This window comes from Bacillus sp. MYb209 (genome assembly GCF_002975175.1).
Lineage (GTDB): Bacteria > Bacillota > Bacilli > Bacillales > Bacillaceae_G > Bacillus_A.
Genome location: NZ_PCNZ01000004.1, coordinates 57672 through 288357, shown reverse-complemented (window position 1 = coordinate 288357; position 230686 = coordinate 57672). Strand labels below are relative to the sequence as shown.

The 230686-nt window shown below is 34.8% G+C and carries 221 protein-coding genes, 11 pseudogenes and 1 riboswitch (2 of these 233 only partly in view); of the genes and pseudogenes, 182 read left to right on the top strand and 50 right to left on the bottom strand.

Annotated elements, in window-relative coordinates:
• The 9 genes from CQZ94_RS10630 to entD form a co-directional block, all read left to right on the top strand.
• Positions 1 to 326: the 3' end of a metallophosphoesterase gene (locus tag CQZ94_RS10630; protein ID WP_105585368.1), read on the top strand. It extends 568 nt beyond the left edge of the window; the window shows 326 of its 894 coding nt (coding positions 569–894); its start codon lies beyond the left edge, outside the window; its stop codon occupies positions 324 to 326.
• A 122-nt stretch (positions 327 to 448) separates the two neighbouring features.
• Positions 449 to 1663, top strand: coding sequence for an amidohydrolase (locus CQZ94_RS10625; protein ID WP_105585367.1), 1215 nt, complete (start codon positions 449 to 451; stop codon positions 1661 to 1663).
• Between the two features lie 194 nt (positions 1664 to 1857).
• Positions 1858 to 2196, top strand: coding sequence for a hypothetical protein (locus tag CQZ94_RS10620; protein ID WP_142395805.1), 339 nt, complete (start codon positions 1858 to 1860; stop codon positions 2194 to 2196).
• A 316-nt stretch (positions 2197 to 2512) separates the two neighbouring features.
• A complete protein-coding gene (locus CQZ94_RS10610; protein ID WP_000228315.1) occupies positions 2513 to 3055 on the top strand; it encodes a DUF420 domain-containing protein in 543 nt (180 codons plus the stop codon).
• Positions 3056 to 3171: 116 nt separating this feature from the next.
• A complete protein-coding gene (locus CQZ94_RS10605) occupies positions 3172 to 4335 on the top strand; it encodes an iron-containing alcohol dehydrogenase (RefSeq protein WP_105585365.1) in 1164 nt (387 codons plus the stop codon).
• A gap of 158 nt (positions 4336 to 4493) precedes the next feature.
• Complete coding sequence (locus CQZ94_RS10600; protein ID WP_105585364.1) at positions 4494 to 5246, top strand: DeoR/GlpR family DNA-binding transcription regulator; 753 nt, start codon at positions 4494 to 4496, stop codon at positions 5244 to 5246.
• Complete coding sequence (pfkB, locus tag CQZ94_RS10595) at positions 5243 to 6154, top strand: 1-phosphofructokinase (RefSeq protein ID WP_105585363.1); 912 nt, start codon at positions 5243 to 5245, stop codon at positions 6152 to 6154. The genes CQZ94_RS10600 and pfkB overlap by 4 nt, the downstream gene beginning before the upstream one ends.
• A 13-nt stretch (positions 6155 to 6167) precedes the next feature.
• Positions 6168 to 8027, top strand: a complete 1860-nt coding sequence (locus tag CQZ94_RS10590) for a PTS fructose transporter subunit IIABC (protein WP_105585362.1) — start codon at positions 6168 to 6170, stop codon at positions 8025 to 8027.
• Positions 8028 to 8376: 349 nt separating this feature from the next.
• On the top strand, positions 8377 to 9345 hold the full coding sequence (entD, locus tag CQZ94_RS10580; RefSeq protein ID WP_105585361.1) for a cell wall-binding protein EntD: 969 nt from the start codon (positions 8377 to 8379) through the stop codon (positions 9343 to 9345).
• A 62-nt stretch (positions 9346 to 9407) separates the two neighbouring features.
• On the opposite strand, the gene CQZ94_RS10575 is transcribed toward entD, so the two are convergent.
• On the bottom strand, positions 9408 to 9653 hold the full coding sequence (locus CQZ94_RS10575) for a hypothetical protein (protein WP_002199601.1): 246 nt from the start codon (positions 9651 to 9653) through the stop codon (positions 9408 to 9410).
• A gap of 182 nt (positions 9654 to 9835) precedes the next feature.
• Here CQZ94_RS10575 and miaA point away from each other — a divergent pair, with 182 nt between their 5' ends.
• Positions 9836 to 10789: a tRNA (adenosine(37)-N6)-dimethylallyltransferase MiaA gene (gene miaA, locus CQZ94_RS10570; protein ID WP_105585360.1), complete on the top strand. Its 954-nt coding sequence runs from the start codon at positions 9836 to 9838 to the stop codon at positions 10787 to 10789.
• Positions 10790 to 10810: 21 nt separating this feature from the next.
• A complete protein-coding gene (gene hfq / locus CQZ94_RS10565) occupies positions 10811 to 11035 on the top strand; it encodes an RNA chaperone Hfq (RefSeq protein WP_000813896.1) in 225 nt (74 codons plus the stop codon).
• 78 nt (positions 11036 to 11113) lie between these two features.
• Here the strand turns inward: hfq and CQZ94_RS10560 are convergent, their stop codons facing one another.
• A complete protein-coding gene (locus CQZ94_RS10560) occupies positions 11114 to 12784 on the bottom strand; it encodes a Gly-Xaa-Xaa repeat protein (RefSeq protein WP_105585359.1) in 1671 nt (556 codons plus the stop codon).
• Between the two features lie 113 nt (positions 12785 to 12897).
• Positions 12898 to 13863 carry a tyrosine-type recombinase/integrase gene (locus CQZ94_RS10555; RefSeq protein WP_105585358.1) on the bottom strand — a complete coding sequence of 322 codons (966 nt, stop codon included), beginning with the start codon at positions 13861 to 13863 and terminating at the stop codon, positions 12898 to 12900.
• Positions 13864 to 13976: 113 nt separating this feature from the next.
• Here CQZ94_RS10555 and spoVK point away from each other — a divergent pair, with 113 nt between their 5' ends.
• Positions 13977 to 14933, top strand: a complete 957-nt coding sequence (gene spoVK / locus CQZ94_RS10550; protein WP_002111259.1) for a stage V sporulation protein K — start codon at positions 13977 to 13979, stop codon at positions 14931 to 14933.
• A 32-nt stretch (positions 14934 to 14965) separates the two neighbouring features.
• On the opposite strand, the gene CQZ94_RS31170 is transcribed toward spoVK, so the two are convergent.
• Entirely contained in the window at positions 14966 to 15103 is a 138-nt protein-coding gene (locus tag CQZ94_RS31170; RefSeq protein ID WP_002111258.1) for a hypothetical protein, read from the bottom strand.
• A gap of 99 nt (positions 15104 to 15202) precedes the next feature.
• On the bottom strand, positions 15203 to 15826 hold the full coding sequence (locus CQZ94_RS10545) for a trimeric intracellular cation channel family protein (RefSeq protein WP_105585357.1): 624 nt from the start codon (positions 15824 to 15826) through the stop codon (positions 15203 to 15205).
• Between the two features lie 92 nt (positions 15827 to 15918).
• On the opposite strand from CQZ94_RS10545, the gene hflX reads away from it, so the two are divergent.
• From hflX to CQZ94_RS10390, 31 genes and pseudogenes are all read left to right on the top strand, one after another.
• Positions 15919 to 17193: a GTPase HflX gene (gene hflX, locus CQZ94_RS10540; RefSeq protein ID WP_142395804.1), complete on the top strand. Its 1275-nt coding sequence runs from the start codon at positions 15919 to 15921 to the stop codon at positions 17191 to 17193.
• Positions 17186 to 18457, top strand: coding sequence for a methionine gamma-lyase family protein (locus CQZ94_RS10535; RefSeq protein WP_105585355.1), 1272 nt, complete (start codon positions 17186 to 17188; stop codon positions 18455 to 18457). The genes hflX and CQZ94_RS10535 overlap by 8 nt, the downstream gene beginning before the upstream one ends.
• A 176-nt stretch (positions 18458 to 18633) precedes the next feature.
• On the top strand, positions 18634 to 19023 hold the full coding sequence (gene glnR / locus CQZ94_RS10530; protein WP_002014475.1) for a transcriptional repressor GlnR: 390 nt from the start codon (positions 18634 to 18636) through the stop codon (positions 19021 to 19023).
• A gap of 48 nt (positions 19024 to 19071) precedes the next feature.
• On the top strand, positions 19072 to 20406 hold the full coding sequence (gene glnA, locus CQZ94_RS10525) for a type I glutamate--ammonia ligase (RefSeq protein ID WP_002146212.1): 1335 nt from the start codon (positions 19072 to 19074) through the stop codon (positions 20404 to 20406).
• A gap of 268 nt (positions 20407 to 20674) precedes the next feature.
• Positions 20675 to 21415 (top strand): YveK family protein, encoded by a 741-nt coding sequence (locus tag CQZ94_RS10520; protein WP_105585354.1) that lies wholly within the window; start codon positions 20675 to 20677, stop codon positions 21413 to 21415.
• Positions 21364 to 22026 carry a CpsD/CapB family tyrosine-protein kinase gene (locus tag CQZ94_RS10515; protein WP_105585353.1) on the top strand — a complete coding sequence of 221 codons (663 nt, stop codon included), beginning with the start codon at positions 21364 to 21366 and terminating at the stop codon, positions 22024 to 22026. The genes CQZ94_RS10520 and CQZ94_RS10515 overlap by 52 nt, the downstream gene beginning before the upstream one ends.
• A 305-nt stretch (positions 22027 to 22331) precedes the next feature.
• Positions 22332 to 24158: a polysaccharide biosynthesis protein gene (locus tag CQZ94_RS10510; protein WP_105585352.1), complete on the top strand. Its 1827-nt coding sequence runs from the start codon at positions 22332 to 22334 to the stop codon at positions 24156 to 24158.
• Between the two features lie 33 nt (positions 24159 to 24191).
• Positions 24192 to 25349 (top strand): glycosyltransferase family 4 protein, encoded by a 1158-nt coding sequence (locus tag CQZ94_RS10505; RefSeq protein WP_105585351.1) that lies wholly within the window; start codon positions 24192 to 24194, stop codon positions 25347 to 25349.
• A pseudogene (locus CQZ94_RS10500) lies at positions 25334 to 26444 on the top strand (glycosyltransferase family 1 protein). Before CQZ94_RS10505 ends, CQZ94_RS10500 begins: the two are co-directional and overlap by 16 nt.
• A gap of 5 nt (positions 26445 to 26449) precedes the next feature.
• Positions 26450 to 27343 carry a glycosyltransferase family 2 protein gene (locus CQZ94_RS10495; RefSeq protein ID WP_105585350.1) on the top strand — a complete coding sequence of 298 codons (894 nt, stop codon included), beginning with the start codon at positions 26450 to 26452 and terminating at the stop codon, positions 27341 to 27343.
• A gap of 35 nt (positions 27344 to 27378) precedes the next feature.
• Positions 27379 to 28440 (top strand): EpsG family protein, encoded by a 1062-nt coding sequence (locus tag CQZ94_RS10490; protein ID WP_105585349.1) that lies wholly within the window; start codon positions 27379 to 27381, stop codon positions 28438 to 28440.
• A 35-nt stretch (positions 28441 to 28475) separates the two neighbouring features.
• Positions 28476 to 29648: a glycosyltransferase family 1 protein gene (locus CQZ94_RS10485; RefSeq protein WP_105585348.1), complete on the top strand. Its 1173-nt coding sequence runs from the start codon at positions 28476 to 28478 to the stop codon at positions 29646 to 29648.
• A gap of 119 nt (positions 29649 to 29767) precedes the next feature.
• Positions 29768 to 30976, top strand: a pseudogene (locus CQZ94_RS10480) (glycosyltransferase).
• A 62-nt stretch (positions 30977 to 31038) separates the two neighbouring features.
• On the top strand, positions 31039 to 32007 hold the full coding sequence (locus CQZ94_RS10475; RefSeq protein ID WP_105585347.1) for a polysaccharide pyruvyl transferase family protein: 969 nt from the start codon (positions 31039 to 31041) through the stop codon (positions 32005 to 32007).
• A gap of 43 nt (positions 32008 to 32050) precedes the next feature.
• Entirely contained in the window at positions 32051 to 33319 is a 1269-nt protein-coding gene (locus CQZ94_RS10470) for a peptidase (protein ID WP_105585346.1), read from the top strand.
• A gap of 18 nt (positions 33320 to 33337) precedes the next feature.
• Positions 33338 to 34896: pseudogene (locus CQZ94_RS10465) on the top strand (lipopolysaccharide biosynthesis protein).
• Between the two features lie 367 nt (positions 34897 to 35263).
• The gene (locus CQZ94_RS10460) at positions 35264 to 37498 is read left to right on the top strand and encodes a right-handed parallel beta-helix repeat-containing protein (protein WP_105585345.1); all 2235 of its coding nucleotides are present in this window, start codon (positions 35264 to 35266) and stop codon (positions 37496 to 37498) included.
• A gap of 664 nt (positions 37499 to 38162) precedes the next feature.
• Entirely contained in the window at positions 38163 to 38768 is a 606-nt protein-coding gene (locus CQZ94_RS10455) for a sugar transferase (RefSeq protein WP_105585344.1), read from the top strand.
• Complete coding sequence (locus tag CQZ94_RS10450; RefSeq protein WP_105585343.1) at positions 38755 to 39732, top strand: ATP-grasp domain-containing protein; 978 nt, start codon at positions 38755 to 38757, stop codon at positions 39730 to 39732. The genes CQZ94_RS10455 and CQZ94_RS10450 overlap by 14 nt, the downstream gene beginning before the upstream one ends.
• A gap of 1 nt (position 39733) precedes the next feature.
• Positions 39734 to 40429: an HAD family hydrolase gene (locus CQZ94_RS10445; protein WP_105585342.1), complete on the top strand. Its 696-nt coding sequence runs from the start codon at positions 39734 to 39736 to the stop codon at positions 40427 to 40429.
• 30 nt (positions 40430 to 40459) lie between these two features.
• Entirely contained in the window at positions 40460 to 41623 is a 1164-nt protein-coding gene (locus CQZ94_RS10440) for an aminotransferase class I/II-fold pyridoxal phosphate-dependent enzyme (RefSeq protein ID WP_105585341.1), read from the top strand.
• Between the two features lie 292 nt (positions 41624 to 41915).
• Positions 41916 to 43853 carry a lasso peptide isopeptide bond-forming cyclase gene (locus tag CQZ94_RS10435; RefSeq protein WP_105585340.1) on the top strand — a complete coding sequence of 646 codons (1938 nt, stop codon included), beginning with the start codon at positions 41916 to 41918 and terminating at the stop codon, positions 43851 to 43853.
• A gap of 15 nt (positions 43854 to 43868) precedes the next feature.
• On the top strand, positions 43869 to 43994 hold the full coding sequence (locus CQZ94_RS10430) for a paeninodin family lasso peptide (RefSeq protein ID WP_105585339.1): 126 nt from the start codon (positions 43869 to 43871) through the stop codon (positions 43992 to 43994).
• Positions 43995 to 44072: 78 nt separating this feature from the next.
• Positions 44073 to 45044, top strand: coding sequence for an aldolase (locus tag CQZ94_RS10425; protein WP_105585338.1), 972 nt, complete (start codon positions 44073 to 44075; stop codon positions 45042 to 45044).
• Positions 45007 to 45315: a lasso peptide biosynthesis PqqD family chaperone gene (locus CQZ94_RS10420; RefSeq protein WP_105585337.1), complete on the top strand. Its 309-nt coding sequence runs from the start codon at positions 45007 to 45009 to the stop codon at positions 45313 to 45315. Before CQZ94_RS10425 ends, CQZ94_RS10420 begins: the two co-directional genes overlap by 38 nt.
• 36 nt (positions 45316 to 45351) lie before the next feature.
• Positions 45352 to 45825, top strand: a complete 474-nt coding sequence (locus tag CQZ94_RS10415) for a lasso peptide biosynthesis B2 protein (protein WP_105585336.1) — start codon at positions 45352 to 45354, stop codon at positions 45823 to 45825.
• A gap of 1 nt (position 45826) precedes the next feature.
• Positions 45827 to 47014: a nucleotidyltransferase domain-containing protein gene (locus CQZ94_RS10410; RefSeq protein WP_105585335.1), complete on the top strand. Its 1188-nt coding sequence runs from the start codon at positions 45827 to 45829 to the stop codon at positions 47012 to 47014.
• 11 nt (positions 47015 to 47025) lie between these two features.
• On the top strand, positions 47026 to 48825 hold the full coding sequence (locus tag CQZ94_RS10405; RefSeq protein ID WP_105585334.1) for an ABC transporter ATP-binding protein: 1800 nt from the start codon (positions 47026 to 47028) through the stop codon (positions 48823 to 48825).
• A gap of 227 nt (positions 48826 to 49052) precedes the next feature.
• Positions 49053 to 49376, top strand: a complete 324-nt coding sequence (locus tag CQZ94_RS10400; RefSeq protein ID WP_070144434.1) for a PadR family transcriptional regulator — start codon at positions 49053 to 49055, stop codon at positions 49374 to 49376.
• The gene (locus CQZ94_RS10395; protein ID WP_105585333.1) at positions 49369 to 49911 is read left to right on the top strand and encodes a DUF1700 domain-containing protein; all 543 of its coding nucleotides are present in this window, start codon (positions 49369 to 49371) and stop codon (positions 49909 to 49911) included. The genes CQZ94_RS10400 and CQZ94_RS10395 overlap by 8 nt, the downstream gene beginning before the upstream one ends.
• On the top strand, positions 49912 to 50715 hold the full coding sequence (locus CQZ94_RS10390) for a DUF4097 family beta strand repeat-containing protein (protein ID WP_105585332.1): 804 nt from the start codon (positions 49912 to 49914) through the stop codon (positions 50713 to 50715).
• Positions 50716 to 50818: 103 nt separating this feature from the next.
• Here the strand turns inward: CQZ94_RS10390 and lexA are convergent, their stop codons facing one another.
• Positions 50819 to 51439: a transcriptional repressor LexA gene (gene lexA / locus CQZ94_RS10385; RefSeq protein WP_142395802.1), complete on the bottom strand. Its 621-nt coding sequence runs from the start codon at positions 51437 to 51439 to the stop codon at positions 50819 to 50821.
• A 141-nt stretch (positions 51440 to 51580) separates the two neighbouring features.
• Between lexA and CQZ94_RS10380 the strand changes: the two genes are divergently transcribed.
• Positions 51581 to 52237 (top strand): YneB family resolvase-like protein, encoded by a 657-nt coding sequence (locus tag CQZ94_RS10380; RefSeq protein ID WP_002111214.1) that lies wholly within the window; start codon positions 51581 to 51583, stop codon positions 52235 to 52237.
• A gap of 45 nt (positions 52238 to 52282) precedes the next feature.
• On the top strand, positions 52283 to 52522 hold the full coding sequence (locus CQZ94_RS10375) for a DUF896 domain-containing protein (RefSeq protein WP_002121521.1): 240 nt from the start codon (positions 52283 to 52285) through the stop codon (positions 52520 to 52522).
• A gap of 46 nt (positions 52523 to 52568) precedes the next feature.
• On the opposite strand, the gene CQZ94_RS10370 is transcribed toward CQZ94_RS10375, so the two are convergent.
• A complete protein-coding gene (locus CQZ94_RS10370; protein WP_105585331.1) occupies positions 52569 to 54152 on the bottom strand; it encodes a bifunctional metallophosphatase/5'-nucleotidase in 1584 nt (527 codons plus the stop codon).
• A gap of 184 nt (positions 54153 to 54336) precedes the next feature.
• Between CQZ94_RS10370 and CQZ94_RS10365 the strand changes: the two genes are divergently transcribed.
• The 15 genes and pseudogenes from CQZ94_RS10365 to CQZ94_RS10290 all read left to right on the top strand — a co-directional run bounded on the left by CQZ94_RS10365 (position 54337) and on the right by CQZ94_RS10290 (position 70208).
• Positions 54337 to 55275 carry a phosphate/phosphite/phosphonate ABC transporter substrate-binding protein gene (locus CQZ94_RS10365; RefSeq protein ID WP_105585330.1) on the top strand — a complete coding sequence of 313 codons (939 nt, stop codon included), beginning with the start codon at positions 54337 to 54339 and terminating at the stop codon, positions 55273 to 55275.
• Positions 55276 to 55391: 116 nt separating this feature from the next.
• Positions 55392 to 56165 (top strand): phosphonate ABC transporter ATP-binding protein, encoded by a 774-nt coding sequence (phnC, locus tag CQZ94_RS10360; RefSeq protein WP_105585329.1) that lies wholly within the window; start codon positions 55392 to 55394, stop codon positions 56163 to 56165.
• A complete protein-coding gene (gene phnE, locus CQZ94_RS10355; protein WP_105585328.1) occupies positions 56162 to 56956 on the top strand; it encodes a phosphonate ABC transporter, permease protein PhnE in 795 nt (264 codons plus the stop codon). Before phnC ends, phnE (CQZ94_RS10355) begins: the two co-directional genes overlap by 4 nt.
• Positions 56956 to 57759: a phosphonate ABC transporter, permease protein PhnE gene (gene phnE, locus CQZ94_RS10350; RefSeq protein ID WP_105585327.1), complete on the top strand. Its 804-nt coding sequence runs from the start codon at positions 56956 to 56958 to the stop codon at positions 57757 to 57759. The genes phnE (CQZ94_RS10355) and phnE (CQZ94_RS10350) overlap by 1 nt, the downstream gene beginning before the upstream one ends.
• A gap of 252 nt (positions 57760 to 58011) precedes the next feature.
• Complete coding sequence (gene tkt, locus CQZ94_RS10340) at positions 58012 to 60012, top strand: transketolase (protein ID WP_105585325.1); 2001 nt, start codon at positions 58012 to 58014, stop codon at positions 60010 to 60012.
• Between the two features lie 156 nt (positions 60013 to 60168).
• On the top strand, positions 60169 to 60609 hold the full coding sequence (gene sirA / locus CQZ94_RS10335; protein WP_002146251.1) for a sporulation inhibitor of replication protein SirA: 441 nt from the start codon (positions 60169 to 60171) through the stop codon (positions 60607 to 60609).
• A 78-nt stretch (positions 60610 to 60687) separates the two neighbouring features.
• Positions 60688 to 60909 carry a YneF family protein gene (locus CQZ94_RS10330; protein WP_001132292.1) on the top strand — a complete coding sequence of 74 codons (222 nt, stop codon included), beginning with the start codon at positions 60688 to 60690 and terminating at the stop codon, positions 60907 to 60909.
• Positions 60910 to 61033: 124 nt separating this feature from the next.
• Complete coding sequence (locus CQZ94_RS10325; RefSeq protein ID WP_105585324.1) at positions 61034 to 62785, top strand: ABC transporter transmembrane domain-containing protein; 1752 nt, start codon at positions 61034 to 61036, stop codon at positions 62783 to 62785.
• On the top strand, positions 62785 to 64548 hold the full coding sequence (locus tag CQZ94_RS10320; protein ID WP_105585323.1) for an ABC transporter ATP-binding protein: 1764 nt from the start codon (positions 62785 to 62787) through the stop codon (positions 64546 to 64548). The genes CQZ94_RS10325 and CQZ94_RS10320 overlap by 1 nt, the downstream gene beginning before the upstream one ends.
• A gap of 166 nt (positions 64549 to 64714) precedes the next feature.
• Positions 64715 to 65234 (top strand): annotated as a pseudogene (locus tag CQZ94_RS10315) (SH3 domain-containing protein); the annotation flags it as partial.
• A 219-nt stretch (positions 65235 to 65453) separates the two neighbouring features.
• The gene (locus CQZ94_RS10310) at positions 65454 to 66488 is read left to right on the top strand and encodes an NERD domain-containing protein (protein WP_105585322.1); all 1035 of its coding nucleotides are present in this window, start codon (positions 65454 to 65456) and stop codon (positions 66486 to 66488) included.
• 23 nt (positions 66489 to 66511) lie between these two features.
• Complete coding sequence (locus CQZ94_RS10305) at positions 66512 to 67081, top strand: hypothetical protein (protein ID WP_105585321.1); 570 nt, start codon at positions 66512 to 66514, stop codon at positions 67079 to 67081.
• A gap of 221 nt (positions 67082 to 67302) precedes the next feature.
• Positions 67303 to 69027 carry an S-layer homology domain-containing protein gene (locus CQZ94_RS10300; protein WP_105585320.1) on the top strand — a complete coding sequence of 575 codons (1725 nt, stop codon included), beginning with the start codon at positions 67303 to 67305 and terminating at the stop codon, positions 69025 to 69027.
• 170 nt (positions 69028 to 69197) lie between these two features.
• On the top strand, positions 69198 to 69344 hold the full coding sequence (locus CQZ94_RS10295) for a BC1881 family protein (RefSeq protein ID WP_002146257.1): 147 nt from the start codon (positions 69198 to 69200) through the stop codon (positions 69342 to 69344).
• Positions 69345 to 69452: 108 nt separating this feature from the next.
• A complete protein-coding gene (locus CQZ94_RS10290; protein WP_002160876.1) occupies positions 69453 to 70208 on the top strand; it encodes a sulfite exporter TauE/SafE family protein in 756 nt (251 codons plus the stop codon).
• Positions 70209 to 70528: 320 nt separating this feature from the next.
• Here the strand turns inward: CQZ94_RS10290 and CQZ94_RS10285 are convergent, their stop codons facing one another.
• Positions 70529 to 70729: a DUF3903 domain-containing protein gene (locus CQZ94_RS10285; protein WP_070144415.1), complete on the bottom strand. Its 201-nt coding sequence runs from the start codon at positions 70727 to 70729 to the stop codon at positions 70529 to 70531.
• A gap of 141 nt (positions 70730 to 70870) precedes the next feature.
• Here CQZ94_RS10285 and CQZ94_RS10280 point away from each other — a divergent pair, with 141 nt between their 5' ends.
• A complete protein-coding gene (locus CQZ94_RS10280; RefSeq protein WP_105585319.1) occupies positions 70871 to 71284 on the top strand; it encodes an NUDIX hydrolase in 414 nt (137 codons plus the stop codon).
• Between the two features lie 12 nt (positions 71285 to 71296).
• On the opposite strand, the gene CQZ94_RS10275 is transcribed toward CQZ94_RS10280, so the two are convergent.
• Together CQZ94_RS10275 and CQZ94_RS10270 are read right to left on the bottom strand one after the other, a co-directional pair.
• Positions 71297 to 71974, bottom strand: a complete 678-nt coding sequence (locus CQZ94_RS10275; protein WP_105585318.1) for an LrgB family protein — start codon at positions 71972 to 71974, stop codon at positions 71297 to 71299.
• Positions 71971 to 72336, bottom strand: coding sequence for a CidA/LrgA family holin-like protein (locus CQZ94_RS10270; protein WP_000872360.1), 366 nt, complete (start codon positions 72334 to 72336; stop codon positions 71971 to 71973). The genes CQZ94_RS10275 and CQZ94_RS10270 overlap by 4 nt, the downstream gene beginning before the upstream one ends.
• Positions 72337 to 72487: 151 nt before the next feature.
• Here CQZ94_RS10270 and alsR point away from each other — a divergent pair, with 151 nt between their 5' ends.
• From alsR to CQZ94_RS10250, 4 genes are all read left to right on the top strand, one after another.
• The gene (alsR, locus tag CQZ94_RS10265) at positions 72488 to 73396 is read left to right on the top strand and encodes an acetoin biosynthesis transcriptional regulator AlsR (RefSeq protein WP_105585317.1); all 909 of its coding nucleotides are present in this window, start codon (positions 72488 to 72490) and stop codon (positions 73394 to 73396) included.
• A gap of 257 nt (positions 73397 to 73653) precedes the next feature.
• The gene (locus CQZ94_RS10260) at positions 73654 to 74229 is read left to right on the top strand and encodes an FtsX-like permease family protein (RefSeq protein ID WP_105585316.1); all 576 of its coding nucleotides are present in this window, start codon (positions 73654 to 73656) and stop codon (positions 74227 to 74229) included.
• A 95-nt stretch (positions 74230 to 74324) separates the two neighbouring features.
• Entirely contained in the window at positions 74325 to 75236 is a 912-nt protein-coding gene (locus tag CQZ94_RS10255) for an ABC transporter ATP-binding protein (RefSeq protein ID WP_142395801.1), read from the top strand.
• Positions 75229 to 76176 carry an ABC transporter permease gene (locus CQZ94_RS10250; RefSeq protein ID WP_105585314.1) on the top strand — a complete coding sequence of 316 codons (948 nt, stop codon included), beginning with the start codon at positions 75229 to 75231 and terminating at the stop codon, positions 76174 to 76176. Before CQZ94_RS10255 ends, CQZ94_RS10250 begins: the two co-directional genes overlap by 8 nt.
• Before the next feature lie 21 nt (positions 76177 to 76197).
• Here CQZ94_RS10250 and CQZ94_RS10245 read toward each other — a convergent pair whose 3' ends face one another.
• On the bottom strand, positions 76198 to 77358 hold the full coding sequence (locus CQZ94_RS10245) for a M20 peptidase aminoacylase family protein (RefSeq protein WP_105585313.1): 1161 nt from the start codon (positions 77356 to 77358) through the stop codon (positions 76198 to 76200).
• Positions 77359 to 77450: 92 nt separating this feature from the next.
• Positions 77451 to 78359, bottom strand: coding sequence for an EamA family transporter (locus CQZ94_RS10240; protein ID WP_105585312.1), 909 nt, complete (start codon positions 78357 to 78359; stop codon positions 77451 to 77453).
• Positions 78360 to 78895: 536 nt separating this feature from the next.
• Between CQZ94_RS10240 and CQZ94_RS32230 the strand changes: the two are divergent.
• From CQZ94_RS32230 to CQZ94_RS10225, 3 genes and pseudogenes are all read left to right on the top strand, one after another.
• A pseudogene (locus tag CQZ94_RS32230) lies at positions 78896 to 78979 on the top strand (peptidase T); the annotation flags it as partial.
• 16 nt (positions 78980 to 78995) lie between these two features.
• Positions 78996 to 79703, top strand: coding sequence for a cytochrome c-type biogenesis protein CcdA (gene ccdA / locus CQZ94_RS10230; RefSeq protein ID WP_105585311.1), 708 nt, complete (start codon positions 78996 to 78998; stop codon positions 79701 to 79703).
• Between the two features lie 91 nt (positions 79704 to 79794).
• On the top strand, positions 79795 to 80301 hold the full coding sequence (locus CQZ94_RS10225) for a CcdC family protein (RefSeq protein ID WP_002160885.1): 507 nt from the start codon (positions 79795 to 79797) through the stop codon (positions 80299 to 80301).
• A gap of 143 nt (positions 80302 to 80444) precedes the next feature.
• Here the strand turns inward: CQZ94_RS10225 and CQZ94_RS10220 are convergent, their stop codons facing one another.
• Entirely contained in the window at positions 80445 to 80876 is a 432-nt protein-coding gene (locus CQZ94_RS10220; RefSeq protein WP_105585310.1) for a DUF2621 domain-containing protein, read from the bottom strand.
• Positions 80877 to 80979: 103 nt separating this feature from the next.
• Positions 80980 to 81276, bottom strand: coding sequence for a hypothetical protein (locus tag CQZ94_RS10215; RefSeq protein WP_002160887.1), 297 nt, complete (start codon positions 81274 to 81276; stop codon positions 80980 to 80982).
• A gap of 254 nt (positions 81277 to 81530) precedes the next feature.
• Here CQZ94_RS10215 and CQZ94_RS10205 point away from each other — a divergent pair, with 254 nt between their 5' ends.
• Together CQZ94_RS10205 and CQZ94_RS10200 are read left to right on the top strand one after the other, a co-directional pair.
• Positions 81531 to 82109, top strand: coding sequence for an AAA family ATPase (locus CQZ94_RS10205; RefSeq protein WP_105585308.1), 579 nt, complete (start codon positions 81531 to 81533; stop codon positions 82107 to 82109).
• Entirely contained in the window at positions 82106 to 82678 is a 573-nt protein-coding gene (locus CQZ94_RS10200) for a DJ-1/PfpI family protein (protein ID WP_105585307.1), read from the top strand. The genes CQZ94_RS10205 and CQZ94_RS10200 overlap by 4 nt, the downstream gene beginning before the upstream one ends.
• 13 nt (positions 82679 to 82691) lie before the next feature.
• Here CQZ94_RS10200 and CQZ94_RS10195 read toward each other — a convergent pair whose 3' ends face one another.
• Positions 82692 to 83639 (bottom strand): class I SAM-dependent methyltransferase, encoded by a 948-nt coding sequence (locus CQZ94_RS10195; protein ID WP_105585306.1) that lies wholly within the window; start codon positions 83637 to 83639, stop codon positions 82692 to 82694.
• Positions 83640 to 83836: 197 nt separating this feature from the next.
• Here CQZ94_RS10195 and hutP point away from each other — a divergent pair, with 197 nt between their 5' ends.
• The 11 genes and pseudogenes from hutP (at position 83837) to CQZ94_RS10140 (ending at position 96192) form a co-directional block, all read left to right on the top strand.
• Complete coding sequence (gene hutP, locus CQZ94_RS10190) at positions 83837 to 84277, top strand: histidine utilization transcription antiterminator HutP (RefSeq protein WP_000926519.1); 441 nt, start codon at positions 83837 to 83839, stop codon at positions 84275 to 84277.
• Between the two features lie 102 nt (positions 84278 to 84379).
• Positions 84380 to 85897, top strand: coding sequence for a histidine ammonia-lyase (hutH, locus tag CQZ94_RS10185; protein ID WP_105585305.1), 1518 nt, complete (start codon positions 84380 to 84382; stop codon positions 85895 to 85897).
• A 23-nt stretch (positions 85898 to 85920) separates the two neighbouring features.
• Positions 85921 to 87579: a urocanate hydratase gene (gene hutU / locus CQZ94_RS10180; protein WP_105585304.1), complete on the top strand. Its 1659-nt coding sequence runs from the start codon at positions 85921 to 85923 to the stop codon at positions 87577 to 87579.
• 12 nt (positions 87580 to 87591) lie between these two features.
• Positions 87592 to 88863, top strand: a complete 1272-nt coding sequence (hutI, locus tag CQZ94_RS10175) for an imidazolonepropionase (RefSeq protein ID WP_105585303.1) — start codon at positions 87592 to 87594, stop codon at positions 88861 to 88863.
• Positions 88842 to 89813 carry a formimidoylglutamase gene (gene hutG / locus CQZ94_RS10170; protein WP_105585302.1) on the top strand — a complete coding sequence of 324 codons (972 nt, stop codon included), beginning with the start codon at positions 88842 to 88844 and terminating at the stop codon, positions 89811 to 89813. The genes hutI and hutG overlap by 22 nt, the downstream gene beginning before the upstream one ends.
• A 306-nt stretch (positions 89814 to 90119) precedes the next feature.
• On the top strand, positions 90120 to 90581 hold the full coding sequence (locus CQZ94_RS10165; RefSeq protein WP_181149476.1) for a CarD family transcriptional regulator: 462 nt from the start codon (positions 90120 to 90122) through the stop codon (positions 90579 to 90581).
• A 604-nt stretch (positions 90582 to 91185) separates the two neighbouring features.
• Positions 91186 to 92313, top strand: a complete 1128-nt coding sequence (locus CQZ94_RS10160) for an alkene reductase (protein WP_105585300.1) — start codon at positions 91186 to 91188, stop codon at positions 92311 to 92313.
• Positions 92314 to 92384: 71 nt separating this feature from the next.
• On the top strand, positions 92385 to 93959 hold the full coding sequence (locus tag CQZ94_RS10155; protein WP_105585299.1) for an FMN-binding glutamate synthase family protein: 1575 nt from the start codon (positions 92385 to 92387) through the stop codon (positions 93957 to 93959).
• Between the two features lie 483 nt (positions 93960 to 94442).
• Positions 94443 to 94544 (top strand): annotated as a pseudogene (locus CQZ94_RS10150) (ring-cleaving dioxygenase); the annotation flags it as partial.
• 32 nt (positions 94545 to 94576) lie between these two features.
• Complete coding sequence (locus CQZ94_RS10145; protein WP_105585440.1) at positions 94577 to 95191, top strand: alpha/beta hydrolase; 615 nt, start codon at positions 94577 to 94579, stop codon at positions 95189 to 95191.
• A 209-nt stretch (positions 95192 to 95400) separates the two neighbouring features.
• A complete protein-coding gene (locus CQZ94_RS10140) occupies positions 95401 to 96192 on the top strand; it encodes a phosphotransferase (RefSeq protein WP_105585298.1) in 792 nt (263 codons plus the stop codon).
• 126 nt (positions 96193 to 96318) lie between these two features.
• Here the strand turns inward: CQZ94_RS10140 and CQZ94_RS10135 are convergent, their stop codons facing one another.
• Complete coding sequence (locus CQZ94_RS10135; protein ID WP_105585297.1) at positions 96319 to 97851, bottom strand: BA3702 family sensor histidine kinase; 1533 nt, start codon at positions 97849 to 97851, stop codon at positions 96319 to 96321.
• A 234-nt stretch (positions 97852 to 98085) separates the two neighbouring features.
• Here CQZ94_RS10135 and CQZ94_RS10125 point away from each other — a divergent pair, with 234 nt between their 5' ends.
• The gene (locus CQZ94_RS10125) at positions 98086 to 98457 is read left to right on the top strand and encodes a VOC family protein (RefSeq protein ID WP_002111168.1); all 372 of its coding nucleotides are present in this window, start codon (positions 98086 to 98088) and stop codon (positions 98455 to 98457) included.
• A 20-nt stretch (positions 98458 to 98477) separates the two neighbouring features.
• Here the strand turns inward: CQZ94_RS10125 and CQZ94_RS10120 are convergent, their stop codons facing one another.
• The gene (locus CQZ94_RS10120; RefSeq protein WP_105585296.1) at positions 98478 to 99287 is read right to left on the bottom strand and encodes a YitT family protein; all 810 of its coding nucleotides are present in this window, start codon (positions 99285 to 99287) and stop codon (positions 98478 to 98480) included.
• A 142-nt stretch (positions 99288 to 99429) separates the two neighbouring features.
• Between CQZ94_RS10120 and CQZ94_RS10115 the strand changes: the two genes are divergently transcribed.
• From CQZ94_RS10115 to CQZ94_RS10105, 3 genes are read left to right on the top strand one after another with little or no spacing between them, the layout of a single operon-like run.
• Positions 99430 to 100233, top strand: a complete 804-nt coding sequence (locus CQZ94_RS10115; protein WP_105585295.1) for a protein phosphatase 2C domain-containing protein — start codon at positions 99430 to 99432, stop codon at positions 100231 to 100233.
• Between the two features lie 15 nt (positions 100234 to 100248).
• Entirely contained in the window at positions 100249 to 100701 is a 453-nt protein-coding gene (locus tag CQZ94_RS10110) for a peptidoglycan recognition protein family protein (protein WP_105585294.1), read from the top strand.
• A 20-nt stretch (positions 100702 to 100721) separates the two neighbouring features.
• Positions 100722 to 100970, top strand: a complete 249-nt coding sequence (locus tag CQZ94_RS10105) for a DUF2164 domain-containing protein (protein WP_105585293.1) — start codon at positions 100722 to 100724, stop codon at positions 100968 to 100970.
• 22 nt (positions 100971 to 100992) lie between these two features.
• Here the strand turns inward: CQZ94_RS10105 and CQZ94_RS31515 are convergent.
• Positions 100993 to 101085 (bottom strand): annotated as a pseudogene (locus tag CQZ94_RS31515) (CsbD family protein); the annotation flags it as partial.
• A gap of 396 nt (positions 101086 to 101481) precedes the next feature.
• Between CQZ94_RS31515 and CQZ94_RS10090 the strand changes: the two are divergent.
• A pseudogene (locus tag CQZ94_RS10090) lies at positions 101482 to 101896 on the top strand (Holliday junction resolvase RecU).
• 35 nt (positions 101897 to 101931) lie between these two features.
• Here the strand turns inward: CQZ94_RS10090 and CQZ94_RS10085 are convergent.
• The 3 genes and pseudogenes from CQZ94_RS10085 to CQZ94_RS10075 form a co-directional block, all read right to left on the bottom strand.
• A complete protein-coding gene (locus CQZ94_RS10085; protein ID WP_142395800.1) occupies positions 101932 to 103224 on the bottom strand; it encodes a glycosyltransferase family 39 protein in 1293 nt (430 codons plus the stop codon).
• Positions 103225 to 103297: 73 nt separating this feature from the next.
• Positions 103298 to 103633 (bottom strand): annotated as a pseudogene (locus tag CQZ94_RS10080) (IS66 family transposase); the annotation flags it as partial.
• Between the two features lie 289 nt (positions 103634 to 103922).
• On the bottom strand, positions 103923 to 104735 hold the full coding sequence (locus CQZ94_RS10075; RefSeq protein WP_105585292.1) for a GNAT family N-acetyltransferase: 813 nt from the start codon (positions 104733 to 104735) through the stop codon (positions 103923 to 103925).
• 151 nt (positions 104736 to 104886) lie between these two features.
• On the opposite strand from CQZ94_RS10075, the gene CQZ94_RS10070 reads away from it, so the two are divergent.
• The 7 genes from CQZ94_RS10070 (at position 104887) to CQZ94_RS10040 (ending at position 111801) form a co-directional block, all read left to right on the top strand.
• Positions 104887 to 105090: a hypothetical protein gene (locus CQZ94_RS10070; protein WP_105585291.1), complete on the top strand. Its 204-nt coding sequence runs from the start codon at positions 104887 to 104889 to the stop codon at positions 105088 to 105090.
• Positions 105087 to 105647 (top strand): GNAT family N-acetyltransferase, encoded by a 561-nt coding sequence (locus CQZ94_RS10065; RefSeq protein WP_105585290.1) that lies wholly within the window; start codon positions 105087 to 105089, stop codon positions 105645 to 105647. The genes CQZ94_RS10070 and CQZ94_RS10065 overlap by 4 nt, the downstream gene beginning before the upstream one ends.
• Before the next feature lie 265 nt (positions 105648 to 105912).
• Positions 105913 to 106701 (top strand): helix-turn-helix domain-containing protein, encoded by a 789-nt coding sequence (locus CQZ94_RS10060; RefSeq protein ID WP_105585289.1) that lies wholly within the window; start codon positions 105913 to 105915, stop codon positions 106699 to 106701.
• A gap of 169 nt (positions 106702 to 106870) precedes the next feature.
• Positions 106871 to 108484 carry a long-chain fatty acid--CoA ligase gene (locus CQZ94_RS10055; RefSeq protein WP_105585288.1) on the top strand — a complete coding sequence of 538 codons (1614 nt, stop codon included), beginning with the start codon at positions 106871 to 106873 and terminating at the stop codon, positions 108482 to 108484.
• 122 nt (positions 108485 to 108606) lie between these two features.
• Positions 108607 to 109182: a biotin transporter BioY gene (locus CQZ94_RS10050; RefSeq protein WP_002066624.1), complete on the top strand. Its 576-nt coding sequence runs from the start codon at positions 108607 to 108609 to the stop codon at positions 109180 to 109182.
• A 65-nt stretch (positions 109183 to 109247) separates the two neighbouring features.
• A complete protein-coding gene (locus CQZ94_RS10045; protein WP_105585287.1) occupies positions 109248 to 110711 on the top strand; it encodes an acyl-CoA synthetase in 1464 nt (487 codons plus the stop codon).
• Positions 110704 to 111801, top strand: a complete 1098-nt coding sequence (locus CQZ94_RS10040) for an acetyl-CoA C-acyltransferase (protein WP_105585286.1) — start codon at positions 110704 to 110706, stop codon at positions 111799 to 111801. The genes CQZ94_RS10045 and CQZ94_RS10040 overlap by 8 nt, the downstream gene beginning before the upstream one ends.
• A 7-nt stretch (positions 111802 to 111808) precedes the next feature.
• Here the strand turns inward: CQZ94_RS10040 and CQZ94_RS10035 are convergent, their stop codons facing one another.
• Positions 111809 to 112390: a DUF6434 domain-containing protein gene (locus tag CQZ94_RS10035; RefSeq protein WP_105585285.1), complete on the bottom strand. Its 582-nt coding sequence runs from the start codon at positions 112388 to 112390 to the stop codon at positions 111809 to 111811.
• Between the two features lie 104 nt (positions 112391 to 112494).
• On the opposite strand from CQZ94_RS10035, the gene CQZ94_RS10030 reads away from it, so the two are divergent.
• Positions 112495 to 112938, top strand: coding sequence for an NUDIX hydrolase (locus CQZ94_RS10030; protein WP_105585284.1), 444 nt, complete (start codon positions 112495 to 112497; stop codon positions 112936 to 112938).
• Positions 112939 to 113131: 193 nt separating this feature from the next.
• Here CQZ94_RS10030 and CQZ94_RS10025 read toward each other — a convergent pair whose 3' ends face one another.
• Entirely contained in the window at positions 113132 to 114334 is a 1203-nt protein-coding gene (locus CQZ94_RS10025) for an alanyl-tRNA editing protein (RefSeq protein ID WP_181149474.1), read from the bottom strand.
• 137 nt (positions 114335 to 114471) lie between these two features.
• On the opposite strand from CQZ94_RS10025, the gene CQZ94_RS10020 reads away from it, so the two are divergent.
• Positions 114472 to 114864: a hypothetical protein gene (locus tag CQZ94_RS10020; protein ID WP_142395799.1), complete on the top strand. Its 393-nt coding sequence runs from the start codon at positions 114472 to 114474 to the stop codon at positions 114862 to 114864.
• An 84-nt stretch (positions 114865 to 114948) separates the two neighbouring features.
• A complete protein-coding gene (locus CQZ94_RS10015) occupies positions 114949 to 116187 on the top strand; it encodes an MDR family MFS transporter (protein WP_105585281.1) in 1239 nt (412 codons plus the stop codon).
• A 51-nt stretch (positions 116188 to 116238) separates the two neighbouring features.
• On the opposite strand, the gene CQZ94_RS10010 is transcribed toward CQZ94_RS10015, so the two are convergent.
• Both CQZ94_RS10010 and CQZ94_RS10005 read right to left on the bottom strand, forming a co-directional pair.
• Positions 116239 to 116625: an Hsp20/alpha crystallin family protein gene (locus CQZ94_RS10010; RefSeq protein ID WP_142395798.1), complete on the bottom strand. Its 387-nt coding sequence runs from the start codon at positions 116623 to 116625 to the stop codon at positions 116239 to 116241.
• Between the two features lie 125 nt (positions 116626 to 116750).
• Positions 116751 to 116894 (bottom strand): small acid-soluble spore protein P, encoded by a 144-nt coding sequence (locus CQZ94_RS10005; protein WP_002014281.1) that lies wholly within the window; start codon positions 116892 to 116894, stop codon positions 116751 to 116753.
• A gap of 126 nt (positions 116895 to 117020) precedes the next feature.
• On the opposite strand from CQZ94_RS10005, the gene CQZ94_RS10000 reads away from it, so the two are divergent.
• Both CQZ94_RS10000 and pdaB read left to right on the top strand, forming a co-directional pair.
• Positions 117021 to 117284 (top strand): hypothetical protein, encoded by a 264-nt coding sequence (locus tag CQZ94_RS10000; RefSeq protein ID WP_105585279.1) that lies wholly within the window; start codon positions 117021 to 117023, stop codon positions 117282 to 117284.
• A 45-nt stretch (positions 117285 to 117329) separates the two neighbouring features.
• Positions 117330 to 118055: a polysaccharide deacetylase family sporulation protein PdaB gene (pdaB, locus tag CQZ94_RS09995; RefSeq protein WP_105585278.1), complete on the top strand. Its 726-nt coding sequence runs from the start codon at positions 117330 to 117332 to the stop codon at positions 118053 to 118055.
• 37 nt (positions 118056 to 118092) lie between these two features.
• On the opposite strand, the gene sspO is transcribed toward pdaB, so the two are convergent.
• The gene (sspO, locus tag CQZ94_RS09990; protein ID WP_105585277.1) at positions 118093 to 118242 is read right to left on the bottom strand and encodes a small acid-soluble spore protein O; all 150 of its coding nucleotides are present in this window, start codon (positions 118240 to 118242) and stop codon (positions 118093 to 118095) included.
• 279 nt (positions 118243 to 118521) lie between these two features.
• Here sspO and acnA point away from each other — a divergent pair, with 279 nt between their 5' ends.
• From acnA to CQZ94_RS09975, 3 genes are all read left to right on the top strand, one after another.
• Positions 118522 to 121245: an aconitate hydratase AcnA gene (gene acnA, locus CQZ94_RS09985; RefSeq protein WP_105585276.1), complete on the top strand. Its 2724-nt coding sequence runs from the start codon at positions 118522 to 118524 to the stop codon at positions 121243 to 121245.
• Positions 121246 to 121553: 308 nt separating this feature from the next.
• Positions 121554 to 122195 carry a CPBP family intramembrane glutamic endopeptidase gene (locus CQZ94_RS09980; RefSeq protein ID WP_105585275.1) on the top strand — a complete coding sequence of 214 codons (642 nt, stop codon included), beginning with the start codon at positions 121554 to 121556 and terminating at the stop codon, positions 122193 to 122195.
• Between the two features lie 123 nt (positions 122196 to 122318).
• Positions 122319 to 124034: an ATP-binding cassette domain-containing protein gene (locus CQZ94_RS09975; RefSeq protein ID WP_105585274.1), complete on the top strand. Its 1716-nt coding sequence runs from the start codon at positions 122319 to 122321 to the stop codon at positions 124032 to 124034.
• 22 nt (positions 124035 to 124056) lie between these two features.
• Here CQZ94_RS09975 and CQZ94_RS09970 read toward each other — a convergent pair whose 3' ends face one another.
• Complete coding sequence (locus CQZ94_RS09970; RefSeq protein ID WP_105585273.1) at positions 124057 to 124389, bottom strand: YmzC family protein; 333 nt, start codon at positions 124387 to 124389, stop codon at positions 124057 to 124059.
• Between the two features lie 11 nt (positions 124390 to 124400).
• Positions 124401 to 124619 (bottom strand): hypothetical protein, encoded by a 219-nt coding sequence (locus CQZ94_RS09965; protein ID WP_105585272.1) that lies wholly within the window; start codon positions 124617 to 124619, stop codon positions 124401 to 124403.
• A 484-nt stretch (positions 124620 to 125103) separates the two neighbouring features.
• On the opposite strand from CQZ94_RS09965, the gene CQZ94_RS09955 reads away from it, so the two are divergent.
• From CQZ94_RS09955 to tlp, 5 genes are all read left to right on the top strand, one after another.
• Entirely contained in the window at positions 125104 to 125679 is a 576-nt protein-coding gene (locus CQZ94_RS09955) for a TlpA family protein disulfide reductase (RefSeq protein ID WP_105585270.1), read from the top strand.
• Between the two features lie 185 nt (positions 125680 to 125864).
• Entirely contained in the window at positions 125865 to 126812 is a 948-nt protein-coding gene (locus CQZ94_RS09950) for a 3'-5' exonuclease (protein WP_105585269.1), read from the top strand.
• A gap of 131 nt (positions 126813 to 126943) precedes the next feature.
• Positions 126944 to 127087 (top strand): FbpB family small basic protein, encoded by a 144-nt coding sequence (locus CQZ94_RS09945; RefSeq protein ID WP_105585268.1) that lies wholly within the window; start codon positions 126944 to 126946, stop codon positions 127085 to 127087.
• Between the two features lie 43 nt (positions 127088 to 127130).
• Complete coding sequence (sspN, locus tag CQZ94_RS09940; protein ID WP_000527988.1) at positions 127131 to 127265, top strand: acid-soluble spore protein SspN; 135 nt, start codon at positions 127131 to 127133, stop codon at positions 127263 to 127265.
• A 97-nt stretch (positions 127266 to 127362) separates the two neighbouring features.
• Complete coding sequence (tlp, locus tag CQZ94_RS09935; protein WP_105585267.1) at positions 127363 to 127560, top strand: small acid-soluble spore protein Tlp; 198 nt, start codon at positions 127363 to 127365, stop codon at positions 127558 to 127560.
• A gap of 28 nt (positions 127561 to 127588) precedes the next feature.
• On the opposite strand, the gene CQZ94_RS09930 is transcribed toward tlp, so the two are convergent.
• Positions 127589 to 128881, bottom strand: coding sequence for a glycoside hydrolase family 18 protein (locus CQZ94_RS09930; protein WP_105585266.1), 1293 nt, complete (start codon positions 128879 to 128881; stop codon positions 127589 to 127591).
• A gap of 109 nt (positions 128882 to 128990) precedes the next feature.
• On the opposite strand from CQZ94_RS09930, the gene CQZ94_RS09925 reads away from it, so the two are divergent.
• Positions 128991 to 129410 (top strand): acyl-CoA thioesterase, encoded by a 420-nt coding sequence (locus CQZ94_RS09925; protein WP_000495819.1) that lies wholly within the window; start codon positions 128991 to 128993, stop codon positions 129408 to 129410.
• A 27-nt stretch (positions 129411 to 129437) separates the two neighbouring features.
• Here the strand turns inward: CQZ94_RS09925 and CQZ94_RS09920 are convergent, their stop codons facing one another.
• Both CQZ94_RS09920 and plsY read right to left on the bottom strand, forming a co-directional pair.
• A complete protein-coding gene (locus tag CQZ94_RS09920) occupies positions 129438 to 129728 on the bottom strand; it encodes a HesB/YadR/YfhF family protein (protein WP_105585265.1) in 291 nt (96 codons plus the stop codon).
• 108 nt (positions 129729 to 129836) lie between these two features.
• Positions 129837 to 130433 carry a glycerol-3-phosphate 1-O-acyltransferase PlsY gene (gene plsY, locus CQZ94_RS09915; protein ID WP_105585264.1) on the bottom strand — a complete coding sequence of 199 codons (597 nt, stop codon included), beginning with the start codon at positions 130431 to 130433 and terminating at the stop codon, positions 129837 to 129839.
• A gap of 225 nt (positions 130434 to 130658) precedes the next feature.
• On the opposite strand from plsY, the gene CQZ94_RS09910 reads away from it, so the two are divergent.
• The 8 genes from CQZ94_RS09910 to CQZ94_RS09870 all read left to right on the top strand — a co-directional run bounded on the left by CQZ94_RS09910 (position 130659) and on the right by CQZ94_RS09870 (position 141592).
• Positions 130659 to 132515, top strand: coding sequence for an anaerobic ribonucleoside triphosphate reductase (locus CQZ94_RS09910; RefSeq protein WP_105585263.1), 1857 nt, complete (start codon positions 130659 to 130661; stop codon positions 132513 to 132515).
• Positions 132512 to 132964: an anaerobic ribonucleoside-triphosphate reductase activating protein gene (gene nrdG, locus CQZ94_RS09905; protein WP_105585262.1), complete on the top strand. Its 453-nt coding sequence runs from the start codon at positions 132512 to 132514 to the stop codon at positions 132962 to 132964. The genes CQZ94_RS09910 and nrdG overlap by 4 nt, the downstream gene beginning before the upstream one ends.
• An 18-nt stretch (positions 132965 to 132982) precedes the next feature.
• Positions 132983 to 133660, top strand: coding sequence for a response regulator transcription factor (locus tag CQZ94_RS09900; RefSeq protein WP_002087776.1), 678 nt, complete (start codon positions 132983 to 132985; stop codon positions 133658 to 133660).
• A 203-nt stretch (positions 133661 to 133863) separates the two neighbouring features.
• A complete protein-coding gene (locus CQZ94_RS09895; protein WP_105585261.1) occupies positions 133864 to 135105 on the top strand; it encodes a S1C family serine protease in 1242 nt (413 codons plus the stop codon).
• 134 nt (positions 135106 to 135239) lie between these two features.
• Positions 135240 to 135653, top strand: coding sequence for a CoA-binding protein (locus tag CQZ94_RS09890; protein WP_002137699.1), 414 nt, complete (start codon positions 135240 to 135242; stop codon positions 135651 to 135653).
• 378 nt (positions 135654 to 136031) lie between these two features.
• On the top strand, positions 136032 to 137996 hold the full coding sequence (gene parE, locus CQZ94_RS09880; protein ID WP_085312101.1) for a DNA topoisomerase IV subunit B: 1965 nt from the start codon (positions 136032 to 136034) through the stop codon (positions 137994 to 137996).
• A 1-nt stretch (position 137997) separates the two neighbouring features.
• On the top strand, positions 137998 to 140421 hold the full coding sequence (gene parC, locus CQZ94_RS09875; RefSeq protein ID WP_105585260.1) for a DNA topoisomerase IV subunit A: 2424 nt from the start codon (positions 137998 to 138000) through the stop codon (positions 140419 to 140421).
• A 139-nt stretch (positions 140422 to 140560) separates the two neighbouring features.
• Positions 140561 to 141592, top strand: coding sequence for an oxidoreductase (locus tag CQZ94_RS09870; RefSeq protein WP_105585259.1), 1032 nt, complete (start codon positions 140561 to 140563; stop codon positions 141590 to 141592).
• 25 nt (positions 141593 to 141617) lie between these two features.
• On the opposite strand, the gene CQZ94_RS09865 is transcribed toward CQZ94_RS09870, so the two are convergent.
• Positions 141618 to 142211, bottom strand: coding sequence for a TetR/AcrR family transcriptional regulator (locus tag CQZ94_RS09865; RefSeq protein ID WP_142395797.1), 594 nt, complete (start codon positions 142209 to 142211; stop codon positions 141618 to 141620).
• Positions 142212 to 142375: 164 nt separating this feature from the next.
• On the opposite strand from CQZ94_RS09865, the gene CQZ94_RS09860 reads away from it, so the two are divergent.
• From CQZ94_RS09860 to CQZ94_RS09820, 9 genes are all read left to right on the top strand, one after another.
• Positions 142376 to 143269 carry an ABC transporter ATP-binding protein gene (locus CQZ94_RS09860; protein ID WP_105585257.1) on the top strand — a complete coding sequence of 298 codons (894 nt, stop codon included), beginning with the start codon at positions 142376 to 142378 and terminating at the stop codon, positions 143267 to 143269.
• Positions 143262 to 144068, top strand: coding sequence for an ABC transporter permease subunit (locus CQZ94_RS09855; protein WP_105585256.1), 807 nt, complete (start codon positions 143262 to 143264; stop codon positions 144066 to 144068). Before CQZ94_RS09860 ends, CQZ94_RS09855 begins: the two co-directional genes overlap by 8 nt.
• 195 nt (positions 144069 to 144263) lie before the next feature.
• Positions 144264 to 144797 (top strand): RNA polymerase sigma factor, encoded by a 534-nt coding sequence (locus tag CQZ94_RS09850; RefSeq protein WP_000864747.1) that lies wholly within the window; start codon positions 144264 to 144266, stop codon positions 144795 to 144797.
• A 12-nt stretch (positions 144798 to 144809) separates the two neighbouring features.
• Positions 144810 to 145808, top strand: coding sequence for an anti-sigma factor (locus tag CQZ94_RS09845; protein WP_105585255.1), 999 nt, complete (start codon positions 144810 to 144812; stop codon positions 145806 to 145808).
• Between the two features lie 17 nt (positions 145809 to 145825).
• Positions 145826 to 146863 (top strand): LCP family protein, encoded by a 1038-nt coding sequence (locus CQZ94_RS09840; RefSeq protein WP_105585254.1) that lies wholly within the window; start codon positions 145826 to 145828, stop codon positions 146861 to 146863.
• A 348-nt stretch (positions 146864 to 147211) separates the two neighbouring features.
• Positions 147212 to 148909, top strand: coding sequence for a peptide ABC transporter substrate-binding protein (locus CQZ94_RS09835; protein WP_002066447.1), 1698 nt, complete (start codon positions 147212 to 147214; stop codon positions 148907 to 148909).
• A gap of 280 nt (positions 148910 to 149189) precedes the next feature.
• Positions 149190 to 150905 (top strand): peptide ABC transporter substrate-binding protein, encoded by a 1716-nt coding sequence (locus CQZ94_RS09830; RefSeq protein WP_002185196.1) that lies wholly within the window; start codon positions 149190 to 149192, stop codon positions 150903 to 150905.
• Between the two features lie 441 nt (positions 150906 to 151346).
• Entirely contained in the window at positions 151347 to 153050 is a 1704-nt protein-coding gene (locus tag CQZ94_RS09825) for a peptide ABC transporter substrate-binding protein (RefSeq protein WP_105585253.1), read from the top strand.
• A 118-nt stretch (positions 153051 to 153168) separates the two neighbouring features.
• Positions 153169 to 153888 (top strand): class I SAM-dependent methyltransferase, encoded by a 720-nt coding sequence (locus tag CQZ94_RS09820; protein WP_105585252.1) that lies wholly within the window; start codon positions 153169 to 153171, stop codon positions 153886 to 153888.
• Between the two features lie 39 nt (positions 153889 to 153927).
• On the opposite strand, the gene CQZ94_RS09815 is transcribed toward CQZ94_RS09820, so the two are convergent.
• Positions 153928 to 154329, bottom strand: coding sequence for a hypothetical protein (locus tag CQZ94_RS09815; RefSeq protein WP_105585251.1), 402 nt, complete (start codon positions 154327 to 154329; stop codon positions 153928 to 153930).
• A gap of 356 nt (positions 154330 to 154685) precedes the next feature.
• Here CQZ94_RS09815 and CQZ94_RS32555 point away from each other — a divergent pair, with 356 nt between their 5' ends.
• Positions 154686 to 154958, top strand: a complete 273-nt coding sequence (locus tag CQZ94_RS32555; protein WP_105585250.1) for a hypothetical protein — start codon at positions 154686 to 154688, stop codon at positions 154956 to 154958.
• 92 nt (positions 154959 to 155050) lie between these two features.
• Here CQZ94_RS32555 and anmK read toward each other — a convergent pair whose 3' ends face one another.
• Together anmK and CQZ94_RS32365 are read right to left on the bottom strand one after the other, a co-directional pair.
• Positions 155051 to 156229, bottom strand: a complete 1179-nt coding sequence (gene anmK / locus CQZ94_RS09805) for an anhydro-N-acetylmuramic acid kinase AnmK (RefSeq protein ID WP_105585249.1) — start codon at positions 156227 to 156229, stop codon at positions 155051 to 155053.
• Between the two features lie 60 nt (positions 156230 to 156289).
• Positions 156290 to 156577, bottom strand: a pseudogene (locus CQZ94_RS32365) (family 10 glycosylhydrolase); the annotation flags it as partial.
• Between the two features lie 297 nt (positions 156578 to 156874).
• Between CQZ94_RS32365 and murQ the strand changes: the two are divergent.
• The 18 genes from murQ to CQZ94_RS09710 all read left to right on the top strand — a co-directional run bounded on the left by murQ (position 156875) and on the right by CQZ94_RS09710 (position 176953).
• A complete protein-coding gene (gene murQ, locus CQZ94_RS09795; protein ID WP_105585247.1) occupies positions 156875 to 157759 on the top strand; it encodes an N-acetylmuramic acid 6-phosphate etherase in 885 nt (294 codons plus the stop codon).
• A 39-nt stretch (positions 157760 to 157798) separates the two neighbouring features.
• Complete coding sequence (locus CQZ94_RS09790; protein WP_105585246.1) at positions 157799 to 158104, top strand: PTS sugar transporter subunit IIB; 306 nt, start codon at positions 157799 to 157801, stop codon at positions 158102 to 158104.
• A 50-nt stretch (positions 158105 to 158154) separates the two neighbouring features.
• Positions 158155 to 159444 (top strand): PTS sugar transporter subunit IIC, encoded by a 1290-nt coding sequence (locus CQZ94_RS09785; protein ID WP_002146353.1) that lies wholly within the window; start codon positions 158155 to 158157, stop codon positions 159442 to 159444.
• A 71-nt stretch (positions 159445 to 159515) separates the two neighbouring features.
• Positions 159516 to 159800, top strand: a complete 285-nt coding sequence (locus tag CQZ94_RS09780; protein WP_002111103.1) for a hypothetical protein — start codon at positions 159516 to 159518, stop codon at positions 159798 to 159800.
• Between the two features lie 43 nt (positions 159801 to 159843).
• Positions 159844 to 161166, top strand: coding sequence for a 6-phospho-beta-glucosidase (locus CQZ94_RS09775; protein WP_105585245.1), 1323 nt, complete (start codon positions 159844 to 159846; stop codon positions 161164 to 161166).
• Between the two features lie 116 nt (positions 161167 to 161282).
• Entirely contained in the window at positions 161283 to 161612 is a 330-nt protein-coding gene (locus CQZ94_RS09770) for a PTS lactose/cellobiose transporter subunit IIA (protein WP_078181164.1), read from the top strand.
• A 33-nt stretch (positions 161613 to 161645) separates the two neighbouring features.
• Positions 161646 to 162731 (top strand): DUF871 domain-containing protein, encoded by a 1086-nt coding sequence (locus CQZ94_RS09765; RefSeq protein WP_105585244.1) that lies wholly within the window; start codon positions 161646 to 161648, stop codon positions 162729 to 162731.
• A gap of 240 nt (positions 162732 to 162971) precedes the next feature.
• Entirely contained in the window at positions 162972 to 163868 is an 897-nt protein-coding gene (locus tag CQZ94_RS09760) for a BadF/BadG/BcrA/BcrD ATPase family protein (RefSeq protein WP_105585243.1), read from the top strand.
• A gap of 25 nt (positions 163869 to 163893) precedes the next feature.
• Positions 163894 to 164760 (top strand): MurR/RpiR family transcriptional regulator, encoded by an 867-nt coding sequence (locus tag CQZ94_RS09755; protein WP_002146363.1) that lies wholly within the window; start codon positions 163894 to 163896, stop codon positions 164758 to 164760.
• A gap of 75 nt (positions 164761 to 164835) precedes the next feature.
• Positions 164836 to 165171, top strand: a complete 336-nt coding sequence (locus CQZ94_RS09750; protein WP_078174159.1) for a hypothetical protein — start codon at positions 164836 to 164838, stop codon at positions 165169 to 165171.
• A gap of 274 nt (positions 165172 to 165445) precedes the next feature.
• Positions 165446 to 167542, top strand: a complete 2097-nt coding sequence (locus CQZ94_RS09745; protein ID WP_105585242.1) for a vWA domain-containing protein — start codon at positions 165446 to 165448, stop codon at positions 167540 to 167542.
• Between the two features lie 83 nt (positions 167543 to 167625).
• Entirely contained in the window at positions 167626 to 170988 is a 3363-nt protein-coding gene (locus CQZ94_RS09740; protein ID WP_105585241.1) for a tubulin-like doman-containing protein, read from the top strand.
• Positions 170989 to 171045: 57 nt separating this feature from the next.
• A complete protein-coding gene (locus tag CQZ94_RS09735; RefSeq protein ID WP_002128471.1) occupies positions 171046 to 171186 on the top strand; it encodes a hypothetical protein in 141 nt (46 codons plus the stop codon).
• A gap of 514 nt (positions 171187 to 171700) precedes the next feature.
• A complete protein-coding gene (bcaP, locus tag CQZ94_RS09730; protein ID WP_105585240.1) occupies positions 171701 to 173077 on the top strand; it encodes a branched-chain amino acid transporter BcaP in 1377 nt (458 codons plus the stop codon).
• A gap of 118 nt (positions 173078 to 173195) precedes the next feature.
• On the top strand, positions 173196 to 173444 hold the full coding sequence (locus CQZ94_RS09725) for a DUF1294 domain-containing protein (RefSeq protein WP_105585239.1): 249 nt from the start codon (positions 173196 to 173198) through the stop codon (positions 173442 to 173444).
• A gap of 105 nt (positions 173445 to 173549) precedes the next feature.
• Entirely contained in the window at positions 173550 to 174491 is a 942-nt protein-coding gene (rarD, locus tag CQZ94_RS09720) for an EamA family transporter RarD (RefSeq protein ID WP_105585238.1), read from the top strand.
• A gap of 80 nt (positions 174492 to 174571) precedes the next feature.
• Entirely contained in the window at positions 174572 to 174997 is a 426-nt protein-coding gene (locus CQZ94_RS09715; RefSeq protein WP_002111092.1) for a divergent PAP2 family protein, read from the top strand.
• Between the two features lie 102 nt (positions 174998 to 175099).
• Positions 175100 to 176953: a terpene cyclase/mutase family protein gene (locus CQZ94_RS09710; RefSeq protein ID WP_105585237.1), complete on the top strand. Its 1854-nt coding sequence runs from the start codon at positions 175100 to 175102 to the stop codon at positions 176951 to 176953.
• A gap of 74 nt (positions 176954 to 177027) precedes the next feature.
• On the opposite strand, the gene CQZ94_RS09705 is transcribed toward CQZ94_RS09710, so the two are convergent.
• On the bottom strand, positions 177028 to 177177 hold the full coding sequence (locus CQZ94_RS09705; protein WP_002066466.1) for a YfhD family protein: 150 nt from the start codon (positions 177175 to 177177) through the stop codon (positions 177028 to 177030).
• Between the two features lie 133 nt (positions 177178 to 177310).
• Here CQZ94_RS09705 and fabG point away from each other — a divergent pair, with 133 nt between their 5' ends.
• Positions 177311 to 178051 (top strand): 3-oxoacyl-ACP reductase FabG, encoded by a 741-nt coding sequence (gene fabG / locus CQZ94_RS09700; RefSeq protein ID WP_002111090.1) that lies wholly within the window; start codon positions 177311 to 177313, stop codon positions 178049 to 178051.
• 50 nt (positions 178052 to 178101) lie between these two features.
• Here the strand turns inward: fabG and dhaS are convergent, their stop codons facing one another.
• Positions 178102 to 179586: an aldehyde dehydrogenase DhaS gene (gene dhaS / locus CQZ94_RS09695; RefSeq protein ID WP_105585236.1), complete on the bottom strand. Its 1485-nt coding sequence runs from the start codon at positions 179584 to 179586 to the stop codon at positions 178102 to 178104.
• A 272-nt stretch (positions 179587 to 179858) separates the two neighbouring features.
• Here dhaS and CQZ94_RS09690 point away from each other — a divergent pair, with 272 nt between their 5' ends.
• From CQZ94_RS09690 to CQZ94_RS09660, 7 genes are all read left to right on the top strand, one after another.
• Positions 179859 to 180137 carry a YhdT family protein gene (locus CQZ94_RS09690; protein WP_002014357.1) on the top strand — a complete coding sequence of 93 codons (279 nt, stop codon included), beginning with the start codon at positions 179859 to 179861 and terminating at the stop codon, positions 180135 to 180137.
• 3 nt (positions 180138 to 180140) lie between these two features.
• Positions 180141 to 181574, top strand: a complete 1434-nt coding sequence (gene panF / locus CQZ94_RS09685) for a sodium/pantothenate symporter (RefSeq protein ID WP_105585235.1) — start codon at positions 180141 to 180143, stop codon at positions 181572 to 181574.
• 134 nt (positions 181575 to 181708) lie between these two features.
• Positions 181709 to 182641, top strand: a complete 933-nt coding sequence (locus tag CQZ94_RS09680) for a nucleoside hydrolase (RefSeq protein ID WP_142395796.1) — start codon at positions 181709 to 181711, stop codon at positions 182639 to 182641.
• Between the two features lie 114 nt (positions 182642 to 182755).
• Positions 182756 to 183865, top strand: coding sequence for a serine hydrolase (locus CQZ94_RS09675; protein ID WP_105585234.1), 1110 nt, complete (start codon positions 182756 to 182758; stop codon positions 183863 to 183865).
• 101 nt (positions 183866 to 183966) lie between these two features.
• Positions 183967 to 185475, top strand: coding sequence for an argininosuccinate lyase (argH, locus tag CQZ94_RS09670; protein WP_105585233.1), 1509 nt, complete (start codon positions 183967 to 183969; stop codon positions 185473 to 185475).
• A 60-nt stretch (positions 185476 to 185535) separates the two neighbouring features.
• Positions 185536 to 186372 (top strand): GNAT family N-acetyltransferase, encoded by an 837-nt coding sequence (locus tag CQZ94_RS09665; RefSeq protein ID WP_142395795.1) that lies wholly within the window; start codon positions 185536 to 185538, stop codon positions 186370 to 186372.
• Positions 186373 to 186615: 243 nt separating this feature from the next.
• Positions 186616 to 187254, top strand: coding sequence for a creatininase family protein (locus tag CQZ94_RS09660; RefSeq protein ID WP_258166015.1), 639 nt, complete (start codon positions 186616 to 186618; stop codon positions 187252 to 187254).
• A gap of 349 nt (positions 187255 to 187603) precedes the next feature.
• On the opposite strand, the gene CQZ94_RS09655 is transcribed toward CQZ94_RS09660, so the two are convergent.
• Entirely contained in the window at positions 187604 to 188353 is a 750-nt protein-coding gene (locus CQZ94_RS09655; protein ID WP_105585231.1) for a (S)-benzoin forming benzil reductase, read from the bottom strand.
• Positions 188354 to 188559: 206 nt separating this feature from the next.
• Here CQZ94_RS09655 and CQZ94_RS09650 point away from each other — a divergent pair, with 206 nt between their 5' ends.
• From CQZ94_RS09650 to CQZ94_RS09620, 7 genes are all read left to right on the top strand, one after another.
• Entirely contained in the window at positions 188560 to 188901 is a 342-nt protein-coding gene (locus CQZ94_RS09650) for an ASCH domain-containing protein (RefSeq protein ID WP_105585230.1), read from the top strand.
• Positions 188898 to 189293 carry an NUDIX hydrolase gene (locus CQZ94_RS09645; RefSeq protein ID WP_105585229.1) on the top strand — a complete coding sequence of 132 codons (396 nt, stop codon included), beginning with the start codon at positions 188898 to 188900 and terminating at the stop codon, positions 189291 to 189293. Before CQZ94_RS09650 ends, CQZ94_RS09645 begins: the two co-directional genes overlap by 4 nt.
• An 86-nt stretch (positions 189294 to 189379) precedes the next feature.
• A complete protein-coding gene (locus tag CQZ94_RS09640; protein WP_002199725.1) occupies positions 189380 to 190000 on the top strand; it encodes an acetate uptake transporter in 621 nt (206 codons plus the stop codon).
• 142 nt (positions 190001 to 190142) lie between these two features.
• Positions 190143 to 190586 carry a flavodoxin gene (locus tag CQZ94_RS09635; RefSeq protein ID WP_001062757.1) on the top strand — a complete coding sequence of 148 codons (444 nt, stop codon included), beginning with the start codon at positions 190143 to 190145 and terminating at the stop codon, positions 190584 to 190586.
• 16 nt (positions 190587 to 190602) lie between these two features.
• The gene (locus tag CQZ94_RS09630) at positions 190603 to 191502 is read left to right on the top strand and encodes a WD40/YVTN/BNR-like repeat-containing protein (protein ID WP_105585228.1); all 900 of its coding nucleotides are present in this window, start codon (positions 190603 to 190605) and stop codon (positions 191500 to 191502) included.
• Between the two features lie 220 nt (positions 191503 to 191722).
• Complete coding sequence (gene cspB, locus CQZ94_RS09625; RefSeq protein WP_001179147.1) at positions 191723 to 191923, top strand: cold shock-like protein CspB; 201 nt, start codon at positions 191723 to 191725, stop codon at positions 191921 to 191923.
• A 214-nt stretch (positions 191924 to 192137) separates the two neighbouring features.
• The gene (locus CQZ94_RS09620) at positions 192138 to 192992 is read left to right on the top strand and encodes an exonuclease (RefSeq protein WP_105585227.1); all 855 of its coding nucleotides are present in this window, start codon (positions 192138 to 192140) and stop codon (positions 192990 to 192992) included.
• Between the two features lie 512 nt (positions 192993 to 193504).
• Here CQZ94_RS09620 and CQZ94_RS09610 read toward each other — a convergent pair.
• The gene (locus tag CQZ94_RS09610) at positions 193505 to 194596 is read right to left on the bottom strand and encodes a DUF3900 domain-containing protein (RefSeq protein ID WP_105585226.1); all 1092 of its coding nucleotides are present in this window, start codon (positions 194594 to 194596) and stop codon (positions 193505 to 193507) included.
• Positions 194597 to 194711: 115 nt separating this feature from the next.
• Positions 194712 to 195038: a hypothetical protein gene (locus CQZ94_RS09605; protein WP_142395794.1), complete on the bottom strand. Its 327-nt coding sequence runs from the start codon at positions 195036 to 195038 to the stop codon at positions 194712 to 194714.
• A gap of 466 nt (positions 195039 to 195504) precedes the next feature.
• Between CQZ94_RS09605 and CQZ94_RS09600 the strand changes: the two genes are divergently transcribed.
• From CQZ94_RS09600 to CQZ94_RS09580, 5 genes are all read left to right on the top strand, one after another.
• On the top strand, positions 195505 to 196416 hold the full coding sequence (locus tag CQZ94_RS09600) for a VanW family protein (protein ID WP_105585224.1): 912 nt from the start codon (positions 195505 to 195507) through the stop codon (positions 196414 to 196416).
• A 223-nt stretch (positions 196417 to 196639) separates the two neighbouring features.
• Positions 196640 to 196746: riboswitch (SAM riboswitch) on the top strand.
• A gap of 69 nt (positions 196747 to 196815) precedes the next feature.
• Entirely contained in the window at positions 196816 to 197484 is a 669-nt protein-coding gene (locus tag CQZ94_RS09595) for an amino acid ABC transporter permease (RefSeq protein WP_105585223.1), read from the top strand.
• 19 nt (positions 197485 to 197503) lie between these two features.
• The gene (locus CQZ94_RS09590) at positions 197504 to 198265 is read left to right on the top strand and encodes an amino acid ABC transporter ATP-binding protein (RefSeq protein ID WP_105585222.1); all 762 of its coding nucleotides are present in this window, start codon (positions 197504 to 197506) and stop codon (positions 198263 to 198265) included.
• 11 nt (positions 198266 to 198276) lie between these two features.
• Positions 198277 to 199068 carry an amino acid ABC transporter substrate-binding protein gene (locus CQZ94_RS09585; protein ID WP_105585221.1) on the top strand — a complete coding sequence of 264 codons (792 nt, stop codon included), beginning with the start codon at positions 198277 to 198279 and terminating at the stop codon, positions 199066 to 199068.
• A gap of 75 nt (positions 199069 to 199143) precedes the next feature.
• Positions 199144 to 200052, top strand: coding sequence for a VOC family protein (locus CQZ94_RS09580; RefSeq protein WP_105585220.1), 909 nt, complete (start codon positions 199144 to 199146; stop codon positions 200050 to 200052).
• 47 nt (positions 200053 to 200099) lie between these two features.
• Here the strand turns inward: CQZ94_RS09580 and CQZ94_RS09575 are convergent, their stop codons facing one another.
• Positions 200100 to 200618 carry a GNAT family N-acetyltransferase gene (locus tag CQZ94_RS09575; protein ID WP_105585436.1) on the bottom strand — a complete coding sequence of 173 codons (519 nt, stop codon included), beginning with the start codon at positions 200616 to 200618 and terminating at the stop codon, positions 200100 to 200102.
• A 291-nt stretch (positions 200619 to 200909) separates the two neighbouring features.
• Between CQZ94_RS09575 and CQZ94_RS09570 the strand changes: the two genes are divergently transcribed.
• On the top strand, positions 200910 to 201587 hold the full coding sequence (locus CQZ94_RS09570) for an MgtC/SapB family protein (RefSeq protein ID WP_105585219.1): 678 nt from the start codon (positions 200910 to 200912) through the stop codon (positions 201585 to 201587).
• Positions 201588 to 201792: 205 nt separating this feature from the next.
• The gene (gene colA / locus CQZ94_RS09565) at positions 201793 to 204708 is read left to right on the top strand and encodes a collagenase ColA (protein ID WP_105585218.1); all 2916 of its coding nucleotides are present in this window, start codon (positions 201793 to 201795) and stop codon (positions 204706 to 204708) included.
• A 33-nt stretch (positions 204709 to 204741) separates the two neighbouring features.
• Here the strand turns inward: colA and CQZ94_RS09560 are convergent, their stop codons facing one another.
• Entirely contained in the window at positions 204742 to 205245 is a 504-nt protein-coding gene (locus CQZ94_RS09560) for a GNAT family N-acetyltransferase (RefSeq protein WP_105585217.1), read from the bottom strand.
• Between the two features lie 255 nt (positions 205246 to 205500).
• On the opposite strand from CQZ94_RS09560, the gene CQZ94_RS09555 reads away from it, so the two are divergent.
• The 7 genes from CQZ94_RS09555 to CQZ94_RS09525 all read left to right on the top strand — a co-directional run bounded on the left by CQZ94_RS09555 (position 205501) and on the right by CQZ94_RS09525 (position 210686).
• Positions 205501 to 205899 (top strand): DUF2871 family protein, encoded by a 399-nt coding sequence (locus tag CQZ94_RS09555; protein WP_002033617.1) that lies wholly within the window; start codon positions 205501 to 205503, stop codon positions 205897 to 205899.
• Positions 205900 to 206036: 137 nt separating this feature from the next.
• Positions 206037 to 207428, top strand: a complete 1392-nt coding sequence (locus CQZ94_RS09550) for an FAD-binding oxidoreductase (protein WP_105585216.1) — start codon at positions 206037 to 206039, stop codon at positions 207426 to 207428.
• Between the two features lie 6 nt (positions 207429 to 207434).
• Positions 207435 to 207782 carry a DUF4260 domain-containing protein gene (locus CQZ94_RS09545; protein ID WP_105585215.1) on the top strand — a complete coding sequence of 116 codons (348 nt, stop codon included), beginning with the start codon at positions 207435 to 207437 and terminating at the stop codon, positions 207780 to 207782.
• Between the two features lie 25 nt (positions 207783 to 207807).
• Positions 207808 to 208344, top strand: a complete 537-nt coding sequence (locus tag CQZ94_RS09540) for a GrpB family protein (protein ID WP_105585214.1) — start codon at positions 207808 to 207810, stop codon at positions 208342 to 208344.
• Positions 208345 to 208531: 187 nt separating this feature from the next.
• The gene (locus tag CQZ94_RS09535) at positions 208532 to 209137 is read left to right on the top strand and encodes an FMN-binding negative transcriptional regulator (protein ID WP_105585213.1); all 606 of its coding nucleotides are present in this window, start codon (positions 208532 to 208534) and stop codon (positions 209135 to 209137) included.
• A gap of 245 nt (positions 209138 to 209382) precedes the next feature.
• The gene (locus CQZ94_RS09530) at positions 209383 to 210495 is read left to right on the top strand and encodes a response regulator aspartate phosphatase (RefSeq protein WP_105585212.1); all 1113 of its coding nucleotides are present in this window, start codon (positions 209383 to 209385) and stop codon (positions 210493 to 210495) included.
• Positions 210495 to 210686: a Phr family secreted Rap phosphatase inhibitor gene (locus tag CQZ94_RS09525; RefSeq protein ID WP_002165311.1), complete on the top strand. Its 192-nt coding sequence runs from the start codon at positions 210495 to 210497 to the stop codon at positions 210684 to 210686. Before CQZ94_RS09530 ends, CQZ94_RS09525 begins: the two co-directional genes overlap by 1 nt.
• A gap of 729 nt (positions 210687 to 211415) precedes the next feature.
• Here CQZ94_RS09525 and CQZ94_RS09520 read toward each other — a convergent pair.
• From CQZ94_RS09520 to CQZ94_RS09510, 3 genes are all read right to left on the bottom strand, one after another.
• Complete coding sequence (locus CQZ94_RS09520) at positions 211416 to 212882, bottom strand: protein adenylyltransferase SelO (protein WP_105585211.1); 1467 nt, start codon at positions 212880 to 212882, stop codon at positions 211416 to 211418.
• A 228-nt stretch (positions 212883 to 213110) separates the two neighbouring features.
• The gene (locus CQZ94_RS09515; RefSeq protein ID WP_105585210.1) at positions 213111 to 214109 is read right to left on the bottom strand and encodes an NADP-dependent oxidoreductase; all 999 of its coding nucleotides are present in this window, start codon (positions 214107 to 214109) and stop codon (positions 213111 to 213113) included.
• 31 nt (positions 214110 to 214140) lie between these two features.
• Positions 214141 to 214485: an ArsR/SmtB family transcription factor gene (locus CQZ94_RS09510; RefSeq protein WP_105585209.1), complete on the bottom strand. Its 345-nt coding sequence runs from the start codon at positions 214483 to 214485 to the stop codon at positions 214141 to 214143.
• A gap of 557 nt (positions 214486 to 215042) precedes the next feature.
• Between CQZ94_RS09510 and CQZ94_RS09505 the strand changes: the two genes are divergently transcribed.
• Both CQZ94_RS09505 and CQZ94_RS09500 read left to right on the top strand, forming a co-directional pair.
• Complete coding sequence (locus CQZ94_RS09505; RefSeq protein ID WP_105585208.1) at positions 215043 to 216662, top strand: FAD-dependent oxidoreductase; 1620 nt, start codon at positions 215043 to 215045, stop codon at positions 216660 to 216662.
• Between the two features lie 76 nt (positions 216663 to 216738).
• Positions 216739 to 216912 carry a hypothetical protein gene (locus CQZ94_RS09500; protein ID WP_242235446.1) on the top strand — a complete coding sequence of 58 codons (174 nt, stop codon included), beginning with the start codon at positions 216739 to 216741 and terminating at the stop codon, positions 216910 to 216912.
• On the opposite strand, the gene CQZ94_RS09495 is transcribed toward CQZ94_RS09500, so the two are convergent.
• A complete protein-coding gene (locus tag CQZ94_RS09495; RefSeq protein ID WP_105585207.1) occupies positions 216904 to 217416 on the bottom strand; it encodes a DUF3916 domain-containing protein in 513 nt (170 codons plus the stop codon). The genes CQZ94_RS09500 and CQZ94_RS09495 overlap by 9 nt on opposite strands.
• Entirely contained in the window at positions 217409 to 218260 is an 852-nt protein-coding gene (locus tag CQZ94_RS09490) for a LysR family transcriptional regulator (protein WP_105585206.1), read from the bottom strand. The genes CQZ94_RS09495 and CQZ94_RS09490 overlap by 8 nt, the downstream gene beginning before the upstream one ends.
• 112 nt (positions 218261 to 218372) lie before the next feature.
• On the opposite strand from CQZ94_RS09490, the gene CQZ94_RS09485 reads away from it, so the two are divergent.
• Positions 218373 to 219599 (top strand): MFS transporter, encoded by a 1227-nt coding sequence (locus CQZ94_RS09485; protein ID WP_105585205.1) that lies wholly within the window; start codon positions 218373 to 218375, stop codon positions 219597 to 219599.
• 94 nt (positions 219600 to 219693) lie between these two features.
• On the opposite strand, the gene CQZ94_RS09480 is transcribed toward CQZ94_RS09485, so the two are convergent.
• The gene (locus CQZ94_RS09480) at positions 219694 to 219921 is read right to left on the bottom strand and encodes a hypothetical protein (protein WP_105585204.1); all 228 of its coding nucleotides are present in this window, start codon (positions 219919 to 219921) and stop codon (positions 219694 to 219696) included.
• Between the two features lie 270 nt (positions 219922 to 220191).
• Between CQZ94_RS09480 and CQZ94_RS09475 the strand changes: the two genes are divergently transcribed.
• The 6 genes and pseudogenes from CQZ94_RS09475 to CQZ94_RS09450 all read left to right on the top strand — a co-directional run bounded on the left by CQZ94_RS09475 (position 220192) and on the right by CQZ94_RS09450 (position 226577).
• Complete coding sequence (locus CQZ94_RS09475; protein ID WP_105585203.1) at positions 220192 to 221319, top strand: serine hydrolase domain-containing protein; 1128 nt, start codon at positions 220192 to 220194, stop codon at positions 221317 to 221319.
• 300 nt (positions 221320 to 221619) lie between these two features.
• The gene (locus tag CQZ94_RS09470) at positions 221620 to 222777 is read left to right on the top strand and encodes an agmatine deiminase family protein (RefSeq protein WP_105585202.1); all 1158 of its coding nucleotides are present in this window, start codon (positions 221620 to 221622) and stop codon (positions 222775 to 222777) included.
• Positions 222778 to 222952: 175 nt separating this feature from the next.
• Positions 222953 to 223372, top strand: a pseudogene (psiE, locus tag CQZ94_RS09465) (phosphate-starvation-inducible protein PsiE).
• Between the two features lie 189 nt (positions 223373 to 223561).
• Entirely contained in the window at positions 223562 to 224494 is a 933-nt protein-coding gene (locus CQZ94_RS09460; protein ID WP_105585201.1) for a bestrophin family protein, read from the top strand.
• Between the two features lie 229 nt (positions 224495 to 224723).
• A complete protein-coding gene (locus CQZ94_RS09455; protein WP_105585435.1) occupies positions 224724 to 225713 on the top strand; it encodes an agmatine deiminase family protein in 990 nt (329 codons plus the stop codon).
• Positions 225714 to 225755: 42 nt separating this feature from the next.
• On the top strand, positions 225756 to 226577 hold the full coding sequence (locus CQZ94_RS09450; protein WP_105585200.1) for a MerR family transcriptional regulator: 822 nt from the start codon (positions 225756 to 225758) through the stop codon (positions 226575 to 226577).
• Positions 226578 to 226779: 202 nt separating this feature from the next.
• On the opposite strand, the gene pepF is transcribed toward CQZ94_RS09450, so the two are convergent.
• Together pepF and CQZ94_RS09440 are read right to left on the bottom strand one after the other, a co-directional pair.
• A complete protein-coding gene (pepF, locus tag CQZ94_RS09445) occupies positions 226780 to 228567 on the bottom strand; it encodes an oligoendopeptidase F (RefSeq protein ID WP_105585199.1) in 1788 nt (595 codons plus the stop codon).
• A gap of 118 nt (positions 228568 to 228685) precedes the next feature.
• The gene (locus tag CQZ94_RS09440) at positions 228686 to 229477 is read right to left on the bottom strand and encodes an arylamine N-acetyltransferase family protein (RefSeq protein ID WP_105585198.1); all 792 of its coding nucleotides are present in this window, start codon (positions 229475 to 229477) and stop codon (positions 228686 to 228688) included.
• A 216-nt stretch (positions 229478 to 229693) separates the two neighbouring features.
• On the opposite strand from CQZ94_RS09440, the gene amyS reads away from it, so the two are divergent.
• On the top strand, positions 229694 to 230686 hold the 5' portion of the coding sequence (gene amyS / locus CQZ94_RS09435; protein ID WP_105585197.1) for an alpha-amylase. It continues 549 nt past the right edge of the window; only the first 993 of its 1542 coding nucleotides appear in the window; it begins with the start codon at positions 229694 to 229696; its stop codon lies off the right edge, out of view.

The following is a 230686-nucleotide window of genomic DNA, read 5'->3' as shown; positions in this document are numbered from 1 at the left end:
ACTCGACTTTAAAAAACTTAAGACAACAAGATTTCAATATGCTATTAGTGCATGAGCCTGATGTTGTAGACAAAGTAGCTCATTATCCAGTTGATTTTCAAATGTCAGGACATAGTCATGGAGGACAAGTTCAAATTCCCTTTGTGGGCCCTTTAATTACCACAAAATTAGCAGAGAAGTATGTTGAAGGAATGTATGAATTAGAAGGAACGAGTAAGCCGTTACATTTATATGTAAATCGAGGTATTGGGACGACTCGAATGCCTGTAAGATTTTGGAGTGTACCGGAACTTTCAGTTTTTGTATTGAAGCAAAATAGTAATTAGAATAGGGCGTTTAACATGTTTGAAAAGAAGAGAACTTTTAATAGAAAGTTCTTTTTCTATTGATTAAAACCAGAATATTGTGTACTTTTTATTTAAAGTGTTAAAAAGAAAGGGGAATTTCTATGATAGAAACATGGCATAAAGAATTGGAAAGTTTATATAACCAAATGGTTTCGTGGCGAAGAGATTTTCATCAATACCCAGAGCTATCGTTTCAAGAAATAGAAACACCAAAAAAAATAGCTGGAATCTTAAAAAGTTTTCATATTGATGTGAAAACAGATGTAGGTGGAAGAGGGGTAATCGGCGTAATTGAAGGTGGAAGACCTGGGAAGACGATAGCGTTACGTGCTGATTTTGATGCGCTACCTATTCAAGATGAAAAACAAGTTTCATATAAATCAAAAATTCCTGGCGTCATGCATGCTTGTGGGCATGATGGGCATACGGCAACACTTTTAGGAGTTGCGAAAGTATTAAGTGATAACCGAGACCAGCTTTCTGGAAAAATAGTACTTATACATCAACATGCAGAAGAGAAAGAACCTGGCGGGGCAATTGCTATGATTGAGGACGGTTGTTTAGAAGGGGTAGATATTGTCTTTGGTACACATTTATCTTCTCAAATGCCCTTAGGAATTGTTGGTGCGAAGGCTGGAGCGATGATGGCAGCAGCGGATACTTTTGAAGTGAAGATTCAAGGGCGAGGCGGTCACGGAGGTATGCCGCATCATACTGTAGATGCAATTATTGTAGCGACACAAGTTATTAATCAATTGCAACTTTTAGTGAGTCGAAAAATAGATCCACTTCAATCTGCCGTGTTAACAGTCGGTACATTCCACGCTGGTCAGGCGGATAATATTATTGCGGATACAGCAACACTAACAGGAACAATTCGAACGTTAGATCCTGAAATAAGAGATTTTATAGAAGAAGAATTCAAACGAATTGTAGAGGGAATCTGTCATTCACTCCATGCGGAAGTGGATATTCAATACAAACGTGGATATCCAATATTAATTAATCATTTGGATGAAACGAATCGTTTTATGAAAATTGCAGAGCGTGATTTTGGAAGAGAGCGTGTATTAGAGGTTCCACCAATTATGGGTGGAGAAGATTTTGCATACTACTTAGAACATGTTCCAGGAGCATTTTTCTTCACAGGTGCGGGTAATGAAGAAATAGGAGCAACATATCCACATCATCATCCTCAATTTGATTTTGATGAACGTGCAATGTTAGTTGGTGGTAAATTGCTTTTAAGTCTCGTAAATAGCTATTTAAGAAATGGAGAAGAATCTCTTCATAATTTAGATATGGATGTGAAATAGAAATAAAAATAGCACAGTTTTGAAACCTAAAAGTAGAAATGAAGAATCCGTTCGATTCTAATTTATTGTTTTGGAAGAGAGTTACACCCAATCATTGCTATAAAAGAATCATATATAAACATAGAAACAAGTAATTACTATTGTCATAGTGAATATAAACTTTTTTCTTGACTTTTTATACGAAGGCGAGCAAAATGGTAAAAAAGGAAGGGGGGATGATGATGGAAGAGTACGTATTGGAGCTTTATAATTTGCTATATACGACGGATTGGCAAGATATTGTTTCGTTTCTTGGGATAGTATTCTGTATGAAAATTGTAATCGTATATATGGAAGAGCAAGGTATGTTCTATTCCTTCTCATCCCCGTTCGATTTGCAACGAGAGCCGTTGCTAAACTATGCCAATATAAATGATAAACAAATTCCTTTTGTTATATCCTTTATGATTCGTTTTATAACGGCGATTGTGAAGAAGAAGGAAAGTGATGAAGAAGAATGCCATCCAACTTGTTATGTAGCCAACGCTTTTTAAGCTAAATACAAGGAGGAGATTTATATGTGGTTTCGATTTCTTATGATTGGTTTCTTTTCATTAACAGCAATTTCATTAATGGGATATCAAGTGTCTGAAATATATCAAGCGTATAGCAATACGTTTTTTAATAAAAACTAATCGCATTGCTATTTGAATAATAAAGCGATAAAATCCTTCTTAAGAAGTATTGTTAAGAAGGATTTTTTCTTTGCACCGTCTTACTGTGTCAAACTATTGTCACATTTACAACGTGAATAATATGTTAAAATAGTGAGGTTAATTATACATATTTGAATGAAGAGGAGTGACCAATTTGGTGGATCAATCAACAAATCAGAAAAGCTATGCTCCTATTGTGATAACGCTTTCTGTAATTGTAAATGCGATTATTTTATTTTTGTTCTTTGGACCTGTTGGCTATGAAGGAGAAGTACATTTTGATGTAACTATCTTACCAATGTTAAATGCAATTTTTAATAGTTTTACGTTTGTATTTTTATTAGCAGCTTTATTTTCTATTATTAAAAAGAATGTAAAGATGCATCGCGGTTTTATTCTTGCGGCATTTACAACGACTTTATTATTTTGTGTGTCATATTTATCGTATCATTACTTGGCACCGGCAACGCATTTCGGTGGAGAAGGTTTCATTAAATACGTGTATTTCATCATTTTAATTACACATATTATCCTTGCGGCAATTATTGTACCACTTGCATTGTTCGCACTTGTATTTGGTTTTACGAATCAATTAACACGTCACCGTAAAATTGTACGTTGGACGATGCCGATTTGGTTATATGTGAGTTTATCTGGTGTTATTGTTTACTTAATGATCTCACCTTATTATCAATAAAAAATCTCAGCCTAAAGGCTGGGATTTTTTTGTTAAGCAAATTTGTTTGTGAAATTAAAAAAGTGTGGTATACAAAAGTATAGTTGCTTTTCATATGGAAGGGATGGTAAAGGTATATGCAAAATTTTGTATTTCGTAATCCAGCAAAACTTATTTTTGGTAAAGGACAATTGGAGCAGTTAAAAACTGAAATTCTACAGTTCGGTAAAAAAGTTCTTCTCGTATATGGAGGAGGCAGTATTAAAAGAAACGGTATTTATGATAATGTAATTTCTATTTTAAAGGATATAAATGCGGAAGTGTTTGAGTTGACAGGTGTTGAACCGAATCCTCGTGTATCAACTGTAAAGAAAGGGGTTCAAATTTGTAAAGATAATGGAATCGACTTTATTTTAGCAGTTGGTGGAGGAAGTGTAATTGACTGTACGAAAGCGATTGCTGCTGGTAGTAAATATGATGGAGATGTATGGGATATTGTAACGAAAAAATCATTTGCTAGTGAGGCGCTACCGTTTGGTACTGTACTCACTCTTGCGGCAACTGGCTCTGAAATGAATGCAGGATCTGTAATTACAAACTGGGAAACGAATGAAAAATACGGCTGGGGTAGCCCGGTTACCTTCCCGCAGTTTTCGATCTTAGATCCAGTTCATACTGCGTCTGTACCGAAAGATCAAACAATTTACGGTATGGTCGATATTATGTCGCACGTATTAGAACAATATTTCCATCATGGAACAAATACAGAACTACAAGATCGTTATTGTGAATCTGTTTTAAGAACAGTAATTGAAACAGCACCTAAGCTTTTAAGTGATCTAGAAAATTATGAGCATAGGGAAACAATTTTATATTGTGGAACGATGGCGCTAAACGGCATTTTAGCGATGGGAGTAAGAGGGGATTGGGCAACTCATAATATTGAGCATGCAGTTTCTGCTGTTCATGATATACCGCACGGAGGTGGCCTTGCAATTCTATTCCCAAATTGGATGAAGCATGTTATAGATGAAAATGTGAGTCGCTTTAAACAGTTCGCTATTCGTGTATTCGATGTAGAAACAGATGGGAAGACAGATAAAGAGGTTGCATTAGAGGGAATTGAGGCGTTACGTCAATTTTGGACTTCAATTGAAGCGCCAGTAACATTAGCTGATTACGCTATTAGAGAAAGTGAAATTGACTTAATGGCGGATAAAGCGATGGCTTATGGTGAATTCGGTAACTTTAAAAAGTTAAATAAAGATGATGTTCTAAATATATATAAAGCTTCTTTATAAGTGAATCGAGAGAAGAAACCTATTTGATTGTTGTATCAAATAGGTTTCTTTTTTGTTATTTATAAATGTTTATGAATGTTTGTGATTATTTTTGATTGATTTTGATTGATTTTTGTGATCGTTTTCATTATACTGTAATCAAAGTAGAGGTGAAGAAAATGTTAACTCCTGAACGTCATCAAATGATATTGCAACTTGTAAAAGAACAAAAAGTTGTTAAATTGCAGCAATTAGTTGAAAGAACAGAAAGCTCTGAATCGACAATTCGTCGTGATTTAGCGCAATTGGAAAAACAAAGGTTATTAAAAAGAGTTCATGGTGGTGCCGCTGTTTTAACAGGAAAAGGACAGGAGCCAACAATGATTGAAAAATCATCCAAAAACATTCATATAAAGCAACAAATTGCAAAGTTTGCGGCCACCTTTGTTGAACAAGGTGATTGCATTTATGTAGATGCAGGAAGTACAACATTTGAAATGATTCCATTTTTAATAAATAAAGATGTTACTGTCGTTACGAATGGACTTATGCATATTGAAGCTTTAGTTGAAAATAATATTCGTGCGTATTTACTAGGCGGAATGATGAAGAGTAGGACGAAAGCCTTAATTGGTGCTATGGCGCAGGAAAGTATGCAGAAATATCGCTTTGATAAATGTTTTTTAGGAGCGAATGGTGTACATGAACAGCTTGGTTTTACAACACCAGATCCAGAAGAAGCACTCTTGAAACAAATGGCATTAACATTAGCAAACGAAGGTTATTTTTTAATTGATGAAAGTAAGTTTTCTGAAGTTGCATTTGCAAAAATTGCAAATGTTGAAGAGGCGAGCATTATTACCAATCATTTAGAAATTGATTTAGAAAAATATAAAAGACAAACCAATGTAATTGAGGCTGATAAACAATGATCTATACAGTTACTTTAAACCCATCTATTGATTATGTAGTACAAGTTAATTCTTTCGATTTAGGAACAGTAAATCGAGCAGAGAAAGATATGAAGTTTCCTGGAGGAAAAGGGATTAATGTTTCTCGCGTTCTTCATCGTTTAGGTGTCGAAAATGTAGCGCTTGGATTTACGGGTGGATTTACCGGTCAATTTATTAAAGATGTATTACATGATGAAGGTGTAACAACAAACTTCGTCCAAGTAGGTGGAGATTCCCGAATTAATGTGAAAGTAAAAGGGCAAGAAGAAACAGAGTTAAATGGACAGGGTCCTATTGTGACAAATGAGCAATTTGAACAATTGATGAAAAAAATTGAAAGTATGCAATCTGGAGATTGTGTTGTACTAGCTGGAAGTGTACCAGCTTCTATTCCAAATACCTTTTATGAGAAAATCGCAGCGTTTGGAGCCGAAAAAGGTATTCGAGTAGTAGTAGATGCAAGTGGAAGTGCACTGCAGCATGTAACTAAAAATAAGCCATTTTTAATAAAGCCAAATCATCATGAACTTGGTGAGTTATTCGGAGTGGAGCTTTCAACAGTAGAAGACATTTTACCATATGGAAGAAAATTAATCGAACAAGGTGTAGAGCACGTTATAGTATCAATGGCAGGAGATGGAGCTTTATTATTTACGGCAGAAGGTATATATGAAGCAACTGTTCCAAAAGGTGTTGTAATAAATTCAGTTGGGGCAGGAGATTCCCTTGTTGCAGGGTTTGTAGGTAAATATGAGCAGACAAAAAATATTGAAAAGGCATTTCAATATGGTGTTGCAACAGGGAGTGCAACAGCATTTTCGGCGGATTTATGTACAAAGGAAAAAGTAGAAGAATTATTGTCGCAAGTAATTGTAGCTAAGCGATAGGGGGAAGTAACATATGAAAATTACAGAACTATTAAAAAGGGATATAGTCATTATGAATTTGACAGCTTCAAATAAAGAAGCTGTTATAGATGAATTAGTTGAGAAATTAAATGGTGCGAATCGTTTAAATAATAAAGCTGAATTTAAAGAATCTATTTTAAAGAGAGAATCACAAAGCACAACTGGAATTGGTGAAGGTATTGCTATACCTCATGCAAAGACGAAAGCTGTTAAGCAACCAGCGATTTGTTTTGGTAGAAGTGTAAGCGGTATCAACTATGAATCGCTTGATGGACAGCCTGCTCATTTATTCTTTATGATTGCTGCGAGTGAAGGGGCAAATAATACGCATTTAGAAACGTTGTCTCGTCTATCTACATTGTTAATGGATGAAGGTTTTCGTAAACAATTATTAGAAGCAAAGGATGAAGAGGAACTTCTTCGTTTATTTGATGAAAAAGAGAATGAAAAAGAAGAAGCTGAAATTGAAGTTGCAAAACCAGAAGGGAATGAACCATACGTATTAGCTGTTACAGCTTGTCCGACTGGTATCGCTCACACATATATGGCTGCTGATAGTTTAAAAGCAAAAGCAGCAGAGTTAGGGATTGCGATTAAAGTTGAAACGAACGGATCAACAGGTATAAAGAACGGTTTAACGAAAGAGGATATTGAACGCGCAACAGCGATTATTGTTGCGGCAGATAAACAAGTAGAAATGAACCGTTTTGCTGGAAAGCATGTCATTCAAGTGCCAGTCGCTGATGGTATTAGAAAAACTGAAATCCTTCTTAATCGAGCTGTAAAACAAGATGCACCAATCTTTAAAGGTGCAAAAGAGAATGGGAAGCCAGAAAATGTAGAGAAAGAAAAAGGGCTAGGAATTTATAAGCATTTAATGAGCGGTGTAAGTAATATGCTTCCATTCGTTGTTGGTGGCGGGATTTTAATTGCGCTAGCGTTTTGGGTTGGTGGTATAAAGGCAGAAGGACCTTTAGCTGAATTGCTAATGTCTATTGGTGGAGGAAAAACAGGTGCATTTTTATTCCTTGTACCAATTTTAGCTGGATTTATTGCGAGTTCTATTGCTGATCGTCCTGGTTTTATGCCTGGTGTTGTAGGTGGGTTTTTAGCAGCACAAGCGAATGCTGGATTTTTAGGTGGATTAATCGCTGGTTTCTTAGCTGGATATGTTGTTTTAGGGTTGAAAAGATTATTTTCAGGATTACCAGTACAGTTAGAAGGAATTAAACCTGTTTTGTTATATCCAGTCTTGGGATTGTTGATTACAGGAGTTGTTATGCAAAAAGTAGTAAATCCACCTGTAGTAGCATTAAATGAAATGTTAACAGGATGGTTAAATGGTTTGAGTGGTACGAATGCTATATTATTAGGTCTTATTTTAGGTGGTATGATGGCAATTGATATGGGTGGTCCAATTAATAAAGCTGCATTTACATTTGGTATTGCTGCAATAGAAGCAAAGAATTTTGGAGTGCACTCCGCTGTTATGGCTGGTGGTATGGTACCGCCATTAGCAATTGCATTAGCAACTACATTCTTTAAAACGAAGTTTACAGAAGCGGAGCGTAAATCTGGTTTAACAAATTATATAATGGGAGCGTCGTTTATTACAGAAGGTGCGATTCCATTTGCAGCTGCAGATCCGGTTCGAGTAATTGTAAGTTGTGTTGTTGGTTCAAGTATTGCCGGTGCGTTATCTATGTTATTCCAAATTACATTACCGGCACCACATGGTGGGTTATTTGTTATAGCATTAGTAAATAAACCGTTGCTATATATTTTCTCTATATTAATAGGGACGATTGTTTCAGCTATTATGATAGGTGTTTGGAAGAAGAGAGTTAAATAAAAGATAAAAAGGGACAGCTAATAGGAGCTGTTCCTTTTTCGTTACAAAAAAGTAATTTAATAATTGGATTATGATGGATTTTGGTAAAAGATGTAATGAAAAGTGATTTTTTTGTAACAAAAAAGTAATACTGTAATTTTTTCTGGAAAAAAATTCTTATACTATCTTATGGTAAATATATGAAAACCCTTGATAATTATGGTAGAAATACAATTCTTTAATATGGGAATTTATGTTACAAATCATTAATCGTTTATTACGAATGCTTTGTAATTGTGTGATTTTCGAAATTCTGTAAAAGACTGTTGCTATAATGAGAACACGAAAACAAAGCAAATGGAGGCTATTCATGAAGAAATTATTAGGTATAGCAACAGCAGCAGTTTTTGGTCTTGGGATTTTTGTAGGTTCTGCTAAAGCGGAAACGATTGTAACAACAGATGTATTAAACGTTAGAGAAAACCCAACTGTAGAATCAAAGCTTGTAGGTAAAATGTTAAGTGGAAATAAATTAGATGTTATAAATACAGAAAACGGATGGTCCAAAATTAAATTAGATGGAAAAGAAGCGTTTGTAAGTGCTGAGTTTACGAAAAGTTCTTATTATGTAACAGCAAACGTATTAAACGTTCGTGCTGGAGCGAATACTGATTCAGAAATTCTTGGCACGCTTAAAAAAGATGACTTGATTGAAACGACAAATCAAGTACAAAAAGAATGGTTACAATTCGAATATGATGGGAAAGCGGCGTATGTTCACGTACCATTTTTAACAGGTACAGCACCTGTTATTGAAAGAAATGAAGTTCCAGCTCAAGCTGAAGCGCCAACTAAGGTGAAAACGGCGGTTAAAAATGATACAGCAGTTAAGGAGAAAACTCCGGCTAAAAATGATACAGCAGTTAATGGAAAAGGATCTGTTAAAAGTGGAGAATCAAGTAAACCAGTAGCGCAAGCGAAGCCGGCAGCTAAACCAGTGACGAAATCTACTGAAACAAGTGCACCTGCTGGTGGTCGTGAAATAACAGTAGAAGCGACAGCTTACACAGCTAATCCGAGTGAAAATGGCACATATGGTGGTCGTGTGTTAACTGCGATGGGGCATGATTTAACAGCGAATCCAAATATGAAAGTTATTGCTGTTGATCCGAAAGTAATTCCTCTCGGATCAAAAGTGTGGGTGGAAGGATATGGAGAAGCAATTGCTGGAGATACTGGTGGTGCGATTAAAGGAAACCGTATTGATGTTTTAGTTGGTTCAGATAGCACTGCTGATAGTTGGGGTCGTAAATCCGTTAAAGTGAAAGTTATAAAATAATTTATTAAAATAAAAAACGGCTGCTTGAAAATGTCTAAGCGGCCGCTTTTTTTATATAAGAATTATTGAAAAGGGTAAATTGTTTTACCTGTAATAATTTTATACGCGGTGCAAAATTGAGTTTGCATATACTCTGTATTTTTATTTTCTGGATGTAACGCTGTTTCTTGAAGAGTAGAATGAAAGGAACGTAGTAAACAATTTAGTGCGAAGTATAATTCTTCTTGTGAACAATTTTGTTCTTTTGTAGCAGTAGCTAAAATAAGGTCTTTTATTAATAATGGAAAATCGATAGTGGCTTGTTTCATAGTCATTGCACCCTCTCCGAGCTATTTTTTATCATGTATATGCAGAATTGGACAAGCTATGCTCTTTTTTTATGTGTAATTTCATGTACTGGATTCAAAGAACTTGCAATCATGCCGTTAAAATTGGTAAGATTGGGTATAATCAATAGATGGAGTATATTAGATAAAGAGAGTTGAATGATATGGGAGAAGTGCAACGTGAAAAAGTTGCTGTCATCATTGGGCCAACTGCTGTCGGAAAGACGAAATTAAGTATCGATCTTGCAAAAGCGTTGAATGGTGAGATTATTAGTGGTGATTCCATGCAAATTTATCGTACGATGGATATTGGGACTGCAAAGGTAACGACGGATGAGATGGACGGAATTCCGCATTATATGATTGATATAAAAAATCCGGAAGATTCATTTTCTGTGGCGGAATTTCAAGAACGTGTTCGTAAGTACATTCGAGAAATTACAGAGCGCGGGAAATTACCGATTATTGTTGGTGGAACCGGCCTTTATATACAATCTGTTCTATTCGATTACCAGTTTACCGATAAGGCTGGGGATGCTGTTTACCGAGAGCAGATGGAAAAGTTAGCGTTAGAACACGGTGTGGAATATGTACATGAAAAGTTGCAAGAAGTAGATCCGGAAAGTGCGGAGCGTATTCATGCAAATAATGTAAGGCGTGTTATTCGGGCGTTGGAAATTTTTCACACGACGGGTGAAAAAATGAGTAACCAGCTCGAAAAGCAAGAAAACGAGTTACTGTACGATGTTTCATTAATTGGCTTGACAATGGATCGAGAAATGCTATACGATCGCATTAACTTGCGTGTTGACCTAATGGTTGAACAAGGTTTATTAGAGGAAGTAAAAGGTCTGCATGAAAGAGGAGTGCGAGAGTGTCAATCTATTCAAGCGATTGGTTATAAAGAGTTATATGATTATTTTGAGAATCGTGTCTCTTTAGAAGAATCGGTATCACAATTAAAGACGAATTCACGCCGTTATGCAAAACGTCAATTAACGTGGTTCCGTAATAAAATGGATGTCGCGTGGTTCGATGTTACTGATGGTGAAAAAACGTCAGAAATTTTACGATACATAGAAGGAAAGTTACAACTAAAGTCGAATAATAGTAAGTAGAGAAAAAGAGGAGGATTCGACATGAAGCAATCAATCAATATTCAAGATCAGTTTTTAAATCAACTCCGTAAAGAAAATACGTTCGTTACGCTGTACTTATTAAATGGTTTCCAGCTTCGTGGATTAATTAAAGGTTTTGATAACTTTACAGTCCTACTGGAAACAGAAGGTAAGCAACAGCTTATTTATAAACATGCAATTTCTACATTTGTACCACAAAAAAATGTTTCCATTGAATTAGAATAGTAATTAACTGTACATAACAAAAAAGAGCGAGAGAACTCGCTCTTTTTTTATTTGTCATTAACTACATAAGATTGAAATTTAAGCGATTCTAAATACAGTTAGCCTGATGTTAGTGTTTCCGGTTGCAGGAATTGTAATCTCGTTAAGAGTAGATTGGACAGAGAGATTTGTGCCAGCTGCTAAAGTTTCAATTGTTGTAAAGGAAAGTGAGTCGCCTATTAGATTTGAAGAGAAGTTGTCAGTTGCGACTGCTCCATTAATTGAAATTCCTACTCCAAGTGGAGCACATCCTGGCGCAGTTGTAGAAATGGATACGCTAATTACATAAATACCAGCATTGATAACAGTAACTGTATTTGTGCCGTTAAAGATAATATCGTTTACGTTAATTGCAGTACTAAAGATAAAGTTATTAAATTGGAGGACTGTTTGTTGAATGTTGTTTGTAACAACAATTGTTGCTACTGGGAAGCCAGTTCCAGTTGGTCCAGTAGGTCCTGTAACACCAATGCCCGTAGCGCCCGTAGCACCAGTTGGTCCTTGAGCCCCCGTGTTACCTTGGGCACCAGTATTACCTTGAGGTCCAGTAGCGCCCGCCGCCCCCGTGTTGCCTTGAGGTCCGGTAGAGCCAGTGGCACCAGTGTTGCCTTGAGGTCCGGTAGAACCAGTAGCGCCCGTGTTGCCTTGAGCGCCTGTATTACCTTGAGGTCCAGTAGAACCGGTAGCGCCCGTGTTACCTTGAGGTCCAGTAGAACCAATAGCGCCCGTGTTGCCTTGAGGTCCGGTAGAACCAGTAGCGCCCGTGTTGCCTTGAGCGCCTGTATTACCCTGAGGTCCGGTAGAACCAGTAGCACCAGTGTTACCTTGAGGTCCAGTAGAACCAGTAGCGCCCGTGTTACCTTGAGGTCCGGTAGAGCCAGTGGCACCAGTGTTGCCTTGAGGTCCGGTAGAGCCAGTAGCGCCCGTATTACCTTGAGGTCCGGTAGAGCCAGTGGCACCAGTGTTGCCTTGAGGTCCAGTAGAACCAGTAGCGCCCGTGTTACCTTGAGGTCCGGTAGAGCCAGTGGCACCAGTGTTGCCTTGAGGTCCGGTAGAGCCAGTAGCGCCCGTATTACCTTGAGGTCCGGTAGAGCCAGTGGCACCAGTGTTGCCTTGAGGTCCAGTAGAACCAGTAGCGCCCGTGTTACCTTGAGGTCCGGTAGAGCCAGTGGCACCAGTGTTGCCTTGAGGTCCGGTAGAGCCAGTAGCGCCCGTATGACCTTGAGGTCCAGTAGGTCCTCTGCCGAACGAAGCAGAATTAACTAGGGTGGTTTGTAATTCGGCAATTAGTTTAAGAAGCTCTTGAAGTGTGCAGTGATCAATTCGGAATAGTTTTGTAATGTATAGTAAATAATTAATTAAGCTTTGAAGTTCAATAAATACAGCGCTTGCTACGAAGGTCTTATTTCTTAATATAGTTATTAAGTTTTTAATGATGGCTAATCCTTGTGCTTTCAGGGAGGAAGTAGCGTCTAGTGAACAGATGAATTTGCTTAGTAGGTTTAATGTATCTATTAAATCTTCAATATTTTTTTTGGATGGATCGGCGAAAATTTTTGGGATTATTCTTATTAAATCGGTAATAATTGCGCGGAATGTTCTAAATTGTGCTTTAGTAATTGGGATCGTTGGGGTAGTTGGAATTCGTCCGGCACTACCTGGAAAGCATGGTTTGGAGAAGTTATCTTGATTGTCGTTAAAGCGAGACATTAAATCTCTCCTTTCTAATGAGAATGTGAACAACACTCATCATAGTAGATGCAGGGAATAGTTAAATGGTCATAGTAAAATTGATTGTTTCGAAAAAAAATAGAAAAAACGCCTTATTTTAAGGCGTTTTTTCTATTTTCTTCGTATTTATAATATCGTTTTAGTGAAATTTTTGATTTGAAGCCAACTAATTTTATGATCTCTGGTTCCGGGGTTTGTTTTTTTATTAGGCGTAAAATAAAGGTGTTCCGAAAATGTTGGCCAGAAATGCCTTTACGTAAATTTGCTCTTGCTACTTCAAGTCGGATCATTTTTTGAATAGCAATTTCTGTTAATGCCTTTGGTGCATTATTTTCGTATACCCATCTGTATGTTCCACGGTTAAAATCGAATGCAACAAACAAAGGGTCATTACTATGGTATTTAGGACGAACTGGTTCTGGAATACTTTTATAATATGTGTACAGTTGTTTTTTGTCTTCGGTTGCTAATGTGATTGTTCTTTCTACTCCTGCGGTTGCTGGAATAGACAATGTATTAGTTTCGAAATGAACATGATGCATAGTTAACGATGTAAGTTCTTGTAAGGATAGTCCGTAGTCGATTAGTAGACTTAAAATAGCAATATTACGATCCAATAATAATGGTCGAACAGGAAGTTGTTTTTCTGAGAGCCCTTCCAATGAAGAGACTATATGTTTTAATCTTTTTTCTTCATCGGATGAAATAAAATCTTCATTGCGTAATGCACGGTCTGGTTGGATGACAATTTCCATATTTTTCAATGGATTAGGAATGTTTAGAAAGTGATACATTCTATTTAGTACAATAAATACACGATGCATCGTTTTTTCTGAGTAGTGTCGATTCTTTTTTAAGTCGGAAAAGTAATTTTCATAGTCTTTTGTACAAAGTGTAGCCCATATATTACTGGAAGGGAGCTTTTTGTTTTTTTCTAACCAATGTCCAAAATCTTCAATGTCATAAACATAACGTTTAATAGTCGAAGACTTTCGGCCTTTATTCAATAAAAAAATAGAAAAGGCTTGTATTGTATCATGGAATTCCGTTGTTTCCATAGTCCCACCACCTTAATTCTTTCTTATATTATAGCAAATTTTTCTGAAAATAGGCATTTGCAAGAGGGACTGGAATAATAATATTTGGTGAGTGGATAAAATGAGGTGATTGTATGGAACAATCGATGCGTAAGAAAAATAATAATCAAATTAATATTGTATTAAACCATCGAAAGAAAATTTCGTTACCGGCATCAGAAAATAAAACGGTAATTTCAAGTGAAACCACTACTAAACATGAGATGTTGCAGAGAATTGAAGAAGAGATGGGAAAACTTGTTGGGATGGATGATATAAAAAAGATAATAAAAGAAATTTATGCTTGGATTTATGTAAATAAAAAAAGGCAAGAGGTGGGGTTGAAGTCTGAGAAGCAAGTGCTTCACATGTTATTTAGGGGGAATCCCGGTACTGGGAAGACAACCGTTGCTAGAATGATAGGGAAATTGTTGTTTGAGATGAATATTTTATCGAAGGGGCATTTAGTTGAAGCTGAACGTGCTGATCTTGTAGGTGAGTATATCGGTCATACAGCACAAAAGACAAGAGATTTAATAAAGAAGGCTATGGGAGGGATTTTATTTATTGATGAGGCGTATTCATTAGCACGGGGTGGAGAGAAGGATTTTGGGAAGGAAGCTATTGATACACTTGTGAAGCATATGGAAGATAAGCAGCACGGTTTTGTATTAATTTTAGCTGGATATTCAAGAGAGATGAATCATTTTCTTTCATTAAATCCAGGATTACAATCTCGTTTTCCGTTTATTATTGAATTTGCGGATTACTCGGTAAATCAGTTGTTGGAAATTGGAAAGAGAATGTATGAAGAGCGTGAATATCAGTTGTCGAAAGAAGCAGAGTGGAAATTTAGAGATCATTTACACGCGGTAAAGTATTCGTCACAAATTACATCGTTTAGTAATGGGCGATACGTACGGAATATTGTTGAAAAATCAATTCGCACACAAGCTATGCGATTGTTACAAGAGGATACGTATGATAAATATGATTTAATTGGGATATCAAGTATGGATTTGATGCTTGAAGAGGAGACGCACAGTACGTAAACTGTGCGTCTGTTTTTTGATGTATAAGTACGTTACTCTTTTTTCGCTTTTTCTTGGTAAGATTTATGGAAGCGTTCCATTTTAGCGCTTTTTTCGTGTGCTGAATTAGGATCGTGTGTAATTTGGTCTACTGAGCTTTTTTGAGCGCCTTTATTAACATGGTTTGTCATTTGTATTCACCTCGCTTTAAAAATTAGTATAAACATTATGTAAAGAAAAACTCGTTAGAAAAGAAAAACCTCTTTACGATATGTAAAGAGGTTAGAGTGCTATTTATGCATTGAACGTTCCTTTGTATCGATACGTCTATGCGGTAAATGCCATTTGTAATGAATAGAAATCATGCGGAAGCAAACAATTAAAATGAATAAGGTGTATAGAGCCCAATCGCTAACGATAATTTTAGCGCCAATTAAGAAACCTGCTAAAATCGTCCAAAACGCATATACTTCAGATCGGAGGACAAGAGGCTTTCTGCGAGCTAAAAGGTCGCGAATAATACCGCCGCCGATGCCTGTTAAAACTGCAGCTACGATTGTAGCGCTAATTGGTAAATCCAGTTTTTGAGCATATAGTGCTCCTTGTACAGCGAATGCTGATAAACCGATGGCGTCCGTGATGTTTTCCCACTTTTTCCAATGTCTAATTAATTTATTTGGAAAAAGAAAAATAATCGTCATTGATAATAGTGCGATTTGGAATAACATGTCTTGTTGCCAAAATGCGACGATTGGATAACCGATTAATAAATTACGAAGGGCACCTCCCCCAAATGCGGTTGCCATTCCTAAAATATATACCCCGAAAATATCATAATCTTCTTCCATTGCAACAATGGCTCCGCTTAGTGCGAAGGCGATTGTGCCTATGATGCTAAAAATCTCCCATGCCATGAATTTTCTCCCCCGCTAACTAGATGAAATATGCTTCCTCTGCTATTATATTAGAAGGTTTAAATTTCGAAAAGGATGAGTGAACATATTTGATGGAAGAAAAAGAAAAAGTCATATTAGTTGGCTGTCAATTGTCGCAAGATGATGATGAAAAATTTATGCATTCCATGAAAGAGCTTGTATCGCTAGCAAAGACTGCGCGAGCGGAAGTGTTAGTATCAACGACGCAAAAGCGCCCGAAGTTTCATCCTGCGACTTATATAGGAAAAGGTAAACTTGAAGAGCTTACGCTGTTAACTGAAGAATTAGAACCAGCTGTTATTATTTTTAACAACGAGTTAACGCCAAGCCAAATTCGGAACTTATCTTCAGTATTAGATGCGAGAGTGATTGACCGAACGCAGTTAATACTAGATATCTTTGCGCAACGTGCGAAATCAAGAGAGGGTAAGCTTCAAGTAGAGCTAGCTCAGTTGCAATATACAATGCCGCGCCTTATGGGGCAAGGTTTGTCTTTATCACGTCTTGGTGGTGGAATTGGTACAAGAGGACCGGGAGAGACGAAGCTTGAAACGGACCGTCGTCATATTCGATCACGTATTGATGAAATAAAGAAGCAACTTGCGGTTGTTGTAGAACATCGAAAAAGATATCGTGAGAGAAGGAAAGATAATAAAGTGTTTCAAGTTTCGTTAATTGGGTATACAAATGCAGGGAAATCTACGTTGTTTAATAGATTAACGGAAGCTGATACGTTTGAAGAAAATTTATTGTTTGCAACGCTAGATCCGACGACAAGAAAGATGCCGTTACCTTCTGGTTATACAGTGCTTTTGACTGATACGGTTGGTTTTATACAAGATTTACCTACGTCACTAATCGCTGCTTTTCGATCTACGTTAGAAGAAGCTGGTGAAGCGGATGTTATTTTACATGTTGTTGATTCGGCAGACCCTAATTATGTAGGGCATGAGCAGACGGTAAAACAATTATTGTCAGACCTTGAAGTTAATCATATTCCTATTATTACGTTATATAATAAAAAAGATAAATTGCATCAAAACTTCATTCCATTTCCGAAAAGTGATTTCTTAATGACTAGTGCTTTTGAAGAAAGTGATTTACTGCGTATAAAAGAAGCGATAGAAATGAAGATGAAGGAAGAAATGGATGATTATCAAGTGGAAATTCCTCCGGGTGAAGGTAGGTTGTTAACGCTTTTAAAGACGGAAACGTTATTAACTAAAATGGAGTTTCTAGAAGATAAATTTGTATATGATTGTACAGGATATATATTTGCTCATTCATCGCTTAATGGGCAATTAAAGAGATTTTTAGTGGAAGAAGGAGAAAATAATAATGTTTGATCGTTTGAAAAATGGAGAAAAAATTGCTCCAATCGTAAAAGAAGTAGAAAGTCAAGTTGTAGAAGTGCATAAACGTGTGGATGAAGTAATTGAGAGTAATCAATTTCGTGTGCTAGAAAGTTTTCGTAAACATAAAATTAGTGATTCGCATTTTATTCCGACGACAGGTTATGGGTATGATGATATTGGTCGTGACACGTTAGAGAAGGTGTATGCGGATGTATTTGGAGCGGAAGCGGGTCTTGTTCGTCCTCAAATTATTTCGGGTACTCATGCAATTTCAACAGCTTTATTTGGTATTTTACGTCCGGGAGATGAGTTACTATACATAACGGGGAAACCGTATGATACGCTAGAAGAAATCGTTGGTGTGCGCGGGAAAGGTGTAGGTTCTTTTAGAGAATATAATATCGGATATAACGCGGTTCCGCTAACTGGAGCGGGGCTTGTTGACTTTGAAGCTGTTGCAGCTGCGATCCATAGTAATACGAAGATGGTTGGTATTCAGCGTTCGAAAGGATATGCTACTCGTCCGTCGTTTACCGTTTCACAAATTAAAGAGATGATCGCGTTTGTTAAAGAAATTAAGCCTGATGTTGTTGTATTTGTAGATAACTGCTATGGCGAGTTTATTGAAGAACAAGAGCCGTGTCATGTTGGTGCGGACTTAATGGCAGGTTCTCTTATTAAGAATCCTGGCGGGGGAATTGTTAAAACTGGTGGTTACATTGTAGGTAAAGAACAGTATGTTGAAGCATGTGCATATCGTCTAACATCTCCGGGGATTGGTGCGGAAGCAGGGGCATCTTTATACAGTCTGCAAGAAATGTATCAAGGTTTCTTCTTAGCGCCGCATGTGGCGGGGCAAGCGCTAAAAGGTGCGATTTTTACAGCGGCATTTTTAGAGAAGTTAGGAATGAACACATCACCAGCGTGGAATGCGTCAAGAACGGATTTAATTCAATCTGTTCAGTTTGATGATAAAAATCGTATGATTGCATTCTGTCAAGCGATTCAATATGCATCTCCAATTAATTCTCATTTCACTCCATATGCAAACTATATGCCAGGTTATGAAGATGATGTAATTATGGCTGCAGGGACGTTTATTCAAGGTGCAAGTATCGAATTATCTGCGGATGGTCCGATTCGTCCTCCTTATGTTGCATACGTACAAGGTGGATTGACGTATTCTCATGTGAAGATTGCAATTTGTTCTGCAATTGATGCGTTAATTGAAAAAAATCTATTAACAATTTCTTAAGGGGAAGCTGTCGATTTCGACAGCTTTTTTTCGTGTGAAAGCAATGATTTTTACCATTAGAAAAAAGAGTGGAATTTTTTTAAAAAAAATCATGTAAGAAAAGCTAACATCTATTGACATGAAACATAACATAATATAAAATGGGAAGCAGTTAAGGCGAAGGAGGAACTGAAATGATGAAAGAAGATAGACGTTCTGCTCCGCTGTTTCCTATTGGTATTGTAATGGATTTAACACAATTATCTGCACGTCAAATTCGCTACTATGAAGAGCATAATCTTATTTTTCCAACCCGTACAAAAGGGAATCGTAGATTATTTTCATTTAACGATGTAGATAAATTGTTAGAAATTAAAGATTTGTTAGATCAAGGCTTAAATATGGCCGGAATTAAACAAGTATTGCAAATGAAAGAAAATCAAACAGAAGCAGTGAAAGTAAAAGAAGAAACGAAAGAAATTTCAAAATCCGAGCTTCGCAAAATTCTTCGAGATGAACTACAGCATACAGGTAGATTTAATCGAACTTCATTGCGGCAAGGTGATATTTCAAGATTTTTTCACTAAAGATAACTGATTCTGAAGGTGTTTAGAGGGACTAAGGAGGAATTTATAATGGCTAGGTACACAAAAGAAGATATTTTCCGTTTGGCGAAAGAAGAGAATGTAAAGTATATCCGTCTGCAATTCACAGACCTTTTAGGAGTAATTAAAAACGTAGAAATTCCAGTGAGCCAATTAACAAAAGCTCTTGATAACAAAATGATGTTTGATGGATCTTCTATTGAAGGTTTTGTACGTATTGAAGAATCTGATATGTATTTATATCCGGATTTAGATACTTGGGTAATTTTCCCTTGGACAGCTGAAAAAGGTAAAGTAGCTCGTTTAATCTGTGATATTTACAATGCTGATGGTACGCCATTTGATGGCGACCCACGTAACAACTTAAAGCGTGTGTTAAAAGAAATGGAAGCATTAGGATTCTCAGATTTCAATCTTGGACCAGAGCCAGAATTCTTCCTATTTAAAGTTGATGAAAAAGGAAATCCAACATTAGAATTAAACGATAACGGTGGATACTTCGACCTTGCGCCGATGGATCTAGGGGAAAACTGTCGTCGTGATATCGTTCTTGAACTTGAAGAAATGGGCTTTGAAATTGAAGCATCTCACCATGAGGTTGCACCAGGTCAACATGAAATTGACTTTAAATATGCAAATGCAATTCGCTCATGTGATGACATTCAAACATTCAAGCTTGTTGTAAGAACGATTGCTCGTAAACATGGTTTACACGCAACATTTATGCCGAAACCATTATACGGTGTGAACGGTTCAGGTATGCACTGTAACTTATCACTATTTAAAAATGGTGAGAACGTGTTCTTCGATCAAAACGGTGATTTACAATTAAGTGATGATGCTCGTCATTTCATCGCAGGTATTTTAAAACATGCACCAGCATTTACAGCGGTAGCAAACCCAACTGTAAACTCGTACAAACGTTTAGTACCTGGATATGAAGCTCCATGTTACGTAGCATGGTCTGCACAAAATCGTAGCCCGTTAGTACGTATCCCGGCATCTCGTGGTATAAGTACACGCGTAGAAGTACGTAGTGTTGACCCAGCTGCAAACCCGTATTTAGTAATGGCTACATTATTAGCAGCAGGTCTTGATGGAATTAAAAACAAATTAACTCCACCAGCTGCAGTAGACCGTAACATCTACGTAATGACAAAAGAAGAGCGTGAAGAAGCAGGTATCGTTGATTTACCAGCAACATTAGCGCAAGCATTAGTTACGTTACAATCTAATGAAATCGTATGTGGTGCACTAGGAGAGCATTTACTTGAGCACTTCATCGAAGCGAAAGAAATTGAGTGGGATATTTTCCGCACGCAAGTTCACCAATGGGAACGCGATCAATATATGTCTCTATACTAAGAGAGAAAAAAGCCCTAATACTACGGTATTAGGGCTTTTTCGTCATTTATTTACAGTGAAAAAACTCGAATGTTATCGTAATTTTTTTAGCGCCATCAGGAAGTAATTTTGTGAAAATAATTTATGTTGACTCGTTCTATATAAAGAACTAAAATGGCATTAACTAGAAATTTTTGTATATTAAAAATAATGAAAATATTATTTTTTCTTAAGTTTTCGATGCCAATTTCAAGTTGAAGCTCATTGGTTTTAAATGAGGAGGGAAGTTATGGATAAGGAAATAAATTTGAAAAATCTATTTACTATTATACGAAAAAGAATTTGGATACTTTTATTGTTTACAACTTTCACAACGTTAGGAGGAGCGATTTATAGTATATATGTAAAAACGCCATTATATGCCTCCTCGGCAAGAGTTATTGTCCAAGCTAACACTGAAACTATGAATACACTGAAAGCAATGGTAAATGAGCCTGTAATATTAGAAAAAGTAGCTGCTGAATTGAATATTAACAAATCTGTAGGTGCATTAAGTGGGCAAATAAGTACAGAAAGTGTACAAGGATCCCAGATTATGAGAATAAATGTAGTGGACATGGATCCTGTACTTGCGCATAAAATTGCAAATACTACAGCTGCTGTTTATAAGAGAGAAGTAGCGAATATATTGAATTTTAATAATGTGAGTATACTACCGGAAGACCCAGTTCAAAAATATTCGATGCCTATAAATATAAATCACTTTAAGACGATACTAATTGCATTCTCTATAGGTATGGTGCTCAGTATCGGTTTTATTTTTTTATTGGATTCACTTGATGAGAGAATAAAATCAGAACGACGAATTGAACAATTGTTAGATGTCCCTGTTTTGGGTGGGATTTCTAAAACGAATAGGAAAAATGTGAAAGACAAATTTAGTGAAAAAAACACAGTGGTACTGGGGGAGGGAACGGAGTGGCTTACAAAAATAGACGAAAAACAAATAAAGTTAAAGGAGAAAGTATAATTGCTTATACAGCTCCAAGATCGAAAATTTCGGAGCAGTACCGTTCGCTTCGAACAAACCTCCAATTATCTTCGTCTATTCATAAAAGCAAAACTATAGTTATTACTTCTCCGAGGTATGGTGAAGGAAAATCAACGATTACAGTTAATTTAGCAGTCTCAATAGCGCAAAAAGGTGAAAAAGTATTGGTAATAGATGCAAATTTACGAAAACCAACGATTCATGAAATGTTTGGAGTAGAAAATGAAATTGGATTAACTGACATATTGAACGGAAAAACAAATTTAGAAGGCGCTGTAAAAAAAACAGAGATGGAAAGTCTTAATGTATTAACTAGCGGTCCAATACCATTCAATCCATCTGAAGTACTTAGCTCAGATGCAATGGATATGTTAATTCAAAAGGTGATGGAACGATATGACATCATATTATTTGATTCTTCTCCTGTACTAGAAGTAACGGATACAAGTGTATTGGCTGATAAATGTGAAGGGGTGCTATTGGTAATTCGATATAATCGTACTGTGAGCGAAGATGCGCTTGAAACGAAAAGGGCTTTAAGTTTTACGAAAAGTAGGATGTTAGGTGCGATTTTGAATGATAAAGTATGAATAATATAAATGTACTTTAGAAAAATAAATTTAAGATTCGTATATGAAGATGTTCTTTATAAAGAATTTTTTAAAGGACTACGATGTGGTGATGTCTCCTTACCGCGATCAACGGAGGCACTCGATTATGCTGTGGGTTGTGAAAACAACCTTAGATGCGGGTCATCAAAAGTGTAATGTGAGGGAGGGTTAGATGCCCATGTTTTATTAAGGTTTCTAACTATGTGCTTTTAATAAAGAGAATATAGTTAGAAACTTTAAATTTGAAAGAGTTAAGTATGGAATTGATTAAAGGAGGAAGTTACATGACGTATCGGCGGAGGGTATCGTTATTACTTTTAATGGATTCACTGATTGTGTTAAGTGCTATTTTTTTTAGTTATTTCTTTGTAAATGCTAGCTTTAGTGTTATCACTTTATCATCAGTTATTAGCTCTATCACTTTATTAGTCAGTCATCATTTGTTTGCTTTAATGTATAAGTTGTATAACAAAGCTTGGGAATATGCAAGTATAGGAGAATTACTCATTATATGCAAAGTTGTTACATTTTCTATCATTACTACAGCAGTTGTGCAACAAATAATAATGCCAAAAATGTATTTTCGGTTGTTAGTTGTAACTTGGATGATTCATATTTTATTAATTGGCGGTTCACGTTTTATTTGGAGAATGTATAGAGATGCTTATTATGTAAAAAAGGGTGATAAAAAAAGAACCTTAATTGTTGGTGCTGGTTCAGCGGGGACAATGGTTGCAAGGCAGTTGTTAAAGAATAGTACTGCCGAATTAATGCCAGTCGCATTTATTGATGATAATGTAAAAAAACATAATCTTGATATTTGGGGGATTCCAGTAATTGGCGGTATTAATCAAATTGAGTACGTTGTTAAAAAACTGAATATTGAAAATGTTATTTTAGCAATTCCTTCACTAAGCAAAGGGAATCGAAATATTATTTTAAAAGAATGTTTGAAAACACAGGTGAAAACTCAAATTCTTCCGATGTTAGAAGACTTAGTAACAGGTAAAGTTTCGGTGAATGAATTCAGGGATGTTCAAGTAGAAGATTTATTAGGGCGTGATCCTGTAGAACTTAATATGGATATTATTTCAGATTATATAACTGACAAAGTCATTTTAGTTACTGGTGCAGGTGGATCCATTGGTTCGGAAATTTGTAGACAAGTTGCGAAATTTAAGCCGAAAAAGTTGATTTTACTAGGGCATGGGGAGAACAGTATTTATTCTATAGAAATGGAATTAAACGAAAAATATAGAGAGATGAAAGGCACATTTATTCCTGAAATCGCAGATATACAAGATGCTAAGAAGATGCATTTAATTATGAGTAAACATCTTCCGAATGTTGTATATCATGCAGCTGCACATAAACATGTACCACTAATGGAGAATAATCCTGAAGAGGCTGTTAAAAATAATTTGATTGGAACTATGAATGTAGCAGAGGCAGCGAGAGCAACTGGAGTAGGAACGTTTGTTATGATTTCATCTGATAAAGCGGTGAACCCGACGAGTGTTATGGGAGCAACAAAGAAATTAGCTGAGATGGTAATTCAACATAAAGATAAAATAAGTCATACAAAGTTTGTTACTGTAAGATTTGGGAATGTCTTAGGAAGTAGAGGCAGTGTTATTCCTTTGTTTAAGAAGCAAATTCAAAACGGTGGACCAGTTACAGTTACTCATCCGGATATGATTAGGTATTTTATGACAATTCCAGAGGCATCTAGACTTGTAGTGCAAGCTGGTGCGTTAGCTGAAGGTGGGGAGATTTTTGTGCTGAACATGGGAGAACCAGTAAAAATAGTCGATCTCGCTAAAAATCTCATTCGATTATCCGGAAATTCCGTGGATGAAATAGGAATAGAATTTACTGGTATACGCCCAGGGGAGAAACTTTTTGAAGAATTACTAAAAGAAGATGAAATGAATGAGAAGCAAGTTCACCCAAGAATTTATGTAGGACAAGAAATGAATGTTCGAATAGAAGAAATAGAAGAGTTTATTTCAAATTATACAGATTTAAACGAAGTAGAATTAAGAAAGCGATTGTTAAACTTAGTGAATAAGCGTAAAACTTTAAAACTATTAATACCGGTATCAGGTTAATAGAAAAAAATTAATATAAGACGGGTGCGTGGGATGGTGTCTAAAAAAGTTCTGTTTTGTGCAACTGTGGATTATCATTTTAAGGCTTTTCATTTACCGTATTTGCAATGGTTTTCAGAACAAGGATGGGAAGTACATGTTGCAGCGAATGGGGATATACATCTTCCATATGTAACTCAAAAATATAATATTCCTATTCAAAGATCACCTCTTAGCATACAAAACCTTCATGCATATAAAAAACTAAAATCAATTATTCATCAAAATAAATATCATATCATTCATTGTCATACGCCTATGGGAGGAGTAATTGCTCGTTTAGCTACTCGTAAAGCACGGAGGGAAGGGACAAAGGTTATATATACAGCGCATGGATTTCACTTTTGTAAAGGATCACCATTCAAAAATTGGCTTTTATACTATCCAATTGAAAGAAGTTTAGCTACTACTACGGATTGTCTCATAACAATTAATCAAGAAGATTACAATTTAGCGGTAAGACATCGGTTTCAGGTGAAAAATATTAAACTCGTTCATGGTGTAGGAGTAGATATAGAACGATATGTTCCTGCTACTGAAAGTGAAAAAGAGCAATTAAGGCTTAAAAATGGTTATAAGACAAAAGATTTTTTAATGTTTTATGCTGCCGAATTTAATAAGAACAAAAACCAAAGCTTCTTAATTCAATCATTGGCGCAGTTGAAAAATGAAATTCCGCATGCAAAGCTTCTACTTGCTGGCGAAGGACCGTTAATGGAAGAGTGCAAAAAAATAGCGACTCAACTAGGCGTGAGTAATATGGTTCACTTTCTTGGTTATAGAAATGATATAGCCTCTTTGTTGCAGATGTGTGACTTAGCTGTTGCATCGAGTTACCGGGAAGGTTTACCAGTTAATATTATGGAAGCTATGGCTTGTGGACTTCCGGTTATCGCTACTGACAATCGGGGACATAGGGAGCTAATTATTAGTAATAAAAATGGTTGGATTATAGATCGTGATGATATAAAGACGATGTCTGAAAGAATAAATTCTATTTCTAAAAATACTAAATTAAAAGCTCAGTTTGGACAGTGTGGACGTACTATTATTACAAGTAAATATTCAGTTAATGAAGTATTGAAAGAGAAACAAGAAATTTATACAACATATATGGATGAAATGGAGGATTTAAATTGGGCACTCCATTGAGAGTATTACATGTAGTCGTAAATATGAATAGAGGCGGAGCCGAAACTTTAATTATGAATTTGTATCGTAATATAGACCGCTCAAAAGTACAATTTGATTTTTTAACTTGTAAAGAGGGTGTATTTGATGAAGAAATAATAAAGTTAGGCGGAAAAGCTCATAGAATTCCATATGTTACAGATGTTGGTCATAGAGGCTATATAAAGGTGCTAGATACTTTCTTTAGCTCTCATCCGCAATATAAAATCGTTCATTCACATATGGATAAAATGAGCGGATTTGTACTTCGTTCAGCTAAAAAAGCAAGGGTGCCAGTTAGGATTGCGCATAGTCATAATACTAGTAGTGAAGGTGGTACTGCGGCTAAAATCTATAAATGGTATGCAGGAAAATCTATAGCCACATGTGCAACACATTTGTTAGCATGTTCGAATGCTGCTGCCAGATGGTTATTTGTAGATGAAACCGATACAGCTAGAATCTTAAAAAATGGAATTGATTGTGATAGATTTTTGTTCTGTCCAGAAATAAGAAAACAAGTAAGAGAGGAATTACAAATTGAACAAGACGCTCTTGTTATAGGTCATGTCGGAAGATTCGCTTATCAAAAAAATCATACCTATCTTATAGATTTATTTGCGCAGTTAACTCAATTTCGGCCAAATTCAATACTTTTATTAGCTGGAGAAGGGCCGCTTCGCTTGGAAATTGAAAAAAAAAGCAAGGGATTTGAACATGGAGAATCACATAAGGTTTCTGGGGGTACGAAGTGATATAGAAAAGATACTTCAAGCATTTGATGTGTTTGTTTTCCCATCTATTCATGAGGGATTACCAGTCACACTTGTAGAAGCACAAGGGGTTGGTTTACCTTGTATCATATCGGATAATATTACGAAAGAAGTGGATTTAGGGATGAATTTAGTTGAACATGTTCGTCTAACAGATAAAATGGCTTGGATAGAAAAAATGAAAAATATAGAAATTAGTAATTTTCCGAGGGAAATACCAGCTCAAGTATTTTTAGAGAAAGGCTACGATATAAAACATACGGCAGAATTAACTCAAGACTATTATTCCGTACTTTCGAGGTGAGTAATTTGGAGAATTTAACGATTTTCACCCCTACCTATAATAGAGCGTATTGTCTTGCAAATTGTTATGAGAGTTTAAAACGTCAAACATGTAAGAATTTTGTATGGTTAATAATAGATGATGGATCTAGTGATAACACAAAAACATTGGTTGATAGCTGGATTGATGAAGAATGTATAACAATTAGGTATCATTGGCAAAGTAATCAAGGTATGCATAGTGCTCATAATGCAGCATATGAAATGATTGATACGGAGTTAAATGTTTGTATTGATTCTGATGATTATATGCCAGATGATGCTGTAACAAAAATCCTTTCTTTTTGGAGTAGATATGGGAATGATGAAGTTAGTGGGATAATTGGATTGGATTTGTATACAAATGGGCAAATAATTGGCTCAAAGTTACCAGAAAACCTTAAATACTCCACGTTGTTTAATCTTTACAACAAACATGGTGTCACAGGTGATAAAAAATTGGTTTATCGCACAGAATTGACTAAGAAATATCGATACCCAATTTTTAAAAATGAAAAATATGTTGGATTAGCATATAAATATTATATGTTAGATCAGCAGTATGAGATGTTACTAATGAATGAGGCACTTTGTTATGTGGAATACATGGCTGATGGATCATCAATGAATATGCTAAATCAATATCATAAAAATCCAAAAGGTTTTGCCTTTTATCGCAAGGAACTTATGAAATTGCCATTTACTAATCGACTATTTAAGTATAGGCAAGCTATACATTATGTATCTAGTAGTTTTATAGCAAGAAATAGAAAGTTTATACAAGAATCACCATGTAAAGGACTAACACTGTGTGCGCTACCATTTGGGGCTATCCTTTATAGTTACATTAAAATGAAAACAAAAATGAAAGTAAACATTTAAAAATTTAATTAGTAAGTAAATGAGAGGAAATAATAATGACTATACTTTGGATGAATCTTGCTATAGTATTCATACTCGCATTTTTTGCAAGGTATTTTGCTATACCAGTGACTAATAGTCTTATACCGATAAAGCTAAATCAGTTTCTAATTTTGATGGCCGCTCTATCCCTTATATTAGTATCGGGGCTTCGGAATAATATTGGGGATACTTATTTTTATATGCATGCATATAAAATAACGGATTTTAATTGGGAGTATGTTCAAACTAACAAAGACATGGGCTTTAATATTTTTCAAATGGTTTTGAAAAAATATACGGATGATCCTCAAGTAATGGTTTTTACTACAGCATTGATAACAAATGTACTCATTATAGCAACACTATATAAATATTCAAGGTTAATTGAATTGAGTTTATATGTTTATATTACGTCAGGTATGTATTTAACATCAATGAATGGGATCAGGCAATATTTAGCTGCTGCAATTATTTTTGCTGCTACAAAATATATTTTTGAAGGAAAATGGAAAAAATATATGGCAATTGTATTATGCGCATCCACATTTCATGCAAGTGCATTAGTTCTTATGCCAATCTACTTTTTTGTAAGAAAAAAAGCCTGGTCAGGAACGACATATTTGCTTCTTTTTTTAGCAGTATGTGTAGTTATAGGCTTTAATCAGTTTTCAGAAGTTTTATTTTCGGCTATTGGAAATACTCAATATGGTCAATATAAGGAATTTCATGAAGGTGGTGCCAATATACTTAGGGTTGCTGTGAATATAGTGCCAATTATACTGGCTTACCTTGGGAAAGATAGAATGAGGGCGTTATTCCCTGAAAGTGATTATATTGTAAATATGTCTATATTAGGTCTTGTTTTTATGATTATTTCAACACAAAATTGGATATTTGCTAGATTCTCCATATATTTTGGATTGTATCAGTTAATATTAATTTCTTGGGTTGTGAAGTCATTTACAGATAAAGATCAAAAGTTAATTTATTATGCAGTTCTAGTGTGCTATTTTATTTATTTTGTATATGAACATGTAATTACTCTGGGAATTATCTATAAGAGCAACCTACTTTGATAATAAAGTGCAAAATGCTGGGAGAGGATTGTTAAATGGGGATAGATTCTAAGCTTAGACCTAAAAATAAAAAGAAGGTTTTACACATTGTCAGCGCTCTGAATCGCGGGGGAGCTGAAACGTTACTAATGAATATATATAGGAAAATAGATAAGAGGCAGCTTCAGTTTGATTTTGTATCTCATCGAAATGAGAAAAATGATTATGAAGATGAAATAATGGCGTTAGGTGGGAGAATATATAAGGTACCTAGTTTAGGACAAATAGGACCTTTTTCCTATGTTAAAGAACTTGTAAAAATTATGTCGGATAATCAATATGAAGTTGTACATGCACATACGGATTATCAAGGTGGTTTCGTTGCTGTAGCGGCAAAAATAGCTGGTATAAAAAAGAGAATTTGTCATTCGCATAGTAATAATTGGCCACAAGACTCTGGAATAAAAGCAAGAGTTATCCTAAAGGTTTTGCAATCTATTATTAAATATGCTGGAACTAATTATTGTGCGTGCAGCGTTGAAGCAGCACGTTTTTTATTTGGCGAAAGGATGCTTCATAGTGAGAGGATAGAACTAATTAAAAACGGTATAGATATTAATCAATTTACTGATATAGACGCTGGGAGTAGTGTCAGCGTAAGAAGGGAACTTAATATACCGAATGCAGCAAAATTAATAGGACATATAGGAAGTTTTTCAGAGTCAAAGAATCATATTTTTATCCTAAAAGTTTTAAAGAAAATTTTAAAACGAGATTCAAATTTTGTTGCTATTTTAGTAGGAGATGGCCCGTTAAGGATTTCTATTGAATTAAAAGCAAAGCAATTAGGGATTTTTGAAAACATTAGATTTTTGGGGGTTAGGAAGGATATTTCACGACTCATGAAGAGTTTTGATGTTTTTATTTTTCCTTCTTTGTTTGAGGGGTTTGGTATTGTAACTTTAGAAGCGCAATCTGCAGGTGTACCATGTGTTGTAGCAGATACGCTACCTAATAATACTGATATGGGGTTAGGGATAATGTCATTTGTTGACTTAGATGAAGAAATTGAAATATGGTGTAAAGAAATTTATAAAGCTTTGTTAAAAGAAAGACCTGACAGGGAATTCATAATTAACAATATATCGAAATTAGGCTTTGATATTAACGATAACATTTACGAGTGGCTATCGTTATATGGAATTGTGCGCAAGGAAGAAATAGGGTAATCTAATTTGTTTTCATTTTATATGTCTGATGTATAAGGAGATTTGTTGAGCGTAACAGCAAAATACTAATATAAAATGAGGAAGAGAAATCAATAATAGATTTTGTGAGGTATCCTATAATGAAAAAGAAAAGAATATTAATTACATCTTTTGATATGGAAATTGGTGGAGTAGAAAGAAGTTTGATTGGTTTATTAAATACAATTGATTACAGTAAGTATGATATAGATTTAATGTTATTTAAACATGAAGGAGGATTTTTCTCTTTACTACCTAAAGAGCCGAATTTATTAGAAGAATTGCAACAATATACTACTTTTAGAAAATCAATTAAGCAGATATTACAAGAAGGGCATTTCTCAATTGGAATTACTAGGATGATAGGAAAAGTTATGGGTGTTATGCATGGAAGATATGTAAATAGTAAAGAACCTGGATACTTCGTCATTCAATATGGATGGAGAATATCTCTTCCATTTCTTCCAAAGTTGAGAGAAGAGTACGATGTTGCGATAAGTTTTTGATGGCCGCATTATTTTATAGGGGATAAAGTTCGAGCGAAAAGAAAAATTGGGTGGATTCATACTGATTATTCGAACATACAACTTAACAAAGAAATGGAATGTAAAATGTGGAGGGAAATGGATGATATCGTGGCAGTTTCTGAAAGTTGTAGAGATACATTCCTGAATAGTCTGCCTTATATTAATAAAAAGGTACAAGTAATAGAAAATATAATAGATTCTGAATTTGTTCGCGGACAATCTAATGAAGGAGATATTACTCAGGAAATACCAATAAATAGCGAGCGAATCAAGTTAATTACTGTTGCTAGACTTTCGCATGCTAAGGGAATTGATAACGCTATATATGCGCTTAGAAAACTATTAGATCAAGGGTATGATATCGAGTGGTACATAGTTGGATATGGGCCTCAAGAAGCGGAACTTAAATTGTTGATAGATAAACTAGGACTTCAAGATAAATTTGTTTTACTAGGTAAGAAGATTAATCCGTACCCGTACATAAAAGTATGTGATATTTATGTACAACCTTCTAGATACGAAGGGAAGGCAGTAACAGTTCGGGAAGCGCAAATTCTTAAAAAACCAGTATTAATAACTAATTTTTCAACAGCCAAAAGTCAGTTGGAGAACAGGGTAGATGGATATATTTGTCCAATGGGTATAAAGGGAATTGTCGAAGGAATAAAAAAAATGATTGATGATGTTGAATTCAGAAATGAAATTGTTAATAATGTAAGTCAAAAAAATTATGGTAATGAAATAGAAATGGAAAAGATATATAGGTTAATTGAATTAGAATAGATTAAGTTATAAAACTAAAAATCTTTTACTACTTATAAAAGATACTTTGGGGAATTATTTTTATGGATAATGTTTTAGTATTAGATACATCAGTAGGTTCTCTTAACAAGGGTGACGATATAATAATGAAGTGTGTAAAGCATCATCTTTCTGATATAACTAAAAATGCATATGTTTTAACATTACCCACTCATGTTTCACCTTTTCATTGGTACCAAGTAGCGAGAAAATCAAATAGGGTAAAGATTTATAGTGATGCGAAATATAAGTTTGTAGGTGGTTCGAATTTGCTAGCAATGGATATGTTTACTCATTTCCCGCAGTGGAATATTAATATATTAAATTATGGACCTTTAAAGGGGAGTATTCTGGTTGGAGTTGGTGCAGGAAAAGGGAATAAAATAAATCCCTATACAAAAATGTTATATAGAAAAGTTTTATCACATGAATATATACATAGCGTTAGAAATGAAAGAACAAAAAAATTTTTAGAAGAAATGGGGTTTAAAGCTCTAAATACTGGTTGTGCAACTTTGTGGTCTTTTACGCATGATTTTTGTAGGGGAATTCCAAGTGGAAAATCGGAATCGGTTGTTTTTACACTAACCCATCATTCTAAAGATCGTGAAAAAGATCAATTATTGATAGATATACTTAGCAAAAGTTATGAAAATGTCTACTTTTGGATACAAGACGCCGATGATTTCGAACATTTAAAATCTTTAGAAGGTATACAGGGCATAAAAATTATACCTCCTACTATAGAGGCGTATGAAAAAATCCTAAATAAAGCCGTTGATTATGTTGGAGCGCGTTTACATGGCGGTATATTTGCTATGCGTCATAAAAAACGTGCAATAATTATCTCCATAGATGAAAGAGCTAAGGGGATGGGTGAAACGTATAATTTAAATCTGATTGATAGAGAAGATTTAAATAATCTCGAAAAAATGATAAACTCAGAATTTATAACGGATGTTCAGGTGGATTTTGATGTAGTAAATCAATGGTTAAAACAGTTCTCTAATTAACAAATGTACTGTGGTAAAAATGGCGATTTATTAGGAGGCTCAAATGAATAGTATAATTCTCGATAAAATTGTCGTAAGAAATAATAGAGTTGATTATTTTTTTAGTATTAAGGGGAATTTACAAAAGTATTTTAAGACAAGTAATCATATGTTTCTTGAATATAACTATGATGTATCTGATATCCCCTTAAGTATTTTAGCTATTCCGTTTGTTGCAAATGTAGTACCTCTTGTATGGATTACTAATTCAACAATGGTAATAAGTGAATTAGATAAATCTTTTTATATTTGTTTAAATAATATAAAAAATGCATATCAAAACATGTTTCCTGGTGTGAAATTTAAAGGATCCGTGGATGTAGGAGAAATTATTGATAATGTTTACATTCCGGAACTTGAAGCGGCATCTTTATTTAGTGGGGGATTAGATGCACTTACTACATTTATAAGAATAAAAGATAAAAACCCCTTGCTAGTTACTGAATATGGATGGCATGAAAATGAAATAGAGGGTAGTAAAGTATGGGAGGCAGATAAAGAAAATGCCATAAATTTTGTAAAGGATAATGGACTAGAAAATATTTTTATACAATCTAACTATGGGACCTTTATAATTGCAGGGAACATTGACCATGATTTTAGAGAAAAGTTAAACGATACATGGTGGCATGGATTGCATCATGGTCTAGCAATAATATCTGCAGCTATTCCAATAGCTTTTAAACTTAAGATAAAATGTATATACATTGCAAGCTCTAATTCTCCATTATATCAAGTTACTTGTGCATCTGATCCAACTGTGGATAATGAAATAAAATATGCATCTGGAACAGTCTTTCATGATGGATACGAACTTACTAGGCAAGAAAAGATTAAAGTTGTTGTGGACCATTATTCAGCTAATAAAGAACCTGTTAATATCAGGGTATGTTTTAAAAATGAAGAAAATTGTTGTAAATGTGAAAAATGTTTAAGAACAATTATGGGAATAATTGCTGAAGGGAGAGATCCTCGTGAATATGGTTTTAATATTCCAAGTAATCTTTATCAGTACGTTAAAACTTCTTTAAATAGCGAGGTGAAGTTTTTTACCAATACATTCATTGAAATGTATTGGGATTTAATCCCAGTGCGAATGAAACAAAATTGTGATTGTATTGCAGATGAAAATTTACTAAATTGGTTTCTAGATTATGATTTCAAGGCGCAACGAAGGAAAGCGTTATTAAAATACAGGATAACAAAGTTTTTCCCTATTTTAAAGAGGAAAATTAGTGCCAAATTTAGTAGAGTGGGTACGCAAAACAACTAAAATATAGAAGGTATTACGATGAGAATACAAAACTCCTTAAAAAATATTTTATTCGGTTTGTCTGGACAAATAATTAGTATTGGCATGGGATTTATTGTTCGAACTGTTTTTATCTATACACTCGGTATAGAATATTTAGGTGTGGATGGACTTTTTACAAGTATACTATTGATGTTTTCACTAGCTAATTTAGGATTTGATACAGCTATAATTTATAGTTTATATAGGCCATTAGCTGAGAAGGATATTTATAAAATACAGGCATTAATGAATTTATATCAAAAAGCATACAGAATAATAGGAGTAGTAGTTTTATTAATAGGGTTATCTCTATTGCCATTTCTTGATCATTTAATGAATGCAGATACTACGATTAAAGACATTAACATTATCTATCTCTTATTTTTAATAAGTTCGGTGTCATCATATTATTTTGTATATAAGCAATCTATTATTATTGCTGATCAAAGTAACTATATCATTTCTAAAATACACACTTTGTTCATAATTATATCTAACGCATTACAAATTGTTTTATTAATAATTATTAGTGATTACATTGTAGTACTACTATCTCAATTAACATTAAAAGTAATTGAGAATGTATATATTGCAAATAAGGCAAATAAATTATATCCATTTTTAAAAGAAAAAAATAATGCGAAATTATCTAAGGTAGACAGAAGAGAGTTTTTCGAAAATTTATATTCCTTGTTACTATATAAAATTAGTGGTGTAGTAATTAATGCAACTGATAATATAATTATATCGAAATTTATTGGAGTTATTTGGGTTGGTGTGTATTCAAATTATCTGTTGATCTTAAATACATTAAATACCTTATTAGGGTATTTTTTTTATTCTATCACTGCTAGTGTTGGAAATTTGAATGTGAAAGAAAATGCAGAAAAAAATATTTTATTTTTCGTGTAATTAACTTTTTAAATTTTTGGATATATGGATTTTGTACAGTTTGCCTTTGGAATTTGATAAATCCATTTATAACACTCTGGTTAAGTGAGGAATATGTATTTAATAAGTATGTATTATTTTCCATATTACTTAATTTCTTCACTTCAGGAATGCAAAATACAACTACAATTTTTAGAGAAACCACAGGTTTATTTAAAAAGGGGAAGTATAGACCTATTATAGCGGCAATTATAAATATTGTAGTTTCTATAATTCTTGCGAAACAAATAGGAATAGCAGGAGTGTTTTTAGGGACTGTTATTAGTAGATTATGTACTTACTTTTGGTATGATCCTTATATTATATTTAAATTGATTTTTGAAAAATCTGTTAAAATATATTTTTTTAGATATATTTTGTTTGTAGTGCTTGTAGTATTTTCTGTTATAGCAACGGATTTAATTGGTTATATTTTTCATATAAATATATTTATGGACATGGTAATACGTAGTATCTCGTGCCTAATTATTCCGAATTTTATCTTTTGGATGGTATTTAAAGAGACGGAAGAGTATAGATATTTCCTTAATTTAACCCGAATATTAATAAAAAAAATAAAGTCGAAAATATTAACTCGGAAGGTTTCGAATGATAATTTTCCATAAATCATTATTTTATTTTCGCCATATCACAGTAAAAAATGCTTTATTTACGTAAAAGATTTTAGGATATTCTGAAAAAGTAGGTAATAATAGTGGCGTTATGTATAAAGAGCATAGTGTCTTTTTAATTATTTAGCTAGAAGTTAAACATCTTGATTATTGTAAGTTTAAATAGTGTAAATAAAAGGTTATTGAAATAAAAACAGCTAGTAGGAAAAGAGCTTTTTAGGGAAGGAGAAAGGAATTATAAAAAGGCTTTCTAAATAATGAATTTCTGAAGAACAATAAAAAGTGATAATACTTCTCTTATATCCAATCAATTTACCTTATGAAACATAAGATGTAGAAAAGCAAAAAGAGGTGTGAATTGATGTGGAGAAGAAGGGATAATCTTGGGAATTTGAATGATTTAGATTTGGTGTCCAAGCCTCCTTTTCATAATGACATTTTAACTTATGATAGTACGCAATTAAAATGGATTCCAAAATCATTAGAAGCTACAAATTCTACAAGTATATATACATTAGAATTAGATAGGTGGAATGTTAAGAATGATGGGACTGAGGCTATCAATACTTCTAAAGGTATTAATAATGCTTTAGTTTGGGCGGCCCAACAAGGATGTACGGAAGTTGTGTTACCTAGAGGAATATATTTGATTGATAAACAAACACCCATCGAACCACCAAGTCATTTAACTTTGAATCTAAACGGTTCAACATTAAAAATGGAAACAAATAATTTGACTGGATATGCAATTATAAGCTTTCGTAGAAATCAAGTATATTCTAGGATAACAAATGGTATTATCCAAGGAGATAGATATACACATGATTATTCTAGTGGGGGAACACATGAGGGCGGGTACGGAATTGAAGTGGGGAGTTTTACTCCGCCTACTGATGGGGGGGACAATACAAGGTTTGTATCTTTAGATAATCTAGATATTTTAGATTGTACAGGAGATGCCATTACACTAAACAGTACTTTTGGGCAGATTTTACCTTTTCCTACATCTTTAGCAAGTTCATTTGAACAGGGAGCAATTAATACAACAGATGGTTCATTAGTAAGTAGTACAACAAAGATACGTTCCAGTTTGCAAATTGATATGACCCAAGTGGCTATTGTAAAGTATGGCTACTTCGGTTTATATGGAAATGGATTTGGAGCATTGGGTTCTGATATAAAATGCGATTACTATGATGTCATTTTTTACACTTCAAATAATATATTTTTATCTTCAAAAGTCAATGTACAATTCTTTGATGAAGTAGAAGTCCCTAATGGAGCAAGTTATGCTAAAGTTGTTTTGCATCAAGGGAATGTTCCTGCCCCTGCAAATTGTTTAATAAATGTTCGGGTGCCTTCTTTTCCACAATATACTTATATAGAAAAATGTAATTTACATGATTGCCGTAGACAAGGGATTAGTGTATGTGGGGCAAAGAATGTATATATTCGAGATAATGAAATTCATCACATCGCAGGTACCAATCCACAAAGTGGAATAGATATTGAAGATGGATATGATTTAAACCAATATATATATATTGAAAGAAATAATTTTCATGAAAATAAAAATTATAATATTATTGTTATAAATGGAAAATTTATTTATATATCAAATAATTCTATTATGAATACCATTTCAAATGCTTATGTTGGGCTATCTATTAATGGTGGTGCAGATAGGGTAATCGTAACAGGGAATAATATCCGATTAACTAAGGTCTCTTTGTTAGGAGATGTTGTTTTTTCTAATAATTATGTATACGGAGCACAAATAAATGTTCAAGGTGTATATGCAAATCGAACTATTAACATATTGGATAATGTTTTTTCTAATAGTAAAATGGTTATTGATACCCCATTTCCATATGCGGTTAAAGTTGATTCCTGTCGTTTTATAAACGATGCAGATAAGCTAAACTCCTTGTCATCACTGTATCAGTGGACATTAGAGATGAAAAATGAGCCGCAAATTATCGCAAATTGTATATTTGAAGGACAAGACGTTTTGTATTTAAATTATGTACCAGTAGGAACAGTTAAATCAGGATGGATATTTGAAAATAGTATATTTAATAATGTTAAAACCCCAACCTTAGTTGCAGGGACATATACGAATTGCTTTTTTAAGGAAATAACTTTTTTGGGGATAACAAGTACAGGAAACACTTTAGAATTAATAGATTGCAAGTTCTTTAGTATAGATAGAAATAACACGTTATTTACAGTGAATAACCTCAAAGCATTTAAGATGATTGATTGTCATATAGAAAAACCAAATGGTACGGTCTTGAATATTCAGAATGTATCTGATGATATAGTGTTAAGGGGAAATACTATAAAAATTACAAATGATACTCTTCAGAGAGCTATTATTATTTTGGATACAGTGTTTACTGGTAAGCAAGTGGTAATTCAAAATAATATTATAAATTCCACAAATTTGATGCAAGTTGGGATAGATAATAGAACAACGAGTATTACACCCCTAGTAGTAATTCAAAACAATGTGTTGAATAATGCGAAAATTACAATTACAGGGAGGGAATTTTTGCAAGGAAATATTGTTAATGGTGTAATAAATCCAAATTAATGCATGGTGATAATTAAATTTGAATAGTTTTAAAAAATTATGAGAAAGGAAGTAGAATGAATCTTAATAAATATGTCTATAAAGTATTATATAATGGTACACCGTACACAATTTCATCCGCTTTTTTTAGTAGTTTCAAGTAGTACTATGGAAGGGATTTGGTCCAATATAATCATTCGAAATAGCCTAATTCCTAATAGATAATATGTTTATTGGCTTTTAGTTACTACTATAGAATAGAGAAAAGCTATTATGTTTTTTATAAACATAATAGCTTTTTATTATTACGTTAACTGCATACTAAAAAATAGTGTGTAGGAGAATTTTTAAATAATAAATGGATTTTTTTATATACTACTAAGCGTTGTTTATAAAATTGTGTTTGTGAATATATTTTTTGAGATTTTTACAGTGTGTAATAGTCTCTTGGATAAGCATTTGGAAAAATATATTTTGCACCTATGTGTATTGCTTTCTTCTACTTATTAAGTTTTAAAGTTGTGTACTATAGAAAATGTTTGCAGGTGATAAGTAAAGAGAAATTGAATACAATTCTTTAATTACAACTTGAATATACTTGATTTCAATCCGTAATGAATACTTTGTAGATTATTTAACTTTGGAAAAGCATTTGTAATAATTTAAGATGGGGGAATGATTGGTAATGAAGAGATTGTTTGATATCTTTATTTCTTTATTATTATTAATTTGCTTTTTTTTCGTTATTCTTTTAGTAGCAATTATAGTTAAAATCCAGATAGGATCACCCATTTTATTTAGACAACAACGTCCAGGGTTACATGGAAAACCTTTTTATCTTTATAAATTTCGTACGATGACCAATGAGCGAGATAGTAATGGGGAGCTCTTACCAGATCACGCTAGATTAACTAAAGTTGGAAAATTTCTTAGAAAATATAGTTTAGATGAATTACCACAATTAATAAATGTGCTAAAAGGTCAATTAAGTTTGGTGGGACCCCGCCCATTATTAATAGAATATATGCCTTTATATTCGCAAGAGCAAGCTAAAAGGCATAATGTAAGACCGGGAATCACTGGGTGGGCTCAAATTAATGGAAGAAATAGCATCTCATGGGATGAGAAATTTAAATTAGATGTATGGTATGTTGAGAATCAAAGTTTTCTTTTAGACTTAAAAATTTTATATCGAACTTTTAGTAAGGTTTTAAAGTCGGAAGGGATAACAAATAATAAGCATGTGACTATGCCAGTTTTTAAGGGGGGAATCGAGCATGGGGGAGAATGAAATGAATATTTTGTTTACTAGCTCAGGTAGGAGGGTCGCCTTAATTAAAAAATTTAAGGAAGCATTTAAACAAGAAGGGATTAAAGGGAAAATCTTTACTGCAGACTTAAAAGAAACTGCACCTACCATATACTTTAGCGATAAGCATTTTATTGTTCCGCATGTAAATGAAGAAGGCTATATAAATGAATTATTAAAAATATGTAGATCTGAAATGATAAATCTAATAATCCCGTTAATTGATACGGAATTAATGCTTTTGGCTAATAAGGCAAAGGTTTTTGAAGGTATCGGTGTAAAAGTACTAGTTTCTAGTATGGAATTAAATAAAATAGCTAATGACAAAAAATACACATATAACTTTTTCGTTTCTAATAATATACCAACGCCTAGAGTATTTAGTGATGAAGAGATTGAAAGAAAAGAATATCAATTTCCACTATTAATTAAACCTTATGATGGCAGTTCTAGTAAAGGTGTAACAAAAATTATGAATGAAAAGGAATTGGAATTTTTTAAGGAGTATATACCTAACGCTATGATACAAGAGTACGTTTCAGGAGAAGAATATACTATAGATATAATGGTAGATTTCTATGGAAATATAAAAACAATTGTTCCTAGGTTGCGCATAGAAACACGAGCAGGTGAGGTAAGTAAAGGTATGACCAAGAAGGATATTGAAATCATCAAAGCAGCAGAAACTGTAATAAAAGCTCTTCCTAATCCTATTGGGTGTATTACTTTACAATGTTTTAAAAAGGAGGATGGACAAATTACGTTTATTGAAATAAACCCACGTTTTGGTGGGGGAATTCCGCTATCAATAGAAGCAGGAGCGAATTTTCCGCTTTGGACAATTAAAATGTGTCAGGGGGAAGTTTTTATAGATAAGGACTTTAATTGGAGAGAAAATTTAACAATGCTTAGATATGATGAAGCAGTTTTTATGGAGAGTATTTAATATGATGATTAAAGCAATTGTTTTTGATATGGATGATACTTTGTATAAAGAAAAAGATTATGTCGTAAGTGGTTTTAAAGCAGTGGATGATTGGATTAAAGTGAATCATAAAAAAACTGAATTTTATAATATTGCAATGCGATTATTCAATTCGGGGGAAAGAAAGTTAGTGTTTAATAAAACACTAGAAAAGTTAAACATTGATTATGATGAAAAATTGATTGGTAATTTGATAGAACAATATAGGGCCCATAAACCAGATATTCAATTATTGGAGGAAGCGGATTGGGTACTAAATAATTTAATTAATACCGTAAAAATAGGACTAATTTCAGATGGATATTTAGTTGCTCAAGAAAGAAAAATAAATGCATTAAAGTTAAAAGAGAGAGTTCATTCAATAATTCTCACTGATAAGCTTGGAAAAGAATGTTGGAAGCCGAGCGAAATCCCTTATGAAAAAATAAGTAAGGAATTACAGGTGTCTCATCAGCAATGTGTCTATATAGGAGATAATTTAAGCAAGGATTTTATAACTGCCAAGAAACTAAAATGGTTAACGGTTCACATTAATAGAGAAGATGGGATTTACCATAATCTTATAGTTGAGCAAGCTTATAAAGCACATTATACAATTGATAATTTAAGGAGATTACCTGATATACCAGTATTAAAGCATATGTTTCTAGATACATAGTATTTAAATATGTATAAAGGATGTGTTTACATGCAAACAATTCAGCATAAAAAACGAATCTATCTTTCTTCACCGCATATGAGTGGAAATGAACAGAAATATATTAAAGATGCCTTTGATTCAAATTGGATTGCACCTCTTGGTCCAAATGTAGATGAATTTGAAAGAGAACTTGCTTCTATTGTAGGAGTTAAAGATGGTGCTGCGGTTAGTTCAGGTACTGCTGCCATTCATTTAGCTTTACGATTATTAGACGTTCAAAAAGGAGATAAAGTGTTTTGTTCAAGTTTCACTTTTGTAGCGAGTGCAAATCCGATTATTTATTTGGGAGCTGAACCGGTATTTATTGATTCAGAACCAGAAACATGGAATATGTCACCGGATGCATTGGCACATGCATTATATGAAGCTGATAAAGCAGGGAAATTACCAAAGGCTATCATTCTTGTTCATTTATATGGTCAGAGTGCTAAACTAGATGAAATTCTTTCACTTTGTAATCAATACAATGTTCCTATAGTCGAGGATGCAGCAGAATCTCTTGGATCTACATATAAAGGAAAAGCAAGCGGTACATTCGGAAAATTTGGTGTTTATTCATTTAATGGAAATAAAATTATTACAACTTCAGGTGGTGGAATGCTAGTTTCTAATGATGTAGAAGCATTAGAGAGAGTGAGGTTTTTAGCGACACAAGCAAAGGATCCAGCGCCACATTATGAACATAGTGAGATAGGATATAATTATCGAATGAGTAATATTTTAGCTGGTATTGGTAGAGGACAATTAGAAGTGTTAGAAGATAGGGTGAAGGCTAGAAGGTCTATATATAAACGGTATTACGCAGCGCTATCTCACATGCCAGGATTTTATTTTATGCCTGAATTAGAAAATACACGCTCAAATCGTTGGCTTACGACATTGACAATTGATGAAAAAGAATCCGGGATCTCTATTGGGCAATTGTTGAGAACTTTAGCAGAAGAGAACATTGAAGCGCGTCTTTTGTGGAAGCCACTTCATATGCAGTCGCTCTTTAAAGAGAAGAAGTATTATCCGCATAGCGAAAATGAAGATGTGTCGCAGTCCCTATTTCAAAGTGGAATTTGTTTGCCTTCAGGATCTAATATGTTAGCAGAAGATCAACGAAGGGTAATTCAAGGTATTTTGAAAGCTGTAGAATGGAAGAATTAAAAGAAAAGTAAGTGAAAGTGGAATTAAATTTGTATACGTACCACTATTTGTTCTTTATAGTGAATTTTTCCGAAAGTTATTTAGGAATATTTAGTTTCAACTAATATAAAAAAGGGATGATCATAGGTTTTAAATATCTATATCTTAGTCTGCAAGTAAATTAAAGTATGTAATTGAGAAAGTAATAAAATAAATAATTTCGTTCGTTAAAAAGAATGATTAAAGGGTGTGTTTAACGAATTTAATATGTAAATAGTATTTGTAGTAACTTTTCATATATTAGGAGGAAGAAATGAGCGCTATAACTGGCATTATTCACTTTACTAATGAGCCTGTATCAATTGAGCACGGAAGAGAAGTAATGAGTCGTTTATACAAATATCCTGCCGATGATATTCAAATATGGCACAAAGAAAATGCTTTTCTAGGATGTCATGCACAATGGATTACACCAGAGTCAATTGGTGAACAATTACCCTTCTATAGTTATGAAAGGCAACTGGCAATTACAGCAGATGCTATTATTGATAATCGTAATGAGTTATTTGAAAAATTACAAGTGGATTATGCGGATAGAAAAAACATGACAGATAGTGAGTTGATTTTACTCTCTTATCAGAAATGGGGGGAAGCGGCTCCAAAATATTTGGTAGGCGATTTTGCCTTTATGATTTGGGATGAGAAAAAACAAATTCTTTTTGGTGCCAGAGATTTTTCAGGAAGTCGGACACTTTATTTTTATCGTGGTGAGGGAAAATTTGCTTTTTGTACTATTATAAATCCGTTATTTTCTCTACCATATGTTGAGAAGAAATTAAATAAGCAGTGGATTGCTGAATTTTTAGCTATACCTGTAAATTTCGAATCGGTAGATCCACAGTTAACAGTTTACAAATATATAGAACAAGTGCCCCCATCACACACTATTTTGGTAAAAGAAGGCGAAGTGAAGTTTTCGCGATACTATACACCAACTGTTGGGAAAATGCTTAATTTAAAATCAAATGAAGAGTATGAAGAGGCGTTTCGAGAGGTGTATAAAAGTGCAGTGAAGGCCCGTTTACGAACACATCACCAAGTAGGAGCCCATTTGAGTGGAGGGCTAGACTCAGGTTCTGTCGTTAGTTTTGCTGCAAAGGATTTACGGGCTGAAAATAAAAAATTACATACGTATAGTTATGTTCCAGTAGAAGGATTTGAAGATTGGACACACAAAGGTAGGATAGCTGACGAAAGACCATTTATTCAATCGACTGTAGAGCATGTAGGGAATATACAGGATTATTATTTAGAATTGCCAGAGAGAAGCCCACTATCGGAAATTGATGATTGGCTGGAAACAATGGAGATGCCATATAAATTTTTTGAGAATACTTTTTGGTTGAGTGGAGTTTATGAAAAAGCATCTCAGCATGGAATAGGAGTACTTCTTAGTGGTCAAAGAGGTAATTGGACAGTATCATGGGGACCTATTTTAGATTACCAGGCAATGTTATTGAAAAAGCTACATTGGATTCGTTTTTATCGTGAACTATATTTATATAGTAGAAATATAGGAGTGAAAAAATCACGTGTTTTTGAAGTGGTAAGACGAAAGGCTTTTCCATTTTTGCATCAGTTACTTTTTTCAGGAAAACAAGATGCAAATTCCGCAATAATTAATCCGGAATTTGCAAGGGAAATGAATGTTTTTGACAGACTTAGAGAACAAGAAATTGATATAACAGGCACCTCTATCTCTAATGCATATGACATGAAAAGAGAACAGTTTGAAAAACCATATTATTGGAGCATAAATGGAACGTATGAAACGAAATTATCATTACGTTATGCTTTATGGGATCGTGATCCCACAAATGACTTACGATTGATTCAATTTTGTTTGTCAGTTCCAGAAGAACAGTATGTTCAAAATGGTTTAGATCGAGCCCTGATCCGGAGAGCCACAAAGAATTTCCTTCCTGATAAAGTACGATTGAATCAACGGGTTCGAGGTATTCAAGGTGCAGATGGTGTTTACCGTATGGCTCCTTTTTGGAATGAATTTATTGAGGAAGTTGAAGAACTTAGTATAGATCCAGTAATTTCTGAATTTCTAAATGTAGAGGTAATTAAGAAAGCTATCTCAAAAATTTGTAAAGAACCTCGACCAGAATATGCATTTGATTTAGATTTTAGAATTTTGATGCGCAGCTTAATCTTCTATCGATTTATAAAAAAAGTAATATGAAAGGAGGTGATACGTATGAAAAAGGAATGGAAACAACCTGTATTAGAAGTGCTTAATATTAATATGACTATGGCGGGACCTGGGCATAAATATCCAGATGCTATTCAACCTGATCCAGATGATCCGGTGAAGTATAGTTAAGTCATTGGAAAAATAAAGCTCTTATATAGCTTTATTATATAAGAGCTTTCAAAAAAATGACAATATGGAGTGAATAGGATGATCAATTCTATGGAGAATGTGTTATACAAAGCATTCGGGTTAAAAATAGTAAGTGAAATCCCATTACCCGAATTGTCTCAGCTAAATGAAAAGAAAGAGATGGCAGATATTCAAATTGAAATAATTGATTTATCTAAACGATGGGATAAATATAACGAAGAACAGCGGAAAACAATTGTAGTGGAAGATGAGGTAGTGATGTTTCATGTTCCTCAAACTGCAATATTTTCTATCCAAGCGGGCGAAAAAATTACTTTTTCACCTATGCCAGGGGCGGATGAAAATAAAATACGACTATATATTTTGGGAACTTGCATGGGGGCACTTTTAATGCAACGCAAAGTACTTCCATTGCATGGAAGTGTGATTGCCATAGATGGGAAAGCATATGCTTTAATTGGTGATTCAGGAGCCGGAAAATCAACTTTATCCTCGGCCTTTTTGAGTAAAGGATATCAGCTTTTAAGTGATGATATAGTCGCCGTGTCTCTTTTATGTAAGAATACCCCAATGGTTCATCCGTCTTACCCACAACAAAAATTATGGCAAGAAAGTTTAGATAAGTTTGGAATGGAAATAACGCAATATAGCCCTTTGTTTGAAAGGGAAACGAAGTATGCTGTTCCTGTGAATTCTCAATTTTTTCCTGATCCTTTACCTCTTGCTGGTGTTATTGAATTAGTAAAAGCGCAGGGAGAAGATATAGAGATGACCCGGATAGAAGGGCTTACACGTCTGTATAAATTATACTACCATACATTTAGGAGTTCTTTAATTTCTAAATTAGGATTGATGGAATGGCATTTTGAAACGTCATCTGATATTGCAAGCGGAATGGAAATGTTTCAATTAAGACGACCGGATTCGAGATTTACAGCTCATGAGCTTGTGCAAGTTATTTTAAATACAATACAGAAAGGGAGTATGGTTGATGGTTGTACATTCGAGAAAAATATCATTAGAACATAACGTTGTCCAAAGTAAAGGTAATATAGTAAGCGATATGGATGGAGAAAAAGTTATGTTAAATGTCCAAAAAGGAAATTACTATAACTTAGGTGAAATAGGCGGAGAAATATGGGAGCTTATTGAAAAGCCAATAATAATTAATCAGCTTGTTACCATGTTAGTATCTAACTATGATATTGAACGAAAAGATTGTGAAGAGCAAGTTCTTTCCTTTTTAGAGTGTTTGTATCAAGAAGGTTTAATTCAAATAAAAGATCACCCTAATAAATAGATTCATAACTTTAAGAGAATTATTAGGGAGGGATTAATGAATATTGTGAAAAGGTTAAGGATATTTTTATCATTGAACACGAAAACAAAGTTTTTACTTTTTGAGGCTTTTATTTTCTTAGGGTGGGCACGTGTACTAAAAAGTATTACATTTTCCAAAGTTGCACCTTCTTTAGGAGATTACATGAACGAAACATCATTTACTCACACTCAGCCACACTGGGATACACTAAAGAAGGTGTCCGAAGCTATTTCTGTTATGAGTCGTTATACTTTTTGGGAAAGTCAATGCCTTGTTAAAGCTATGGCTGGGATGAAAATGCTCGAAAAACGTCATATTGAGAGTACACTTTATTTAGGAACTGCTAAGGATAATAATGGGGAATTAATTGCGCATGCATGGTTACGTAGCGGTTCTTTTTATGTTACTGGATCAGAGGGAATGGAGAAGTTTACTGTCGTCGGATCATTTGCAAAGAGGTTAAGTGAGGACACTATTAAAGGAGAGTAAAATGAGGAATGATTTTGGTCTTGATGTAGAGTTCATGTCTAAGGAATTGAAATTTCTTTTTGCAATTTTGAAGTTACAAGATGACGAAACACTGCAAACTTACAGTAGTGAATGGTTTGCAGATATTGATTGGGAGGTTTTTCTTGAGCAAGCTATGCATCATCGTGTTTATCCGGTGATTTATCAAAAAATTAAACAGGTAGATGAGGAACTAATTCCTTCACATGTTGTACAAACTTTAAATAGAAAATATAAAAATAATACATTTCAAATGCTTTATTTAAGTGCTGAAATGGAACGAATAAATAAACTTTTTAATGAAAATGAGATTCGTACGATGTTTCTAAAAGGTCCTGTACTATCTCAGGACTTATATGGAGATATTTCTTTGCGAACATCCTGTGATTTGGACGTTCTCATCCCTATTCAAAATTTAGAAAAAGTAGAAAAACTACTTTTAGAGCAAGGATATGTGAAAGATGATTATATTCAAACGATATTAAGTGATTGGAAATGGAGGCATCACCATATAACATTTTTCCATCTAACAAGGCGGATCAAACTTGAAATTCATTGGAGGTTAAATCCCGGACCGGGTAAGGAACCTGGGTTTGAAGAGCTTTGGAAGCAGAAGAGAAAAAGTACACTTACGAGTAATTCGGTATATATGTTAGGAAAGGAAGACTTATTTTTATTTCTTGTATCTCATGGTGCCAGACATGGTTGGTCCAGGTTACGTTGGTTAGTAGACATAAAAAAAATTGTCGATCAAGATCTTAACTGGAATGAGATTCATAAATTAATGAGAAAATACCAAATACTTCATTTAGGAGGACAAGCATTAATTTTGGCATCACAATTGCTAGGTACACGATTAAATGAAAGAATGACGGAATTAGTAGCTAAAAAACATTCGAAGCAGTTAGCACAAGAAGCACTGTTTTATTTCAAGAAAACGATAAACTTGCATTCTGAACCTGTTCCTGAAGAAGTACTTGCTTATCATGGTAGACATTTATTTTCACTGATGTCTAATCAGCAAAAAATTTTATTTATTTTGAGCCAACTTTATCCTTATCCAATTGATGCAAAAACATTACCGTTACCTAAATCTCTTCATTTTTTATATTTTCCTTTACGTCCGTTTCTATGTCTTTGGAGGAAAACAAAGGAGCTTGCTTTGTTATAGGGGGAACATCGATGAATCATATTATATATTTTATGAAGAAATTATATTCTTCTGCAGGGAAGATTCTGTATGTGAATTTGTTTGGTATGGTTTTAATAAGTTTACTTGAAGGGATAGGTATTATTTTATTAATTCCTATGATAAGTATGACTGGAATAATCAATATAGGTGAGGAGACTGCTTTTATCGCACCTGTCTATAGATTTTTGCAGGATTTCCCTAAAACAACAAGTCTAATTTCTATTTTAGGTATATATATACTAATAGTGTTAGGTCAAAATCTACTACAAAGAAACATAACGCTAAGGGATGCGGGAACGCAACAAGCTTTTGTACGAGAATTAAGAATAGAAACATATAGTATGATTCTAAAAGCGAAGTGGAGTTTTTTTTTAGAGAAAAGGAAAACAAATCTAATAAATACATTAACTACAGAATTAGCTCGCGTAAGTTATGGGGTTAATTTAATTTTACAATTGTTAGCTGCTATTCTGTTTACATTCATACAGGTGGGGATTGCGTTTTTATTATCTCCCCAAATAACTATATTTGTTTTGGGCTTTGGCTTATTATTCTTGGTAGCTTCTCGTGTTTTTATAAAAAAAGCACGAATACTAGGCGGTAAGACCTCAAAATTGGCACAAGGCTATCTTTCTGGTATAACAGATCATTTTAATGGAATTAAAGATATAAAGAGTAATACTTTGGAAGCATCACGTTTGGATTGGTTACAATCTATAACAGAAAAGATGAGTAATGAACAAATGGAGTATATGAGAATAAGATCGAACTCTCAATTGTTTTATAAAGTTTCAATGGCTATTTTAATTGCATTTTTTATATTATTATCAGTAAGTATATTTAAAGCTCAACCTGCCCAATTACTATTAATCATACTTATCTTTTCTAGACTATGGCCACGATTTATGACAATTCAGTCTAATTTAGAACAGCTTGCTGCAAGCATTCCTGCTTTTAAGTCATTATGGGAATTACAAGAGGAATGTAATGAAGCGATTGAAATGCAGGATATACATCAGCAAAAACATATAAAGCCGATTTGTATAGAACAGGGTATTGAATGTAAGGATATTTATTTTCGGTATAATAAGAAGGAGCATTTGTATGCACTTCAAAATATTAATGTGCAAATACCAATCAATAGCATGACGGCTATTGTGGGACATTCGGGAGCTGGGAAGAGTACATTAATTGATGTTTTAATGGGATTGATTCAACCAGAGAAAGGTCAAGTATTAATAGATGGAACTCCTCTTACAAGTGAAAATTTGTTGTCATTGAGACGGGCTATTAGTTATGTGTCACAAGATCCTTTCTTATTTAATGCAAGCATAAGAGAAAATTTATTGATGATTGATCCGTATGCCAGTGAAGAACAAATTTGGACTGCATTAGATTTTGCGGCGGCAGCTGAATTTGTACGAATGCTTCCAAAAGGGCTTGATACTCTCATTGGAGATCGTGGAGTGAGGCTTTCAGGTGGTGAACGTCAACGACTTGTACTAGCTCGAGCTATTTTAAGACAACCATCCATTTTAGTATTAGATGAAGCTACGAGTGCATTAGATACTGAAAATGAGGTAAAGATCCAATCAGCAATAGAAAGATTGAAAGGAACGATGACTATTGTTGTTATTGCGCATCGGTTATCTACGATCCGCAATGCAGATCAAGTTATTGTTTTAGGAAAAGGTGAAATTGTTCAAAAAGGTGAATTTAATCAATTGGCTAAAGAGAGAAAAGGTGTATTTCGAAATTTATTAGGGTCACAAATGGAAGTGGGTTCATAGAGGAGAAAGATTGAATGAAATCTTGTATTATTGTAATTCGAGTTGAATGATAGCCCGGATAATGGTCAGTTACAAAAGATCTTATTCGGGCTTTTATATTTGTGTTTTATAAATTTAGGGAATAAATATAATTTAGTACCTTGCAATAAACAGTACCTAATGGTATATTATGGATATAATAGGTACCATGTATTGAACAGTACTGAAATAAGAAAGGGGGATTGTCCTTGAATGTTCAGTTTAAAAAAGGTGTGTTAGAACTGTGTGTATTGGCACTTGTAAAACGTAAGGATTGTTATGGATATGAACTTGTTCAGCAAATCTCTAATAAATTTTTAATATCGGAAGGTTCTGTATATCCGTTATTACGTCGTTTAACGAAAGATGGATATTTTCAAACGTATTTAAAAGAATCCACGGAAGGACCGCCCCGTAAATATTATCAACTAACAGAGCAAGGGGAGATGCAACTTACGTTATTAGTAACAGAGTGGCGTGATTTTGCTAAAGGTGTTCAAGAAATTATTGAAGGGGTGGAATGGGATGAGTAAAGCGCAGTTTCTTAAAGAATTATCAAGTCATCTTAGAAAGTTACCAGAAGAAGAGCGACAAGATATTTTATTTGATTATGAAGAGCACTTTCAGTTTGGGATAGAAGAGGGGAAAACTGAATCAGAAATAATAAAGGGGCTTGGCTCTCCGAAGGTAATTGCGAAAGATTTGCTTGCTTTGTATCACTTTGATGAGATGAAAAAGGATCCATCGACTTCAAATATAACAAGAGCTGTCATGGCAGCGGTTGGACTTAGTTTGTTTAATTTTATTATTGTGTTAGGCCCATTAATTGCAATTATAGCTTTTATATTTTCCTTTTGGGTCGGTGGTATTGCTAGTGTAGTGACACCATTTTTCGTTATTTTAAAAGTATTTATGGGTACTTTTATATGGTTGGATCTTTTCGTTAGTATAACGTTTGTTGGAGTAGGTTTATTGTTATGTATTGTAGCTTATTATAGTACGAAGTGGTTTAAAAGATTATGTGTACGCTATGTAGTATGGAACTTCAAAATGATAAAAGGGGAGTAGATGATGAAAAAAATATTATTAGTAGCTATCGCTTGTATCATTATTGGAGTAATAGGGATTTCACAAACATATAAAAAAGCAGTAGAAACTGTAGAGAAAGGAAATAAGGAAGAAGTTATTAAAAACGAAACGCTAAAAAATGTAGAAGTTAAGTTAGATGCTGGAGATATTGTTGTCCAAAAATCTCCTGATTCCTCTTTTTATGTAAAGCAAACAGGAGACGTAAGTAAACAGGAGATTCGTATTGCTGAAGATGGTGACACATTAAAAGTCATAGGGGAAATAGAAAAAGGTGTTTCATTTGATTTTTCATTTTACAATTTCGGATTTCAAACGCCTACATTGACTATATTAGTACCTGAACGTTCTTATCAAGAGATAAAAGTAAATTCATCCGCTGGACAAATAGAAATAAGTAATGTGAAAAGTGACCGCGTAAGTGTTGAAACACTCGCCGGAGAAGTGGATTTGAAACATGTAACAGCAAAGAGTGTAGAGGGTTCTACAAAAGCTGGTGAGGTGAATTTTAAAAAAGTAATAGGGAAAGTAACAGCAAAAACGGCTAGTGGGGATATAGATATTATTGATCATGATTCTAAATATGATTTAGAGGCAAGTTCAACTGCTGGAGATGTAGATATTACTTTATTGGAAAAACCACAAGATGCAGTTATAACTGGGCAAACCGCTGCTGGAGACGTGACAATTTTTAATGAAGAAAATAAAAATATAACGATTGGTAATGGTAGTAAAAAGATTAGCGGTAAAACTGCTGCTGGAGATGTTACTATTGAAACGCGTTAATAATTAATGAAATGAAGTCTTTTGAATGAAAGGAAATCTATCAAAATATAAAAAGAAGATAATACCCTATATAAATAAGGGTATTATCTTCTTTTTATTATTTTTAATGTAAATCACGATATACACCAATTACTTTTCCGATAACTGACACTTGTTTTAAAATGATAGGTTCTAGTGAAGAGTTTTCCGGTTGTAGACGGAAATGATCTTTTTCTTTATAGAAACGTTTAACAGTTGCTTCGTTATCTTCTGTTAAAGCAACTACAATTTCACCGTTGTATGCAGACTGCTGTTGGCGAACAACAACTAAATCACCATCAAAGATACCAGCTTCAATCATGCTATCTCCAGAAATGCGTAACATAAACACTTGATCTGCTCCAGCAACGATACTAGCTGGAAGTGGGAAGTGATCTTCTACACTTTCGACTGCTGTAATCGGTAAACCGGCAGTAACTTTTCCGACGATTGGAACTTGAATAACAGATTGTGTTTCTGTTTCCATTCGGTTGCTACCTAAAATTTCAATTGCGCGTGGTTTTGTTGGATCGCGTCGAATATATCCTTTTTCTTCTAGTCGTGATAAATGTCCGTGCACTGTAGAACTAGAAGCGAGGCCGACTGCTTGACCGATTTCACGTACGGAAGGTGGATATCCTTTTTCTTGTACTTTTAGCTTAATAAAGTCGAGAATGTCTTGCTGGCGTTTCGTTAACTTTTCCATGTTTTCTAACACCTCGTTTTCTTTCATTTTTCTTATTATTAAGTATAACATGCGAAAAAACATTCTACAAACATAAGTTCGAACGAAAGGCGAATTTATGATACACTATAAGGAAAATATAGTGAGAAAGAAGGGTTCAAAATGAATGCAATTATTTATGCACGTGTGAGCACAACAAAAGAAGAACAGGAAACATCATTATTGCGTCAAAAAGATGAATTATTGCATTTAGCTGAGCGCTATCAAATGGATGTTACAAAGGTAATTGAGGAGCAGGCTAGCGGTTATACAATTGAACGTGATGGCATATTAGAAGTGCTAGATACAATTCGAGATGAACAAGTTGATGTACTACTTATACAAGATGAAACGCGTCTTGGTAGAGGAAATGCAAAGATCGCATTAATGCATTGTTTACATAAAGAGGGGATAAAAGTTTATACGCACACGCATAGTGGTGAATTACAGCTTTCAGATTCTGATTCGATGGTGCTAAATATAATTGGGATTGTTGAAGAGTATCAAAGAAAGATCCACAATTTAAAAATTAAACGTGGCATGCAAAGGGCGGTAGAGAAAGGATTTCGTCCAGAGAATAATTTGAAAAATCGTCATTTAAGTATAGGACGTGAGAAAAAAGAAGTGCCAATTGAGGAAATTGTACGTTTACGCCGGAATGAATTAACTTTTGAAGAAATTGCAGCAACACTTCGTGGTTTTGGTCATGATGTTTCAAAAGCAACTGTACATCGAAGGTATGTAGAATATACAAAGCAATTGCTTGATAAAGAGGACTAACTATTGTATGATAATAATCAGTTTTGAGTAGAAGGGGGATTCGAGATGCCAAGTCACGAACTCATTGAACGCATTAACTTCTTAGCGAAAAAAGCAAAAGCTGAAGGCTTAACTGAAGAAGAACAACGTGAGCGCCAATCGCTACGTGAACAATATTTAAAAGGATTTCGTCAAAATATGTTAAACGAATTAAAAGGAATTAAAGTCGTTAACGAAGAAGGAACGGATGTTACACCGGCGAAATTAAAAGCTTTAAAAAAGCAAGATAATGCAAAATTAAATTAAAAGATGGGCATAGCCCATCTTTTTTTGATATTAATAGACAGATTCGCTATTTAATAACTTTCCAGTTATGATTTATTGTTGCTTCTATCGTTTTATGCTTCAATATATAGTTAGTGATAAGTTCAGACATATCTATTGGTATGTCTTTTATAACGGGCTTATTTTGATACATAAGGAAGTTTCCGCCACCACTTGCGCGATAATTATTCATAACGACATCGTATTCTTGCTTCGTGTTGATAGGCAGTCCATCATATTCTAAAAAAGTAACTCTTTCGCCAATTGGTTTTGAAATGTTTAATACGTATGAAATCCCTTCCCACATATCGTAATTATAGTGCTGCGGTTTCGGTTCTAAGTAGGCACGGTTTACAATGATGTTTCCGTCTTCTTGTAGTGTGAAATAAGCGGCGGAGAGTTCGAGAGCTTCTTTTATATCTGCCCCAGTCACTCGAATAACTTTTAATGTATTTGGATAAATATAATTAGACACGATGTCACGCATTGTGACATGTTTTGGAAAACCAGGAGATTCATTATGAAACAAATTTGTGCAAGAAATAGAAACTTCTGCTACATCCATCTGTATTTTATTAATAAATTCAATAAAGGGATGGTCTTGTAGACGCGTTTGTATAGCATCAAAAATTTGCATGTCTCCATTAATAACCCCAATGGGCTGATCAAGCCACTTTTGTGTTTTATCCTCGTAATCATACACAAGTGAAAGGACAGCTTCATCTTCCTGGATCCTCTGCACAGATAGTATTTCTGAATGACATTCTGTCGGCATCCATTCATTATTATTTCTTTCAAATGTAACTTTCACTTTTCCTAATGATTGTCCATTACAGCCAACTTGTAAAATTGTAACACCATTAATTTTAGCGTTTGCAATCGTTCGGTGTTGATGACCTGTTAGTAAAATATCTATACCGTCAATTTCATGACACATTGCATATCCTTGATTTTCACCTGTTAAAGCTTCAGTAGGTTCTCCAGTTTGTAAATCACGTTCAAATCCCCCGTGGTAGGCTACGACTAGTAAATCAGGTTTCTCCTCTTCATGAATATAAGAAACCCACCTTTTTGTTGTTTCTAGTGCATCTTCAAATAGTAAACCTTCAATATGATGAGGTTGCTCCCAATTTGGGATGTAATGTGTTGTTATCCCTAAAATAGCAATCTTGATATCGGGCTCAATTTGCTTTATGATGTAAGGTTTTCCGAAATACGGTTTCTTTATGTTTTTATCTAAAATATTGGCTGATAAATAGGGGGTATTGGCAGTTGAAATAGCATTGTTTAATATGTCCATCCCATAATTAAATTCATGATTTCCAATAATTGCAGCATCATAATCTAGATAATCAGCTAATAAGGCCATTGGGTTCTTTTTATCTTTTTCATAAGTAGCATAGTGATAAGTGAAAGGGGTTCCTTGGATGAAATCACCGTTATCAATTAAAATCACATGCTCATTTGTAGAACGCTCTTTTTTAATGAGTGTGGAAATTTTGGATAGTCCTACGTCTGCTGGTAAGTTATTTTGATAGTGAATCGGATAAACATTACCATGTATATCGCTCGTTAATAAGATGTTAATAGTTACAAATCGATTTTGATCCAACATAATCCACCTTTTCTATTGTTATCTTACGATTAATCATATCAGATATGTGAAATGAAGTTTGGTTGGAATGTTTAGAATGTGTAAAGATTCTGTAAATGAATAATTGTGTGGGAAAATATGTGATATATTTCTACATGTTTACAAAAAGTAAATTTATAACAAGGGAAATGGAGGCTTTAACATGTTGAAAAAAGTTTTTGCAATGGGTACATCGGTTGTATTAGCAGCGGGATTATTAAGTGGGTGTGGAACTAAGGAATCGAGTGCAAATAAAAGTGAAGATACGAAAAAAGGGTACGTGCCCAAGACGTTAAATGTTCAATTTGTACCGTCGCAAAATGCTGATACGTTAGAAGCGAAAGCAAAACCACTAGAAAAACTGTTAAGTGATAAGCTAGATATCCCTGTAAAAGTTAGTATTTCGACGAATTACAATACGATTGTAGAAGCGATGGCATCAAAACAAGTAGATGTAGGTTTCTTGCCTCCAACGGCATATGTATTAGCGCATGAGAAAAAGGCCGCAAATGTAATTTTACAAGCACAACGATTTGGAGTAGATGATGCAACAGGAGCTCCAACAAAAGACTTAGTAGATTATTATAAATCTGAGTTTGTTGTAAAGAAAGATTCTAACATTAATAGTGTGAAAGATTTAAAAGGTAAAAAAATCGGTTATCAAGATGTAACATCTTCAGCAGGATATGTGTGGCCTGCCGCTGTATTGGTTAAGGAAGGGATAGATCCATTAAAAGATGTGAAACCTGTTACATTAAAAGGGCATGACCAATCTATTATCGCTCTTTTAAACGGGGATGTAGATGCTGCGGTTGTGTTCCAAGATGCTCGTAATATTGTAAAAAAAGACTATCCTAATGTGTTTGATCAAACAAAAATTGTGGAATTCACAGAAAAAATTCCTAACGATACTATTTCTGTACGCTCCGACTTAGATGCTGAATGGAGTGAAAAATTACAAGACGCATTTATCGAAATTGGAAAGAGTGAAGAGGGACAAAAGATTATTAAAGAAGTATATTCCCATGAAGGTTATATTAAATCTGATGATAGTAAATTTGATATCGTTCGCGATTATGGAAAGAAAGTGAAAACGCAATAATACATATGGATATTTTACAGGTTCATTGAAAATGGCGACTAACTGGAAGTGTGTGTATTTTCAGTTAGTGGGCCGTTTTTCGGCTTTTATAATTAAGTAGAAAGTAGGTAAAAGGCGTGATTGAGTTTCGAAATGTTTCCAAAGTTTATCCGAACGGTACAAAAGGATTGAATAATATTAATATGGAAATTCAAAAAGGCGAGTTTGTCGTTATGGTAGGGTTATCTGGGGCCGGAAAATCAACACTTCTCAGATCGATTAATCGACTTCATGAAATTACAGGTGGAGAAATTATTATTGATGGAGAATCTATTACCGCTGCGAAAGGAAAAGAGTTACGATGCATGCGACGAGACATTGGTATGATTTTTCAAAGTTTCAATCTTGTGAAGAGATCTACTGTTTTAAAAAATGTATTAGCTGGACGTGTTGGATATCATTCTACATTACGTACAACGCTAGGACTATTTCCTAAAGACGATGTAGAGCTTGCTTTTCAAGCCTTAAGACGAGTGAATATATTAGAGAAAGCATATGCGAGGGCTGATGAGTTATCGGGAGGACAACAGCAACGGGTATCAATTGCAAGGGCACTTGCGCAAGAGGCGAAAATTATTTTAGCCGATGAGCCTGTCGCTTCTTTAGATCCGCTTACTACGAAGCAGGTAATGGATGATTTAAAGAAAATTAATCAAGATTTGGGAATTACGATGATTGTAAACTTACATTCTATTGATTTGGCTAGAGAGTATGCGACGCGCATTATCGGGTTACATGCAGGTGAGATTGTATTTAATGGATCTGTAGTAGAGGCAACGGATGAAAAATTTGCTGAGATTTATGGGAACTCAATTCAGAACAGTGAATTGTTAGAGGTGGCGGTCAAATGAATGATGTGACGATACATTCGAAAACGATACCGAAACCACCAAGTAAACTGAAGCATATGTTAACTGCTACTATTATCATTTTATTATTGTGGGGTAGTAGTGTACAGGTAGATGCATCATTTTCGAAACTTGTAACAGGCTTTCCAAATATGATGGATTTGCTGAAGGAGATGGTACCACCAGATTGGGGCTATTTTCAGGTGATCACAACGGCGATGTTAGACACAATTCGTATGGCTATTATTGGAACGACTTTAGGTGCGATTTTAGCTATTCCTCTTGCATTATTCGCGGCGAGTAATGTGTTTTCAAATATGGCTTTATATGGTCCGGCTCGGTTCGTTTTAAATTTAATTCGAACGATACCAGATCTATTATTAGCAGCTATTTTTGTAGCGATTTTTGGAATCGGACCACTTCCAGGTATTTTGGCGCTTACTTTTTTCTCTGTTGGGCTTGTTGCGAAGTTATTATATGAATCAATCGAATCGATTGACCCAGGTCCATTAGAAGCAATGACTGCTGTAGGAGCAAATAAGGTGCAGTGGATTGTATATGCAGTAATCCCGCAGGTGAAGGCACACTTCGTTTCTTATGTTCTGTATACATTTGAGGTGAATGTACGTGCAGCAGCCGTTTTAGGTTTAGTTGGAGCAGGGGGAATTGGATTATATTATGATCGAACGCTTGGATTTTTACAATATCAACAAACTGCTTCTATTATTATTTATACACTCGTTGTTGTATTGGTAATTGACTATATAAGTACATTGTTACGGGAGAAATTATGATGAGTGAACTGAAGATGGTGGTACCGAAACCAAGGAAACCGAGTTTATATCGTTGGATTATTTTTATTGCACTTGTAGTTCTATATGTATGGGCATTTTCCGGAGTACCGCTAGAAGGAATAAAGGATACAGCTGGCGAAATTACAAAAGCGATTATTACAGGGGTGTCACATCCAGATTGGTCGTACGTGTCATTACCGGATGGCGAAGATTTATTGCATGGTTTAATTGATACGTTAGCAATCGCAATATTAGGTACATTTATATCAGCATTTTTATCTGTACCATTTGCATTTTGGGCAGCAACAAATATGAGTACGGGAAAAGTGACTTCTGGAACAGGGAAATTTGTACTAAGTTTTATTCGTACGTTTCCGGAGTTAGTTATGGCACTTTTATTTATAAAGGCTGTTGGTCCAGGGTCTTTTGCGGGTGTATTAGCTTTAGGACTGCATTCTATTGGGATGTTAGGAAAACTGTATTCGGAAGGGATTGAAAATATAGATAAAGGGCCGACGGAAGCGTTGATTGCAACAGGAGCGAATCGTTTTCAAATACTTTGGCATGCAGTATTACCACAAGTATTACCGGATTTCTTGTCATATACGTTATATAGGTTTGAAATTAATGTACGCTCCGCTTCGATTTTAGGAGTTATTGGAGCAGGCGGAATTGGTACGCCTTTAATTTTTGCACTAAGCTCACGAAATTGGTCCCGTGTAGGTATTATTTTACTAGGAATTATTTTGATGGTGATTATTATTGACTTTATTTCGAGCTCGATTCGAAAGAGAATCGTATAAGTGTTTTTTGAAGCACCCACATAAGGTGCTTCTTTTGTATAAAAATACAGATTATTCCCTTTCTTTCTAAAATAAAAACAATGAAAAAGTATGTCATATTGAATGCCCATACATTACCGAAATCATTGGGTTTTTTATAAAAAACCAAAAAAACATCAACATATTTGTCGATACATGTTGTATAATCTTGCGTGGGAAGCTATCATATAAATGTATAAAACGTTTACTAACATACGCGAAGGGAAGAATAGCATGTCACATTCAATCGAACAACTTTCTATCAACACGATTCGCACATTATCCATTGATGCGATTGAAAAAGCAAACTCTGGTCATCCAGGAATGCCAATGGGTGCAGCACCAATGGCTTATACATTATGGACTCAATTTATGAAACACAATCCAAATAACCCAACGTGGTTTAACCGCGATCGTTTCGTATTATCTGCAGGTCATGGCTCAATGTTACTATACAGCCTACTTCATCTATCTGGTTATGACTTAACAATGGATGATTTAAAGAACTTCCGTCAATGGGGAAGCAAAACTCCAGGACATCCTGAGTATGGTCACACAGCAGGTGTAGACTCAACAACTGGTCCACTTGGACAAGGTATTGCAACAGCTGTTGGTATGGCGATGGCTGAAAGACATTTAGCAGCAAAGTATAATCGTGATGCGTACAATGTAGTGGATCATTTTACATACGCTATTTGTGGTGATGGCGATTTAATGGAAGGCGTTTCTGCTGAAGCATCTTCATTAGCTGCACACTTAGGATTAGGTCGTCTTGTAGTGTTATACGATTCTAATGACATTTCATTAGATGGCGATTTAAATCGTTCATTCTCTGAAAGTGTAGAAGATCGTTATACAGCATACGGCTGGCAAGTAATCCGTGTTGAGGATGGAAACGATATTGAAGCAATTGCAAAAGCAATTGAAGAAGCGAAAGCTGACGAAAAACGCCCAACGCTAATTGAAGTAAGAACGACAATTGGTTTCGGTTCTCCAAACAAATCAGGGAAATCAGCTTCACATGGTTCTCCACTTGGTGTAGACGAAACAAAATTAACAAAAGAAGCATATGCTTGGAATGCTGAACAAGACTTCCATGTAGCAGAAGAAGTATATGAAAACTTCCGTAAAACAGTACAAGATGTTGGTGAAACGACGCAAGCTGCATGGAACACGATGCTCGGTGAATATGCACAAGCATATCCAGAATTAGCAAACGAACTGCAAGTAGCAATGAACGGTCTTCTTCCAGAAGGTTGGGAACAAAGCTTACCAACTTATGAATTAGGATCAAAAGCAGCAACACGTAATTCTTCAGGTGCTGTAATTAATGCTATTTCAGAGTCTGTACCATCATTCTTTGGTGGATCTGCGGACCTTGCTGGTTCTAATAAAACATACATGAATAACGAAAAAGACTTTACAAGAGCTGATTACAGCGGTAAAAACATTTGGTACGGTGTACGTGAGTTTGCAATGGGTGCAGCAATGAACGGTATCGCACTTCATGGCGGTTTAAAAACTTACGGTGGTACGTTCTTCGTATTCTCTGATTACTTACGTCCAGCAATTCGTCTTGCAGCATTAATGCAATTGCCTGTAACGTATGTATTTACACACGACAGTATCGCTGTTGGTGAAGATGGCCCAACACATGAACCAGTTGAGCAATTAGCAGCGCTTCGTGCAATGCCAAATGTATCTGTTATTCGTCCTGCTGACGGTAACGAATCTGTTGCAGCTTGGAGATTAGCTTTAGAATCTACAAAAACACCGACTGCATTAGTTTTAACTCGTCAAGATCTTCCAACATTAGAAGGTGCAAAAGACGATACTTATGAAAAAGTAGCAAAAGGTGCATATGTAGTTTCTCCAAGTAAGAAAGAAACAGCTGATGTAATCCTACTTGCAACTGGATCTGAAGTGAGTCTAGCTGTTGAAGCACAAAAAGCATTAGCAGTAGACGGCGTTGACGCAGCTGTTGTCAGCATGCCATCTATGGATCGCTTTGAAGCTCAAACTGCTGAGTACAAAGAATCTGTATTACCAAAAGCAGTAACGAAACGTTTCGCAATTGAAATGGGTGCTACATTCGGATGGCACCGTTACGTAGGTCTTGACGGTGATGTACTAGGTATCGATACATTCGGTGCTTCTGCTCCTGGTGAGAAGATTATGGAAGAGTATGGATTTACTGTAGAGAACGTTGTTCGTAAAGTAAAAGAAATGCTTTAATGATTTTAGTAAAATCTCTCCAGCATGGGGAGATTTTTCTATGTAATTGAGTTTTTTCGACAGAAAAAGTTTTTTCTCTCTCCATAGTCAGACAATCATTGCAAATTTTCTTTTATATAATGTAGAGAAAAGATTGTCCAGATCGGGAGGGGAAAAATGAAAACGTATGAATTGTATTTAATTCAAGAAGATATTGCGAAAGCTTACTTTGGTCGTGAATATTTGTTTTTTGATTTATTTGCTCGATTTTCAGAATCTGGGTCCCTTTCGGAAAAGAAAGTGTTATATAAGCAAATGATATATATTACGATGCCAATACAAGTAATGAAAATTCATCATAAATTAGAACAAGCTTTGCGTGTTCTTGGCAAATATGAAAGAACAAATCATACTCATACGCTTTATACAGGAGCGGAATATGGTGAAATAATGGTGAAACCACAATATATTCGAATGAATACTTCTGGAAATGTATCCATGGAAACAACTTTCTTTGAGGTGCTTAGAAAGTGTGAGTTAACATTTTTCGCGATGGATTATGAAAATAAAAAGTACGGCTGGTTAAATCCTCTCAAACAAGTACGAACATATGTATAAAAAATGTCGAATAGTATCTTGTCTTATTGAAAAGGTTTTAGTACACTGTAAGGTAGACAACATGAAGGAGGAAAAGATATGCCAATGTGGTTAGGTATTCTAGTGGGCGTAGTAGCACTAGTAGCAGGCGTGGCTTTAGGATTTTTCATTGCCCGCAAATACATGATGAATTACTTACAAAAAAATCCACCAATTAACGAACAAATGCTAAAAATGATGATGATGCAAATGGGGCAAAAACCTTCCCAAAAGAAAATCAATCAAATGATGAGCGCGATGAACAAGCAACAAACAAAATAAGCGCCAAAGGGCACTCTTACCGAGTGCCCTTTTCTTTTGGGTACAAAAGATATTTAAAACTTTTAAAAATTCTGTATTTTTGTTACACTGAAAATATCGCTCATTTTAAGGGAGGAGGATAAATATGAAAGTGTTTTTTAATTTAGCTTGGTTTTTTAAACAAGAAAAACGGGCATACATAATCGGAATTATTATGTTATTTGGTGTCGCGCTCCTTGAACTTGTAGCGCCAAAAGTAATTGGGATTGTAGTAGACGAAATTAATAATGGAACATTAACGTCTGAAAAATTGTTGAAATGGGTCATTCTGTTAGTAGCTGTAGGGATTACGATGTACATATTACGTTACTTATGGCGTATTACGATTTTTGGATCTTCTTTAAAACTAGCCCGTCAATTACGAAAGAATTTATATGAACATTTCACAAAGATGAGCCCATCCTTTTATCAATCACGTCGTACGGGCGATTTGATGGCACATGCGACCAATGATATTCAGGCGATTCAGCAAACTGCTGGGTCAGGTGTTTTAACACTCGTTGATTCATTAGCTGTTGGAGGGTGTGTACTCGTAGCGATGGGATTTACAATTAGCTGGAAGTTAACGTTGTTAAGTTTAATTCCGATGCCAATTGTAGCGATTTCTACAAATTATTATGGAACTTTATTGCATAGAAGATTTCATAAAGCGCAGCAAGCGTTTTCTGAAATCAATGATAAAGTACAAGAAAGTATGAGTGGGATGAAGGTAATTCGCTCGCTTGGGCAAGAGAAAGAAGATTTACAAGCATTTCGGAAGAAATCGGAAGATGTTGTACATAAAAATATGTTAGTTGCACGTATTGACTCGTTATTCGATCCAACGATTGCTCTTATTGTCGGGTTTTCATTTTTAATCGCAGTTTGTTACGGATCACTATTAGTTGTACGGGGAGAATTAACTATAGGTGAATTAGTTACATTTACAACATACTTAGGGACTCTTGCGTGGCCAATGTTAGCTTTTGGATGGCTGTTTAATATTATGGAGCGTGGACGTGCTTCATATGATCGTGTGGAGAAAATACTTTCACAAACTTCGGAAGTAGTGAATAGGGAACATGCTATAGATACTATAGTAAGTGGTGATGTTTCATTCGCTGTTGATTCGTTTTCTTATAAGAAAAATGAACTCTTAAACTTAAAAGATATTTATTTTAATTTAAGAAAAGGTGAAACGTTAGGAATTGTAGGACGTACCGGTGCAGGGAAGACGACGTTGTTAAAATGTTTAATTCGCGAGTATGACCATTTTAATGGTGAATTAAAAGTTGGTGAGCGAGATATTCGAGATTTAACACTTCATGGTGTGCGCTCTGCAATTTCATACGTACCGCAAGATCATTTTTTATTTTCAGCGAGTATTGGGGAGAATATTGCTTTTGGAAAGGCGGATGCTACATATAAAGAAATTACCCGTGCTGCTGAGATTGCTTGTATTCATAATGATATTATTCAATTTCCAGAAGGATATGACACGGTAGTAGGTGAAAGAGGAGTTTCACTATCTGGAGGACAAAAACAGCGGATTTCCATTGCGCGTGCGTTATTAACAAATGCTGAAATTTTAATTTTAGACGATTGTTTGTCAGCTGTAGATGCAAAAACAGAAGAAACAATTTTAACTGCACTGAAACGAGAAAGAGCAGAGAAAACAACGATTATTACTGCGCACCGTTTAAGTGCGATTCAGCATGCAAATCTTATTCTTGTTGTTGATGAAGGAACGGTTGTGCAGCGAGGGACACATGAGCAACTAATGAAAGAACACGGTTGGTATAAAGACATGTACGAAAGCCAGCAGTTAGAGGCGTTAGTTGAGAAAGGAGGCGTATGATGGCTGAGAAAAAGCAGAGCGATTTAGGGAGATTGCTTTCCTATATGAAGCCATATAAAGGTTTATTATCGTTAGCATTTATATTTCTAGTTGGCGCAACTGTAACTGAAATGATGGGGCCCTTCTTAATTAAACAATTTCTAGATGAACACTTGGTACCACGTAATTTCGAACAATCAGCGCTAGTTACTTTATTTGTTGTGTACATAATTGCTCACTTATTAAAAGTATTATTTACGTATTTGAATTTATTGTACTTTCAAAATATTGCTTTTAAGATTGTTCAAGATATGCGTGTTGAAGTGTATGAACATGTTCAAAAGTTATCATTAAGTTTCTTTGATCGTACGCCGATTGGTATGCTCGTATCTCGTATAACGAATGATACGGAAGCGATTAAGGATTTTTATGTTAGTGTACTATCAACATTCGTGAAAAATGTAGTCTTTTTAGTGGGGATTTTAGTAGCGATGTTTTTACTAGATGTAAAATTAGCGCTATTTTCTCTCATATTAATTCCAATTATGTTTGCGATTATGGTACTGTATCGCCGGAAAAGTGCAGCTTTTTATTTAGAGGTACGTAATCAACTGAGTGTATTAAATGCAAAGTTAAATGAGTCCATTCAAGGGATGAATATTGTTCAAGTGTTCCGGCAAGAAAAGCGGATGAGAAAAGAGTTTGAAGAAGTGAACAACAAGCATTATAGTGCTGGACGTCGTACATTGAAATTAGATGCATTACTTTTACGTCCAGCAACAGACCTTGTTCATATTGTAGCAATTGCGTTAGTTCTTGGTTTATTTGGAATTGACGCTTTAAAGAGTCCTGTTGAAGTAGGGGTTTTATATGCTTTCGTTAACTATATTCATCGTTTCTTCCAGCCGGTAAACGAGATGATGATGAAACTATCTTTCTTCCAACAAGCGCTCGTTTCATCATCGCGTGTATTTCATTTAATGGATGATAAAGATTTAGCTCCTGTTCAAATGGGGAGTGAAAATCCACGAGTAGTTAACGGGGAAATTCAGTTTAAAGATGTTACTTTTTCATATGATGGAAAGCGTGACGTTTTAAAAAATGTATCTTTTCACGTAAAGCCAGGGCAAACGGTTGCTTTCGTTGGACACACTGGTAGTGGTAAGAGTACAATTATGAATTTATTAATGAGATTTTACAATATTAAATCAGGTAATATTGTAATAGACGGAGTGGGTTTAGAGAAGTTTGAAGAAAAAGAAATTCGAAAGAAAATTGGTCTTGTGCTGCAAGATGCATTTTTATTTGCTGGAAATGTAAAGCAAAACATTCGTATGTATAATGAAGAGATAACGGATGAAGAGATAGAAGAAGCAGCGCGATTTGTACAAGCGAATACGTTTATTGAAAAATTACCAGAGAAATATGATACAGAAGTAGTCGAAAGAGGAGCTGCGTTTTCTAGTGGTCAAAGGCAATTAATTGCTTTTGCTAGAACGATAGCAACTAATCCGAAAGTATTAGTGTTAGATGAAGCGACGGCAAATATTGATACAGAAACAGAGGAGGCTATCCAAACGGCATTGCAGCAAATGCGAAAAGGTAGAACAACGATAGCGATTGCACACAGATTGTCTACAATCCAAGATGCGGATCAAATATTTGTTATGCATGAAGGGGAAATCATAGAAAGAGGAACACATCAAGAGTTGCTTAGTAAACAAGGACTTTACTATAATATGTACTTACTACAAAATAAAGGGAGTTTGCAAAAGGCCTTGTAATTACAAGGCCTTTTTTGAGGTGTTAAAAGTGTATTAATGGAGTTTCTGGTGGACGGTGTAGTTTCAATTTCACTTTTTTCTTAAACATCTCGACAAAATGAATATATTAGAACTTTATTACTATAGCATAAACGTCGTGTCCTCTAACTGAAGTTGTACATGTGGATGGACAGCGTGGCAGTACACAGATTCTGGTCAAATTTCAGGAGTAGGGAATTGTGATATCAGCAGCTGTTTCATTAGAAGCTTTACAAGGAAATGGAGCAAGTGGTGGAGGTAATATTTCCACGCCTAATAATGCAACACCAGTATACGGAGTTGCTGTAATTAATGGAGATAATGTAAATTTACGAAGTGGACCATCTTTACAGTCTAGTGTAATTCGCCAATTGAATCGTGGCGAATCATATGAAGTTTGGGGAGAACAAGATGGATGGCTCTGTTTAGGGACAAATCAGTGGGTATATAATGATTCAAGTTATATTCAGTATAAACATTATGTGGCAACTATTACTGGCGATAATGTGAATTTGCGAGACGCTCCATCATTAAACGGGAATGTTATAAGACAGTTACATCATGGTGAATCATATCGAGTATGGAGTAAGCAAGATGGATGGCTTTGCTTAGGGACAAATCAATGGGTATACTATGATTCAAGTTATATTCAATATGGTGTGCAATAAAGTAAAACTTTAATTGATGAGGATTGTCCACACTGATTATTGGACAATTGACCAATACCAATTGTTTTTTACCAGCAGTTTTACTATAAAAAGGCATCTTACTTGAGATGCCTTTTTATAAAAAAAATATAATTTTTACAAAGTGGATATTAAAAGCATAGTATAATATAATCGATATATTTATAAAAATAATTGGACGTGAAATAAAGGAGAAAAAATATGGAGTATGTGCTAATAGGTGGAATTTTAATATTATTAGCTGCAGTGTTTGTACTGTTTTATAAAAATAAACAGTTAGAATCAGAAAGTCAGCAAGTGGAATTTGAAAAGAAACAAGCGATTGAAACGTATGAAAGTGAAATTGCAGCTACGATTACAGAGCATAAAGAACAACAAAGTACTTTAAAGAATATGGAACAGAAAAAATATAACGATTTACAAGTGAATACAGCTAGAGAACTTGAAAATATGCGTATGATGAAAAATCAATTGGCTGTTCAACATAGTAAAGAACGTAGTGAAATGCAAGATAAGCATAGTAATGAAATACATATGTTTCAAAATTTAATTGCGGATTTACGAGAATATGCCAAAAATGGTGCTGAAGTGAATGCACATGAAACATTACATTATATGAAGCGAGGTTTCGTTGAGCAAGGAATAATACTAGAAGAAGAGTTTCATATTATACCAAACGTTTTTGTGAGAAGTAATAAATATAGAGATAAACGTGGCATAAATGATAATCGAATCCAGCACCTCACCTTATGTAAAACTGGCATTTATTTACTTGAGACGAAAGAATGGACGGGGACATTAATTCATGGTTTAACGAGAAAAAATGCTGGTATATATTCATTTATGATTGAGGAAATTGGTAAGTATCAACATGAAAGTGAAAAAGAAGAGACGTTTGAATTTATTACGGATGGAACTTCATTAACTTTGCAAGTAAGAAATGAAGTGAATCCAGCATATAAAGCGAAAAAATTAGCTCAAACTGTATATGATTATTTGGAAGAAGTGCAAGTAGATATTGTAAAGGAAAAAGTAAAACCTGTTGTATATTTTGAAAATGAGAGTGGAAAAGAAGTTATCGATCTTTCTAATGAAAAATTGCCGAGATTAAAAGATAGAGAGCAAATTGTAGCGTTTTTCAGAAATGAAATTTTAACAGGTAAAGTAATATATACAGCACAAGAACTACAAAAGATTAGAGATATGATTGGTCAGATGAATTATGTTATGAAGTGAAAAATAAAGTAGGTGTTATTTGGATGGAGAAAGGTAAAAGCGCTATATTGTGGGGAATGTTGTACGCTTATTTTTGTTTGTATATATTAATGTACATTGTGTTTATTTTTATTATTGATATGGTTCATGTGCCATTGAGTGTAATGAGTATTTTTGTGGTAGTAATGCCTTTTATTTTATTAGTTATTATTCAAAAGTCTATATTACATGTTTCGGCAAGACGTAATAAAGATAAGAAACAACTGTTCACTGTAATGGTGGTGGGTCTTATACTATTGATAGTGTGCACCGTACAATTAGGTATAAATGAATACACTTCAAACTTTAATCAAGAGCGATGGTTAAAGTTTGAAGATAAACGGGTACATATGGTAGATGACCTAATGCAAGAACATAAATTAATAGGGAAATCAAACGAGGAAATTACAAAATTATTAGGGGCCCCTACAGAAACAAGAAGTTTGGAAGAGGGAATTACCACTTTGTACTATCTTGGGAATGAACGTGGTTTCATTCCTATAGATAGTGAATGTCTTGTTTTGCAATTTGATAGAGATGGTAGGGTTATAGAATATAAGGTGCAACGAGATTGAAATAGTGAGAGGAAGAAGCTATACCTTTTATAGCTTCTTTTCTATATTCCAATATAGAAAAAGTAGGCAAATAGTAGTCATTCCTATCTATACGAATGGGGTAGAGTTTGTTATATTGTAAATGGCTATTTAGTTTAGAAGTTTACTAGATAGTATTAAATTTTTTAGATTAGGGAGGGAAGTTAACACGAATTTCGATATAAGCGTGTTAAATAATTATTATGAAAAAAGGATTTTATAATGTTTTAGCTGCATCAATTGTATTTAGTATGGTAACGATTCCAACTTCTTCCTATGCTGACACAGTAGAAAAGACCGTAACAATTTCAACTGACGAGCAAGCTTTAAAAAGTATTGAAACCCATATGAAAGATGAAGATGGGCGTGGAGAGGACAAAGGAATAACAAATGAAGCGCAAGGAGATTTTCTTGTACATATAATAAGTTCAGCACCTTTATATGATTCTGCTGATTTACAAAAAGCGACAGGTGTTCAGATTTCAAATCAAGTAGTGAAAGCTGAGAAACGAAAAGGAAACGCTTACTATGTTGAAACATCATCTGGAGCTGGGTGGATACAAAATAGTGAAGGAAACGTAGAGGTTAAGGAAATTTATCACTTATCAAATGAACAGTTAGTAATTAATGAAGAAACAGCTACATATTCCGCACCATTCAATTCATATAAAGAAGAGAAAGTATTACAGCCGCAAACAATTATTGCAATTGGACAAGCTGGAGAGTGGTTCCAAGTCCAAATAGATAATGAGGTGAAATGGATCTATTCACCTTCAGCAAAATTTGAGGGTACAAAAGCATCTCTTATTCAAAGTACAACCCCAACGCGTACGAAACGTGAAGCGGTTATGTATGCAGCACCATCAGCAGAGAAAACAACGGATATTTACGGTGTACCATTAAAGGAAATGATTGTACCAACAGGAAATGAAAATATTCGTCCAGGTTATGCGATGAAACCAAAATACATTACAATTCATGAGACGGATAATTATAGTGTTGGAGCAAATGCTAGAAACCATGCGCAATATTTATACAGCCAAGCAACAGGAACGACTGATCGTTCAGCATCTTGGCATTTTACAGTAGATGATAAAGAAATTTATCAACATCTACCATTAAATGAAAGTGGTTGGCATGCTGGAGATGGAGCAGAAGGAACTGGTAATAGAGAATCAATTGCTATTGAAATAGCTGTCAACCAAGATGGTGATTATAAAAAAGCTGTGGAAAATGCTCGCAAATTAGCGGCTTATTTAATGGGAGAATTAAATATACCTTTAGAAAATGTGAAAAAACATCAATTTTGGAGCGGGAAGAATTGTCCGGCTATTATGATAAAGAATAATGAATGGGAGCCATTCTTACAGGGAACAAAAGCTTATTATGATGCAAATCATAAAGATGATATTACAGGTGGTTGGTACGAAGCGGATATTCGTGAATTAGATAAAAGAGGTATTATGGTTGGAGATGGAAAAGGTTCTTATTGGCCTGAGCGTCTTGTAACACGCGGAGAATTTGCGAATTTAGTTTCAAGATCATTACAATTACCTGAGGGGAAATCGAATTTCAAAGATTTAAACACAGCACATCCATCGCTAGTAGATGGTATTAATCGTGCAGCTAGTGCTGGAATTATAAGTGGACGAGGGAATGACCTATTTGCACCGAATGATACGATTAAACGTGATGAAGCTGTCATTATGATTGATCGAGCGTTACAATACAAAAATATTAAGGGTAATTTAGTTCAATTACCATTTACGGATCAAAATTTAGCGTATGATAAACAAGCTGTCCAACGTGTTTATGGACTTGGAATTGTAAAAGGAAATGAGAACAATGAGTTTATGCCGAAAGGTTCTGCAACACGTGGAGAATCGGCAGCATTTATTAATAGAATGTTAAAAGTAATAGAGAAGTAAATAATAGAAAGGCATTCGCTTTAGCGAGTGCTTTTTTATTTTTCAATATGTTATAGAAAGGGGCTGTGAATTTTGACTGGAATAAGGAATGAAAGCGGAGGTGATGCATATATTTAGATGCATTGGGTAGTTTTTTATAATTTTGTATAAAATGAAAAGGAGGTAAGACGGTGAAAGCGATACCGACTGATGTCCTGAGTAAGGAATTGATGGAAAGAGAAGGGGTTATATCTATTACAGTGAAGGAATTTGAAAAGATAGAGGTGGCCGGAGTTGTTGTCTCTGGACCAGCTGTAATTTTGATTAATCAAGATTAAGTACATATTATCAATATAGAAAAGTAGTAAAAGCATCCGTTTAGGGTGCTTTTTGTTTGTATAGAAGTGTGCATATGATAGATAATTGGGGTATTGGAGGGGGAGTATGTGGCAATTATTATAACAATGTTATTAATGGGAGTTTTATTAGGTTTTGTCGGAGCCGGAGGAGCAGGATTTATCATCGCCATACTCACTCTAGTATTCCATATCCCTATTCATGTTGCGCTTGCAACATCTTTAACTGCTATGGCATTTACAACATTATCTGGAGTAGTAAGTCATTACCGAGAAGGGAATGTTGTGTTTGTAATAGGTGGGATTGTTGGGGGATTTGGAGCAATTGGTTCCTTTATTGGTTCAAAGTTTGGTTCGCTAATACCAGCGCATCTTCTGCACTGGTTTACAGCGGGTATGTTATTTTTATCTGCAATTTTTATGTTTATTCGATTGATTATGTTCCAAAACAGGGAGCAGTCGTCTTTAAAAGAGGGAAAAGAACTTACGAAAGATAACTTGATTAAATGTATATGTCTCGGACTGGTTACTGGAATTTTAGCTGGTTCGTTTGGGATTGGTTCAGCACCCTTTATCCAACTCGGGTTAATGGTTCTATTAGGTTTAACGATCCGTCAATCTGTAGGGACGACAATGCTCGTTATATTACCAATCGCAATTGGAGGTGGGCTTGGATATAGTTCGGAAGGGTATTTAGATTATGTATTATTAGTACAAGTTTTAATCGGGACAATGTTAGGCGCATATATAGGAGCTAAGTTTACAAATTATGCACCTCGCATGCTTCTAAGGTTTTCGATGATTATGACACCAATATTAGCTGGATGTATGTTGTTAGTAGATTAAAGAGAATATATAGAAACGTATTAATATATTTTACGAATGAATTATGTAAGTAATTCATATTTCCCATATAAAAGGATTTGCTTTAATATAATGAGTGTAAAGTTCGAGTATTCGAAGTATTACTTGAATTATATCCCTATCCCTTTTCTAAAAATGCGAACAAGTTTTGCCCTATTCTATTCAATAGTTTATTGTATAGAAATATATTGTTCGATGACCATTATGGAACGCACATAATGGGAAAATCCCGATCCTTAAAGAGGATGCCCCTAATCTTCATGTGAAAATATGATCGGATAAGAAAGCTGGCCAATTTATGGTCAGCTTTCTTTTTGTTCAATAAGTAATTCTTCTTTAATTTCTGTTTGCAATAATAAAGTTTTTCCGAAGCGGCGTTTGCACTCAGCTCTTACCTTTTGAATTGCCAGTAGCTGAGAAGTGGCGGGCACTGTGACAATGGCTTGCCGAGGTTTTCGATTTTCTTCACAAAAGACACACTCCACAACATATTTAGAAATCATATTTTCATCCTTCCATATTGAATTTCTAAGAAGGGACTGCTCATGAAGTTGATGTAATCTTTCGTCATCGTTTTACTTTTTTCCTCTTTTTTCAAGGATAAATATAAAGAAAGATCGAAATTTAATATGGGGGGAGATAGGATGAAAAGATGGATTGGGACGGCAGCTATATGTATGAATGAAAAGAATGAATTTTTAATGGTACTACAAGGAAAAGTAGATGAAGAGAAAAGATGGTCTGTGCCAAGCGGGGGACAAGAAGAGGGAGAAATACTTGAAGAGTGTTGTGTTCGTGAAGTATGGGAAGAAACGGGTTATGAAGTGGAAATTATAGAAAAACTATGTGAAAAGAAAGGGATAACATATGGGGTACCAGTTCATGTGCATTACTATATTGTAAAGTTAATAGGCGGTAACATGAAAATACAAGACCCCGATGAGTTAATACATGAAATAGATTGGAAAGGAATAGATGAAGTGAAAGAATTATCTTTATCGTTTCCAGAAGATTATGATCTATTATATAAATATATAAATAAAAAAGAAAGTGTTTAAACACTTTCTTTTTTAATGTATCCAAGATAAGAAAAGTGGAACAATGACTAAACTAGCTCCGGCTGTTAAAAGCATTGATAAACTTGCAATTGTGCCTTCTACAGGACCGATTTCAAATGCTTTTGATGTTCCAGTTCCATTCGCGCTAGTACCTAGCATTATACCTTTTGCGAGTGCTGTTTTAATGCGGCATATTCGTATGAGCGTAGGACCGAGTAATGCTCCAGTTAAGGCAGTTAATACGACGAAAACTGCTGTTAATTGTGACATGCCACCAATCATTTCTGAAATAGCCATTGCAATAGGTGTCGTTACAATATGTGGTGCTAAACTCTGTTCTATTGATGAATCAATTTGAAAAAAATTAGCTAATAGTGCTGAAGTAATAACTGATAGAAAAGAACCGACAATGACATTAATTAAAATAGCAGTTCCATGTTTTTTTAATAGATCAAAATATTTATAGATTGGCCATGCGAAAGCAACCGTTGCAGGTTTTAATAATTCTGTTAGCCAATGACTACCAGATTCGTAGGTTTCGTATGGTGTATCTAATCCGAGTAATAAAGCAATTAAAATGATTGGGCATACAAGAAGGGGAGAAAGTAAGCTCCAATTCCAGCGTTGATACATTTTTTTAGATACCCAATATGTGAATAGTGTTAATAGTAAACAAAGAAAGCCGATCATTGTGTTGATCCTTTCCGCTTTAATAGCAATTCTGTTAAAAGTCCTGTTACGAGAGTGACACAAAGTGTACTAATCACGATAATTAAAATGAGATCGATTCCATATTGTGATAATGTATCTTTGTAACGAATGACAGCGACTGCAGAAGGGATGAAAAATAAAATAAGTTCTTTTAATAAAAAGTCTGCGCCGTCTTGTATCCATTCTTTTTTCACTATGTTAAATTTTAATGATATTAACAATAAAAAAATACCGATTATACTTCCTGGAACTGGGAGGTGTGCCTGTTTTGCAATCCATTCACCTGTCCAAGCGAAACAAAATAATAATAAAATTTGTCCGCTTAACTTCCACCATTTCATACAGTAACCACCTCTTTGTTTTTTACATAAAAATTGTAAAAAATAATTAACAATTTCTACTATACGTTCATTCGAAAAATTTGTCTAATATATAAATTATATGTTATTAATATATTAGATGTATTAATCGAAAGTGAAAAGGGTGTCCAAAATGGAATTACGGCATTTGCAATATTTTGTTGTAGTGGCAGAGGAATTGCACTTTGGACGAGCGGCTGCTCGTCTACAAATGACACAACCACCACTTAGTCAACAAATTCAGCAATTAGAAAAAGAAATGGGAGTTATGTTATTTTCAAGAACGAAGAGAAAGGTTGAATTAACAGAAGCAGGAGGAATGTTTTTAAAAGAAGTAAAAAAAGCGTTTGAACAAATTGAAAAAGCAGTAGAAGTTGCACAAAGTGCTCAAAGGGGAGAAGTTGGATCACTTTCAATTGGTTTTGTAGGTGCGGCGATATATGATATTTTACCGTCAATTGTCAGGGAGTATAGAAAGAAATTTCCAAGAGTGTCTGTTGCATTACATGAATTGTCAACACCGGATCAGGTGCATGCACTTCATGATAATCGAATCGATATTGGATTTTTACGTCCGCCAATTCCAACGCAATTACTTGAGTTAGAACCAATTCAAAAACTTTCGTGTACGTTATGCTTACCGAAGGCGCATCCACTTGCTGAAAAGGACGAAATACATATCGAAGATTTAAGGGATGAACCGTTCGTATTTATTACGAGACCAGTATGGCCAGCGTTATACGATACAATTTTATCACTTTGCCGCGATGTCGGTTTTAGTCCGCACATTGTACAAGAAGCAACGGAGTATCAAACTGTCATGGGGCTTGTAGCAGCAGGTATTGGAATTACAGTAATACCTGTATCCGCAAATAAATTGTATAAAACAGAAGTTGTATATAAAGAGTTATGTGATTCTAATTTTGTTGCAGAAATGTCAGTGGCTTATAAAAAAATGAATAACAATCCAGAGTTGTTAGAGTTTTTGAAAATTGCAAGAGAGAAAAAAAGGATTGAAGTGGAAGATGCGAAGGCTGAATAGTTGATGAAGTTACAAGGCAGTCATGATAATTAAGTTATATAAAGATTCACTTCGTTAAACAAAAAACGGAAATGTAACTAAAGTGCATTTCCGTTTTTTGTTTTTTTGTTCAATGCTAAAGAGGTAAATATGCTTGGTTTCTAGGACTAAAGTCTTAGAAAAGATTCCGATTGAAGTGCGATGTTTAAAATGTCATATTTTCATACACTAGTAGTATAGAATGCGTATGTTATGAAGTAAGGTAGGGGAAGGGATCTATGTCTTTATGTCGGTTAGCGAGAAAAAATATACAAACATTTGCTGCCAAAAGGTTAAAACAATTTATGTGGATTGCTATGAATACAATGATTTGTTTTTTTATGATATCATTCCGATTCAATGAAGCTGTAATAAGTAAAGTGGGATATACACCTATATTTGTAAAGTGGTTTTATGCTATGTTTCTATTTGTAGTTTTTGTATGTATTTTCATTACATATAAAATGACAACCTCTCTTTTACAGGTAAGAAGAGAGGAGTTTAAATCGTATGAAGTAGTGAAGATGACAAGAAAAGAAATGTTATGTTTATTATGTCAGGAGCAATTATTAATTTACGGAGGAGCTTTTGTTTTCGGATTAATTCATGGTATGTTATTTTTGAAATTATTTATTATTATTTTTATGAAAGCAGTAGGAATCCAAGGAGTAACAAATGCACCGATTACGACGTATGCGATAATGGTAACAGCAGTTGTTATGATAACCGTCATTATAATATCAATGTGGCAATGTTGTAGGTTTACACAAAGGTTAAAGGGTGAAAAGTCATATGAAACAAGGAGAAAGGCATGAGAAATCATGGCTTTTTCTTCATTTTACACATGTTATTAATCATGATACAGTGGGAAGAACTGAAAAAAAAGAGTTAAGAAGAAAGGTTGTATGGAATGATAAATGAGCAAGCGATCGTAAAAGTTGATCGATTAACAAAACGAATTGGTTCAAAGACGTTAGTAGAAAATATTAGTTTTGAAGTGAAAAAAGGTGAAGTAGTTGGCTTATTAGGACCAAATGGTGCTGGAAAAACGACATTAATGCGAATGATGGTCGGAATGATTCGTATGACAGAAGGAGAAGTATGGATTGATGGTCAATCTGTAAAACAGCAATTTGAAAAAACTGCTGCGAAAATTGGTGCTGTAATTGAGACACCGGAATTCTATCCTTTCTTAAGTGGCTATGAAAATTTAACATATTTTGGACGAATGAATGGCAATGTGACTGAAGAGCGTATCGATGAAGTAGTGCAATTGTTAGGAATGGGACAAGTAATTGACCGTAAAGTAAAAGCATATTCACTCGGTATGAGACAACGTTTAGGAATTGCTCAGGCACTTATACATAATCCAGACGTATTAATACTAGATGAACCAACGAACGGATTAGATCCGAGTGGTATACATGAAATGCGGATGTACATAAAGAAAATTGCACATGAACAAGGAAAAGCTGTTCTTGTCTCTAGTCACTTACTTTCAGAAGTTGAACTAATGTGTGACAGGGTTATTATTATTCAGCACGGAGAATATGTCGCAACTCAAAATATTCAAAGTGATAAAAAGGAAGAAACTGAAAAGATACATATACGTGTAGATGATGCGAATAAAGCAGCTGAAGTTTTAGAGTACGATGTTTTAGTAAAAGGTAATGAATTAATTATAAATGTGAAAGATGAAGAAATCCCAAATGTTCTTCGTACATTGATCGAGAAAAACATTCAAGTTTATCGTGTATATGAAGAAAGAAAAACGCTAGAAGAGCAGTTTTTAGAATTAACAGGGGGAAAAGATATTGTTTAATTTAGTTTATAACGAGCTGTATAAAATATTTAAGCGAAAGCGAACGATTATTCCTTTTGCAGTTATTGCGGTATTAATTATTGGGTTAGGATGGGTTACGGTAAAGTATTTAGAGCCAGAAACAAAAGGATGGAAAGCGGATTATACAGAACGCACTGTAGAAATTGAGAAAAAGCTCGGCATGAAAAAAGAGGATATTTTAACGGAAAAGTCAGGAGACGAGCTTGTAAAGGAATACCAGCTTAAAATGAAGCATTTAGATACGAATACAGCGCCAGCAAGTAGTTCTCCACTTTCTTTCATGAGAGATACTGGCTTTATTGTTTTTCCTATTTTACTTCCGTTTATTCTCGTATATGCGAGTACAATTTTTGCGAATGAATATAGCTGGGGAACATATAAATTTTTAACGATTCGTCCAGCGAGCAGATTTAAAATTTTAACATCGAAATTTTTGGCCATCGTTATATTTGCGGCATTATTATTTATCTTTAATATGATTTTTTCAACATTATGTGGGCTAATTGTTTATAAATTCCAACAACCATCCTGGACTGAATTTATCGTTCAAGACGGAAATATTATAAAACAAAACATTTTCGTGGAAGCAAGTAAATATTATATTTTATCTTGGTTACCAACTCTTGTATATGCTGCATTTGCTTTTATGATTTCTGTTTTAACGAGATCAAGTGGAGGTGCAATTGGTATTTCTTTATTTCTTGCTTTATCAGGAGGAATAGCGCTAATTCCAGCAGCAAGATATGAATGGGCGAAATATTTATTACCAGCGAATACAGATTTATATGGGCTTTTAAAGGGTGGAAGCTTTATTGATGGAGTAACATTCCCATTTGCTTCTTGTATGCTTCTTCTATACTTAGCTGTATTTTTAGGGGTTTCCTATACTGTATTTATAAAACGAGATTTAACAGCATAAGCAAAAGCCGTTAAGGGTAACTTAACGGCTTTTTGTTTGCAATAATTGATGAATAGCTCCTTCGGCTAATAAGGCGAAATACTCCGCGCTAATAGGCAATGCTTTTTCATCTACTGTAAAAGCTGGATGATGCCATTCATGTGTACCACTTGTTCCCATAAAGACGAATGAACCTGGTGTTTCTTGTTGGTAAAAAGAAAAATCTTCTCCTGCCATTGATGGTGTAGGAGAGATAACGTTTAGGTCCATTTGCTCTGCAATTTGAACAGAAAGATTAGTGAGTACTTTATCGTTATGAACAGCAGGAGGACCTGGGTAAAATCGAAACTCTGTTTTTACACCTAGTGCATCAGAAATACCTTTAATGATACGTTCCATTAGTGCTGGAATCTTTTCACGTGTTTCAGCTTGGAATGTACGAACAGTTCCTTCTAATGTAGCTTTTTCAGGAATAACGTTCCACGTATTCCCTGAATGAATGTTTGTTACACTTACGACAGCGTTATGAGAGGAACTAATATTTCGGCTTACAATTGTTTGAAGTGCCATAACGATTTGAGATGATGCAACGATAGGATCGACGCCGGCATCAGGCACAGCTGCATGTGTTCCAACACCATGAATTTCAATTTCAAATCGATCTACTCCAGCCATTAGTGGACCGTCTTTAATACCGATTGTACCTACTGGTAAATCGGGCTTATTATGCATACCAAACACGGCTTGCACATTCTTTAAATGTCCAGCTTCAACAACTTTACATGCTCCGTTTCCACTTTCTTCAGCAGCTTGGAATATAAAGCGAACAGTTCCGTTAAGAGAAGCTTCTTTTTCTTTTAATAAGTAAGCCGCTCCCAACATAGCAGCTGTATGAAAATCATGCCCACAAGCATGCATTTTACCTTGTATTTTTGAAGTGTATGGAAGGTCTGTTTCTTCCTGGATAGGAAGGGCATCGATATCAGCACGAAGCGCTACAACTGGTCCGTTTTTATTACCAGCAATTTCAGCGATAATTCCTGTTTCTAAGTTGGAATCAATAATAGTGATATTGGCCTCTTCTAACCAATTTTTTATCGCTTTTGTCGTTTCAAATTCTTCGTATGATAGTTCTGGATTTTCATGTAAATGCCGACGAATGGAAATAAGTTTTTCTGTTAATTGATCTGGGATAGATGCCACTTATTATACCCTCTTTCTTAAGTGAAATATTTGTATTCATTATATAACACAATAATAAAAGAGAGGATTCTCAAATGAAAATCCTCTCTCGTTTATGCCGTAACTTTTTTATGAGTATGCTGTTTTCTATACCGTCCACGCATTGCATAGGCAATTTGCGGGATTGCGATACCGATTAAAATAAGTGATACACCGTACCATTGTGAAGATAGTACAGCTTCTTTTAAAACGAATACCGACATAATTGTTGTAACTGGTAGTTCCGCTGCGCCAAGAATAGTTGCTAAGCCAGATCCGATTTTTGGAATACCGATTGTAAAGGCAATGGACGGAATAACGATACTAAATATTCCTAATCCTAAGCCGTATTTCCAAAGGCCTTGAGAAATCGTTCCGTTAAAAATAAATGTTGGCGGGAATACGATCATGACTAAAGTTAAAGCACCAGCCATTAAAAGGACACCGCGTGGTAATGAAGGTACTTCAACGGCAACTTTACCACTTACAAAAATGTATGTTGCAAATGTAATAGCAGATAATAAGCCTAAAATGATTCCAGTCATATCGAAATCACCTGCTGATTTTTCTAATAACCCGCTTGATAAAAATGTACCTGCAAGTAAGAAGATAACCGAGATAACTTTTTCTTTTGAAGGCAATGTTTTCGTTGCGACCGCCTCAATGATAATCCCAACCCAAACGAACTGGAATAAAAGTATAATTGCAATTTCAGCTGGTACAGTTTTTAAGGAAGCGTAATAAAAAATCCCAGTAAAACTTGCAGACGTTCCTGCGACGAATAAAATTAACATTTGTTTCAGTGGAACACGATGTCTAGAAAATAGAAGTGTAATAGCAAGTAAAATAATCCAACCGAACAAATACTGGCTACCAATTACCTCTCCAAGTGAAAATCCTTCTGCATATGCAAGTTTAACAAAAATAGCTAAAACCCCATAACTACACGCTCCTAATAAAACTAAAAGAGAATAACGAAGCATGAAAAATTCCTCCCATCTATATGAAATTGTTCCGTAACGGACATATATAACTAGAGGGAAGTATACAAAATTAAAAATGAAGGGTCAAATGAAAGAAAAATGAAAAATTTTATAGAATAATAATAAAAGTATGATATTTATGCATAATCTTGAAATTTATAATAATTAAAGTATTGTAAAATCAGCTTTATGTTGTATAAAGATAGCATTTGAAAAAAATTTTTTTAGGGTCGATATGTGTGAAGTTAATTGTAATGTGCTAATGATTTGAGAAACTGTGGAACCTTTGTTATGTTAGTAACAATTAGAAAGAGTTTCATAATTCAATTGAGATTTTTCTATATAATAGAAGGAAATAAAAACGTTTTATCCCGCGTTAACGGGCAGTAAGACTCCCACCTCAAAATTCGGCTGGAGCAAAGAAGTTAGATGGGAGATCAACTGCCCGTAAACGCCCGATTGGTTCAACTAATAATCAGTGGGATGAACAAAACCCCACTGATTAAAGTTTCACTTTATTAGAAACTGTGTGAAAGGGTAGTTTTTCTTATTATCACGTTGGAAACGTGAGTTCACGAATTGTTCATAGTATTTTTATGTGTTTTTGCTACAATATGTAAGGAGAGGAGTGGAATCATGCAAGATATTAGTATTTTTTTAGCGTTTGGAGCTGGGTTCTTATCATTTATATCCCCATGTTGCTTACCGCTTTATCCGGCATTTTTATCATACATAACAGGTATGTCGGTTTCTGAATTGAAAGAAGAAAATGCAATGCTTCGCAAAAGAAGTATGATACATACAGCATTTTTCTTACTTGGGTTTTCTATTATATTTATCGCAATTGGATTTGGTACAAGTTTTATCGGAGGAATCTTTACGAATTATAAAGATTTAATTAGGCAGTTAGGTGGTATATTTATCATTGTGTTCGGTCTTATTATTGTCGGTGTGTTTAAGCCGAAGTTTTTAATGCAAGATCGTAAATTTACTTTTAAAAATCGTCCGAGTGGTTATTTTGGTTCAGTTCTAATTGGATTGGCATTTGCTGCAGGATGGACACCTTGTACAGGGCCTATTTTAGTGTCTGTAATTGGATTAGCTGCAACAAATCCAGAATCGGCAATGATTTATATGATTGCTTACATACTTGGATTTGCTATCCCGTTTTTCGTACTTTCATTCTTTATTACGAAAATGTCTTGGATTAAAAGAAATAGTATGGCGTTCATGAAAATAGGAGGATACATTATGATTGTCATGGGGGTCTTTCTATACTTTAACTGGATGACGAAAATTATCGTATATTTCTCAAGTTTATTTGGTGGATTTACCGGTTTTTAGTATTATTCTGTGAAAATGTTGGAAATACTAACGGAAAAGCATATAATGAAATTATATTTTGCGTATAGCCACAAAAAAAGGATGAGAAAATATGAACATAGTTCTTTTATCAAGTATCGTTGCTGTTTGTATGGCTGTTGGTGCGATGTTTATTCGTTTAAAAGCAGCTAAGAAACCTGCAACATTGAAAAAAATTATACTCCCACCGTTTTTTATGAGCACAGGAGCACTGATGTATGTTTTTCCAGAATTTCGATTAACTCCAGCAGAAATGTTAGAAGCGATTGTCGTTGGTCTATTTTTCTCTATTTTTCTTATTAAAACATCTAAGTTTGAAATACGCGGACAAGAGATTTATTTGAAGCGTTCAAAAGCATTTGTATTTATTTTAATTGGATTACTTGTAGTGCGTATTGTGTTTAAAACATACTTAAGCCAATCTCTTGATTTAGGACAACTTAGCGGCATGTTCTTCTTACTTGCATTCGCAATGATTGTTTCATGGAGAATTGCGATGTACCGTTCCTTTACAAAATTACAGAAGGAAATGGAAAAAGAAGACGGTTTTTATAATGAAAAAGATATGAAGCTAACGTAAAAACTGTATATGTATAAAATAAAAAGACAGCGTCAAAGACGCTGTCTTTTTATTGGTATTGTTAACATCTTCTGTCCCAACCACGACGTATAAAACGTTTACCATTGATGTTAACTTGTTGAAAATAGGGGAAAAAATGAAGATTATTTTGCAAGTAAAGTTTTATAGTTAGAATAATCAATCTCTTTTTCTTGTAGTTTCTTAATTAAAAATTTATGATCGCGCTTCGGTGTAGCAACGATATATCCTTGTATGATTAAATCTTGTGTAATTTTTGGAGCGTTTTCCTTTATTGCAAGTTCCCCAATTTTACCAGCAATTTTTGATTTAGCAACATCGCGAAATAGTTCAGGAACAGGGCTTACGAGTTCTTCTAATAATTGTTTCTGCTCGTTATCCCATAAGTGTCGTGTTTGATCAATGTAGTGTTGCTCCCAATCTAAAATGGACATACCATCTTCTTTTGGTAATCGTTTTAGGAATTTTCTGAACATAAAATATCCACCAATAGACATAAGTCCTAATAATACAACAGTCCAAACGACAATAAACCAACTAAACCATCCTTCTAGCAATCGTATTCCCCCTTAACGAAAGCAGTTTTCTTTTATTTATATTATAAACAGTGAGATTCATAGAAAGCAAGAACGCTTGATCATTTTGACCAAGCGCTGTGATTTAAACGAAGTATAGTTGTTCAACACATAAAATATCATTGTCATTTTCTACATATTCAATGATGAGTGTGCCAACTTTACGATCTTTATCTTCAGTTGTGAAAATAGAGTAAGAAGTAAAACGTGTTGTTGATAGGCCGCTTATATGTGTAGGTAAAGAAATGTAGTCGTTATCGCGGAAGAATTCCATCAGTTCAATATCTTCAAATTCTTTTCGGTCAACTTGTTTGTTTGTATAGCGGCGTTGAAGTTGTTTTAAAGATTCATTCCAAGAAATTGCTTTTGTGTCGTATACCATTGTTCTATCTCCTTACTGTATGTAATTATTAAGAACATACGTTCTAAGCCAGTATACTCTTTTTATAAGAAAAGGGAAAGCAAAAAATAATGTAAGCTTGGATTTCCAAGCTTACATTATTTTTGAGTCCATCATAATCTCTATTTTTTATTATAAGTTAGATAAGTATAAGAAACAAGATGATATATATTTTGTTGATAGTTTTCAAAATTCTGTTTATTATTTATGTATTACAGTACAAGGGAATGAGAGGGATGACATACGTAATTTCACTCCAAGGACCGATGGCAAGTGGAAAAACAACATTGGCAAAAAGGTTAGAGCAACATGGGCTTTCGGTTATATATGAAAATCCATATCCAATTGTAGAAAAAAGAAAAGAATTGCATTTAGATATGAACTCAAAAGAGGGATTTATTAAAAATCAAAAAATGTTTATTGAAGCAAAAATAAAAGAGTTTCAAAATGTGAAAAGTTCAGTCATGATTTTTGATCGCGGACCAGAAGATATTGAATTTTATACACTCTTTTATCCGAAGATGATAGGGAAAGAGTGGGATATAGAAACAGAATTAAAAGATGAATTGTATAAATTAAGAGAATGCCGTTCGGATGCAATTTTTTATTTAGATGTTTCGAAAGAGAGTTTGTATGATAGAAAAAATAATGATAGGGCAAGAAATCGAAGTACATTTGAGGAACAATTTAAATTAGTAGAAGTTGAAAAAGAATGGTATAAACAATTTCCCGTAACTTATGTGGACACTAATATATTATTAGTGGACGAATTAGAGGCATATCTTATAGGGTGGCTAAGGGAGAAAAGGCTATGAAAAAAATATTATTATTCGTATACCCAACATTTGCGGAGTTTGAAATTACGGTAGCAACGGCATTGCTGAAAAATAAATATGAGATCATTACAGCAGGTTTAACAAAAGAAATAATTATAAGTGAAACGGGCTTGCAAGTACAGCCGCACATAGAATTAAATGAAGTGCGTGTGGAAGAGTATGAGGGTATTATTATTCCGGGCGGAGATGAAATACATATGAAAGAGGCAGAACTGCTTTTTTCAGTTATTCGTCAATTTTCTGAGCAAGAAAAATTAGTGGCAGCGATTTGTGCTGGACCGTATGCGTTAGCAAGAGCAGGTTTACTAAAAAAAATTTCTTATACAGTGACCATAGATTATCAAAAATTAGATTGTTTTCCAGTAGAAAATTTTGTGTATACAGAAGTTGTACAGCACGCAAATATTATTACAGCACAAGGACATGCATTTGTGCCATTTGGACTAGCGATTGCCTCTTATTTTGGAGTAGTGAATGAACATGATACAAATTTTTATCGTGGAAAGGGCAATATAATGATGGAGAAGCTTTTACCGGAAAACGTGTAAAAGCTAGCAAATGCTAGCTTTTTTCCTTTTTACATCGATAAATCACTAACGTTTTCGGATCGCTCCAAATACCGTCATGAATTGTTAATTCATTTTCTATTTCTTTTTTCAGCCAGTCCTTCATTTCGGTGTGAAGAGACATATTATCAGGTATATTCAGCGACGGAAACATGCTAGAAATATAGTTTACGATTGGAGTGGCGCGATGAAAAACAAGTGCATTATGAATAATTGTTTCTTCAACAGTTGGAAAAACAGAGTGTAATAGCTCTTTACCATTCTCTAAACAAAATGGAGCTGCTGACGGTGATGTTTTTGGTAAATCAAATGCGACTAGCATTTTGTTACACATTTCATCTATACGAGGCAATGAAACTTTAGAGTTTGTTGTAGCTAAAAGGGCGCCGCCAGGACGAATTACTTTATGGAATCCTTGAATAGTTTTTTCGACATCTTTCATGTGGTATAACATATGTCTTGCGATTATCCAATCATAACAATTAGCTTCGAAAGGAAGTTTACTAGCATCGCCGAGTTTCCATTCGATCATATTATTCTGTATAGCCGCTTCAGAAAGCATGGTTTCTGATTGGTCAAAGCCAGTTAACGGGCCTTTATGACCATTGTTTTGCAAAAGGGAAAGGAATTTTCCGTTAGCACAACCGACCTCTAATATTTTTTCTTCCCCTTGAAGTTGTAAATGTTCAATGACGACTTCATCTACATTCACTTGTTTCTCTTCGAAATGTTTATGCGTATCGATACGTGTTTGTAAATGGTTACTCACGTTGTATTGGCGTTTTACATCATTCATTTTTTCACATTCCACCTTTATGCAAAATTGCTGGATCGCATGTGTTAATACGTCTGTTTTCCTTAAAGCTTCGTAATGGAGTGCGTCTTCAAACCTTGCAAGTAATTTTTCTTCAATTCGAAAATGAATATCTTTTCGCTTCGCCACTGAAATCTCGCCCCTTTGCATCTGTTAGTGAGACTATAGCACGTCTGAAAAAAATCTGTAAATAAATTGTGTACACAAGTATGAGAGAGATAAAAAAAATGCTTGAATAATATTTTAAACTATTGACGGTTTAACCGTTTTCATATATTCTTAAATTAAGTAATATTCAAATAATTCAAAAGAAATGAGAGAGTCACATGCTTCTTCAAGGAACACATCGAATTGGTCGTATGGCCATGCTGTTGGCGCTTGCGGATGAGAATGAAAGCCCTGTATTATCTATTCCAAAAGGTTGGAAATATTGTACTGGGAAAGTTGGTTCTATGAATTCGCAAAAAGTAGTAGCAGCAATGGAAACAGCGGCTAAGAGCAACCGAGTTATTGAAACAGATGTTTACAGAGAAACACATGCACTTTATCATGCAATTATGGAAGCTTTGTACGGAGTGACGAGAGGTCAAATTCAGTTAGCAGACGTTCTTCGTACAGTAGGACTTCGCTTTGCGATTGTGCGCGGTACACCATACGACGGAAAAAAAGAAGGCGAATGGGTTGCTGTTGCACTTTATGGAACGATTGGTGCACCTGTAAAAGGATCTGAGCATGAGGCGATTGGTTTAGGAATTAATCACATATGATTTGCCCATAGTCTATTAGTTAGAAGGGGGCCTTATTTTTTAGGACAGAAGTCTGTCTTAAAAAGATAAGGTCCCCTTTTGCCTTTATAAGGAGGAAAAAGAATGATTACGTTAACAGGACACACATTGACAGTTGAAGAAATGAAGAGGTTGTTACTTGAAGGTGAAGGTGTAACAGCTTGTCCAAATAGTATGCAAAAGGTAGCGGAGTGCCGCGAAGTAGTTGAGAAAATCGTGGAGGACGGAAAAGTCGTTTACGGTATTACAACTGGATTTGGAAAGTTTAGTGATGTGCTTATTCAAAAAGATGATGTAAAGGCACTTCAGCACAATTTAATTCAATCACATGCGTGCGGAATAGGCGATCCATTCCCGGAAGAGGTATCACGCGGTATGTTAATTTTACGAGCGAACACGATGTTAAAAGGAGTATCTGGTGTTAGACCGCTTGTTGTAAATATGCTTCTTGAGTTTGTAAATCGTAAAATTCATCCAGTCGTTCCGCAACAAGGTTCACTAGGAGCGAGCGGTGATTTAGCACCTTTATCTCATCTTGCTCTCGTTTTATTAGGTGAAGGTGAAGTGTTCTACAAAGGAAAACGAGTTCATGCGATGGTTGCTCTTACAGAAGAAGGACTTGAACCTATTGAACTTGAAGCAAAAGAAGGTCTTGCGTTAATCAATGGTACGCAGGCGATGACAGCGCAAGGAGTTCTTTCTTATATAGAAGCTGAAGCAACGGCTTATCAATCTGAATTAATTGCTTCTATGACAATTGAGGGATTGCGCGGCATTATTGATGCATTTGATGAAAATGTTCATAAAGCACGTGGTTATAAAGAACAAGTAGAAGTAGCAAGCAGAATTCGTGACATTCTTCATGATAGTAAACTTATTACAAAGCAAGGAGAACTTCGGGTACAAGATGCATATTCACTTCGTTGTATCCCGCAAGTGCACGGTGCTTCTTGGCAAGTTTTAAATTATGTGAAAGAAAAATTAGAAATTGAAATGAATGCAGCAACAGATAATCCGCTTATTTTTGATGGCGGGGAAAAAGTAATTTCTGGTGGTAATTTCCACGGACAACCGATTGCATTTGCGATGGACTTCTTAAAAGTAGGAATGGCGGAACTTGCTAATATTTCAGAGCGTCGTATTGAGCGCCTAGTAAATCCGCAATTAAATGACTTACCACCATTTTTAAGTCCAGAGCCAGGACTTCAGTCTGGTGCAATGATTATGCAATATGCAGCGGCATCACTTGTTTCAGAAAATAAAACGTTAGCACATCCGGCGAGTGTAGATTCCATTCCATCGTCAGCTAATCAAGAAGATCACGTAAGTATGGGAACAATTGCTTCACGTCATGCACATCAAATTATTCAAAATGCAAGACGCGTTCTTGCAATTGAGATGATCTGTGCGATGCAAGCAGCAGAATATCGAGGAATTGAAAACATGAGTACAGTGACGAAGAGCTTCTACCATCAAGGTCGTCAGCAAGTACCTTCTATTACAAATGATCGCATATTCTCAACGGATATTGAAAATATTACGCATTGGTTAAAAACGAATTATTCGATAAAAGAAAGATTAGATGTAAACGCAGCACTATAAAATGAGAAAAGGGAGAGATTGAAATGGAAAATGTAAAACAAACAATTCGTGCGCCAAGAGGTACTGAATTACAAACGAAAGGGTGGGTTCAAGAAGCTGCACTTCGTATGTTAATGAACAATTTAGATCCTGAAGTTGCTGAAAAACCAGAAGAATTAGTTGTATACGGCGGAATTGGCCGTGCAGCTCGTAACTGGGAAAGCTACCATGCAATTGTTGATTCATTAAAAACGTTAGAAAGCGACGAAACGTTACTTGTTCAATCAGGAAAACCAGTTGCAATTTTTAAATCACATGAAGATGCGCCTCGCGTTCTTTTAGCGAACTCAAACTTAGTACCAAAATGGGCGAACTGGGATCACTTCCGTGAACTAGAGAAAAAAGGTCTTATGATGTACGGACAAATGACAGCGGGTAGCTGGATTTATATTGGAACACAAGGGATTTTACAAGGAACATATGAAACATTTGGTGAAGCGGCACGTCAACATTTCGATGGTTCATTAAAAGGTACAGTAACACTTACTGCTGGTTTAGGTGGTATGGGTGGTGCACAACCGCTTGCTGTAACGATGAACGGCGGTGTTGTAATTGCTATTGATGTAGATAAGCGTAGTATCGATCGTCGTATTGAAAAGAGATATTGTGATCTGTATACAGAATCTTTAGAAGAAGCGTTAACTATTGCGAACGAGTATAAAGAGAAGAAAGAACCGATTTCAATTGGATTGCTAGGAAATGCGGCAGAGATTTTACCAGAGCTAGTGAAGCGTAATATTACGCCAGATTTAGTTACGGATCAAACATCTGCTCATGATCCATTAAACGGTTATATTCCAGTAGGTTACACGTTAGAAGAAGCATCGAAGCTTCGTGAAGAAGATCCAGAACGTTATGTACAATTATCAAAAGAAAGTATGAAAAAACATGTAGAAGCAATGCTTGCAATGCAAGAAAAAGGTGCGATTACATTTGATTACGGAAATAACATTCGCCAAGTTGCTTTCGATGAAGGATTAAAAAAAGCTTTCGATTTCCCAGGATTCGTTCCAGCATTTATCCGTCCATTATTCTGTGAAGGAAAAGGACCATTCCGCTGGGTAGCACTTTCTGGTGATCCAGAAGATATTTATAAAACAGACGAAGTTATTTTACGCGAGTTCGCGGATAATGAGCATTTATGTAATTGGATTCGTATGGCACGTCAGCAAGTTGAGTTCCAAGGTCTTCCATCACGCATTTGTTGGCTTGGTTATGGCGAGCGTGCAAAATTTGGCCGCATTATTAATGAAATGGTGGCTAATGGTGAATTATCAGCACCGATCGTTATCGGCCGTGACCATTTAGATTGCGGATCAGTAGCATCTCCAAACCGTGAAACAGAATCTATGAAAGACGGTAGTGATGCAGTAGCAGACTGGCCAATTTTAAATGCATTAATTAACAGTGTAAACGGTGCAAGCTGGGTATCAGTTCACCACGGTGGTGGCGTTGGTATGGGTTATTCACTTCACGCTGGAATGGTTATCGTTGCAGATGGAACAGAAGCAGCGGCAAAACGTATTGAACGTGTATTAACTTCTGACCCTGGTATGGGTGTTGTTCGTCACGTTGATGCAGGTTATGACTTAGCGGTTCAAACTGCGAAAGAAAAAGGCGTTAACATTCCAATGATGAAATAAGGAGGAAGAAACATGCTGGACACTTTACTAATAAATATCGGTCAATTACTAACAATGGATCAAGAAGATGGTTTGTTAAGACGGGAAGCGATGAACACGCTTCCTGTAATTGAAAATGGTGCTGTTGGAATTGAAAATGGCGTAATTACTTTCGTTGGAACAGCCGAAGAAGCTAAAGGATTACAAGCGAAAGAAGTTATTGATTGCGGCGGGAAAATGGTTTCTCCTGGTCTTGTAGATCCGCATACTCATCTTGTATTTGGTGGATCTCGTGAAAATGAAATCGCGCTGAAATTACAAGGAGTTCCGTACTTAGAAATTTTAGAAAAAGGCGGAGGGATTCTTTCGACTGTAAATGCAACGAAACAGGCATCGAAAGAAGAACTAGTTCAAAAAGCTAAATTCCATTTAGACCGTATGCTATCTTTCGGGGTTACAACTGTAGAAGCGAAGAGTGGTTACGGACTAGATGATGAGACGGAATGGAAACAATTAGAGGCAACTGCACAATTACAAAAAGAGCACCCAATCGATTTAGTTTCAACATTTTTAGGGGCGCATGCAGTTCCGAAAGAGTACAAAGGAAGATCGAAAGAATTTTTACAATGGATGCTAGATTTATTACCAGAAATGAAAGAGAAGCAATTAGCTGAGTTTGTTGATATTTTCTGTGAAACAGGTGTGTTCTCTGTAGAAGAATCGAAAGAATTTTTATTAAAAGCGAAAGAGCTTGGCTTTGATGTGAAAATTCATGCAGATGAAATCGACCCTCTTGGTGGTGCGGAAGCAGCGGCTGAAATCGGTGCAGCATCAGCGGACCATTTAGTTGGCGCTTCTGATAAAGGAATTGAAATGCTTGCAAACTCTAATACAGTAGCAACTTTATTACCAGGAACAACTTTCTATTTAAATAAAGAAAGTTTCGCACGCGGCCGAAAAATGATCGATGAAGGTGTTGCAGTTGCTTTAGCTACAGACTTTAATCCAGGTAGCTGTCCAACTGAAAACATTCAGCTTATTATGAGCATTGCGATGCTGAAACTGAAAATGACACCAGAAGAAGTGTGGAATGCTGTAACGGTTAACTCATCTTACGCAATTAATCGTGGTGATGTAGCTGGGAAAATTAGAGTTGGTCGTAAGGCAGATTTAGTTTTATGGGATGCTTATAATTATGCTTACGTACCATATCATTACGGAGTAAGCCATGTGAACACAGTATGGAAGAACGGTAATATCGCATATACAAGAGGTGAACAATCGTGGAGCACGGCCACTATTTAAAGAAAAATGCAAAGTTTATCGATCGTGAAGTGACGAAATGGAGTGAGATGATTAAAGATTGGGAGGAAGGCGTAGAAATATTCGGTGCTGCTTTAATTGGAGCGCCTCTTTCTAAACCGTCTATTAGTCATTCAGGAGCATGTTTTGCACCGAAAACGATTCGTTCAATGTTAGATGCATATAGCACGTACGCAATTACAGAAGAACACGACATGAAAGAAAGTGTTCTTCATGATTGCGGTGATATTACGATGCATGTTACAGATATAAAAGAGAGTCATAACCGAATTGCGAAAACAGTTGGTCATTTGACGAAAGTAAATCCGAAAATGATACCAATCGTTCTTGGTGGTGACCACTCGATTAGTTTTCCGAGTATAACTGGTTTTGCAAATAGTAAAGGGAAGGTCGGTATTATTCAATTTGATGCCCATCATGATTTACGTAATCTAGATGATGGTGGTCCATCAAATGGTACACCGTTCCGTAGTTTGCTAGAAAATGGTGTGATTATAGGAAAACAACTCGTTCAAATTGGGATTCGTAATTTTTCAAATGCACGAGCGTACCATGAATATGCAAAAGAGCATGGCGTGACAGTGTATACAATGAAAGATGTAAGAGAGCGAGAAATAAAAGATCTTATTTCAGAAAGTATTGAAGTATTAAGAAAACAAGGTGTGACTTCTATTTATATTTCTCTTGATATGGACGTACTAGACCAAGCGTTTGCGCCAGGCTGTCCAGCAATTGGCCCTGGTGGAATGGATAGTACAACTTTACTTGATGCAATTGAATTCCTTGGTAAAGAGCCACTAGTTCAAGGGGTGGATATAGTAGAAATTGATCCAACTCTTGATTTTAGGGATATGACGAGTAGAGTAGCTGCGCAAGTGATTATGAGTTTTCTTTTAGCACGAGAAACGATTAGTAAACAGGTTAGTATATAAGCGAAGAATCGTGTGTGTGAAGTTTTGAAGTAACTGTTTCTGTCTTTCATGTTGCACATTATATAAAAATACATCGCTACTTATATGTAGTGATGTATTTTTTTGTTTTACAAGGTATATAAAATTGGAGAAAATGGGTGTGGAAATGTAACAAAATCGCGGGTTTTTTAGTGTTTCTGTACAGCTTGAATTTTTATGTGTAAATAAATTGACATAGAAAATAATTTTGTGATATTATAAAAATTTTGCTAAAAAAATAAATGTGTGTTAAGATTGAGAAGGTTACCATATATGGAGGTGGATTATTTGTTTCAAATTGGCGATAACATCGTTTATCCAATGCACGGAGCAGGTATAATTAAAGCCATAGAAGAAAAGGAAATCTCAGGAGAAAAAAAACAGTATTATGTCATAAAAATGTCGGCTAGTAATATGGAAGTAATGATTCCTATGGGAAAAATATTGAGTTCAAATATACGACCAGTTACGGATATAAAGGCATTAACAAACATAATAGATATTTTTCAACATGGAGAATCAGACAGATTACTGACGTGGAAACAAAGGTATAAATTGAATACAGATAAAATAAAAACGGGTAAAATACAAGAAGGTGCTGAAGTTGTACGTGATTTATTACGTATGCAGAAAGAAAAAGCACTTAATGCAAGCGAAAAGAAAATGTTAGATAACGCACATGAATTTTTGATTAGTGAACTGGGATTAATTGAAGGTATCACAGAAAATCAAATAAAAAGCTTTTGTTAAGGTTCATTACAAATAATATATTACATCCCAAAAAAGATCTTGAATTTTTTGGGAATATAATTATAGAAAATCAATCATTTCAAAGACATTCAACTCTTTCAAACCACTTTTAAAGCATTAACCTCTTTTATTATTACTACAATTTAATCCATTTTTATTTTTTAATTTCTTTTACGAATGTTCGAAGTTTAATTAGCTACTTTGATAAAATAGTTACTTAATTTTTGCAATCCTGATTCACACTGGCACGGACAAGGAGCCGTAAGGATGAAAGAGAGGTAGGGCTTTCATTGTTTTAGGTATATATAAGTTTTTATTTTTAGAAGAATACTGAGCCACTCTCATTTCTATTGTTAAGAGATTTTCCATATGTGAGGAGATAATAATTGTTTATTTTCTTTATGTAAAAGAGATAAACGAATTGTTAGCCTTATATGGTCAACTAAAAAAGGTTTCCTAATTAGGAAACCTTTTTAATTTTTGTTTTTATCATTCTGTTTGTTTAATATACGAATGTTTAATAGTAAAGACATATAAATTGACGTTACTATTTAAAAGTAAGTATGATGCGATTATAGTAAGTTTTTTATAAGGAGGAAGAAAAATGACAAGTTCAAACAATAAAGCAGCAAATATTTATGCAGGAACAAATATAAATAATTGGGGATCTTTTGAAAATATCGATGAAACAAAGCTGTTTGATCCGATTCAAATTGGATCTTGGTCTCTTCACAATCGCATAGCGATGGCACCGATGACGAGATGTTTTGCAAATAATGAGACTGGCGAAGTTGGTGCTGACGTAGCCCGATATTACCGAAAGCGTGCTGCTGATGGGGTTGGATTAATTATTACAGAAGGAATCGTCATTAGCCCAAGAGCAAAAGGGAATCCGGGAGTACCAGGTATTTATACGAAAGAGCAAGTTGATTCTTGGAAACCTGTTACAGAGGCAGTACATAAAGAAGGCGGAACGATTATTGCTCAAATATGGCATGTTGGACGTATGAGTCATCACGAAATAATTGGTGATCAAATGCCACAAGCGCCGTCTGCTATTGCTGCGGAGGGTAATGTTCCGCGTTTTCGTAAACCGTTTGATACACCAGAAGCAATGACAATAGAAGAAATAAAAGAAGTTATCGGTCAATATGCACAAGCTGCAAAGAACGCAATCGAAGCTGGATTTGATGGAGTAGAAATTCACGGTGCACACGGATATTTAATTGATCAATTTACTTATGAATTTGCAAATAAGCGTACAGATAAATATGGTGGTGACTTAAAGCAAAGGTTAACATTTATGAAAGAAGTAACCGCGGCTGTAATAGAAGCAGTTGGAGCTGATAAAACACTTCTTCGTTTCTCTGCATTTAAAGGTGATAATCCTGCTTATATGTGGGAAAATCCAGAGCTTGCGATTGAAACGTTCGTAAATATGTTCAAAGAAGTTGGATTAACGATGATCCATCCGTCAACGATGAATTATACGCAAGTTATTACTGATGGAAAGAATTTTCATCAATTAGTAAGAAAATATTGGGAGGGTACTATCGTTGGAGTGGGTAATTTGAATCCGAAAGAGGCAGAAGAAGCATTGCAAGAAGGAACAATTGATGTAGCGGCGTTCGGAAGACCATTAATCGCTAACCCAGACTTTGTTCATCGAATTAAAAATGCTGAAAGTTTGGTTGAATATGACGCGAAAGAGCATCTTGCTACGTTATTGTGAATAAGGATAAAAAGAGAACACATCGAGTGTTCTCTTTTTATTATGGAATTTCATATATAGGGGGAAGCGGAATGAGTGAAGCGCTACTCGTTATTATTAGTATATTGCTCTTTTTGATGCTACTTTTAATTGTCTTTTTTATCATTACATTTTTTATTAAAAAACGGACGCATCATTCTATATTAAAACTGCATCCATACTTAGGTAGAATGCGCTATTTACTCGAAAAAATAGGCCCGGAATTTCGGCAATATTGGTTTGATCATGATACTGACGGAAAGCCTTTTTCGCGCTACGATTTTCAAAGTGTTATGTTTCTAGCAAAATATCGTTCTGAAATACTTGGTTTTGGATCAAAACGAGATTTTGATGCTTCTGGCTATTATATTGCTAATACATTATTTCCGATATTAACAGATGAATTAAGTGTGAATCTTACGCAAGAACGTGAGGGGAAAAAGTATGTAATTCATAAAGAAGGGTTATTTTCAAGAAGAGAAAAATTGACAGCGGATACAACAAACCTTTGGTTGTATGAAGAAGATGATGCAATTATAGTCGGCGAAAATCGTAAATATCCATGGAAACTGTATGGGATGTTTGGAGCGTCAGCGACATCTTACGGTGCGATTGGAGAAAATTATATTTTATCAGCTGGGTTTGGTGCAAAAATGGCAGGTGGTTCGTGGATTAATACTGGGGAAGGGGGCGTAATTCCAGAACATTTACATACGGGTGCGAATATCGTTGCGCAAATTGGTCCGGGATTATTCGGGTACCGTGACGAGGACGGGAATTTTTCGATGAAGGAATTTATGGAGAAGGCGAAAGAAAGTAATATTAAAGCGTTTGAATTGAAATTTGGGCAAGGAGCAAAAATACGTGGTGGTCATTTAGAAGGACAGAAGGTAAATGAGAAAATCGCTTCCGTTCGGAAAGTACGAGAAGGTGAAACGATTAATTCGCCAAATCGATTTTCATTTATTAATAGTGCGGCAGAGGCTTTATATTTTATTCAAGATTTGCAAGGAAACGGTGGTAAACCAGTGGGCATGAAAATTGTAATTGGTCAACAGAAGCCTTTGGAAGATTTATTAAAAACAATGAAAGAATTAAACATCTATCCAGATTTTATTACAATCGACGGTTCAGAAGGTGGATCAGGTGCAACGTATAAATCGATGGCAGATAGTATGGGGCTTCCACTTATACCGGCATTACTTACATTTATTGATACGGCGAATCATTACGGTGTTCGGGATAAATTAAAGGTGTTTGCCTCAGGGAAATTAATCACACCAGATAAAGTAGCGATTGCTTTAGCTATAGGTGCAGATGCCGTAAATTCAGCACGCGGCTTCATGATGGCAAGTGGCTGTATTATGGCGCTTCAATGTAATTCAGGGCAATGCCCATCGGGTGTTGCAACTACGAATCCGCACTACCAAAAAGCGTTAGATCCGTATGAGAAGAAATGGAGGGTAATGAACTACATTATTAGTATGAGATATAGTTTGTTTTCATTAGCGGCAGCGGCGGGGGTAAAGAGCCCGCGCCATTTAACGAGAGAGCATATTGTGTTTAAAGATGAGATGGGGCGGGTAGTTCCACTTTCGGAATTGTTTCCTTCCGTAATTGGAAAGTAAATATGTAGCTTAACAAAAAAATGAGTAAAAAGTCATACATTTGTATGGCTTTTTTGATTATGGGAAAAGTAGAAGTTTATTATATGAATGTTCCCGCTTGTCTGTTGCTCTTTTTCAAACAAATTATTTGATGGAGATGAGTTATCAGAATATTGTTTTTGATGAAAAAATGAAACGATATACGCATTGACAATAAAAACTAATTAGACTATAATAAATCTCGAATTCAAGATATTTTTGAAGGATAGTCAAAATCATAAAATCAATATTTAAAATATAATCATAAGAACTGTAGTTTTTTTTGTAAATTATCTCGAATTCGAGATAATTACTGAAAGAGATGAAATGTGTTAGTTTTTTAGAGAGACATCTCGAAATTGAGATAAAGTAGTATTGTGGATTGAACTTTATCATATGGACAAAATGAATAATGAATTTTAGCGAATAAACGTTTTTTATAATGAAATAAAAAAGGGCGTGGAGAAGACGATGGGTGAGGAATTAAAATTACCAGAGCGATATGATCAGCATAGAAAACAGATCGAACAAGGGTTATTACCAATTGAAGTAAGAGAATTAGACTAATTATATAAGTAATTGAAAGGGGAGAAAAAATGATGAAACATGTTTTTCAAAAAGGAAAAGATGAGTCAAAACCAACGCTATTATTGCTTCATGGTACGGGAGGAAATGAATTAGATTTATTACCGCTTGCAGAAAGAATTGATCCAAAAGCTTCTGTATTAAGTGTTCGTGGAAATGTATTAGAAAATGGGATGCCTCGTTTCTTCCGTCGATTAGCAGAAGGTATTTTTGATGAAGAGGATCTTGTTTTCCGTACGAAGGAATTAAATGAATTTTTAAATGAAGCAGCAAAAACATATGAATTTGATAGAGATAATATCGTAGCTGTTGGGTATTCAAATGGAGCAAATATTGCAGCGAGTTTATTATTCCATTATGAGAATGCATTAAAAGGTGCCATTCTTCATCATCCAATGGTCCCAAGAAGAGGGATAGAACTTCCTAATTTAGTAGAGAAAGCAGTGTTTATTGCTGCTGGAACAAATGATCCAATTTGTTCATCGACAGAGTCAGAGGAATTGAAGATGCTATTAGAAAATGCAAACGCTAATGTAACAATGCATTGGGAAAATAGAGGACATCAATTAACGATGAATGAAGTAGAGAAGGCAACAGAATGGTATGAAAAAATGTTTTCACATGCATAAATAGTAGACTAAATCGAGTATAAAATCACAAAGATTTTATACTCGATTTTTTTGTTGTAATTTAAGGAATTAAAAGAGAATAGGAAAGTTATGTTAAAATATAAAGAAAAGCAAAGGGGTTCCTGTTTTATTAATGAGCAGGAGTGTAGAATAATTGGCAATTTGTTTTAAGTGTGTCGATTTTTCTAATAATGAGGGGGAACTATTAGATATCAAACTACGAAAATGAAGAAATGCTAACGGGAGGGAATGTCTCAAACGTATATCGTTCGGAAGATACTGTTCGACGAGAATTAAAGCAAGGCAGTACCAAAATTCATAAGCTATTAAATCATTTGGAAAACAAAGGTTTTAGTTATGCACCAAAGTTTTTAGGTATTGATGATAAAGATAGAGAGATATTATCATTTATTGAAGGGAAAGCTGGTAATTATCCTTTAAAAGAGTACATGTGGTCTAATGGTGTTTTAAAAGAAATAGCGAAGATACTCCGTCTTTATCATGATGCTGTGAGTGATTTTCCTTTATCAGATGATTGGAAACCAATGGATAATACTCCAAATAAAATAGAGGTTGTATGCCACAATGATTTTGCAATATATAACATTATTTTTAATAACGAAAAACCAGTAGGTATTATTGATTTTGATGTTGCTGGTCCTGGACCAAGACTTTGGGACATAGCCTATACTCTTTACACTTGTGTCCCATTAAGTAGAGTTTATTATACGGAAACAGGTGAGGCAGTTTATTATAATTCATTACAGCATGCGGAGTGTATAAAGCAAAGGGTTAAATTATTTTTTGAATCTTACGGTGGGGGTATGGAAGAAGATTATCTGGAGATGGTATTGCTACGATTAGAAGGGTTATGTAAATATATGAAAAGAAAAGCTAAAGAAGGCGATATGAACTTCAAAAAAATGATAGATGAAGGACACCTTGAACATTATGAAAATGATATTAAATTCATTCGTGAACATGGAAGAGAATGGTTGTAATGAAATACGTTTTATACGCTAAAAAGCTCAGAGTCATATAGGGACTTTGAGCTTTTTAGCGTATTAGTGTAGATGTTTTCCACAATAACTGAACTACTTATAACATCTTGTAGATGCCTTTTATAGTTACGAGTTTGTTACAGGCTGAGATGTAGCAATTGGTAATTGGATATCGACAGTTGTTCCTATGTTTAATTCACTTGAAATGAATAATTTTCCGTGATGCTCTTGAATGATTTTATAGCACATCATTAAGCCGAGACCAGTTCCTTTTTCTTTCAAGCTATAAAAAGGTTCGCCAAGACGAGCCATGCGCTCTTCGGGAATCCCACAACCTTCATCGATAATGCGTATTGAAACAAAATCATTTTCTAACGAAGTTGTTTGAATGAATATGTTACCACCATCAGGCATCGCCTCAATCGCATTTTTTAATATGTTAATAAAAACTTGTTTTAATTGATTACTGTCACATTGAATGTCAGAAATATAATCGAAATGGTCCATAATGATATGAACGCTATGCATAATCGCTGTTGGTAAAATAAAAGTTACAACTTCTTCAATTAATGTTTGTACGTTGCATGTATGAATAGATAACACTTGTGGTTTAGACATCGCCATAAATTGGCTTGTTATAGATTCCATTTGTGAAATCTCACTCAGCATAACGTCCACATACCATTTATTTTCCTCATTTATTTCTGGATGTAATAATGTTAAAAATCCTTTTAATGAAGTGAGCGGGTTTCTAATTTCATGGGCAATTCCAGCTGTCAGTTGTCCTACTACTGCAAGCTTTTCGGATTTTCGTAATAACTTTTCAGTTTCTTTTAGTTCGGTAACGTCCCTTCCCATCACTATAAGACCTTTGCGTGAGCCATCAGGATGGAAGAGTGGGACCTTTGAAATACTTAAAACTAGGTCGAAATCATCTCTATGTATAATAAATTCCTCTCCGTGAAGAATTTGTCCTTTTTGCCATGTTAGTTCATCGACTTCTTCACAATGCAAAAAAGATTCGCGGTACGCTTCGTTATATTGAATGAGTTCATTATCTCTTTTTCCATGATAAGGTACGTTATGGAAATTGAAACAAGAAAGCGCATAGTCATTCGCTTCAAGCCAGCGTCCTTCATGATCCTTAAAAATAACAAATGCAGGCATTGAATTCATTAATGTGCGTAATCGTTTCTCACTCTCTTGTAATACTTTCTCAATTCTTTCTGATTTTTCAAGGGGTTTCATAATGGCGTATACACCTGTTAAACGATTTTTAACAAAAATAGGAACTAGTTTTGTTACGACATCTAGTAAATATCCGTCTTTATGATAAATAGAGACGATATACTCTTTTTGATTATCAGCTGCAGTATTTTTTATGTATTGTAGTACTTGATCAGAAATATGTGCTTCTAAAATAGAAGTGATTGTTTTTCGCTCTAATTCGTTAGAAGTATAACCTAATATTCTTTCAGCAGAGGGGTTAATATGTAAAATAACTCCTTCTAAATTCAATGAAATAATACTATCAGGGTTATGTTCAAAAAGAGATGCATACATTTCTGCTAAAGAACGGTTTTGTATATGGTTTCGCAATCGCCCAGATATGTTTGGGTGACGCTTTTTTTGAGTAGATGAATATTTTTTACGACTCATAATATTTCCTCCGTACAACTGGCATCTAAAAAAGATGGATCTATTAATAACTATAATATAGGTGTGATGTGTATTTCTATAAAAAATGGAAATTACATAGTGAATTTTCTTTTTTTATTTTTAGTGGAAGGTATAAAAGGTAGTAATAAGAGAATCTTATATTGCTTTATTAATTTTTTGTAAGTTACATGAATGTATTTTCGTTATAACATTAGACTAGAGAGGGGGAGAAAAATGAAAAGCTATATTCAAGGAATTGATCATGTACAAGTGGCGGCACCTGTAGGATGTGAAGAAGAAGCACGAGAATTTTATGGTAATAAAATTGGTATGAAGGAAATTCCGAAACCAGAAGAGTTAAAGAAGCGTGGCGGATGTTGGTTTAAGTGTGGAAATCAAGAGATTCATATTGGGGTCGAGCAAAACTTTAATCCAGCTAAAAAAGCGCATCCAGCTTTTTATGTTTTAAAAATTGATGAATTTAAACAAGAGCTAATAAAGCAAGGTGTTGAAGTAATAGATGATAATGCACGACCAGATGTGATTAGATTTTACGTATCAGATCCGTTTGGAAATCGAATTGAATTTATGCAAAATAAAAACTAGGTGAAGGTCCACCTAGTTTTTTATGCTTTTCTAAACAATCCTAATACTTCAACAGTTTCTGTAATATTAACGAATGCATGAGGATCAATTTTGGAAATCGTTAGTTTCATACTTGCTAACTCTTCACGAGAAACGACTGTCATAAGTACACGTTTTTTCTCGTTTGAATAAGCACCTTCACCATCAAGTAACGTAATTCCGCGTACTACAGTTGAAAGAAGTTTTTTTTTCATTTCTTCCGCTTGATTTGTTACAATCATAAGTGTAACTTTACGATGTTTTGTATGAACGGCATCAATTACTTTACCAGTTACATAAATTGAAAGTAAGCTTGTAAGGGCAACATCCCAAGTGAAGAAAAATCCTGCAATGACAACAACAACTGTATTTAATCCAATAAGGAATCCACCAAGTTTAATATCTCGCTTACGAGATAATAACATACCGATAATATCAAATCCACCAGTTGAACCATGGCAGTTAAAGACAAGGCCAATACCAGCGCCGGCGATGACACCGCCAAATACAGAAGATAAAAGTGGGTCTGTTGCTACGACTTTGACAGGAACATAGTATAGTGCAACAGATAATACAATTACAGAGACAACTGTGTTAAAAATTACTTTTTTTCCAAGACCTATGTATCCTAAAATAAGGATAGGTAAGTTCAATACAAAGTTAATAATGCCTGTGTTCACAGGGGTTGCAATTCCTAAAATAATGGCAATTCCGCCAATTCCACTACTTAAAATTTTATGGGGGATAAGGAAAAGATTAAAGGCAATTGCAATAATAATAGAACCAAAAATAACACCAAGAAATCTGACCATCTCTTTCCCGTCCTTCACTAAATAATCATATTATTTCAAGATTATATATGAAATTGAAAGTTTTAGGGAAAAACAGTTTATTTCGGAAAATTAGATTAATCTAAATAATTCGAGTGTTTGAAAATTTAGGGGGGATATAGATATGAAGATAACAACGTACCAACAGAAGAGTCCTTTAAAACAAGAGTGTGAGGATTCATTTTTTTGTAATGAAGATAAAATGATTTACGGTGTATGTGATGGAGCAACACCGCTCGTTCCGTTTTGTGATGAAGAAGGACATAATGGAGCATACATCGCTTCGCATTTATTTGCAAGTCATTTTACTTCGTTACGGGAGATTAATAGTTTACAAGGTGAAGTTGCAAAGGTGAATGAATTATTGCAAAACAAGATGCTAGAGTACAAGGTTGATACGAGAAAAAAAGACCATCTGTGGTGTACATGTATTGCAGCAGTTCAAATAGAAGGCGAGAAACTTGAATATGCACAGTTAGGTGATTGTATGATCGTTGCAATACTTCAGGATGGAGCGATGAGAGTATTAACGAAAGATACAGTTAAGGGAATTAGTAAACGTGCAAAAAAGAAGAGAGAAGAGAATCGTAAAAAAGGTTTACTAGTCCCGGAAGAACACGTTTTTCAAGATGTTCGGGAGCAGTTAAAATACAATCGCTATCTTGCAAATATGCCAAACGGCTACTCAGTTGCAAATGGGATGAAAGAAGCAATGACTTATTTACAACATGGGGAATTACATGTAGCTGACGTAAGTGGAATCTTTATTTGTTCGGACGGATTGTTCCATCCAGAGTGGTCGTTAGAACAAACTGTAGTATATATAAGAAAGAATAGTATAAAAGAGTATGTAGCAATCATTGAAAGACTAGAAGGAGAAAATAGAATAAGACCCGATGATAAAACAGTAATTATGATCGATTTTTAAGAGGAGGATGTTCATATGGAAATTAAATTTGCAAATTTAACATTTCAAGATGAGTTAGTTCTTTTAGAAAAAGTAAATAAACTAATTATCCACCATACGTCAGAAGATGGATGGGATGTGTATAAAACTCACGAATTTCATCAAAAGGTAAGAGGATGGAGCGGGATTGGTTACAATTATTTTATTGAAGAAGATGGAACTGTAGTCGAAGGGCGAGGTTTACATATTGGAGCACATGCGAAAGATAATAATAGTGATACAATTGGAATATGTATGACGGGAAATTTTGATAAATATGATCCTACTACCGCACAAATGAATTCATTATATTCTTTATGTAAAATGTTTATGAAGCAGTTTGCCATAGAGAAAGGAAATATACTCGGCCATAGGGAGTTAGAAGGGGTTACAAAAACTTGTCCAGGAAATCGCTTTTCTATGGTAGAGTTAAGAAAAGTATTATCTTAAATATAGAGGAGTAACTAACGATGATGAACATAAAAATACCAACTGATAAAAAAGAAGAGCTTGTAGCACAAATTCAGCAATTTTTCGTTGAAGAAGATTTAGATGAAATTGGACGTTTCCAAGCAGAACGTTTAATAGAAGAAATGATTAAATTAGTAGGACCATTTGCATACAATCAAGCAATTGGAGATGCAAGAAAACTTGTAAGTGAGAAATTAACGAATATTGAAGAAGATTTGTATGTGTTAGAGAAGAGTGAAGGTAAATAAAAAGAGCCAGATGGCTCTTTTTTTATTTGTTTTCTTTATGTTCTTTATATTCATGTACTTTTTCTTTTATATTACCGACAGTAATTTTGGCATTACCCTTTATCTTATCGTATTCGTAAAAAGAGCAGCTAGCAAAAGCTAACTGCCCATCTCCAAGGAGGAATCGTAGAAAATATAATGTTGTCTACAGTATTGACGGAATATTGAGTCTTGTTCATTTGGGGAGAATTTATTTATTATGTATGTTACATGAAAAGACCTATTAACATCCATGCTGCTCCTATAAGAATTAAAGATTCGAATGTAATCCAAAATTTACTTTTTTCTGTTTTTTGAAACTCTTTAATTACAGAAAACACGGCACTTATTCCTACAAGAATGAACAGAATAATTCGGATTGTATCAGTCGTTTGTATCACCACCTAAGATTTGAATAATTTAATTATATATTAATTACCATTTTGTAGAAACTTAATAAAATAATCCTTTGAATAGAAAGCGAGGAATAACAATGGGACTAGGAAACCGTGGAATGGCATTTGAAATGCTTATCAATCTAGCGAATGAAATGGATCAAAGAGGGGGAGTGGCGCTTATAAACAAGCGTCCCACTCCTGTGAAGGTGTTAAAAAGTAAAGGTGGCCGTGTACTAAATGGATTCTATGAAGCTAAAAGTACAGTAGACTATGACGGCGTGTATAAGGGACGAGCTATTGCATTTGAAGCGAATTCTACAGAGAATGCTGGAAGATTTGATTTAAAGAACATTGCACAGCATCAATTAGATTACCTGAAGAAAGCAGGGGAGATGGGAGCGATGTTAGATGGCATGATAAATTGATTTGGATCATAAGAGAGTAGCGAATAATATTGAAACAGCGAAAGAGAAGATGAATAACAAGAAACGTAAAATTTTAAAAGCTTAATGGATAACGGAACAATGCGCTTTTTTTCTATTCTATTAACCTTTTAAAACTATCTCTTTTTTAAACATGAGTTTATTTGCTTTCATTACAGTTGCTACAATTCCTACTCCTATTACAATAAATAACAGTGGCATTAATGGGAGTGCATATCGTTCATATGCCACATACAGACATGTTAGGTACGTTTGTAATAAAAGGATTAACCATAAAAACGTAGTCTCTCTCCACCTTTTCAAAAGAAAAACAAATGAAAGTACTGTACATATTAAAAACATCTGTTTTATGAAGTTAAAAATCTCATTCATATCTTTTGCAGAGACATCAAAAACTTCAATATTATGCTCTATAGAATAATACGGTTTCTTCCAAAGAATTTCTGGTTTTAAAATTAAATAACTCCGGATCATAGACTCTTTGTCTGTCTTCCACCATGCTTTCATTTTATCTATAGCTATTTTTTGTTCTAATTCCATAAATTCATGTGCTTCAATGTCAGGGTATTTTGCATGTAATTCTACTTCAAGTTCTCCCATATCCTTTCCTCCTGGATAGCCTTCGCCTTGATATGTCCCTAGTAATAATGGATTCCCTGCTCCAGCAGTTAACGGAATAAATTTATTGAATTGAATATAATTACGAGCCCACCATGGTCCAAGTACTATAAGTGCTATTCCTATACTTATAAATGCCTGTTTCGTCATAATACGGAACGGATAACGCTTCATCACAAGATACATAAACAGCAATATTGGATATAAAGCTATTTGCACGCGGAAGTACAATGCTAAAAAGTAGAATGTTAATACAATCAGAAGGTCTTTCGTTGAATGAGTATCAGCTAATTTTAAACTCCAATATAATAGTCCTAACGAAAAGAATAAAAATGGACCTTCTGTTAATGTTAAATTTTCTATAACGATTTCCGGAGGATAAATTGCTAATAAGAAAGCACCTATTAATCCTGCTGCGGGATTCAACAAATAAGTACCAATCTTATACGTTAGAAAAATACTTAGTACTCCTAATATTATAATGATTAATTTAGCCACAAAGAGACCGTCAACGCCATTACCAAAAAAATAAAATACAGCAGCTAATAAAGCTGGAAAACCTGGCATAATATGAATAGTTGGTTTATCAGGCTCATGATATGTTAACGTTCCCGTTTTTAATAAAATAGTAGCTGTTTTTTGATAACCTATATCATCACTAGCTATGGTCAAATCTGCACCATGTGTTTGTATAGTTATAAAACGAAGTGCAAAACCAACTATCATAATGATTCCTAAAAGAATCATACTAGGTCTGCGAATAAATCGGCCTAACATTTCATCCTCTCCTTTCATACATACACCTTTAGTAAACGGCAAGTAACTCCAAAATATACAACAAAGGTTGATTTTAGAGTTGCTTTTTGTTTTCTTCACTTTTTTTCGGTACTTTGCAACTAGATGGTAAATCCATTGACCACGGTAAGACTTTATCAATTTCCTCTTTATTGTTTAAATCGATATTTGGGAGCGTTTCAAACAAATATAGAAGATAATGATAGGGACTTAAATTGTTCTCTTTTGCGGTTTCAACCAAACTATACATGATGGCACTTCTTCTAGCACCTCTCGGTGTATTTGAGAACATCCAATTTTTTCTCCCAATCACAAATGGTTTAATAGAACGTTCACTTCTGTTGTTATCGATTTCTAAACGACCGTCTAATAAAGAAGCTTGAAGTGATTCAATTGTAGGTTGATTTGAGTAAGAAAGTGTTGTTTTCATAGAAAAATATATTCAACAAAATCATCCAAATTCCTTTGCGCCTTCTACTTTTTCTTTTAAACCATAGTCATGCTTTGTCATACATTTCTCCTTCTTGTAGTTTGATCAGAATTCTCTTTTCATATTGCAAGTTGAATGATGTATCTACTATTAGTGTAAAGGGATTTATTTAAATATTCAAACGATTAACGATATAGAAAGGTAATTGTCATAGAATGTATACATTCGTAATGGTAAAAAAGAAAGTTAATTATAAGTATTTTGAAGTCCATATTGATTTCGTATAAGCAATTTTCAAATGAGCACGTTCCATATTATTTTGACTACTGCTACCAAATCGCGCTTGTCCAACTATTAAATTGCAATTGGATTCAATAGCGGTCTCAATTCGTTTTTGAATTAATGCTGTATGACAACCTTTACGTTGAAATTCTGGCAAAGTAGCAGAAGCAGCTAGTGAGGCGATATCTTTATTAACATACAGGACACCAATACTTGCAGGGATATTTTGAATTTCAGCTGTGAAAAATTGCCAGCCTGGTTTATTGTAAAGAACTTCGTTATTTTGACGGACACCATCCTTTGTAAATGATGGCATATTAAATCCACGTACATAAATGTCTGCAAAAATATGAAACTCACTTTCTTTTAGTTTACGTACTGAAATGTTAGAAGGAAGAAGGGACGAATCTTCTCTCGGTATACTATATAAAGCGGTATGGAAGCTAGATTGGTAAAAACCTTTTTGAGATAAGTGTTGAAATAGTTCAGTTGTACCTTGCGCTGGTGTGATTTCAAAACGGCAAGGAATTTGTAGTGATTGATAATAAGAGATGATTGCATCTAACTCATCTGTATTTGTAAATGTAATGCCTTTTACCGTATTAAAAGCAGGACCAGCAATTACTTTTGATGAAAAGGCAGTGGAACTTCCAAATTTTTTCATTTGCACTTGCATTGGATTTTCTGCTATCGCTTGTAATGCCTTTAATCTAGAAGATAGCATATCTATTTCTGCGTTTTCAATTTCTTGTGCTACATCGAGCGTCATAATCGTACTCATAAAATTCCTCCGTTAATAAATATATTCTATATTACATATACGAGTTTTATTTTGGGATTCCTGTTGTAATGTAAGAGAATAAGAATTTTTTGGAAGGGAATTGGAAGTTTGCTGTCGAAGGGAGTAGAAATATATTAAAGGTGGTGCTCTCATGAAAAAGCAAGGCGTGCAGACATGCTCTAATTGCGGTTCTCATAATATAGGAGAAGGTGAGTTTGTCGGTTATGCACAAATACGGAAAAAAGAGACGATGTTTACATCATCTCCGGTAGATGCTTACATTTGTACGGACTGTGGTCATATCCTTTTATTAAAAGTACGAAATTATGAAAAGTTTAAACAAAATCCGCTATGATTGTTGAGAAGTGGTCGTATCCAACTCTGTATACGAGCCGTCTTATATTAAGAAAGCTTGATATGAGTGATATTTTACATATATATGAATACGCCTCAGATAACGAGTTGACAACTTATACTGTATGGGGTATTCACCAATCGCTAGATGACACGAAAATATTTTTAGAAAAAATTGTGAGTCGATATGAGAAAGAAAAAGTCGCTCCTCTTGGGATAGTATTAAAAGAGAAGCAGAAACTCATAGGGACATGTGGATTTATAAGTTATGATTCAATTATACATAAAGCGGAAATTGCATACGCTTTATCACGAAAATATTGGGGAAGAGGATTAGCTACGGAGGCTGCGTTAGCTTTCTTTAACTATGGTTTTAATGAATTACGTCTTAGCTGTATTGAAGCGGGATGCGATTTAGGTGATGAAGTATCTGAAAGGCTAATGAGGCGGTTAAGTATGGAGTATGAGCGTACGATTCAAGATGATTTATTTGTCAAAGGTAAGTATCGTGATACGAAAAGATATAGTATATCGCGAGAAAGATATATGAATAAATGAAATATTTCATATTGAAAACTCCTTTAAATGAATAAGGGAGTTTTTATTTTATAACAATAATTACCTTTAATTGTTATAATTGGTTATTGAGAGGTGTTGTTTTTATTAACTTTATAATCATATAAGAAAAACAGCTAAATCGTATATAAAACCGCTATATAACATAATCGCAACCATAAGTTGACAAAGTGCAACCGTAGGAAGATAGAGATAGGAGCAATGTTTTACGTATAATTTAGTTAAGAAAACAAAGGGGGACACACATATGGGATTTGGTGAGAAACTATTTAAATTAAGAAAGGAAAAGGGTCTTTCTCAAGAAGCATTAGCTGAGAAATTAAACACGACAAGGCAAGCGGTTAGTAAATGGGAAAATGGTCAAGGGTTTCCTGAAACTGAAAAACTAATAATGATTGGAAATGTATTTGAAGTATCTCTTGATTATTTATTAAAAGAAACTGCTGAGCAAAGTAATGAAAAGGAACATGGTTATTACGTAAGTAAAGAAATGGCAGAAGGGTATGTAGTGTATGGGCAAAAAATATCTAAATATATCGCGTTAGGATTTAGTTTGCTCATTTTATCTACAATACCGTATTTATTATTTAAGGAAGATGCAACAATGTCTACATTCCTTATCATTATTATTGCAGTTTTTGGAATTGGAGCAATGATGGTACCTGTAACTATAGAAGAGAGTCGATACAATGTATTAAAAAAGGAAGAACTACTATTTGATCAAAACTTTTTAAAAGAATTGACAAAAAGATATGCGACTATTAAGAAGAAGTATGCTGCAGTAGTGATCGTTGGATTATGCTTCATAGCAGCGGGTGCAATACCATTTTTGTTTGAGAAAAAGCGTATCACTTCAGGAGAGTTAGTACAGTATTATCCTTACTGTGTTGTACTTATTGCTATCGGATTCTATCTGTTTGTTCGTGTGTTAGGAGTGTTAGAAACGTATAGAATTTTAGTGGAAAATGAAGAGTATAGTAATCGTTTTATTTTCAAGCTAAAAAAGAAAGTAAGAAAAAAAGTAGATAGTTTTTAAATAGGAGAGAAGCGTGTTTTGAATAATTTGTATTCAAAACATGTTTTTTTGTTTCTGAATTATTTCCAAAGAAATAATTCAGAAAATACAGAAAAATATCGTAATTATTTGTAGAAGTCTGTTATAATATACAGAAATGAAAACGCTTTAAAAGGAGGCTGTAAACAATATGATGATGAATGTACCGCTAACAATTAGTTCTATGATGGAAAGGGCAGAAAAACTATTCCCAAAGAAAGAAATCGTTTCACGCACACATGATACAGTTACGACATTAACGTATAAGCAGTTAGGAGAAAGAACGAGAAGACTTTCTAGTGCGTTAAAAAAGCTTGGGATTCAAGAAGGCGAACGTGTAGGAACGTTAGCGTGGAATCATCATCGACATGTAGAAGCATATTTTGCTATTCCGGGTATTGCTTCCGTTTTACACACAATTAATATTCGTTTATCTCCTCAACATATTTCATACATTATTCAACATGCAGAAGATCGAATGCTACTTATTGATGAAGATCTCGTACCACTTGTTGAAAATATTCAATCACAATTATCAACTGTACAAGCCTACATTATTATGACTGATAAAGACGAACTTCCAAAAACTACACTGGAGCCTGTATATCACTATGAAAAACTATTAGAAGAAGGCGATCCCAATTTCCAATTTGTAAAAGATATTGATGAAAATACACCTGCTGGTATGTGTTATACGTCAGCGACTACAGGAAATCCAAAAGGTGTTGTTTATACACATCGTAGTACAGTTCTGCACTGTATGGCACTTGGTTTAGCTGATACAGCAGCGTTATCGGAAAGTGATGCGGCAATGGCTATTGTACCAATGTTTCATGTGAACGCTTGGGGACTTCCTTTTGCAGCTACTTGGTTTGGGTCAAAACAAGTTCTGCCGGGACCGATGTTTACTCCGAAAATTTTATTAGAAATGATTCAAACTGAAAAAGTAACGATAGCTGCGGGTGTGCCGACAATTTGGCTTGGTGTTTTACAAGAGTTAGAAAATAATAGTTACGATTTATCTAGTATTACGAGAATATTATGCGGTGGTGCGGCTGCACCGAAAAGTGTTATTAAAGCATTTGAGAAAAAATATAATGTTCCTTTCGTACATGCATATGGCATGACTGAAACGAGTCCACTCGTAACGCTTGCACGTCTAAAAAGCTATGAAACAGATTTGTCGTATGAAGAACAACTTGAGATTCGCTCGAAGCAAGGATATCTTGTTCCTGGTGTAGAGATGAAAGTAGTTGGTGCAGAGGGTGAAGTGAAGTGGGATGGTACGGAGATGGGAGAACTATGTTTACGAGCGCCATGGATCGCTGCAAGCTATTATAACGATGAGCGTACTGTCGAAGGTTTTCGTGATGGTTGGTTATATACAGGAGATGTCGTTACGGTTGACGAGGAAGGGTGCGTAAAGATTGTTGATCGTACGAAGGATGTTATTAAAAGCGGTGGAGAATGGATTTCCTCAGTTGACCTTGAAAATGCTTTAATGGCACATGATGCAATATTTGAAGCAGCTGTCGTTGCAATTCCTCACCCGCAGTGGCAAGAGCGTCCAGTTGCCTGCGTTGTACAAAAGAAAAATAGTACTGTGACAAAAGAAGAGTTATATGAGTTTTTAAAACCGCAGTTTGCAAAATGGTGGTTGCCGGACGATATTGTATTTATGGAGGAAATACCGAAAACATCTGTTGGGAAGTTTTTAAAGCAAGCGCTTCGCAAAGAACTTGAGCATTTGCATAAAGAGAAATAAGATAAGTTTAATTGTAAACTTATCTTAAAAATTAGTTGACAAAAATTAAGTGGAAAGATAATATAACTCCTATAATATGTTATCTAAAATAGAATTTAAGTTTACAAATAGGAGAAGCAAATATGAATACAAAAAACTTAGTTTTCGTCGCTTTATTTAGTTCTATTATGGGAGTGTTAGGGTTAATACCTCCAATTGCTCTTGCTATTACACCAGTTCCGATTACATTACAATCACTTGGTGTTATGCTTGCTGGTGGACTGTTAGGATCACGTCTCGGTGCATTAAGTCAGCTTATTTTCTTACTTATAGTTGGAGTTGGAGCACCATTACTTGCTGGTGGACGCGGGGGTCCAGGTGTATTTGTTGGGCCAAGTGCAGGATATTTACTTGGTTATATCGTTGGAGCGTTTGTCATTGGATATTTAATTGAGCGTTTACGTGAAGTTTCTATTATAAAAGTATTATGCATTAATATAATTGGTGGTATTTTCGTAGTTTATGTATTTGGTATCATTGTCCAAGCTTTCGTAATGGATATTTCCGTATGGGAAACGATGAAAGTAAGTGTCGTATTTTTACCAGGTGATTGCATAAAGGCGATTATAGCAGCGATTCTTGTGACAAGATTACATCGCTCATTGAAACATATTATTACGCCTGCTTTGAAGAATAAAAAAATTACAAATGCAGGATAAGAAAAAGGAGAAACACGTTACGTGCGTGTTTCTTTTTATTATTTTGTAAAGAAAGGACGTCTCATATGGGGATTACAAAAGAATACAAAAAGTATGCCTCTTTACAACCGAATAAAATAGCGATTAAAGAAAATGATAGAGTGTTAACGTATAAAGATTGGTTCGAGTCAGTTTGTAAAGTAGCAAACTGGTTGAATGAAAAAGATACAAAAAACAAAACAGTAGCAATTGTTTTAGAAAATTGCGCTGAATTTTTACAAATATTTGCTGGAGCAGCGATGGCAGGTTGGATTTGTGTGCCATTAGATATAAAGTGGAAACGAAATGAACTTGAGGAAAGAATAGAGCTTAGTAACCCACATATTATTGTTGCAGAGCGGTACAGACTAAATGATATATCTAGGGAAGGAGAACATATACTTTCAATTGATGATTGGAAACAAATGATAGGAATTTATAATTCTACATATCACACGTTAGAAAATGTAGAAAATAATCCTTTTTATATGGGATTTACATCAGGATCTACTGGAAAAGCAAAAGCATTTTTACGTGCACAGCAGTCGTGGGTCCATAGTTTTGATTGTAATGTACATGACTTTCATATGAAAAATACAGATTCTATTTTAATAGCTGGAACATTCGTTCATTCTCTTTTCTTATATGGGGCAATAAGTGCATTATATTTAGGACAAACGGTGCACATAATGAGAAAGTTTGTACCAGTTCAAGTGCTATCTAGTATAGAGATGGAGAATATTTCTGTCATGTATACAGTCCCTACAATGCTTGAATCTTTGTATAAAGAAAATAAAGTAATTGAAAGTGAAATGAAAATTATTTCGTCAGGAGCAAAATGGGAAGCGGAAGCGAAAGAAAAGATAAAGAATATGTTTCCTTGTGCAAAAAGATATGAATTTTATGGTGCGTCTGAGCTGAGTTTTGTAACTGCATTGATCGATGAAGAGAGCGAGAGAAAGCCGAATTCAGTAGGGAAACCTTGTCATAATGTACAAGTTGGAATATGTAATGAAGCAGGAGAAGAATTACAGATAGGCGAGATAGGAACTGTTTATGTAAAAAGTGATCAGTTTTTTATGGGCTATGTATCGGATGGATCTATAATCCCGCAATTGACCAAAGATGGTTGGATGACAGTGCATGATGTAGGCTATCAAGATGAGGAAGGCTTTATATATATAGTTGGTAGAGAGAAGAATATGATTCTATTCGGAGGGATTAATATTTACCCAGAAGAGATAGAAAGTGTGTTATATACTCATCCAGCTGTTGAAGAAATTGTTGTTGTCGGTGTAAAAGATAGTTATTGGGGTGAAAAGCCTGTCGCTATCGTAAAAGGGAGTGCTACAAAACAGCAATTAAAGAGCTTTTGCTTACAACGATTATCATCTTTTAAAATCCCTAAAGAATGGTGTTTTGTAGATGAAATACCTTATACGAGTAGCGGGAAGATAGCTCGTATTGTAGTGAAAAGTATAATTGAAAATCAGGAGAAAATATATGAATAAAGCGGTTATTGTAGAAGCGAAAAGGACGCCCATTGGTAAGAGAAATGGGATGTTGAAAGATTATGAAGTTCAGCAATTAGCAACGCCGCTTCTTACGTTTTTAAGTAAAGGAATTGAGAGAGAAATAGATGATGTCATATTAGGAAATGTCGTTGGACCAGGAGGTAACGTTGCAAGATTATCTGCTTTAGAAGCGGGGCTCGGTTATCATATTCCTGGTGTAACGATTGATCGGCAATGCGGCGCTGGATTAGAAGCAATTCGTACTGCATGTCATTTTATTCAAGGTGGGGCCGGTAATTGTTATATTGCTGGGGGAGTGGAGAGTGCAAGTACGTCACCTTTTCAAAATAGAGCGCGATTTTCACCTGAAACAATTGGAGATCCTGATATGGGATTAGCGGCTGAGTATGTTGCAGAGCAGTATAACATAACGAAAGAAATGCAAGATGAATATGCTTGTCTTAGTTATAAACGAACGCTGCAAGCATTAGAAAAAGGATATATACAAGAAGAGATATTACCTGGCTATTTTAATGGATTATTAGATGAAGCAGTAAAGCGAGAAATGAATTATGAAAGAATGATCAAGAGAACGAAGCCTGTATTTTTACAAAATGGAACAGTAACAGCAGGCAATTCGTGTGGTATAAATGATGGGGCATGTGCTGTTCTTGTAATGGAAGAAGAGCAAGCTCGAAAATTAGGATATAAGCCTGTTCTTCGTTTTGTTCATAGCGCTGTAGTTGGAGTAGACCCAAACCTTCCGGGAACTGGTCCGATATTTGCCGTGCAAAAATTGCTCAGAGAAATGAATTTAGTAATAGAAGATATTGATTGTATTGAGATGAATGAAGCATTTGCCGCTAAAGTTGTTGCATGTGCGCAAACGTTACAAATTCCGTATGACAAGTTAAATGTAAATGGTGGTGCAATAGCACTTGGTCATCCGTACGGTGCGTCTGGAGCTATGCTTGTAACGCGCTTGTTTTATCAGGCTAAAAGAGAGTATATGAAATATGGAATTGCGACATTAGGAATTGGTGGGGGAATTGGGCTTGCTCTATTATTTGAGAAAGTAGAAGACTAGCAAGGAACTAGTTTTCTACTTTTTGAGGGACATATACATTACTTCCAGGTTTTGATTTTATTTCGTTCCAAGCAGCAATAGCATCAGCTTTTGATTTTCCTTTGTTGCATGGATCTTCGAAAAAAGCACGAGTAAAACGATTGTATTCAAACTGTGCACCGATAGTTGTTTTATATGAGGGATCTTTTTTGCGATCGTTTTCTTCATACCAAAAAGTGATAGCATCCTTATATGTTTTTCCTGCATTCTCTTTAAAAAACTTTTGAAGGGCTACTGTAAAGCGGAAGTTTTCTCCAATTTTTTCTTTGAAAAAAGTACGGACATCTTCGCTACAGCGGTGATTTTTAGTAATAATCGTTTGAAGAGAAAGATCTTTATAAGAGAGGGAAGTTTTACTTCCTTTTTGCTGAGGACTATTTTTAAATATTTTACCCGTAGTTAAATAATGTGAGATACGCTCGGTTATTTCGATTTTAGAGCCACTAGCTGGCAAATCATACTCACGACAAAATGTTTGTAGTTCTGTTTTTAACCAATAATAGTTTTGGAAATCTTCGAGTGATATAGAGTTTGTTAAAGGTGGACGCATGAATGTAACAACTTCTTTCTTCCATAATTTTCTTTAATTATAAAACGTATGTTCTTTTTGTGGAAGGATTAATTTGTAAATTTAATAGGAAGAGGAGATTGCATATGGAAAATGTAATGCAAGTTCGTGTTACGGGAATTTTAATTGAAGGTGAAAAAGTATTGTTAGTAAAACAAAGAGTCGCTAATCGGAATTGGTCTTTACCTGGAGGAAGAGTAGAAAATGGTGAAATGCTAGAAGAAGCGATGATTCGGGAAATGCGAGAAGAAACAGGATTAGAAACTAAGATTAAGAAATTACTCTATGTTTGTGATAAACCAGATGCTATACCATCTTTATTACATATTACATTTCTACTTGAAAGGGTTACAGGGGAACTTACGCTTCCGTCTAATGAATTTGATCTCAATCCAATTCATGATGTACAAATGGTAGCGATAGAAGAATTAAGTAGTTATGGTTTTTCTGAGAAGTTCATTAAACTTGCATCTGAAAAGTTCTTGAACGCAGGGAGTTATCAAGGATTAAAACAAAATATTGGTTTGTAAACATAAGAGGAGGCTGTGATTTTGAAACAGCCTCCTCTTACTATATAAGTTACGATTGTTGTCGCATTTTATAGGTAAATCGGTATTTCTTATGGAATTGTTCATATAATTTCATTTACTGCATTATTACGTACGAAGCAGAAAAGAGAATGGGATATCACCTAGTTCAATGGCATCCCATTCATAAAATAATCTACACCGCTGATTGTAAAGAAGAAACAAGTTGATTTAAAAACTCATCCCCAGTCATAATCGCTTTCCCACCGCCACGAGCACTCTTTTTATTTCCTCCGCCTTTTCCTTCAATAGAAGGGAGGGCATCTTTTAAAAGTGTATTCATATCAAGTGTCACTGCCTTACCGCAAGTAAGGATACATTGTAGTTTTTCGTCATTTTCAATGACGAAGTATGTAATTGCCTGTTCTTGTTGCTCTGTAATGATAGCAGAAAGTTTTGCGATTTCTTGCATAGAACGATTTGTAAATACTTTAGAAATAAGTATTCCAGCATGTATTTCTGTACGTTGTTGCAGTAGTTCATTTGCTTCTGCAAATAATAATTTTTCATTCATTGCTTGTATTGCTTTTTCGTTTTCTTTTTGAGAAGTAAGAAGTTGTGCTACTTTTGCTGGAATATCAGTTTCGCTACTGTTTAATTGTTTAGAAACATCTTTCATAATTTGTTGCTGCTGTCCCATTAATTTAAGTGTGCGCCAGCCAGCGATAAACGTTAAGCGTATCCCACCTTTATTTCGCTCCCATCCTAGTACTTGAATAGGACCTACCTCACCTGTGCGTTTCGGATGTGTTCCACCGCAGCCGTTGTAGTCATAGTTTTCAATAATAACAACGCGTATATTTTCTGTCATAGTTGGTTCTTTGCGAAGAGGTAATTTTTTCGCTTCTTCTAAGTTCATCCATTCAATACGAATAGGGTGGTTTTCAAAAACAATTTGATTAGCAATTTGTGCGGCCTTCTCAATCGTTTCTGTAGGCAGGTTTGCCGTTTCTAAATCAATTGTTACCGTTTCTTTTCCAAGATGGAATCCGATAGTGGGTATGTTAAAATGATCCCAAAAAGCAGCGGATAAAATGTGCTGAGCCGTATGTTGCTGCATATGATCAAAACGGCGTTGCCAATCGATTTTCCCGTCTACTTCTTCTGTATGTAATTGTTCTACTATGAAATGACGAATTTCCCCGTCTACTTCTTCAACATTGATTACAGGAATGTCATTTAATGTTCCAGTGTCATGTGGTTGTCCACCACCTGTCGGATAAAATGCAGTTTCATTTAAAACGACATATAAGTTTCCTGCTGCACTATAATCTTGCTTTATAACTTTAGTTGTAAAAATTTGCTGATAAGCGTCGATGTAATATAATTTTTGCTCCACTTCTCTTGCCCCTTTCTCATTCGCTAGTTTCATTGTAAAGCAATCTAAATAAGTTTCCTAATATTTCAGAAGAAAAAAACTCTTTTTAGAATTTTCTTGCTATAATGAGAAAAAGAGAAATACGGGGGTGGATGAAAATGTTATATGAAAACGGCGTAGATAAACTGCTTCGTCTCAACACAAATATTTCTGAATTATATCGAGAGTTAAATGAAATGACTCGGATTTTAGCGGAATGTAATCGAGAAAGTGTGAAATTTGATCGGTTATATGTGAAAGAGTTACTTTGGAAAAAAGAAGATGTGATAGCTAAGTATGATCAATTACTCGTCCAGCTTTGTATTAATGAGTGCTTTGATTTAAAAAGTGTAATTACTGGCGAATATAAATATACATATGAAGAAGTGGAAAACATTGTTTTAGAATTTAATGAAAAATATAATGTAGCTATTTTGATTAAAGATGTTTGTAAAGAACTACAGTTTACATATGGAATTGATATGGAAATAACGAGAACAGTTCGGGTATAAACATCTCAAGTATAGAAAAAGGAAAAAGAAAGCAGGTCCTTTGCTTTCTTTTTTTATGTAAGAAAAGGGAGAGTAGGTTTAAAGATGAAGGGGAAGTTACAGCATATTCATCCACTTGGAATGAGTATCATTATAGGGACATTATTTGCTAGGTTTGCAACTTCAATGAGCATTCCTTTTTTAGCAATATATTTAACGACTGTTAAAGAGGTATCAGCTGGAATGACTGGTGCTATTATTGGAACGAGTGCGCTTGTTGGAGTGTTTGCTAGTTTTATTGGGGGTAATTTATCGGACCGATTTGGCCGGCATATAATTATAATGTGGTCCATGATCGTTTGGATTTTTGTATTTATAGGATTTTCAGTTGCAGATCATGTTTTAAGTTTCTTTCTATTAAACGCTTTGAATGGATTATGTCGTTCTTTTTTTGAACCGACATCAAGAGCGTTATTATCAGATTTAACAAAACCAGAGTATCGTTTACTTGCGTATAATTTACGGTACGGTGCAATAAATGTAGGGGTAGCGATTGGTCCACTTGTTGGATTGCAGATTGGAAGTGCAAAATCAACAATTCCTTTTTTAGTAGCAGCAGGAGTATATATTCTATATACAGCTATATTAGCGCTTCAATTTAAGAAGTATCCACTTGAAAAAAAGAAAGTAAATACAGAAAACCCGGTCACAATGTTAAATGCGATTCATATGTTGCGAAAAGATATAGTATTTTTAGTTGCTTTAGTTGGTATTATTTTGAGTAATAGTGGTTTTTCACATTTAACAACGACAGTATCTCAATATTTTGCAAACGCACATATATTTCAAGATGGGATAAAGTTGTTCTCATATATGCTAACTTTAAATGCAATTACAGTAGTAGTTATTCAATACCCTGTTATTCAAATGTGTAAAAAGTATACGCCATTAGCGTCTATTATGGTAGGAACGTTATTTGTGAGCGGGGGATTGTTTGGATTTGGACTAGTAGAATCTATGTTAGGGGCTGCTATATGTACAATTATTTTTACATTCGGAGAAGTATTAATGTTTTCAATGACAGATGTATTTATTGATGAGATAGCTGTTTCACATTTGAAAGGGACATATTTTGGAGCTATGGGCTTTTCAGGAATTGGAGGAGTAATTGGTCCTTGGTTTGGCGGGATACTTCTCGATCATTATGGATATCAAAATGGCTTTATAGTATTTTTTATGTTAGCTGTTTTTTCAACCATTGCATTTCCAGTCCTATTAGTTACAAAAAGCTTAATGAAAAAAAGATATATTAGAAATTCTAAAATAGAAATACGTGCGAAATAACATAAGCCCCAGCAAACTAAAAGGTTGCTGGGGCTTATGTTTGTATTGATATCAATCCTTAATTCGAAAAAAGACTTTCTTTTCATGCGTATTGGCAACTTCATTTTTGGAAATATGAATAGCTAAATATCCATTCTCTAAACAGGCTAGCATCTTGTTATAAATGATATTAGCAGGTAAAGGGATGATCCGCTGTAAAGAAGTGTTTTTATGAAGTATGCAAATGTTTAGGCCTGTCTCCATCTTTTTAATGAGTACATTTTGTGCAGTTGCATTTGGTACATCTGTTTCCAAAATGTATTCTTGTTCTGTTTCACAAAGGTCAATATGAATTTGATTTGGAAAACTAAAATTACTACAAGAATCAGAACAAAATTGATCCATCCATTCTTCGAAACCATCAACATGAAAAAGACAATCCTTCTTTTTCTTGCCCATGAAAGACACCCTCCGTAAAATCTCAATTCATACTATGTTATGCATGAATGAAATAGAGGTGAAGAACAAATAGAAAAATATAAATATTTTATGTGTAAGATGCAGTGTGTGTGAATATTTTTGTTTTACATATCATGATGTGCATGGTTTTTTTGACGTGAATGATTACGATTTTTAACTTTATGAGATCCACTTAAAGGTTCGGGCTGTCCAGAAGATTGCCCTTTTTTCTCGTTTTGACGATTTGATTGATTATTGTTTTTACCCATTGTATTTTACACCTCCTCTTCCTCTTTAGAATGAGAGAAGTTTGCGAATTTATACGAGAATGTTTTTCGGGAAAAGGGTAAAGATAAGTAGGACTAATTAATATAATATAGAAAGGGGAAAGTGCTATGCCGTATCATAAAGATAAGCAACAAGCTTTTCAGGCCGCAGAGCAAGGATTTGTTCAAGCGGAAAATACATTCAATAATATTGTGAAAAATGATCCGAATTACGGTCATGACTTAAAAGAGTTGCGCCAAGAAGTTCAGGAGGCGTACGAACAGATTCAAAATGCACTTGAAGTAGCATCAGAAACACAGCGTCCACAACTTGAGCAATATGAAAGTAATCTCCAAAATATTATGCGAAATGTAGATCAAATAGAAAAGTGAAAAGGTTGTTGTGAATTCAACAACCTCATTACTTTTAGTGCTACTATGCTGAAACAAAAAATTATTCTATCAATTCTTTCTTTAATTTGTGCAGTACATATATTTCAAGTGGACAAAGTGGAAGCTAAAATGTTGTTAAGAAAAGAGTTAGAGCCAACTGGCTATGTAACATGGGAAGTGCCAAATAATGAAAAAATTATCGCAATTACATTTGATGATGGACCGGACCCAACTTATACACCGCAAGTATTAGAATTATTACGTCAATATAAAGCGGAAGCGACTTTTTTTATGATTGGCTTTCGAGTTCAGCGTAATCCGTATTTAGTAAAGCAAGTGTTAAAAGAGGGACATGAAATTGGAAATCATACGATGAATCATTTGTATGCGAATAATTCATCAGACGAAAAGTTGAAAAATGATATTTTAAATGGAAAGAAATATTTTAAAAAATGGGTGAAAGAGCCTTTATTGTTCCGTCCACCAGGTGGATATATTAATGATGCTGTATTTACAACAGCGAAAGAAGCTGGATATCAAATTGTTTTATGGTCATGGCACCAAGACCCACGTGATTGGGCAAATCCAGGTACTGAATCCATTGTTAATCATGTTGTGAAAAATGCTAGAAGTGGAGATATTGTACTGTTACACGATGGGGGAAGTGATCGTAGTCAAACAGTGGCGGCATTAGCAAAAATTTTACCTGAGCTTAAAAAGCAGGGGTATCGATTTGTGACGGTTTCGGAGTTGCTACGTTATAAGCATTAAAAAAAATCCCAAAAGGCGTACCTTTTGGGATTTTTCGTTACTGATTCTTTTTTCGTTTCTTATTATTTTGTCGCTGCGCAGGTGTTAAAGGTTCATTTGCGAACTCTTCGTTATAACCAGTTTCTTGCCCTTGGGCGGATGCAGCATTCATTCCTGAAATAGTATGATTTGCTTTTCGTTTACCCATTTTTTCTCACCTCTACAATGTTTTTTATAGATGAATCATGAGTTGTTCATAACATATATGAACGTAAAGTAGAGTGCTTTACTTTACAATAATAGTATTTATAAGGAGCATGGACACTATTCAAATTTAGAAATATAAAGAAAACTTATTATAATCCATAAGTTTCTTATTATTTACTTATTTAGAAAGTTGTAATAAGATATTATCGTAAGGTATTGAAAAGTTTGTCTACATTTTATATTCAGACAAATTAGTCACGTTTAACAGGGGGGAAACATAATGGTCAAACATAATCCATTTCAATCACGTGCAACTTTTGAACTAGATGGAAAGACGTATCATTATTATCAATTGAAAGCGCTTGAAAACGCAGGGGTTGGCAATGTATCTCAATTACCATATTCCGTTAAAGTTTTACTTGAATCTGTACTTCGTCAAGTAGACGGACGCGTAATTACAGAAGAACACGTTACAAATTTAGCGAAATGGGGAACGAAAGATGTTCAAGATATCGATGTTCCGTTTAAACCATCTCGCGTAATCTTACAAGACTTCACAGGTGTTCCAGCTGTTGTAGATTTGGCTTCGCTTCGTAAAGCAATGGCAGACATGGGTGGGGATCCTGATAAAATTAATCCTGAAATTACTGTAGACCTTGTAATTGACCACTCTGTACAGGTTGATAGAGCGGGTACGGCAGACTCGCTTGCATTCAACATGGACTTAGAGTTTAAACGTAATGAAGAACGTTATAAATTTTTAAGCTGGGCACAGAAATCATTTGATAACTACCGTGCAGTTCCACCAGCAACAGGTATTGTACACCAAGTAAATCTTGAATATTTAGCACCGGTTGTTCATGCGGTGAAAAATGCTGAAGGTGACTTAGTTGCATACCCAGATTCATTAGTTGGAACAGACTCACATACAACAATGATTAATGGTATCGGTGTTCTTGGATGGGGCGTTGGTGGTATTGAAGCAGAAGCAGGAATGCTTGGACAGCCTTCATATTTCCCAGTACCTGAAGTAATCGGTGTGAAATTAACTGGTACACTTCCAAGTGGTACAACAGCAACTGACGTTGCATTAAAAGTAACACAAGTGTTACGTCAAAAAGGTGTAGTTGGTAAATTTGTTGAGTTCTTCGGTAATGGACTAAAGAGCATGCCTTTAGCTGACCGTGCAACAATTTCAAATATGGCACCAGAATACGGTGCAACTTGTGGATTCTTCCCAATCGACGACATTTCATTAGAATACTTACGTTTAACAGGTAGAGATGAAGAGCAAATTCGCGTTGTTGAAGAATATTGTAAAGCAAATGGCTTATTCTATACAGCAGACAGTAAAGATCCAATCTATACTGATCTTGTTGAAATCGATTTAAATACAATTGAATCTAATCTTTCTGGACCGAAACGTCCGCAAGATTTAATCCCACTTTCAAATATGAAAGAGGAGTTCCATAAAGCTGTTGTAGCACCAGTTGGAACACAAGGACTTGGATTCAATGAGCAAGAGTTTGATAAAGAAGTGAAAGTTACATTGAAAGATCAAGAAGTAACGATGAAAACAGGCGGAATTGCAATCGCTGCGATTACAAGCTGTACAAATACGTCAAATCCATACGTATTAATTGGAGCAGGTTTAGTTGCGAAGAAAGCAATTGAAAAAGGACTTAAAGTACCTGGTTTCGTAAAAACATCATTAGCACCAGGATCTAAAGTTGTTACAGAGTACTTAGATAAGTCTGGTTTAACAACGTATTTAGATCAATTAGGTTTCCAAACAGTTGGTTACGGCTGTACGACTTGTATCGGTAACTCTGGTCCATTAGCAGAGGAATTAGAAGAAGCAATCGCAGCAAACGATTTATTAGTAACATCTGTTTTATCTGGTAACCGTAACTTTGAAGGTCGTATTCACCCACTTGTAAAAGCTAACTACTTAGCATCACCACCACTTGTTGTGGCATATGCGCTTGCAGGTACTGTTGATATCGACCTGAAAAATGATGCAATCGGTAAAGATGCAAATGGTAACCCTATTTACTTTAACGATATTTGGCCATCAGCTAAAGAAATTGAAGATGTAGTTCAAAGTGTTGTTACATCTGAATTGTTCAAAAAAGAATATGCACAAGTATTTAACAGCAATGAGCGCTGGAATGAAATCCAAACTTCAAATGAAGCTTTATATACTTGGGATAATGATTCAACATACATTCAAAACCCACCGTTCTTCGAAGGACTATCTAAAGAGCCAGGTGAAGTTGAAACATTATCAGGTTTACGCATTGTTGGTAAATTTGGTGATTCTGTAACAACAGACCATATTTCACCAGCAGGTTCAATTGGTAAGCACACGCCAGCTGGACGTTATTTACTAGAAAACGGCGTACAACCAGTTGACTTTAACTCTTACGGTTCTCGTCGTGGTAACCATGAAGTTATGATGCGTGGTACATTCGCAAATATCCGTATTAAAAACCAAATCGCACCAGGAACAGAAGGCGGATATACAACATATTGGCCAACTGGTGAAGTAACATCTATCTATGATGCTGCTATGAAATATAAAGAAGATGGCACAGGCCTTCTAGTTGTTGCCGGTAAAGACTACGGTATGGGAAGTTCTCGTGACTGGGCTGCGAAAGGTACAAACTTATTAGGTATTAAAGCAGTAATCGCAGAAAGCTTCGAGCGTATTCACCGCAGTAACTTAGTATTAATGGGCGTATTACCATTACAATTTAAAGATGGCGACAGCGCTGAAACATTAGGTCTTGTTGGTGACGAGTCATTTGAAATTCAAATTGACAAAACGGTTAGACCACGCGATCTTGTAAAAGTGGTTGCAATCGATGCAGAAGGCAAAGAAAAACAATTCGAAGTAGTGGCTCGTTTCGATAGTGAAGTTGAAATTGATTACTACCGTCACGGTGGTATTTTACAAATGGTTCTTCGTGAGAAAATCGAAGAGTCTAAAGTGTCAAACTAAAAAGATTCAACAATATTTGTTGAATGTATATTTTAAAGAGGGATGAGATTTTCTCATCCCTCTTTAGTATGAAAAAACATCGGCATATTTAAAGGTCTCTAAGTGGAAAACTTATTGTCAGTTAATGTGGGATGGATTAAAGTTTTTTGTAAAATTAAGGGAGATTTAAAGTTGCATAGCCCATGTTAATGGTAAAATTAAATGTAAGGAATATTCAGATGATAAGGTGGTGTTTTTTGAAATGAACAAAGAAACTCGTATGTAGAGAGGGAGGATTCACATAATACAAAATTAAAAGGAGGTGGAATATGACAAAAAGGTATTGGGGAGTCATAATAACTTACATATTACTTTACTTTTCCATTTATTTATTCGAGCCGCTTTTTATAAATTTATTTAATTTTACAAAGGAAGCAGCCAATGCCTACGGTAGAATCTTCGGTTATTTTTTAGCTTTCATAGTAATTTTAATATTGATGAAACCTGATATTAAAAAAGGTTCTTCAAATGCTTATCCGCCCAAAAAAACTATATTATGGTGTATCTATGGTGTTCTTATTTATTTTTTAGTTCAAGCTATTTATGGATTAATAGCTATTGTTGTATTTAATATGGATCCTAACTCAGAACACTCAGAAATGATAAAAACCAATTTTATATCTTTCCCATTTAGAATAGTGAATATTGCAATTTTGGGGCCTATAATGGAAGAGATTCTAACAAAAAAAATCATTCTTGATACGTTACGCAAACGAACAAATGTCTACATTGCTTGTTTAATTACGTCTCTTGTATTTGCCTTACTTCATATGGAGTTAGCAAGTGTTATTCCTTATACTTTAGCAGGATTGGTGTATGCTTTTTTATATGTAAAAACTAATAGATTAATTGTTCCTATTGTTGTTCATATGACAATAAATACACTTGCTATTTTAATAAAACTTATATAGTAATACATATCGGCATTTAATAGGTCGTTGGCAGAAGAATATCCCCAGATAAAGTAGTGATTTTTATTTTATGTTTTGGAACTTAGGTTTTTAAAATAATATGAGTAAACAAAGAGGAAAGGGATGAAACCAAATGGTTTCATCCCTTTCCTTTTATTATGCAAAATTGGAGGAATGACAATGAATGAGTATAGAAGAATAATGTTGCCGCTATTACAAGAAAAGCTATTGCTAATTAGTGCGATTTGTAGCGGGATAGTAGCTGCCATTTTAAATTTATCTAGACCGCTTTTAATGGGATTAATTGTAGATAACCTTATTCAGCGGGAGTTAAAAGGTGCGTATGTATATATCGCTTTGTTTGCGGGTAGCCGCTTTATGATGTGGGTAAATAACTTGTTATTTGATTATATAAGCTCAAAAGCGAGTCAACGAATATTACGAAAGAAGCGTATAGATGTATTACGTCATTTTTTTTCACTACCGTTTGAAGAGAGCGAGAAGATCAAGCAAGGGGAGTTAGAAACTTTGGTCGTGTCTGATATTCCGAACTGGGTCAGATTATATGGATCTATATTAATAGAATATATACACGCTATTGCACAATTTATTGGTGCGATCATAGCACTGCAACATATAGATACACAGTTTATATTGTGGGTAACTCCATTTTTATTTTTAAGTGCAATTGTTCCAATGCTTATGGGGGGGAAAGTAAGGGATATTGCGGGTATTGCTCAAAAAAATCAATCAAGTGTTGTAGAGATAGTGTCACAGTTTGTAAAAGGTACACAAGATTTACGTAGTTTACAAAAAGAAGAATGGGCCATTGGCTTATTTAAAGGAGTGACGGCACAATCTTATAAAACAGAAGTAAAGAAGACGATGATGCAACATGGTATTGGGATAGTAGGAACGGTAATAGAAACAGGAGCATATATAGTTGTTCTTATTATAGGAGCACAAAAAATAATGAAAGGGGATATGGAAGTTGGATCACTCGTTGCGATATTAGCTACAATTGAGATGTTATTTTTCCCTGTTCGTTATGCGAGTGATTTATTGATGATGACACAAGTTGCTATTGCTTCGGCAAATCGAATTTTTTGCTTTTTATATATACGAGCTGAAGATAGGAATGTAGAAAGAGCGATGGGAATGAAGTTGAAAAATGTTTCATTTCAAGAGAACGGTGAAGAGAAGTATAGAATTAAAAATATTGATTTGCAAATTTATCCAGGTGAACTTGTTATCATTGTGGGAGAAAGTGGTGCTGGGAAAACAACCCTATTAAAGTTATTAACAGGATTATATAAACCGTCAAGTGGTAAGGTTGCTTATTACGGTAAGAAAGCTCGTATGACTACTGTATGGCAGGAACCGCGTTTTTTTCGGACGACAGTAAAAGAGAATATACATTTTCAAGAAGATATCATAGAAAAACAGTTTAAAAAAAGTATTGGACTTGTAAATATGAAGCCAATCTTAAAAAACTTATCGGAAGGAATCCATACTGTACTGCACAAAAGTGGAGAAGAGTTTTCGGGAGGAGAAAGAAAGCGTTTTGCATTACTGCGAGCGATTGTAACAGAGCCGAACATCGTTATTTTAGATGAACCGACTGCTGGATTGGATCCGAGTAATCAACAAGCTGTTTGGAATATGATTGAAGGGTTAGGAGAAAACGTAACGAGAATTGTGACGACACATGATGTGGAGAGGGCGATGATAGCTGATCGGGTTATTGTCATGAAGAATGGAATTATTGTGGAATGTGGGAATCCTAAAGAATTATTAAATTGCAACTCATTGTGCAAAGAGATGCAAACAAAAAGATAGGAGCTATGTAGCGCTCTTATCTTTATTCAGTCTTATTAAGTTGATACGTATAAGATTCAGGATCGCTAGTACTAAATTCTTTGACTAAAGTAAGTTGATTTGTATCTGGGTTATATTTGGAAATTTTGACCGTATGTTCGCTACTTAGTGATGGATTATATTCTTGAATAGCACATGTATTTTCAGCAATCTGTGTCATATTACTGGTGGAAACATTTTCTATGGAATCGTGATTTGTAGAAATTTCAACGACTCTCTCACCGTTGAAAAATAAAAGAACGATTACTAAAACAACTAAACATATTCGTATATAGCGAAGTTCTTTACTAATAGGGTGTTCTCCCAAAATAATCATCCTTTCTGTAACTATTGTATAGTAGTGGTGGTGATAGTCATCGTGAAAAAACTAACAATACCGAGGCCGGCTAAAAGGATAAATGAGATTAAAGCGATATAGAGACAAATGCGTCCAACTTGCTTTTTCTCAGGATCTTTACTGAAGAGCGAGATGATCCAAGCGATAATCCCGATTGGGGAAAATATAAAACTAAGAATATATAATAGTATTTTTTCAAATAAATTCATAAAAATAGCCCCCCTTTTTGAAGGTTTTACATGTGTAGTTTTCTTCGTATTAGCGCTGCTATTATGTAGGAAAGTACAGAATAAACAGCACTATAAACAATCCAAGCGTCTAAGTTTTGTAAAGCTATGTGTATATCAAATTCAGAGACGATAATGAAAAATATAAGTGGAATAGCAAAAGAAATAATAATAGCAGCCCATTTGAATTTGTATAGTAAGGTGCTAAAAAAAATACATAGTAATGGTAAAGTGAAAAAAACAAAAGTAAAAGGGTTGATAAGTAATTGTAAAATACATATCACCTCGAAGATTTTGTATGTATTTCTAATTATATGATAAAAAGGTAAAAATTTCATACTAACTTAAAATATTCTAACTATTTCGAATGTGAATATTTCCAAGCTTGTCCGTATAAGCTAAAATAAGGTATATAGTATGTAGTTAATTATGTAATAAGAAGATAAACACGTAAGGGTGATATAATATGTGGCGGAAGCTTACCATTATTGTAGTGTTACTTTGTTTAGCGGGATATGCAGCTTATGAACAGTTTGGTAAAGAGGATCAAGTAGTACAAGAAAAGCCTGCCAAAAGTGAAGCTGCTATGAAAGAGATTTTCGCAAGGAACGGTATTGAAATTGGAAAGAGCGCACCAGATTTTGAATTACCAAAGATAGATGGAACGAATATAAAGTTATCTGATTTAAAAGGGAAGAAAGTTATTTTAAACTTTTGGGCAACGTGGTGTGGGCCTTGTCAGCAAGAAATGCCTGATATGGAGGCCTTTTATAAAGAACATAAAGAAAACGTAGAAATTTTAGCTATAAACTATACTCCTTCAGAAAAAGGAGGGGGAGAAGATAAGGTAAGGAACTTTGCTGCGGAAAAAGGAATTACTTTTCCTATTTTATTGGACAAGAACATTGATGTGACAACAGCGTATAAAGTAATTACGATCCCAACCTCTTATTTTATAGACACAAAAGGGGTCATTCAAGATAAGTTTATTGGACCAATGACACAAAAAGAGATGGAAAAACGGATTGAGAAATTAAAATAATAAGTGAGAAGGCAGAGATGGGAAGTGGCCATTTCTGCCTTTTCTTTTTCAAGTAGTGATAACTTCGTGATATGATAAAGTGAAACTTTAATCAGTGGGGGAGGTGTTCATCCCCCGCTGATTATTAGCCTGCACCAATCGGGGTAAAAGAAATATAATCGTTAATAGATGAAGGAGTGTATGGAGTGGGGAATGTATCCTTACCGTTAGATTATGTTGTAATTGATTTTGAAACAACAGGATTTAACCCTTATAATGATAAAATTATTCAAGTAGCAGCAGTGAAATATCACAATCATGAACTAGTAGATCAGTTTGTTTCGTATGTGAATCCAGAGCGTCCAATTCCGAGCCGGATAACGAGTTTAACAGGTATTACAAATTATCGTGTTTCAGACGCACCGACAATTGAAGAAGTATTACCGTTATTTTTAGCGTTTTTAGACGCAAATGTTATAGTGGCACACAATGCTTCTTTTGACATGCGTTTTTTAAAGAGTAATGTAAATATGCTTGGACTACCTGAGCCGAAAAATAAAGTTATCGATACTGTGTTTTTAGCGAAAAAATATATGAAGCATGCGCCTAATCATAAACTTGAAACGTTAAAACGAATGCTTGGAATTCGTTTAAGTTCTCATAATGCATTTGACGATTGTATTACATGTGCAGCTGTTTATCAAAAATGTGCAGCGGTTGAAGAAGAAGGAAAAAGAAAAGCGAATAAGGAAGTACTTGATGAAACAGCGGTATTTGAAGCGGTAAAAGAAATGCTTGTACGAAATAAACGTAATATTGAATGGATTCGCTGTATGAATGTGGGGAGTTATTTAGATATAAAAGCTTTTTACCCAATTATAAGGTTAAAGGTCAAAGGGCGAAAGAAATATGTGTTAACAGAAAAAATGGAAGACGATGTAAGAGAAATTTGTACGAGCTTAACATACGAGGCAGCATTGAAAAGTGAGATTGGCAACACGAGAATTATGATTGACAGTGTAGAGGATATTTTGAAGTTAGAGAGCTACATTGTAGAACAATACGATTCTGTATTCCGAGCGCTGGATGAATATAGAGCAAATAAAGTAAATGCGGATGAAGAAATTACAAAATATTTAAATATGATGGTGTAAAAAATCCCATGTGCAACATATGCGCATGGGATTTTTTATCAAAACATGAAATTTTCTTGCAAATCTGATTAAAGAGTTTTTCATTTGCTCATACTATGTAATAAGAAAACGTAGAAGAAAGGGTGAGCAGCATGAGAAGAAGTCGCCGTAGATCGTTTGAAGAGCTTGTAAATGAAAATAAACAACAATTATTAAGCGATCGTGATGCAATCGATCGAATTGAAAAACGTATTGAAAAACGTTATGAAATGCAACTTTTTAAACAGGCTGAATAATTCTTAACACTAGTACGATACTAGTGTTAAGGAGGCGATAGTAATGGGTAATCCAAAAAAGAATTCAAAAGACTTTGCACCAAATCAAATTGGAACACAATCGAAAAAAGCTGGTGGAAATAAAGGGAAGCAAATGCAAGATCAAACTGGTAAACAACCGATTGTAGATAACGGTTAAAGAAAAGGAGAATGTTGCATTCTCCTTTTTTATGTATAGATTTGAAGGGATATAGGTAATTTAAGATGGTATGTATTTATAATTAGGAGGGAAGTAAATGCCGAATCCAGACAATCGAAGTGACAATGCTGAAAAATTACAAGAGATGGTGCAAAATACAATTGATAATTTTAATGAAGCAAAAGAAACAGCGGAACTTTCTAATGGAAAAGATCGTGCTGCCATTGAAGCGAAAAATGAAAGACGTTTAGAAAGTATTGATTCATTAAAAAGTGAAATCAAAGATGAGTCTTAACAGAATGTACAAAAAGGGCTGACAAAAGTCAGCCCTTTTTCGTGATTGTAAAGTTTTCAACGAGTAAACGCCAATTTTGCGGGAACGGTAAACCGATTTTCCAATAACTAATACCGCCTATTCCTTGCTCTTTCATTAAATTAAATTTACTTTGCACGGACCGTGAATCTTCAAACCAAACTTCATGTTGGACGCCGTTTTCGTCAAAGTAATTAAAATGTGGAGCTTGAGCCGTGAAATCATAGCGGATAGGAACATTGTATTTACGAGCTAGTGCAACAGCTGCAACAGAGCTAATTGCTTTTGCAGGTGGATTTCCTTGTTTGAATGGCAGTTTCCAATCGAAACCGTATAAATTTTGCCCCATCATAATTTTTTGTGGTGGCATTTGAGATTTTGCATATTGAAGTACTTCTTTCACAGGACCAATAGGAGAAATCGCCATCGGTGGCCCGCCTTGCCAACCCCAGTCGTATGTCATAATGACGACGAAATCAACAATTTGTCCTTGTGCTTTATAATCATGAGCTTCAAAAAATTTCCCTTTTTGATTGGAACTTGTTTTCGGTACAAGCGTTGTACTTAATGTGTACCCGCTAGGTAAGCGTGTTTTTACATTTCGTAAAAAACGATTATATGCTTCGCGATCTTCAGGTGCTACATTCTCGAAATCAAAGTGAATGTCTCGCATACCGTATTTTTCAGCTGTTTGCAAAATGTTCGTAATAAATTTGTTTTGAATCGTTGCGTCACGTAAAAAAACAGATGCCAAATCGGCACTGAAATTTCCATTTTCGATATTTGTAATAACGAGCATAGGGATGGTTTTACCTTGCGTTGCAATATTAGCGATTTTAGCTGTTTCGGTGGGTTCTTTTAAAGTGCCGTCTCGTTTTGCTTCAAAGCTGAAGTAGGCTAAATATGTTAAAAATGGATTAATAGCACGTGTAGCATTTACTAAACTTTCTTTTATCGGTATTGTTGAAGGTTGTAAATAAGCAATCGATTCTGCTGCTCGTTTTGTTCCTTTTGGTACATATAATTGTTGTCCGACATGGAGAATAGATTTTAATGATAGGTTATTGACTTTAGCTAAACTGGCGAGAGGAACATTATATGTTTGAGAAATTCGATAAAGGCTGTCACCAGGCTGTACATAATAGTTATTGCCTTTTGTATTAACGATAAGTGCCTGACCAACAACGAGTGTTTCGGCTGGATTTAGTCCATTATCTTTTACGATCTCTTCAGGTGTAGATCCATATTTTGAAGCTAAACTATATACACTATCACCGCTACGAACAGTTACAATTTGAATCATGTGCTTGCCCCTTTCGATAAAAGATTCACTGTTTTTATTTTATTTTTGATTCCGCTGTATTATGATTAAATGTATGCAAGGCAGCAGAAGTGAAAGAAGGCGAATAGAAATGTTTGTAGCAGAACATGAAGTTGAAATCCGCTATGCGGAAACAGACCAGATGGGTGTTGTTTACCATTCAAACTATTTAGTGTGGCTAGAACTTGGGCGCACGAAACTTATACAAGAATTAGGATTTTCGTATGTTGAAATGGAGAAAGAGGGAATTATCTCTCCTGTATTAGACTTGCAAATTTCATATCGTAAAGCGATGCGTTACGGAGAAAAAGCAATTGTGAAAACGTGGATTGATACTGTGAGCCCGCTTCGTGTTGTATATGGTTATGAAATTTATAACGGTGATGGCGAGCTTTGTATTACTGCAAGTACAACGAATATTTGTGCGAAAAAAGAAGGGTTCCGCCCTGTATCATTTAAAAAATTATATCCTGAGTGGTATGCGAAATATGAGGAAATTAAAAAGAAATAAAAAAAGCGTGGCAGAAGCCACGTTTTTTTATTTTTCATAATTAAATTGAGGGAAATCATCACCGTCGTTAAGTGTAACTAATAAATTATGTCCATCGAAGAACCACTCATCATCGCCTTCAATAAAGAAGTTAATACCTTCTTCTTGAATTTGAACAGCAGGGTGCGCAGGGTCATCTTTACGAATACCTAAAGAAAGTCCTTTTTGCACAGTACTGCAACCACCGTATTGTACGAAAAAGCGTAGTGTTTCACCTGATTGTAAGTGTAATTCGTTTTTATACCATTGTGCTGCTTCTTTTGTTACGGAAAGATTCATGTATAGTTCCTCCAAATTATGTTGCTTTTTCTTTAGTATAAAAAATAACGCAAAAAGACGCTATTAATATGCTTCACGTTTTCTTTTTGCGTTATGTGGGTTACGATCTTATTTTTGCTTTTTTGAAAAGTTTGCTTTTGGTTCAGTTTTATTTATAATTCGTCCGATATTTGCACGGTGTTTATAAATAACCATACCTGCTAATAAACACATCGCAATAATGAAGATTTTATCCCCGCTAACAATGGATGCAATAACAGCAACGACAGCTGTTACCATAGAAGAAAGTGATACGTATCTTGTTGTAAATAAAAGGCTGAAAAAGACAACAGCTAATATTGCAAAAACAACTGGTGAATAGCATAATAATACCCCGGCAGAAGTTGCAACTGCTTTCCCCCCGCGGAATTTTGCGAAGATCGGATAGACATGTCCAAGAACAGCGGCTAATCCAAACCATAGTGGGTGAATATCTGACCCGAAAATAATCGGTAGAACTGTTGCTAATGTACCTTTTAAAATGTCAGCAATTGTTACGATAAAACCTGCTTTTTTCCCTAATGTACGGAATGTATTAGTTCCGCCTAGATTACCGCTTCCATGCTCACGAATGTCGATTCCATAACCGATTTTTCCAACGACTAATGCAAATGGAATCGAACCGAGTAGATAGGCAACGATAAATAAAAGATATGTAATAACCATGAGTTCAGTCTCCTTTATACAAATGTGTTGATAAAGGGTAAAAAGAGTTTTTCCCGTTTATTGTACCATACATTTGTAAAGAGCACATTTCTTTTTTATAAATGAAAAAGTCATTAATTTTTAAAAAAACTTTCACAGGAATGTTACATTTTTCACAAAAACACTAGAACTATATGTTGTATGATTTTAATCAAAAGACAACAACATGTTGATGGAGGGTTATGAATGTTGAAACAAAATGTACGTGGAGAAGAATTAATGAAAGTATTTGAGACAATTATCCACGGTAATGAACAAGATTTAATGCAGGAAAATGCAAATGTAGATGGCCGATCTCCAATGGGAGTAATGGGAACGTTCGCATCTGAGAGCGCAAAGTATTATGCAGTAGAAAAATTATTATCAGATCAAGTGAAAAAAGCGATAGATCAAAATATATTATATCCACATGATTTAGATTTTTATGCAACAGGAACGACGACTTGTTCACAAATTCCGTTAGCGCAAATGCTTGCTCACGGTTTTCATACTGGACATGGACATATGAGACAACCGCAAGACATTAAAAGTGCGTTGGCGCTTTCTTCAATTGTTTTTCAGGCGAATCAAAATATGCAGCACGGTGGTCAATCGTTTGCGCTCTTTGATATTGATTTAGCTCCATATGTGAGAAAAACAGTAGAGAGACATAAAAAACGATTACAGTCATATCCGCTTACGAAAGAACAAATAGAGGAATTTGCATGGAAAGAAACAGAAAATGATACGTATCAGGCGTGTGAGGCTTTCGTTCATAATTCAAATAGTATGCATAGTAGGGGCGGGGGACAAGTACCATTTATTTCTATTAACTACGGAACAGACACATCGCAAGAGGGAAGACTTTTAATTAAGCAACTTTTAAAAGCGACGCAAGCTGGACTGGGTAAAGGGGAAACACCGATTTTTCCTATTCAAATTTTCAAAATGAAAAAAGGCTTGAACTTTGAAGAGTGTGATCCGAACTATGATTTATTTGAATTAGCGTTAGAAACGACAGCTGAGCGATTATTCCCTAACTTTTCGTTTTTAGATGCTCCGTTTAATGCAGTGTACTATGATGGGCGACCTGAAAGTGAAGTATGTTATATGGGGTGTCGTACTCGTGTTATGTCTAATATACATGGGGAAGAAACAGCAATTGGAAGAGGGAATTTATCGTTTACTTCTATTAATTTAGTGAAATTAGCGCTAATTAGTGGTTCAACAGAAGCGTTTTTTGAAGCGCTAAGTTATTACTTAGATTTGGGCGTTAAGCAATTATTAGAGAGATTTGCTTATCAATGTACAAAGAGAGCAAGAGATTTTCAGTTCTTATATTCACAAGGTGTATGGCGCGGTGGAGAAACGTTACAACCTGAAGATGCTGTGGCACCCATTTTAAAACAAGGGACGTTAAGTCTTGGTTTTATCGGTCTTGCAGAATGTTTAGTAGCGTTAACTGGAAAGCACCATGGAGAAAATGAAGAATCGTGGAAGCTTGGATATGAAATTATTTCCTTTATGAGAGAGAGAATGGATAAGGCGACGGAAGAACATCAACTCAATTTCTCTGTAATTGCAACGCCAGCAGAAGGGTTATCAGGAAAGTTTGTGAAGAAAGATAGAGAAGAATTTGGTGAAATTAGCGGTGTGACAAATCATAATTATTATACAAATTCGTTCCATGTACCGGTGTATTACAATATTCAAGCGATAGATAAAATTCGATTAGAAGGACCGTTCCACGCTCTTTGTAATGGCGGACATATTACGTATATTGAACTAGATGGTGCAGCTGTGCATAATCAAAAGGCGTTAAAGCAAATTGTACAAGCGATGGCGCAGTACGGCGTAGGCTACGGTTCAATTAACCATCCTGTCGATCGTTGTAAGTGCTGTAGTTATCATGGCATTATCGGGAATGAATGTCCGAGCTGCGGAAATGAAGATGAGAATGAAATAGAAAGAATTCGCCGCATAACAGGATATCTTGTAGGAGATATGTCAAAGTGGAATAGCGCGAAACGTAGTGAAGAGATGGATCGGGTGAAGCATAAATGAAAGTTATGAATATCATTCATGATAGTGTAGTAGATGGAGAGGGGTTGCGGACAGTCGTGTTTTTTGCGGGCTGTCCGCATCGTTGTATCGGTTGCCATAATTCGAAATCATGGAATGTTTGCAATGGAACTGAAATGACGGTAGAAGAAATTGTGAAAGAGATTGAAAAAAATTCATTAACCGATGTAACATTTTCAGGTGGAGATCCATTTTTTCAAGCTGCTGAAGTGAAAAAAGTAGCAAAAGCAGTGAAGGATTTGAAAAAAAATCTATGGATTTATACAGGTTACACGTTAGAAGAGATACAGAGTGCTCAAAATAATGATATGATAGAATTGTTACATTATGGGGATGTTTTGGTCGATGGAAGATTTGAACTTGATAAAAAAGATTTAACACTTCCATTTCGCGGAAGCTCCAATCAACGTATTATTCGATTGAAAGAGTAAAAAGGCGGGATAGGTTATATGAATAAAACAGTATTACTTGTTGAAGATGAAAGAAGATTACGTGAGATTGTTAGTGATTATTTTCGTAATGAAGGCTTTGAAGTAATCGAAGCGGAAGATGGAAAAAAAGCGCTAGAATTATTTGCTGAACATACAATTGATTTAATTATGTTAGATATTATGTTACCAGAAATAGATGGTTGGTCTGTTTGTAGACGAATTAGAAAAGAGTCAGCGGTACCAATTATTATGCTGACAGCACGTTCTGATGAGGATGATACATTACTAGGCTTTGAACTAGGTGCAGATGAGTATGTCACAAAACCTTTTAGTCCGAAAGTATTAGTAGCTCGTGCAAAGACGTTATTGAAACGTGCGGATGGAGCGGTAGGAGTATCAGAAGAGAATACTATGTCTTTAGCTGGAATAGAAGTGAATCGACTATCTAGAACAGTTTTAGTAGATGGAGAAGAAATTATATTGACACATAAGGAGTTTGAGCTTCTCGTTTATTTAATGGAGAACAAAGGAATTGTGTTGTCACGCCAACATTTATTAGATCAGTTATGGGGATATGATTACTACGGCGATGACCGAACGGTTGATACACATATTAAAAAACTGCGAAATAAGCTAGGAGATAAGGCGAAGCATATCGGCACTGTTATTCGAGTAGGTTACAAATTTGAAGAATAACCTTTAAGTTACTATGCATCTCGGCTTTGGGATATAGCAAATTTACACTCTCCTTTGTAGGTGGAATGTACAAAAAATACTTTTCTTGTCTACAATGATAGATAGGAGTATTTTTTTAATTGGATTTCACGATGAGTTCACAAGAAGGACACAAACTGTGACTATACTGAAAGTACGAATTCACCAGAGAGGGGAAATAAAACATGGGATATTACGACGGACCGAATTTAAATGAAGAGCATAGTGAAACGAGAGAAATGAAAAAATCAGGTAGTAAAAAAGGATATTTTTTCACAGGTTTAGTTGGAGCTGTAGTCGGGGCGGTTTCGATTAGTTTTGCAGCACCATACATGCCATGGATGCAAAATAATGGGGCAGCAGTTTCGTCATTCAACTCTAATCAACAAGTGGAAGGTACTGTAGCTCCTGTTGTTAATAAAGTGAAGGGCGAAACAGATTTGCCAGGTATGATTGAAGGCGCAAAGGATGTTGTAGTTGGTGTAATTAATATGCAGAAGACTATTGATCCGTTTGCGATGCAACAGGCAGAACAAGAGCAAACAGCTGGTACAGGATCAGGTGTTATTTATAAAAAGTCAGGAAATAAAGCATATATTGTAACAAATAACCACGTAGTAGACGGTGCAAATAAACTTGCTGTTAAACTGAGCGATGGAAAGCAAGTTGATGCAAAATTAGTTGGTAAGGACCCTTGGTTAGACTTAGCAGTTGTAGAGATTGATGGATCTACTGTTAATAAAGTTGCAACTTTAGGTGATTCCAGTAAACTTCGTGCTGGTGAAAAAGCAATTGCAATCGGTAACCCACTTGGATTTGATGGCAGCGTAACAGAAGGCATTATCAGTAGTAAAGAACGTGAAATTCCAGTAGATATTGATGGGGACAAACGTCCAGACTGGCAAGCACAAGTTATTCAAACAGATGCAGCGATTAACCCTGGTAATAGTGGCGGTGCATTATTTAACCAAAACGGTGAATTAATTGGAATTAACTCAAGTAAAATTGCGCAGCAAGAAGTTGAGGGGATTGGTTTTGCAATTCCAGTTAATGTTGCAAAACCAGTTATTGAATCGCTTGAAAAAGACGGAGTAGTGAAACGCCCAGCTCTTGGTGTAGGTGTAGTTTCATTAGAAGATGTGCAAGCTTATGCATTAAACCAATTAAAAGTACCAAAAGAAGTAACAAATGGCGTTGTATTAGCTAAAATTTATCCTGTGTCACCGGCAGAAAAAGCTGGCTTAGAGCAATATGATCTTGTAGTAGCATTAGATGATCAAAAAGTAGAAAATTCACTTCAATTCCGTAAATACTTATATGAAAAGAAAAAAGTAGGCGAGAACGTAGAAGTTACATTCTACCGCAACGGTCAAAAAATGACGAAAACAGCTACATTAGCAGATAATTCAGCTACAAAAAATCAATAAATGTAAACTTTAATCAGTGGAGAGTTCTCTTCCTTCTGCTTATTAGCGTACATCAATCGGAATAAAGAAAGTCTCTTTCATGTTGAAAGAGACTTTCTTTATCGGATATAATAAAGGTATAGGAGGGATTAATTATGACAATTGAAAACCCAACTCGTACGGAAATTGGTGAAGTATTGAAGAAAAGTAAAACGATTGCAGTTGTTGGATTATCAGATAAGCCAGAACGCACATCGTATATGGTTTCAAAAGCAATGCAAGATGCTGGGTACCGCATTATTCCAGTAAATCCAACAGTAGATGAAGTACTCGGAGAAAAGGCGGTTTCTTCACTGACGGATATTAAAGAACATGTTGATATTGTAAATGTATTTCGTCGCTCAGAATTTTTAAAGGATGTTGCGAAAGAGTTTGTAGAGATTGATGCAGATGTTTTCTGGGCACAATTAGGAGTACAAGATGAAGATACATATAAACTTTTACAAGAAAAAGGCTATACAGTAATAATGGATCGTTGTATTAAAGTAGAGCATGTAATGACAAAATAGTATAGACTTTAAAGATAGAAAGATTGAGTCAGCCCTCGCTTTTTACATAAGTAGGGCGGATGAACGAGGTGTTCATCATGAGATTTTTTAAAGGCTGTTTTTGGGGATTGTTACTTGTTATCCCGTTTTGGATATTGATCATTTGGATCATGATAAAGGTTTGGAATGTATAATGTTGGAATACATATCCATTTCTCGTTGACAAACGATTATTTTTCTGAAATAGTAGCCTAGAGGAATCCTTGTGAAAAAAAACAAGGATTTTTCTATTGAAAATGGTATATAAAAGAGATAAGATAACTTGCCAAAACTATAGTCGAGGCGTTATTCTATAATAGAAACATATGTTCTGATTTAATTAGGAAAGGGGCAAGGAGTTTGGCGAAGCATCAGTTCCAATACAATGAAGATGCAATTCAAGTGTTAGAAGGACTTGAAGCCGTTCGAAAACGCCCGGGTATGTATATCGGGAGTACGGATAGCCGTGGATTGCATCATTTAGTATATGAAATAGTAGATAACTCCGTTGATGAAGCATTAGCGGGATTTGGCGACGAAATTTCTGTCGTAATACATAAAGATAATAGTATTAGCGTTATTGATAAAGGGCGAGGAATGCCTACGGGAATGCACAAGCTTGGAAAACCGACACCTGAAGTTATTTTAACTGTACTTCATGCTGGTGGTAAGTTTGGCCAAGGAGGCTATAAAACGAGTGGTGGTTTACACGGTGTTGGGGCATCAGTTGTAAACGCCTTGTCAGAATGGCTAGTAGTAACGATTAAGCGTGATGGTAGCATTTATGAACAACGCTTTGAAAATGGTGGTATTCCTGCAACGACGTTAGAGAAAATCGGGAAAACGAAAGAGTCTGGTACAACGATGCACTTTAAACCAGATACAACTATTTTCAGCACAACGAATTACAACTATGAAACATTATGTGAGAGATTACGTGAATCTGCATTCTTATTAAAAGGAATGAAAATCTCGATAAAAGACGAGCGTAATGATTTAGAAGATGTATTTCATTATGAAACAGGAATTGAGGCTTTCGTTTCATACTTAAACGAAGAGAAAGATTCGATTCATCCAGTTGTATATTTCTCTGGTGAGCAAAATGGAATTGAAGCAGAGTTAGCATTTCAGTTTAATGATGGCTACTCAGAAAACATTCTTTCGTTTGTAAACAACGTACGTACAAAAGACGGTGGAACACACGAAGCTGGATTTAAAACAGCAATGACACGTGTGTTCAATGAGTATGCTCGTAAAGTTTCTTTATTAAAAGAAAAAGACAAAAATTTAGAGGGTACAGATATTCGTGAAGGATTAGCTTCGATTGTTTCTGTACGTGTACCAGAAGACGTACTCCAGTTTGAAGGGCAAACGAAAGGGAAACTAGGTACAAGTGAAGCTCGTTCTTCAATTGATGCAATTGTATCTGAGCATTTAGCTTACTTTTTGGAAGAAAACCCGGATGTAGCTACACTTCTTGTGAGAAAGGCAATTAAAGCAGCACAAGCACGTGAGGCTGCTCGTAAAGCGAGAGAAGAAGCGCGTACTGGTAAGAAGAAGAAAAAATCAGAAGGTACTTTAAGCGGGAAGTTAACACCTGCACAATCACGTAATCCTCAGAAAAACGAATTGTATTTAGTAGAGGGTGACTCGGCTGGTGGTTCAGCAAAGCAAGGGCGAGATCGTCGTTTCCAAGCGGTGCTACCATTACGTGGTAAAGTAATTAACACGGAAAAAGCAAAGCTTGCTGATATTTTTAAGAACGAAGAGATCAATACGATTATTTACGCAATTGGCGGCGGCGTAGGGAATGAGTTCGCTGTTGAAGATATTAACTACGATAAAGTTGTTATTATGACCGATGCAGATACGGATGGAGCACATATTCAAGTGTTACTACTGACGTTCTTCTACCGTTATATGAAACCACTTATTGAAGCTGGTAAAGTATTTATCGCACTTCCACCTTTATATAAAGTAAGTAAAGGAAAAGGGAAAAGTGAAGTAATTGAATATGCATGGTCTGATGAAGAATTAGGTGGTGTAACGAAAAAGGTCGGTAAAGGCTATATGTTGCAGCGCTATAAAGGACTTGGCGAAATGAATGCCGATCAATTATGGGAAACAACGATGAACCCTGAAACACGTACGTTAATTCGTGTGAAAATTGACGATGCATCAAGAGCGGAGCGCCGAGTTACGACATTGATGGGTGATAAAGTAGAACCTCGCCGTAAATGGATTGAGCGTAATGTACAATTTGGTATGCAAGAAGAAGGAAATATTTTAGAAAATGAAATGATTATGGAGACGGAGGTGGAATAACATGCAGGCAGAGAAGTTTCATGACCTCCCGCTTGAAGACGTGTTAGGTGACCGCTTTGCGCGTTATAGTAAATATATTATTCAAGACCGCGCGCTTCCAGATGCGCGTGACGGTTTAAAACCAGTACAAAGACGTATTTTATATTCCATGTATGTAGAAGGAAATGTACATGATAAAGCGTTTCGTAAATCAGCTAAAACAGTAGGTAATGTTATCGGTAATTATCATCCACATGGTGATTCCTCTGTATATGAGGCGATGGTACGCTTAAGTCAAACTTGGAAAGTACGTAATGTTCTAGTTGAAATGCACGGAAATAACGGTAGTGTTGATGGGGATCCAGCAGCAGCAATGCGTTATACGGAAGCACGGTTATCACCAATCGCATCTGAGTTATTACGTGATCTTGATAAAGAAACAGTAGAATTCGTGTCAAACTTTGATGATACGAGTGAAGAACCTGTTGTATTACCAGCAATGTTCCCGAACTTATTAGTGAACGGATCTACAGGGATTTCCGCTGGTTATGCAACAGAAATTCCACCGCATCATCTTGGAGAAGTAATTGATGCGACGATGATGCGAATTGATAATCCGAATAGTACTGTTGATGATTTATTAACAGTTATTAAAGGACCAGATTTCCCTACAGGTGGTATTATACAAGGGATAGATGGCATTAAAAAAGCGTATGAAACAGGTAAAGGTAAAATTATTATTCGCGGAAAAGCAGAGGTTGAAACGATTCGTGGCGGGAAGCAACAAATCGTTATTACAGAAATTCCGTATGAAGTAAATAAAGCGAATCTTGTTAAGAAAATGGATGAATTACGTATAGATAAAAAGCTAGATGGAATTGCTGAAGTACGTGATGAGACAGATCGTACAGGTCTTCGTATCGTTGTAGAATTAAAAAAAGAAGCGAATGCTGAAGGTATTTTAAATTATTTATATAAAAATACAGATTTGCAAATTCCATACAACTTTAATATGGTAGCGATAAATAATCGTCGTCCGACACTTATGACATTACCTAAGATTTTGGATGCATATATTGGGCATCAGAAAGAAGTTGTTACAAGACGCTCGCAATATGAATTAAGAAAAGCAGAAAATCGTCAGCATATTGTAGAAGGTTTAAAGAAAGCATTATCAATTTTAGATGAAGTGATTGAAACGATTCGTGGGTCTAAAGATAAGCGTAATGCGAAAGATAATTTAAGTGCGAAATTTGGATTTACAGAGGCGCAGTCAGAAGCAATTGTTTCACTGCAATTATATCGTTTAACGAATACAGATATTACAGCGCTAGAGCAAGAAGCAGCGGAACTTAGTAAGAAAATTATAGAGTTACAGACGATTCTACAAAGTGAAAAAAGACTTTTTCAAGTTATAAAAACTGATTTGAAGAGAGTAAAGAAAACATATAGTGATAATCGCCGTGCGATAATTGAAGAGGAAATTGAAGAAATTAAAATCGATGTGGAAGTTATGATTCCGCAAGAAGATGTCATCGTTACTGTAACGAAAGAAGGCTATGTGAAACGAACAGGTTGGCGTTCGCATAATGCATCGAACGGGAAATACTTCGGTATGAAAGAGGGTGACATCTTACTTGAGCGTTTCGATACAAACACGACAGAAACCGTTCTTTTATTTACGAACAAAGGAAATTATATTTATCTTCCTGTGTATGAAATGCCAGAAATTCGTTGGAAAGATTTAGGTCAACACGTTGCGAATCTTGTTTCACTCGAGCGAGATGAATCGTTAATTTGGGCAACAGTCGTACCGGATTTTGAAGAAGAAAAACGATTTATCGTATTTGTTACACGAAACGGTATGATTAAGAAAACAGAATTAAACCAATATAAAGTACAGCGTTATTCACGGGCGTTCGTTGCTGTAAACTTGAAAAAAGATGATGAAGTTGTTGATATATTTGCGACAGATGGGACAAGTGATATTGTTCTTGCAACACATGGTGCATATGCACTTGTATTCAATGAAGAAGAAGTAAGTCCAGTTGGTGTAAGAGCAGCTGGTGTGAAAGCAATTAATTTAAAAGAAGATGACTATGTTGCTTCTGGTAAACCGTTAAATGGTGAAAAAGATCAACTTATTCTCGTTACGCAGCGCGGTGCTGTGAAACGTATAAAGGCATCAGAAATTGAGAAATCAACGAGGGCGAAGCGCGGCCTTGTAATTTTTAAAGAGTTAAAACGTAATCCGTACCGTATTGTCGGTATTGAAATTGTTCGAGATGATGAATTAGTTTACATGAAGACAGGGAAACACATTGTAGAAGAAATTGATCCGAAAGCGTTTCGAAATAAAGACCGGTATAGTAATGGTAGTTTAGTACTAGATGTTAATGATACTGGTGAAGTAATTGAAACGTGGACAAAAAAACGAACAGAGTAAATGTGAAAAAAACCTTGCTAGTGTATAACTAGCAAGGTTTTTAGTTATGAAAAGGTATGTATGAGCAAAACGTTATGTATATAAAAATAATCTTGTTATAATAATGAAATGAAATCGTTCTCACAAATGGAGGGGCAACATGAAAAAAATAGGTGTAGGGATTGTAGGATTTGGATTTTCTAGTACAACATTTCACATCCCGTTATTACAAACGATAGAAGAATACGATATCCGTGCTATTTTATCATCAAAAGAAGAAGTAGTGAAACAAGCATTACCAAATGCTGAAGTTGTTGGTACAATTGATGAATTAGTAAACCGAGCTGATATTGACTTAGTGGTCATTACTTCACCGAATACAACTCATTTTCCATATGTAAAAGAAGCGATTGTACACGGTAAGCATGTTGTTGTGGAGAAACCATTCGTTGTTTCAATTGAAGAGGGAGAAGAACTTATTTCATTAGCGAAGCAACATAATGTCGTTTTAAGTGTGTATCACAACCGTCGTTTTGATAATGATTTCTTAACGATAAAGAAACTATTACAAGAAAATAGAATAGGGAATGTATACGCATATGAAGCGCATTTCGATCGTTTCCGTCCACATGTACGTGATCGCTGGAGAGAAAAGAATTTACCAGGTTCAGGAATTTTATATGATTTAGGATCGCATTTAATGGATCAAGCGTTATCATTATTCGGGAAACCAGATGCGATAAATGCAGATGTAATAAAACAACGACCAGGTGCAGAAATTGATGATTATTTCCATGTCGTACTTCACTACTATGTAAAACGTGTCATTTTACATAGTAGCAGTTATGTGAAACAAGCTGGACCACATTTTACACTGCATGGCGATAAGGGTTCTATCGTGAAGTATGGTATGGATTCACAGGAAGAACAATTAAAAACTGGAATGAAGCCAGGGGATAATGGTTATGGAGCAGACTCTGAAGAGAATTTTGCTATTTTAGAAACGGAAGAAAAGTTAGAGCGTATTCCGACAGAAGTCGGCTGTTATGACATGTATTATAAAGGTGTAAGAGATAGTATTGTAAATGGTGAGAAACCACCTGTAACAGCAGAAGAAGGCTTGGAAGTTATTAGACTTATTCAATTGGCAATTGAAAGTAGTGAAACTGGTAGAGTTATTTCGGTAAAATAAAAAAGACACGATTCTGTGTCTTTTTTTATTTTTGCGGAACAGAAAGTCCGTAAAAGAACATTGTAACTATATCTTGTATATGTTTTTCTCGATCTCCTTCAAGAAGCTGTGCCCCGAAATCATCACCTAATTTAGTGAACATTTGAATGTACAGTAACATCATTTCTTTTGAAAGATGAGGATTAATTTCATTTTTGCGCTGTGCTTGTTCTAATATTTCTAAATACCAAGGCAGGATTTTTTCGTTTTGATAACTATAAATAAATTCTCGGAGCTCTTCGTCTCTTTGCATCATTTGTAGTAGCATATCAGGCTGAAATAATCCGCCCGTATTCATTTTTTTTACAATCATTTTTTGCATCATATCATGAAAAGGTAATTTTTCTTCTGCAAGATCTTTATAATATTGAAATTCAGATATTATAAATTCTTGTATAAGTTCCCTAAATAACGCATCTTTACTTCCGAAATGATTATAAATTGTAACTTGAGAAACGTTTGCTTTTTTTGCAATATGTTCTATTTTCACTTCATTAAATCCACGTTCTGAAAATAATACGAAGGCTGCCTCTTTAATGGCACGTTTTTTCTTTTCTTTCACTTTTTCAAAGCCGTTCAATACAATCACCTCATTTAAAATATACAAGAAAAAATAATTGAAAACAATATTTTTGAAATATGGACATATAAATATTTCAAAAAGTTGTTGCGAATATGAAAGATGAGGAGTACAATAATTTTGAAATATCATACATTAAATATTTCAAAAAATGAGGTGGGCTTATGATTTCAGTTCAAAATGTCACAAAACAGTTTTCAAATGGGAAAGGCTTGTTTGATATTACATTTGAAGTGAAAGAAGGGGAAGTTTTTGGCTACTTAGGACCAAATGGTGCTGGGAAATCAACAACAATTCGTAATTTAATGGGATTTATAAAACCGACGGCTGGTAAAGCGACAATTTTCGGATTAGATTGTTGGGAAGATGCTGCGAAAATTCAAAGAGAAGTTGGCTATTTACCAGGAGAAATTTCTTTTATTGAAGGAATGAATGGATTAGAGTTTTTAAATTTGATGCAAGGAATGCGTGGGCTAAAGGAAACGAAGAGACGTGATGACTTGATAGAGCGTCTGCAATTCGATGTGAAAACACCAATTCGAAAAATGTCTAAAGGAATGAAACAAAAAGTAGGGATTGTTGCTGCATTTATGCATGATCCAGAAGTACTAATTTTAGATGAACCAACATCAGGACTCGATCCACTTATGCAACAAGTGTTTATAGATTTAATATTAGAGGAAAAGCAAAGAGGAAAAACGATTCTTATGTCGTCGCATATTTTCACTGAAATTGAGAGAACTTGTGACAGAGTGGCTATTATTAAAGATGGTCGCCTTGTAACAGTTGAAAACATTCATGATTTACAAGGCATGAGAAGACAGGTGATAGATGTAACTGTATCATCTCAAGAAGAAATCGAGTCTCTTAAACAATGTGATTTGCAATTTGAAGGAGTGAAAGGTAGAGAGGCGTCAATTATTGTGCAAGGAAACTATCAAACTGTTTTACAAATACTTTCAAACTATAATGTAACGGCACTTCAAACGAGAGCGACGGATTTAGAACATTTATTTATGCATTATTACGAGAAGAAAGAAGGGGTAAAGCATGAATAAACAACTATTTTTAGCTAGTTTGAAAGAAACTCAAAAAAATATTTTGAGTTATGCTACTGGTGCAGCTCTTTATTTATGGTTATTAATTTGGATATTCCCATCGATGGTTTCAGCGAAAGGGTTAAATGAATTAATAAGTGCCATGCCTGATAGTGTAAAAAAAATCGTTGGAATGGAAAGTCCGATTCAAAATGTAATGGATTTTTTAGCTGGTGAATATTATAGTCTATTGTTTATTATCATTTTAACAATTTTTTGTGTCACGGTTGCAACGCATTTAATTGCTCGTCATGTAGATAAAGGGGCGATGGCATATTTATTAGCAACACCTGTATCAAGGGTGCAAATTGCAATTACACAAGCTGCCGTTCTCATATTGGGGCTACTAATCATTGTATTTGTTACGTATGTAGCGGGTATAGTAGGTGCAGAATGGTTTTTAAAAGACAATAACTTAAATAAAGAATTATTTTTGAAGATAAATATAGTCGGAGGACTCATATTTTTAGTAGTTAGTGCCTATTCATTTTTCTTTTCTTGTATATGTAATGATGAAAGGAAGGCACTTAGTTATTCAGCAAGTTTAACAATCTTATTTTTCGTATTAGATATGGTAGGGAAATTAAGTGATAAGTTAGAATGGATGAGAAGTCTATCATTATTCACGCTGTTTCGTCCGAAAGAAATTGCCGAGGGATCATATAATATATGGCCGGTAAGTTTAGGGTTAACCGTTGGAGCAGTTTGCATCTTCTTGTTAGCAATAGTTGTGTTTAGAAAGAGAGATTTACCGTTATAAAGTAAAAAGTCCACTGTGAAAGTGGACTTTTTTGTTTGTGAATTTGAACCGATATGTTTATTGTGTAGCACCCTAAAAAGGATATTTATCTTTTAATTTACAAAAATATTCAAAAAAATGAACCTTTTTATAGGCTCCCCCGTCTAATACGTGTAAAGTTAAATTTGAAGTGAGGCTGAAACAGGAGGACCAATTGTGAAAGTAATTCCTTTATATAAGATGATTGTAAAAGAAGAAACGGATGTTTCTTTAGCAAAAAAGGGTAATCATGAGGCTTTTATGACACTTATACATACAGAAAAAGTAAAAATGTATCGCATTGCGAAGGCGATGTTACGTGATGAGACGAATATAGAGGATGCGATGCAGGCAACAATCTTAAAAGCTTATGAAAATATAAAAAAACTGAAAAAGGAAGAGTTTTTTCAAACTTGGCTCATTAGAATTTTAATAAATGAGTGTAACAATATAATTCGCTCTTATAAAAAAGTAATTGTAATTGAGGATCATGATAGTAATATGGTGGCGTTCGATCGATATGAAGATATTGACCTTTGTAATGCTATTCAGTCTTTAACGGAAGAACTAAGAGCTGTAACTGTACTTTATTATTATGAAGATATGAATCAAGAAAGTATTGCAACGCTTTTAGAAATTCCAAAAGGAACGGTTAAATCAAGATTGTCACGTGCAAGGGAACAATTAGAAGAGCGATTAAAGATGGAGTAGGAGGTGGTTAAAATGGATAAAGAAAAATCATTTGATGAAAAATTAAAAAAGAGAATAGAAAAAGATAATACCGTATTGCCACAGGCACTAAACGAAAAAATTAATGATACACTTCGTAATCTTCCTGTAAAAAGAAAGAGTTATAGAGTACATATGATGTTTATTAGTGCCGCTGTTCTAACACTGTCAATTGTATCTATGTCTGAGTTTTCTATACAGAGCTTTGCACAAAATGGAGGGATGTTTAATTACGTAAAGAAGAATGCGTTTTCTGATTATGAGAATGAAGAAGAAATAAAGTCGAACGTCAATTATCCAGATAAGGAAAAGATTCATCAAAAGATGCTTGATTCAATTGATCATTTCCAAAATGTTTCAGGGCAATTCGAAGAATATTCTAGCTCTACAAGAATTGCTACAACATATAAATATGCGATTGATACGGAGAAACAAAGTGGTATTTCATCTAAAGAAGACAAACTATCGAAAAAAAGCACGATTATTTATAGCGAGGACGGAAAAAAAGAGTTTAATGATAAGAATAATACGTATAAAGAGACGAGATGGAGCCCAAAAGCAAGAAATAATGAACTATTAAAATTAAGCCCTACGGAAAGGTTGTTGAGAAAATCAGGTGAGAAGAAACGGTATGATGACGAATATGTGGGATTCGCTAAGTACAGTATTCAATCAGAATTTGCTGATCTATTAATTCGATATAAAGATTGGAGTTATAAAGAAACGAAGTATCTTGGACTCGATTGCTACAAAATAGAAGGGGTAATAAACATAGAAATGCCTGTAAGTACATCTGAAGATTTGAGAGGGAAATTTGAAATGGTTGTAGATAAAAATACGGGGATTATGTTGAAGTTCCTTAGTTTCCATGAAGGTATGATTCAATATTCGATTACGACTGAATGGATACAAATAAACAAAGGATTGAAAGAGAATGTATTTCAAAAGGATAGCACTAATTATGAAAAATTGAAAAACATATTAGATGAATAGAAAACGGAGGGAACTATATGGAGAATACCTCTCCTTCAAGAGAAAATAAAAATAAACGAAAATATAAAAAGACAACGATAATAAGTGTATTGTTAGGAGTATTACTATTTGGCGGAGTTGGTTATGGTGCTTATGTATATATGAAAACTTCTAATCTCGTACAAAAATCTAATTTGAACTTATCGCGTGGTGAAAAATCAAATTTACGTGAGAGAGCTGTAAAGCCAATTACAAACAACGTTTCAATGTTAATTATGGGAATTGATGAAAATCAAGAACGGCAAAAGGGGTATAATGGTGCATTTCATACGGATGCATTATTATTAGCTACGTTTAATAAAGAAGATAAGACAGTGAAGTTAACCAGTATACCACGAGATACATATACATATGTTCCAATCGAAAAGAAAAAAGATAAAATAACACATGCATATGGAAGTGGTTTCGTTAAAAACGGAAAAGATGGAGGGCCACAAGCTTCTGTTGAGGCAGTAGAAAAGTTACTGCAAGTGCCGGTAGATTATTTTGTGAAATTTAATTTTGGTTCATTTATTAAAATTGTTGATGGGCTCGATGGTGTTGAGGTAGATGTCCCGGTTGAATTTACTGAACAAAATAGTAAAGATGAACCTGATACGATTCACTTGAAAAAAGGGGTTCAAAAATTAACGGGAGAAGAAGCACTTGCTTTGGCGAGAACTCGTCATATTGATAGTGATGCAATGAGGGGACAGCGCCAACAACTTGTTATTGAGGCGATTTTAAGTAAATTAAAAAGTGTAGGGTCTATTACAAAACTGGAGAAAATGGTTGAGGCCGTCGATGGTGATTTTAAAACAAATTTAGCAGTGGATGATATTTTATCTTTTTATAAATATGGTTTAGATTGTTCAGTTGAGAAGATTCAGCTAAATGGTGATGATTTATATTTACCAAATGGCCCAAATGGACAGCGTGTATATTATTATAATCCTAATAAAAAAGACTTGCAAAATTTGAGTAATACACTCAGAACACATCTTGGATTAAGTGCGAAACAAATTGAGGAAAATTAAAGCAGATTTTATATCTGCTTTTTTTGTTTTTGTAAGAAAAAGATTTCTAAAATATACATTATTTATTAACGATAATCTACAGTCTATTTATTAGAAAACATAATTAACACTATTAAATTAGTGTATATGTAACGATAAAAAACGATGTTAAAAAACTATATGGAATTTTTATGAATATTACTGTAAGAAAATAATTTTTTAAAAATTTTCAATAATAATACTTTACAAATTTTAAAAAATTAGTAGAATAAGAAGTAGTAAGAATCGTCTGATAAGTATATAAAGAAAAACAGAATTATCAGAAAATTCTTAAATAGGTATCGTTTAGAATTAGGGAGGGTACAGAAAATGAAAAAGAAAAAAATGAAAAAACTAACAGCAGTTGTAGTACCGGTTTTAGCAATGAGCATGGCACTAACAGCATGTTCTACATCAGGTGGAGATAAAAAGACAAGCACAAACTCAAGTGGAGATAGCAAGTCAGAGGGAAAATTAGCGGCAAAACAAGTGTTGAATCGAACAGTAAACCAAGAGATTCCAACGATGGATTCTTCTAAATCAACAGATACAGTATCTTCACAAATGCTAGGGAATACGATGGAAGGATTATATCGTCTGGATAAAGATAATAAGCCTATTCCAGCTGCAGCAGAATCTAGCACGAAAAGTGAAGATGGTAAAAAATATACATTTAAACTACGTAAAGATGCAAAATGGTCAAATGGAGATCCAGTAACGGCGAAAGATTTCGTATATGCTTGGCAACGTCTATTAGATCCAAAAACAGCTGCTGAGTATGCATTTATCGCATTCCCAATTAAAAATGCAGAAGTGGTTAATAAAGGTGAAAAACCTGTAGCTGAATTAGGAGTGAAAGCGGTAGATGATCTTACGCTTGAAGTTGAATTAGAGCAAGCGGTACCGTACTTCTTAAACTTAGTAGCATTCCCATCGTACTACCCATTAAATGAAAAATTCGTAAAAGAAAAAGGGGAGAAGTTCGGTATAGAGTCTGATACAACAGTTTATAATGGACCGTTCGTTCTTAAAGATTGGAAGCATGAACAAGGATGGCAATTAAAGAAAAATGATCAATATTGGGATAAAAAGACTGTAAAACTTGAAGAAGTTAACTTCAGTGTTGTTAAAGAACCAGCAACTCTTATCAATTTATATGATAGCGGTCAAGTTGACTTTGCTTTATTAACTGGAGAGTTCGTAGATAAATACAGAAATAAGAAAGATGAATTCGGAACATATTCACAAGTGAGTACGTATTTCATTCGTATGAACCAAAAACGTGATGGACAAGATACACCATTAAAGAGTAAAAAGTTACGTGAAGCAATTGCACTATCAGTTGATAAAAAGAATTTAGCAAACGTAATTTTAAATGATGGATCAAAAGAAGCTGACTTCTTAGTACCAAAAGGTTTAGCAACTGGACCAGACGGTAAAGACTTCCAAGAAACGTTTAAAAATGGTTTAAAACCAAATGCTAAAAAAGCTGCTGCAGCTTGGGAAGAAGCGAAAAAAGAGCTAGGTAAAGACCAAGTTACAATTGAATTCTTAAACTATGATACTGGTAATGCGAAAAAAGTTGGAGAATATATTAAGGACCAAATTGAGAAGAACTTAAAAGGTGTAACAGTTAACATTAAACTTCAACCATTTAAGCAAAAACTAAAATTAGAATCTGAGCAACAATATGATATTTCATACGGTGGTTGGAATCCAGATTATGCAGATCCAATGACGTTCTTAGATATGTTTGAGACTGGACATTCTCATAACCAAATGAGCTTCTCTGACCCTAAATATGACGGCATGGTGAAAAAAGCTGGAACGGAATTAATGAGCGATGCAAAGAAACGTTGGGAAGAGTTAGGAAAAGCTGAAAAAACATTACTTGAAGAAGATGTAGCGATTGTACCTTTATATCAACGTGGAGATTCTTATGTTTTACAACCAAATGTAAAAGGTGTAGTAAAACATAATATCAGTCCAGAATTTAGCTTTAAGTGGGCATACGTGACTGAAAAATAATAGAGTTAAAAAAGCATTTTAAAGTAGCTTAGCTACTTTGAAATGCTTTTTTTAGTTCAGTTAAATAGAGAAGAATAAGGCGTATAGTACGTACATACAGTAGATGGGGGATAAATCATACTAAATTACGAAGAAAAAATCTGAATATTTAAAATAAAACTATTTACAAACGCGGAAAATAGAGTAGAATAATATTAGTTATAATTTTCTGAAAAGTAAATCGTTAACAAGGGGTCTCTCAAGGGTTGGTATTGTACATATAATTGGGGAGGGTATAAAAATGAAGAGAAAAAAGATGAAAAAGTTAACAGCAGTTGTAGTACCAGTTTTAGCGATGAGCGTTGCATTGACAGCGTGCTCTGGGTCAGGTGGAGAGAAGAAAACGACTACTACATCTAATAGTGGGGAAGAAAAAAAATCTGATATTAAATATGCAGCGAAGCAAGTATTAAATCGTACGGAAAACCAAGAAATTCCGACGATGGACACTTCTAAATCTACTGATACGTTAGGGGCACAAATTTTAGGGAACACAATGGAAGGATTATATCGTCTTGATAAAGATAATAAGCCTATTCCGGCTGCTGCAGAATCAAGTACGAAAAGCGAAGATGGTAAAAAATATACGTTTAAACTGCGTAAAGATGCGAAATGGTCAAATGGAGATCCTGTAACAGCGAAAGATTTCGTATACGGATGGCAGCGCTTACTTGATAAAAACACAGCGGCGGAATATGCGTTTATTGCCTACTATATTAAAAATGCAGAAGCGATTAATAAAGGTGAAAAACCTGGAACTGAATTAGGAGCGAAGGCGGTAGATGATTACACGCTAGAAGTAGAATTAGAAAAACCGGTACCGTACTTCTTAAATTTATTAGCATTCCCGTCATACTATCCATTAAATGAAAAGTTTGTAAAAGAAAAAGGAGATAAGTTTGGTTTAGAAGCAGATACAACGGTGTATAATGGGCCATTCGTTATGTCTTCATGGAAACATGAACAAGGATGGCAGTTGAAGAAAAATGATAAATATTGGGATAATAAGACTGTGAAATTAGAAGAAATTAATTATAGTGTAGTAAAAGAAGTTGCTACGAAAGTAAATTTATATGATACAGGATCAATTGATTTCACACTACTATCAGGAGAGTTTGTAGATAAATATAAATCGAATAAAGATGAATACGGTGAGTATGCAGAATCAAGTACATTCTTCTTACGTTTAAATCAAAAGCGTAACGGACAAGATACACCGTTAAAGAGTAAAAAACTTCGTGAAGCAATTGCATTATCAGTTGATAAAAAAGGTTTAGCAAATGTTATTTTAAATAATGGATCAAAAGCAACAGATCAATTGGTTCCAAAAGGGCTTGCGACAGGACCTGACGGTAAAGATTACCAAGATACGTTTAAAAATGGTCTGAAACAAGATACGAAAAAAGCAGCAGCTGCATGGGAAGAAGCGAAAAAGGAACTTGGAAAAGATCAAGTTACAATTGAATTACTAAGCTATGATGATGGAACTGCGAAAAAGATTGCTGATTATGTTAAAGATCAAATTGAGAAAAATTTAAAAGGTGTAACGATTAATACGAAAATTCAGCCGTTCAAACAAAAATTAAAATTAGAGTCAGCGCAAGATTATGAAATCTCTTATGCAGGTTGGAGTCCAGACTATGCGGATCCGATGACATTTATTGATATGTTTGAATCGAAGAGCCCATATAACCAAATGAGTTATTCAAACCCGAAATACGATGAAATGGTACAAAAAGCAGGTAATGAATTACTGTCTGATCCGAAGAAACGTTGGGAAGCGTTAGGGAAAGCAGAAAAATTATTCCTTGAAGAAGATGCAGGATTAGTTCCTTTATATCAAACAGGAAGATCATATGTAATGAAACCGAATGTAAAAGGCATCGTTAAACATAACATCAGTCCAGAATATAGCTTTAAGTGGGCGTATGTAACTGAGGATGGCGGGAAAAAATAATATAGAGGCATTTTAAAAGTGGCTAAGCTGCTTTTGAAATGCTTTTTTGTATGAATAGGAGAATAAGGCACATGGAAATTTTGAGAAATGTTGAGGTTGCTTTTAAAATTCTACTGTAGGAAATTAGAAAAGAGTTCAACAATTGGATAGATAAATGATAGCAGAGATTTCATATTGATGAGAAAAATATAGAACTTAGTAATAGAGAAGAATAAGAGGAGGTATGTTTACATATAGTAGATGGGGGATAATTCATATAGTAGTAATAGTAAAATAACAAGTTACTATCATAAAAAAATAAAATTTTAGAATATTCTTAAAAATACTTTACAAAACTGAAAAAAATAGTAGAATATTAATTAATAAGAATTTTCTGATAAATAAAGTTGGTAGAAATCTCTAAAAGTTAGTAGCGTACATATAATTGGGGAGGGTACAAGAATGAAGAAAAAGATGAAAAAGTTCACGGCGGTTGTAGCGCCAGTATTAGCAATGAGCATGGCGTTAACAGCATGTTCTGGATCTGGTGGGGAGAAGAAGACGACTACTACAACGTCTAATAGTGGGGAAGGGAAAAACTCTGATATTAAATACGCAGCAAAGCAAGTATTAAATCGTACAGAAACGAATGAAATTCCGACGATGGATACTTCAAAAAATACAGATACATTAGGATCTCAAATTTTAGGGAACACGATGGAAGGATTATATCGTCTTGATAAGGATAATAAGCCAATCCCAGCTGTAGCAGAATCTAGTACAAAAAGCGAGGATGGTAAAAAATATACATTCAAATTACGTAAAGATGCAAAATGGTCAAACGGTGATCCTGTAACTGCGAAAGATTTCGTATTTGCATGGCAACGTCTAGTAGATCCACAAACAGCTGCTGAGTATGCATTTATTGCTTACTATCTTAAAAATGCAGAAGCAATTAATCAAGGGAAAGCAGAAGTTTCTACGTTAGGTGTAAAAGCAGTTGATGATTATACGCTTGAAGTTGAATTAGACAGACCGGTACCATATTTCTTGAACTTAATGGCATTTGCATCATACTATCCGTTAAATGAAAAGTTTGTAAAAGAACAAGGGAAGAAATACGGTTTAGAGTCCGATACAACAGTTTATAACGGTCCATTTGTGCTTACTGATTGGAAACATGAGCAAGGTTGGAAGTTGAAGAAAAATGATCAGTATTGGGATAAAAAGACAGTGAAATTAGATGAAATTAATTATAGTGTGGTAAAAGAAGCAGCTACTAGGGTGAATTTATATGATACAGGCGCAATTGATTTTGCACTTTTATCTGGAGAATTCGTTGATAAGTATAGAAATAAAAAAGATGAGTTTGGAGCATATTCGGAAACAAGTACGTTTTACTTACGTCTAAATCAAAAACGTGGTGGGCAAGATACACCGTTAAAGAGCAAAAAATTACGTGAAGCAATTGCATTATCGGTTGATAAGAAGGGTTTAACTAATGTAATTTTAAATGATGGTTCAAAACCAGTTGATTACTTAGTAGCAAAAGGTTTAGCAAGTGGACCAGACGGTAAAGATTTCGCAGAAACATTCAAGAATGGTTTAAAACAAGATTCCAAAAAGGCAGCAGCAGCTTGGGAAGAAGCGAAAAAAGAACTTGGAAAAGATCAAGTGACAATTGAATTATTAAATTATGATACTGGTAATGCGAAAAAAGTTGGGGAGTACGTAAAAGATCAAATTGAAAAGAATTTAAAAGGTGTAACAGTAAATATTAAACTTCAACCATTTAAGCAAAAACTAAAATTAGAATCAGATCAAGATTATGATTTCTCATATGGTGGCTGGAATCCAGATTATGCGGATCCGATGACGTACCTTGATATGTTTGAAACAAAAAATTCTCAGAACCAAATGAGCTACTCAAATTCAAAATATGATGAAATTATTGATAAAAGTAAGACGGAATGGATGGCTGATGCAAAAAAACGTTGGGCAGAGTTAGGGAAGGCAGAGAAATTGTTACTTGAAGAAGATGTAGCGCTTGTACCTTTATATCAAAGTGCTAAAGCATATGTTATGCAACCAAATGTAAAGGGAATTGTGAAACATAATATTAGTCCGGAATATAGTTTCAAATGGGCGTATGTAGAAGAGAAATAATAAAAGAAAAAAGCATTTTCAAGTTGCGGTATTATAGCACTTGAAAATGCTTTTTTTTCTGTGCACTATTTTTTTATGGATGAATATATGTATTATAGAAAACTCAAAGGAGAATCTCATGAAACGAAACACATACATTGATTTTCTAGCTTATTACGGAATAGGGAGTGCTCATCCTGGTGGTTTTACATTAACAAAACAATTATTAGCACAATTGCCACTTAGACATAGAGCGAATGTCCTTGAGATAGGTTGCGGCACGGGGAAAACGGCGGCTTATATGGCAAAAGAATTTAGCTATCAAGTAACGGCGGTTGAAAAGAATGAAATTATGATTCAAAAAGCGAAAGATAGATGGTCGTATGAAGGGTTAAATATTCAATTGATTCAAGGGAATGTAGAACAATTACCTTGTTTACATGATTCATTTGAACTAGTGCTTGGGGAATCTATACTAGCTTTTACAAATAAAGAAAAGGTTATCTCGGAGTGTTATCGTGTATTGCAGAAGGATGGAAAGCTTGTTGTGATTGAGATGATTATTGATAGACATATTGAGAAGAATGAGGAAGAAAAAATTGTACAATTATACGGTATGAAAGAATTATTAACTGAAGATGAGTGGATTCATTTATTTCAGAAAGCAAACTTTAAAAGAATTATAATTGCAGGTGGCGGCACTATTGCAGAAACAGTTGCAGGACATATGGAAGAGCCGGAGTGGAATGTATCACCATTTATTCCAGAAGAATTGTATGAGGCGTGGGTACAACACGAACAAGTACTGTTTATGTATCAACATATTTTAGGGCATCGTGTTTTTATATGTGAAAAATAGAAAAAAGAGTTGGCTAAAGATAGTCAACTCTTTACTATGTTAGATGAAAAATAATGCAGCCAAAGTAATTCCGAAAATAAAACCAAATCCGAGTTCTAAGCCCCAGCCGCCACCAAAGCCACAACCGCCGCAACCACGACGACCACATCCGCAGCCACCGAATCCACCACTGAATTCACCATCGAATCCACCACCACACCCAAATCCACAGTTATCACATCTGCTAATACCACCGCAAATATCACATCCGCCGTTTGAATATGCGCCATGGTATCCAAATCCTGTATCAAAAGATGAACGCTGCTGCATTGGCTCAATCCAAACAGAATCATTTGTCACGTCTATTATTTTTCCTAAATGGATATGACCATCACGATCTTCAATTCGAACAACTTTTCCGAAATAACGTTGGCATGTATTATAACATTTTTGTCTATGCATGTTCTTTCCTCCTTCCCCCATTACAGTAATACGATATGTAAGGGGGACAAGTGCGGCTTGTACGAATGACCTATCTATCATAATTGTTACTCTTTTTAGGGGAGTATGGGTGAACAATAGAAAGGGAAATATTTCTTATGAAAAAGGAGTAGTGGCACTTTAAAAACAATTTTTGTTAATTATAGTAACTGTATTGTTTGGAATCAATACAGCTTGTGAAACTAAAAAAATCTATAATAGACTGTAGACAAAATGTAATAGTGCATTACGTTGTAAAACTTATGTATAAAAAGAGTATCTATTGAAGTGGAAAATAGTGAGCGTAACCACAGACACGGGTATGATGTGGCATCTTCATGGGGTATGCAAATACAAGGAGAGCTGACGATATTCGCCGTCAGTTCAAAAAGAATCGTGAGTTTAATGAGAGAAACAAGTTGAAAAATGATATAAAGAAAGGCGACTTTTCGTTCACAGTTGATCAAAAAGTCGTCTTTCTTATTTTATGTCCATTTTGTGAACTGAAAAACGTAAGTTTTTCAGTGACCTTGAAAAATCTAAAACTCGCTATTGTTCATTCGAATGTGAAAATTTTCTATATTAGTTTGCTTTCAAAACACTATCAATAATTTGTTTAAAGAGCCTATGTATAAAAAACACCATAAAAAAGTCCGATTGGTTAGAGCTAATAATCAGTTGCAGATGGAAACTTCACTTTATTCTAAAGAGTTTTTTTCTTAATCCACTGATCCGAGATCGAGATAGGAAAGGATACATTTCCAAGGACGACAGCGCTTTTTGCACCCGTAGCATTTGGAACGTTACTTGCGTTACCATGGTAGGTTTCATTTGCAAGAAGAGCGAATGCTACAGCTTCTTTAGCCTCCGAAGAGTATCCTAACTCTTCTTGGGTATAAACTTGAATTGATTCCCCAAGTAGTGATTGAATCATGTTGAGTAAAGTTTTATTATAGCTGCCACCACCTCCAACAATGACTTCGTCGATTTTAACTTGTGGAAAGATGAATTTACAATAGTTCTCTACAATGGATTTTGCTGTGAACATTGTTATAGTTGCTAATATATCGTGGCTGGAAAGCGAATTAAACTTATTTAATAGTATGTCAACATACTGCTTACCAAACAATTCTCTACCTGTTGTTTTGGGAGGAGGGCTCATAATATAAGGATGATTTATACAGTATGATAAGAGCTGTTCGTTTATTTTTCCTTTTTTAGCTAAATTACCACCTTCATCGTACTCTACGCTAAACAATTGGCGACATACTTCATCGATAATCATATTCCCGGGCCCTGTATCAAAGGCATACAGTTCATTAAGTGAGGCTTGCTTAGGAAAAACAGTTACATTTCCAATACCGCCTATGTTTTGTAACAATCTGCCCTTTGTTTCACTTCGATAAAGAACATATTCGGTATAAGGTACCAGAGGAGCGCCCTGTCCACCTGCTGCCATGTCCATAGTACGAAAGTTAGATATTACGGTTGTATTGGTTTCATAAGCAATTACCGAGGGTTCACCAATCTGTAGCGTTGAGGGTACCCAGTTTTGTTCTTGTAAAGGTTGATGGTAAATAGTTTGTCCATGGGATCCTATAAGGTCCAACTGTTCTAAAGGTAGTTTAGCTTTCTTGCAAACTTCCTTTGTAGCATCTGCAAATAATTTTCCGAGCTTAAAATTTAAACTACAAATTAGTTGCACGTTAGATGTATCTACAGACAAAGACTGTATAATTTCTCCTTCAACATCTTTTGGGAAAGGATATGTTAGAAACTCAATCATTTCTATTTCCGTCCTTACGCCGCTATTATTCACACGTACAAGCGCAGCATCAATACCATCTAATGATGTTCCAGACATTAACCCAACAATGTACATTATTATTACACCTACTTTTCATAGATTTTTAAGTTCCTTACTAATCAACAAAACGAGTTCTTATAAAACCATGATAAAGTGAAACTTAATGGCTTGATTAATATATATAACAAGATTATATACATTGTCACAGCGCCAGTTTTCTATAGTTATAAATATACTTTTTCCGCATTCTATATGTAGCTTCATCAGAAAAAGGGACTTTAACAATCTTGTAAGGATAGAATAATCATTCATGTGTACTACATTGATATCATAATTCTTAACACCTGACATGATAGCGTCAATCATAAATTTTTGTTCTTTTGGAAGGCTTGGATAAAAGCACAATTGTTCATGAGGCAGTACCCAATCTTGATGCTCTCAGGTAGTTCATTAAGATTCGAAAGTTCAGTTGATTCTCTAAAGGTATTTTAATCTACCACGAATTTTTTACTCAATAGCATGAACCTCTTTCTTATCCGTATAGTTTATAATTGTGTAAGCGTTAACAATTATGTATTATACTCGCTAATATTCTAGTTGTATATACAGTTTTGAAATTTCATTTTAATTTTACGGAAAATAATTGAAATTTATTTTTAGTGGTGTTATAGTCGTATCAAAGAAAGTGATTAGATTACGAATGGTAGAGGGATGGTGTATATGATAGAACATTTAACAACGGAATGTCGTAATGAAAAAACTATGTTTTTAGATGAAATGAAAACGCTTAATTTACTGGAGGTGATGAATGAAGAAGACATAAAAGTTGCTCACTGTGTTCAAAAGGAACTTCCTCAAATTGCAAAGGCTGTAGAGATGATTGTTGTAGCAATGAAACAAGGCGGCAGATTAATCTATATAGGTGCTGGAACAAGTGGACGGATTGGATTGTTGGATGCTGTAGAATGTCCACCAACGTTTAACACTGATCCTAATAAAGTAATAGGTCTAATCGCAGGTGGGGAAAGTGCATTTATTAAGGCGGTTGAAGGGGCAGAAGATAGTTTCACATTAAGCCTTAAAGATTTAAAGGAAATTCAATTAACTAGTAAGGATGTTGTAGTAGGTATTGCTGCAAGTGGGCGTACTCCTTATGTTATTGCAGGCTTAAATTATGCAAATCAACTTGGGGCAGGTACAGTTTCAATAAGTTGTAATAAAGAGTCAGAGATTGGAAAAATTGCTACAGTTGCTATTGAAGTTGTAAACGGACCTGAGGTACTGACGGGATCTACTCGCTTAAAAGCCGGAACGGCTCAAAAATTAGTATGTAACATGCTCTCGACAGCTTCAATGGTTGGGATTGGAAAAGTTTATGGGAACTTAATGGTAGATTTACAGCTAACAAACGAAAAGCTAGTTGAACGTGCAAAACGTATTATTATGGATGCCACTGAATGTAGTTACAAAGTGGCAGAAGAATACTTAGTAAAGGCAAATAATCAACCTAAAATTGCCATTGTTATGATTTTGACAAATATTTCTTATGAAGAAGCGGTAGAACGCTTAAAAGTTGCAGAAGGATTTATAAGAAAAGCGCTTTGAAATTTATTAAATAAAAAAGAAGTAGTAGGGGGAATAAAGATGAAGGTATTATTCGTATGTTCTGGTGGAATGTCAAGCGCAATTATTGTAAGCGCTTTAAAAAAAGAGGGTGGAAAACAAGGGGTGGATTTAGAGGTATTGGCAGTTGGTACTCAAGAATTTGATTCAGAAGTACGTAACGGTTGGGATGTTGCTATGGTAGCCCCACAAGTAAAACATCGTTTTGATAGTTTTAAAAGCTCTGCAGATGAAGCCGGAGTACCATGTCAAGTAATCCCAGCCCAAGCATACAGCCCTCTTGGTGGACCTATTCTATTAAAGTTAGTAAATGAACTTATAAAGTAATAATCCAACAAATAGGTTTAACTATTAAATAGCTAAAGGGGAATTTGCAAATGGATAAGTTTATCGCTTTTTTAGAAAATAATCTTTCAACACCCATGGCTAAATTGTCTGAGCAAAAACATTTACGTGCAATACGTGATGGGGTAGTTTCTGCTTTACCATTCATCATCTTCGGGAGCTTATTTCTTATTATTGCCTTCCCACCCGTAGCAGCAGATTCCACAATAGGTGAATGGGCAGCAAAACACGTCGCAGATATTTTAATACCCTATCGATTAACGATGTTTATTATGACTCTATATATTACTTTTGGAATAGGCTATAGTTTGTCTCAAAGTTATAAGTTAGATCCTCTATCAGGAGGATTACTATCGGTAGCTGCTTTCTTGTTCACAATAGGCGTGAAAATGATAGAGGGTGTAGGTTTTGTGTTGCCGATGTCAAATCTTGGTGGGCATGGACTCTTTGTAGGGATGATTGTTTCCATATTTGCGGTTGAAATTTTACGTCTATGTAAGACCAAAAATATTACAATCAAAATGCCAGATTCCGTTCCAACTTCTGTAGCCCGTTCATTTGAAGCGTTAATACCAGTTACAATTGTACTGGTTATCATGACATTAATTACAGTAGTCTTGGGTATTGATCTACATTCACTTGTTGATAAAGCTGTTGCACCACTTATTAAAGCAGGAGATACACTACCGGGCGTATTAATCCCTGTCTTTTTAATAACATTCTTCTGGGCATTCGGTATTCATGGGGTATCAGTTGTAGGTGCTGTTGCTCGTCCAGTTTGGGAAGTTTATTTAGCTAATAATTCAGCAGCAGTTGCAGCTGGAAAGGCAATCCCTCACATAGCTCCTGAAACATTTTTCCAATGGTTTATTTGGATTGGTGGTTCTGGCGCAACATTAGGGTTAGTAATTGCTATGTTATTAACAGCAAAATCTAGTTATAGTAAGACGATGGCGAGAGCGACAATTGTTCCGAGCATATTTAACATCAATGAACCTGTTATTTTTGGGATGCCAATTGTATTAAATCCAATCTTAATTATTCCGTTTGTTATAACACCATTAATTGGTGCGACACTTGCGTACATCGCGACGTCAATAGGATTAGTTAATCCAACGTATGTAATGGTTCCATGGACATTGCCAGCCCCAATAGGTGCCTATCTTTCAACAGGCGGTGATTGGAGAGCAATCATTCTTGTATTAGTCAATCTTGCAATCTCAGTTACTATTTATCTACCATTCTTTAAAATGTATGATAAAAAGCTTTTAGAACAAGAAAATACAACAGAAACAACAGAAGACACGAACGTGGCCTTATAAAAATATTTGAAAGGAGTTTGGGACTAATTGCTTCAAGCTCCTTTTAATATGAAAAGAGAAGGGGGATAAAAATGAATTCAACATCCAAAATTCACTTTTTTAGTTACAAAAGTGCATTTTTACTTTTTAGTTTTATTCTTGTTTTTAATCTTATCTTTAATCCTTTAATGAATGTGGGTGGGATAGATAAACAATTGTCATTGTACCTAGGTAATACCTTTGCCTTCAGTGCAGGATTAACTGTTGTTATTACTTTGGTTGAAGGTAAGTTTAAAAACAAGAAACAAGCGTTAATTTTGTTCTTGTCTTTAATAGTAGTGAGTGCACTAATTTGTTACCCTATTGTCTATGCGTAAATGAAAAGAAAAAGTTCGTTATCTAAAATGAGGTGTTAGTGAAATGGAAAAGCAAAAGGGAATAAAAATTGCTACAATTGGTGGCGGATCCAGTTACACGCCAGAATTAATTGAAGGTTTCATTAAACGTTACGATGAGCTACCAGTTAGAGAAATTTGGTTAGTGGATATTGAAGAAGGAAGAGAAAAACTTGAAATTGTAGGGTCCTTAGCACAAAGAATGGTTGAAAAAGCAGGAGTTCCAATGGAAATTCATTTAACATTAGACCGTCGTCAAGCTTTACAGAATGCTGATTTTGTGACAACGCAAATGAGAGTCGGTTTACTAGATGCTCGAGTTAAAGACGAACGTATTCCTTTACAACTGGGATTAATTGGCCAAGAAACAAATGGTGCAGGTGGGCTATTTAAAGCATTACGAACAATCCCTGTGCTTCTAGAAGTCGCAGAAGAAATGCAAGAACTTTGCCCAAATGCATGGTTAATTAACTTTACAAACCCTGCTGGAATGGTAACGGAAGCTCTTCTTCGTTACAGTAAGCATAAAAAAGTTATTGGTGTATGTAATGTGCCATTTAATATGCATATGTCTATTTCAAAAATGTTAGGTATGGAGATGGGGAGAGTACACATTGATTTTGCGGGATTAAACCACATGGTATTTGGGACACACGTGTACGTTGATGATCAAGAAGTGACAGAGAAAGTGCTTGAAATGCTAGGAAATCCAGAAATTCAAATGACAATGAAGAATATTGCACCTCTTCCTTGGAATCCAAGATTTTTGAAATCATTAGGTGTAGTACCATGCCCATACCATCGTTATTATTACAAAACAAAAAATATTTTAGATGAAGAATTAGAAGCATTTAAATCAGGAAAAACCCGTGCTGAAATTGTCAAAAAACTAGAGGGAGATCTGTTTGATTTGTACAAAGATGAAAAACTTGACATTAAACCTCCACAATTAGAACAGCGGGGTGGTGCGTACTATAGTGACGCGGCGTGTAATGTTATTTCTTCTATTTATAATGATAAAAAAGACATTCAAGTATTAAATGTCCAAAACAAAGGATCCATTACCGAAATCGATTATGATTCAGCTGTTGAAGTAAGTTGTATTGTAACAAAAAATGGACCAGCCCCTATAACAATGGGGAAATTACCAGTTCAAGTTCAAGGGTTAATTCAACAAATCAAATCATTTGAAAGAGTAGGTGCTGAGGCAGCTGTAACAGGTTCTTATGATAAGGCTTTATTAGCCTTATCAATTAACCCGCTTATTCCAAGTGATGATTTAGCAGAAGCTGTATTACAGGAACTATTAAAAGCACATAAAGAGTATTTACCACTATTTTTTAGCTGATTAGAATAATAAGAAATTTAATAGTAAAGACCAATTGAAATCTGATATTCTCTGAAACATTGATTCTTTTAGGGAATGCCGTATTTAAAATTTATTAAGATGAGGAGTGTTAAGATATGTCAACAGAAATCAATAATAATGAAATGGAAATTTTTGAAATTATTTCTCATGGTGGAAATGCGAGAGGATTAGCTTATGAAGCATTAACAGCCGCAGAAGAATTTAACTTTGAAAGAGCGACAGAACTTATTAACCAAGCTGGGGAAGAACTTAGCTTGGCTCATAAAACACAAACAAAGTTAATTCAAGCTGAATTGAATGGAGTTCCAAGTGAAAAAACATTGTTAATGATCCATGCTCAAGATCACTTAATGACAGCGATAAGTGAACAAAAGCTGATTGAACATATGATTCGTATCATAAAAAAACTAGCGCCACAACAATAATGGAGGATGTAGAAAGGTAAAGGTGGTTTAAAGATGAGAAAATTAGGTGTTTCTATTTATCCGGAACATTCAACTATAGAAAAGGATAAAGAGTATATTGTACTGGCGCAAAAATATGGGTTCAAAAAAATCTTTACTTGCCTACTTTCGGTAGAAGGTGATAAAGAAAAAATTATTAAGGAATTTAAAGAAATAATTGAATTTGCAAATCAATTAGGCATGGAAGTAATGGTCGATATTTCTCCTCGAGTATTTGGGGATTTAGATATATCCTATGCTGATTTATCATTCTTTTCTGATTTAGGAGCGTATGGAATTCGTCTAGATATGGGGTTTACAGGGAATGAAGAGTCTATCATGACATATAATCCCTATAATTTAAAAATCGAAATTAATATGAGTAATGCAACGAATTATTTAGATAATATTATTGCTTATAAGCCTAATAAAGAGAACTTAGTAGGTTCACATAACTTCTATCCTCATCGTTATGCAGGATTAAGTTATGATCATTTTCTAAAGTGTTGTGAAAAATTCAAATTTCACAATATTCGAACTTCCGCATTCATCAGTTCGCACGCAGCAACTTATGGGCCTTGGCCAGTAACGGAAGGTTTATGTACACTTGAAATGCATCGTGAATTACCAATAGTAACGCAAGCGAAACACTTATTTGCAACAGAAGTAATTGATGATGTGATTATTGCTAACGCATATGCATCAGAGGTTGAATTAGAAGCGCTCGGTAAATTAAACCGTGAGCTATGTACGTTTAATATAGAACTATATGATACGATTACAGAGTTAGAAAAAAAGATTGTGCTAGAAGAACCTCATTTCTATCGTGGAGACGTTTCAGAATATCTTATTCGCTCGACTCAATCACGTGTAAAATATAAACGAGAAGAATTTGAACCAACATATACCCCTGATATTAGAAGGGGAGATATTTTAATTGAAAATAAGCTATACGGACAATATAAAGGTGAACTGCAAATTGCATTGAAAGAAATGCAGAATTCAGGTAAAACAAATGTAGTTGGTAGGATAGTTGAGGAAGAAATTTTTCTCCTTGATTATCTAAATCCTTGGGAGAAATTCCAATTTTCAATTAAGTGATTTTATCAAAAAAAATCTCAAACCAAGGGGAAAGGAAGGAACAGAACGCTCCTTCCTTTTTTGTTTATCCCACTATTCGAGGATAGGAATACTTTCACCTCAAAATTTGGTGGAAGCGAAGATGTTAGTTAGGCGGTAAACTACCTATAAAAGCTCGTTTGGTTAGGTGGAATAATCAATAGGGGATGAAGAAAACACCCACTGATTGAAGTTTTACTTTATGAATGAGGAGGAATCTATATGAATTATATTATCGGAGTAGACGGTGGTGGCACTAAAACTGAAGCAGTGGCTTATGATTTAACTGGTGAAAAAATAAGTGAAGGTAAAGCAGGATACGGAAACTTACTTTTAAATGAAAAGCAAGCTCTTATTAACATTATTGATGCTATTGCAAAATGCTTAGTTCCTTTGAAAAATGAAGAATGCCAGTATATATGCTTAGGGTTAGCGGGGTATGGAGGGGTTAAAAATACAAAAGGTATAAAAGATGCTCTTTCTGATGCGTTTAATATTCCATTTATGATTGTAAATGATGGAATTATTGCACATGCTGCTTTACTAAAGGGGAAAAATGGTATCTTAACAATTTCAGGGACAGGATCTGTTAGTATTGGAGTTCAAAATGATACTGAAAAATTGGCAGGTGGCTGGGGACATATTCTTGGTGATGAAGGAAGTGGCTATTGGATTGCTATGCAGGTTTTCATGAAAATGACGCAAGAAGAAGATGAAGGATTAAATTATAGTGACCTAACTAAGTTGATACTAACAAAACTTGGTTATCAGAGTGTGCTTGAGTTAAAAAAATTTATTTATTCCTCAACTAAGGCAGAGATTGCTTCTTTTGTTCCGATAATCGTTCAACAAGCAAAAGCAGGTGATGATTTTGCAAAGAATATTCTCAAACAAGCAGGCTGTCACCTTGCCAAGATTACGCTTGATGTTTGTGGAAAATTAAATTTTGACAACAATGTTACAATTGCTATTAAAGGAAGTGTGTTAACTAATATACAGATTGTACAAACTTCCTTTATTGAAAAAATTAAACAAGAAAAACCGGAAGTGCAATTTATTTTAGAAGATGTATCATCTACATTAGGCTGTTATTACTTAGCTCTGAAATATATGAGCTAATTAAAAGTTAAAGGGGCAATTCAATATGCATGTAGTGAATGTATTATTAAAAATTGAAAGTTTATTATATCAATTACCAAAATCTGAAAGAAAAATAGCGCAATATATTTTAAACAATCCACAAGAAGTTATTAGAATGACTATACATGAATTAGCTACTCATGCTAATGCGAGTAGCTCTGCGGTCACTAGGCTTTGTCGTTCTATTGAAATTTCTAGTTTTTCAGAGTTAAAGGTATCTTTATCATCGCATCTCTCATACCCAGAGAAGAAAGGTTTTTATGACATTGAACCAAATGAAACAATAACGGCTATTAAAGAAAAAATAGTTTCCAACTCTGTACAAGCGATACAAGAAACAGCACTTTATTTAGATGAAGTTGTTCTCAATCAAATAATTGAAGCTATGAGAAATGCAGATGTTATTTATGTTTATGGATTAGGAGCTTCATGGCTTGTTGCGGAAGATATTACTCATAAATGGTTACGTTTAGGAAAGATTGTAAGTGCATATCAGGATGCACATATCATGGCTACTGGACTTGCTGCATCAACAAAAAATTGTGTGTTTTTTAGTATATCCAATAGTGGAGAAACTGGAGAAGTACTGCGACTTGTTGATATTGCAAAAGCATCTGGTATTCAAACAATTGGATTGTCTCGATTTGGGAATAACAGATTAACCAATAAAGTTGATATGTCCTTACATCATGTTCGTGCACCAGAGGCTCAATTTCGTAGTGCAGCAACAAGTTCATTATTTGCCCAATTTCTGACTATTGACATAATCTTCTATGCATACGCATCAAAATATTATGATGAAAACATTAAGGAAATTGAACGTTCAAGAGAATCTGTATTAAGGTTCATAGGGAAAAAAAACACTAATTAAAGTTTCTTTTACTGTTGTATATCTTACGCGAAAGGGGAAATATACGAACAGGATACATAACGAGGAGGAAGAGAAATGAAATCTACAGATCAATTTCAGACGTACGAAGTTCCTTGGGAAGAATTTATTGAAGCATTGCGGGGGGAAATGAAGAAACAAGTAGGGGCGGATATTATTGATACGGTCGTATGTAATTTGAAAGATGGTTTTGAAGTGTATACATATGTGCAAGGAGATTTGGATTTTGAATATAAGGAGGCGCTTGAAAGAAAATACGGAAGCGATGCGAAGATACCTAACTTACTAACGGTTATGCTGTTAGCTAGTATTTACAATACAAGTGAAGAGAATATACGTTTACATGCAGATCAAAAGGAAAATCCGATTGTTGAAGTATATGTGAAGAAGTAAAGAGTGCGCTAATTATAGCGTGCTCTTTATTTCTTGTATTGAAAAGAAAATCAAACTTTAATGGTGGAATTTATAGCGGGAAAAGTATGAAAGCTATGTGTTATTTCAGATATATAATAAGGAAAAAACTCGAAATAAAATATGGGAGTAGTTCATTTTTGTTTACATAATGTAATTGTTGTGAACTGTTGTCCTAAAATACAAGTCATATATCTTGTTTCCCCTCATAAATTTAAACATAGGAATTTGTCTACAAAGGTGGCGAAGCCTCATCGTGAAAATTCGAATTTGTGCCACGTTCATGTTGTTTCTATTTATATGTTTACCTTTTTCAGCTTTTGCAAAAGGAGAGGAGGCAAAGGAAAGGGTCGTTTCACTTGTATATGATGATTCGGGCAGCATGAGAAATAACGATCGCTGGAAGTACGCCAATTACGCCTTGCAAAGTTTAGTTGCGCTATTAGATGAGAAAGATAAATTTTCTTACGTTCCAATGAGTAAGCCAAATAATCCGTTAAACATTTCGTTAACAAAGGATCAAAGGCAAACAGAAATTAATGGAATCGGCGCGTGGAAAACATATTTAAATACTCCATTTAGCGCAGTAGAAACGGCGATGCAATCTATAAAGAAGGAAGCAGATATAGATGGGAAACGTGAATTTTGGCTTATTGTATTAACTGACGGGGCATTTAATGATTTGGAGAAAGATAAGGTTGGCGGAAAAGAACAAATTACACAGAAGTTAGCACAGTTTAAGAAAGAGATGGATTCTAAAAAGATCTCTTTGCACCCAGTCTTAATCACGATGGAAGAGGATTTAGGGCAGCAAGAAAAAGAGCAGTTAAATACGTTTAAAGAGATTTGGAAAAAAGAAATGAATGGAGTTGTCATGCCGTCTAGCGGTGAGGATGGTATTGTACAAAGTGTGAATCAAGTGGCGGCATTAGTTGCAAATCGTGATCCATTTTCTTCTGTTGAATCGATTGTCAAAACGAAAATAGTAGGGAAAAAAGTAGAGATTACAACACCGTTTCCATTAAAGCGTATGACGCTTGTACGACAATCACCTTCTTTGTCTAATTATAAAGTTATGCAACTTTCCAAACCGTTACAATTGCAGTCTTCTTTTTCCATACATGCACCAGGAGAAGCTAAATTATTCGGAAATATAGTGCATGTAAGTACAGCGAATCAGGAAGTGATTAAGCCAGGGACATATACGATAGAAGTGGATCAGGACATTGAGAATGAGGGATTACAAGTACTTGTTGAACCAGCGCTTAACTATACTGTTTCTACGTATGACAAAGATGATAAAGATAGAAAAAATGTTGAGAAAATGTATGAAGGTGTGACAGCTGTTATTGAAGCGAAACCTACTGAATTACCAATTCAAACTTCTTATTTCGAAGCAGAAGTAGAAATAGACGGAAAGCAGTATCCGATGAAGTGGGATGATAAAAGACATGTGTTTTATTACGAGACAAAAGTTGGTAAAGAGTTAGTACGCGGGAAAGTCCATATGAATATAAAGGGATTTTATAGACAGACGAAAGAATTCAAGATTGAACCAGCTGAAAAACCAAAATTAACACTTCAAGCTGTTACGAAAGATTATGAAGAAAAGGTAACAAATTTAGAAAATAGTAAACCATTTATTTTACAGCCACAGTTAAATGGTAAACCGATGACAGAAGAGGCTGTAAAGAAACTATTAAAATCTACTGGTGTCACATCGAATCAATCGATCAACTATGAATTAAAACAGCATGGTAGTCAAGTTTATGTTTATCCTCGACCTTATTACTCCGACACATTCAATTTTACAGATACCGGCACCGTAGAGGCTACCATCACGATCAATGATTCAAAATTACAAGAAGTAAAGGAAAAGATTGTACTGCACATTGAAAATGCGCCGTTTTTTGAGAAGTATGCGCTCGTTTTTAAATTTGTAATTCCTATTACTTTATTACTTTTAATTGTAGGAATTATTATTTTAGGATGGATTGTTCGTCCGAGATTTCATCGGAAAGCATTACTATATTACGAATGGGATCAAGAAGTAGCGAAAGATTGGCTTTATCAATCTGAACCAGAGTTACTTAAAAATAAATGGTGGAAGCACTATTTTGGCATTCCATTCCGAGCAGAAAGAAAGACTGTGCAATCTGTAACATTAATAGCGAAAAAAGGATCGAAATCTATATTTGTAGCGAAAGAATCGCAAGTAGTTGGGATGATTATTGATGGAATGTTTATTACAGAGGAAGAAGTGGGAATGGAGCATAAGACGTTGTATCCAAATGAACTTTTAGTAATTGATAGAGGATATGGTAAGGAGATTTACCGGTACGAATGTGAATAGTAGATAGGGTGTAAGAGGGGCGGAGGAGGCCCGGCTCTCTTTATTCTTCTTTTCAAACAAGCAAGAATAGGAAGGTGGTTCACATGACATTACAAGTTCCAACAATTTTAATTGGCTTAGGTGGAATCGGTAGTACTGTCACACATCAAATATATGAAAGATTATCTGAGGAGCGTCGTAAAAAGGTAGCGATGCATGTATTTGATACAGATGTGAATACATTGAGTAAATTTGATCATATTCGGAAGTTTAAGACGCAAACGAGCTCGAGTAAAACACCGAGAGAGTATATTGCGGGAGATCCAACGATTCCAGAGTGGTTCCCGATGGACCCGACTATACTTGATAAACCGTTAACGGAAGGAGCGGGACAGTTACGTGTCATTTCACGTTTAGCGTTACGTGCTGCGATGAAAGAAGATAAACTCACATCGTTTTGGCAAGAAATCGAGAAGATTTTTCCAGTTACAAGTGATCAGACGGAATATGGTGTACGTGTCATTATTGTAACATCACTAGCTGGCGGAACAGGCTCAGGGATGTTTTTACAAATCGCATTATATTTGCGTGAAATGCTCCGGAAAAAATTGCAGCATCACAACATTTTAATTCGCGGTGCGTTTTTAATGCCAGATGTTTTAGTTAAGACGAGAACGGTTAGTGCGAAAGAGTTTGAAACTGTGCAAGCGAATGGTTATGCATCGTTAAAAGAGTTGCACGCTATTACGCTCGGGTCGACTGGTGAATTATCAAAACGAGGCGGCGTAACGATTGAATTAGAATATCGTCCTGATCAAGTGGATGAAGATGGAAGAACAAATCATACGATAAAGCAGCATCATTTACCGTACAATTATTGTTTCTTATATGATTATGAAAATTTACATGGGCACCATTTGCACAATTTATCGGATTATATGGAGCAAATGGCAAATACGATTTATTTACAGTTATTCAGTCCAATGTCTGCAAATCATTTTGCGCAAGAAGATAATCAAATTCAGCAATTGGCAGAATCGAGTGGGAAAGGGAGATATTGCGGAGCAGGAACGGCGAAGCTCATTTATCCGTATGAGCACGTTTTGAAATACTGTGCTTTAAAATGGGCGGTGCAAGGTTTAGATGAATCTTGGCTTCATTTAGATCAACTGTTTCAAGAGAAGAAGCAAAGATATGATCAAGATGTAAAGCGCGGTATGCAGCGTGAAAAGCCAGAGCGCGGGAAAAGTTATTTAGAAGATTTAGAGCATCTTGCTACTCGTCCAGAACAGGCCCATATTTTTTATAGACAAATGTTCAATGAGACGCGCGAAGGGGCCGAGGGCGGTAAGGTCGGTGTTGCAAAATCAAAATTGTTTTTAGATGCTGTAGAGAGTTACGTACACCGTACAGTGCAAAAAGATGAAGAATTAAACCGCCTGCAGCATGAGTGTAAAATATCGGCTGCGAAACTGAAATTGATGGAACAAATGAAAGGTGAAGTAGCGAGAGTTGATCATGCGGTTCGTTTATATGCTTATGCGATTCCGAGCCGTGTACATGAGCATGTAACTACACTTTTATATGACATGGTCGAATCAGACCGCTTTATACCGAGTGGATCAGAAGGACAGTCTTATCAATTAAATACATGGTTTTTAAAGAAAACGGATCCGGTTCATCCTGTCGCAGCACGTTTTATGCTGTATGAAATTCGTAAGCAGTTAGTAGAGAAGATGAATCGACTGCATGAAAATAATGAACAAAAGCGTAATTTAATTCAAAACTACGATAAGAAATTTAATGTGAGTAATATTGATGGAACGGTAACGGCTGTTCGCCGCGTTGAAATTGCTCAGCAACAAGGCTGGGTCGGGAAAATGTTTTATAATCAGCAACGTTTGTTCAAAAAAGAATTTGAAGATATCGTAACGCAATATGTCCACAAATTAAGTGAGTATCGTAAAGAAATGTTATTAGAACTCGTGTATCAATCGCTATACCAAGCAGTTGATAAAATGATCCAATATTGGGAAAGATTCTTTGATAATTTACACGAAACACGTGAAAATTTATTGTTTGAAATCCAAAAGCGAAGCAAGGAATTTGAGGGGAAAACGAACCCGACGAATGTATATGTATTAGCAGAAGAGAAATTGCAAGAAAAGATTTGGCAAGATATGCAGCAACATTTAAATTTAGGTGTATTACCGAAAGATATATCGTCCGAAATTTATATGAGCTTGTACGGGGAATATTGTCGTGATGCGAAAGCCGAAGAAATTCAGTCGAAAAAGGTGGAAGACTTCTATCGTGAACATATATTGAGTTATTGTTATGACGAACTTCAAGTGCGCTATCGTGACAAACTAGAGCTTAATATCGTTGAAGCATTGCGAAAAGAAGCAGATTTCAAGAAACGTGATCGTGATGAATACGTTCGTGAAAAAATTGAAGATCTTTTCCATTTAGCAAGTCCGTTCGTTCCGAAAGTTTCTCATCATAGAGAGTTACAATATTGGGGCGTACATCCATCTTTAAAACAAGAATTGCAAGAAGAGTTATTGCAAGAAATGTTTAAAGAAAAAGATACGGTAAACGAGGCGTTTTCACCATTTGAAGTGATTTGTTATCGTGCTCATTACGGATTATCGCTACAAGATTTCCCTAAGCTTTCATCTGGACATATTGCGAATGGTTTTATGAACGATAAAGGTGACTACTTTCAATCGTATTATCGCCGCGTGAACAAATTAAATAGTAAAAAATCTAGTTTGACGCCGCATTTAGATAAATATTGGCACTTACCAGCCTTTATGCCAGACTTGAATGCAACGCAAACGAAGTTAGATTACGATAAATGTAATCGTGCTCTTCTGTACGCGTATATGTATCGCTGGATTAGCTTAGTGGCTGTAGATGGACAGTTCGTGTATCAATATAACGGTGTCGGCCGTAGCTTTTTAATCCAGTCGATGGGGAAAAATATTTCAAGCGAAAGTTATAAGTTGCACAGAGCATTGCTTCATAATCCGTTTATTTATGAAAATATCTTGTCCAGGTTTGAAGAAGAGCAAGAAAAGGCAATGATACAAGGTGGGCATTTATATACACATGCATTTGTATTAGGTGCTCAAGATATTAGATGGCTTCGTAAAGAGCATGTCCATAATATTTTAGATATGATTTTAATGTATGATCGTGAGGCAAAATATGACCCGACGTTAGAAGAAACATCTGATGATTTGTTAAGGCTATTCCTTGATGAAATTGAGCTGTATTTCCAAAACTATTACGGAACAGGTGCAGATATGGTTGCAAAGAAAGAGAAAGAGATGTTTATGAAACAATTGTGGGATCGTTCGTATGCGAAAGGGTATGTGGATCCAAATAGTGCGCCTTATAAAAAATGGCAAAATGTATTACATGTTCCCGATGAAGAAGAAGTTCCAAAAACGAATGTATAATGAGTGAAAAGGGAATCCTTAAGAATGGCAATACAACTTTAGAAATGAGGGATTCCGATGCCGTTTTTAGGAAGTGTATATCAAATATTTGGATTATATCCAGAAATTTATTATGGAATGATTTCAGCAGAGCTGCAAGAAGAAGCTCAAAAGGAACATATCGATAATAATAGTACAGAAATTGAAGCGGAAGAATAAAGCGCAGATGAACATCTGCGCTTTTTTTATTGTCTTAAGTGAAAATACTGTTTGCAATTTGTAGGGAAGTTAATCGGTCTAACAAGATGAATAATTATTTCTATATAACGAATCGACTGGTTTTATCGTGTTTGCATATGGGGATTTCATTGAGTCCGATGTATAAAAATGAATTCCGAAATAATATAAAATGTATTGAAATGGGAATTAACAGTGTTTTCAAGTAGTATCGTATATTTTGGAATGCTATTTTGTTTATAATTATTCAATTCGGGTGAATTAATTATATTGTTGACAATATAATTAATCGTGTGATAAATTCAATCAATCTTCTAAAAATATGCCTGTTAATAAGCGTATTTTTAGAAGATTGATTTTTCCGATTTTTAGGTGTGTAATTTGTGGAGTTTATATAGGGAGTGGAAGTAAAGCATGAATATTATTAATGTGTAATAGCAAAAGTAATAAAGGTTGTAATGAGTAAGGGATAATTTTGAAAAAGAGGTTTCTACGAATGAGTTTATTTATAAAGAAAGCAATGAATGAAGAAAAGAAAAAAGTGTTACAGCAAACTTTAGGAGCAATTGATTTAACGCTTTTAGGAATTGGAGCAATTATTGGTACAGGCATTTTCGTATTAACAGGTATTGTAGCAGCGAAACATGCTGGTCCAGCAATTGTATTATCTTTCATGTTAGCTGCAATTGTATGTGCTTGTGTAGCCTTTTGTTATGCTGAATTTGCATCTACAGTCCCGGTCTCAGGAAGTGTGTATTCGTATACGTATATGACATTAGGTGAGATTTTTGCTTTTATAGTTGGCTGGTGTGTTATGTTAGAGTACTTATTAGCTACTTCTGCAGTGGCGGCGGGATGGTCAGCCTATTTTCAGTCATTGCTACTAGGGTTTAATATTCATATTCCGGCAATCGTTGCTTCTGCACCAGGGATGGGGAATGGTGGAATTATTGACTTGCCAGCGGTTATTATTATTTTAGTTGTTACATTTTTACTAAGTCGTGGTGTGAAAGAAAGTGCACGTATAAATAATATAATGGTTATTATTAAACTGGCTGTTATTTTAGTATTTATTATTGTAGGAGCAAAATATGTAAAGCCAGAGAATTGGCAGCCGTTTCTTCCTTTTGGATACCATGGTGTTATTGGAGGAGCTGCTACTGTATTTTTTGCCTTTTTAGGTTTCGATGCAGTTGCAACAGCAGCAGAGGAAGTGAAACGCCCACAACGTAACGTTCCAATTGGATTACTTGTCTCTTTATGCATTTGTACAATTCTTTATGTTGGTGTTTCATTCGTGTTAACTGGAATGGTTCCATTTACGGATCTGAATGTAGCTGATCCAGTTGCATATGCACTGCGTATTGTAGGAGAGGATAGAATTGCTGGTCTATTATCAGTTGGAGCGATAGCTGGTTTAACAACAGTTCTGTTAGTTGCTATGTTCGCATTTGTTCGAGTATCATACTCGATGAGCCGAGATGGATTATTACCAAAAAGATTTTCGAGCGTTCATAAACGTTATCAAACACCATTTTTTAATACATGGATTACGGGTATTCTTGCGGCTGTATTAGCAGGTTTATTGGACTTGAATTTGTTGGCAAACTTAGTGAATGTGGGAACGATAACAGCTTTTATATTTGTATCTATAGCTGTAATAGTATTAAGGAAGACACATCCTAATTTGAAAAGACCGTTCCGTGCTCCGTTAGTTCCATTCTTACCTATACTTGCGATAGTAAGTTGTTTATATTTAGCATCAAATCTTTCTAAAACTACTTTAATCAGTTTTGCAATTTGGGTTATTGTAGGTATTTTTATCTATTTTATATACGCGAAAAAACATAGTAATATTAGAAATAGAGTATAAGGTATTACAATGATGGTTGTAGGCTAAAAAGATTTATTTTTTACCTATAGCCATTTTTATTTGTGCGCACCTTGTTTTCGTGTTAACATAAAGCGAATTTTTTAAGGGAGAGAAAGAGATGAAATGGATTTATTTTATTATTATCAACGTTATAGCATTTAGTATGATGGGGCTTGATAAGCGAAAAGCAAAGAAAAAGCAGTGGAGAACGCCAGAAAGTACGTTGTTTTTATCAGCTGCAGCTGGAGGAGCGGTTGGAGCTTGGATTGGTATGTATATGTTTCATCATAAGACACATAAAAGTAGATTTGTCTTCGGTATTCCAGTGCTCGTTATTATAACAGTAGGAGTGTTTTTATACATATAACGGATTTGCAAGAGGGATGTCGAAAGAAATGCAGATTGAATATTGGTAAAGTAAGCATGTGAGACTTTATAATGAAGAAAAAAAGAGAAGAGGAGAAAAAGAAAGATGGGGAGTCAAACAGCACAGCAAAAGCAGGGGATTATATATGCAGCAGGTGCGTATACGATGTGGGGAGTTCTTCCGATTTATTGGAAATGGGTGGAGGAAGTTCCGGCAGATGAAATATTAGCACATCGCATCGTTTGGGCATTTGTTTTTATGTTGTTAGTTTTAGGAGTAACGAAGAGGTTTCGTCAGTTTGGTGGGGAGTTAGTGACCCTTTTTAAACGACCTAAATTATTAATCTCATTAACAATTGCTTCGGTACTTATTAGTGGAAACTGGTTTGTATACATATGGGCCGTAAATCATAACCATGTAATCGAAGCAAGTCTTGGGTATTATATTAATCCACTTATAAGTATTTTACTTGGTACAGTTGTTTTAAAAGAGAAGCTTAATTTTTGGCAATATGTTGCGGTTGGTTTAGCTGGATTAGGCGTTGTTATTTTAACGATACGTTTCGGATCAATTCCATGGGTTTCTCTTTCACTTGCTTTTTCATTTGGATTATATGGATTAACGAAAAAATTATTAAATTACGACGCAACAATTGGGCTTACGATGGAAACGATGTTAGTGACGCCATTTGCACTTATATATTTGTTTATGACAGGAGTGCATGGTTTCGGTTCGTTCGGTTCTATTTCGGCAATATCAACGTTTCTTTTAATAGGGGCGGGTATTGTTACAGCATTACCACTCTTTTATTTTGCTAAAGGAGCACAACTTATTCCGCTCTATATGATAGGATTTTTACAATACATCGCGCCGACTATTAGTTTAATTTTAGGTGTGTTCGTTTTTGGTGAACATTTCACATCTACTCATATGATTGCGTTTTTCTGTATATGGATTGCTTTATTTGTCTTTTCAATGGCGAAAACAAAGTTTCTACTACAGAAACAACCAAAATTTATTAAAAATAAATCAGCAAAAGTATCATAATGCGTAGTATTTTCTACGCATTTTTCTTTATACTTATATTATATAGAAATTCCATTATAGTCAGTGAGGAGCTGAAAAACATGGAAACAATTTTACATAATGACCCACTTATAGCAGCTGTAATTTCTTGGTTTTTAGCACAGTTAACGAAAGTCGTTTTTAAATTAATAAAAACAGGCGAGTTTGATTTTGCTAAGTTCTTTGCTTCAGGTGGAATGCCAAGTTCGCATGCTTCGACTGTTACTGCACTTGCTACAGGTGTCGGAGTGGTGGAAGGTGTGGAGAGTCCAATATTTGCGGTTGCCGCTATTTTTGCCATTATTGTTATGTACGATGCTTCAGGAGTAAGGCTTGCGGTTAGTAAGCAAGCGAAAATATTGAATGATTTTTTTCATGGTAGACAAACAGAATATAAAAAGTTAAATGAGCTCGTTGGACATACACCCTATCAAGTTGTTGTTGGTGCACTATTAGGAATTGTTGTCGGGGTTGGGTATTGTTTGTAAGCAGAATGTGTGTAATACACGTTCTGCTTTTCTTTGTTTTCATACATATTTAGCTAAGTTTTCGAATATCGTATACGGACTTAGAAAGGGTGGGTGAGCGGTGTGCTACTATATGACAAAGTGCGTGAGGAGATAGAGCGGAGAACGACTGCACTTCAAACGATGCAAAGGCAAGACGGAACGTGGTCATTTTGTTTTGAAGGAGCTTTGCTAACGGATTGTCATATGATTTTTTTACTCAAATTATTAGGGCGAAATGACGAAATAGAACCGTTTGTAAAAAGGTTAGCATCTCTTCAAACAAATGAAGGAATTTGGAAATTATATGAAGATGAAAAGGAAGGGAATTTATCCGCGACGATTCAAGCATATGCTGCTTTACTTGCTTCGGAAAAATATTCGAAAGAAGATATGAATATGAGGCGAGCTGAAATGTTTATTAAGGAACATGGGGGAGTTTCTCGTGCTCATTTTATGACGAAATTTTTATTAGCGATTCATGGAGAATATGAATTTCCCGCGCTTTTTCACTTTCCAACGCCAATCTTATTTTTACAAGATGACTCCCCCCTCAGTATATTTGGGCTAAGCAGCTCAGCGCGTATACATTTAATTCCGATGATGATTTGTATGAATAAGAGATTCCGTGTAGAGAAAAAGTTATTGCCAAATTTAAATCATATTGCAGGCGGGGGTGGACAATGGTTTCGAGAGGAGCGGTCTCCGCTGTTTCAATCGTTTTTAGGTGATGTGAAAAAGGTAATATCTTATCCATTATCGTTACATCATAAAGGATACGAAGAAGTAGAGCGCTTTATGAAGGAGCGTATAGATGAAAATGGAACATTATATAGTTACGCGAGTGCTACGTTTTATATGATTTATGCTTTGCTTGCATTAGGGCACTCTATTCAGTCTCCAATTATTGAGAAAGCTGTGACAGGATTAAAATCTTATATATGGAAGATGGACAGAGGAAGTCATTTGCAAAATTCTCCTTCTACCGTATGGGATACCGCTTTACTTAGCTATTCATTGCAAGAAGCTAAAGTTACAAATGAAAATAAGATGATTCAAAGGGCGACAGAGTATTTATTGCAAAAACAACAAACTAAAAAGGTAGATTGGAGCGTACATGCATCATCACTTGTAGCTGGCGGTTGGGGATTTTCAGATGTTAATACGACGATCCCTGATATAGACGATACTACAGCTGCTCTTAGAGCGTTAGCGCGAAGTAGAGGGAATGATAGAGTAGATGATGCGTGGGGAAGAGGCGTGGAATGGGTAAAAGGATTGCAAAACAATGATGGAGGCTGGGGAGCTTTTGAACGAGGGGTAACGAGCAAGTTACTAGCGAATTTGCCGATTGAAAATGCGAGTGATATGATAACCGATCCGTCCACACCAGATATTACAGGTAGGCTGTTAGAATTATTCGGAACGTATGCACCGAATGAATTGCCTGAAGAGCAAAAAAAGAAAGCCATCAAATGGTTAATGGATGTACAGGAACAGAATGGATCATGGTATGGAAAATGGGGGATATGTTATATATACGGGACATGGGCAACGATGACAGGCTTACGTGCATTAGGAGTGCCTTCTACTCATCCATCGTTGAAAAAAGCAGCTTCATGGCTCGAGCATTTGCAGCATGAAGACGGAGGGTGGGGAGAATCCTGTCAAAGTAGTGTAGAGAAAAAATTTATTTCTTTACCCTTTAGCACGCCGTCACAAACAGCGTGGGCACTTGATGCACTCATTTCTTACTACGATCAAGAAACACCGATTATTCGAAAAGGAATTTCATATTTGCTCGCGCAGTCTACTATGAATGAAAAATATCCTACTGGTACAGGGTTACCGGGTGGTTTTTATATTCGCTACCATAGTTATGGGCATATATATCCGTTACTTGCTTTAGCGCATTACGTAAAGAAATATAGAAAATAAACCGAGAGATACTCTCGGTTTATTTTGATGGGTAGTAGGTCCCTGTTGAAAAGAATAAGGAACGTTGTAGTGCCTTATTTTTCTGTTGATTGGCGTTTTTGACGTGCATCAGCGGCATTTGCACGTGCGTTTGCTTCTAAGTCATTGTGATCAGCGAGTTCGCGAGCGAACTCAACATCAATGCCATCGGCAGCTTTGTTTCGATTTACATTCTTTTTTTTCATTCGACACAATCTCCTTGTGTTTTATGCGGCGTTGCAAAGTTAGTTTGACACAAATAGACTTTTTTATACAAAGAGGATTTGGAAAGCATAGAGCCGAAATATACAATATAACTAATAGAAATGGGGGATAGGGATGGACTTATTGAATGGGAAAACAGCTGTTGTAACGGGTGCTGCGCAGGGGATAGGAAAAGAAATCGCACGAGTTTTTGCAAAACTAGGGGCTAAAGTATTAATTAGTGATGTAAATGAAGAGAAGCTACAAGAAACGACACGTGAATTATCAGATGAAGGGTATGATGTGAGCTTATATCGATGTGATGTGAGTAATCAAAATGAAGCGAAGTCGTTAATTGAATATGCGGTGCAAAAATTTGGTACATTACATATTTTAGTCAATAACGCTGGGATTACAAAAGATGCAATGTTACATAAGATGGAGAAGTCTGCTTGGGAACAAGTATTACAAGTGAACTTAACTGGCGTTTTTTATTGTATGCAGCCAGCACTTCTTTATATGAGACAACAACAGTATGGACGGATTATTAATATTTCTTCTATTAGTAGGGAAGGAAATATTGGACAAGCAAATTATGCGGCTACAAAAGCAGGGGTTGTAGGTTTAACAAAAACAGCAGCGAAAGAGGTTGGAAGTTTTGGTATTACGTGTAATGCGATTTGTCCAGGATTTATGGATACTGATATGACAAAAACAATACCGGATAAAGTAAAAGAGAAAATGGTTGGAGCGATTCCAGTTGGAAGAATCGGAACACCGGAAGATATTGCAAACGCAGCTGCCTTTTTAGCATCAGAGTATGCGTCTTACATTACAGGAGAGGTATTAAATGTGAGCGGTGGGTTGCAAGTGTAAATGAATACATAATGAAAAGAACCTGACCGAGTAGGTCAGGTTCTTTCTCGTTAATTTAAGTTAATCCAAACGCTCTTCACTTCTGTATAGTTGTTCAGCGCGTAAGATCCCATTTCGCGGCCAAGGCCAGATTGTTTAAATCCTCCAAATGGAGATGCTGCATCAAAGACGTTATAACAGTTTACCCATACTGTACCTGCACGTACTTTGCTTGCAATATAATGTGCCGTTTTTACGTTCTCTGTCCATACACCAGCCGCTAAGCCGAATTGTGATTTATTCGCACGATCAATTACTTCATCAATATCGTTAAACGGTAATGCGGAAATAACTGGACCGAAAATTTCTTCTTTAGCGATTGTCATCTCATCATTTACATCAGCGAATACTGTAGGAGAAACGAAGTAACCTTGATCGAATGGTTTGTTTCCTCCGCAAAGTACTTCAGCACCTTCTGCAATTCCTTTTTCAATATAACCCATTACACGTTTTTGTTGTTCTTCAGAAACAAGAGGTCCGATTGTAGTTTCTGGATTTAGACCAGCGCCTTGATTTAATTTTTTTGAATATAGAACGAGATCAGCCATGACATTATCGTACATTTTCTTCGGAATAAATAAGCGTGACCCAGCACAGCACACTTGTCCTTGGTTAAACATAACACCAGAAAGCGCAGCTGGAATCGCTCGAGATAAGTCAGCGTCTGGTAAAATAATGTTTGGCGACTTACCACCAAGCTCTAATGTAACGCGTTTTAACGATTCAGATGCTTGTCTCATAATTTGTTTGCCGACTGGAGTAGAACCTGTAAATGCAATTTTATCTACGAGTGGGTGATTAACGAGAGCTTGTCCAGCTGTTTCACCGAATCCAGGAACGATGTTAACAACACCTTTCGGGAATCCAGCTTCTTCAATTAATTCAGCTAAGTATAGAGCGGATAGTGGAGTTTGTTCTGCAGGTTTTAAAACGATTGTACATCCTGTTGCAAGGGCTGCACCCATTTTCCACATTGCCATAAGAAGTGGGAAGTTCCATGGGATAATTTGACCGACAACACCAACAGCTTCATGGCGTGTATAGTTAAAATATTCACCAGAAACAGGGATTGTTTGTCCAACGATTTTTGTAGCCCATCCAGCATAATAGCGCATATGTTCAATTGCAAGAGGAATGTCTGCTGCTAAAGTTTCGCGGATTGGTTTTCCATTATCTAAAGTTTCGAGCTGTGCCAGCTCTTCTTTATGTTCTTCCATTAAATCAGCAAGCTTGTACATAAGGCGGCTGCGTTCAGCGGTGCTCATGCGTGACCAAGGACCTTCATCGAAAGCCATTCGAGCAGCTACAACAGCTTTATGAATGTCTTCGCGACCAGCTTCAGCAACGATAGCGAGTGTTTTACCAGTTGCTGGGTTAGGAGTTTTAAACGTTTTTCCGGAAGCGCTTTCGAGGAACGCTCCGTTCACATATAGTTTCTTTGTGCCTTGAAGAAATTTCTCTACCTTTTCATGAAGATTTACAGCTAGTTGACTCATTGTATAACCCCCTTGAAAATATAATTTAAACGCAGTACGAGACGGCGTTTATTCCGAAATCAAGGATGTGGGAACTAGATGAAAAGCCTCTACTTAAAATCATAAATAACAAATGCTGAAAATTCAAATTTCATTTTCATTACAATTGTAAAAAATATGTAATGAAACATTGTATTCTATATAATTACAAAAAATCCTGCGCGTTTTTGTTTTCTAGTAGGAAAAACTAGAAAAACAGTGGTACAATTATACATCGTGAGAGGAGGGAGAAAATGAAGAATTATCATGATGATCCGCGCTTTCGAGTTGCCCATAGAGAAGCGTTAATTGGTCTTGGATTAGCTATTATTAATTTTATAATATGGTATGGATTTGCTTATGGGCTTGGAAGTAAGGATCCGAGTGAATATACATATGTATTAGGTTTTCCAGCATGGTTTTTTTATAGCTGTATCGTTGGATTTATCGTAATGGTTATTTTGCTTATTTTAGTTGTTCGTTTTTTATTTCAAGATATTTCACTCGATGAGGAAGAAAAAAGTGAGGAATGATAGATGAATTGGTATGTAATAATCCCAATGATAATTTCTTTTATCGTTGTGTTTTTAATTGGCGTATATGCATCAAGACGTGTACAAGCAACCGCTAATAATAAATTTTTACAAGAATATTTTCTTGGTGGGCGTGAACTAGGTGGCTTATTATTAGCTATGACGATGATTGCTACGTACGGTAGTGCAAGTAGCTTTATTGGCGGGCCTGGTATTGCTTACAATATGGGTCTTGGATGGGTGCTGTTATCAGCGATTCAAGTTGTAACAGGATATATCGTTTTAACGGTTATTGGTAAAAAGTTTGCTATTATCGCTAGGAAGATGGAAGCAATTACGCTTATTGATTATTTAAAGGACAGATACAATAATAAAGCGGTAGTTGTTCTTTCTGCGTTATGTATTATAATCTTTTTGTTCTCAGCAACAGTAGCCCAGTGGGTTGGCGGCGGACGATTAATTGAGTCGCTAACAGGACTTTCCTACACAACGGCACTATTTTTATTTACATTTTCTGTACTTGTGTATGTGTTAATTGGTGGATTTCGTGCAGTCGCTTTATCAGATACGTTATTAGGAATCATTATGCTAGTCGGAACAACGATCATTTTAATTGCTACTGTCATTGCTGGTGGCGGAGTTGAAAAGATTATGCAGGAACTTATTCAAATTAATCCGAATTTAATAACACCGTTCGGAGCGGATGGAAGTTTAACGAAATCATATGTCACATCATTTTGGATTTTAATTGGAATTGGTGTCGTTGGATTACCGCAAATTAGTGTGCGTGCTATGTCTTATAAAAATTCAAAAGCTATGCACCAAGCATTAATCATTGGAACGGTTGTCGTCGGTACAATTATGATTGGTATGCATTTAACAGGTGTGTTTGCAAGAGTAGTCCTTCCAGGCATAACGGTACCAGATAAAGTAATGCCACTACTCGCGATGGAAGTGTTGCCACCTTGGTTAGCTGGAGTTTTCTTAGCTGCACCAATGGCAGCGATCATGTCTACTGTGAACTCATTATTATTACTTGTAAGTTCGTCAATTATTAAAGATATATATGTGAACTACATAAATAAAGATGCCGCGGATAGTACGATAAAGAAAGGTAGCCTATGGATTACTGGTATCGTAGGATTACTCGTATATGCCGCCGCTATTAAGCCACCAGACTTTTTAATTTGGTTAAATTTATTTTCTTTCGGTGGTTTAGAAGCAGCGTTCATTTGGCCGATTGTGTTAGGTTTATATTGGAAAAAAGGAAATGCAACTGGAGCTCTCGCATCTATTTTAGTTGGAGTAGGTTCCTATATGTTTATTCACCTTTGCTACCCTAATCCATTCGGTATACATACAGTTGTTTTCCCGATTTGCTTTGCATTTATTTCTTATATAATTGGTAGTATGGTTACGATGAAAAAAGTAGCATAAAAATATAGAAAAACGTAGGGACTTCTAATATGAAGTTCCTACGTTTTTTGTTTATACAAAATTTATCTTTTTCATTCTGTATTCCGTCATGTATTCATAAAGTAATAACAATTGATGGGATGGAGTTGAGGTCTATGAAAAAAATATTATTTTTAGGAGACCCAGGAATTGATGACTCTTTAGCAATTATGTATGGATTGTTGCATCCTGATATTGATATTGTTGGAGTAGTAACGGGATATGGGAATATAACACAAGAAAAGGCGACGAGTAATGCGGCATATTTATTACAGTTAGCAGGGCGGGAAGATATACCTGTTATTAATGGAGCGAAAATTCCTTTATCTGGGGATTTTGTAACGTATTATCCGGAAATTCACGGGGCAGACGGTTTGGGACCTATTAAGCCTCCTAAAACTTTTTCACCCAATATTAAACCTTTTTGCGCATTTTTCGATATCATTGAAAAATATAAAGGGGAACTAATCATTGTTGATGCCGGCAGATCAACAACATTAGCGACAGCGTTTATTTTGGAGAAACCGATGATGAAGTATGTGAAGGAATATTATATAATGGGCGGTGCTTTTTTAATGCCCGGAAATGTTACACCAGTCGCGGAAGCCAATTTTCATGGTGACCCAATTGCATCACAATTAGTTATGCAAAATGCGAAAAATGTGACATTAATACCGCTTAACGTTACTTCAGAAGCGATTATTACACCAGAAATGGTGAAATACATTACGAAACATTCTAAAACGAATTTCAAGAAATTAATAGAACCGATTTTCAATTATTATTATAAAGCTTATAAAAATCTGAATCCTAAAATAACAGGAAGCCCAGTGCACGATGTAGTTACGATGATGGTAGCGGTAAATCCATCTCTTTTAGATTACGTGTATCGCCGTGTTGATGTCGATACGATTGGAGCTGCAAAAGGAGAGAGTATCGCTGATTTTCGTCCGCAGCCTGAAGCGAAAGCATTGAAAAATTGGGTGAGAATTGGTTGGTCTTTACATTATAAAAAGTTTCTTGAGGATTTTGTGAAAATTATGACGTAGACATAATAGGAACATACAAGTAAAATAATGGAGATGATTATTTAAATAATCATCTCCATTATTTTGTTTTTTATATAAAGAGAGAAGAGTTACACAATAGGAGAGGAATTTCACTTGAAAAAAACTATAGTATGCGCAGTGATTGTGGGTATTTTTGTTTTGCTGATATCAGGTAACTTTTTAGTGGAAAAAGTGTGGAGTTCAAATAATGATGATGCGCAGTACATAGCATCCTTTATTGAAGAACATAAAGATGAAAAGAATAGTGCACTTTTAATAAAAAGAAATGATAAAGTCGTGTATTCTGTAAATCCAGATGTTGTATTGCCAGTTGCTAGTACGATGAAGTTAATTGTGGCGCTTGAATATACGAAACAAGTTACAGAGGGGAAAATCGATCCGTCTAGTTTCGTTTCAATTAATGATGTGAATCGTTATTATGTGCCGAGTACAGATGGTGGTGCACAAGATAGATGGCAAAATTATTTGCAAAAAAAGGAAAAGATAACTGAAGGAGCGGTTTCTTTAGAAGAAGTTGCAAAAGGAATGGTTAAGTTTAGTTCTAATGCAAATACTGAATATTTAATGGAGGTATTAGGATTAGACAATATTAATCGGAATTTACAAAGTTTAGCGCTTCCTGCACATCAACCGCTATTTCCGATCGTTTCATCTTTATACATTCCGGGATATTTGCATAAAGAATTACATGTTCCAAAATATAAAATAGAGAAAAAGTTAAAAGAAATGTCTCAAGAGCAATATCGTGAATATGCTATGATTATTCATGAACGCTTAAAAAAGAAGGGACCATTATTACAAAAGGAAATTCCTCTATATTTAGAGGAACGTTACGATAAAATTTGGTCGGATAGATTGCCGGCTGCTTCCGCTAACGATTATATGGTACTGCTTCAAAAGGCAAATCATCAAGGTGGTCTTACAGAAGCAGAAGAAAAAGTGTGGGCGAATATCGTTGAAACAGATATGAGTGCAAAAAAATATCGTAAAACATTCAGACATGCCGGGCAAAAGAATGGTTATACACCATGGACGGTAACAAAAGCAGTTTATGCAATGGATAAACGCGGAAACTGTACAGAAATTGTTTTCTTGGCAAATAATTTAAATGAAGATGACAGTGCTGAAATACGTAAACATTTAGCAAATCTACACTTCCAAGTGTTGCAAAGTGATAAGTATGATGCGACTGTTATTAAATAAACTCGGTGCTATCAGCGCCGAGTTTATTTTTATGTACAAGCACTTTTTCACCATCCCTGGGTATGATGGGTAATAACACTTAGGCGAAAGGGGAAAAGGTGATGAAACAGAGTAAAGAAGAGTTTATTAAGAATGAAGGCGCTGATTTCCCTGGGAAAACATATGTAGATTGTGTATTACAGCACGTATTTAATTTTCAGCGTAATTATTTATTAAAAGATATGTTTCAAGTGCATAGGGCACATATTACTATGTTAACTGAAGAAAAGTTAATGAAAAGAGAAGAAGCGAAAGTTATATTAACCGCACTTAAAAAAGTAGAGGGGATTCCAAAGGAGAAGTTGCTATATACAGAGCAACATGAAGATCTTTTTTTCTTAGTTGAACATTTGCTTTCTCAAGAAGCAAAGTGTGAATTTGTAAGTAATATGCATATCGGTAGAAGTAGAAATGATATGGGTGTAACGATGTATCGCATGAGTTTACGGCAATTTGTATTGCGGTTAATGGAACATCATTTATTGCTGCAAGAAAGTATGCTGGAGCTCGCCGGTGAACATATGGAAACAATTATGCCCGCGTATACACATACACAACCGGCGCAGCCGACAACATTTGGTCATTATGTTTTGGCAATTTACGATACGATGCAACGAGATTTAGAAAGAATGAAAAAAGCGTATCATCTTTTAAATCATTCTCCAATGGGGGCAGCTGCCCTTTCTACAACAAGCTTCCCAATTAAGCGAGAACGAGTGGCACAGTTACTTGGGTTTACAAATGTAATTGAGAACTCATATGATGCTGTTGCTGGAGCGGATTATTTATTAGAAGTTAGCTCGTTACTAATGGTTATTATGACGAATACGAGTAGATGGATTCATGATTTTTTACTATTAGCGACGAAAGAATATGATGGGATTACTGTAGCGAAGCCATATGTGCAAATAAGTAGTATTATGCCGCAAAAACGAAATCCTGTTTCAATAGAACATGCCCGTGCTATTACGAGTAGTGCTTTAGGGGAAGCATTTACTGTATTTCAAATGATTCATAATACACCATTTGGCGATATTGTCGATACGGAGGATGACTTGCAGCCATATTTATATAAAGGAATCGAAAAGGCGATTCGTGTTTTTTGTATTATGAACGCAGTTATTCGAACCATGAAAGTAGAAGAGGAAACGTTAAAAAATCGTTCATATAAACACGCGATTACGATTACAGATTTCGCAGATGTTTTAACAAAAAACTATGAAATACCATTTCGGCATGCACATCATGCAGCAAGTGCTATTGCGAATATGTCATTGGAGCAGAAAAAGGAGTTACATGAATTAAATTTCAAAGACATAAATGTATACTTACAAGAAAATTTGAAAGTAAATTTATTAGAAGAAGAGTGGAAAGAAATTATATCACCAGAAGCTTTTATTCAAAAAAGAAATGTATATGGTGGACCGAGTAAAAAAGAGATGGAGCGTATGATTAATAAACGTAAAGAATCGTTTCGAAAAGAAGAAGAGCTATTTGAGAAGGAAAAGAAGAGAGTGTTGCATGCTGAAAATGATTTGAACACATTAGTTTCAAATATTATTGAATCGTAAAAGAAGGATTTAATGAATTAATCGCCAATACTTAATTAAAATATAAATCGAGGGAAGAGATTGTCGATGATTCAATTGCATGTATATGAAGATGTTCTTCATTTCAAAAAGGATGTTATATCATTTTTAGAAAAGAACGAGCAGGAAAATAATTTACTATTAGGTGTATTACAAGTTGTTCAAGAGCCAAAGTTTATGGGGGTAATGAAACAAGGAGAAGAAGTTGTGACTGTGTTTCTTAAAACAGAGGAGAAACAAATTATTGTTGCTACATCTGAAATTTCCGAAGATGCTATAGTGGAACTTGCAAAGCAATTAACGCGCATATACCCGGATATTCCTGGACTGATTGGTAATAAGAAAATCGTACAGAAATTAGCGGAAGAGATTGCGATATTAGAACATAAAAAAACTACTGTTGTGATGGAGCAAGGTATATATGCATTAAAACAAGTAAAGAAAAAATGGGATAGGGAGGGTATTCTTCGGGAAATAAATCGTGATGAGCTACCGTTAATAGAAAAGTGGGTATATCAATTTTGTGAAGACGTGAAGCTCCCTACTACAAAAGAAAAAGCAAAACAAACTGCACATACATTAATAACTACAAATCGTCTATTTGGTCTGGAAGTGGACGGGAAATTAGTTTCTGTAGCTGCAAAAACGAGACCGACTACAAATAATATAACAGTCAATTTTGTATATACACCGAAAGAAGAACGGAAAAAAGGGTATGCTTCAAATTGTGTAGCCGCCCTCAGCCAACGAATGTTAAATGAAGGGTATAAAACAACTACATTATATACTGATCTAGCAAATCCAACATCGAATAAAATTTACCAGAAAATTGGTTATGAACAAATCATGGAGTCTGTACTTATATTTTTAGAGAAATAGAATGAAATGATTTATTTTAATTGAATATATATGAATGATAAAAAAGATAGTAGGGATTGATTATCCCTACTATCTTTTTTTTTAACCGAGTAATAAATAGATAATCTGTGTTATTATCAGAATATTGATTGTTTTCTATCTCAGGATGGAGGTTATCGCAAAAAGTGCTATTAAATAGTGTTTTTGTTTTTCTTATTTAACTAAATTAGGCAGATTAGTTGAATGAGGAGAGTGTGGTGATTTTTGAAAAATACATATGCAAATAAAGATTTATGGAGGCAAGTATTTACAATGCTAAGTTATAAAAATAGTACAAGAGAAATAGTAGAGAATGGAACAGATACGGCAATAATTTCGGTTGGTGCAACAGAACAATTTGGTCCATATTTACCGATGCACTTGGATACATTGATAGCAGAGAAGTATGCAGAATCATTTGGAGAAGTTTTAAATGCTTACGTTTTGCCAACTATACCTTTTAATACATCGGAAGAACATGCAAACTGTAAAGGAACAATAACTGTAAGTCCAAATGTTTTAACTACAATGTTAGAGGAAATAGTATTTAACCTAAAAAGACAAGGGTTTAAGAAATTTGTGCTATGTAATGGACATGGTGGTGCATATTGGGAAGCTGCATTCGTTAAACATATGAATTATAAATATCAAGATATATTGCTAATAACTACGCATCGCCATAGGGCGTGGGAAGAATCATTGGCGGAAGCTGGCCTGGAAAACTTGAATGAGGTACATGGAGGATTATTATCTGTATGTACAGCAATGTGGTTATGTCCAGATTTAGTAAATCTTGAGTCTATGGGTCAGCTGTTCCGAAAGAAAATAGAAAATTCGCAGACTATATTTACTGGGATAAACTAACAAAAGATGGGTGCTGGGGTGAATTCGAAAATAATGTGTATACACCTAAGCAACTTGCTGAAATTGGAGAAAGATTTTGGACCGCTTTTATCTCAAAAAGAGCAGAAAATTTAAAGTCAATACTTGAGGAAGCATATCATTTGAAAATGAAAAGATAAGGGCAGTAGTTGAAGAAGGAATAAATGAAATGGGGAAATTGTCTTTTTTCTTTTAATGAAATATTTATAACATAGTTGAGCACATTTAAATAAAGAATCCCGTATCGATAATTATTTAGTAGTTGTCGATACGGGATTTCAAATCCAATGCTCGGTCAAGAGTATGTGTATTTTATAAAATACAGCTCTCGTTATTCATCAATTCGAATAACCTCGCCTTGCGGGAAGTCTTCAGTTTCTAGTAAGTTACGAATAGCTTTCGCCACATATTCAGGTGACAGTAGTTTTCCTTCTTCTTTTAATGCGATGAAGCGTTCTAAGTTAATAAAGTCTTCCTTATTTGTTTCACGAATTTGTGCTTGCATATTTGTATCAACAACGCCAGGTGCAAAAGCGACAATTTTTACAGGACATTCTTTTTCTGCTTCTTCAGTAGCTACGCATTGTGTAAACATATTTACACCGGCTTTCGTTGTACAGTAAGCTCCCCATCCAAAGTAAGGATTTTTTCCTGCACCAGATGAAATGTTTATAACACGTTTATCTACTTTCCAGTCTTTCGTATGTTTCATGAAAGTGGAAGTAAGGATCATTGGTGCGATTAAATTAATATGAACGTTCGTAATGAATTGTTCACTTTCTGACTTTTCAATAGGTTTCATTGGTGCAAGTGTGCCTGCATTATTAATTAAATGAATAGATGAGACAGTGTCTTCTTCAATAGATGAAAAGATTTCGTTAAAGCGATTTTCTAAATTATGTACATCTTGAAGATCTATGGAATGGAAAATACAATTGCTGTTGTTTTGCTCTGCGAGTTTTGCAAGCTTTTTATTTTCTCTCCTAGAAATAGAGATAACGGTTGTATTTTCTTCTAACAATTGCACGGCGATTGCCTCACCTAAACCTTGTGAAGTTCCTGTTACGATAACGTAGCGCATAATGTAGCGAACTCCTCTCATATGTGTGGAATTTTGTTGGACAACGTATACAGTATAGCATCATTATTATTAATTCTTCACTTCTAACAACCGGTAAGATTGTTAAGTTTAGTATTTCTGAGGAGAGGGAAGATGAATATTCCTGTATGAAATGTACAAGTTCTCATAATAGCTATATGTTAGACTAATGAAGAGGAGTGGAAAATATGAGACATCAAATGGGACTATATAATGAACCTTTTCAATCTATTTATTCTGGCAAAAAAGTATATGAAGTTAGATTGTATGATAAAAAGCGTCAACAAATAAAACAAGGTGATGAAATTGTATTTACTAACCTTGTGACGGCAGAGAAAATTGCTGTAATAGTAACAGAAGTTAGGCGATACGAGAGCTTTAAAGAAATGTATGAACAAATTGATGAAAAATTATTTGATCGTGAAAATGTTAGTTTAGAGGAAAGGTTAGAAAGTACATACAAAATATATACGAAAGAACAAGAGCAAGAGTGGGGAACAATTGCAATTGGTATTAAGGTAATACTATGAGAAGAAATCGCGGTGCAGCCATAATTATACAGGATGGTAAAATCGCTCTTATAAAACGTGTTCGAGAAGGTGAGATGTATTTTGTTTTTCCAGGCGGGGGAATTGAAGAAGGAGAAACACCTGAAGAAGCAACGAAGCGAGAGGTTTACGAAGAATTAGGGATACATATACAAATGGGGCACCTTATCGCAACGGTGGAGTATAACGGTACCGAGTATTATTATGATGCCCATATTATAGATGGAATTTTTGGAAGCGGTAAAGGTGAGGAATTCAAGCGGAAAGATAGAGGCAGCTATATTCCTTTATGGATGCCGGTAAATGAATTGGAAAATGTAAATATAAAACCTTATGAAGTGGTTGGAAGTATCTTCGATTATTATATAAGATAAGGTCTGACAACATACAAAAAAAACCATTGACATAGCCTTCTGATTTAAGTATTGTATTCGAGTATGTTTATAATCAGGAGGTTTATATGAGCAATCAAACTACTACACATCATGTGAAAATGACAACAGCAGATCCATCTGGAATTGGTCTATTTGGATTAGCGATGGTAACACTTGTAGCATCATCTCAAAAGTTAGGCTTAACAGATGGCGTTTCACTTGTATTACCATGGGCAATCTTTTTAGGAGGATTTGCACAAATCTTTGCATGTATTCACGATGCAAAGCATAATAATACGTTCGGTACAACAGCATTTGGTGCTTACGGCCTATTTTGGTTAGGTGTTGGAACGACTTGGTTAATTCAACTTGGAGTATTTGGCGAAAAATTAGCCCAAACTGCAGATTCAAAACAGCTTGGTGTAGCCTTTATCGGATACTTGATTTTTACGATCTTTATGACAATTGGTGCAATGGAAACACACAAAGTATTATTTATGATTTTCGTCCTTATTGATTTCTTATTTATCGGTCTTTCATTAAGTACTTTAGGTGTTATGCCGCATGCAATGCATAATTTAGCAGCGTATTCTGAACTATGTATTTCATTATTATCTTTCTATGGTTCAGCAGCAGCTGTGTTAAATACACACTTCGAAAAAGTTGTATTACCAGTTGGAAAACCATTTGGTATTTTTAAAAAGTAATAAAAAAGAACGGATGATTGTATAGTCATCTGTTCTTTTTTTTATGGAATTAAATAAAATAACAAAAAATATAATTGAAATTGATTCTCATTATTAATATAATGAGAATGAGAATCATTTATTGTAAGAGGGGGATGTCAAAGTGGCGAAAATTTTAATAGCGTATGCAAGTATGTCAGGAAATACAGAGAGTATTGCTGATTTAATTAAAGTAAGTTTAGATGCCTTTGATCATGAAGTAGTATTGCAAGAGATGGAAGGTATGGATGCTGAAGAATTATTAGCTTATGATGGAATCATTTTAGGATCTTATACGTGGGGTGATGGTGAATTACCATTTGAAGCGGAAGATTTCCATGATGAGTTAGAAAATATAGATTTAACGGGTAAAAAAGTGGCTGTTTTTGGATCAGGTGATACGGCGTATGAACTGTTTTGTGAAGCGGTAACGATATTTGAAGAACGTCTTGTAAAATGCGGGGCAGAACTTGTACAAGAAGGATTGAAAATTGAATTAGCTCCAGAAGATAAAGAAGACGTTGAAAAATGCAGTGATTTTGCAATTGCTTTTGCCGAGAAGTTCTAGGAATGGGAGTGTCAACGTGGAAACAATGTTAAGTGCAACTGCTATTACAAAGTTAAGAGATGGAAAGCTTTTGTTAGCTACTACATATAATGGTTTATTCATCGAAAAAGATGGAGAATGGAAACAGGTTTTAACTGATTTCCAAAAACGAATTCGAGATTTACATAGTGAAGGTAACGTAGTTTACGGAGTAGGAGACGAAGGAGTTTTTATTCGTAGTATGAATGGTGGAGAAACGTGGACGATCCAGCGCTTTCCAACGAAAGCAACGAGCTGGAATGTATGTAGTAATGAGAATGGAACAGTAATTGCTCATGGGGATAAAACACTGTATCATTCTAATAATTTTGGTGCCACATGGGAGACTATTCAGCCATTTCTTAATTACGGTAGTGAGGCACCATCTATTCGATCATTATTTTTATATAAACATTACTTATTTATCGGTACGAAAATACATACTAAATATGGTGGTGTTTGGCTTTTTGATTTAGAGACACGTAAATTAAAAAGAATTAAAATAGCGATGAATCAGATGATTTCTGCGTTGACTATACATAATTCCTATTTAGTAGCGGCAAGTGGATCTTGCAGGGGAATTAGCGGGAATATTGCTTTTTGTAGAATAGATGAGAGTATCGAAAGTGATAAAATATGTTGGCATACATGTCAAAGTGAACAAAAAGCTAGTAGCTATTTAGACTTAAGCGTAGATCAACATGTGTTATATACAACGTCAACGCAAAATAAGGCGGGGATTAGCAATGTTTGCCGTGTGCTTCTTGAAGAAGGAATTGTTACAGTATGTGATTCGGTTAAAGGGCATGGTTGGCGCATTGTTAATGAAAAAGAAGGCTATGTTGTAGCTGGATCAGGTGAATTAAAAGCGATGCAGTGGAAGAAAAAAGCTGTATAGCTTTAAAAAAACTTTACTTTTATTATATTGATATGATATAGTTACTTTAAACCATTTTACTTTTAATAATATAGAGATTTAAATGAGCTGTAACTTCCGAGGAGGATAGCAATGTTAAATCTCCTTCGGGGGGTTGCAGTTTTTTAATTTATAGAGTATTATTGTAAAGTGGTTGAAAATGAATATGTACATATAGGTACATTGTAGGAGGATTTTTTAAATGCAAAACGGTAAAGTAAAATGGTTTAACGCAGAAAAAGGTTTCGGTTTCATCGAGGTTGAAGGCGGAGAAGACGTATTCGTTCATTTCTCAGCTATCCAAGGCGACGGCTTCAAATCTTTAGAAGAAGGTCAAGAAGTTACTTTCGAAGTAGAACAAGGTAACCGTGGACCTCAAGCAACAAACGTAAACAAGAAGTAATTATGAAAAAAAGAAGGGCTTGCCCTTCTTTTTTTTTGCGTTTTTTTTGATAAGTGAATGTCCTCCTATGTATATTTGTGAATAAGACTGAATTTTTGATTTATATTTAAGTTTATTAAATGTATAAACTGCATGTATAAATAGATACTGAAAATAAAGTGAAGCTGTTAATTAGGCTTTTCATATTAATAGGAATTAGAAAGAGGTATACAAATTGAAAAAGGCTACACATTTCATTGTGTTTGATATTGAAAGGAATTTTAGGCCGTATAAATCAGAAGATCCGTCAGAAATAGTTGATATTGGAGCTATAAAAATAGATGTGAGTACAATGAAGGTTATTGGAGAATTTTCAGAGTTAGTAAAACCAAGTGCCCCATTAACTCGTCATACAACAAAATTAACTGGAATTACAAAGAAAGATTTAATTGGTGTCGAGAAATTCCCTCAAATTATAGAGGAATTTATTCAGTTCATCGGAGAAGATTCTATATTTATTTCATGGGGAAAAGAAGATTATCGTTTTCTATCTCAAGATTGTACATTACACGGTGTAGAATGCCCATGTATGGAAAAAGAGAGCAGGTTTGATTTGCAAAAGTTCGTTTTCCAAGCGTATGAAGAATTGTTTGAACATACGCCAAGTTTACAGTTCGCAGTAGAACAGATCGGTTTAACATGGCAAGGAAAGCAACACCGAGCTTTAGCAGATGCTGAGAATACTGCAAATATATTTCTTAAAGTATATGGCGAGAGAGATATTAACAAACGATATAAAAGACATGGTGAGCTTGAACTTGTAAAGAACGGGAAACTAACAGAAAAAGCGAAAAAAAAGATGCGGAAATGGGTATTTAAAGAAATGAGAAAAAATACAGAGCGTCCTTTTGTATGGAGTGCATTCGAAAGTAGTGACACGTGGGAAAGTATAACGGAAAGATATTATATAAGTGAATCTGCAGTAGAACTTCTGAAAAAACACTTTCCTACGGCGGTGAGAAAAGCGGAGCGGCAGTTGAAGTATTTGGCTGAGATGAAGAAGCTGGAGGAAGAGGGAAAGGTAAAGTAAACGTATTACGGTATCTACGGCTAGTCCTCTTTTTATAAGGAGAATTTATTAGTGAGCAATGTAAAAACTCCTATTCCATTTATAGATATAGGAGTTTTTTAGTATTTACTTTTTAAGTGAGTTGATCACTCTTTATATTCTCGAATAAACTCACTGACATTATCTGAAAGAAGAAAATGTAAAGACGCCGTGATAGTAGATATATCCCAGTCCCACTAGGAAATTTGTTGAAGTTCTTCAATCACGTCTTGCAACTCATCCGGCTTCAAAAACTCGAATAGTAGAAAGTTTTAGTACCCATATACTTTTAGTGACCACCAAATAGATGCATAAATGTGACCAAAATAAAAGAGCGCTTGTTAATAGCGCTCAGTAAAAAATAGTTATATGGAAGCATTTATTTAATATTGGAACCAAGAATTTTAGTACTGGATGTTTACAAACGTGGTCACGCTTGTGAACACATAATTGATATTATAAACACTTTATTAGTCACTGTTTATAAAAGAGTTCTATTCAATCCCGCTCGGATCATACTCATACTGTTGCTTCTTCTCAATCCGCTCAATCACGTCTTGCAATTCATCTGGCTTCAGAAACTCAATTGGAGAGAAGCCTTTCTCAAACGTAAGTGTATCAGCCTCAATCATTAATACATAGCGGTCGTTTACCTTTGCAATATGTATTAGGTCTCCGAAATCAGCCAGCAAAGCCTTCACAGAGATATGATCTGCTTTTAGCTTTAATTCCACCTCAGGGGCGTGCTCGACGATTTGAGCAGTAGCTTCCATTACTTCTTCTGTTGAAAATTGTTCCATAATTTCACGTTTCGGACTGGCAGCCCATACTTCCATTGCTTGGTCGAACTGTTCGCGTTCTTCTGTACCTTCTTCAAATACATCTTCAATTTGGTCGTATACCATGTCCATTACTTGTGTTTTCATAATTTCAGGCATAGAGCGTTCGTACTCGACGAATTTTAAGAAGTCTTCAAAGTAACGGGCGTGTGATGCTTGGTGTATTTTTAGTTCGCCAGGCTCCACCATACCTTCTTCAGGCATGTATGGATATTGGATAGATTTCATATTCTTTGTTGTGATGGCCATTTCAACGTTACGAATAAGCGTTGATTCATCAGAAATGGAAGCAACCTTTGGTTCGAAGTCACATTTCATTACGAATACGAATGGATCATCAAAGTATTTGCGTAGTTTTGCTTGAGCGATTAAAAATACACCACCACGTACAGCGCTTGTGTCAAGGTATGTATAAACGAGAGGTTCGCTCATATCTTTGAAGTTTTCTTTTGTTTCTGCAAAACGAATACGATTAAATAAGTTGTAATGAGGGTTTGAATCAAGTTCGTGCCCTTCTTCTACAATAAAGCGACCAATCTTTGTTGGGGCTTGTTCTGTTTTTGCGTGACGTTCTACTTTTCGCTTTGAAATTTTTAATAATTCACCATTCAAAAATTCTTTTAAAGAGCTATCTTCATACTCTTCAGCATCTAATGTTTGAAAATGTTTATAGCGTTTATCAATTGCTTCACCTTTTCCTTCTACTTGTACTACATAAAAGGAAAGAAAATTTATTTCAAAATCCATATTTATCACCTTGTTTCATTTCATTAACTCTTATCAGTATAGAGATGGAAAAAACTTTCGTCAATTTATATAAGGAAGGGGGAGTCCCTTCCTTATATATTTGTTATTTTCGAAATTAAAATCCGTCTTCTAATGCTGAAAATGGTATGTTTAGTCTATTTTCTACTGTACGTAAACGCTGATTTAAGCGGTTTAATCTACGCGTATGACGCTCAACTGTGTTTTCTAGTTGACGTACTCTTTGCTCAAGCTCATTTACTCGTCTTTCTAATTGACGGTTTCCAGTACCAGGGAAAGAGATTGGAAGTTGAAATTGGCGATTTGAATCATATGGATTAATTTGCTCTGTTGGATCTATATATTGTTGGTATTGTGCCTGTAAATCATACTGAGGTTGGTAACCATATTGGTTATATGGATCATAAGGATTGTAGGGATACATAAAAACATCCTCCATTTCTTTATAATTAGGTTAAATTCACCATAATGTATGTGCAAAAGCGGAGTAGTGGCACGGCAAATACCTATATACGCTGAAGGGATTAATTGTTTTTACCTATAAAAACTCGGTTTAAGTTGTTTAATAATGATCACATATGAGAAATCGGTATTACGGTTTTTGAAGCATGCAGGTGAATAGAGAGGTGAAATGAAAGAGTTTTACATTTGTATTTCATCTGTTGAATGGTATATACTGGATAGAAATAGGTTGCATAAAAGTTACAATCTTATCAAACTCGAAAATTTATATAAATATGTATAGACATTTACAAAAGAAAAGAGTAATTTAAATAGAGTAAAAAACAACTTGTAACATTTTCTAAATATATTGTAAAATGATTGTAACAAAACATACATAAAATGAAATAATACATAAGAAATAATGTTGGGGAAAAGGAGAGAGTATATTGTTCCGAAAAATAAAGGGTATATTAGTAGGGGTGCTATGCGTAGCTGTAGTAAGTGGTTGTGGCACAAAAGTAAGTGATGTGGCATTAGTAAGTGATTTTGGTGGGAACGTTGTAGAGGCTAAGGCTGATGTACAGGATTCAATTAGCTTAGTGGATGGGCGTACTGGTACTGAAGTGAAAAAAATAGACTTATCGAGTTTAGGTTATTTTGAAGATGAGGCGAAATTCAAAAAATCGGTAACGAAGGTTGCAGGTGAAGTCGGGAAAAGCGTCGACAAAAAGATGGTCCCTTCACGTATAGCGCCTGATGGATCATGGCAAGAAGGAAAGCCTTCTTATGAATTAATGGAAAAAGAGTTAGTAGACAAATTATTAAATGTAGGTATGTGGGATTCTACTTATCAGTTACCAATTGTGGAGAAAAAACCTACTGCAACATTAAGTGATGCGCAAGGCAGTGGTACTGTAATTGGTAGGTATGAAACGAATTTAGGTGGTTCAACTGGTGGTCGTATTGAGAATATTCGTTTATCTGCTCAGAGCGTAAGTGGAGTTGTTTTAGCGAAAGGAGACCGTTTCTCTTTTAATGCACTAATTGGAGATACAACACCAGATAAAGGGTACCAATTAGGAAAAGAAATTGTAGATGGTAAATTAGTAGATGGTTATGGTGGTGGCGTTTGTCAAACATCATCTACTTTATTCAATGCAGCAGATCAAGCTGGTTTGAAAATGGTAGAGAGAACTACACATTCTAAAACAGTAGGTTATGTACCACAAGGAAGAGATGCTACAATTGCGTATCCATATTTAGACTTAGTATTTGAAAACACGAATGATGCTCCTGTTAAGCTTTATATGGGCATACAGGGCGGGAAGTTAGTTGCTGAAGTACATAAGATGAGATAAATATCATAAGCTATAAGAATAAAAGATTTGAAGCCGGTATTTCTAAGTTTGTTAGAAGTACCGGCTTTTTGTGTACAGTTTATTAAGAATAGTAATTTTGGTGGTGTATTGTTTGTATGTTCGAAAAAAGTGTAGATTTAATTCTTAGTTTTCCTATTGATATTGTTATGATTTAACTGTATTCTTCATAATAACAAATTAATAAATGGAAAAATTTATTAGTTTTTTATCAAGAGAGATGGAGGGACTGGCCCGATGAAATCTCAGCAACAGGCTATAAAAGTACTGTGCTAATTCCAGCAAACGTATGAGGCGTTTGGGAGATGGGGGAAATGGATTAACATTCAACTCTTCTTATATGTGTAAGAAGAGTTTTTTGTCTAGAAAGGGGGGAGCAAAGTGAAATTTGATGTGGCGTATTTTTTAGAAAGTTTTCCGCAATTATTTAAGTATGTATACATAACTTTAGGGATTACTGTTGTTTCAATGATTATTTCTTTCGTTATAGGGATTGGCCTGGCGATCATTACAAAAAACAAAACGGAATTGTTATATCCAATTGCAAGGGTGTATATCTCTTTCTTTAGAGGAACACCGTTATTAGTTCAATTGTTTGTGTTGTATTTCGGATTGCCACAAATATTTCCGACTTTTACAGTACTTACAGCTATGCAAGCAACTTTAATTGGTCTCAGTTTAAATAATGCTGCTTATTTGTCAGAGATAATTCGAGGTTCATTAAATGCTGTAGAATCAGGACAAATGGATGCTTGTTTATCCGTAGGAATGACAAAAGCACAAGCGATGCGACAAATCATCTTTCCGCAGGCTATTCGTGTAGCTGTGCCGTCACTTGGAAATAATTTTGTTGGATTGTTAAAAGAATCTTCGTTATCTTTTGCACTTGGGGTAGCTGAAATTTTAGCGCAAGCGAAAATGCTAGCGGCGCAATCGTATCGTTATATGGAAAGTTATTTAGCGGTAGCGATTGTGTATTGGGTTATTACAATCGTAATTAGCTGGGGACAGAAAAAGTTGGAGAAGAAACTTGACGCACCGTATCTATAACAGAAATGAGGTGATATATGTGATTGAGATAAGTGATTTGTATAAATCCTATAAAAATAATGAAGTACTAAAAGGGATCTCACTTGCTGTGAAAAAAGGGGAAGTGGTAGTAATTATTGGACCTTCTGGTTCAGGGAAATCGACATTGCTGAGATGTTTGAATTTATTAGAACAACCGGATGATGGGAGTATTAGAATTGAAGATTTAGAGATTCATACGAAAAAACTTTATAAAAAAGAAATAATACGATTACGCCAAAAAACAGCTATGGTTTTTCAAAACTACAATTTATTTAAAAATAAAACAGCATTGAAAAATATTACAACGCCATTAACGGTTGTACAGAAAAAAAGTGAAGAAGAGGCAAAGGGAATAGCGAGAGAAATATTAAAACAAGTAGGCTTAGCTGATAAAGAAGATTTTTATCCGGCAATGTTATCCGGCGGGCAACAGCAAAGGATTGGGATTGCTAGAGCAATGGCTTTAAATCCAGCTGTACTTTTGTTTGATGAACCGACTTCAGCACTTGATCCAGAATTAGTTAATGAGGTATTGCAAGTTATTAAAGAATTGGCAAGACAGCATATAACGATGGTTATTGTTACACATGAAATGAATTTTGCAAAAGAGGTGGCGGATCGCATTATATTTATGGCTGATGGAATTATCGTAGAGCAGGGAACGCCAGAAGAGATTTTCCGAAACCCACAAAATGAACGTACGAAAAAGTTTTTACGGCAATTAAATGCTTCTGAAGAAGGCAATCATTTCGTTATTTAGGAGGAAGAGTTATGAAAAAATCGTCATTATTACTAACATTAGCATTAACGGTATCGACAGGGATTTTGTCTGCTTGTGGTTCTAATGCAGCAAGTGAAAAAACAAATGAAAAAGTAGTGAAAGTTGGGACTTCTGCAGGTCGTAGCCCATTTATTTTTAAAGAAGGTGAAAAAGTAAAAGGTTTTGATGCTGAAATTATTGAAGCGGCTGCTAAAAAGGCTGGATATAAAGTAGAATGGAATATTTCTGATTTTGAAGGATTATTCGGTTTATTAGATTCAGGCCGTATTGATACGATTGCAAATGAACTATCAGTTTCTCCAGAAAGAAAAAAGAAATATGACTTTTCAATCCCATATGTGTATTCAGGCTCTGTTTTCGCGGTGAAGAAAGATAATAAAACAATTAAGTCGCTAGAAGATTTAAAAGGAAAGACGGTAGGAGTTGGGCTTGGCACAGCAGGAGAACAAGAGTTAAAAGCATTAAACAAAGATAATGTCTTTACAATTAAAACGTTCTCAGAAGATCCAACAGCGGAATTGAATGAAGTAGGGCTGGGGCGTGTCGATGCTTATTATAATGATAAAGTTCAAGTGGAAACAACAATCACAAAGGCGAAACTAGATAATGTGAAAGTGGGATTTGGTCCACTTGAATGGGGAGAGATCGCATTTCCATTTGCAAAAAAGAGTGAAAAGTTAGAAGATATAAATAAGGCGCTAAAAGAATTAGAACAAGATGGAACATTAAGCGAAATATCGAAAAAATGGCTAAAAGTTGATGCTACAAAAAAACAAAATTAAGGTGTATTCGTTGAATAGGGCTATTGCCTATCAACTTATATAAAAAACTAAAGGAAACTGGAGAGGAAGTTATTCATGGTACAAATTCATCCAAAAACACGTATTGGTCATGTGGAATTTAAAGTGAAAGATTTAGAGCGTCAAATTGTTTTCTATGAGAATGTAGTAGGCTTAGAAGTAATTAAGCAAGAGGGGAATAAAGCATATTTAGCTGGAAAAGGTGGTAAGAATGCTTTACTCGTTCTTGAGCAGGTGGAAGATGCAGCGCTTCAAGAACCACGTACGACGGGTATATATCATGTCGCCTTTTTAGTTCCAACTCGTGAAGCTTTTGCTTCGGCACTATTTGGTGTTATTCGTAATAAAAAGGTAATTGATAGTCCGATTGAGCAAGAAGGACGTTATACATATTCAAATGAAATTTTACCAATTTCAAGGTTTAATAGCGCAAGTGATCATACGTATAGTGAGGCGTTTTATTTACAAGACTTAGAGGGTAATGGTATCGAAGTATATGCAGACCGTCCGCGTGATCAGTGGGGAGAGGGACTAGGAGGAAGTACGCCACTTGATTTAAAAGAACTAGCAAAGCTCGTTGATTATGAGTTTGATGGATTACCTGCTGACACTGTCGTTGGGCACGTACATTTACGAATAGCTGATGTCGAGAAGTCACATGAGTTTTATGTAGATACAGTAGGTTTTGAAGTACAACAGCGTGAAGATGATTGCTTATTTATTTCGGCAGGAGGTTATCATCACCATATCGGTGCAAATACGTGGAATGGGGTAAATAACCCGCATCCACCAGTACATGCAACGGGACTAAAAGTGTATACGATTGTACTGCCTCATAAAGAAGCGTTAGATGAAGTAAAAGAAAGATTAGTAGAAAAACAACATGAAATAAATGAAACTACAAATGTATTTACGGTAGTAGATCCGAGTGGTATTACAGTGCAGTTTGAAATAGAAGCAGTATAAAAGGAACCAGAAAGTGTGTAATCACTTTCTGGATTTTTTTTGATTATTTAGAGTTCAATCCAATACCTTCTCACAACATTACCATCTTCTTCAGTGTAATCTTCATCACGGAGACCACCGTTATGTAAAATCGTTTTCTCTGAAGCAGTATTCACTTCATCGCAAACGACAAGTGCTTTCGTGATGTTTAATTCCTTCGTTTTCTCCAATGATAACTCGAGTAGTTTCGTAGCATAACCTTTTCTTCTTTCAGAAGGGCGAATGCCATAACCGATATGACCGCCAGCATGAAATAAATGCTCTGTTAAACTATGGCGAATATTAACGGCTCCTACAACTCTATTTTCGTTTGTGACGAGCCAATAAGTAGAATCTGGCACCCAAGTTTTAGGTATGTTTATTCCGTTATGTGCGTCGTGTAATTCTTGAATCATTACCGTGAAATCGGAAGGGTCTTTTGAAATAACCCACGGAATCATCGTTTCACCACTATCTTTCCATTCGTTATAAAAATCTAAATATTCTTCTTGTAAATCAGTAGTAGGTGTAATTAAAGATACATTCATCATTTGTAATCTCCTTTATTTCAACAAAATTTCAGCATAAAAAGAAAGTGATTTATAACTTTCTCAACCTCATTTCATATGCCATTTTCAACTGCAAGTAAATTACACGTTTCACTTTGAAGATTTTCGTATGAAAAGTAGGTCAGTTTATTTATGTTAATATTTAAAATATTAACATAAATAAACTGGAATATTAAATGTATTTTAATAAAATGCTTTTATATCGATGGATAGATACATGTGATAATTTTCGTTTTATCTCTCTATAATGAATAAAAGGGGGAAGGGCTCGTGAGTTTAGATATTGATTTTATTATACGAATAGGGGTTGCTGGATTATTAGGAGCGATGATCGGTATTGAAAGAGAAATTCGTTCAAAAGAGGCAGGATTAAAAACGCATTTTTTAGTAGCGGTAGGAAGTGCTTTAATAATGGTTGTTTCGAAATATGCTTTTTCAGATATTGTGTTTGAAGACCATATGTCTCTTGATCCGAGTCGTATTGCAGCACAAGTTGTGAGTGGAGTAGGGTTTTTAGGTGCAGGTACAATTATTATTCAAAAGCAGGCAGTGAAAGGATTAACGACAGCGGCTGGTTTATGGGCAACTGCAGGAATTGGATTAGCAATTGGTGCAGGCATGTACGTAGTAGGAGTTGGAGCTACGATTCTCGTTTTAATTGGTTTAGAGATTGTAAGCCGTATTTTTAAGGTGCAATTTTTATTTCCACAAAATATATCAGTGCAAATGTGTATGAATAAACACGAAGCAGTTCAGCAAATATTAGAAATGTTACAAGCGAAAGCCATTCCAATCCTTTCGTATGAAGTTGATGTTTTACAGCAAGAGGAGGGAGTATTCTATAAAGTAGGAATGCAACTAAAAAATATATCGGCAGAAGAAAAGAATACATTCATTCAACATATGCAATCGTTACCGGAAATTACGTTTATAAAGCTAAAATCATAATAATGAAAAAGTGGGATAAATAATAGCGGGAATTTCGCTATTATTTATTCTTTTTTGACATAAATCGCAGAAGAAGTCAAGAATCGATGTTACTTTAAATAGATAAATGTGTAAACGTTTTCAAAGTTTTTCTCAATACATAATAAATAGTCAGAATAGTAAAATAATGGAGTGGGACACTAAAAAATGTAAGGTAGGGGAGAGTATGAAAGGCTATTCGAAAAAAATGTTAGTAGGGGTAAGTTTTGCTAGTTTACTGTTAGGTAGCTTTCAAGGGAACATATCGGCAGAGGATACTAAGGGGGAACAAGTTTCTTATCGCAATGTGCTCAAAATGGAGCCGGTTGGTGTACAACTGCCAGTGCAAGAATTAGCTCATTCATCGAAAGTGCTCGAAAGCAAGTCTTTTGAGAAAAGGCTACAATTTGCTGATTTATCGCAAAGACCGCCTGAAGTAAAAAAGGAAAGTAAGCAATTAGCTGTGGCGAAAACTTATACAATTGCTGAATTAAATCAATTAAGTAATCAGCAGTTAGTAGATTTGCTCGTAACAATTGATGGGGAACAAATTACGGGGCTATTTCAGTTTAATAAGGACAGCCTTGCATTCTATCAAAATGATAGTAGGATGCAGGCGATTATTGATAAATTGAAGCAGCAAGGACAAGCTTATACGAAGGATGATTCAAAAGGGATTGAAACGTTAGTAGAGGTATTGCGCTCTGGGTTTTATTTAGGGTTTTATAATGCAGAATTAAGTAAACTTAATGAGCGGAGCTATCATGACAAGTGCTTGCCTGCATTGAAATCGATTTCCCAAAACCAAAATTTCAAACTCGGTACGTTAGAACAAAATAAAGTTGTATCATCATATGGGAAATTAATAGGAAACGCTTCTAGTGATGCGGAAACGATTTCATCAGCTGCGAACATTTTCAAGCAATATAATGATAATCTTTCTACATTTATAGATAATCGTTCATCAGGTAATGCAGTGTACGATATTATGCAAGGTGTCGATTATGATATTCAGTCGTATTTGTACGATACGAATAAAGCACCGAAAGATACAATGTGGTATCAAAAAATAGATAGTTATATTAATGAGTTAAGTAGATTTGCGTTAATGGGAACGATTACAGCGAAAAACGGATGGCTTATTAATAATGGGATCTATTATACAGGTAGACTCGGTATGTTCCATAGTACAGGGACGAAAGGATTGCAAGTTGTAACAGATGCGATGAAAATCTATCCTTATTTAGGTGAGCAATATTTCGTAGCAGCTGAGCAAATTACGACGAATTATGGCGGGAAAGATGCAAATGGTAACGTTGTTAATTTAGATCAAATACGAGAAGATGGGAAGAAAAAGTATTTGCCGAAAACGTATACATTTGATGATGGAGCAATTGTTTTAAAAGCTGGAGATAAAGTGACAGAAGAAAAAGTAAAACGGTTATATTGGGCGGCAAAAGAAGTGAAGGCTCAATTCCATCGTACTGTGGAAAGTGATCAGCCTTTAGAAAAAGGGAATCCTGATGATGTATTAACGATGGTTATTTACAATAGTCCAGCTGAATATCAATTTAACCGTCAATTGTACGGATATGAAACGAATAACGGCGGCCTTTATATAGAAGGAACAGGTACGTTCTTTACTTATGAACGTACACCCGAGGAAAGTATTTATAGTTTAGAAGAATTGTTCCGACATGAGTTCACGCATTACTTACAAGGTAGATATGAAGTGCCAGGACTTTGGGGACAAGGTAAATTATATGAAAATGAGAGATTATCTTGGTTTGAAGAAGGGAATGCTGAGTTTTTTGCAGGGGCAACGAGAACGGATAATGTTGTACCGAGAAAGAGCATTATAGGAGGACTATCTTCAAATCCAGCAGAACGTTATACGGCAGAGCGAACGTTAGATGCAAAGTATGGAACGTGGGATTTCTATAATTATTCCTTCGCTTTACAATCATATATGTACAATAAGAGATATGATATGTTTGACAAAATTCATGACCTTATTAGGAAAAATGATGTGACAGCATATGATGCATACCGCTCTGCTTTAAGTAAAGATGCAAATTTAAATAAAGAGTATCAAGACTATATGCAAATGTTAGTAGATAATCGTGAGAAATATAATGTGCCACTCGTGTCAGATGATTATTTAGCAACTCATGCACCGAAACCAGTTTCGGATATTGCGGCAGAAATTACAGCGGAAGCGAAATTAAATAATGTATCAGTAAAGAAAAATAAATCACAGTTCTTTAATACATTTACACTGCAAGGAACGTATACAGGTACTGCTGCAAAAGGAGAAAATGAAGACTGGAAAACAATTACGCAAAACGTTAATGATACGTTAAAACGTTTAAGTGCAAAAGAATGGACAGGCTATAAAACAGTAACAGCTTACTTTGTGAATTACCGTGTAAATGCATCAGGGCAATTTGAGTATGACGTTGTGTTCCACGGCATTAACACAGAAGAAGGTGCAGTGAATAAAGTGCCAGTTGCGGTTATAAATGGTCCGTATAGCGGAAATGTGAATGAAGCAATCTCGTTTAAAAGCGATGGATCAAAAGATGAAGATGGGAAAATTGCTTCTTATAAATGGGAGTTTGGCGATGGTACTGTAAGTAGTGAACAAAATCCAACTCACGTATATACAAATGAAGGAACATATACAGCGAAATTAACAGTAACAGATGATAAGGGAGCAGCTAATACGAATACAACAAGCGTGACAGTTCAAAAGAAAGAAGATAACAGTGTAGAACAAGAGCCAAATAATTCATTTAAAACAGCGAATAAACTGCAGTTAAATCAAGTTTTACGTGCTAGTTTAGGAAATGGTGATACAAGTGATTACTTTGAAATAAATGTAGAAATTGCGAAAAACCTTCAAATTAATGTAACGAAGGAAAATAATATCGGAGTAAACTGGGTGCTTTATTCAGAAGCAGATTTAAATAATTATATTACGTATGCTCAGCCGCAAGGGAATAAATTAGTAGGCAGCTACTATACGTATCCAGGGAAGTATTATTTACATGTATATCAGTATGGTGGGGGAACAGGGAATTATACGGTAGAAGTGAAATAGTAAAAGGGTCGCCGTGAATGGCGACCTTTTTTATTATGCGTTATACCCAAATAATTTTAGATCTTCTCCTGAGTCTGAAATTATTTTTTCGAATCGTAATCCTACTTTTTCTAAAAGCTTTCCTGAAACAGTGTTATCTATAGAAGTAATTGCTACAATTCGTTTCATTCCTAGCTTCTGTACACCGTATTCCATTACAGCAGAAGCTGATTCATAGCCGTATCCTTTCGAACGGAATTTTTCTAAAAAGGCAAATCCGATATCAACGTCTTCTAACGAGTCTCTTTTAATAAGACCGCACATACCAAGTGGAGTAAGATCTTCTTTTCGTTCTACTAAGTAAAGACCAAATCCAATTTTGTTATACATAGCGATTGGGCCGTTTAAAATATAATTTTTAGCATCTTCTAAGTTTCTAACCCCTTTATCGCCAATAAACTGAATCCATGCAGGATCATTTACTAACTCGAGAATAAACGGAGCATCTTTTACGTCGAACCAGCGAAGAGTGAGTCGTTCAGTTTCAAGAACTATCAATCTATTGCACCACCTTTAAAAGTTATAACAATTAGTATGGATTGTGCAAAATAAAAGTGCAAGTTATTTTAATTGATCTCTACTTGTTCACATAAAGTTCGATTGTTTTGTATAGAAGGATATTTTATAATTAGGATTGATTGTAAAGAGTGAGATACTTATACAATGACTCTTAGGAAACTAGGAGTTTTTACTATATAACTATCATTATTATTAAATATAACACACTACACATTCTACTTAAGGAGGTACATAATGAAGAAATTATATAATGCATCGTTTACTTATTTAATCATTGGTTTATTGTCAGGGATATTCGCTAGGGAGTATGGAAAATATAAAGGGATTCTAGGATCTACACTATTAAATCTTTTGCATACACACACTCTCGTACTTGGATTTTTCTTCTTTTTAATTGCTTTAGGATTAGCAAAAGTATTTGCGTTTCATGAAGTGAAAGGATTTAATAACTGGTTTATCTTACATAATATTGCGTTAACATTAATGTTAGGCTCGCTGGCAGCGAGAGGGCTTCTTCAATTAAATGGAGCGGACTTTAAAGGGTTAACTTATATTGTAGGTTTCTCTCACTCAATGATGGCATTTACTTTAGTTTGGTTTATGATTTTATTGAAGAAATCGTCTAAAATCTAGTTTTATAAAAAAGATCTTGTAGGGAATACTGCAAGTTCTTTTTTTATATGAAATTATATGAATCTTACTATTCTGATTATTTTGTATAAAAATGGTATAATTATTGTGGAGTAAATAATATAAAAGGGGAGCTCGTTATGGAAATAACAATTGAACGTTTAGTAAATGAATTAAAGGATGTACTTCCTGAAGAGCAAGTAGTGGTTAATAAGACAGTTAGAGAGTTACATAGTAAAGATGAATCTTACCATACTAGTAGTTTACCTGATGTAGTTGTTTATCCAAAGACGGCTGAGGAAGTTAGCGAGATTATGAAAGTAGCGAGTCAGCATGGAAAGGCTGTCGTTCCATTTGGAGTGGGCTCCAGCTTAGAGGGGCATATAATTCCGTATGAAAAGGGGATTACGGTTGATTTTTCATTAATGAACAAAATACTTGAAATAAGAGAGAAAGATTTTCTTGTAAAAGTACAACCGGGGGTGACTCGTTCTCAGCTCAATAAAGAATTGAAAAAGTATGGCTTATTTTTTAGTGTAGATCCAGGTGCAGATGCAACATTAGGAGGAATGGCTGCTACGAATGCGAGCGGAACGACAGCGGTTAAGTATGGCGTAATGCGTGATCAAGTTCGGGATTTAGAAGTGGTACTTGCTGATGGACAAGTGATACATACTGGCAATTTAGCGGCGAAGTCATCATCAGGTTATCATTTAAATGGTATTTTCGTAGGATCAGAAGGTACGCTTGGATGCTTTACAGAGCTAACATTAAAAGTATACGGCATACCAGAACATGTTATGGCTGCGAGAGCATCGTTTCCAACTATAAATGATGCAGTAGAAGCTGTTATTAATATACTGCAAGCTGGTATTCCAATTGCGAGAATAGAACTTGTTGATGAACTATCTATGAAACAAGTAAATCATTATAATGAAACAAATTACAGAGAAGAACCAACACTGTTTTTAGAGTTTCACGGAAATGAAGCAGGGCTAACGCAAGATATTGAATTTACGAAGGAAATTGTTTTTGATCATAAATGTAAAGAAGTTGCTTTTGAAACTGAAACAGCGGCGAGAAATAAATTGTGGGATGCAAGACATAACTTAGCTTATTCTTACGTTCATAGTTATTCAGGTAAAAAGCTAATGAGTACGGATGTTTGTTTACCAATTTCAGAATTAGCTGGTGCCATACAACATGCGAAAGAGACATTAGATAAAGTTGGTCTTGTTGGTGGTATTCTTGGTCATGTAGGAGACGGGAATTTTCACGTGCTCTTAATGGTTGATCCAAATGATAAAGATGAAGTGAAAAAAGCGGATGAAATAAATGAAAGTATCGTTCTGTATGCTCTTAAGCGTGGCGGAACGTGCACAGGAGAGCACGGCGTTGGAATAGGGAAGCAGAAGTATCAAGAAGAAGAACATGGGGCTGCGCTTTTAGTAATGGAAAAAATAAAGAAAGCTCTTGATCCGCAAAATATTTTAAATCCGAATAAAATTTTTAAGTTAAAAGATAAGGAATGATGAAGTTTGGAGAAACGAATTATACACTTTGAAGGATTGGTCGTCTTATTAGCTGCGGTTTATATATATGCATTATGTGGATTTAGCTGGCTATTATTTATCGTATTACTTTTTGCGCCTGATTTAGCGATGGTGGCGTACGCTATTAACAAACGTGTAGGTGCACAAATTTATAATCTATTTCACACATACATCATATCAATATTACTTGTTTTAATAGGGGTCTATTTTAAGGTGGATACAATTTTAATGGTTGGTTTAATATGGACAGCACATATTGGGATGGATCGAATGCTTGGGTATGGATTGAAGTATGAGACTGATTTTAAGGATACTCATATTCAGAGGTTATAAAAGTGATTTAAGAAGGAGGGATCAATTGAAACGATTTATTACTATTGAGAAATATAATACACAATGGGATAGTGAATTTTGTAAATTACAGACGTTTATTAATAACGTAATGGGAGAACACATTTTTTCTATAGAGCACGTTGGGAGTACATCCGTTAAAGGGCTTACTTCTAAACCAATATTGGATATAGATGTTGTAATAGAAGATTATGATGTTTTTCCAAAAGTAATAAAGAACCTTGAAAAGATAGGTTATTTTCATCAAGAAGAGTGGAGTTTTAAAGGGAGAGAAGCTTTTGGGAGAAAGAATCAATATGTTCCGAGGGATGGAAAGTATACAATTTGGATGGAACATCATTTATATGTATGTGATAAGAATAGTGAAGAGTTAAGAAGGCATGTAGTATTTCGGGATTATCTTCGTGAACATCCAGATGTTGTTATTGAATATGGGAAGTTAAAGAAAGAGTTAGCAGAAACGGCGGAAAATCGCTCAAGTTATAGCTTGGGTAAAACGGAATTCATTGAAGCTGTATTAGAAAAAGCTATGAAGGATAGTTGAATAAGGGAGTTTGGATCAATAAAAAAATTGACTAAGGTGGCAGAAATTATATAATGCCACCTATTATTTTTGAAGAAGAGGTTTTATTATATGCACTGACCTTATAAAACAATTACAATCTGTCCCTGCCAAATAATAAATTACATAAATATAATGGGAAATAAGAAGACAAGAAAAGGGGAAGTTTATGTATATACCAAAATATTTCACTATACAAGATGAAGAGACGAAGTACGAAATTATTGAACAAAATGGTTTTGCAACTTTATTTTCTCAACATAACGGAGCACCATATGCAACACATTTGCCGTTATTGTTAGATCGAGAAGCTCGCATTTTATATGGTCATTTTGCACGTTCAAATGAGCAGTGGAAAGATAGTGGAAATCAACAAGTGTTAGCTGTTTTTCAAGGGCCACATAGTTACATCTCTCCGTCATGGTATGAAACAAATAAAGCAGTACCAACATGGAACTATGTTGCGGTGCATGTATATGGAGAGTTAGAAATTGTTGAAGATGAACAGGAATTAATAGATTCTCTTCAAGATTTAGTACATAAATATGAAAATCCAAAGAGCACCTACTCACTGAATGATGTAGATCCGAATTATATTGAAGGATTAAGTAAAGGTATAGTTGGTTTTAAAATTAAGATTAGCAAGATAGAAGGAAAAGCGAAGTTAAGTCAAAATCATTCTGTGGAGAGACGAGGATTAGTTATAGAAGAACTTGAGAAGGTTGGGAGTGAAGGGAGTAGGGGGATTGCAGGGTTGATGAAGAAGGGTGTTTAAAATAATGGTGGAGTGTGAATACACATTTATAAAGTGTTAATATATTGTATTTATAGATTTTTATAGTGATTTAGACGCTGTATTTATGGGTGGCAATTTTCTTTAGTGTTTTAAAAAAATTACAGCATGTGATTAATTTAATGGATTTAATGTTAAATAAATGTTGAGAAATATTAATGAGATATTTATATCTTAATATCTATTTGTTATTATTTATGTGAGAATATTCAAAAAAAGGGGATCTTATGAACATTCCAGTGAAGGGAAGCGAACAGGTTACAAAGCAACTTAATGAATGGTATCAAGCAATGTTACAACAACAATTGTCAAAAGCAACTAATTTAAAACAAGAAATTGATAAAAATATTGATGTTTTGAAACAAGAATCAAATAAAATGTTGCAAGAACAAAATTTATTATATTATTTCTTACTAGATTTTCGTTATAAAACGCTTGTTGATAGATTTAGTATCACAAAGAGAAGCTTTGACGAAATAGATTCTTTTAAAATTCCGACGGATGGTTTCTTATCTTATTATTACCATTTTTGTAAAGCGGTATATGCTACTATACTTAAAGATTATAAAGAAGCGAAAAAATATTATGAAAAAGCCGAGTTTTTTTTGAAAGACGTTCCAGAAGAAATCGAACAAGCTGAATTTCAATCTAAGTTAGCCTTATTCTATCATAATAATAATGAACCACTTTTAGCTATTCACTATGCAACTATTTCAAAAGATATCTTCTCTAAACACCAAGGTTATGAAAGTAATACTGCTTCTTGCGAAAATACTATTGGAATGAGTTGTGTATCTCTAAAACAGTTTGAACAGGCCGAGGAACATTTAAATTCTGCATTAAATTTATTACAAAAAAATAATGAAGAAAGATTAATTTCATTCGTGCGGCACAACTTAGGGTGGCTATATGCAAATCAAAACCTTTCTGAATTAGCTATCCGTCACTTATCAGAAGTAACAGAGAACATACCTAATCATTTCAAAGCTGTTTTTTTACAAGCTAGGGAATATTCTAAGTTAGGTGAAACAAATGTATCTTCTACCCTTATTGAAAAAGGATTGGAACTTTGTTCAGAAGTAGAGAATGAAGAATATACACATCATTTCAATATTTTAAAAACATTAAATAATAATGTGACTATCGAGGAATTAAAAAGGGTAATTGTTACAGGGATTTCTTATTTCAAAGAAGAGAATCTTTCTTATTATGTAGAAGAATATGCTGAGGTGATGGCAGCTAGGTTATATGAGGTATGTGATTATAAAACGTCTAGTGAATATTTTTGTTTAAGTCTTGAAGCAAGAAAAACAAATTTAGCTAAAGGGGCGTTAAAATAATGAAGAAACTGAGTTTAATGGTAATGAGTTTAGCTGTTACAGGTATTACAGTTTTTACGATAAATACTACTCCAAAGATTCAACAAACAGCAACCGCAAATACTGTCGTCAATAAGTTACAATCGACTCACGGAGAAGGGTGGTCTCCAACGAGACCTGAGTTAGTATACTTAGAGGGAAGACAACTCTAAAGTATTATTTTAAGAGTGCTAGCTTTAGTTGATATTATTTACTGGCTTGTAAACATTAAAGGTTTACAAGCCAGTTTTTTTTGTTAGAGCTACCTTCACATTATGTTGAAAGTAATCCGTCATAATTTTAAAATATTGTAATGAATTTTAATAAAAGATTGTTGAGGAATATAGTGAAGATATTGGAACATGCAAATTCTCATTAGTGATATTAAAATGGATTCATTCTCTTCTCCTTTATTTTTTATCAATATTTGTACAATAGCTGGATTTTTATATTCGAGAATAGTTGTTCCTTATCGATGTACCTGGATATAATAAGAAAAAATGAAGATTGAATAGAAGAATTTTAATAGAACAGTTACCAAGTTAACGCATTAGGAAAGAAATAGGTAGGAAGTAAAGAGCTCTCCTTTGTTCGTGACAGCTTGTTTGGTGTATGTACCTTTTTCGCATGGGAGGAAATTGATAGAGGTGATAATATACAACTGTAATCACATAGAATATGCTAACGATATGTAATACATAAAAGAAACGCAAACTAGAGTATTAAATTACGTTTTTTTACAAGATGGAGAAAAAAGTAGAGAAGGTGTTTTTATACGAAAACACCTTTTCTATTTATAATGTACCTTTATGAAAAATAACGAATCGTGTACTTGAATTTAGTGGGAATTACACTAATAAATAATACAATTAGGAGCAGAAAAACAGTCTTAGTGCTCTAAATCACGTCCCGCAAAAAGTCCTATAAGGACGATTAGTCGGCGCAGGAGGTGTACAGTAATTCGCTTGTTCTGGAGAATATTCATAAGGATTTGCTAAAGTTTCAAGAAGTTTCTCCATTACGCTATAGTCTCCATCTTTAACAGCTGCTTCTAGTGCTTCTTCTACTCTGTGGTTCCTGGGGATGATTACTGGGTTGTTATTTTTCATTAATTTGTATGCATCATCTTTCGATTCTTTTTGTCTTTCTAACCGAGATTGCCATAGCTCGTACCATTCTTTAAATTCAGGACTTTCAAATAAAGGTGTATTTTCTAATGTAGTGTCAGTTAATGCACGGAATGTATTTGTATAATCTGCTTTATATTTTTCCATTGCTTTTAAAAGTTTCTCAATAAGTGATTGATCTTGCTCTTCATTGCTAAATAGTCCTAATTTCTTCTTCATTCCGAGGAACCAATTGTTTTCGTACTGCACGCTGAACTTTGAAATTTCATCTTGTGCAATCTTTAGCGCTGCTTCTTCATCTTCGTGTAGAATCGGCATTAAAGACTCAGCTAATCGTGCAAGGTCCCATGCAGCCATATACGGCTGATTTCCAAATGCGTAGCGGCCCTTTACATCAATAGAGCTAAATACTGTTCCTTGGTCATAACTATCCATAAAGGCACAAGGACCGTAATCAATCGTTTCACCGCTAATCGTTATATTGTCAGTATTCATTACGCCGTGAATGAAGCCGACGAGTTGCCATTTGGCGATGAGGCTGGCTTGTTTCTTAATAACTTCTTGTAGTAATGAAACGTATGGATTTTCAGTAGATTCAATTTCTGGATAATGTCTTTTTATCGTATAGTCAGCTAACGCTTTGAGATCCTCGATTGAGCCGCGAGTAGCGGCATATTGGAATGTTCCAACGCGTATATGACTGCTTGCAACTCTAGTTAAAATAGCTCCAGGTAGCTTTGTTTCGCGATATATTGGTTCGCCAGTTGAGACTACTGCTAAGCTACGAGTTGTGGGAATATCAAGCGCGTACATCGCTTCACTAATAATATATTCACGTAGCATCGGACCGAGCGCAGCACGGCCATCACCACGGCGAGAGTATGGAGTTGGACCGGAACCTTTCAGCTGAATATCAAAGCGTTCGCCTGAAGGAGTAATTTGTTCTCCAATTAAAAGGGCACGGCCATCTCCTAACATGTTGAAATGACCAAATTGGTGTCCAGCATATGCTTGAGCTAGCGGGTGAGCTCCTTCTGGAATTGCATTACCAGCGAGAATAGCAATTTCAGCTTCCTTTTTTAGTTCCTCAGGATTAAAGCCAAGAGATATTGCCAATGAGTTATTTAGTTTAATTAACTCCGGTGAGCTTACAGGAGTTGGGGGGATTTCTGTATAAAATGATTGTGGTAATGTAGTATAACTAGTATTTAAATTCCAACCAGCTTCATTATTTTTAGTCATTTTATCTCCTCCTTTTTATTATGTATTTGTACTTATGTATTCTTTGCAAGCTTAACTAAAAGTATTATATGGAATCTCCCCTTGCAATCTATTGTAAAGACTTCATTACACGGTGTCTATTTAACAGCAAATACAAAAACTCCATTTTTCAAAAAGATTGATCAAAATGGAGTTTTGTTATCATTCATTATTGAGCGAACTACATAGTAAACTTGCTTTGTTTAATTATTATTTGATTTTTACAATTATTTTACCTTTTGCTCTTCCAGACTCCGAATATTCCATTGCTTTTTGAGCATCTTCAAAAGGAAAAACTCGATCGATTATAGGTTTGATTTTTCCGGATTCAATATAGTTTGCAATTATACGTAATTGATCCCCACTTGGCTTCATAAATAAAAACGAATATTGAGAATTATGCTTTTTTTCAAGGGTAGTAAGTTTATTACTTGCTAATGAAAATAAGAGAGTTTTAAAAAATCCTGAACCAAATTCTTTACCGAAGCGAGCATTCGGTATTCCTGAAACGGAAACAATTTCCCCTCCGCTTTTTATAATATCGAATGATTTTTCAAGGGTTTTCCCGCCGATTGTATCAAATACAGCATCATAATTTTTTAGTATATCTTCAAATTTCTCTGTTTTGTAATTAATAATTTCATCTGCACCAAGAGATTTTACTAAATTCGCCCCAGCTTCACTAGCAGTCGTTGCAACAGTAGCACCCATTATTTTTGCTAACTGAATAGCGAAAGTACCGACACCACCGGATCCAGCGTGAATCAAAATCTTTTGTCCTTTTTGTAATTGCATGATGTCATGTAATGCTTGATATGATGTTAAGCCAACAAGTGGAATCGAAGCAGCTTCCTCAAAACTTAAATTTTTTGGCTTTAAGGCTATATCATCCTCATGAATGGCTATATATTCCGCAAAAGTACCGATTTTACCTTTTCTTGGACGTGCATATATTTCATCACCAACTTTAAAGCGGGTCACTTTTGCTCCAACCTTTACGATGACACCGGAAAAGTCATTCCCAAGGATTAGGGGCATTTTATATTTAAGCAACATCTTCACTTTTCCATCGCGTATTTTAAAATCAATTGGGTTAATACTAGCTGCATGAATTTCTGCGAGCACCTCATACTCATTTATTTCAGGAGTGGGCATCTCTGTCATACGCATTGGGACTTTCCCATATTTATCAATTACCATTGCTCTCATTTCCTATACCTCCAAATACCGTATCCTTATTTCAATAAAAGTTTTGCATTAGCTTCTCAATATCTAATACAAGATTTTTTAATAAACCTAATTTTGTACGTATATCAATATAATAAAAGTTTTTTGTACCTTCTTTTCGCATTAAAATAATACCGGCTTCTCGTAAAATTTTAAGGTGATGTGATACTGCTGGTCGAGAAAGGTGTGTTTGTTTAGTGATTTCTCCTACACGTAATCCTGTTTGACATTCCGTTTTCATTAGAACTAACAAAATAGCTTGACGTGTTTCATCACCAATTGCTACTAATACTTTTTGACAATCAATAAAATCTTCTTTAATAATATTTAACTGTTCTTGTTTATTCATTTCAATCACTGTACCTCCAATAATTAGTCGAAAGGTTTAAGATGATGAACCATTACATCGATACGGTAATGCTACATGATTGTTGTATGAGGTGCAATATTGAGAAAGAAAATCGAGACGAATCAATTTTTAGATAATGAAAATCATGAAGCATTTATTATAGGGAATAGAAAAGGATTAGAAGATTTACGTAATACAATGGATGAAGTTTAAAAAATAGAAAATGATCTAACAATGCTTCGTCTATAGATGGTGAAGGTTATGAAGTATTAGTCGCTATGGTATCTATATTTAATGAAGAATCCCCCTAAAATTAAACTTAGGGGGATTCACAAATTTATAATCATAAGATATTTTTTAATGTCTACTTTAGAAGGCTCTTCTTATTTTTCCATTTTATACATACATAATTTTCGAGATTATAGAGGTATAAAATGACAAAAGTAATTTGGGGAGTAATCTATCTATATGGTAATTCAAAATGAAATATAAGTCTATATTTTTGTTGTTTTTTTGATTATATTTATGTCACTGAGCTCAGAAGAATATATGTGGAGGGAAAATATATGAAATCAAAACATGTACCAGTTTTAATTGTTGGAGGGGGATTATCAGGATTATCGTCTGCGTTATTTCTTGGAAAACAGAACATTGAGTACTTACTTATTGAAAGGCATCCGTCTACTGCAATTCATCCGAAAGCAGGCGGGATTACTTTTCGTACGATGGAGTTATTTCGAGAATTAGGTCTAGAAAAAAGAATTCGATTAGCTGGTAAAGCATTAGAGAATTGTCACGGGAGAATTGCGGTTCAAACAATAGCTGAGGTGAAGAATGAAGAGTTGGAACAAATAAGGGTGGCACAGTATGAAAATAACGAAAAGTTAGTTCGTAAAGTGGAAGAGATTAGCCCATCAAAACAAACTGCTTGTTATCAAATTACTTTAGAAGAGATGATGTTGCAAGAAGCACAGAGATTAGGCGGGAAGCTATCTTTTTATCATGAACTAGTTTCTTATGAGCAAAATGGAAACGGAGTAATAGCAACGATTCGAAATCGTGAAACGAAAGAAGAGAGCATGATTCATTGTGATTATGTAATTGCAGCGGATGGGGCGAAAAGTAACATACGTGAAGAGTTAGGGATTTTAACCGAGGGCCGCGGTACAATCGGTGGTTATTATATGAACATATATTTTGAAGCTGATTTGAGTGAATTTATAAAAGGGGACGCATTTGGTTTTACGATGATACGACATCCAGAAGTGCTTGGTGCACTTATTCCGGTTGATAACGTAAGGAAATGGATTTATCATGTAGCTTATGATCCAATAAAAGGAGAGAGACCAGAGGATTTCTCTATAGAACGCTGTAAACAAATTATTCAAACTGCAATCGGTAGCACAAATATTGAAACGGAAATATTAAGTGTTTTACCGTGGGAAGCGACTGAAAGTACTGCGACAAAATTTCAAGCCAATCGCATCTTTTTAGTTGGTGACTCGGCACATATTATGCCGCCAACAGGAGGATTCGGTTCAAATACAGGAATACAAGATGCACATAATTTAGCTTGGAAATTAGCGGCTGTTTTAAAAGGGAAAGCAAATCCAAAATTGTTAGCAACGTATCATGAAGAGAGATATCCTGTTGCAAAATTAACGACGGACCATGCAAGTAGTATATTATTTCGTGCTGCGGGTAGAGATGAAAGTAATTTGAGTAATATGGATAGTTTAGCTGTTACTGTTGGCTATCAGTATTCTTCAGAAGCAATTATAGAAGAATACAATACTCCGCATAGAATGGATATAGTAGATTTGAACGGACGCCCGGGAACACGCGCACCACATTTTTTGGGGATTTATGAAGGAAAGGAAGTTTCTATACTTGATCTATTCGGTAGCAACTTTGTGTTACTTACTGGGGCAGAGCCTAGTGTTTGGACTGAAGCGGCACATGACGTTTCATCTGAATTAGGAGTAAGTATAAAAGTATATCGGGTTGGTTTAAGTGGAGACTTTGTTGCTCAAGAAAATGTTTTTAGTGAATTATATGGGATAGGGCATGAAGGAGCTATAGTAATTAGACCAGATGGCTTTATTGGATGGCGTACGGAAAAAGCGGTAGTAAATCCAGATGTAGTACTTAAAGAGGTAATTAAAAATTTGTTATGTAATTTTTAAGTAATTAAGGAAGTGTTGTCTTATACAGAAGACAACACTTCCTATCTATATAAAAACAAAATGGACGGTTAGTAAAATGACAGAAAAGACATTAACGAGAAATGTTGTTTTGGATGCAGCGGAAAAAGAATTAATACAATACGGATGGAGTAGGACGAAACTTGTTAGTATTGCAAAATTGCTTGATGTTAGTGTTGTTTATATAGAGTGCTACTATTATCGAATCGTGGATATAATTGTATTATGTTAACTCTCCAATGAACAAAATTTCTCCTTCATCATAAAATCCATCTTCATTATTAATTATCTCTTGGAAATGCAATGTTTGGACGTTGTTAGAAATTGATATTCTCCATTCATGCCCAAAGTCGGACGCATTTGAAAGTGGAATCCATTTTTGAAATTCGTTATCTCTATTGAAAAAATTGTGAAAGTATTCATCGGTTTTAAATATGATGATTTGTGAGTGCCATAAGCTTGCTACAGTGATTAAAACAATGACTCGATATGTATTTGTATCGTTCGGTTTTATTGTCATTAATTGATTCGCTTGATTTAATAAGGTTTGAATGCACAATCGCTTTACTTTCTTAGGTGTTTTACTAGAATCGATAAAAGTTTGTGAGACTGGTAAAGGGATGTGCCAGGATTCACAGTTATAGAAAGTAGATGGAAAGGCTTTAGTAGCGTCTTCAATTCTTTTTATAAGAGTTTTTGTTCTTCGCCCCATACCGCGTATTTTCTTTTCACGCATTGTTGATCATCTCCGTAAATTCTTGTAAGGCAGCTGAGTGAAAAATATCTTTTCGAGTAATAAAGGTAGTAGGAACCTTTTTAAAGTTATTTGGTAATGTATTTAAAGATAAACCATGTTCGTAATCGGGAATAATAGATTTCATCATAATAGCCGCGCCCATACCTGATTTTACACATGCAAGTATTGCTTCAATTGTTCCAAACTCTAGTAATCTTTTAGGTGAGATTCCTTCTTCTTGCAACCAGTTTTCTAATAGTCTTCTATAATAGCAACCGTGACTAAAAGCGAGTAAATTCATTTCGCCTAGTTCTTTAAGGGAAGATAAAGGGTTCTTGCTAATGAGAATTAATTCTTCTTCGCGAAATAAAATTGTATGAAGTCCAGTGTGCTGAATATTTCCAGCGATAAGAGCCCCGTCCAGTTTTCGCTCTAAAACGAGCGTAGTTAGTTGGTCTGTCGTATTTGTTTCTAAAATGAATTCGACTTCTGGAAATTTTTCGTAATAAGTCGTTAATATAGAAGGGAGGTGAACGGCCGTTGTAGATTCTGTACACCCGATTTTTAACGTTCCTTTCGGATGGGTTCCATTACTTTGAACAGCTTTAATGGATTGATCCATTAAGTGGATGATTTGTTTTGCATATGTTAATAAAATTTCTCCGTTAGAAGTTAAAGTAACGCCTTTTCCGTTTCGATAAAATAAAGGCACACCTAATTCGTTTTCTAGTTGTTTTATGCGCATCGTTACGCCAGATTGTACATAGTTTAAATTTTTAGCGGCGTGAGATATATTTCCTTCTCTCGCTACTTCGTAAAAAACAGTTAAATCTTTAATGTCCACATATCATCCCTCCGAAAAAGGTATCAATTTTTTTGATGGATTCTATTCTTAATGTTTATTTTACATGATATCAGAACCTCCATACAATGAAAGGGATATGGGGGAGATAACGTTGATAAGTGAAGAAAAAATTGAAAGGTACGGTAGTTCTAATAAATGGATCATGTTAGCTTTGGCAACGGTAGCACAGGCAAGTGCAACACTTATAACATATGGCGTAGGGGTGTTCGCTTTATTTTGGAAACAAAAATATGCACTTTCGAATATGCAAGTTGGTTTGTTAATAAGTGCCGTGAACATTGGTCCACTTTTTTGTATGCTTTTTGTTGGAAGGTTGCTTGATCGATATAACGAAAGAATATTAATTGGAGCGAGTTCTGTGTTACTTGGAGGGGCACTTTTACTTGTTCATACGGCAAGGGGATTTATTGGGCTGTTATTTGTCCTTCTTTTAATAGGGACTTTTTATAGCGTATCCCAGCCAGGGGGAAGTAAAGTAATCTTGAAATGGTTTCCGAAAGAAATACGTGGATTAGCTATGGGAATTAGGCAAGCTGGTATACCTATTGGCGGAGCGTTCGCAGGAGTAATAATCCCTTTGCTTACAATTAAATTTAGTTTAGCTTATACGATAAATGTTATTGCAACTATATGTATAGTAAGCGGGTTATTGTTTTTCATATTTTATAGGGAATCGTACGCCCGGGAACACACTAGCCAAGAAAATGTAAGTCTGTCTTTTTGGACACAGTTAAAAAAGGTGATATATAAAAATGATCTGTATCCAATTTTAATTACGGGTATTTGTATGATTTCTTTGCAAATGATATTAGTCGGACATTTTATGAAATTTTTAGCTGTTGAAAAATCGATAACACCTATTTTAGCAGGGGAAGTATTTTCGGTTATGCTATTTGCAGGAATGATAGGCCGAATTATATTAGCTACAATAAGTGATACATATTACAAAGGGGATCGTCATACACCTTTATTAATAACTGTATGTATTTCTTTTTGTTTAATTTTAGTTACTGTAATGAATATACACACAATGATGATTGAAGCATTATTTGTGGTAAGTGGACTGTTAGGGTTCTTTTCAATCGGTTGGTTTAGTCTTTTTATGGTTGAAGTTGCTGAGTCTGCAAGTGAGGAATTGATAGGCCTAACAGTGAGTTTTGCGCTTACACTTAATCAAATTGCTATTATCCTTGCACCTGCTTTGTTTGGTTATATAGTAGATGGAAAAGGCTACACATATGCATGGATGGGTATAGCTGCATTACTAAGTATCTCAGCGGTAAGTTTATGTAAAAGTAAAAGAATATTAAAAATGTAAATCTTTTATGAAGAAAATCTAAAGAAATGTCGTGGGAGTGACATTTCTTTTTTAATATGTTGTATAATCAAGTTATAAATGAGATTCGTTTTCATTAGCGTTCATTTCCTCTTTTGAAGTTACCTGTAATTTTAGCCATAATAAGTTGTTTTTCTTTTTCATTATTTGCCCGAGTTATTTTGTTTAAAAATTTTTCAACGTCATTTCCTTTTAAAATCATAATCTGTTTTCTGTAATATTCGATTATAACTATGTTATTTTTTGTTACTCGATAATGAAACATCAAATCATCTAAACGATTGCGTTTATCAGTATTTTTCAAATTAACACCTCCATTCTTGTTAATGTGTAGCGAATGTTACATAAGAAATTGAAATTCAAGTTGGATGCATCCGATTGTAAGGTGGAAATTTTACAAAAAAGAAATACAATAGAGAGTAGTCAAAATTTGAGTGTGAGAAAAAGGAATCTAGTGTAATATGATGAATGATAGATAGATGATATAATTATAAAATGTTTAGAAATTAATAGATATAGAATAGGAATAGAATGGAAAAGTATAAAGTGAAACTGGATAAAAGAGGGTCCCTATATGTTTAAGAAATGGCTAATTGTTTTCTTTATTTTTGCTATTTTTTGTGGGAGTGTCGCTGCTCTCATACATGCAAATAAAGATAAGAAATATAATTTAAAGTCCTTTTCAGGTTATAAGAATAAATTTGAAAATGATAAACCGAAAGTCGATGCGAATCAACAAAAACGTTATGAGATTGCAGCAGCAAAACTAGATCAATATTTAAAAGATAAAGGATTTAATGGAACGGTTCTCGTAACAGATAAAAATAATGTAGTTTTACGAAAAGGCTACGGGTATGCGAATGTACAAGATAAAGTTTTAACAACGCCAAGTACAAAATATCGTATCGGTTCCATTACAAAAACAGTAGTTGCAATATCTATATTGCAGTTAAGAGAAAAAGGAAAATTAAATATAGAAGATAATGTGAATAAATATATTCCGTCATTTCCAGCAGATAAAAATATTACATTGAGAAATTTGCTAACGCATACTTCGGGGTTACCAGATCAGGGACAAGGTAGTGTTGATGCGGCGTCACGTTTAAAGTTAGTAACATGGATTGGAGCGCAAAAGTTGCAATTCCCTGCAGGGACAGGATGGAAATATACAGATTATAATTATATGGTACTTGCGTATATTGTAGAAAAGTTATCGAATAAACCGCTGGCTGAATATGTGAAAGAAAATATTTTTACTCCTGTTGGCATGCATGAATCTGGGATGGGGGCAACTTTCCCTGGAGATATGTTTTTAGCAGAAGGATATACGAAAAAAGATAATGAGTTAGTAGCTACGCCTCGTTTAAGAATGAATTGGCTATATGGTTGTGGTGAAATGTACACTACAGTTGATGATATGAAAAGGTTAGATGAGGCAATTATGGATGGTAAATTGCTTTCTAAACAAAGTTTATCAGATATGTTTACTGTATCACCTGCTAGAAAGTATGGATTTAGTTTCTATATTTACCCAGATTATTATCATAATCATGGGGTGTTAGCTGGTTGGAACACTTTTAATAATTTTAACTGGGATAAAAGAACATTTGTAATATTATTCTCTAACGTACAAAATGGTATGAATGATACATTTAATCAAGAGTTTAGGAAATTAGCGAATGATTTAATAGAAGGAAAATAATTATTTGAAAATCGGTATTGATATAAAATTATCAATACCGATTTTTTTATTTAGTAATGTTTTATTTAGTGAACAAGCAGGTATGAGAGGGGATTAATATTAGAATAAATTTATGAAGGAAGTTAAATGATATTAGTGTTAAATATAGGAAATGTATTTTGTGAATGTCATCTATTTGTATTGAAATAATGTGATTATCATGCGGAAGAATAATTGGTAATTTTTACATTGATGAAAAAGCTTGAGCTTCACACTATGTTAAACCTTACATTATTGTAGATATGAACAGGAGGTTGAAAAATGAAAAAAATAGTAAAGCTTTGTTTAATAGCTACATTATCTACAACGATTATTAGTGGATGTTCTTTTGAGGGGAATAATGAAAATGTCAAAGGGAAAGAGGATAAAAAAGTAGAGGTACAGAAAAACGCTGGAAAATATACGATGCCGGATGAAAAAGATAAACATGAAGGTACATGGCTACAATGGCCTCATGAATACACATATGGTCAAGAGTATAAACAAGAAGTCGAACCTATTTGGATTAAGATGGCAAGTGCTTTAACTGAGGGTGAAAAAGTCCACATTGTTGCATATGATGAGGAGGAGAAAGAGCGAATCAATAAGCTTTTAATAGATAAAGGGCTGAATATGGATAAAGTTGATTTCTTTATCGCTCCTACTGATGATGTGTGGGCAAGAGATAGTGGACCGATTTTTGTTTATGACAATAATAAAAATCTAAAAATATTAGATCCAGCATTTAATGGTTGGGGAAAGAAAACTCCATATAAAGATGATGCTCGTATACGTGAGAATGTTAGTAAACAATTAGGGATTGAAAGAATTGATTGGGGGAAATTTGTCCTTGAAGGTGGCGCAATTGAATTAGACAGCAATGGGACTGCTTTATTAACTCGAAGCGCAGTAACGAATAAAAATAGAAATCCTGATTTATCAGAAGAGGGAATTGAAAAATATATAAGTGACCTTGGGGTGACAAACTTTATTTGGTTAGATGGAGTGCCTAATTTAGATATTACTGATTTTCATATTGATGGATTCGCTAAATTTCATGGTAAATCTACAATCGTAACGATGGCAGAAGATGACTTGGCTGAATGGGGTTTGTCAAACAAAGATATGGATACATTGTTAGATGCAAAAAATGCTTCAGGAAAGAAATATAAGTATGAATACTTACCGCTTAGTAAAGATAAAGTTACTTTAGAAGGTGGAAAAACTCTTGATTATAAAGGATCGTATATCAATTATTATATTGGGAATAAAGTGGTATTGGTTCCTAATTATAATGATCCAAATGATAAAATCGCAAACGATACGATTCAGAAGTTATACCCAGATCGCAAAGTAGTGGGAATTGACGTGAGAGAACTTTATAAAAATGGCGGAATGATTCATTGTGTTACACAGCAACAACCGATTCAATTGAAGTAATCGATTATAGTTTCGTTATGTTGCTTTATAGACAAAATAGGTGAAATGCTATCTTTACTTATTTTGTCTTGTTTTAACATCTGTAATAAGAATGAAATGTATAATTTTAATGTAATGATAATTAAATAAAGTATATTGTCATTATTGTTTTATATGGAAAAGGAGAAAAATGTTTGTGTTAAAGAATTTTAAAAAAGTTTTTTCGTTGTTCCCTATCGTTCTACAGTACATTTTAAATGTTGCTTTGATCTGTTTGGGAATTGTTTTAAGTGTGTTTCTGATGAAAGAAGTTATTCAATTTATACAAGAACTGAAATTAAATAGTGAGGAATCTAGTTATCATTTGATTGATAGTATCGTCGTATTCTTTTTATATTTTGAATTCATCGTAATGATTATAAAGTATTTTTAAATGAACTTTCATTTTCCATTACGTTATTTTATATATATAGGTATTACGGCTATTGTTCGTCTAATTATTATAGACCATGATAGTCCAATGGATTCATTGTTATATGCTTGCGCGATTCTTGTATTAATTAGTGCTTTATTCATTGCAAATTCTAAAATAATACGTCGTGATTTAGAAGAGTGAACATTTGTTGTTTAAATCAAAAAAGATGTTTTATCTTTTGGTAAAAAGGAGTAACGGTATTGAAAGAAATAATCTTAACTAGTTTCATAATAATAGGGTTTATGATTCTACTATTTAATTGTATACTTTCATAATTTTTAAGATGAAAGAAAGCGTAAAATAGTAGTCAAGAAAGAGGTTTTGGTAAATATGGTTCATTACAATAATCAAAATAGTTTACATCAAATATTTACATTAAAGGGAACAGTTATAAGAGATATTTTCCCGCAGATTTTATTATATATATGCGCTTCAACGGTAGTAACTGTAATTAATTATTATTATGTAGCAATAAAAATGAATCAAACCCCTTGGGTAATTGTTGGAGGAGCTTTAGGTCTACTGTTAGTTTTTCGTACTAACACTGCCTATGATAGGTACTGGGAAGGTAGAAAGTTATTTGGCACGATTGGTGCTTGTACTAGAAATTTAGCAGTTAGTTTTTTATGTTATTGGGAGTCCGAAGGGAAAAAGACGGATCAGGAAAAACTAAAATTTTTACATCTATTAATTGCTTTTCCAAAGATAGCGAAAGGACATTTGAGAGATGAAAAAGATTTATCCGAAATAAAAGCATTGTTTGATATTTGTTCTGAGAAGGAAAGAGAAATGTTGACTGAGTCTATTCATTTACCGATTAGTATAGTTTTTATGTTAAAAACTATACTATCAAAAGGTTTGAAAACGGGTCAAATTCACCCAAATGCAATAATTAATATGGAAGATGATTTGAATACTCTGCTTACGGCTGTGGGTGGATGTGATCGGATCAAAACAACGCCTATTCCTTTTGCGTATTTTGCTCATATTAAAATTTTACTGCTCATATTTTGCGGGACTTTATCGATTGGTCTTGTTGATAGTCTTGGATGGTTTACAGTACTTGCAACTACGTTTATAAGTTTTGCATTTATAGGGATTGAAGCAATAGGGGTTGAAATTGAGGATCCATTTGGTCAGGATCCAAACGATCTTCCACTAGAAGGAATTTGTATAGGGGTAGAAACGCATTTAGTGAATTTATATAATCAAAACGCTCTATCAGAAGTAATGGATTTGAATCTTGATAAAAAAATCATCTAATCCTTCATTGTGTACGACGATTGAAATTTTAAAATCTTGTCAAGAGTCAGTTTACGGCTTAACGACGGCTTTATATTTTTTATATAAATATATAATATTTCTCCGTGCTATAATCCATTCATGAAATGTGCACGTTTCAAAAATTGTAATGAAAAGAGAAATGAATTGGGGAATAGTTGGCTTATTGAAAACAGTTATTCAATCATTATTAAAAAGCGAGGTAAATAATATGGAACAAAAACATAATGGAATTATTTTTACTGCAATACCAGATAAATCGAATGAATATTATCGACCATTTTATGAAGACATTATTTATTTTAATGAATACTTAAATGAAAATAAAGCATTTACCGATCAACTTATATCTTTATCTGTTGAAGAGCAAGACTTTCATACAAACTTTTTTGAGTATGATGATATTTGGCTAAGAGATGTTGCACCAGTTGTAACAAATCATCTAGTTAAATTCAAATATCAACCAAATTACTTACCGAAAGATCAAGGACGATATTTAGATCAACAATTTAATAAATGGTTGAAAAAGAACGACTTTGAATATGTGACATCTCCATTGATATTAGACGGTGGAAATCTTATTTGGAATAAAAAAGATACCGTTATATTAACGGAACGCATATTTGATGATAATTATGATTGGACGGAAGAAGAAATTATAGAGCAACTGGAATGGGATTTAGATGTGAGTCGGGTTATTATTATTCCTGCTGAAGAGGGAGATGTACTTGCACACGCAGACGGAATGGTTAAATTTATTGATGAACATATAATGTTTATTAGTGATTTTTTAGGGGATCATGAATTTAGATATAATGTTCAAGAGATTATTCAAGAGATTATTCAAGAGCAAATGCCAGAGGCTGAATTTATAGTTGTTCCTTCGTCATATACAGAGAAGGGGCAATACGATGAAGAGATAGCGTCAGCAAAAGGTTTATATATAAATATGTTAGAAACATGTGATACGCTTTACGTTCCTAAGTTTGGATTAGCTAAAGATGAGGAAGTTTTACGATATATTCAACAGCATACTGAGAAACAAGCTATTCAAATTCATGTAGGAGAAATATCGACAATGGGAGGCGCGATGAATTGTTTAACGTGGTATTGTCCTCTTCATTTGTTACCTTCAAATATGAAGAGATTGAAAAATCAGAATAAAGATTTTTCAATTAGGAAGATTTTTGATTGGTTTTAATTAATAAGTTTAAAAAAGAAAATGTATTCAAGGAGTATTTATATGTATACCATCACTGAGTTTTCTCGTATTTGTAAGATGAGTACGCGGATGTTAAGGCATTATGACAAAGAGGAGATATTAAAACCAGCATATGTGAATCCGGTAAATGGATATAGATATTATGAGCAAGGACAGCTAGAAATAGCATTGAAAATTAAAAAGCTGAGGGAGTACAAGTTTCCTTTACCGAAAATTAAAGTAATTCTCCAGTCGGCAGATCAAAATTCATTTATTAAACATATGCAAGCGCAAATTATAGAGTTGTCTCATGAGGTGAAACAAAATTTACAGGTTATTTCTGAAATGAATGAAATGGTAAGTATGAATAATGGTTTAAATATTGTTCGTCATAGAAGTTACGATATATTAATTGGAATGAGAAATGAAATAACGGTAATTGCTCAAAGATTACAAATAGATATAGATGATATGGATGATTATTTTTATGACTTATATGAAAAAGTACAAAAAAATAGCTTTCAAATAGTCGGTTCTCCATCCGTAGTTTTTTATGATAAAGAGTATATTCCAAATCACAGTGATATTGAATTAAGAATTCCGGTTATGAATGAAGACAATAGAGGCGTATTACAAGAGTGCGAAATAAAAAAGCTAAATCAGCATCAAATCGTTACTACTATGCATTATGGCAGCTATGACTATATAGGTTATGCTTATATGGCATTAGAAGAGTGGGTGGAAAGGAATGGCTATATAATAGATAGTTACCCATATGAAGTCTATATAAAGGGACCTGAATGTGATTGTTTAGTAGAGGAGTATGTTACACAAATTTGTTTTTTAGTTACGAAAATAGAATGAGAATAAGGATTGACATTAACATTATGTCAATCCTTATTCTATATACGTAAGCAATTTATCCCGCTATTTGCGGCAGTAAGACTCCCGCCTCAAAATTCGGCGAATGCGAGAGAGTTAGGTGGGAGTCGGGCTGCAAGTTAATGCGGGATAAAGTGATTCAAATGAAAAAAGCATGCAGAGCATATACTCTGCATGCTTTTTTCTACAATGCTGAAAACTCTTCAACAAGTGCATTAAAACGATTTAGTGCACTTTCAATCGGTTCTGGCGTAGTTAAATCAACGCCAGCTTTTTTCAGTAGGTTTAATGGATAGTCAGAACTTCCGCCTTTAAGGAATTCAATATAGTTTTTCTGTGCATTTGGATCACCGCTTAATAATTTATCGGCGATTTGAATGGCAGAGGCGAATCCAGTTGCGTATTTGTACACGTAAAATGGACGATAGAAATGAGGGATTCTAGACCATCCATATTTTACTTCTTCATCAAATACAAGTGAATCACCGTTATATTCTCTAAATAGCTTTTCATAAATTTCGCTAAAGACTTGGGCATTTAATGGTTTACCTTGCTCGGCCATTTCATGTGTGATTTTTTCAAATTCTGCGAACATGATTTGTGTAAAGAAGGTACCTTTAAATTTCTCGATGAAATGATTTACTAAATGATTACGTACATCAGTCTCTTTTGCTTCTTTTAATAAATGATGAATTAATAACACTTCATTTACTGTAGAAGCGACTTCTGCGACAAAAATGGAATAATGTGCAGAAATTCTTGGCTGGTATCCGTGTGAGTAATGCGTATGCATACCGTGACCACATTCATGAGTAAGGGTGAAAAGGCTATTTAAATCATCATGATGATTTAAAAGAATGAAAGGATGAACACCGTATACACCAAAGTTATAAGCGCCAGAACGTTTTCCTGGTGTTTCTCTCACGTCTATATAGCGTTTATCTTTAAAGCTTTTTAATGTTTCGATATATTCTTCACCTAAAGGAGCTAGTGACGCGATCATTATGTCAAACGCTTCGTCGTATGGAATGTCTTGTTTTACACCTTTTACTAAATCAACACTCAAGTCGTATTGTCGTAGTTCATCTACATTTAATTTTTCTTTTCTAAGTTCATTATATGTATGTAATGATTGAATATTTTTTTTCGTCGTATCGATTAAATTTTCATATACTTCTTTCGGAACCATGTCGCCAAATAATGATTTTTCTAAAGCTGATGGATATTTTCGTAGCTTTGAAACAGTAACATTATTTTTAATAGCTGCGGACAAAGTAGAAGCGATAGAGTTTTTTAACTGAACATATGGCTTGTAATAAGCTTTATAGGCTTCTTTACGTTTCTCACGATTCTCATCTTCTATTAACTTTGCATACATTCCGCGTGTTAAATTAACTTTTTCTCCATCATCATTAGTCACTTCACCAAATAGTATATCTGCATTATTTAACATGCCAAATGTATGCTGCGGGGAGGAGAGTGCTTCACCCATTTGTGATAAAATCTCTTCTTGGTCTTTATTCAAAACGTGTTTTTTATAACGGTATAACTCAAATAAGTCTTCTTTATAATAGTGTAAGCCTTCTGTTTCTTCTATGTAAGAATGCAATGTGTTTTCATCTACACTAAGCAAGAATGGAGAAAAGAAAGATTTAGCCGCACTTACTTTTACATGTAATTGTGATACTTTATCGACAAGAGCTTGGTTTGAAGTATCACGTGTATCAAGGTCAGATTGTAGTCTTGCATAAGCGAACATTATTGATAATATGCTAGATATTTCTTCACTTTTTGTTAAGTAAGCTAGCAGACTCTTCCCATCATGAATATTTCCATTAAACTCGTTCAATTCATTCGTTAATACTTCAATTTTATTAAAATCGTTTTCCCAATCTTCAATTGTATGGTAAATGTCCGTTAAATCCCATTTTTCTTTATCAGCAACTTGTAGTCGATCTTTAAGTTCTGTCATAATCATTTCCTTTCTAAATATGTAGTTATATTCCTATATAACTATGAAATACAACAAATTGCAAAAAATCCCTGCTGGAAAATAAAAAGCTTTGCCGGAAATGGCAAGGCTTTAAAAGTTATAATGTAATACCGAACGTTGAATGTAAAAGATTTTTATATTGCTCGTCTGTAACTGTTTCTTTCGTTTTTTTACCGTTTTTCGCTATTGTAAGGCTATCTTTTGTTAAAGAGGCATGCCCATCTTCAGTTAGTTTTACAATAAGAGGTACTTTATTAAAAGGGGAACCCTCATGTTCAACGATAATTTTTTGTGCTGCATTTGCTTTTTCCACATTTACTTCTTCCAAGTAAAATGCATAACCTACTGTCCAATCATCAGTAGAAGATTGATCTAGAAACTCATTATTTTTACGCATTTCTAAAATATAATTACCTTTTTCAGTCGTTTCTTTGCGAATACGATAATCTCCTGTTATGGAGTGAACGACTTCACCTGAGAAAGGGACAGGTGCAAGAGGTAAGTATGATCCGAATCCAACTTCAATTAAATAAAGTTCATGATGATGTTGTAAAACGGTTGCGACATGTCCGGAATCAACAGCCCATATAGAATTAGCAGCGTTATAAACTGTCCCTGAAACTAAATGAACATCGAATCCAGAGTCTTTAAGAAAGTAATACATAGTAGGATTTAATTCATAACAAAGACCGCCACGGTTGTTTACTAAAATTTTTTCTTTTAGATTTTCTTTTGATATTTCTTTAAAGTTATTTTCGAGAACGTTTAAGTTTTCAAATGGAACAGTTTGTGCCATTGCATACATAATGTGAGATAAATCTTCAAATGAAACTGTTTCTTTTTCTTCTATATTTAATCGTGTGAAATATTGTTTTTGAAAGTCTGTCATGAAAATCCCTCCGTTATGATTTTATAGGTAAATTGTAAACAATTTTGAATACGATGTGAATTTTAAACTATGTGGGGGTATTTATGGAATATTTGAAGTTACACCCAAGAAATAATGTGAGAGATTAAAAGATTACTACTTTACTAACGGTAGAACGAATATTATAATAATTTTAATGAATTATGCAAACGCTTTCTTGAAGGGGATGGTGTAAATATGTTGAAAAGGATTATGGTAGTCTGTTTATTGTTTGTTTTTCTTTTCCCTAATAAATATGAGGATAATAAGGTAGAGGCAGCAACGATAAACAATGGAACATTAATGCAGTATTTTGAGTGGTACGCTCCGAATGATGGAGATCATTGGAATCGTTTGCGTACTGATGCTGAAAATTTAGCTCATAAAGGAATCACATCTGTATGGATACCACCTGCATATAAAGGGACTTCACAAAATGATGTAGGGTATGGAGCTTATGACTTATATGATTTGGGGGAATTCAATCAAAAGGGAACGGTGCGGACGAAATATGGGACAAAAGCACAGTTGAAATCTGCAATTGAAGCTTTACATAAGCAAAGCATCGATGTGTACGGTGATGTAGTTATGAACCATAAAGGTGGGGCTGATTATACTGAAACCGTAACAGCTGTTGAGGTAGACCGTAACAATCGAAATATTGAAGTATCAGGTGATTATCAAATTAATGCGTGGACGGGGTTTAACTTTCCAGGGCGTGGAGATATTTATTCTAATTTCAAATGGAAATGGTATCATTTTGACGGAACGGATTGGGATGAAGGAAGGAAATTAAATCGAATTTATAAATTTAGGGGTATAGGTAAAGCGTGGGACTGGGAAGTGTCTAGCGAGAATGGGAATTATGATTATTTGATGTATGCAGATCTTGATTTTGATCATCCTGATGTTGCGAATGAGATGAAAAATTGGGGAACGTGGTATGCGAGTGAATTAAATTTAGATGGCTTTCGTTTAGATGCTGTTAAACATATCGATCATGAATATTTACGCGATTGGGTAAATCATGTCAGACAGCAAACGGGGAAAGAAATGTTTACAGTAGCTGAATATTGGCAAAATGATATCCAAGCTTTAAATAATTATTTGGCGAAAGTCAATTATAATCAATCTGTGTTCGATGCACCGCTTCATTACAATTTTCATTATGCTTCAAAAGGAAATGGGAAT

What these genes read in the sequence shown, in the direction of transcription:
- miaA (WP_105585360.1), top strand. Translation starts at nt 9,836, where the DNA reads ATGGGAGAAGTGCAACGTGAAAAAGTTGCTGTCATCATTGGGCCAACT.
- CQZ94_RS10445 (WP_105585342.1), top strand. Translation starts at nt 39,734, where the DNA reads ATGATGATTAAAGCAATTGTTTTTGATATGGATGATACTTTGTATAAA.
- CQZ94_RS09735 (WP_002128471.1), top strand. Translation starts at nt 171,046, where the DNA reads ATGCCGTTTTTAGGAAGTGTATATCAAATATTTGGATTATATCCAGAA.
- CQZ94_RS10285 (WP_070144415.1), bottom strand. Translation starts at nt 70,729, where the DNA reads ATGATTTCTAAATATGTTGTGGAGTGTGTCTTTTGTGAAGAAAATCGA.
- CQZ94_RS09870 (WP_105585259.1), top strand. Translation starts at nt 140,561, where the DNA reads ATGAAAAAAATAGGTGTAGGGATTGTAGGATTTGGATTTTCTAGTACA.
- CQZ94_RS32555 (WP_105585250.1), top strand. Translation starts at nt 154,686, where the DNA reads ATGGGGTATGCAAATACAAGGAGAGCTGACGATATTCGCCGTCAGTTC.
- hutH (WP_105585305.1), top strand. Translation starts at nt 84,380, where the DNA reads ATGATTACGTTAACAGGACACACATTGACAGTTGAAGAAATGAAGAGG.
- CQZ94_RS09535 (WP_105585213.1), top strand. Translation starts at nt 208,532, where the DNA reads ATGTATATACCAAAATATTTCACTATACAAGATGAAGAGACGAAGTAC.
- plsY (WP_105585264.1), bottom strand. Translation starts at nt 130,433, where the DNA reads ATGGTTATTACATATCTTTTATTTATCGTTGCCTATCTACTCGGTTCG.
- CQZ94_RS09780 (WP_002111103.1), top strand. Translation starts at nt 159,516, where the DNA reads ATGAATTCAACATCCAAAATTCACTTTTTTAGTTACAAAAGTGCATTT.
- spoVK (WP_002111259.1), top strand. Translation starts at nt 13,977, where the DNA reads ATGGAACAATCGATGCGTAAGAAAAATAATAATCAAATTAATATTGTA.
- phnE (WP_105585328.1), top strand. Translation starts at nt 56,162, where the DNA reads ATGAATGATGTGACGATACATTCGAAAACGATACCGAAACCACCAAGT.
- colA (WP_105585218.1), top strand. Translation starts at nt 201,793, where the DNA reads ATGAAAGGCTATTCGAAAAAAATGTTAGTAGGGGTAAGTTTTGCTAGT.
- ccdA (WP_105585311.1), top strand. Translation starts at nt 78,996, where the DNA reads ATGCAAGATATTAGTATTTTTTTAGCGTTTGGAGCTGGGTTCTTATCA.
- CQZ94_RS10120 (WP_105585296.1), bottom strand. Translation starts at nt 99,287, where the DNA reads ATGGTCAGATTTCTTGGTGTTATTTTTGGTTCTATTATTATTGCAATT.
- CQZ94_RS09640 (WP_002199725.1), top strand. Translation starts at nt 189,380, where the DNA reads ATGAGCAATCAAACTACTACACATCATGTGAAAATGACAACAGCAGAT.
- CQZ94_RS10510 (WP_105585352.1), top strand. Translation starts at nt 22,332, where the DNA reads ATGACGTATCGGCGGAGGGTATCGTTATTACTTTTAATGGATTCACTG.
- CQZ94_RS09605 (WP_142395794.1), bottom strand. Translation starts at nt 195,038, where the DNA reads ATGTATCCCTACAATCCTTATGATCCATATAACCAATATGGTTACCAA.
- CQZ94_RS10260 (WP_105585316.1), top strand. Translation starts at nt 73,654, where the DNA reads ATGTCTTTATGTCGGTTAGCGAGAAAAAATATACAAACATTTGCTGCC.
- CQZ94_RS10105 (WP_105585293.1), top strand. Translation starts at nt 100,722, where the DNA reads ATGATGAACATAAAAATACCAACTGATAAAAAAGAAGAGCTTGTAGCA.
- CQZ94_RS10605 (WP_105585365.1), top strand. Translation starts at nt 3,172, where the DNA reads ATGCAAAATTTTGTATTTCGTAATCCAGCAAAACTTATTTTTGGTAAA.
- acnA (WP_105585276.1), top strand. Translation starts at nt 118,522, where the DNA reads ATGGTCAAACATAATCCATTTCAATCACGTGCAACTTTTGAACTAGAT.
- CQZ94_RS10625 (WP_105585367.1), top strand. Translation starts at nt 449, where the DNA reads ATGATAGAAACATGGCATAAAGAATTGGAAAGTTTATATAACCAAATG.
- CQZ94_RS10420 (WP_105585337.1), top strand. Translation starts at nt 45,007, where the DNA reads ATGGTTGTACATTCGAGAAAAATATCATTAGAACATAACGTTGTCCAA.
- nrdG (WP_105585262.1), top strand. Translation starts at nt 132,512, where the DNA reads ATGAAAGTTATGAATATCATTCATGATAGTGTAGTAGATGGAGAGGGG.
- CQZ94_RS10395 (WP_105585333.1), top strand. Translation starts at nt 49,369, where the DNA reads ATGAGTAAAGCGCAGTTTCTTAAAGAATTATCAAGTCATCTTAGAAAG.
- CQZ94_RS10020 (WP_142395799.1), top strand. Translation starts at nt 114,472, where the DNA reads ATGTTATATGAAAACGGCGTAGATAAACTGCTTCGTCTCAACACAAAT.
- CQZ94_RS09900 (WP_002087776.1), top strand. Translation starts at nt 132,983, where the DNA reads ATGAATAAAACAGTATTACTTGTTGAAGATGAAAGAAGATTACGTGAG.
- tkt (WP_105585325.1), top strand. Translation starts at nt 58,012, where the DNA reads ATGTCACATTCAATCGAACAACTTTCTATCAACACGATTCGCACATTA.
- CQZ94_RS09725 (WP_105585239.1), top strand. Translation starts at nt 173,196, where the DNA reads ATGAAATGGATTTATTTTATTATTATCAACGTTATAGCATTTAGTATG.
- CQZ94_RS10460 (WP_105585345.1), top strand. Translation starts at nt 35,264, where the DNA reads ATGTGGAGAAGAAGGGATAATCTTGGGAATTTGAATGATTTAGATTTG.
- CQZ94_RS09815 (WP_105585251.1), bottom strand. Translation starts at nt 154,329, where the DNA reads ATGCATAGACAAAAATGTTATAATACATGCCAACGTTATTTCGGAAAA.
- CQZ94_RS09655 (WP_105585231.1), bottom strand. Translation starts at nt 188,353, where the DNA reads ATGCGCTACGTTATCGTAACAGGAACTTCACAAGGTTTAGGTGAGGCA.
- hflX (WP_142395804.1), top strand. Translation starts at nt 15,919, where the DNA reads ATGGAAGAAAAAGAAAAAGTCATATTAGTTGGCTGTCAATTGTCGCAA.
- CQZ94_RS09835 (WP_002066447.1), top strand. Translation starts at nt 147,212, where the DNA reads ATGAAAAAGAAAAAAATGAAAAAACTAACAGCAGTTGTAGTACCGGTT.
- CQZ94_RS10520 (WP_105585354.1), top strand. Translation starts at nt 20,675, where the DNA reads ATGGATAAGGAAATAAATTTGAAAAATCTATTTACTATTATACGAAAA.
- anmK (WP_105585249.1), bottom strand. Translation starts at nt 156,229, where the DNA reads ATGTACATTGTTGGGTTAATGTCTGGAACATCATTAGATGGTATTGAT.
- CQZ94_RS10600 (WP_105585364.1), top strand. Translation starts at nt 4,494, where the DNA reads ATGTTAACTCCTGAACGTCATCAAATGATATTGCAACTTGTAAAAGAA.
- CQZ94_RS09920 (WP_105585265.1), bottom strand. Translation starts at nt 129,728, where the DNA reads ATGAATCTTTCCGTAACAAAAGAAGCAGCACAATGGTATAAAAACGAA.
- sspO (WP_105585277.1), bottom strand. Translation starts at nt 118,242, where the DNA reads ATGGGTAAACGAAAAGCAAATCATACTATTTCAGGAATGAATGCTGCA.
- CQZ94_RS09890 (WP_002137699.1), top strand. Translation starts at nt 135,240, where the DNA reads ATGACAATTGAAAACCCAACTCGTACGGAAATTGGTGAAGTATTGAAG.
- CQZ94_RS10375 (WP_002121521.1), top strand. Translation starts at nt 52,283, where the DNA reads ATGCCAAGTCACGAACTCATTGAACGCATTAACTTCTTAGCGAAAAAA.
- CQZ94_RS09450 (WP_105585200.1), top strand. Translation starts at nt 225,756, where the DNA reads ATGTATACCATCACTGAGTTTTCTCGTATTTGTAAGATGAGTACGCGG.
- CQZ94_RS09845 (WP_105585255.1), top strand. Translation starts at nt 144,810, where the DNA reads ATGGATAAAGAAAAATCATTTGATGAAAAATTAAAAAAGAGAATAGAA.
- CQZ94_RS09830 (WP_002185196.1), top strand. Translation starts at nt 149,190, where the DNA reads ATGAAGAGAAAAAAGATGAAAAAGTTAACAGCAGTTGTAGTACCAGTT.
- CQZ94_RS09895 (WP_105585261.1), top strand. Translation starts at nt 133,864, where the DNA reads ATGGGATATTACGACGGACCGAATTTAAATGAAGAGCATAGTGAAACG.
- hutI (WP_105585303.1), top strand. Translation starts at nt 87,592, where the DNA reads ATGCTGGACACTTTACTAATAAATATCGGTCAATTACTAACAATGGAT.
- CQZ94_RS10415 (WP_105585336.1), top strand. Translation starts at nt 45,352, where the DNA reads ATGAATATTGTGAAAAGGTTAAGGATATTTTTATCATTGAACACGAAA.
- bcaP (WP_105585240.1), top strand. Translation starts at nt 171,701, where the DNA reads ATGAGTTTATTTATAAAGAAAGCAATGAATGAAGAAAAGAAAAAAGTG.
- CQZ94_RS09975 (WP_105585274.1), top strand. Translation starts at nt 122,319, where the DNA reads ATGAAACCAAATGGTTTCATCCCTTTCCTTTTATTATGCAAAATTGGA.
- CQZ94_RS10155 (WP_105585299.1), top strand. Translation starts at nt 92,385, where the DNA reads ATGAGTGAAGCGCTACTCGTTATTATTAGTATATTGCTCTTTTTGATG.
- CQZ94_RS10320 (WP_105585323.1), top strand. Translation starts at nt 62,785, where the DNA reads ATGGCTGAGAAAAAGCAGAGCGATTTAGGGAGATTGCTTTCCTATATG.
- CQZ94_RS09770 (WP_078181164.1), top strand. Translation starts at nt 161,283, where the DNA reads ATGTCAACAGAAATCAATAATAATGAAATGGAAATTTTTGAAATTATT.
- CQZ94_RS09525 (WP_002165311.1), top strand. Translation starts at nt 210,495, where the DNA reads ATGAAGAAACTGAGTTTAATGGTAATGAGTTTAGCTGTTACAGGTATT.
- CQZ94_RS09825 (WP_105585253.1), top strand. Translation starts at nt 151,347, where the DNA reads ATGAAGAAAAAGATGAAAAAGTTCACGGCGGTTGTAGCGCCAGTATTA.
- CQZ94_RS09610 (WP_105585226.1), bottom strand. Translation starts at nt 194,596, where the DNA reads ATGGATTTTGAAATAAATTTTCTTTCCTTTTATGTAGTACAAGTAGAA.
- CQZ94_RS10325 (WP_105585324.1), top strand. Translation starts at nt 61,034, where the DNA reads ATGAAAGTGTTTTTTAATTTAGCTTGGTTTTTTAAACAAGAAAAACGG.
- CQZ94_RS09775 (WP_105585245.1), top strand. Translation starts at nt 159,844, where the DNA reads ATGGAAAAGCAAAAGGGAATAAAAATTGCTACAATTGGTGGCGGATCC.
- CQZ94_RS09790 (WP_105585246.1), top strand. Translation starts at nt 157,799, where the DNA reads ATGAAGGTATTATTCGTATGTTCTGGTGGAATGTCAAGCGCAATTATT.
- CQZ94_RS09840 (WP_105585254.1), top strand. Translation starts at nt 145,826, where the DNA reads ATGGAGAATACCTCTCCTTCAAGAGAAAATAAAAATAAACGAAAATAT.
- murQ (WP_105585247.1), top strand. Translation starts at nt 156,875, where the DNA reads ATGATAGAACATTTAACAACGGAATGTCGTAATGAAAAAACTATGTTT.
- pfkB (WP_105585363.1), top strand. Translation starts at nt 5,243, where the DNA reads ATGATCTATACAGTTACTTTAAACCCATCTATTGATTATGTAGTACAA.
- CQZ94_RS09705 (WP_002066466.1), bottom strand. Translation starts at nt 177,177, where the DNA reads ATGAAAAAAAAGAATGTAAATCGAAACAAAGCTGCCGATGGCATTGAT.
- glnA (WP_002146212.1), top strand. Translation starts at nt 19,072, where the DNA reads ATGGCTAGGTACACAAAAGAAGATATTTTCCGTTTGGCGAAAGAAGAG.
- CQZ94_RS10440 (WP_105585341.1), top strand. Translation starts at nt 40,460, where the DNA reads ATGCAAACAATTCAGCATAAAAAACGAATCTATCTTTCTTCACCGCAT.
- CQZ94_RS10435 (WP_105585340.1), top strand. Translation starts at nt 41,916, where the DNA reads ATGAGCGCTATAACTGGCATTATTCACTTTACTAATGAGCCTGTATCA.
- entD (WP_105585361.1), top strand. Translation starts at nt 8,377, where the DNA reads ATGAAGAAATTATTAGGTATAGCAACAGCAGCAGTTTTTGGTCTTGGG.
- CQZ94_RS09530 (WP_105585212.1), top strand. Translation starts at nt 209,383, where the DNA reads ATGAACATTCCAGTGAAGGGAAGCGAACAGGTTACAAAGCAACTTAAT.
- CQZ94_RS09690 (WP_002014357.1), top strand. Translation starts at nt 179,859, where the DNA reads ATGAAGAATTATCATGATGATCCGCGCTTTCGAGTTGCCCATAGAGAA.
- CQZ94_RS09765 (WP_105585244.1), top strand. Translation starts at nt 161,646, where the DNA reads ATGAGAAAATTAGGTGTTTCTATTTATCCGGAACATTCAACTATAGAA.
- CQZ94_RS10040 (WP_105585286.1), top strand. Translation starts at nt 110,704, where the DNA reads ATGAATAAAGCGGTTATTGTAGAAGCGAAAAGGACGCCCATTGGTAAG.
- CQZ94_RS09455 (WP_105585435.1), top strand. Translation starts at nt 224,724, where the DNA reads ATGGAACAAAAACATAATGGAATTATTTTTACTGCAATACCAGATAAA.
- CQZ94_RS09945 (WP_105585268.1), top strand. Translation starts at nt 126,944, where the DNA reads ATGAGAAGAAGTCGCCGTAGATCGTTTGAAGAGCTTGTAAATGAAAAT.
- CQZ94_RS10145 (WP_105585440.1), top strand. Translation starts at nt 94,577, where the DNA reads ATGAAACATGTTTTTCAAAAAGGAAAAGATGAGTCAAAACCAACGCTA.
- CQZ94_RS10485 (WP_105585348.1), top strand. Translation starts at nt 28,476, where the DNA reads ATGGGGATAGATTCTAAGCTTAGACCTAAAAATAAAAAGAAGGTTTTA.
- CQZ94_RS10555 (WP_105585358.1), bottom strand. Translation starts at nt 13,863, where the DNA reads ATGGAAACAACGGAATTCCATGATACAATACAAGCCTTTTCTATTTTT.
- CQZ94_RS10365 (WP_105585330.1), top strand. Translation starts at nt 54,337, where the DNA reads ATGTTGAAAAAAGTTTTTGCAATGGGTACATCGGTTGTATTAGCAGCG.
- lexA (WP_142395802.1), bottom strand. Translation starts at nt 51,439, where the DNA reads ATGGAAAAGTTAACGAAACGCCAGCAAGACATTCTCGACTTTATTAAG.
- CQZ94_RS09740 (WP_105585241.1), top strand. Translation starts at nt 167,626, where the DNA reads ATGACATTACAAGTTCCAACAATTTTAATTGGCTTAGGTGGAATCGGT.
- CQZ94_RS10410 (WP_105585335.1), top strand. Translation starts at nt 45,827, where the DNA reads ATGAGGAATGATTTTGGTCTTGATGTAGAGTTCATGTCTAAGGAATTG.
- sirA (WP_002146251.1), top strand. Translation starts at nt 60,169, where the DNA reads ATGAAAACGTATGAATTGTATTTAATTCAAGAAGATATTGCGAAAGCT.
- cspB (WP_001179147.1), top strand. Translation starts at nt 191,723, where the DNA reads ATGCAAAACGGTAAAGTAAAATGGTTTAACGCAGAAAAAGGTTTCGGT.
- CQZ94_RS09585 (WP_105585221.1), top strand. Translation starts at nt 198,277, where the DNA reads ATGAAAAAATCGTCATTATTACTAACATTAGCATTAACGGTATCGACA.
- CQZ94_RS10280 (WP_105585319.1), top strand. Translation starts at nt 70,871, where the DNA reads ATGAAAAGATGGATTGGGACGGCAGCTATATGTATGAATGAAAAGAAT.
- CQZ94_RS10200 (WP_105585307.1), top strand. Translation starts at nt 82,106, where the DNA reads ATGAAAAAAATATTATTATTCGTATACCCAACATTTGCGGAGTTTGAA.
- CQZ94_RS10085 (WP_142395800.1), bottom strand. Translation starts at nt 103,224, where the DNA reads ATGTTAGGCCGATTTATTCGCAGACCTAGTATGATTCTTTTAGGAATC.
- hutP (WP_000926519.1), top strand. Translation starts at nt 83,837, where the DNA reads ATGCTTCTTCAAGGAACACATCGAATTGGTCGTATGGCCATGCTGTTG.
- parC (WP_105585260.1), top strand. Translation starts at nt 137,998, where the DNA reads ATGCAGGCAGAGAAGTTTCATGACCTCCCGCTTGAAGACGTGTTAGGT.
- CQZ94_RS10015 (WP_105585281.1), top strand. Translation starts at nt 114,949, where the DNA reads ATGAAGGGGAAGTTACAGCATATTCATCCACTTGGAATGAGTATCATT.
- CQZ94_RS09550 (WP_105585216.1), top strand. Translation starts at nt 206,037, where the DNA reads ATGGAAATAACAATTGAACGTTTAGTAAATGAATTAAAGGATGTACTT.
- CQZ94_RS09680 (WP_142395796.1), top strand. Translation starts at nt 181,709, where the DNA reads ATGAAAAAAATATTATTTTTAGGAGACCCAGGAATTGATGACTCTTTA.
- CQZ94_RS10050 (WP_002066624.1), top strand. Translation starts at nt 108,607, where the DNA reads ATGAATACAAAAAACTTAGTTTTCGTCGCTTTATTTAGTTCTATTATG.
- tlp (WP_105585267.1), top strand. Translation starts at nt 127,363, where the DNA reads ATGCCGAATCCAGACAATCGAAGTGACAATGCTGAAAAATTACAAGAG.
- CQZ94_RS10215 (WP_002160887.1), bottom strand. Translation starts at nt 81,276, where the DNA reads ATGGTATACGACACAAAAGCAATTTCTTGGAATGAATCTTTAAAACAA.
- alsR (WP_105585317.1), top strand. Translation starts at nt 72,488, where the DNA reads ATGGAATTACGGCATTTGCAATATTTTGTTGTAGTGGCAGAGGAATTG.
- CQZ94_RS10055 (WP_105585288.1), top strand. Translation starts at nt 106,871, where the DNA reads ATGATGATGAATGTACCGCTAACAATTAGTTCTATGATGGAAAGGGCA.
- fabG (WP_002111090.1), top strand. Translation starts at nt 177,311, where the DNA reads ATGGACTTATTGAATGGGAAAACAGCTGTTGTAACGGGTGCTGCGCAG.
- CQZ94_RS09820 (WP_105585252.1), top strand. Translation starts at nt 153,169, where the DNA reads ATGAAACGAAACACATACATTGATTTTCTAGCTTATTACGGAATAGGG.
- CQZ94_RS10545 (WP_105585357.1), bottom strand. Translation starts at nt 15,826, where the DNA reads ATGGCATGGGAGATTTTTAGCATCATAGGCACAATCGCCTTCGCACTA.
- pepF (WP_105585199.1), bottom strand. Translation starts at nt 228,567, where the DNA reads ATGACAGAACTTAAAGATCGACTACAAGTTGCTGATAAAGAAAAATGG.
- CQZ94_RS10450 (WP_105585343.1), top strand. Translation starts at nt 38,755, where the DNA reads ATGGGGGAGAATGAAATGAATATTTTGTTTACTAGCTCAGGTAGGAGG.
- CQZ94_RS09910 (WP_105585263.1), top strand. Translation starts at nt 130,659, where the DNA reads ATGTTGAAACAAAATGTACGTGGAGAAGAATTAATGAAAGTATTTGAG.
- glnR (WP_002014475.1), top strand. Translation starts at nt 18,634, where the DNA reads ATGAAAGAAGATAGACGTTCTGCTCCGCTGTTTCCTATTGGTATTGTA.
- CQZ94_RS10425 (WP_105585338.1), top strand. Translation starts at nt 44,073, where the DNA reads ATGATCAATTCTATGGAGAATGTGTTATACAAAGCATTCGGGTTAAAA.
- rarD (WP_105585238.1), top strand. Translation starts at nt 173,550, where the DNA reads ATGGGGAGTCAAACAGCACAGCAAAAGCAGGGGATTATATATGCAGCA.
- CQZ94_RS10005 (WP_002014281.1), bottom strand. Translation starts at nt 116,894, where the DNA reads ATGGGTAAAAACAATAATCAATCAAATCGTCAAAACGAGAAAAAAGGG.
- CQZ94_RS09505 (WP_105585208.1), top strand. Translation starts at nt 215,043, where the DNA reads ATGAAATCAAAACATGTACCAGTTTTAATTGTTGGAGGGGGATTATCA.
- CQZ94_RS10125 (WP_002111168.1), top strand. Translation starts at nt 98,086, where the DNA reads ATGAAAAGCTATATTCAAGGAATTGATCATGTACAAGTGGCGGCACCT.
- CQZ94_RS09750 (WP_078174159.1), top strand. Translation starts at nt 164,836, where the DNA reads ATGAAATCTACAGATCAATTTCAGACGTACGAAGTTCCTTGGGAAGAA.
- CQZ94_RS10535 (WP_105585355.1), top strand. Translation starts at nt 17,186, where the DNA reads ATGTTTGATCGTTTGAAAAATGGAGAAAAAATTGCTCCAATCGTAAAA.
- CQZ94_RS10110 (WP_105585294.1), top strand. Translation starts at nt 100,249, where the DNA reads ATGGAAATTAAATTTGCAAATTTAACATTTCAAGATGAGTTAGTTCTT.
- CQZ94_RS10380 (WP_002111214.1), top strand. Translation starts at nt 51,581, where the DNA reads ATGAATGCAATTATTTATGCACGTGTGAGCACAACAAAAGAAGAACAG.
- phnE (WP_105585327.1), top strand. Translation starts at nt 56,956, where the DNA reads ATGAGTGAACTGAAGATGGTGGTACCGAAACCAAGGAAACCGAGTTTA.
- CQZ94_RS09580 (WP_105585220.1), top strand. Translation starts at nt 199,144, where the DNA reads ATGGTACAAATTCATCCAAAAACACGTATTGGTCATGTGGAATTTAAA.
- CQZ94_RS10225 (WP_002160885.1), top strand. Translation starts at nt 79,795, where the DNA reads ATGAACATAGTTCTTTTATCAAGTATCGTTGCTGTTTGTATGGCTGTT.
- CQZ94_RS10045 (WP_105585287.1), top strand. Translation starts at nt 109,248, where the DNA reads ATGGGGATTACAAAAGAATACAAAAAGTATGCCTCTTTACAACCGAAT.
- CQZ94_RS10305 (WP_105585321.1), top strand. Translation starts at nt 66,512, where the DNA reads ATGGAGAAAGGTAAAAGCGCTATATTGTGGGGAATGTTGTACGCTTAT.
- CQZ94_RS10390 (WP_105585332.1), top strand. Translation starts at nt 49,912, where the DNA reads ATGATGAAAAAAATATTATTAGTAGCTATCGCTTGTATCATTATTGGA.
- CQZ94_RS09650 (WP_105585230.1), top strand. Translation starts at nt 188,560, where the DNA reads ATGAGACATCAAATGGGACTATATAATGAACCTTTTCAATCTATTTAT.
- CQZ94_RS09515 (WP_105585210.1), bottom strand. Translation starts at nt 214,109, where the DNA reads ATGAGAGCAATGGTAATTGATAAATATGGGAAAGTCCCAATGCGTATG.
- CQZ94_RS09500 (WP_242235446.1), top strand. Translation starts at nt 216,739, where the DNA reads ATGACAGAAAAGACATTAACGAGAAATGTTGTTTTGGATGCAGCGGAA.
- panF (WP_105585235.1), top strand. Translation starts at nt 180,141, where the DNA reads ATGAATTGGTATGTAATAATCCCAATGATAATTTCTTTTATCGTTGTG.
- CQZ94_RS09440 (WP_105585198.1), bottom strand. Translation starts at nt 229,477, where the DNA reads ATGACAGACTTTCAAAAACAATATTTCACACGATTAAATATAGAAGAA.
- CQZ94_RS10135 (WP_105585297.1), bottom strand. Translation starts at nt 97,851, where the DNA reads ATGAGTCGTAAAAAATATTCATCTACTCAAAAAAAGCGTCACCCAAAC.
- CQZ94_RS10575 (WP_002199601.1), bottom strand. Translation starts at nt 9,653, where the DNA reads ATGAAACAAGCCACTATCGATTTTCCATTATTAATAAAAGACCTTATT.
- CQZ94_RS09930 (WP_105585266.1), bottom strand. Translation starts at nt 128,881, where the DNA reads ATGATTCAAATTGTAACTGTTCGTAGCGGTGATAGTGTATATAGTTTA.
- hutU (WP_105585304.1), top strand. Translation starts at nt 85,921, where the DNA reads ATGGAAAATGTAAAACAAACAATTCGTGCGCCAAGAGGTACTGAATTA.
- CQZ94_RS10160 (WP_105585300.1), top strand. Translation starts at nt 91,186, where the DNA reads ATGACAAGTTCAAACAATAAAGCAGCAAATATTTATGCAGGAACAAAT.
- CQZ94_RS09955 (WP_105585270.1), top strand. Translation starts at nt 125,104, where the DNA reads ATGTGGCGGAAGCTTACCATTATTGTAGTGTTACTTTGTTTAGCGGGA.
- CQZ94_RS10205 (WP_105585308.1), top strand. Translation starts at nt 81,531, where the DNA reads ATGACATACGTAATTTCACTCCAAGGACCGATGGCAAGTGGAAAAACA.
- CQZ94_RS09495 (WP_105585207.1), bottom strand. Translation starts at nt 217,416, where the DNA reads ATGCGTGAAAAGAAAATACGCGGTATGGGGCGAAGAACAAAAACTCTT.
- CQZ94_RS09965 (WP_105585272.1), bottom strand. Translation starts at nt 124,619, where the DNA reads ATGAATTTATTTGAAAAAATACTATTATATATTCTTAGTTTTATATTT.
- CQZ94_RS10470 (WP_105585346.1), top strand. Translation starts at nt 32,051, where the DNA reads ATGAATAGTATAATTCTCGATAAAATTGTCGTAAGAAATAATAGAGTT.
- CQZ94_RS10065 (WP_105585290.1), top strand. Translation starts at nt 105,087, where the DNA reads ATGATTGTTGAGAAGTGGTCGTATCCAACTCTGTATACGAGCCGTCTT.
- CQZ94_RS09470 (WP_105585202.1), top strand. Translation starts at nt 221,620, where the DNA reads ATGAAAAAAATAGTAAAGCTTTGTTTAATAGCTACATTATCTACAACG.
- CQZ94_RS10330 (WP_001132292.1), top strand. Translation starts at nt 60,688, where the DNA reads ATGCCAATGTGGTTAGGTATTCTAGTGGGCGTAGTAGCACTAGTAGCA.
- CQZ94_RS10255 (WP_142395801.1), top strand. Translation starts at nt 74,325, where the DNA reads ATGATAAATGAGCAAGCGATCGTAAAAGTTGATCGATTAACAAAACGA.
- CQZ94_RS10075 (WP_105585292.1), bottom strand. Translation starts at nt 104,735, where the DNA reads ATGAGTACGATTATGACGCTCGATGTAGCACAAGAAATTGAAAACGCA.
- dhaS (WP_105585236.1), bottom strand. Translation starts at nt 179,586, where the DNA reads ATGAGTCAACTAGCTGTAAATCTTCATGAAAAGGTAGAGAAATTTCTT.
- CQZ94_RS09575 (WP_105585436.1), bottom strand. Translation starts at nt 200,618, where the DNA reads ATGAATGTATCTTTAATTACACCTACTACTGATTTACAAGAAGAATAT.
- CQZ94_RS10590 (WP_105585362.1), top strand. Translation starts at nt 6,168, where the DNA reads ATGAAAATTACAGAACTATTAAAAAGGGATATAGTCATTATGAATTTG.
- CQZ94_RS09855 (WP_105585256.1), top strand. Translation starts at nt 143,262, where the DNA reads ATGAATAAACAACTATTTTTAGCTAGTTTGAAAGAAACTCAAAAAAAT.
- CQZ94_RS09460 (WP_105585201.1), top strand. Translation starts at nt 223,562, where the DNA reads ATGGTTCATTACAATAATCAAAATAGTTTACATCAAATATTTACATTA.
- CQZ94_RS10475 (WP_105585347.1), top strand. Translation starts at nt 31,039, where the DNA reads ATGGATAATGTTTTAGTATTAGATACATCAGTAGGTTCTCTTAACAAG.
- CQZ94_RS09755 (WP_002146363.1), top strand. Translation starts at nt 163,894, where the DNA reads ATGCATGTAGTGAATGTATTATTAAAAATTGAAAGTTTATTATATCAA.
- CQZ94_RS09520 (WP_105585211.1), bottom strand. Translation starts at nt 212,882, where the DNA reads ATGACTAAAAATAATGAAGCTGGTTGGAATTTAAATACTAGTTATACT.
- CQZ94_RS10000 (WP_105585279.1), top strand. Translation starts at nt 117,021, where the DNA reads ATGCCGTATCATAAAGATAAGCAACAAGCTTTTCAGGCCGCAGAGCAA.
- CQZ94_RS09980 (WP_105585275.1), top strand. Translation starts at nt 121,554, where the DNA reads ATGACAAAAAGGTATTGGGGAGTCATAATAACTTACATATTACTTTAC.
- CQZ94_RS10275 (WP_105585318.1), bottom strand. Translation starts at nt 71,974, where the DNA reads ATGATCGGCTTTCTTTGTTTACTATTAACACTATTCACATATTGGGTA.
- CQZ94_RS10010 (WP_142395798.1), bottom strand. Translation starts at nt 116,625, where the DNA reads ATGGGCAAGAAAAAGAAGGATTGTCTTTTTCATGTTGATGGTTTCGAA.
- CQZ94_RS10240 (WP_105585312.1), bottom strand. Translation starts at nt 78,359, where the DNA reads ATGCTTCGTTATTCTCTTTTAGTTTTATTAGGAGCGTGTAGTTATGGG.
- CQZ94_RS09475 (WP_105585203.1), top strand. Translation starts at nt 220,192, where the DNA reads ATGTTTAAGAAATGGCTAATTGTTTTCTTTATTTTTGCTATTTTTTGT.
- CQZ94_RS09715 (WP_002111092.1), top strand. Translation starts at nt 174,572, where the DNA reads ATGGAAACAATTTTACATAATGACCCACTTATAGCAGCTGTAATTTCT.
- CQZ94_RS09860 (WP_105585257.1), top strand. Translation starts at nt 142,376, where the DNA reads ATGATTTCAGTTCAAAATGTCACAAAACAGTTTTCAAATGGGAAAGGC.
- pdaB (WP_105585278.1), top strand. Translation starts at nt 117,330, where the DNA reads ATGCTGAAACAAAAAATTATTCTATCAATTCTTTCTTTAATTTGTGCA.
- CQZ94_RS10300 (WP_105585320.1), top strand. Translation starts at nt 67,303, where the DNA reads ATGAAAAAAGGATTTTATAATGTTTTAGCTGCATCAATTGTATTTAGT.
- sspN (WP_000527988.1), top strand. Translation starts at nt 127,131, where the DNA reads ATGGGTAATCCAAAAAAGAATTCAAAAGACTTTGCACCAAATCAAATT.
- CQZ94_RS10270 (WP_000872360.1), bottom strand. Translation starts at nt 72,336, where the DNA reads ATGAAATGGTGGAAGTTAAGCGGACAAATTTTATTATTATTTTGTTTC.
- CQZ94_RS10115 (WP_105585295.1), top strand. Translation starts at nt 99,430, where the DNA reads ATGAAGATAACAACGTACCAACAGAAGAGTCCTTTAAAACAAGAGTGT.
- CQZ94_RS09555 (WP_002033617.1), top strand. Translation starts at nt 205,501, where the DNA reads ATGAAGAAATTATATAATGCATCGTTTACTTATTTAATCATTGGTTTA.
- argH (WP_105585233.1), top strand. Translation starts at nt 183,967, where the DNA reads ATGAAACAGAGTAAAGAAGAGTTTATTAAGAATGAAGGCGCTGATTTC.
- CQZ94_RS09645 (WP_105585229.1), top strand. Translation starts at nt 188,898, where the DNA reads ATGAGAAGAAATCGCGGTGCAGCCATAATTATACAGGATGGTAAAATC.
- CQZ94_RS09970 (WP_105585273.1), bottom strand. Translation starts at nt 124,389, where the DNA reads ATGATTATTTTGGGAGAACACCCTATTAGTAAAGAACTTCGCTATATA.
- CQZ94_RS31170 (WP_002111258.1), bottom strand. Translation starts at nt 15,103, where the DNA reads ATGACAAACCATGTTAATAAAGGCGCTCAAAAAAGCTCAGTAGACCAA.
- CQZ94_RS10455 (WP_105585344.1), top strand. Translation starts at nt 38,163, where the DNA reads ATGAAGAGATTGTTTGATATCTTTATTTCTTTATTATTATTAATTTGC.
- CQZ94_RS09760 (WP_105585243.1), top strand. Translation starts at nt 162,972, where the DNA reads ATGAATTATATTATCGGAGTAGACGGTGGTGGCACTAAAACTGAAGCA.
- CQZ94_RS10505 (WP_105585351.1), top strand. Translation starts at nt 24,192, where the DNA reads ATGGTGTCTAAAAAAGTTCTGTTTTGTGCAACTGTGGATTATCATTTT.
- CQZ94_RS10035 (WP_105585285.1), bottom strand. Translation starts at nt 112,390, where the DNA reads ATGCGTCCACCTTTAACAAACTCTATATCACTCGAAGATTTCCAAAAC.
- CQZ94_RS09925 (WP_000495819.1), top strand. Translation starts at nt 128,991, where the DNA reads ATGTTTGTAGCAGAACATGAAGTTGAAATCCGCTATGCGGAAACAGAC.
- CQZ94_RS10310 (WP_105585322.1), top strand. Translation starts at nt 65,454, where the DNA reads ATGGAGTATGTGCTAATAGGTGGAATTTTAATATTATTAGCTGCAGTG.
- CQZ94_RS10560 (WP_105585359.1), bottom strand. Translation starts at nt 12,784, where the DNA reads ATGTCTCGCTTTAACGACAATCAAGATAACTTCTCCAAACCATGCTTT.
- CQZ94_RS10620 (WP_142395805.1), top strand. Translation starts at nt 1,858, where the DNA reads ATGGTAAAAAAGGAAGGGGGGATGATGATGGAAGAGTACGTATTGGAG.
- CQZ94_RS10060 (WP_105585289.1), top strand. Translation starts at nt 105,913, where the DNA reads ATGGGATTTGGTGAGAAACTATTTAAATTAAGAAAGGAAAAGGGTCTT.
- CQZ94_RS10405 (WP_105585334.1), top strand. Translation starts at nt 47,026, where the DNA reads ATGAATCATATTATATATTTTATGAAGAAATTATATTCTTCTGCAGGG.
- CQZ94_RS10430 (WP_105585339.1), top strand. Translation starts at nt 43,869, where the DNA reads ATGAAAAAGGAATGGAAACAACCTGTATTAGAAGTGCTTAATATTAAT.
- CQZ94_RS10070 (WP_105585291.1), top strand. Translation starts at nt 104,887, where the DNA reads ATGAAAAAGCAAGGCGTGCAGACATGCTCTAATTGCGGTTCTCATAAT.
- CQZ94_RS10030 (WP_105585284.1), top strand. Translation starts at nt 112,495, where the DNA reads ATGGAAAATGTAATGCAAGTTCGTGTTACGGGAATTTTAATTGAAGGT.
- CQZ94_RS09785 (WP_002146353.1), top strand. Translation starts at nt 158,155, where the DNA reads ATGGATAAGTTTATCGCTTTTTTAGAAAATAATCTTTCAACACCCATG.
- hfq (WP_000813896.1), top strand. Translation starts at nt 10,811, where the DNA reads ATGAAGCAATCAATCAATATTCAAGATCAGTTTTTAAATCAACTCCGT.
- CQZ94_RS10490 (WP_105585349.1), top strand. Translation starts at nt 27,379, where the DNA reads ATGACTATACTTTGGATGAATCTTGCTATAGTATTCATACTCGCATTT.